Annotated in this window: 208 protein-coding genes, 4 tRNA genes, 4 pseudogenes and 1 riboswitch (1 of these 217 running past the window's edge); of the genes and pseudogenes, 131 read left to right on the top strand and 85 right to left on the bottom strand. The window is 69.7% G+C overall.

All coding sequences use genetic code 11. The features are described from left to right. Positions 1-188: 188 nt before the first annotated feature. Complete coding sequence (locus tag ACFZBT_RS15315; protein WP_391103106.1) at positions 189-680, top strand: hemerythrin domain-containing protein; 492 nt, start codon at positions 189-191, stop codon at positions 678-680. 102 nt (positions 681-782) lie between these two features. Here the strand turns inward: ACFZBT_RS15315 and ACFZBT_RS15320 are convergent, their stop codons facing one another. Together ACFZBT_RS15320 and ACFZBT_RS15325 are read right to left on the bottom strand one after the other, a co-directional pair. Continuing rightward, entirely contained in the window at positions 783-1,382 is a 600-nt protein-coding gene (locus ACFZBT_RS15320; protein ID WP_391103109.1) for a dihydrofolate reductase family protein, read from the bottom strand. A gap of 87 nt (positions 1,383-1,469) precedes the next feature. Next, positions 1,470-1,859, bottom strand: a complete 390-nt coding sequence (locus tag ACFZBT_RS15325) for a VOC family protein (protein ID WP_391103111.1) — start codon at positions 1,857-1,859, stop codon at positions 1,470-1,472. A gap of 100 nt (positions 1,860-1,959) precedes the next feature. On the opposite strand from ACFZBT_RS15325, the gene ACFZBT_RS15330 reads away from it, so the two are divergent. Beyond that, positions 1,960-2,637, top strand: coding sequence for a TetR family transcriptional regulator (locus ACFZBT_RS15330; protein WP_391103113.1), 678 nt, complete (start codon positions 1,960-1,962; stop codon positions 2,635-2,637). A gap of 27 nt (positions 2,638-2,664) precedes the next feature. Here ACFZBT_RS15330 and ACFZBT_RS15335 read toward each other — a convergent pair whose 3' ends face one another. Further along, entirely contained in the window at positions 2,665-2,889 is a 225-nt protein-coding gene (locus tag ACFZBT_RS15335) for a hypothetical protein (protein WP_391103116.1), read from the bottom strand. Between the two features lie 191 nt (positions 2,890-3,080). Here ACFZBT_RS15335 and ACFZBT_RS15340 point away from each other — a divergent pair, with 191 nt between their 5' ends. Together ACFZBT_RS15340 and ACFZBT_RS15345 are read left to right on the top strand one after the other, a co-directional pair. Beyond that, positions 3,081-3,752: a response regulator gene (locus ACFZBT_RS15340; RefSeq protein ID WP_391103120.1), complete on the top strand. Its 672-nt coding sequence runs from the start codon at positions 3,081-3,083 to the stop codon at positions 3,750-3,752. Further along, the gene (locus tag ACFZBT_RS15345; protein ID WP_391103123.1) at positions 3,749-4,867 is read left to right on the top strand and encodes a histidine kinase; all 1,119 of its coding nucleotides are present in this window, start codon (positions 3,749-3,751) and stop codon (positions 4,865-4,867) included. The genes ACFZBT_RS15340 and ACFZBT_RS15345 overlap by 4 nt, the downstream gene beginning before the upstream one ends. 83 nt (positions 4,868-4,950) lie before the next feature. On the opposite strand, the gene ACFZBT_RS15350 is transcribed toward ACFZBT_RS15345, so the two are convergent. Beyond that, on the bottom strand, positions 4,951-5,163 hold the full coding sequence (locus ACFZBT_RS15350) for a hypothetical protein (RefSeq protein ID WP_391103125.1): 213 nt from the start codon (positions 5,161-5,163) through the stop codon (positions 4,951-4,953). Positions 5,164-5,372: 209 nt separating this feature from the next. Here ACFZBT_RS15350 and ACFZBT_RS15355 point away from each other — a divergent pair, with 209 nt between their 5' ends. Continuing rightward, on the top strand, positions 5,373-6,638 hold the full coding sequence (locus tag ACFZBT_RS15355) for a DUF418 domain-containing protein (protein WP_391103128.1): 1,266 nt from the start codon (positions 5,373-5,375) through the stop codon (positions 6,636-6,638). A 460-nt stretch (positions 6,639-7,098) separates the two neighbouring features. On the opposite strand, the gene ACFZBT_RS15360 is transcribed toward ACFZBT_RS15355, so the two are convergent. Together ACFZBT_RS15360 and ACFZBT_RS15365 are read right to left on the bottom strand one after the other, a co-directional pair. Then, positions 7,099-7,557, bottom strand: coding sequence for an ArsI/CadI family heavy metal resistance metalloenzyme (locus tag ACFZBT_RS15360; protein WP_391103131.1), 459 nt, complete (start codon positions 7,555-7,557; stop codon positions 7,099-7,101). Positions 7,558-7,590: 33 nt separating this feature from the next. Continuing rightward, the gene (locus ACFZBT_RS15365; RefSeq protein ID WP_391103133.1) at positions 7,591-8,955 is read right to left on the bottom strand and encodes an NAD(P)-binding domain-containing protein; all 1,365 of its coding nucleotides are present in this window, start codon (positions 8,953-8,955) and stop codon (positions 7,591-7,593) included. A gap of 105 nt (positions 8,956-9,060) precedes the next feature. Between ACFZBT_RS15365 and ACFZBT_RS15370 the strand changes: the two are divergent. From ACFZBT_RS15370 to ACFZBT_RS15380, 3 genes and pseudogenes are all read left to right on the top strand, one after another. After that, positions 9,061-9,267, top strand: a pseudogene (locus ACFZBT_RS15370) (FAD-dependent monooxygenase); the annotation flags it as partial. A gap of 148 nt (positions 9,268-9,415) precedes the next feature. Then, the gene (locus ACFZBT_RS15375; protein ID WP_391103135.1) at positions 9,416-9,793 is read left to right on the top strand and encodes a metalloregulator ArsR/SmtB family transcription factor; all 378 of its coding nucleotides are present in this window, start codon (positions 9,416-9,418) and stop codon (positions 9,791-9,793) included. Between the two features lie 101 nt (positions 9,794-9,894). Further along, positions 9,895-10,617, top strand: a complete 723-nt coding sequence (locus tag ACFZBT_RS15380; protein WP_391103138.1) for a TIGR02391 family protein — start codon at positions 9,895-9,897, stop codon at positions 10,615-10,617. 16 nt (positions 10,618-10,633) lie between these two features. Here ACFZBT_RS15380 and ACFZBT_RS15385 read toward each other — a convergent pair whose 3' ends face one another. The 4 genes from ACFZBT_RS15385 to ACFZBT_RS15400 are packed head-to-tail and all read right to left on the bottom strand — an operon-like array spanning position 10,634 to position 13,363. Beyond that, positions 10,634-11,695, bottom strand: a complete 1,062-nt coding sequence (locus ACFZBT_RS15385; protein WP_391103140.1) for an ArsO family NAD(P)H-dependent flavin-containing monooxygenase — start codon at positions 11,693-11,695, stop codon at positions 10,634-10,636. Beyond that, complete coding sequence (locus ACFZBT_RS15390; protein WP_391103142.1) at positions 11,692-11,943, bottom strand: DUF2180 family protein; 252 nt, start codon at positions 11,941-11,943, stop codon at positions 11,692-11,694. The genes ACFZBT_RS15385 and ACFZBT_RS15390 overlap by 4 nt, the downstream gene beginning before the upstream one ends. Next, complete coding sequence (gene arsB / locus ACFZBT_RS15395) at positions 11,943-13,058, bottom strand: ACR3 family arsenite efflux transporter (protein WP_391103144.1); 1,116 nt, start codon at positions 13,056-13,058, stop codon at positions 11,943-11,945. Before arsB ends, ACFZBT_RS15390 begins: the two co-directional genes overlap by 1 nt. Continuing rightward, the gene (locus tag ACFZBT_RS15400; RefSeq protein ID WP_391103146.1) at positions 13,055-13,363 is read right to left on the bottom strand and encodes a metalloregulator ArsR/SmtB family transcription factor; all 309 of its coding nucleotides are present in this window, start codon (positions 13,361-13,363) and stop codon (positions 13,055-13,057) included. The genes arsB and ACFZBT_RS15400 overlap by 4 nt, the downstream gene beginning before the upstream one ends. An 87-nt stretch (positions 13,364-13,450) precedes the next feature. Here ACFZBT_RS15400 and ACFZBT_RS15405 point away from each other — a divergent pair, with 87 nt between their 5' ends. From ACFZBT_RS15405 to ACFZBT_RS15415, 3 genes are read left to right on the top strand one after another with little or no spacing between them, the layout of a single operon-like run. Continuing rightward, a complete protein-coding gene (locus tag ACFZBT_RS15405; RefSeq protein WP_391103149.1) occupies positions 13,451-14,086 on the top strand; it encodes a three-helix bundle dimerization domain-containing protein in 636 nt (211 codons plus the stop codon). Positions 14,087-14,133: 47 nt separating this feature from the next. Further along, the gene (locus ACFZBT_RS15410; protein ID WP_391103151.1) at positions 14,134-14,553 is read left to right on the top strand and encodes an arsenate reductase ArsC; all 420 of its coding nucleotides are present in this window, start codon (positions 14,134-14,136) and stop codon (positions 14,551-14,553) included. Positions 14,554-14,561: 8 nt separating this feature from the next. After that, positions 14,562-15,500, top strand: a complete 939-nt coding sequence (locus ACFZBT_RS15415; protein ID WP_391103635.1) for an FAD-dependent oxidoreductase — start codon at positions 14,562-14,564, stop codon at positions 15,498-15,500. 67 nt (positions 15,501-15,567) lie between these two features. Here ACFZBT_RS15415 and ACFZBT_RS15420 read toward each other — a convergent pair whose 3' ends face one another. After that, positions 15,568-16,005, bottom strand: coding sequence for a hypothetical protein (locus tag ACFZBT_RS15420; protein ID WP_003974483.1), 438 nt, complete (start codon positions 16,003-16,005; stop codon positions 15,568-15,570). Positions 16,006-16,603: 598 nt separating this feature from the next. On the opposite strand from ACFZBT_RS15420, the gene hemL reads away from it, so the two are divergent. The 7 genes from hemL to ccsB all read left to right on the top strand — a co-directional run bounded on the left by hemL (position 16,604) and on the right by ccsB (position 24,369). Further along, complete coding sequence (gene hemL, locus ACFZBT_RS15425) at positions 16,604-17,920, top strand: glutamate-1-semialdehyde 2,1-aminomutase (protein ID WP_391103154.1); 1,317 nt, start codon at positions 16,604-16,606, stop codon at positions 17,918-17,920. Further along, on the top strand, positions 17,917-18,615 hold the full coding sequence (locus ACFZBT_RS15430; RefSeq protein WP_391103156.1) for a histidine phosphatase family protein: 699 nt from the start codon (positions 17,917-17,919) through the stop codon (positions 18,613-18,615). The genes hemL and ACFZBT_RS15430 overlap by 4 nt, the downstream gene beginning before the upstream one ends. Positions 18,616-18,789: 174 nt before the next feature. Further along, positions 18,790-20,049, top strand: a complete 1,260-nt coding sequence (locus tag ACFZBT_RS15435; protein WP_391103159.1) for a polysaccharide deacetylase family protein — start codon at positions 18,790-18,792, stop codon at positions 20,047-20,049. A gap of 66 nt (positions 20,050-20,115) precedes the next feature. Next, entirely contained in the window at positions 20,116-20,772 is a 657-nt protein-coding gene (locus ACFZBT_RS15440; protein WP_391103161.1) for a redoxin family protein, read from the top strand. Between the two features lie 13 nt (positions 20,773-20,785). Beyond that, a complete protein-coding gene (locus ACFZBT_RS15445; protein WP_391103637.1) occupies positions 20,786-21,544 on the top strand; it encodes a cytochrome c biogenesis protein CcdA in 759 nt (252 codons plus the stop codon). 3 nt (positions 21,545-21,547) lie between these two features. After that, positions 21,548-23,293 carry a cytochrome c biogenesis protein ResB gene (locus ACFZBT_RS15450; RefSeq protein WP_391103164.1) on the top strand — a complete coding sequence of 582 codons (1,746 nt, stop codon included), beginning with the start codon at positions 21,548-21,550 and terminating at the stop codon, positions 23,291-23,293. Continuing rightward, positions 23,290-24,369 (top strand): c-type cytochrome biogenesis protein CcsB, encoded by a 1,080-nt coding sequence (ccsB, locus tag ACFZBT_RS15455; protein ID WP_391103167.1) that lies wholly within the window; start codon positions 23,290-23,292, stop codon positions 24,367-24,369. Before ACFZBT_RS15450 ends, ccsB begins: the two co-directional genes overlap by 4 nt. Positions 24,370-24,456: 87 nt before the next feature. Here ccsB and ACFZBT_RS15460 read toward each other — a convergent pair whose 3' ends face one another. Both ACFZBT_RS15460 and ACFZBT_RS15465 read right to left on the bottom strand, forming a co-directional pair. Continuing rightward, on the bottom strand, positions 24,457-25,866 hold the full coding sequence (locus ACFZBT_RS15460) for a condensation domain-containing protein (protein ID WP_391103170.1): 1,410 nt from the start codon (positions 25,864-25,866) through the stop codon (positions 24,457-24,459). Positions 25,867-25,979: 113 nt separating this feature from the next. Then, a complete protein-coding gene (locus ACFZBT_RS15465; RefSeq protein WP_391103172.1) occupies positions 25,980-26,708 on the bottom strand; it encodes a MerR family transcriptional regulator in 729 nt (242 codons plus the stop codon). Between the two features lie 82 nt (positions 26,709-26,790). Between ACFZBT_RS15465 and uvrA the strand changes: the two genes are divergently transcribed. Then, the gene (uvrA, locus tag ACFZBT_RS15470; protein ID WP_391103175.1) at positions 26,791-29,247 is read left to right on the top strand and encodes an excinuclease ABC subunit UvrA; all 2,457 of its coding nucleotides are present in this window, start codon (positions 26,791-26,793) and stop codon (positions 29,245-29,247) included. A gap of 73 nt (positions 29,248-29,320) precedes the next feature. Further along, positions 29,321-29,704 carry a DUF6281 family protein gene (locus tag ACFZBT_RS15475; RefSeq protein WP_391103178.1) on the top strand — a complete coding sequence of 128 codons (384 nt, stop codon included), beginning with the start codon at positions 29,321-29,323 and terminating at the stop codon, positions 29,702-29,704. A 10-nt stretch (positions 29,705-29,714) separates the two neighbouring features. Here ACFZBT_RS15475 and ACFZBT_RS15480 read toward each other — a convergent pair whose 3' ends face one another. Next, entirely contained in the window at positions 29,715-30,320 is a 606-nt protein-coding gene (locus tag ACFZBT_RS15480) for a hypothetical protein (protein WP_391103180.1), read from the bottom strand. Positions 30,321-30,424: 104 nt separating this feature from the next. Here ACFZBT_RS15480 and ACFZBT_RS15485 point away from each other — a divergent pair, with 104 nt between their 5' ends. From ACFZBT_RS15485 to ACFZBT_RS15495, 3 genes are read left to right on the top strand one after another with little or no spacing between them, the layout of a single operon-like run. Then, positions 30,425-31,384 carry a Scr1 family TA system antitoxin-like transcriptional regulator gene (locus tag ACFZBT_RS15485; RefSeq protein WP_391103182.1) on the top strand — a complete coding sequence of 320 codons (960 nt, stop codon included), beginning with the start codon at positions 30,425-30,427 and terminating at the stop codon, positions 31,382-31,384. Next, positions 31,332-31,445 carry a DUF397 domain-containing protein gene (locus ACFZBT_RS15490; RefSeq protein WP_391103640.1) on the top strand — a complete coding sequence of 38 codons (114 nt, stop codon included), beginning with the start codon at positions 31,332-31,334 and terminating at the stop codon, positions 31,443-31,445. The genes ACFZBT_RS15485 and ACFZBT_RS15490 overlap by 53 nt, the downstream gene beginning before the upstream one ends. After that, positions 31,433-33,103, top strand: coding sequence for a LamG-like jellyroll fold domain-containing protein (locus ACFZBT_RS15495; RefSeq protein WP_391103184.1), 1,671 nt, complete (start codon positions 31,433-31,435; stop codon positions 33,101-33,103). Before ACFZBT_RS15490 ends, ACFZBT_RS15495 begins: the two co-directional genes overlap by 13 nt. A 15-nt stretch (positions 33,104-33,118) precedes the next feature. Here ACFZBT_RS15495 and ACFZBT_RS15500 read toward each other — a convergent pair whose 3' ends face one another. Beyond that, positions 33,119-33,442: a PLDc N-terminal domain-containing protein gene (locus ACFZBT_RS15500; RefSeq protein WP_391103186.1), complete on the bottom strand. Its 324-nt coding sequence runs from the start codon at positions 33,440-33,442 to the stop codon at positions 33,119-33,121. 67 nt (positions 33,443-33,509) lie between these two features. On the opposite strand from ACFZBT_RS15500, the gene ACFZBT_RS15505 reads away from it, so the two are divergent. Further along, positions 33,510-34,961 carry a menaquinone biosynthesis decarboxylase gene (locus ACFZBT_RS15505; RefSeq protein WP_391103189.1) on the top strand — a complete coding sequence of 484 codons (1,452 nt, stop codon included), beginning with the start codon at positions 33,510-33,512 and terminating at the stop codon, positions 34,959-34,961. Continuing rightward, on the top strand, positions 34,958-35,860 hold the full coding sequence (gene mqnP / locus ACFZBT_RS15510) for a menaquinone biosynthesis prenyltransferase MqnP (RefSeq protein ID WP_391103191.1): 903 nt from the start codon (positions 34,958-34,960) through the stop codon (positions 35,858-35,860). The genes ACFZBT_RS15505 and mqnP overlap by 4 nt, the downstream gene beginning before the upstream one ends. Here the strand turns inward: mqnP and ACFZBT_RS15515 are convergent. Continuing rightward, positions 35,850-36,455, bottom strand: a complete 606-nt coding sequence (locus ACFZBT_RS15515; RefSeq protein ID WP_391103193.1) for a rhomboid family intramembrane serine protease — start codon at positions 36,453-36,455, stop codon at positions 35,850-35,852. The two genes, mqnP and ACFZBT_RS15515, sit on opposite strands and share 11 nt — an antisense overlap. A gap of 91 nt (positions 36,456-36,546) precedes the next feature. On the opposite strand from ACFZBT_RS15515, the gene ACFZBT_RS15520 reads away from it, so the two are divergent. The 8 genes from ACFZBT_RS15520 (at position 36,547) to ACFZBT_RS15555 (ending at position 42,558) form a co-directional block, all read left to right on the top strand. Further along, positions 36,547-37,233, top strand: coding sequence for a UbiX family flavin prenyltransferase (locus ACFZBT_RS15520; protein WP_391103195.1), 687 nt, complete (start codon positions 36,547-36,549; stop codon positions 37,231-37,233). A gap of 58 nt (positions 37,234-37,291) precedes the next feature. Continuing rightward, positions 37,292-37,747 (top strand): Lrp/AsnC family transcriptional regulator, encoded by a 456-nt coding sequence (locus ACFZBT_RS15525; RefSeq protein ID WP_033314055.1) that lies wholly within the window; start codon positions 37,292-37,294, stop codon positions 37,745-37,747. 89 nt (positions 37,748-37,836) lie between these two features. Beyond that, positions 37,837-39,000 (top strand): aminofutalosine synthase MqnE, encoded by a 1,164-nt coding sequence (gene mqnE, locus ACFZBT_RS15530; protein ID WP_391103198.1) that lies wholly within the window; start codon positions 37,837-37,839, stop codon positions 38,998-39,000. A 165-nt stretch (positions 39,001-39,165) separates the two neighbouring features. Further along, complete coding sequence (locus tag ACFZBT_RS15535) at positions 39,166-39,690, top strand: GNAT family N-acetyltransferase (protein WP_391103200.1); 525 nt, start codon at positions 39,166-39,168, stop codon at positions 39,688-39,690. Positions 39,691-39,764: 74 nt separating this feature from the next. Then, positions 39,765-40,064: a DUF4229 domain-containing protein gene (locus ACFZBT_RS15540; RefSeq protein ID WP_391103203.1), complete on the top strand. Its 300-nt coding sequence runs from the start codon at positions 39,765-39,767 to the stop codon at positions 40,062-40,064. A 142-nt stretch (positions 40,065-40,206) separates the two neighbouring features. Then, positions 40,207-40,323 (top strand): putative leader peptide, encoded by a 117-nt coding sequence (locus ACFZBT_RS15545; RefSeq protein WP_391103205.1) that lies wholly within the window; start codon positions 40,207-40,209, stop codon positions 40,321-40,323. 68 nt (positions 40,324-40,391) lie between these two features. Then, complete coding sequence (locus ACFZBT_RS15550; RefSeq protein ID WP_391103207.1) at positions 40,392-41,705, top strand: cation:dicarboxylate symporter family transporter; 1,314 nt, start codon at positions 40,392-40,394, stop codon at positions 41,703-41,705. 109 nt (positions 41,706-41,814) lie between these two features. Then, positions 41,815-42,558 (top strand): TetR family transcriptional regulator, encoded by a 744-nt coding sequence (locus tag ACFZBT_RS15555; RefSeq protein ID WP_391103209.1) that lies wholly within the window; start codon positions 41,815-41,817, stop codon positions 42,556-42,558. Positions 42,559-42,773: 215 nt separating this feature from the next. Here the strand turns inward: ACFZBT_RS15555 and ACFZBT_RS15560 are convergent, their stop codons facing one another. Further along, entirely contained in the window at positions 42,774-43,634 is an 861-nt protein-coding gene (locus ACFZBT_RS15560; RefSeq protein ID WP_391103212.1) for a MaoC/PaaZ C-terminal domain-containing protein, read from the bottom strand. After that, the gene (locus tag ACFZBT_RS15565) at positions 43,634-44,950 is read right to left on the bottom strand and encodes a 3-oxoacyl-ACP reductase (RefSeq protein ID WP_391103642.1); all 1,317 of its coding nucleotides are present in this window, start codon (positions 44,948-44,950) and stop codon (positions 43,634-43,636) included. Before ACFZBT_RS15565 ends, ACFZBT_RS15560 begins: the two co-directional genes overlap by 1 nt. Before the next feature lie 125 nt (positions 44,951-45,075). On the opposite strand from ACFZBT_RS15565, the gene ACFZBT_RS15570 reads away from it, so the two are divergent. The 4 genes from ACFZBT_RS15570 (at position 45,076) to kstD (ending at position 51,698) form a co-directional block, all read left to right on the top strand. Beyond that, on the top strand, positions 45,076-46,365 hold the full coding sequence (locus ACFZBT_RS15570; protein ID WP_391103645.1) for an acetyl-CoA C-acetyltransferase: 1,290 nt from the start codon (positions 45,076-45,078) through the stop codon (positions 46,363-46,365). 231 nt (positions 46,366-46,596) lie between these two features. Further along, complete coding sequence (locus tag ACFZBT_RS15575; protein WP_391103215.1) at positions 46,597-48,519, top strand: AMP-binding protein; 1,923 nt, start codon at positions 46,597-46,599, stop codon at positions 48,517-48,519. A 158-nt stretch (positions 48,520-48,677) separates the two neighbouring features. Continuing rightward, entirely contained in the window at positions 48,678-49,769 is a 1,092-nt protein-coding gene (locus tag ACFZBT_RS15580; protein WP_391103218.1) for a substrate-binding domain-containing protein, read from the top strand. A 210-nt stretch (positions 49,770-49,979) separates the two neighbouring features. After that, positions 49,980-51,698 (top strand): 3-oxosteroid 1-dehydrogenase, encoded by a 1,719-nt coding sequence (gene kstD, locus ACFZBT_RS15585; RefSeq protein ID WP_391103220.1) that lies wholly within the window; start codon positions 49,980-49,982, stop codon positions 51,696-51,698. Positions 51,699-51,809: 111 nt separating this feature from the next. Here kstD and ACFZBT_RS15590 read toward each other — a convergent pair whose 3' ends face one another. The 3 genes from ACFZBT_RS15590 to ACFZBT_RS15600 all read right to left on the bottom strand — a co-directional run bounded on the left by ACFZBT_RS15590 (position 51,810) and on the right by ACFZBT_RS15600 (position 53,511). Then, a complete protein-coding gene (locus ACFZBT_RS15590; RefSeq protein WP_391103223.1) occupies positions 51,810-52,472 on the bottom strand; it encodes a methyltransferase domain-containing protein in 663 nt (220 codons plus the stop codon). A gap of 365 nt (positions 52,473-52,837) precedes the next feature. Continuing rightward, positions 52,838-53,122, bottom strand: a complete 285-nt coding sequence (locus ACFZBT_RS15595) for a hypothetical protein (protein ID WP_391103226.1) — start codon at positions 53,120-53,122, stop codon at positions 52,838-52,840. 185 nt (positions 53,123-53,307) lie between these two features. Then, the gene (locus ACFZBT_RS15600; RefSeq protein WP_003992177.1) at positions 53,308-53,511 is read right to left on the bottom strand and encodes a cold-shock protein; all 204 of its coding nucleotides are present in this window, start codon (positions 53,509-53,511) and stop codon (positions 53,308-53,310) included. A 320-nt stretch (positions 53,512-53,831) separates the two neighbouring features. Between ACFZBT_RS15600 and ACFZBT_RS15605 the strand changes: the two genes are divergently transcribed. Then, complete coding sequence (locus ACFZBT_RS15605) at positions 53,832-54,680, top strand: MqnA/MqnD/SBP family protein (protein ID WP_391103228.1); 849 nt, start codon at positions 53,832-53,834, stop codon at positions 54,678-54,680. Positions 54,681-54,771: 91 nt separating this feature from the next. Continuing rightward, on the top strand, positions 54,772-56,523 hold the full coding sequence (locus tag ACFZBT_RS15610) for a protein kinase (protein WP_391103230.1): 1,752 nt from the start codon (positions 54,772-54,774) through the stop codon (positions 56,521-56,523). Here ACFZBT_RS15610 and ACFZBT_RS15615 read toward each other — a convergent pair. After that, a complete protein-coding gene (locus tag ACFZBT_RS15615) occupies positions 56,438-57,103 on the bottom strand; it encodes a hypothetical protein (protein ID WP_391103232.1) in 666 nt (221 codons plus the stop codon). The genes ACFZBT_RS15610 and ACFZBT_RS15615 overlap by 86 nt on opposite strands. A gap of 4 nt (positions 57,104-57,107) precedes the next feature. Next, entirely contained in the window at positions 57,108-61,763 is a 4,656-nt protein-coding gene (locus ACFZBT_RS15620) for an FtsK/SpoIIIE domain-containing protein (protein ID WP_391103234.1), read from the bottom strand. Between the two features lie 369 nt (positions 61,764-62,132). Between ACFZBT_RS15620 and ACFZBT_RS15625 the strand changes: the two genes are divergently transcribed. Next, entirely contained in the window at positions 62,133-62,432 is a 300-nt protein-coding gene (locus tag ACFZBT_RS15625) for a WXG100 family type VII secretion target (protein WP_391103236.1), read from the top strand. 192 nt (positions 62,433-62,624) lie between these two features. Next, complete coding sequence (locus ACFZBT_RS15630; protein ID WP_391103238.1) at positions 62,625-63,098, top strand: hypothetical protein; 474 nt, start codon at positions 62,625-62,627, stop codon at positions 63,096-63,098. A gap of 142 nt (positions 63,099-63,240) precedes the next feature. Here the strand turns inward: ACFZBT_RS15630 and ACFZBT_RS15635 are convergent, their stop codons facing one another. The 17 genes and pseudogenes from ACFZBT_RS15635 to ACFZBT_RS15715 form a co-directional block, all read right to left on the bottom strand. Beyond that, positions 63,241-63,879, bottom strand: coding sequence for a hypothetical protein (locus ACFZBT_RS15635; RefSeq protein WP_391103240.1), 639 nt, complete (start codon positions 63,877-63,879; stop codon positions 63,241-63,243). Positions 63,880-63,916: 37 nt separating this feature from the next. Further along, positions 63,917-64,549, bottom strand: a complete 633-nt coding sequence (locus tag ACFZBT_RS15640; protein ID WP_391103242.1) for a hypothetical protein — start codon at positions 64,547-64,549, stop codon at positions 63,917-63,919. A gap of 32 nt (positions 64,550-64,581) precedes the next feature. Beyond that, positions 64,582-65,784 (bottom strand): annotated as a pseudogene (locus ACFZBT_RS15645) (IS3 family transposase). 135 nt (positions 65,785-65,919) lie between these two features. Further along, positions 65,920-66,969 carry a hypothetical protein gene (locus ACFZBT_RS15650; RefSeq protein ID WP_391103244.1) on the bottom strand — a complete coding sequence of 350 codons (1,050 nt, stop codon included), beginning with the start codon at positions 66,967-66,969 and terminating at the stop codon, positions 65,920-65,922. Then, positions 66,957-67,604 (bottom strand): hypothetical protein, encoded by a 648-nt coding sequence (locus ACFZBT_RS15655; RefSeq protein ID WP_391103246.1) that lies wholly within the window; start codon positions 67,602-67,604, stop codon positions 66,957-66,959. Before ACFZBT_RS15655 ends, ACFZBT_RS15650 begins: the two co-directional genes overlap by 13 nt. A gap of 262 nt (positions 67,605-67,866) precedes the next feature. Then, a complete protein-coding gene (locus ACFZBT_RS15660; protein WP_391103248.1) occupies positions 67,867-68,151 on the bottom strand; it encodes a hypothetical protein in 285 nt (94 codons plus the stop codon). Between the two features lie 90 nt (positions 68,152-68,241). Next, positions 68,242-68,856 carry a hypothetical protein gene (locus tag ACFZBT_RS15665; protein ID WP_391103250.1) on the bottom strand — a complete coding sequence of 205 codons (615 nt, stop codon included), beginning with the start codon at positions 68,854-68,856 and terminating at the stop codon, positions 68,242-68,244. Continuing rightward, the gene (locus ACFZBT_RS15670) at positions 68,853-69,485 is read right to left on the bottom strand and encodes a hypothetical protein (RefSeq protein WP_391103252.1); all 633 of its coding nucleotides are present in this window, start codon (positions 69,483-69,485) and stop codon (positions 68,853-68,855) included. Before ACFZBT_RS15670 ends, ACFZBT_RS15665 begins: the two co-directional genes overlap by 4 nt. Continuing rightward, the gene (locus ACFZBT_RS15675; RefSeq protein ID WP_391103254.1) at positions 69,478-69,858 is read right to left on the bottom strand and encodes a hypothetical protein; all 381 of its coding nucleotides are present in this window, start codon (positions 69,856-69,858) and stop codon (positions 69,478-69,480) included. The genes ACFZBT_RS15670 and ACFZBT_RS15675 overlap by 8 nt, the downstream gene beginning before the upstream one ends. A 23-nt stretch (positions 69,859-69,881) precedes the next feature. Then, entirely contained in the window at positions 69,882-71,207 is a 1,326-nt protein-coding gene (locus tag ACFZBT_RS15680) for a putative T7SS-secreted protein (RefSeq protein WP_391103257.1), read from the bottom strand. Then, positions 71,204-71,509: a hypothetical protein gene (locus tag ACFZBT_RS15685; protein ID WP_391103259.1), complete on the bottom strand. Its 306-nt coding sequence runs from the start codon at positions 71,507-71,509 to the stop codon at positions 71,204-71,206. Before ACFZBT_RS15685 ends, ACFZBT_RS15680 begins: the two co-directional genes overlap by 4 nt. Positions 71,510-71,556: 47 nt before the next feature. Further along, positions 71,557-72,147 carry a hypothetical protein gene (locus ACFZBT_RS15690; RefSeq protein WP_391103261.1) on the bottom strand — a complete coding sequence of 197 codons (591 nt, stop codon included), beginning with the start codon at positions 72,145-72,147 and terminating at the stop codon, positions 71,557-71,559. Between the two features lie 664 nt (positions 72,148-72,811). After that, entirely contained in the window at positions 72,812-73,768 is a 957-nt protein-coding gene (locus ACFZBT_RS15695; RefSeq protein ID WP_391103263.1) for a hypothetical protein, read from the bottom strand. Positions 73,769-73,877: 109 nt separating this feature from the next. Then, entirely contained in the window at positions 73,878-74,627 is a 750-nt protein-coding gene (locus ACFZBT_RS15700) for a hypothetical protein (protein ID WP_391103265.1), read from the bottom strand. Between the two features lie 59 nt (positions 74,628-74,686). Then, positions 74,687-75,601, bottom strand: coding sequence for a hypothetical protein (locus ACFZBT_RS15705; RefSeq protein WP_391103267.1), 915 nt, complete (start codon positions 75,599-75,601; stop codon positions 74,687-74,689). 52 nt (positions 75,602-75,653) lie between these two features. Next, positions 75,654-76,859, bottom strand: a complete 1,206-nt coding sequence (locus tag ACFZBT_RS15710) for an enoyl-CoA hydratase/isomerase family protein (RefSeq protein WP_391103269.1) — start codon at positions 76,857-76,859, stop codon at positions 75,654-75,656. Between the two features lies 1 nt (position 76,860). Continuing rightward, positions 76,861-77,160, bottom strand: a complete 300-nt coding sequence (locus ACFZBT_RS15715) for a hypothetical protein (RefSeq protein ID WP_391103271.1) — start codon at positions 77,158-77,160, stop codon at positions 76,861-76,863. A gap of 705 nt (positions 77,161-77,865) precedes the next feature. Here ACFZBT_RS15715 and ACFZBT_RS15720 point away from each other — a divergent pair. The 7 genes from ACFZBT_RS15720 (at position 77,866) to ACFZBT_RS15750 (ending at position 89,781) form a co-directional block, all read left to right on the top strand. Beyond that, entirely contained in the window at positions 77,866-78,525 is a 660-nt protein-coding gene (locus ACFZBT_RS15720) for a hypothetical protein (protein WP_391103273.1), read from the top strand. Positions 78,526-78,581: 56 nt separating this feature from the next. Further along, on the top strand, positions 78,582-79,565 hold the full coding sequence (locus ACFZBT_RS15725; RefSeq protein ID WP_391103275.1) for a hypothetical protein: 984 nt from the start codon (positions 78,582-78,584) through the stop codon (positions 79,563-79,565). A gap of 236 nt (positions 79,566-79,801) precedes the next feature. Further along, on the top strand, positions 79,802-80,203 hold the full coding sequence (locus ACFZBT_RS15730; RefSeq protein WP_391103277.1) for a hypothetical protein: 402 nt from the start codon (positions 79,802-79,804) through the stop codon (positions 80,201-80,203). A 271-nt stretch (positions 80,204-80,474) separates the two neighbouring features. Continuing rightward, positions 80,475-85,007, top strand: coding sequence for an RHS repeat-associated core domain-containing protein (locus tag ACFZBT_RS15735; protein ID WP_391103280.1), 4,533 nt, complete (start codon positions 80,475-80,477; stop codon positions 85,005-85,007). A 45-nt stretch (positions 85,008-85,052) separates the two neighbouring features. Next, on the top strand, positions 85,053-85,763 hold the full coding sequence (locus ACFZBT_RS15740) for a DUF6193 family natural product biosynthesis protein (RefSeq protein ID WP_391103283.1): 711 nt from the start codon (positions 85,053-85,055) through the stop codon (positions 85,761-85,763). A gap of 807 nt (positions 85,764-86,570) precedes the next feature. Continuing rightward, the gene (locus ACFZBT_RS15745) at positions 86,571-88,496 is read left to right on the top strand and encodes a glycosyltransferase (protein ID WP_391103286.1); all 1,926 of its coding nucleotides are present in this window, start codon (positions 86,571-86,573) and stop codon (positions 88,494-88,496) included. A gap of 31 nt (positions 88,497-88,527) precedes the next feature. Then, entirely contained in the window at positions 88,528-89,781 is a 1,254-nt protein-coding gene (locus ACFZBT_RS15750; protein WP_391103288.1) for an LCP family protein, read from the top strand. Here the strand turns inward: ACFZBT_RS15750 and ACFZBT_RS15755 are convergent. From ACFZBT_RS15755 to ACFZBT_RS15765, 3 genes are read right to left on the bottom strand one after another with little or no spacing between them, the layout of a single operon-like run. After that, positions 89,778-90,992, bottom strand: coding sequence for an acyl-CoA dehydrogenase family protein (locus ACFZBT_RS15755; RefSeq protein WP_391103291.1), 1,215 nt, complete (start codon positions 90,990-90,992; stop codon positions 89,778-89,780). The two genes, ACFZBT_RS15750 and ACFZBT_RS15755, sit on opposite strands and share 4 nt — an antisense overlap. A gap of 31 nt (positions 90,993-91,023) precedes the next feature. Then, positions 91,024-92,295, bottom strand: a complete 1,272-nt coding sequence (locus ACFZBT_RS15760) for a hypothetical protein (protein WP_391103293.1) — start codon at positions 92,293-92,295, stop codon at positions 91,024-91,026. Next, positions 92,285-94,282: a hypothetical protein gene (locus tag ACFZBT_RS15765; protein ID WP_391103296.1), complete on the bottom strand. Its 1,998-nt coding sequence runs from the start codon at positions 94,280-94,282 to the stop codon at positions 92,285-92,287. Before ACFZBT_RS15765 ends, ACFZBT_RS15760 begins: the two co-directional genes overlap by 11 nt. A 240-nt stretch (positions 94,283-94,522) precedes the next feature. On the opposite strand from ACFZBT_RS15765, the gene ACFZBT_RS15770 reads away from it, so the two are divergent. After that, positions 94,523-94,954: an SMI1/KNR4 family protein gene (locus ACFZBT_RS15770; RefSeq protein WP_391103298.1), complete on the top strand. Its 432-nt coding sequence runs from the start codon at positions 94,523-94,525 to the stop codon at positions 94,952-94,954. A 14-nt stretch (positions 94,955-94,968) separates the two neighbouring features. On the opposite strand, the gene ACFZBT_RS15775 is transcribed toward ACFZBT_RS15770, so the two are convergent. Then, positions 94,969-95,688: a hypothetical protein gene (locus tag ACFZBT_RS15775; protein ID WP_391103301.1), complete on the bottom strand. Its 720-nt coding sequence runs from the start codon at positions 95,686-95,688 to the stop codon at positions 94,969-94,971. Between the two features lie 455 nt (positions 95,689-96,143). On the opposite strand from ACFZBT_RS15775, the gene ACFZBT_RS15780 reads away from it, so the two are divergent. The 10 genes from ACFZBT_RS15780 to ACFZBT_RS15825 all read left to right on the top strand — a co-directional run bounded on the left by ACFZBT_RS15780 (position 96,144) and on the right by ACFZBT_RS15825 (position 103,345). Then, complete coding sequence (locus tag ACFZBT_RS15780; RefSeq protein WP_391103303.1) at positions 96,144-96,890, top strand: hypothetical protein; 747 nt, start codon at positions 96,144-96,146, stop codon at positions 96,888-96,890. Between the two features lie 17 nt (positions 96,891-96,907). Next, complete coding sequence (locus ACFZBT_RS15785) at positions 96,908-97,792, top strand: hypothetical protein (protein ID WP_391103305.1); 885 nt, start codon at positions 96,908-96,910, stop codon at positions 97,790-97,792. Continuing rightward, the gene (locus ACFZBT_RS15790) at positions 97,789-99,096 is read left to right on the top strand and encodes an ATPase, T2SS/T4P/T4SS family (protein ID WP_391103307.1); all 1,308 of its coding nucleotides are present in this window, start codon (positions 97,789-97,791) and stop codon (positions 99,094-99,096) included. The genes ACFZBT_RS15785 and ACFZBT_RS15790 overlap by 4 nt, the downstream gene beginning before the upstream one ends. A gap of 35 nt (positions 99,097-99,131) precedes the next feature. After that, a complete protein-coding gene (locus tag ACFZBT_RS15795) occupies positions 99,132-100,073 on the top strand; it encodes a type II secretion system F family protein (protein WP_391103648.1) in 942 nt (313 codons plus the stop codon). Beyond that, a complete protein-coding gene (locus ACFZBT_RS15800) occupies positions 100,070-100,993 on the top strand; it encodes a type II secretion system F family protein (protein ID WP_391103309.1) in 924 nt (307 codons plus the stop codon). The genes ACFZBT_RS15795 and ACFZBT_RS15800 overlap by 4 nt, the downstream gene beginning before the upstream one ends. Before the next feature lie 57 nt (positions 100,994-101,050). Then, entirely contained in the window at positions 101,051-101,302 is a 252-nt protein-coding gene (locus ACFZBT_RS15805; RefSeq protein WP_086600464.1) for a hypothetical protein, read from the top strand. A 62-nt stretch (positions 101,303-101,364) separates the two neighbouring features. Then, positions 101,365-101,802, top strand: coding sequence for a TadE/TadG family type IV pilus assembly protein (locus ACFZBT_RS15810; RefSeq protein WP_391103652.1), 438 nt, complete (start codon positions 101,365-101,367; stop codon positions 101,800-101,802). Further along, the gene (locus tag ACFZBT_RS15815; protein ID WP_391103312.1) at positions 101,803-102,246 is read left to right on the top strand and encodes a TadE/TadG family type IV pilus assembly protein; all 444 of its coding nucleotides are present in this window, start codon (positions 101,803-101,805) and stop codon (positions 102,244-102,246) included. Positions 102,247-102,329: 83 nt separating this feature from the next. Then, positions 102,330-102,794, top strand: a complete 465-nt coding sequence (locus tag ACFZBT_RS15820; RefSeq protein WP_391103655.1) for a pilus assembly protein TadG-related protein — start codon at positions 102,330-102,332, stop codon at positions 102,792-102,794. 323 nt (positions 102,795-103,117) lie between these two features. Continuing rightward, on the top strand, positions 103,118-103,345 hold the full coding sequence (locus tag ACFZBT_RS15825) for a hypothetical protein (RefSeq protein WP_391103315.1): 228 nt from the start codon (positions 103,118-103,120) through the stop codon (positions 103,343-103,345). A gap of 64 nt (positions 103,346-103,409) precedes the next feature. Here ACFZBT_RS15825 and ACFZBT_RS15830 read toward each other — a convergent pair whose 3' ends face one another. Further along, positions 103,410-103,772: a hypothetical protein gene (locus ACFZBT_RS15830; protein ID WP_391103317.1), complete on the bottom strand. Its 363-nt coding sequence runs from the start codon at positions 103,770-103,772 to the stop codon at positions 103,410-103,412. A 141-nt stretch (positions 103,773-103,913) separates the two neighbouring features. Here ACFZBT_RS15830 and ACFZBT_RS15835 point away from each other — a divergent pair, with 141 nt between their 5' ends. Together ACFZBT_RS15835 and ACFZBT_RS15840 are read left to right on the top strand one after the other, a co-directional pair. After that, entirely contained in the window at positions 103,914-108,479 is a 4,566-nt protein-coding gene (locus ACFZBT_RS15835) for a DUF6531 domain-containing protein (protein WP_391103319.1), read from the top strand. Positions 108,480-108,488: 9 nt separating this feature from the next. Then, entirely contained in the window at positions 108,489-108,965 is a 477-nt protein-coding gene (locus ACFZBT_RS15840; RefSeq protein WP_391103321.1) for a hypothetical protein, read from the top strand. A 66-nt stretch (positions 108,966-109,031) separates the two neighbouring features. Here the strand turns inward: ACFZBT_RS15840 and ACFZBT_RS15845 are convergent, their stop codons facing one another. Together ACFZBT_RS15845 and ACFZBT_RS15850 are read right to left on the bottom strand one after the other, a co-directional pair. Further along, complete coding sequence (locus tag ACFZBT_RS15845) at positions 109,032-110,117, bottom strand: hypothetical protein (protein WP_391103323.1); 1,086 nt, start codon at positions 110,115-110,117, stop codon at positions 109,032-109,034. Beyond that, positions 110,114-110,764, bottom strand: a complete 651-nt coding sequence (locus ACFZBT_RS15850; RefSeq protein ID WP_391103325.1) for a hypothetical protein — start codon at positions 110,762-110,764, stop codon at positions 110,114-110,116. The genes ACFZBT_RS15845 and ACFZBT_RS15850 overlap by 4 nt, the downstream gene beginning before the upstream one ends. 438 nt (positions 110,765-111,202) lie before the next feature. Between ACFZBT_RS15850 and ACFZBT_RS15855 the strand changes: the two genes are divergently transcribed. The 4 genes from ACFZBT_RS15855 (at position 111,203) to ACFZBT_RS15870 (ending at position 116,592) form a co-directional block, all read left to right on the top strand. Continuing rightward, complete coding sequence (locus ACFZBT_RS15855) at positions 111,203-114,094, top strand: BTAD domain-containing putative transcriptional regulator (protein WP_391103327.1); 2,892 nt, start codon at positions 111,203-111,205, stop codon at positions 114,092-114,094. Next, a complete protein-coding gene (locus ACFZBT_RS15860) occupies positions 114,091-114,846 on the top strand; it encodes a prepilin peptidase (protein WP_391103330.1) in 756 nt (251 codons plus the stop codon). Before ACFZBT_RS15855 ends, ACFZBT_RS15860 begins: the two co-directional genes overlap by 4 nt. Positions 114,847-114,928: 82 nt before the next feature. Beyond that, a complete protein-coding gene (gene mqnC, locus ACFZBT_RS15865; RefSeq protein WP_391103333.1) occupies positions 114,929-116,128 on the top strand; it encodes a cyclic dehypoxanthinyl futalosine synthase in 1,200 nt (399 codons plus the stop codon). Between the two features lie 17 nt (positions 116,129-116,145). After that, positions 116,146-116,592, top strand: a complete 447-nt coding sequence (locus ACFZBT_RS15870; RefSeq protein WP_391103335.1) for a hypothetical protein — start codon at positions 116,146-116,148, stop codon at positions 116,590-116,592. Positions 116,593-116,614: 22 nt separating this feature from the next. Here the strand turns inward: ACFZBT_RS15870 and ACFZBT_RS15875 are convergent, their stop codons facing one another. Continuing rightward, positions 116,615-117,667, bottom strand: coding sequence for a chitinase (locus ACFZBT_RS15875; protein ID WP_391103337.1), 1,053 nt, complete (start codon positions 117,665-117,667; stop codon positions 116,615-116,617). A gap of 394 nt (positions 117,668-118,061) precedes the next feature. Between ACFZBT_RS15875 and ACFZBT_RS15880 the strand changes: the two are divergent. Together ACFZBT_RS15880 and ACFZBT_RS15885 are read left to right on the top strand one after the other, a co-directional pair. Then, positions 118,062-118,839: pseudogene (locus ACFZBT_RS15880) on the top strand (acyltransferase family protein). 44 nt (positions 118,840-118,883) lie between these two features. Further along, complete coding sequence (locus ACFZBT_RS15885; protein ID WP_329052735.1) at positions 118,884-119,579, top strand: demethylmenaquinone methyltransferase; 696 nt, start codon at positions 118,884-118,886, stop codon at positions 119,577-119,579. A 13-nt stretch (positions 119,580-119,592) separates the two neighbouring features. Here ACFZBT_RS15885 and ACFZBT_RS15890 read toward each other — a convergent pair whose 3' ends face one another. Further along, positions 119,593-119,904 (bottom strand): PASTA domain-containing protein, encoded by a 312-nt coding sequence (locus ACFZBT_RS15890; RefSeq protein ID WP_391103340.1) that lies wholly within the window; start codon positions 119,902-119,904, stop codon positions 119,593-119,595. Between the two features lie 239 nt (positions 119,905-120,143). On the opposite strand from ACFZBT_RS15890, the gene ACFZBT_RS15895 reads away from it, so the two are divergent. Then, positions 120,144-121,439: a geranylgeranyl reductase family protein gene (locus ACFZBT_RS15895; protein ID WP_391103343.1), complete on the top strand. Its 1,296-nt coding sequence runs from the start codon at positions 120,144-120,146 to the stop codon at positions 121,437-121,439. Between the two features lie 25 nt (positions 121,440-121,464). On the opposite strand, the pseudogene def reads toward ACFZBT_RS15895, so the two are convergent. Continuing rightward, positions 121,465-122,121 (bottom strand): annotated as a pseudogene (gene def, locus ACFZBT_RS15900) (peptide deformylase). Positions 122,122-122,339: 218 nt separating this feature from the next. Beyond that, positions 122,340-123,179 carry an NlpC/P60 family protein gene (locus tag ACFZBT_RS15905; RefSeq protein WP_391103345.1) on the bottom strand — a complete coding sequence of 280 codons (840 nt, stop codon included), beginning with the start codon at positions 123,177-123,179 and terminating at the stop codon, positions 122,340-122,342. Positions 123,180-123,904: 725 nt separating this feature from the next. Here ACFZBT_RS15905 and ACFZBT_RS15910 point away from each other — a divergent pair. The 15 genes from ACFZBT_RS15910 (at position 123,905) to recQ (ending at position 142,127) form a co-directional block, all read left to right on the top strand. Further along, the gene (locus ACFZBT_RS15910) at positions 123,905-124,264 is read left to right on the top strand and encodes an NADH-quinone oxidoreductase subunit A (protein WP_003974383.1); all 360 of its coding nucleotides are present in this window, start codon (positions 123,905-123,907) and stop codon (positions 124,262-124,264) included. Between the two features lie 13 nt (positions 124,265-124,277). Further along, positions 124,278-124,832 (top strand): NADH-quinone oxidoreductase subunit B family protein, encoded by a 555-nt coding sequence (locus ACFZBT_RS15915; protein ID WP_010041554.1) that lies wholly within the window; start codon positions 124,278-124,280, stop codon positions 124,830-124,832. Then, positions 124,829-125,599 (top strand): NADH-quinone oxidoreductase subunit C, encoded by a 771-nt coding sequence (locus ACFZBT_RS15920; RefSeq protein ID WP_391103349.1) that lies wholly within the window; start codon positions 124,829-124,831, stop codon positions 125,597-125,599. Before ACFZBT_RS15915 ends, ACFZBT_RS15920 begins: the two co-directional genes overlap by 4 nt. Then, positions 125,596-126,918: an NADH-quinone oxidoreductase subunit D gene (locus tag ACFZBT_RS15925; protein WP_391103352.1), complete on the top strand. Its 1,323-nt coding sequence runs from the start codon at positions 125,596-125,598 to the stop codon at positions 126,916-126,918. The genes ACFZBT_RS15920 and ACFZBT_RS15925 overlap by 4 nt, the downstream gene beginning before the upstream one ends. Then, complete coding sequence (gene nuoE, locus ACFZBT_RS15930; RefSeq protein WP_391103355.1) at positions 126,915-127,775, top strand: NADH-quinone oxidoreductase subunit NuoE; 861 nt, start codon at positions 126,915-126,917, stop codon at positions 127,773-127,775. Before ACFZBT_RS15925 ends, nuoE begins: the two co-directional genes overlap by 4 nt. Then, complete coding sequence (gene nuoF, locus ACFZBT_RS15935) at positions 127,775-129,121, top strand: NADH-quinone oxidoreductase subunit NuoF (RefSeq protein WP_391103357.1); 1,347 nt, start codon at positions 127,775-127,777, stop codon at positions 129,119-129,121. Before nuoE ends, nuoF begins: the two co-directional genes overlap by 1 nt. Then, positions 129,118-131,622 carry an NADH-quinone oxidoreductase subunit G gene (locus ACFZBT_RS15940; protein WP_391103359.1) on the top strand — a complete coding sequence of 835 codons (2,505 nt, stop codon included), beginning with the start codon at positions 129,118-129,120 and terminating at the stop codon, positions 131,620-131,622. Before nuoF ends, ACFZBT_RS15940 begins: the two co-directional genes overlap by 4 nt. Further along, positions 131,619-132,998 carry an NADH-quinone oxidoreductase subunit NuoH gene (gene nuoH / locus ACFZBT_RS15945; RefSeq protein WP_391103361.1) on the top strand — a complete coding sequence of 460 codons (1,380 nt, stop codon included), beginning with the start codon at positions 131,619-131,621 and terminating at the stop codon, positions 132,996-132,998. Before ACFZBT_RS15940 ends, nuoH begins: the two co-directional genes overlap by 4 nt. Further along, positions 132,991-133,656 (top strand): NADH-quinone oxidoreductase subunit NuoI, encoded by a 666-nt coding sequence (gene nuoI, locus ACFZBT_RS15950; RefSeq protein ID WP_391103363.1) that lies wholly within the window; start codon positions 132,991-132,993, stop codon positions 133,654-133,656. Before nuoH ends, nuoI begins: the two co-directional genes overlap by 8 nt. Continuing rightward, complete coding sequence (locus ACFZBT_RS15955) at positions 133,653-134,495, top strand: NADH-quinone oxidoreductase subunit J (protein WP_391103365.1); 843 nt, start codon at positions 133,653-133,655, stop codon at positions 134,493-134,495. The genes nuoI and ACFZBT_RS15955 overlap by 4 nt, the downstream gene beginning before the upstream one ends. Then, positions 134,492-134,791, top strand: coding sequence for an NADH-quinone oxidoreductase subunit NuoK (nuoK, locus tag ACFZBT_RS15960; protein WP_062928520.1), 300 nt, complete (start codon positions 134,492-134,494; stop codon positions 134,789-134,791). Before ACFZBT_RS15955 ends, nuoK (ACFZBT_RS15960) begins: the two co-directional genes overlap by 4 nt. 15 nt (positions 134,792-134,806) lie before the next feature. Next, positions 134,807-136,720: an NADH-quinone oxidoreductase subunit L gene (gene nuoL, locus ACFZBT_RS15965; protein ID WP_391103369.1), complete on the top strand. Its 1,914-nt coding sequence runs from the start codon at positions 134,807-134,809 to the stop codon at positions 136,718-136,720. Positions 136,721-136,725: 5 nt separating this feature from the next. Continuing rightward, a complete protein-coding gene (locus ACFZBT_RS15970; protein WP_391103371.1) occupies positions 136,726-138,297 on the top strand; it encodes an NADH-quinone oxidoreductase subunit M in 1,572 nt (523 codons plus the stop codon). Continuing rightward, a complete protein-coding gene (nuoN, locus tag ACFZBT_RS15975; protein WP_391103374.1) occupies positions 138,294-139,943 on the top strand; it encodes an NADH-quinone oxidoreductase subunit NuoN in 1,650 nt (549 codons plus the stop codon). Before ACFZBT_RS15970 ends, nuoN begins: the two co-directional genes overlap by 4 nt. A gap of 180 nt (positions 139,944-140,123) precedes the next feature. Continuing rightward, positions 140,124-142,127, top strand: a complete 2,004-nt coding sequence (gene recQ, locus ACFZBT_RS15980) for a DNA helicase RecQ (RefSeq protein ID WP_391103377.1) — start codon at positions 140,124-140,126, stop codon at positions 142,125-142,127. A gap of 44 nt (positions 142,128-142,171) precedes the next feature. Here the strand turns inward: recQ and ACFZBT_RS15985 are convergent, their stop codons facing one another. From ACFZBT_RS15985 to fahA, 8 genes are all read right to left on the bottom strand, one after another. Next, positions 142,172-144,982 carry a fumarate reductase/succinate dehydrogenase flavoprotein subunit gene (locus tag ACFZBT_RS15985; protein ID WP_391103379.1) on the bottom strand — a complete coding sequence of 937 codons (2,811 nt, stop codon included), beginning with the start codon at positions 144,980-144,982 and terminating at the stop codon, positions 142,172-142,174. An 11-nt stretch (positions 144,983-144,993) separates the two neighbouring features. After that, positions 144,994-145,734 carry an ATP-binding cassette domain-containing protein gene (locus tag ACFZBT_RS15990; protein WP_391103657.1) on the bottom strand — a complete coding sequence of 247 codons (741 nt, stop codon included), beginning with the start codon at positions 145,732-145,734 and terminating at the stop codon, positions 144,994-144,996. Positions 145,735-145,822: 88 nt separating this feature from the next. Beyond that, positions 145,823-146,734 (bottom strand): ABC transporter permease subunit, encoded by a 912-nt coding sequence (locus ACFZBT_RS15995; protein ID WP_391103382.1) that lies wholly within the window; start codon positions 146,732-146,734, stop codon positions 145,823-145,825. Next, positions 146,731-148,077 carry an ABC transporter substrate-binding protein gene (locus tag ACFZBT_RS16000; RefSeq protein WP_391103660.1) on the bottom strand — a complete coding sequence of 449 codons (1,347 nt, stop codon included), beginning with the start codon at positions 148,075-148,077 and terminating at the stop codon, positions 146,731-146,733. Before ACFZBT_RS16000 ends, ACFZBT_RS15995 begins: the two co-directional genes overlap by 4 nt. A gap of 60 nt (positions 148,078-148,137) precedes the next feature. Next, positions 148,138-148,365 carry a ferredoxin family protein gene (locus tag ACFZBT_RS16005; RefSeq protein ID WP_010986276.1) on the bottom strand — a complete coding sequence of 76 codons (228 nt, stop codon included), beginning with the start codon at positions 148,363-148,365 and terminating at the stop codon, positions 148,138-148,140. Positions 148,366-148,398: 33 nt separating this feature from the next. Then, on the bottom strand, positions 148,399-149,199 hold the full coding sequence (locus tag ACFZBT_RS16010) for a UTRA domain-containing protein (protein ID WP_391103384.1): 801 nt from the start codon (positions 149,197-149,199) through the stop codon (positions 148,399-148,401). Positions 149,200-149,363: 164 nt separating this feature from the next. After that, positions 149,364-150,302 carry a M48 family metalloprotease gene (locus ACFZBT_RS16015; RefSeq protein ID WP_391103664.1) on the bottom strand — a complete coding sequence of 313 codons (939 nt, stop codon included), beginning with the start codon at positions 150,300-150,302 and terminating at the stop codon, positions 149,364-149,366. A gap of 242 nt (positions 150,303-150,544) precedes the next feature. Continuing rightward, entirely contained in the window at positions 150,545-151,762 is a 1,218-nt protein-coding gene (fahA, locus tag ACFZBT_RS16020) for a fumarylacetoacetase (protein WP_391103386.1), read from the bottom strand. A 309-nt stretch (positions 151,763-152,071) separates the two neighbouring features. On the opposite strand from fahA, the gene ACFZBT_RS16025 reads away from it, so the two are divergent. The 5 genes from ACFZBT_RS16025 (at position 152,072) to ACFZBT_RS16045 (ending at position 159,195) form a co-directional block, all read left to right on the top strand. After that, on the top strand, positions 152,072-153,331 hold the full coding sequence (locus ACFZBT_RS16025; RefSeq protein WP_391103388.1) for a DegT/DnrJ/EryC1/StrS family aminotransferase: 1,260 nt from the start codon (positions 152,072-152,074) through the stop codon (positions 153,329-153,331). Further along, positions 153,324-155,591, top strand: coding sequence for a lipopolysaccharide biosynthesis protein (locus tag ACFZBT_RS16030; protein WP_391103391.1), 2,268 nt, complete (start codon positions 153,324-153,326; stop codon positions 155,589-155,591). Before ACFZBT_RS16025 ends, ACFZBT_RS16030 begins: the two co-directional genes overlap by 8 nt. A gap of 228 nt (positions 155,592-155,819) precedes the next feature. Then, a complete protein-coding gene (locus tag ACFZBT_RS16035) occupies positions 155,820-157,625 on the top strand; it encodes a glycosyltransferase (RefSeq protein WP_391103393.1) in 1,806 nt (601 codons plus the stop codon). Continuing rightward, positions 157,622-158,074: a hypothetical protein gene (locus ACFZBT_RS16040; protein ID WP_391103396.1), complete on the top strand. Its 453-nt coding sequence runs from the start codon at positions 157,622-157,624 to the stop codon at positions 158,072-158,074. The genes ACFZBT_RS16035 and ACFZBT_RS16040 overlap by 4 nt, the downstream gene beginning before the upstream one ends. Further along, positions 158,071-159,195: a glycosyl hydrolase gene (locus ACFZBT_RS16045; RefSeq protein WP_391103399.1), complete on the top strand. Its 1,125-nt coding sequence runs from the start codon at positions 158,071-158,073 to the stop codon at positions 159,193-159,195. Before ACFZBT_RS16040 ends, ACFZBT_RS16045 begins: the two co-directional genes overlap by 4 nt. A 51-nt stretch (positions 159,196-159,246) precedes the next feature. Here ACFZBT_RS16045 and ACFZBT_RS16050 read toward each other — a convergent pair whose 3' ends face one another. The 3 genes from ACFZBT_RS16050 to ACFZBT_RS16060 all read right to left on the bottom strand — a co-directional run bounded on the left by ACFZBT_RS16050 (position 159,247) and on the right by ACFZBT_RS16060 (position 162,582). Further along, positions 159,247-160,002, bottom strand: coding sequence for a polysaccharide deacetylase family protein (locus tag ACFZBT_RS16050; protein ID WP_391103401.1), 756 nt, complete (start codon positions 160,000-160,002; stop codon positions 159,247-159,249). A gap of 83 nt (positions 160,003-160,085) precedes the next feature. Then, complete coding sequence (locus ACFZBT_RS16055) at positions 160,086-161,417, bottom strand: glycosyltransferase (RefSeq protein ID WP_391103404.1); 1,332 nt, start codon at positions 161,415-161,417, stop codon at positions 160,086-160,088. A 94-nt stretch (positions 161,418-161,511) separates the two neighbouring features. After that, entirely contained in the window at positions 161,512-162,582 is a 1,071-nt protein-coding gene (locus ACFZBT_RS16060; RefSeq protein ID WP_391103667.1) for a GNAT family N-acetyltransferase, read from the bottom strand. 186 nt (positions 162,583-162,768) lie between these two features. Between ACFZBT_RS16060 and ACFZBT_RS16065 the strand changes: the two genes are divergently transcribed. Beyond that, positions 162,769-163,617 carry a Cof-type HAD-IIB family hydrolase gene (locus tag ACFZBT_RS16065; RefSeq protein WP_391103407.1) on the top strand — a complete coding sequence of 283 codons (849 nt, stop codon included), beginning with the start codon at positions 162,769-162,771 and terminating at the stop codon, positions 163,615-163,617. Here ACFZBT_RS16065 and ACFZBT_RS16070 read toward each other — a convergent pair. Then, complete coding sequence (locus tag ACFZBT_RS16070) at positions 163,581-164,345, bottom strand: LysM peptidoglycan-binding domain-containing protein (RefSeq protein WP_391103410.1); 765 nt, start codon at positions 164,343-164,345, stop codon at positions 163,581-163,583. The genes ACFZBT_RS16065 and ACFZBT_RS16070 overlap by 37 nt on opposite strands. Before the next feature lie 5 nt (positions 164,346-164,350). Further along, positions 164,351-164,526: riboswitch (cyclic di-AMP (ydaO/yuaA leader) on the bottom strand. Positions 164,527-165,027: 501 nt separating this feature from the next. Here ACFZBT_RS16070 and ACFZBT_RS16075 point away from each other — a divergent pair. The 4 genes from ACFZBT_RS16075 (at position 165,028) to ACFZBT_RS16090 (ending at position 169,485) form a co-directional block, all read left to right on the top strand. Beyond that, entirely contained in the window at positions 165,028-166,038 is a 1,011-nt protein-coding gene (locus ACFZBT_RS16075; RefSeq protein ID WP_391103412.1) for a polyprenyl synthetase family protein, read from the top strand. A gap of 232 nt (positions 166,039-166,270) precedes the next feature. Continuing rightward, entirely contained in the window at positions 166,271-167,563 is a 1,293-nt protein-coding gene (locus tag ACFZBT_RS16080; protein WP_391103414.1) for an outer membrane lipoprotein carrier protein LolA, read from the top strand. A gap of 61 nt (positions 167,564-167,624) precedes the next feature. After that, positions 167,625-168,620 (top strand): ATP-binding cassette domain-containing protein, encoded by a 996-nt coding sequence (locus tag ACFZBT_RS16085; RefSeq protein WP_391103416.1) that lies wholly within the window; start codon positions 167,625-167,627, stop codon positions 168,618-168,620. Beyond that, complete coding sequence (locus tag ACFZBT_RS16090) at positions 168,607-169,485, top strand: ABC transporter permease (RefSeq protein ID WP_391103419.1); 879 nt, start codon at positions 168,607-168,609, stop codon at positions 169,483-169,485. Before ACFZBT_RS16085 ends, ACFZBT_RS16090 begins: the two co-directional genes overlap by 14 nt. Here the strand turns inward: ACFZBT_RS16090 and ACFZBT_RS16095 are convergent. The 3 genes from ACFZBT_RS16095 to ACFZBT_RS16105 form a co-directional block, all read right to left on the bottom strand. Further along, positions 169,482-170,066, bottom strand: a complete 585-nt coding sequence (locus ACFZBT_RS16095) for an NAD(P)H-dependent oxidoreductase (RefSeq protein ID WP_391103421.1) — start codon at positions 170,064-170,066, stop codon at positions 169,482-169,484. The two genes, ACFZBT_RS16090 and ACFZBT_RS16095, sit on opposite strands and share 4 nt — an antisense overlap. 117 nt (positions 170,067-170,183) lie before the next feature. Further along, positions 170,184-171,434, bottom strand: coding sequence for an amidase family protein (locus ACFZBT_RS16100; RefSeq protein ID WP_391103669.1), 1,251 nt, complete (start codon positions 171,432-171,434; stop codon positions 170,184-170,186). Between the two features lie 5 nt (positions 171,435-171,439). Beyond that, entirely contained in the window at positions 171,440-171,943 is a 504-nt protein-coding gene (locus ACFZBT_RS16105; RefSeq protein ID WP_391103423.1) for a DUF6668 family protein, read from the bottom strand. A gap of 160 nt (positions 171,944-172,103) precedes the next feature. Between ACFZBT_RS16105 and ACFZBT_RS16110 the strand changes: the two genes are divergently transcribed. Next, a complete protein-coding gene (locus ACFZBT_RS16110) occupies positions 172,104-173,807 on the top strand; it encodes a tetratricopeptide repeat protein (RefSeq protein ID WP_391103425.1) in 1,704 nt (567 codons plus the stop codon). A 13-nt stretch (positions 173,808-173,820) separates the two neighbouring features. Here the strand turns inward: ACFZBT_RS16110 and ACFZBT_RS16115 are convergent, their stop codons facing one another. Both ACFZBT_RS16115 and ACFZBT_RS16120 read right to left on the bottom strand, forming a co-directional pair. Next, the gene (locus ACFZBT_RS16115) at positions 173,821-174,768 is read right to left on the bottom strand and encodes a M28 family peptidase (RefSeq protein WP_391103428.1); all 948 of its coding nucleotides are present in this window, start codon (positions 174,766-174,768) and stop codon (positions 173,821-173,823) included. A 143-nt stretch (positions 174,769-174,911) separates the two neighbouring features. Beyond that, entirely contained in the window at positions 174,912-175,385 is a 474-nt protein-coding gene (locus ACFZBT_RS16120; RefSeq protein WP_391103433.1) for a VOC family protein, read from the bottom strand. Between the two features lie 21 nt (positions 175,386-175,406). Here ACFZBT_RS16120 and ACFZBT_RS16125 point away from each other — a divergent pair, with 21 nt between their 5' ends. After that, complete coding sequence (locus ACFZBT_RS16125; RefSeq protein ID WP_391103436.1) at positions 175,407-176,021, top strand: ABATE domain-containing protein; 615 nt, start codon at positions 175,407-175,409, stop codon at positions 176,019-176,021. A gap of 80 nt (positions 176,022-176,101) precedes the next feature. Here the strand turns inward: ACFZBT_RS16125 and rarD are convergent, their stop codons facing one another. Together rarD and ACFZBT_RS16135 are read right to left on the bottom strand one after the other, a co-directional pair. Beyond that, positions 176,102-177,052, bottom strand: coding sequence for an EamA family transporter RarD (rarD, locus tag ACFZBT_RS16130; RefSeq protein ID WP_391103672.1), 951 nt, complete (start codon positions 177,050-177,052; stop codon positions 176,102-176,104). Between the two features lie 201 nt (positions 177,053-177,253). Further along, a complete protein-coding gene (locus tag ACFZBT_RS16135; RefSeq protein ID WP_391103438.1) occupies positions 177,254-178,108 on the bottom strand; it encodes an NAD(P)H-binding protein in 855 nt (284 codons plus the stop codon). A 91-nt stretch (positions 178,109-178,199) separates the two neighbouring features. Here ACFZBT_RS16135 and ACFZBT_RS16140 point away from each other — a divergent pair, with 91 nt between their 5' ends. Beyond that, positions 178,200-178,580 carry a winged helix-turn-helix transcriptional regulator gene (locus ACFZBT_RS16140; protein ID WP_391103441.1) on the top strand — a complete coding sequence of 127 codons (381 nt, stop codon included), beginning with the start codon at positions 178,200-178,202 and terminating at the stop codon, positions 178,578-178,580. Between the two features lie 31 nt (positions 178,581-178,611). On the opposite strand, the gene ACFZBT_RS16145 is transcribed toward ACFZBT_RS16140, so the two are convergent. The 5 genes from ACFZBT_RS16145 to ACFZBT_RS16165 form a co-directional block, all read right to left on the bottom strand. Then, positions 178,612-179,691, bottom strand: coding sequence for a thiamine pyrophosphate-dependent enzyme (locus ACFZBT_RS16145; protein WP_391103443.1), 1,080 nt, complete (start codon positions 179,689-179,691; stop codon positions 178,612-178,614). Next, on the bottom strand, positions 179,684-181,612 hold the full coding sequence (locus ACFZBT_RS16150; RefSeq protein ID WP_391103445.1) for a 2-oxoacid:acceptor oxidoreductase subunit alpha: 1,929 nt from the start codon (positions 181,610-181,612) through the stop codon (positions 179,684-179,686). The genes ACFZBT_RS16145 and ACFZBT_RS16150 overlap by 8 nt, the downstream gene beginning before the upstream one ends. Before the next feature lie 169 nt (positions 181,613-181,781). Next, on the bottom strand, positions 181,782-182,441 hold the full coding sequence (locus tag ACFZBT_RS16155; RefSeq protein WP_391103674.1) for a LuxR C-terminal-related transcriptional regulator: 660 nt from the start codon (positions 182,439-182,441) through the stop codon (positions 181,782-181,784). A gap of 265 nt (positions 182,442-182,706) precedes the next feature. Next, a complete protein-coding gene (locus tag ACFZBT_RS16160) occupies positions 182,707-184,071 on the bottom strand; it encodes a sensor domain-containing protein (protein WP_391103447.1) in 1,365 nt (454 codons plus the stop codon). Between the two features lie 171 nt (positions 184,072-184,242). Beyond that, positions 184,243-185,487: a sensor domain-containing protein gene (locus ACFZBT_RS16165; RefSeq protein WP_391103449.1), complete on the bottom strand. Its 1,245-nt coding sequence runs from the start codon at positions 185,485-185,487 to the stop codon at positions 184,243-184,245. Positions 185,488-185,710: 223 nt separating this feature from the next. On the opposite strand from ACFZBT_RS16165, the gene ACFZBT_RS16170 reads away from it, so the two are divergent. The 12 genes from ACFZBT_RS16170 to ACFZBT_RS16225 all read left to right on the top strand — a co-directional run bounded on the left by ACFZBT_RS16170 (position 185,711) and on the right by ACFZBT_RS16225 (position 197,327). Next, entirely contained in the window at positions 185,711-186,118 is a 408-nt protein-coding gene (locus ACFZBT_RS16170) for an NADH-quinone oxidoreductase subunit A (RefSeq protein ID WP_010041427.1), read from the top strand. Beyond that, a complete protein-coding gene (locus tag ACFZBT_RS16175; RefSeq protein WP_391103451.1) occupies positions 186,109-186,732 on the top strand; it encodes an NADH-quinone oxidoreductase subunit NuoB in 624 nt (207 codons plus the stop codon). Before ACFZBT_RS16170 ends, ACFZBT_RS16175 begins: the two co-directional genes overlap by 10 nt. Continuing rightward, positions 186,729-187,925, top strand: coding sequence for an NADH-quinone oxidoreductase subunit C (locus tag ACFZBT_RS16180; RefSeq protein WP_391103453.1), 1,197 nt, complete (start codon positions 186,729-186,731; stop codon positions 187,923-187,925). Before ACFZBT_RS16175 ends, ACFZBT_RS16180 begins: the two co-directional genes overlap by 4 nt. Then, the gene (locus ACFZBT_RS16185; RefSeq protein ID WP_391103456.1) at positions 187,922-188,890 is read left to right on the top strand and encodes an NADH-quinone oxidoreductase subunit H; all 969 of its coding nucleotides are present in this window, start codon (positions 187,922-187,924) and stop codon (positions 188,888-188,890) included. Before ACFZBT_RS16180 ends, ACFZBT_RS16185 begins: the two co-directional genes overlap by 4 nt. A 2-nt stretch (positions 188,891-188,892) precedes the next feature. Then, positions 188,893-189,591 (top strand): 4Fe-4S binding protein, encoded by a 699-nt coding sequence (locus ACFZBT_RS16190; RefSeq protein ID WP_391103458.1) that lies wholly within the window; start codon positions 188,893-188,895, stop codon positions 189,589-189,591. Beyond that, complete coding sequence (locus tag ACFZBT_RS16195) at positions 189,588-190,325, top strand: NADH-quinone oxidoreductase subunit J (protein ID WP_391103460.1); 738 nt, start codon at positions 189,588-189,590, stop codon at positions 190,323-190,325. The genes ACFZBT_RS16190 and ACFZBT_RS16195 overlap by 4 nt, the downstream gene beginning before the upstream one ends. After that, positions 190,325-190,738 (top strand): NADH-quinone oxidoreductase subunit NuoK, encoded by a 414-nt coding sequence (nuoK, locus tag ACFZBT_RS16200; RefSeq protein WP_391103462.1) that lies wholly within the window; start codon positions 190,325-190,327, stop codon positions 190,736-190,738. Before ACFZBT_RS16195 ends, nuoK (ACFZBT_RS16200) begins: the two co-directional genes overlap by 1 nt. Then, positions 190,735-192,729, top strand: coding sequence for an NADH-quinone oxidoreductase subunit L (locus tag ACFZBT_RS16205; RefSeq protein ID WP_391103464.1), 1,995 nt, complete (start codon positions 190,735-190,737; stop codon positions 192,727-192,729). Before nuoK (ACFZBT_RS16200) ends, ACFZBT_RS16205 begins: the two co-directional genes overlap by 4 nt. A gap of 6 nt (positions 192,730-192,735) precedes the next feature. Beyond that, the gene (locus ACFZBT_RS16210; protein WP_391103467.1) at positions 192,736-194,310 is read left to right on the top strand and encodes an NADH-quinone oxidoreductase subunit M; all 1,575 of its coding nucleotides are present in this window, start codon (positions 192,736-192,738) and stop codon (positions 194,308-194,310) included. Further along, positions 194,307-195,830 (top strand): proton-conducting transporter membrane subunit, encoded by a 1,524-nt coding sequence (locus tag ACFZBT_RS16215; protein ID WP_391103469.1) that lies wholly within the window; start codon positions 194,307-194,309, stop codon positions 195,828-195,830. The genes ACFZBT_RS16210 and ACFZBT_RS16215 overlap by 4 nt, the downstream gene beginning before the upstream one ends. Before the next feature lie 244 nt (positions 195,831-196,074). Continuing rightward, positions 196,075-196,938 carry a zinc metalloprotease HtpX gene (gene htpX, locus ACFZBT_RS16220; protein ID WP_382489286.1) on the top strand — a complete coding sequence of 288 codons (864 nt, stop codon included), beginning with the start codon at positions 196,075-196,077 and terminating at the stop codon, positions 196,936-196,938. Continuing rightward, positions 196,935-197,327: a YccF domain-containing protein gene (locus ACFZBT_RS16225; RefSeq protein ID WP_189728669.1), complete on the top strand. Its 393-nt coding sequence runs from the start codon at positions 196,935-196,937 to the stop codon at positions 197,325-197,327. The genes htpX and ACFZBT_RS16225 overlap by 4 nt, the downstream gene beginning before the upstream one ends. 172 nt (positions 197,328-197,499) lie before the next feature. Here ACFZBT_RS16225 and ACFZBT_RS16230 read toward each other — a convergent pair whose 3' ends face one another. Then, positions 197,500-198,786: an amino acid permease gene (locus ACFZBT_RS16230; protein ID WP_391103473.1), complete on the bottom strand. Its 1,287-nt coding sequence runs from the start codon at positions 198,784-198,786 to the stop codon at positions 197,500-197,502. A 193-nt stretch (positions 198,787-198,979) separates the two neighbouring features. Here ACFZBT_RS16230 and ACFZBT_RS16235 point away from each other — a divergent pair, with 193 nt between their 5' ends. Then, complete coding sequence (locus tag ACFZBT_RS16235) at positions 198,980-199,246, top strand: GlsB/YeaQ/YmgE family stress response membrane protein (RefSeq protein WP_391103476.1); 267 nt, start codon at positions 198,980-198,982, stop codon at positions 199,244-199,246. Between the two features lie 105 nt (positions 199,247-199,351). On the opposite strand, the gene ACFZBT_RS16240 is transcribed toward ACFZBT_RS16235, so the two are convergent. Next, positions 199,352-199,840 carry a YajQ family cyclic di-GMP-binding protein gene (locus tag ACFZBT_RS16240; protein ID WP_382489292.1) on the bottom strand — a complete coding sequence of 163 codons (489 nt, stop codon included), beginning with the start codon at positions 199,838-199,840 and terminating at the stop codon, positions 199,352-199,354. Between the two features lie 221 nt (positions 199,841-200,061). On the opposite strand from ACFZBT_RS16240, the gene ACFZBT_RS16245 reads away from it, so the two are divergent. Next, positions 200,062-200,143 (top strand) — tRNA-Tyr (locus ACFZBT_RS16245). Between the two features lie 250 nt (positions 200,144-200,393). Here ACFZBT_RS16245 and ACFZBT_RS16250 read toward each other — a convergent pair. Further along, positions 200,394-200,678, bottom strand: coding sequence for a hypothetical protein (locus ACFZBT_RS16250; protein WP_391103479.1), 285 nt, complete (start codon positions 200,676-200,678; stop codon positions 200,394-200,396). Between the two features lie 113 nt (positions 200,679-200,791). Here ACFZBT_RS16250 and ACFZBT_RS16255 point away from each other — a divergent pair, with 113 nt between their 5' ends. Beyond that, positions 200,792-201,004 carry a hypothetical protein gene (locus tag ACFZBT_RS16255; protein ID WP_391103481.1) on the top strand — a complete coding sequence of 71 codons (213 nt, stop codon included), beginning with the start codon at positions 200,792-200,794 and terminating at the stop codon, positions 201,002-201,004. A gap of 21 nt (positions 201,005-201,025) precedes the next feature. On the opposite strand, the gene ACFZBT_RS16260 is transcribed toward ACFZBT_RS16255, so the two are convergent. Both ACFZBT_RS16260 and ACFZBT_RS16265 read right to left on the bottom strand, forming a co-directional pair. Then, positions 201,026-201,682, bottom strand: coding sequence for an NAD(P)H-binding protein (locus ACFZBT_RS16260; RefSeq protein WP_391103483.1), 657 nt, complete (start codon positions 201,680-201,682; stop codon positions 201,026-201,028). Between the two features lie 213 nt (positions 201,683-201,895). Continuing rightward, entirely contained in the window at positions 201,896-203,155 is a 1,260-nt protein-coding gene (locus ACFZBT_RS16265; protein ID WP_391103485.1) for an amidohydrolase family protein, read from the bottom strand. A 284-nt stretch (positions 203,156-203,439) separates the two neighbouring features. On the opposite strand from ACFZBT_RS16265, the gene ACFZBT_RS16270 reads away from it, so the two are divergent. The 9 genes from ACFZBT_RS16270 (at position 203,440) to ACFZBT_RS16310 (ending at position 208,699) form a co-directional block, all read left to right on the top strand. Beyond that, positions 203,440-203,512 (top strand) — tRNA-Thr (locus tag ACFZBT_RS16270). 46 nt (positions 203,513-203,558) lie between these two features. Beyond that, positions 203,559-203,631, top strand: a tRNA-Met gene (locus ACFZBT_RS16275). A gap of 89 nt (positions 203,632-203,720) precedes the next feature. Next, positions 203,721-203,885, top strand: a complete 165-nt coding sequence (gene rpmG / locus ACFZBT_RS16280; RefSeq protein WP_003948671.1) for a 50S ribosomal protein L33 — start codon at positions 203,721-203,723, stop codon at positions 203,883-203,885. A gap of 134 nt (positions 203,886-204,019) precedes the next feature. After that, a complete protein-coding gene (locus ACFZBT_RS16285; RefSeq protein WP_391103487.1) occupies positions 204,020-204,472 on the top strand; it encodes a MaoC family dehydratase N-terminal domain-containing protein in 453 nt (150 codons plus the stop codon). Between the two features lie 8 nt (positions 204,473-204,480). Next, positions 204,481-204,909, top strand: coding sequence for a MaoC/PaaZ C-terminal domain-containing protein (locus ACFZBT_RS16290; RefSeq protein WP_391103677.1), 429 nt, complete (start codon positions 204,481-204,483; stop codon positions 204,907-204,909). A gap of 129 nt (positions 204,910-205,038) precedes the next feature. Further along, on the top strand, positions 205,039-205,593 hold the full coding sequence (locus ACFZBT_RS16295) for a TetR family transcriptional regulator (RefSeq protein WP_391103490.1): 555 nt from the start codon (positions 205,039-205,041) through the stop codon (positions 205,591-205,593). A gap of 91 nt (positions 205,594-205,684) precedes the next feature. Then, positions 205,685-207,121, top strand: a complete 1,437-nt coding sequence (locus tag ACFZBT_RS16300) for a DHA2 family efflux MFS transporter permease subunit (protein WP_391103493.1) — start codon at positions 205,685-205,687, stop codon at positions 207,119-207,121. Between the two features lie 49 nt (positions 207,122-207,170). Next, the gene (locus ACFZBT_RS16305; protein WP_391103496.1) at positions 207,171-207,551 is read left to right on the top strand and encodes a DUF3291 domain-containing protein; all 381 of its coding nucleotides are present in this window, start codon (positions 207,171-207,173) and stop codon (positions 207,549-207,551) included. 92 nt (positions 207,552-207,643) lie between these two features. After that, complete coding sequence (locus ACFZBT_RS16310) at positions 207,644-208,699, top strand: UDP-N-acetylmuramate dehydrogenase (RefSeq protein WP_391103498.1); 1,056 nt, start codon at positions 207,644-207,646, stop codon at positions 208,697-208,699. 283 nt (positions 208,700-208,982) lie between these two features. Here ACFZBT_RS16310 and ACFZBT_RS16315 read toward each other — a convergent pair whose 3' ends face one another. Together ACFZBT_RS16315 and ACFZBT_RS16320 are read right to left on the bottom strand one after the other, a co-directional pair. Next, positions 208,983-210,014, bottom strand: coding sequence for an adenosine deaminase (locus tag ACFZBT_RS16315; RefSeq protein ID WP_391103501.1), 1,032 nt, complete (start codon positions 210,012-210,014; stop codon positions 208,983-208,985). A gap of 140 nt (positions 210,015-210,154) precedes the next feature. Next, positions 210,155-211,381 (bottom strand): aminotransferase class I/II-fold pyridoxal phosphate-dependent enzyme, encoded by a 1,227-nt coding sequence (locus ACFZBT_RS16320; RefSeq protein WP_391103504.1) that lies wholly within the window; start codon positions 211,379-211,381, stop codon positions 210,155-210,157. 306 nt (positions 211,382-211,687) lie between these two features. Between ACFZBT_RS16320 and ACFZBT_RS16325 the strand changes: the two genes are divergently transcribed. The 11 genes from ACFZBT_RS16325 (at position 211,688) to ACFZBT_RS16375 (ending at position 225,766) form a co-directional block, all read left to right on the top strand. Then, positions 211,688-211,760: transfer RNA gene (locus ACFZBT_RS16325), tRNA-Trp, on the top strand. A gap of 108 nt (positions 211,761-211,868) precedes the next feature. Next, positions 211,869-212,153, top strand: a complete 285-nt coding sequence (gene secE, locus ACFZBT_RS16330) for a preprotein translocase subunit SecE (RefSeq protein WP_104785540.1) — start codon at positions 211,869-211,871, stop codon at positions 212,151-212,153. Between the two features lie 80 nt (positions 212,154-212,233). Continuing rightward, positions 212,234-213,058 (top strand): transcription termination/antitermination protein NusG, encoded by an 825-nt coding sequence (gene nusG / locus ACFZBT_RS16335; RefSeq protein WP_391103507.1) that lies wholly within the window; start codon positions 212,234-212,236, stop codon positions 213,056-213,058. Positions 213,059-213,219: 161 nt separating this feature from the next. Continuing rightward, complete coding sequence (gene rplK / locus ACFZBT_RS16340; RefSeq protein WP_031141270.1) at positions 213,220-213,654, top strand: 50S ribosomal protein L11; 435 nt, start codon at positions 213,220-213,222, stop codon at positions 213,652-213,654. Positions 213,655-213,730: 76 nt separating this feature from the next. Then, complete coding sequence (gene rplA / locus ACFZBT_RS16345; RefSeq protein ID WP_215119478.1) at positions 213,731-214,456, top strand: 50S ribosomal protein L1; 726 nt, start codon at positions 213,731-213,733, stop codon at positions 214,454-214,456. A 128-nt stretch (positions 214,457-214,584) separates the two neighbouring features. Continuing rightward, positions 214,585-215,451, top strand: a complete 867-nt coding sequence (locus ACFZBT_RS16350; protein WP_391103511.1) for a hypothetical protein — start codon at positions 214,585-214,587, stop codon at positions 215,449-215,451. 92 nt (positions 215,452-215,543) lie between these two features. After that, positions 215,544-216,374 (top strand): LppX_LprAFG lipoprotein, encoded by an 831-nt coding sequence (locus ACFZBT_RS16355; RefSeq protein WP_391103513.1) that lies wholly within the window; start codon positions 215,544-215,546, stop codon positions 216,372-216,374. Positions 216,375-216,667: 293 nt separating this feature from the next. Next, the gene (rplJ, locus tag ACFZBT_RS16360; protein WP_215119470.1) at positions 216,668-217,198 is read left to right on the top strand and encodes a 50S ribosomal protein L10; all 531 of its coding nucleotides are present in this window, start codon (positions 216,668-216,670) and stop codon (positions 217,196-217,198) included. A gap of 114 nt (positions 217,199-217,312) precedes the next feature. Continuing rightward, positions 217,313-217,702: a 50S ribosomal protein L7/L12 gene (gene rplL / locus ACFZBT_RS16365; RefSeq protein WP_391103515.1), complete on the top strand. Its 390-nt coding sequence runs from the start codon at positions 217,313-217,315 to the stop codon at positions 217,700-217,702. A 572-nt stretch (positions 217,703-218,274) separates the two neighbouring features. After that, positions 218,275-221,760, top strand: a complete 3,486-nt coding sequence (gene rpoB / locus ACFZBT_RS16370; protein WP_391103517.1) for a DNA-directed RNA polymerase subunit beta — start codon at positions 218,275-218,277, stop codon at positions 221,758-221,760. A 94-nt stretch (positions 221,761-221,854) separates the two neighbouring features. Continuing rightward, entirely contained in the window at positions 221,855-225,766 is a 3,912-nt protein-coding gene (locus tag ACFZBT_RS16375; protein ID WP_391103519.1) for a DNA-directed RNA polymerase subunit beta', read from the top strand. A 58-nt stretch (positions 225,767-225,824) separates the two neighbouring features. Here the strand turns inward: ACFZBT_RS16375 and ACFZBT_RS16380 are convergent, their stop codons facing one another. The 3 genes in view from ACFZBT_RS16380 to ACFZBT_RS16390 are tightly spaced (at most 38 nt apart) and all read right to left on the bottom strand, a layout consistent with a single transcriptional unit that may run on beyond the window. Beyond that, positions 225,825-226,781 carry a M48 family metalloprotease gene (locus ACFZBT_RS16380; protein ID WP_391103522.1) on the bottom strand — a complete coding sequence of 319 codons (957 nt, stop codon included), beginning with the start codon at positions 226,779-226,781 and terminating at the stop codon, positions 225,825-225,827. A 38-nt stretch (positions 226,782-226,819) separates the two neighbouring features. Further along, positions 226,820-227,326 carry a Pycsar system effector family protein gene (locus ACFZBT_RS16385; protein ID WP_391103524.1) on the bottom strand — a complete coding sequence of 169 codons (507 nt, stop codon included), beginning with the start codon at positions 227,324-227,326 and terminating at the stop codon, positions 226,820-226,822. Further along, a protein-coding gene (locus ACFZBT_RS16390) for a hypothetical protein (RefSeq protein WP_391103526.1) crosses the window boundary here: on the bottom strand, positions 227,323-227,582 show its 3' end. The gene runs 649 nt beyond the window's last position; only the last 260 of its 909 coding nucleotides appear in the window; the start codon falls outside the window, past its right edge — the gene reads right to left on this strand; it ends in the stop codon at positions 227,323-227,325. The genes ACFZBT_RS16385 and ACFZBT_RS16390 overlap by 4 nt, the downstream gene beginning before the upstream one ends.

The raw sequence follows: 227,582 nt of genomic DNA on the forward strand, positions 1-227,582 counted from the left end.
ATCTCCCCCGTGATGCTTTTGGGTATTTTTGTCCTGCTTATCGATTTTATCGAGGGCGAGCGGACGGCGCATGTGCTCGGCGAGGGAGGAACCACCTGCCGGGTGGCCCCGAGCCGGGATCAATGAACACGGCGGGTGGGGGTAGTCGGTCCGGCAAGGTTCCCTCGCACGGAAGTGACGCACGCCCCATGGCCCAGACACGAGACATCGTCGAACTCATCCTCCAGGACCACAGAAGAATGGAGGATCTCTTCCACCGGATGCGCAGTGTCGAAGCCGACCGGGCGGCCGCCCTGCGGGAGTTCGCCGACCTGCTGATCGCGCACGCGCTGGCGGAGGAGTCCGAGGTGTACCCCGCCCTCAAGCGCTACCGGAACATCGACGACGACGAACTCGAGCACGGCGAGGAGGAGCACGAGGAGGGCAACGAGGCGCTCCTCGCACTCCTGGAGGTCGATGAGGTCGGCTCCGCGGAGTGGGACGAGAAGCTGGAAGAGCTCGTGAAGGCCATCACCCACCACACCGACGAGGAAGAGCGCACCATCCTCAACGGAGCCCGCGAGAACGTCGCCATGGACCGCCGGGAGGAGCTGGGCGGGGCGTTCCTGGCGGAACGGGAGCGCCTGCTGAAGGAGGGCTGCGGAGCGGTGGACAACGTGCGCCGCATCGTGCGCTCCTGACAGCCCCGGGCGAACGGCCTGTCCGCCGCGGACTCGCGCGCCAGGAACGCTGACCGGAGTGCTGGTCCGGCACTCCGGCCGGCCGGGTCCCGATGAATGGCTTCAGTTCCCGGCGGCGCGCCCATAGGTGAGGAAGGCCGCGCCGCTTTCGAGCAGGGTGTGGCCGGTGAGCTCCCAGCCGCGCGGATCGAAGGCGGCCCGGTGGGAGAAGACCGGGATTCCGGCGCCGACGGTCAGCGGTGCCATCTTGAGAATGAGCTGGTCGATCTCGCCGTACAGGGCACCGGCGAGTTCCCCGCCGCCCAGCAGCCAGATGTCCTTGCCATCCTCCTGCTTCAACTGCCGCACCTTGTCCACAGGGTCGCCGGCGACCAGTTCGACGGCCGGGTCCGGGCTCTCGGTGAGGGTCCGGGAGAAGACCAGGTGACGTAGGTGGGGGTAGGCATCGGTGATGCCGGCCTCGAGACCGATCTCGTAGCTGCGCCGTCCTTCCAGCACGGTGTCGAAGTGCGTGCCCGGCGTGGTGACGGACAGCGCCGCCCGGGCCTGGACGGGCAAGGTCTCCGGGTACTCCGTCACGAGGTGCTGGATGTAGTCCTCGGGGATCGGCCAGAAGCCGTCCGGGCCCGTGGGATCGGCGCCGTCCGGACCCGCGATGAAACCGTCCAGCGTGGTGGCGATGTAGTACACGAGTTTTCGCATGCAGGGCTCTCTCTTCGGGGTTCTGCGCGATCCGGCCGGCAGGAGGCCGTGCGGGCCTGAGGGCTGGCGTGCGTACGGGGCCAGGGATCAGGAGTGGTCCGGTGTGATCCATTCGACGAACTGGACGATGACCCCGTTGGGGTCGGTGACCTGGAACAGGCGTTCTCCCCATGGCTCTTCGCGCAGCGGCATCGTGATGTCGACGCCTTCGGAACGCAGTCGCTTCTCCTCGGCTTCGAGGCCGGTGACGGTGAAGGCGAGGATCAGTCCGCCGGCGTGCCGGTCGCGCTGGTCGGGCGGCAGGACGTCGATGCCCTGCCGGAGCAGGACGATGTCGACGGCGGCATCGTCACGGGTGAGGGAGGCGAATCCCTCGGCCGCGGCTTGTTCCCGGTAGCCGAGGTGCTCGGTGAAGAAGCCGCGGGAGGCCGCGATGTCTTCGACCGTGAGGGAGACGGTGGAGGCGGTGATCCTCAAGAGGGTTCCCCTTCAGAGCTGATCTTACGTCGGTAGTAACATTACTTCCATGCGCTCGATGCCGTAAACATATTTTTGCTACGAGGGTAAGATTCTCCTCATGGAGACGACGACGAGCGCCGCGGCGAGTGCCGCCACAGCCGGTGTCACCGCCCCGCTGGGCCTGCGGGAGGCGAAGAAGCAGGAGACGCGACAGCTGATCTCCGACCACGCGACACGGCTCTTCATTGAGCAGGGCTTCGACAACACGACCATCGCCGAGATCGCGGCGGCCTCCCGCGTCGCGAAGAAGACGGTGACCAACTACTTCGCGCGCAAAGAGGACCTGGCCCTCGACCACCAGGACGAGTTCAGCGCCACGCTGGCGCACGCCGTGACCTCCCGCCGCCCCGGGGAGTCAGCCCTCGCGGCGCTCCGCCGCGCTTTCGAGGCCGCCGTCGCCGCCCAGGACCCGGTCGCCGGATTCGCCGGCCCGGACTTCTCCCGCATGATCACCGACAGCCCCACCCTGTCGGCATGCCTGCGCAACCTGCACGATCGGCGCGAACAGGCACTGGCCGAGGCCCTCGCCGAGGCCGTCGGCGCACCGCCGGACGACATCACCGTCCGCACGGTCGCCGGGCTGCTCGGCGCCGTACACCGCGTACTGTTCCAGCGCATCCAGGACCTGACCCTGGCCGGGCACACCAACGACGGGATCGCCCCGACCATCGCGAAGGAAGCGGCCCAGGCCTTCGACCTTCTCGAACCGGCCATCAGCGACTACGCGGTCGCCTGAGGGGAACCGGTCACGGCTTCGAGGCAGTCAACCTCGAACCACAAGGTCCTCCTGCGGGTGGTGCATGGTGCGTGGTGCGCTGAACCCCAAGTCCTCGACAGGGCAGGCGAACACCCGCTTCAGTAACGCGCAGGTATGTCCGATGGGGTGGCGGGAGGTGCCGTTCAGCAGGTAGGTGATCTCTGCCGACGCGGTGTTCATTCGACCAGCCAATTCTTCCTGTGTGCGCGGGAAGTCTGCGCGATGGGTCATGCCGCTCAGGCTGGAGACCGGGCGAGCCGCGGAGTATCCGGCGGAAGGCCGCCGTGCCCCTGCCGACTGGAGGGCGATACCCCGCCGGGTGGCTGGAGCTGCCGTCCGAAACGCCGCAGGGATGCTCCAGGACTTTAGGGTTCGAGGCGCGATCAGTCGGATGGTGGGGACGAAGGTGAGGCGAAGCGCACGTGATCCGGGTTGTGGTGGTGGACGACGAGGCGTTGGTGCGGTCGGGCTTCGGCCTGATTCTGAGCGCGTCCGAGGACATCGAGGTCGTCGCGACCGCGAGCGGGGGCGACGCCGTGGAGACCGTCCGCAGGGAGCGGCCGGACGTCGTGCTGCTGGACATCCGGATGCCGGACGTCGACGGGCTGACCGTGCTGCGCGAGCTGCGGGCGAAGCCGGACCCTCCGGTCGTGGCGATGCTGACGACGTTCGACGCCGACGAGTACATCCTGACCGCGCTGCACAGCGGCGCGGCAGGGTTCCTGCTCAAGGACACCGAGCCGGAGCAGCTCGCCCACCTGGTGCGCACCCTGGCCGCGGGCGGTGTGGTGCTGTCCCCCAAGGCGTCGCGGACCCTGCTGCACAGCCACCCCCGCACCGAGGCCGCTGTCGACGAGGAGGCAGCCCGCGTCCGGTTGCTCACCGCCCGAGAGCGCGATGTCCTCGTCCTGGTGGCCGAGGGGTTGTCGAACGCCGACATCGGTGCGCGCGTCCACCTGGGTGCCGGCACCGTGAAGGACCACGTCAGCGCCATCCTCGCCAAGCTCAGGGTGACCAGCCGGGTGCGGGCCGCGCTGCTCGCGCAGCGGGCCGGTCTGCTCGACGAGCGCCCGCGGCCGGAGGCCACACGATGAGCCGGGCACGCGCCCTCTGGAAGCGGGTGCCCGCGCCGGTCGTCGACATCCTCCTGGTGGCGGTGGCGGCCGTGGACGTATGGCTCACCATGTGGGACCACACGCGCCTCGGCGTCACGCTGGCCACGCTCGGCTGCGCCGCCTTGGTCTTCCGGCGCAGGTTCCCCCTCGGCGTCTTCCTCCTCACCCTGCCCATCGCACTGACGCAGCCGGTCGCCCTCGCCCCGCTCATGGCGCTGTTCACTGTGGCCGAACGCTTCCGCAGCCGCCCTCTCCTCGCGGGGTGCGTCGCCCTGACCGCCGTGGCGAGCAGCGCTCCGTGGCCCCTGGCCAGTTTCGCCGAGGTCGGCCGGACCATGACGCTGATCGACTTCGTGTACAGCCTGGCCACCGCTGCCGCCCCGGTCCTTTTCGGGCAACTCCTCCAGACACACCGGGACTTGGCGCGGCGACTGGCGGAGATCGAGGAGGCCCGGGAGCACGAGCGGGCCCTGCACGCCCAGGCCGTGCTCGCCCGCGAACGCGCCCAGCTGGCCCGTGAGATGCACGACGTGGTCTCCCACCAGGTCAGCCTGATCGCCGTACAGGCCGGAGCCATGCAGGTCGCCGCCCAGGATCCGAACGCCAAGGAGGCCGCCCGTACGATCCGTTCGCTGAGCGTCACCACACTCGACGAACTGCGCACCATGGTCACGCTCCTGCGCGCCTCCGGCGGCCAGGCCACCGAGCTGACACCTCAGCCCACCCTGGCCGACCTGCACAGACTCGTCGAATCAAGCGGCACTCACGCACAGTTGAAGGGCGAACTCCCACCCACCGTGAACACACCGGCCCAACGAGCTCTCTACCGCACGGTCCAGGAGGCACTGACCAACGTCCGCAAGCACGCCCCCGGCGCAACGGCCCGCGTAGAACTGTGGCAGGACGCCGACCACGTCGGGGTGACCGTCACCAACACCCCACCCACACGTCCCTCCCTGTCCCTCCCCGGATCACAGCACGGTTTGGTCGGCCTGCGGGAACGGGCCGACATCCTGCACGGCACCCTGGAGACCGGCCCGACCGCGGAAGGCGGCTACCGGGTGCACCTGCGGATTCCTCCCAGCGCGGACTGACCGACCAGGACCTCACGCCGGTCCAATCGGTTGCCGGGCGCCGCATCAGCGGTCCGGCGCCCCAGGAGTGAGCAGGTGCCGACTCAGGGGACGAGTCCGGCTGTGCTCGTGGCGACGTGCACCAGCGCTTCGGATAGGTCAGGGCTCAGCACGAACAGGACGACGGCGCCCGCCGCCAGCGTCAGGCCGAGAAACTCCACGAACTCGCCCCTGCCAGGGACGGCGTCACGGCCCGGTACGTCGGCCGGTGATCCGAGGGAGTCCTTGCGCTCCTTGTGTCGCGCACCGTGTGTCATGCCTCCAGCCTGGAAGCCCGGCTGCCTCCCGCCCATCCGGCAACTGTCGGGCCCACCCCCGCCGAGTGGCTGGAGAAGACCGCCGTCCGGTCGCGCCGGACCGGGGGCGGAAGTCCGCCTGTCGGCGGGGCGGTACCCGCCGGTCGGCGGGGCCGTTCCCGAAGCCTGCCGGATGGTCCGCCGCCCGGCGGCAACGCGAGATTCTCCGTATGACAAAGTCGCAGCCGCTGCAGGAGACGGCAGCTCCGCAGGAGAACTCGCCTCCGCAGCCCCGGATTTCCCCCGAGTCCGCCGTGCCGGCCTCGCCCGGTCCTTCGATGGGACGCCTCGTCGGAGTGGACCTGGCCCGCGCGCTGGCGGTGTTCGGCATGTACGTCGTGCACATCGGTCCCCCGCTGTCGGCCACGGACGGCGTGGCCAGCTGGGTCCGGTACATGGCGGACGGCCACTCGTCGATCCTGTTCGCCACCCTCGCCGGATTCTCACTGATGCTGCTCGCCGGCCGCCGGGAACCGAAGACCGGCCTGGCCGGCCGGCAGGCGAAGGCCAGGATCGCGATCCGCGCCGTGGTCCTGCTGGCGCTGGGCACCGCGATGGCGATGGAGTACGGGGGAGTGATCATCCTCGGCTTCTACGGGGTCTACTTCCTGCTGGCCCTGCCCCTGGTGCGACTGCGGGCCAAGACGCTCGCGATCATCGCGGCCGCCCTCGCCCTCGTCACACCACAGCTGTTGTTCGCCCTGAACTCACTGCTGACCGAGCCGGTCCGCGGGAGCGTCAACGCCTACGACCCGCTGTACCGCCTCAGCGACGTGGGAGTGCTCGATCTCCTGTTCACCGGCTTCTACCCGACGATCACGTGGATGTCGTTCGTGGTCGCCGGGATGGCCCTGGCCCGCCTTGACCTGTCCCAGACCGCTGTCCAGTGGCGCCTGGCCGCACTCGGCGCCGCCCTCACCGCGGCCGCGTACGGCATGTCCCTGCTGCTGGCCGGCAAGGACGCGTTGGACAGCATGGCGGAAGGCGGAGGGTCGTCCGGCAGCTCCGGGTCGCTGTCCGGCAGCTCCGGGTCGATGCCCCCCGACGGCGCGTCGTTCGAGCCCCAGGCGTCGACGCTCTTGACGGCCGGGCCGCACAGCGGCACCACGTTCGACATCATCGGCAGCGTGGGAGTCGCGATCCTCGTGATCGTGGGCGCGACGGTGGCGATGGACCGCCTGCCGCGACTGCGCCGCCTGGCCGAACCGGTCATCGCCGTGGGCACCATGTCCCTGACGGCCTACGTCGGCCACTTCGTCGCACAGTCCATGCTGTCCATGCCCAGCGGGACCAGCACCCAGCAGTCCTGGGTGCCGCTGCTCATGTTCGTCCTCGGGGCGATCGTGTTCGCAGCGATCTGGTCCCGCTTCTTCCGCCGCGGACCCCTGGAGTACCTGCTCAACGCCGCCACCAAGCCGGCGAAGCACATCCGATGACTCCGGACCGGGGTGGCTCGCCGCCACGTCCCACCCCGGCCTGGATCGCTCATGCCCTCAATGTGCCCTGGCCGCCATGACGGCCCCTTCCCGGCACGCAAAAGGGCGAGGCCCGAAGACCCCGCCCGACTCCTACGAAACCCCAGCTCAGGGCCACACCAAGCAATACGGCTGATGCCCCGCCTCATGCAGCCGATGCGAGAAGTCCTGCCACTCGTCCCTGGTGCGACTGCGGGCCAAGACGCTCGCGATCATCGCGGCCGCCCTCGCCCTCGTCACACCACAGAGGTCTCCTCGTAACCGCGTCCGCCTCACACAGCTGCGGATTAGGCGTAGTAGACGATGCCCCAGCTGGTGACCCGCGTCAGGCAGAGGGCCGGCAATGCGGCGCGAGGCCGTGACCGGTCCCCCGTTCCGGTCACGGCCCCGCTGGTGTGGAGGTTGGTCATCGGCGGCGGCGTCAGCAGCAGCCGCCTGCGACTGCCGGTTCCTTGTTGTCGGCATCGGCCGGATTAGTGCAACAGGTGCTGCCCTGCTGCTTGGCGAGGGTGCCGGCGTCTGCTTTGACCACGTACACCTCCCAGGGTTCCTGGCCGGGGCCGTGCACCCAGACCTTGTCCTGGAGGGCGTAGCAACAGGTGGTGTTGTCCTCTTCGGTGGTGGCCAGGCCCGCCTCGCTCAGGCGGGCGGTGGCGGCGTGGACGGCCTCGGTCGAATCGACTTCGACGCCGAGGTGGTCCAGGCCGGTGTCCTGGTCTGCCTCGCCCTCGATCAGCACGAGCTTGAGCGGGGGCTCGGCGATGGCGAAGTTGGCGTATCCGTCACGGAGTTTGGCGGGCTCGGTGCCGAACAGCTTGCTGTAGAAGATGACGGACGCGTCGAGATCTGCGACGCGGAGGGCCAGCTGAACGCGGGACATGGCGTACCTCCTGCTCGATGGGTGGTTGTCGGGTCAGCAACTGCCGGAGACGGTCGAGGTTCCGGTGCCGATCTGCAGGGTGGCGGGGGCGCCGCAGCATCCGCCGCCCTGGCTGTTCTGGGCCGTGTCGGGTTCGTCGTACAGGCCCGCGCCGCCGCACACGCCGGTTTCGGGCAGGGTCAGCTCGACGCGTTCGGCGGCCTCGCGGTCGCCGGCGATCGCGGCGCTGATGGAGCGGACCTGCTCGTAGCCGGTCATCGCCAGGAACGTGGGGGCGCGGCCGTAGGACTTCATGCCGACCAGGTAGATGCCCTGCTCCGGGTGGGACAGCTCGTTCACGCCGTGCGGATAGACGGTTCCGCAGGAGTGCACGTTCGGGTCGATCAGAGGAGCCAGGGCCGTCGGCGCCTGCAGACGCTCGTCCAGTCCGAGGCGGACCTCGGAAAGGAAGGACAGGTCGGGGCGGAAGCCGGTCAGGACGATGACCTCGTCGACGGGGTCCAGGCGGCGGCCATCGTCGGCGACCAGGACCAGCTGGTCGCCGTCGCGGTCCACAGCGTCAGTGCGGAAGCCGGTGACCGCGCTCGCGAAGCCGTCCTCGACGGCGGCTTTGGCGCGCAGGCCCAGGGCCCCGCGTGCGGGCAGCTCGTCGGCCTCGCCTCCGCCGAAGGTGTTTGCGCCGATGCCGCGTCGCAGAATCCACGTTGTGTGCGTGCCCTGCTCCTCCTTGGCCAGGTCGGCGAGGTAGGCCAGCGCGGTGAAGGCGGAGGCGCCGGAGCCGATGACCGCGGTGCGCTTGCCCGCGTAGCGGGCACGGACGGCCGGGTCCTTGAGGTCGGGGACGCGGTAGGAAACGCGGCCAGTGGCCGTCTTCTCGCCGAGGGCGGGCAGGCCGTTGGCGCCCATCGGACTGGGGGTGGACCAGGTGCCGGAGGCATCGATCACGGCGCGGGCGGTGATCCGCTCCTCGCGCCCGTCCGTCCCCAGGGTGTGGATGCTGAAGGGCTGCTCGTCGCGATCGGCGTCGACGATGCGGTCGCGGCCCGCGCGGGCGACGCCGGTCACCGTGACGCCGTAGCGAACCTTGTCGCCGAGGACGTCGGCGAGCGGCTGCAGGTACTGCTCGGCCCAGTCGCCGCCGGTCGGGTAGGCGGAGCCGTCAGGGCGGACCCAGCCGGTGGGGGCGAGGAGCTTCTCGGCGGCCGGGTCGGTGACCTCGGCCCACGGTGAGAACAACCGCACGTGTGCCCAGTCGCGTACGGCGGTGCCCGCGGACGGTCCGGCTTCGAGGACCAGGGGTGCGATGCCGCGTTCGACGAGGTGGGCGGCGGCGGCCAGGCCGATCGGGCCGGCACCGATGACCACGACGGGCAGCTGGTCGGTGGTGGACGCGTTCACGAGACTCCCCTTTGCTTCGACATTCGTCGATGGCTTGCGCGGCCAGCATGGCACCTGCTTCGATGAGCGTCAACATAGACATTCATCGAATCTGGGGGTTTCTCGATGGAGCACGCTGACGTCGTGGTGATCGGCGGCGGGCAGTCCGGGCCGGTCACGGGGCGCGCCCTACTGCGGCAGGGGATCAGGCCGGTGGTGCTGGAGGCGTCAGAGCGGGCGGCAGGGTCGTGGCCGCGCTGCTACGACAGCCTCACCCTGTTCTCGCCCGCCAGGTACAGCTCGCTGCCAGGGATGCCTTTTCCCGGCGCGGATCCGAACGGCAGCGCAGCCTGTCATCCAACTCTCTGCGCGGCGTCGGCCGGGACGCCGCCCGCGTGGCGCGGCGCCTGGCGGCTCACCTTGCCCACGGCTGAGCCATGCGCCCCTCGCCCACTGGTTCGACGTATGTCAACATAGATGCATGTCGAACGCTAAGGTGCTGCCGCTGATCGAGGCCGAGGGATCCGAGGCCGTTGCGCCATGCTGCCCGCCGCTCACCGAGCGCCCGTTCACCGCGGAGGAGTCCGAGACAGCTGCGCGGATGTTCAAGGCGCTCGGCGACCCGGTGCGACTGCGCCTGTTCTCGGCAGTGGCCTCGCACGCGGCCGGTGAGGCGTGCGTGTGCGACATCTCCGACGTCGGCGTCTCCCAGCCGACGGTCTCCCACCACCTGAAGAAGCTCAAGGAGGCCGGGCTGCTGACCTCTGAGCGGCGCGGGACGTGGGTCTACTACCGGGTCGAGCCGTCGGTGCTGGCGGCCATGGGCAAATTGCTGACCATCGCACCGGCAGTGGCCTGACGGTGACGGGGGCCCTTGGCATGTCGTCGTTCTGATCGCACGGCGCAGCCCAGCTGACACAGTCCAGGGTCATTGTCAGTTGTCGTATGGATGATGGAGCGATGAGCATCGACGTCGAGTGGGCACGCGGCGAGCTGTCGCACTTCTTGGAGCTCACCGAGCTGTACCGGCCACCGGACCCTGCCGGCATGGTCGTCTTCAGCACCAGGAAATCCAATCGCGGCAACCCGGCAGACATCATTGCCAGTGCGCATGCAGTGGAGCAGATCCTCGACCGCGTCCTGCCCGCCTGGCGCGGCAATCAGCGGATCAACCGCTGGTACCAGCACCGCGAGGCCGTCCAGCGTGCCGACGCCGCTCTGCAGCGAGACGCCGAGATCCGCGAACGCCTGGGCGGCACCGCGCCACGCCTGAGTGCCGCGAGCCTGCACTCATGGGTCTGGTCTGCGGCAAGAGCGCTGTGGCAGGACGGACATTTTCGAGAGGCCGTCACTGCTGCTGCGAGGAAGGTCAACCGCGAAACACAGAACAAGGCAGGGCGGCGCGACGTAACCGAAACCGCCCTGTTCCAGAGCATCTTCTCGAAGGACGCTCGCAAGCCTGGCCAGCCGCGTCTGCGACTGATGATCGACGACGGCAGCGACACCTTCCGCAGCGTCCAACGGGGTGCGGCGGCCTTCGCCGAGGGCTGCTACGCCGGCATCAGGAATCCCAACAGCCACGAGGACGGCCTGCCGGAGCTGCCACAGCATGAGGCGCTCGAACAGCTGGTCGCCTTTAGTGTTCTGGCCCGATGGGTGGATACGGCCGCACGCGCCACATGATTGCCGTCCGAGGTGCTCAGGACAGCTGTTCAGCGATCTGCCGGGCTGTGTCGCGGGCGGGCCGCCCGACGCCGATGAGGGTGGCGGAGGCGGGCCCGGTCCAGTCGCCGTAGCCGAGCAAGTACAGGCGCGGCTCGTCCACCGCCCGCGTGCCGGATGTGGCGATGTGGCCCCGGTGCCCTCGGAGTTGCAGCGGTGCGAGGTGCGTCAGGGCGGGCCGGAACCCGGTGCACCAGATGATCGTGTCGACCCCGGCGCGGGTGCCATCAGCCCATTCGACGCCGCCGGGGACGAGGCGGGTGAACATCGGGCTCGCCTTGAGCAGACCGCGGTCGCGTGCCTCACGGACGGGTGGGACGGCGACGATGTCGCCGAGGGAGGCGACGCCGCCGGTGTCCGTACGCCCCTGGTCGAGGGCGCGGCGGCGGGCGGTGGCGGCGTCGAAGAGGGCGCGGCCGTCGATGTCGTCGGCCAGGAAGCGTGGCGGGCGCTGGGTGACCCAGGTCAGCTCGATGTCGTGGGCGAGGTCGGCCGCGATCTGGGCGCCTGAGTTGCCGCCGCCGACCACGATCACCCGGCGGCCTGCGAAGTCCTGGGGCCGTCGGTGGTCGACGCTGTGCAGTTGCCGGCCGCCGAAGTCGGTGAGTCCGGGCACGGCTGGGAGGAAGGGGCGCCACCAGGTGCCGGTCGCGCTGATCACGGCGCGAGCCCGCCAGGTGCCCGAGTCCGTCTCCACACGCAGGAACCCGCCGTCCCGGTGCACGCCCAGCACCCGTACAGGCCGCTCGACCGGGAGGTCGTACCGCTTCTCGTAGTCACGCAGGTAGGCGACCACGTGCTCGGCGTCCGGGTACTCCTCGCCCGGCTGCGGCGGCATCAGCCGCCCCGGAAGAGACGAGTAGGCGGCTGGGGAGAACAGGTGCAGGGAGTCCCAGGTGTGTTGCCAAGCGCCGCCCGGCTCGGCCTGGGCGTCGAGGGTGACGAAGTCCAGGCCGAGGCGGCGCAGGTGGTAGCCGGCGGCGAGCCCGGCCTGGCCGCCGCCGACGATCACCACCTGCGTGTGCCGGTCCCCGGTCACGAGGTCCGCACCACGCCGCTCGACTCCGGGCAACACGCGGCGTGGGCGCGATGTGCGGCGGCGCAGGTGCCGCACAGCAGCCGCCGCACCGGTGGCTCGGTGGCCACCGGGCGGGAGATCGGCTTCGTGCAGGTCAGGTACCGCTTGGAGACTTCGGCGTGGGCGGCGCGGACAGCGGCTCCGCACTGAGCGCAGACGCCGACCGCGGCGACTTGCGCTCCGGTGCCGGTGCAGTCCAGGCAGTGCATCAGCTCTCCTGCGGCGTGGCCGTCAGCTGCTGGCTGTCGCTGAACTTGCGCCGCCAGGCCAGGGATACGTACACGAGCGCGACCAGCACCGGCACCTCGATCAGCGGGCCGACGACACCGGACAGGGCCTGCCCGGAGGTGACGCCGAACGTGGCGATGGCGACCGCGATGGCCAGCTCGAAGTTGTTGCCCGCCGCGGTGAAGGCGAGCGTCGCGGTGCGGTCGTAGGCCAGGCCGATGACCTTGCCGAGGGCGAACGTGCCGAACCACATGACCGCGAAGTACACCAGCAGCGGCAGCGCGATACGGGCGACGTCCAGCGGCTGCGAGGTGATGGTCTTCCCCTGCAGGGCGAAGAGGATGACGATCGTGAAGAGCAGGCCGTACAACGCCCACGGGCCGATCTTCGGCAGGAAGTTGGTCTCGTACTTCTCGCGGCCCAGCTTCTGCTCGCCGATGCGGCGGGTGAGGAAGCCGGCCAGCAGCGGGATGCCGAGGAAGATGATCACGTTCAGCGCGATCTTCCACATGGAGATGTCCAGGTGCTCGCCGTTGCCCAGGTTCAGCCAGCCGGGCAGCAGGTCGAGGTAGAACCAGCCGAGCAGGCCGAAGGCCAGGACCTGGAAGACCGAGTTCAGCGCGACCAGTACGGCGGCTGCCTCGCGGTCGCCGCAGGCGAGGTCGTTCCAGATGATGACCATCGCGATGCAGCGGGCGAGGCCGACGATGATCAGGCCGGTGCGGTACTCGGGCAGGTCAGGCAGGAAGATCCAGGCCAGCGCGAACATGACCGCCGGGCCGATGATCCAGTTGACGACCAGCGACGAGGCCATGAGCTTCTTGTCGCCGGTGACGGCGTCGAGTTTGTCGTAGCGGACCTTGGCCAGGACCGGGTACATCATGATCAGCAGGCCGACGGCGATCGGCAGGGAGATGCCGCCGATCTCGACCGTTGCCAGGGCGTCGTCGAGGCCGGGGATGGCGCGGCCCAGGCCGAGGCCGAGGGCCATGGCGAGCAGGATCCACACGGCGAGGAAACGGTCGAGCGTCGAGAGCTTCGCGACGACCGGGGAATCCTCGGTGGGGGATGTCGCGGATGCTTCGGTGCGGGTCACGGGCAGGCCCTCTTGTTGTCGGCGGCGGTGCGAGCGGCCTCGGCCAGGGCGGCGAACTGACCCGCGAGCGAGGCGATGACGTCGGGCTTGAGCCGGTAGTAGGTGAACCGGCCGCACGGCTCCGTCTCCACGACCCCGGCCTCGCGCAGCACCTTCAGATGGTTGGAGAGGTTGGTCTGCCGGGCGCCGGTCTCCTCCACCAGGTGAGTGGTGCACAGAGTCTCTTTGGCCAGCAAGGTCACGATTCGAAGCCTGAGCGGGTCGGCCAGAACCCGGATCAGATCAGTGTCGACTGACGTCAGCATGGGCTGATACTCTCACATCACTCCGAGCTGATACCAGCCGGGGCTGATGCCTGGGACCCGCATCCCTCCGCCCCGAAGGGGGTTCCCGTGACCGCCTCCCCGCCTCCTGTCCTGCCCGATGAGCGCCTCGCGTCGGGCATCGCCCGACTCGCCCTGCGCTACCGCGGGCGCTTCGCCCCGGCGACCATCCAGCGCCTCGTCACCGACTCCTACGAACGGCTGGCCGAACACGCCCGCATCCGAACCCACCTGATCGTTCTGGCCGAGCACCTGGCCACCGAGCGGGTGGACGCGCTCGCACACATCGAAGGCGCTCCCGGCTGCGGCCTGCCCCGCGTGCTGTTCGTCTGCAGCCACAACGCCGGCCGTTCGCAGATGGCAGCAGCCCTCCTCGCGCACCGCGCGGGCGGACACGTGGTCGTATCGTCCGCGGGCACGCTCCCGGCAGCCGAGGTCGAGCCGGTCGTCATCCAGGTGCTCACCGAGGCCGGCGTGGACCTCAGCGACGCGTTCCCCAAGCCGCTGACCGACGAGGTCGTGCAGGCCGCCGACATCGTCATCACCATGGGATGCGGGGGCGCCTGCCCCGTCCTGCCCGGGCGCCGCTACCTGGACTGGCCGGTCACCGACCCCGGGGGCGCCCCGATCGCCGTCGTCCGCGGCATTCGCGACGAGATCGACGCCCACATCACCGAGCTGCTCGCCTCTCTGCCGAGTTCCTGAATCCGCACCCCGCACCACCGCAAGACTCACTGACGAAGGAAGAACCGATGTCCTCCAGCCCGCTCGCCTCCGTGCTGTTCGTCTGCGTCCACAACGCCGGGCGCTCGCAGATGGCTGCCGGATTCCTCTCCCACCTCGCGGGCGACCGGATCGAGGTCCGCTCCGCCGGCTCCATCCCGGGCGACCAGGTCAACCCCTCAGCCGTCGAGGCCATGAAGGAGGTCGGCGTCGACATCGCCGACGCCAAGCCGAAGATCCTCACCACCGAGGCCGTCCAGGTGTCCGACTACGTCATCACCATGGGCTGCGGCGACGCCTGCCCGATCTTCCCGGGAAAGAAGTACCTCGACTGGGCCCTGGAAGACCCGGCCGGCAAGGGCGTCGACGCCGTCCGCCCCATCCGCGACGAAATCAAGACCCGCATCGAGGCACTGATCGCCGAGATCGACGCCAAGCAGGAGGCGTGACGTCGGTGATCGACAATGAAATACGCGAGGTCATCGGCTCCGGCCCCGCCGGATACACCGCCGCCCTCTACACCGCCCGGGCCGCACTCAAGCCGCTCGTCTTCGGCGGTGCGATCTTCGTGGGCGGCGCGCTGACCACGACGACCGAGGTCGAGAACTTTCCCGGCTTCCCCGAGGGCATCGACGGCCCGGACCTGATGACGAACATGCGTGCCCAGGCCGAGAGGTTCGGCGCCGAGATGGTCGACGACGACATCGTCGCCGTCGACCTCACCGGGGAGATCAAGACCGTCACCGACACGGTGGGCACCGTGCACCGAGCGAAGACGGTGATCGTGGCGACCGGCTCCGGCTACCGCAAGCTCGGCCTGCCCAAGGAGGACGAACTCTCCGGCCGGGGCGTGTCCTGGTGCGCCGCCTGCGACGGCTTCTTCTTCCGCGACCGCGACATCGTGGTGGTCGGCGGCGGCGACACCGCCATGGAGGAAGCGACTTTCCTCACCCGCTTCGCCCGCTCGGTGACCGTCGTCCACCGCCGCTCCACCCTGCGGGCCTCCCAGATCACGCAGAACCGCGCCTTCGCCGACGACAAGATCTCCTTCGCGTTCGACAGCGAGATCGCGGAGATCAAGGAAAGCAACGGGAGGCTCGCCGGCGTCGTTCTGCGCGACGTCTTCACCGGCGCCACCCGCGACCTGGACGTCACCGGCCTGTTCATCGCCATAGGTCACGACCCGCGCACCGAACTGTTCAAGGGCCGGCTGGACCTGGACGAGGAGGGCGTACAAGCACTGCTGCCGTCCAGCGAGAGCCGCACCCGCAAGGCGATCGACGACGCCTTCACGGAAGAAGCCGAGGAGGAAGACGAGGGTGACCGGCCCGGCGCCCAGGGCGCATCAGTGCCCCGAGCGAATCCAATGTGCCCTCAATGTGCCCTGGCCGCCTGACGGCCCCTCCCCGGCACTGAAAAGGGCGAGGCCCGAAGACCCCGCCCGCACCCCACGAAACCCCAGCTCAGGGCCACACCAAGCAATACGGCTGATGCCCCGCCTCATGCAGCCGATGCGAGAAGTCCTGCCACTCGTGCAGCAGTTGGTACACGTTGAACGCGTCCCGCGGACCGCCCCGGTCCGGGACCGTCGACCAGATGAAGGCCGCCGCGCCGACCGCCTCCTCGCCGATGCCCCGGAGGGGGTCGACGACGGTCATGGGGAGTTTGACGACGGCGTAGTCGGGGTGCAGGACGACCAGTTCCAGGGGCGGGACCTTGTGCAGGGGGACGCCCTCGATGCCCGTGAGGACCATCGCCGCCATGGTCTCCGGCTTGATCTTGGTGAACATGCCGTTCATGCCGAGTTCGTCGCCGCCGAGTTCCTCGGGGCGCATCGAGATCGGGACGCGGGCCGCGGTCGCACCGTCGGGTGCGCCGAAGTACTTGTACGTCACCCCCACCCGGCCACCATTCCTGCTCCCCGCACGAAGATCGTCCACCCGGTGTTCAGCCTGAAATTCATCCACGCGACGCTCACCCCGACGTTCAGCCCGAAGATCGTCCAGCCGATGTTCAGTACGTCCGTCGGACCGCTCCGGTTCACTCTGCGGACCCTGCGTCTGACGAGTTTCCTGAGTGTCCTCCGCCTCGCGCCGGTGCTTGCCCCGTCTGGCACGCCGAGGACCCAGGTCATCGGTCCCCTCGCCCAGTCCGCCACCGCGATGCATATCTCCACCCGACTGCTTTTTCTGGGACGCGCCGCCCCCGCCGCGCAACCCGATCATCGTGTCAGTGACCTCCCCCGCGACCGCCCGCCGAAACGTGCGCCGAATCATCTGTCCGCAGGATCTTCGCAGCCTCTGACCACCCTGGGCCGTTTGATCTGTGTGTATCAGGTCCAGTCTCGCAGACGGCCGGGAATCGCGGGCTCGATGCGGGTTCGGTCACACTCGCCGTCCGCCCCGTAACCTCCCCTGGCCTACCCTGAACAGGTCACTGAACAGGTCACTGGCACCCGGAGCCCGACAACGTCGGAGAAGGTCGGAGAAGTCGCAGGTCATGAGCGAACTGGCATATCCGTATGAAGCACCGGCCTCGCAGGCTCTGTTCGACCGTGCGGCGGCCGTCACGCCCGGCGGTGTGAACTCACCGGTACGGGCCTTCCGCGCCGTCGGCGGCACGCCGCGGTTCATGGTGTCCGGCACCGGCCCGTACCTGACGGACGCCGACGGACGCGAGTACGTCGACCTCGTGTGCTCCTGGGGGCCCATGATCCTCGGGCACTCGCACCCCGAGGTCATCGCCGCCGTCCAGGACGCCGTCGCCCGCGGTACGTCCTTCGGTACGCCCGGTGAGGGCGAGGTCGCGCTCGCCGAGGAGATGATCGCCCGGGTCGGGCCCCTGGAGCAGGTCCGGCTCGTGTCCAGCGGCACCGAGGCGACCATGTCGGCGATCCGGCTCGCGCGCGGGTTCACCCAGCGCGCCAAGGTGATCAAGTTCGCCGGGTGCTACCACGGCCACGTCGACTCGCTGCTCGCCGCGGCCGGCAGCGGCGTCGCCACCTTCGCGCTGCCCGACACCCCGGGTGTCACCGGCGCCCAGGCCGGCGACACCGTCGTCCTGCCCTACAACGACCTCGACGCCGTACGCGCGGCCTTCGCCGCCCACCCCGGCGAGATCGCCTGCGTGATCACCGAGGCCTCCCCGGGCAACATGGGCGTCGTACCGCCCGCGGACGGCTTCAACCAGGGGCTCAAGGACCTCTGCGCCGAGAACGGTGCCCTCTACATCTCCGACGAGGTCATGACCGGCTTCCGGACCAGCCGCGCCGGGTGGTTCGGGGTCGACGGCGTGGTCCCCGACCTGATGACCTTCGGCAAGGTCATGGGCGGCGGCTTCCCCGCCGCGGCCTTCGGCGGACGCGCGGACGTCATGGCGCACCTCGCCCCGGCCGGGCCGGTCTACCAGGCCGGCACGCTGTCCGGGAACCCGATCGCCACCGCGGCCGGCCTCGCCCAGCTGCGACTGCTCGACGACGCCGCCTACGCCAAGGTCGACGCCGTGTCCCGGGAGATCCAGGGCCTCGTCACCGGCGCCCTGGCCAAGGAGGGCGTCGCGCACACGCTGCAGACCGCCTCCAACATGTTCTCCGTGTTCTTCACCGACCGTCCGGTCAGGAACTACGAGGACGCCAAGGCCCAGGAGTCCTTCCGCTTCACCGCGTTCTTCCAGTCGCTGCTCTCCGACGGTGTCTACCTGCCTCCGTCGTCCTTCGAGTCCTGGTTCGTGTCCACCGCGCACGACGAGCGTGCCGTGCAGCGCATCGCCGACGCCCTCCCGGCGGCGGCCCGCGCGGCCGCGGAGGCCACGGCATGAGCGACCAGGGCAACGGCGCGAGCGCCGACATCACCGTCGTCCACGTCATGCGCCACGGCGAGGTCGCCAACCCGGACGGCATCCTCTACGGCCGTCTCCCCGGCTACCACCTCTCCGAGCTGGGCCGGCGCATGGCGGACCGGGTCGCCGAGCACCTGGCGGACCGCGATGTGACGCACGTCGTCGCCTCCCCGCTGGAGCGGGCGCAGGAGACGGCCGAACCGATCGCCAAGGCGCACGGCCTCGACCTCGCCACCGACGAGCGGCTGATCGAGGCCGACAACATCTTCCAGGGCAAGACCTTCGGCGTCGGCGACGGTGCGCTGCGCAAGCCCGGCAACTGGAAGCACCTGGTCAACCCGCTCCGGCCGTCCTGGGGCGAGCCTTACGTCGATCAGGTCGTGCGCATGATGAGCGCCCTGAGCACGGCGAAGGACCGGGCCCGGGGGCACGAGGCGGTCGTGGTCAGTCATCAGCTGCCGATCTGGATCGTGCGGTCGTACGTGGAGCGGCGGCGGCTGTGGCACGACCCGCGCAAGCGGCAGTGCACGCTCGCCTCGCTGACGACCTTCACGTTCCGGGGCGACCGGATCGTCTCCGTCGGCTACACCGAGCCGGCCCGCGATCTCGTCCCGGCGCATCTCCTGGCCGGTGCCAAGCCGGTGAAGGGGCAGGGCAAGGCGTTCGGCGCCTGATCCGATCCACAGAACCCACAAGCCCTTTCTGTTCGCTTCCGGGCGGTTTCCGACCGCTCCGTTACGGAATCTGCAAATAACAGCGGAACCTCCCCGTTCGTCACGTCCTCTGACTGGGTGACCAGCACGACGTGACGAATCGGGGATGCCATGCGCGCTCTCACCCGTAGGGGAATGCTCGGAATCGGCGCGGGAGCCGCCGCCGCTGTCTCGCTCGCCGGCTGCGGCGGCCTCACCGGGTCAGAGGGGTCGAGCCACGCCGGAGGTTCCCCCGACAAGGGAACCGGCAGCCCGAAGCCCACCGCCCGCCCCATCGGCGACGGCTCCACCGCCCACACCGGCGAACAGCCCCACCAGCCCGGCAAGCCCGAGCCGCTGGAGCCGGGCCAGACTCCGCCGCAGTTCGTCGTCTTCTCCTGGGACGGCGCCGGCGAGGTCGGCAACGGCCTCTTCCCGCGCTTCCTGGACCTGGCCAAGGAGCACGGCGCGAGCATGACCTTCTTCCTGTCCGGGCTGTATCTGCTGCCCGAGTCGAAGAAGCGCCTCTACGACCCGCCGAACAACCCGCGCGGCGCCTCCGACATCGGCTACCTCACCGACGCGCACGTCAAGGACACGCTGAAGTACGTCCGCCGGGCCTGGCTGGAGGGCCACGAGATCGGCACCCACTTCAACGGGCACTTCTGCGGCGAGACCCACGGCTCGGTCAAGAACTGGACGCCCCGGCAGTGGCGCAGCGAGATCGACCAGGCGAAGTCCTTCGTGAAGGAGTGGCGCACCAACACCGGCTGGACCGACCTGCCGTCCCTGCCGTTCGACTACGACAAGGAACTCGTCGGCGGCCGCACGCCCTGTCTGCTCGGCCAGGACAACCTGCTGCCCACCGCCCGCGAGCTCGGCTGGCGCTACGACGCCTCCTCGCCCGGCGGCCGCCAGGTCTGGCCGGTGAAGCGACAGGGGATCTGGGACCTGCCCCTACAGCAGATACCTTTCCCCGGCCGGGGCTTCGAGGTCCTCTCGATGGACTACAACATGCTGGCAAACCAGTCCATAAGCACCACAAAGGCGCCCGCGCACAACTACCCGGGCTGGCGCGAGCAGTCGGCCCAGGCGTACATCCAGGGCTTCCAGCGGGCCTACGAGTCCAATCGCGCGCCCCTCTTCATAGGCAACCACTTCGAGCAGTGGAACGGCGGCATCTACATGGACGCCGTGGAGGAGGCCTTCAAGCACATCGCGCGGGAGAAGGACAAGGGCGCGGATGTGCGCCTCGTCTCCTTCCGTCAGTTCACCGACTGGCTGGACGTCCAGAAGCCCGAGGTGCTGGACAGGCTCCGCACGCTGGAGGTCGGGCAGCAACCGGCCGGTGGCTGGAAGGGGTTCGTGGAGAAGACGCCGCAGGGGACCGGGACACCCTCGCGAAACGCTGCCTGAAATGCGGTTTTCCGCCCGCAAGGGGGGTGGGCGAGAGCGCCGGAACGGGCATGCGAAACTTTTCACATGAGTGCCGCCAGCCGCGCCCCCCTGGGTTCGAACAGCTCGCCCCGCACGACCCGGAACACCCGCTCACCCCGGGCCCGTCGCCGCGCCGCCCTGACCGCCGGTGCCGCCGCGGCCGCGCTGCTCGTCTCCGCGTGCGGCTCGGGCGGCACCTCCGGCGGGGGCGGCAACACCAACTTCGTCACCGGCTCCGACGGCACCGCCACGGCCGCCAAGGGCGAGCGCACCCCGGCCCCCGACCTGTCCGGCAAGACCATCGCCGGCAAGACGCTCGACGTCGCCGACTTCAAGGGCAAGGTCGTCGTCCTCAACGTGTGGGGCTCCTGGTGCAACCCCTGCCGCGCCGAGGCCAAGTACTTCGCGAAGGTGTCCAAGGCCTACGCGGACAAGGGCGTGCAGTTCGTCGGCATCAACACCCGCGACACCTCCACGGGCGCCGCCCTCGCCTTCGAGAAGGACTGGGACATCACCTACCCCAGCCTCTACGACCCGACCGGCAAGCTGCTGCTGCGCTTCGACAAGGGCACCCTCAACCCGCAGGCGATCCCCTCCACCCTCGTCCTCGACCGGGACGGGAAGATCGCGGCCCGCTCGCTGTCCGCGCTCAGCGAGGAACGCCTGCTGAAGATGCTCAAGCCCGTCGTCGCGGAGAAGTGACGTGAGCGCAGCGATGCTCGCCGCCGCGACCGACCCCAACCAGACCGTTCTCAACGGCGCCCTGCTGGCGGCCCTCCCGCTCGCCCTGCTCGGCGGCCTTGTCTCCTTCTTCTCGCCGTGCGTCCTGCCCCTGGTCCCCGGCTACCTCTCCTACGTCACCGGCGTCAGCGGCACCGACCTGGCCGAGGCCCGGCGCGGCCGGATGGTCGCCGGAGCCTCGCTGTTCGTGCTGGGCTTCACCGCCGTGTTCGTCTCCACCGGGGCCTTCTTCGGATTCTTCGGGCAGACGCTCCAGGAGCACAAGGACGTCCTGTCCAAGGTGCTCGGCGTGTTCATGATCCTCCTGGGTGTCTTCTTCATGGGCCTCATGCCCTGGCTCACCCAGCGGGAGTTCCGCTTCCACCGCAGGCCGGTGGCCGGGCTGATCGGCGCCCCCCTGCTCGGAGCGCTGTTCGGGATCGGCTGGACCCCCTGCATCGGCCCCACCCTCGCCTCCGTGCTGGTCCTCTCCTCCGACCAGGGCAGCGCCGGACGCGGCGCCCTCCTGACCGTCGCGTACTGTCTGGGGCTGGGCGTGCCGTTCGTGCTCGCCGCGGTCGCCTTCCGCAAGGCCCTCGGAGCCTTCGGGTGGATCAAGCGCCACTACGTCTGGGTGATGCGGGTCGGCGGCACCATGATGATCGTGACCGGTCTGCTGCTGCTGACCGGCGCGTGGGACCGCATCGTGCAGGAGATGCAGGTCTGGTCCGACGGCTTCACTGTGGGGATCTGATCGATGAGCAAGACCACCGCCCCCGACCCGGCCCCGCCCGCCGGTGAGGACCAGGACCTGGGCGCCGCCGGCTCCCAGCTGTCCACCGCCCCCAAGGAAGACCTCCCCAACCTGCCCGCCCTGGGCGTCATCGGCTGGGCCCGCTGGTTCTGGCGCCAGCTCACCTCCATGCGGGTCGCGTTGCTGCTCCTCCTGCTGCTCTCCCTCGGCGCGATCCCCGGCTCGCTCATCCCGCAGTCGGGCCAGGACGAGACCAAGGTCGCCGACTTCCGCGAGAACCACGAGACCCTCGGCGAGATCTACGACAAGCTCGGCCTGTTCCACGTGTACGGCTCGGTGTGGTTCTCCGCGATCTACATCCTGCTGTTCGTCTCCCTCATCGGCTGCATCGTGCCCCGCACCTGGCAGTTCGTGGGCCAGCTGCGCGGCCGCCCGCCGGGCGCGCCCAAGCGGCTGAACCGGCTGCCCGCCCACACCACCTGGCGCACCACGGCCGAACCCGAGCAGGTCCACCAGGCCGCCCTGGCCCTGCTGAAGAAGCGCCGCTTCCGCGCCCACCTCGCCGGTGACGCCGTCGCCGCCGAGAAGGGCTACGTACGCGAGCTGGGCAACCTCGTCTTCCACATCGCCCTCATCGTGATGCTGGTCGCCTTCGCCTGGGGCCAGCTCTACAAGTCCGAGGGCAACAAGCTGGTCGTCGAGGGCGCCGGCTTCTCCAACACCCTCACGCAGTACGACGACTTCAAGTCCGGCAACCTCTTCTCGTCGGACGACCTGGTGCCCTTCAGCTTCAACCTGAAGAAGTTCACCGGCACCTACGAGCGCACCGGCCCCAACAAGGGCACCCCGCGCACGTACCAGGCCTCCCTCGACTACAGCTCAGGCCCGTACGGCAAGGACGAGAAGACCACCGTCAAGGTCAACCAGCCCCTGGAGATCGGCGACTCCAAGGTCTACCTCGTCAGCCACGGCTACGCCCCCGTCATCACCGTCCGGGACGCCACGGGCAAGGTCGTCTACGAGGACGCCGTACCGCTGCTGCCGCTGGACGCCAACGTCACCTCCTCCGGAGTCGTCAAGGTCCTCGACGGCTACCGCAACGCCCAGGGCAAGAAGGAACAGCTCGGCTTCAACGCGTTCCTCGTGCCGACCTACGGCGGCCACGCCAGCGGCACGATGCTGTCGCAGTTCCCCGCGCTGGACTCCCCGGTGCTCGCACTGTCCGCCTACCACGGCGACCTCGGGGCCGACTCGGGCATCCCGCAGAGCGTGTACCAGATGGACAAGACCAACATGAAGGAGTTCAAGGACTCCAAGGGCAAGCTGTTCAAGAGGCTGCTGCGGCCCGGCGACTCCATGACCCTCCCGAACGGCGCCGGCTCGGTCACCTTCGGCAAGACCGTCAAGGAGTGGGCCGGCTTCCAGGTCGTCCAGGAGCCCGGCGGCGGCTGGGCCCTCGCCGGCTCCATCGCCGCGATCGGCGGCCTCGCCGCCTCCCTGTTCATCCAGCGCCGCCGCGTCTGGGTGCGCGCGGTCCGGGGCGCCGACGGCGTCACCGTCGTCGAGATGGCCGGCCTCGGCCGCAGCGAGTCAGCCAAGGTCCCCGAGGAACTGGGCGACCTCGCCGGAATCCTCTACGACCAGGCCCCGGGCGCGCCCGATCCCGACGACCCCGCAGATTCCCCCGACGCCGACCAGGAGCCGGGCACCGAACCCCCCGTACCTGCCGAAGGGGCTGGGAAGCAGTGACTCTCGCCGCCGCCACCAACGAAAACCTCGCGCAGATCAGCAACGTACTGATCTACTCCTCGATGGCCGTCTACACCCTGGCCTTCTTCGCGTACATCGCCGAATGGCTCTTCGGCAGCCGCAGCAAGGTGGCCCGTACCGCCGCCGCGCTCACCGGGCAGGCCGAGAAGAAGGCGGCCCCGGCCGTCACCGTGAACAAGGCCGGCGGCACCGCCGTCCTGGAGCGGCCGAAGGTCACCGTGCGGGCCGCGTCCGGACAACGGGACGTGCCGGACGGGCCCGGCGCGGCCGGCGGCGACGAGCAGGGCGACCTGTACGGCCGGATCGCCATCTCCCTCACCGTGCTCGCCTTCCTGGTCGAGTTCGGCGGTGTCCTCACCCGCGCCCTCTCGGTGGAGCGGGCGCCGTGGGGCAACATGTACGAGTTCAACATCACCTTCTCCACGGTCGCGGTCGGCGTGTACCTCGGACTGCTGGCGCTGAAGAAGAACGTCCGCTGGCTCGGCCTGTTCCTGATCACCACGGTCCTGCTCGACCTGGGCCTGGCCGTCACGGTCCTCTACACCGCCAGCGACCAGCTCGTCCCGGCGCTGCACTCGTACTGGCTGTACATCCACGTCTCGACGGCGATCTTCTGCGGCGCGGTCTTCTACGTCGGCGCGGTCACCACGATCCTGTACCTCTTCAAGGACTCCTACGAGAACAAGCTCGCGAGCGGCGGCACGCCCGGCACCTTCGCCACCTCCGTGCTGGAGCGGCTGCCCGCCTCGTCCTCCCTGGACAAGTTCGCCTACCGCGTCAACGCCGCCGTCTTCCCGCTGTGGACGTTCACGATCATCGCGGGCGCGATCTGGGCCGGGGACGCCTGGGGCCGCTACTGGGGCTGGGACCCCAAGGAGACCTGGGCCTTCATCACCTGGGTCGCCTACGCCTGCTACCTGCACGCCCGCGCCACCGCCGGCTGGAAGGGCCGCAAGGCCGCCTACCTGGCCCTGCTCGCCTTCGGCTGCTGGCTGTTCAACTACTACGGCGTGAACATCTTCGTCTCCGGCAAGCACTCCTACGCTGGGGTGTGACCCGGCCCCGCCCCGGACGACACCGAAGGCCGGTCCCCGCGACTCCACGTCACGGGAACCGGCCTTCGCCGTCTCCACTGGCCTCTCCTAGTGCCGGCCGGCGGTACTCGTGATGACGTCCCGCAACCGCTCCGCGTACAGCCGCAGGTTCTTGTGGGCGATGTCCGTGTCCGGGTAGCGGCTGGCGAACCACAGGCCCTCGTGGAGGCGGGTGATCCAGGCGCAGACCTGGTCGCCGTAGGACACGCGGAGCAGGCCGTACGCGTTCTGGTCCGTCCAGTCGCCGGAGCCGGGGATGGCGCGGGTGTCGACGAAGGAGACGATCGAGTAGAGGTCGGGGGAGGTGGGGCGGAAGTCGGCGCCGAGGAGGTGGAGGACCCGGGCGAGCGGGATGCGGGCGAGCCGCCGGTTGGCCTGGAGGGCGGCGCGTACGGTGCGCAGGGCGCTCGGGAAGTCGGTGGCCTCGGACATGGGGATCTCGATCGGGGCGCCGCCCACGTACCAGCCGACCGACTGCGACCACTGGGACTTCACCCGGGTGTGGAACGGCACGACCGTGCGGTAGACGGGCTCGCCGCCGATCTCGTGGACGATCAGGGCGGTGGCCGCGAGAACCCCGACGAGGCTCCCGCCGTACGGGCGGCAGTACGCCTCGAACGCGGCGGCGGCGTCCGCGTCCACCAGCGGCTCCCGCATGAACTTCTGCGTGGGCAGCCCGCCCTCGGGATCCAGGCCGAGGTCCACGGGGAAGCTCGGCAGCCGTCCCTCGCAGCGGTGGATGAACTCCCGCCAGCGGGCGACGATGTCGTGGTCCGCGTCGATGCGGTCGGCGTCCGCGCGCTCGGCCTCGCAGAAGTCGACGTAGCTGCCCACCGGTTCCGGCTCCGGGGCCGCCGCCACCTCGCCGCCGCCGCGGGCCGCCTCGTACAGCTCGTGGATCTCGGCGGGGATGCGGTGGATGGAGTAGGCGTCGACATTGCTGTGGTCGAACGCCATGTAGACGCTGGTGGAGTCGTCCCGGACCACCGCGGTGTAGATGAGGTTGGGCCAGCGCAGAGCGTCCGCCGTGGTGTCGAAACGGTCCTGGAGGTGCTGGGCCAGGGCCGCCGGGTCGGTGAAGTCGCCGGCCTCCTCGCGGTGCAGGGACACCGAGGAGGCGTCGAGGGTGAAGCGGCGGATCGAGTCACCGGGACCGCCCGCCCAGCGGAAGCCGCTGCGCAGGGTCTCGTGCCGCAGCGTCCAGCCGCGCAGCGCCTCGCCCAGCGCGTCCAGATCGGCGCGCCCCGGGATGTCGAACGCCGCGCCCAGCCAGGTCGGCACGAACAGCCCGTCCTCGCGCACGGACCGCGCCGTCCGGAGGTGCGACTCCTGGATGTACGCCGGCGGCCTGGAGTCCTCCGGCAGCGCCTTCGCCGTCGCGACGGTCGCCGGACTGAGTGTCCATTCGACGAGTCGCCCAGGTCGCACCTCGCAACGCTGGATGTCAGTCATTCGCACAGGGCGTCTCCGTTCGCAGGTGGGATAGACCCGACCAAAGGAATGCCGAACGTGCCCTCGGCGACACCGGCTTTCGCCACATTTCAATGGAACGGATGGCATCTCGAACGGCGTTACGAGCCTTTACCGGTGCGCTCTGTTGACGCGAGGTAACCGTGGAGGGCCCCCGAGCCCTCGATCATCACCCTGGTCCGAGCCGTCAGGGCCTGCCCGCGAGCCGCGACGGCCGCGCGCAGGGCATCGCTGCTGCCCTCTCTCCTCAGCCCTTCCAGCACCGGCCGGATCTGGTCGAACAGATAGTGACTGCGGCGCAGGGTGTGCACGAGCCGGGCGTCCCGTACGTCGGCCGGTTCGTAGAGCCGGTATCCCGTGGCGCGCTCGCGCCGGGGCATGAGCAGCCCGGCCCCCTCCCACACCCGGAGCGCGGACGTCCGTACGCCCAGCAGCGCGGCCACTTCCCCGATGCGCAGCCCCTCGGAGCGGGGGAGCGGGGCGGGGGGCTCGGCCGCCAGCAGTTCCAGGGCCTCGCTCGCGGCCCGCAGCGCGACCCGCTCCTCGTGCAGGGCGGCGTGCGCGGCGTCGACCAGCGCGAGCGCGCCGGGGACGTCCCCCTCGTGCAGGGTCCGCATGATCCGCGTCGCCGGCACCGGCCCGTACCCCCGCATCAGGGTCCGGTACGCCAGCAGCGCGGCGCGGTGCGTCTCGGTGAAGGCCCGGTAGCCGGACGCGGTCCGCGCGGCCGGCGGCAGCACACCCGCGTCCTCGTAGTTGCGGATCTGCTGCGTCGAGACACCGGCGGACCGGGCGAGGTCGACGGGACGGAGTCGGCGTTCGTTGGTCATCGATTTGAAGGTTACGGCAGAACACACGGGGGGTGGGCCGCTCCAAGTCTCAACACCGCACTTCAATGGAAGACTTGAAGGAATGGACTCCTTCATTCGCGTGACCGGTGCCCGGCTCCACAACCTCAGGAACGTCTCCCTCTCCCTCCCGAAGAACAAGCTGGTCGTCCTGACCGGCCTGTCCGGTTCCGGCAAGTCCACCCTCGCCTTCGACACCCTCCACAAGGAGGGCCAGCGGCAGTACCTGGAGTCGCTGGGCATGGTCACCGGCTTCGTCAGCAAGCCCGCCGTCGACTCGATCACCGGCCTGTCCCCGTCCGTCAGCGTCGACCAGCACCACACCAACCGCAGCCCCCGCTCCACGGTCGGCACGGTCACGGAGGTGTTCACGTATCTGCGGCTGCTGTGGTCGCGCGTCGGCGTACGGCCGTGCCCCGGCTGCGGGAAGGACATCCCGCCGTCGTACGCCGAGGGCGCCGAGGGCGAAGAGAGCGACGAGGACACCGAGGCGGAGCAGCGGCCCTGCCCGCACTGCGGCACCCTCGTGCCCGAACTCGTGATGGGCTCCTTCTCCTTCAACAAGCCCGCCGGAGCCTGCCCGGCCTGCACCGGCCTCGGCGAGGTGATCCGGCCCGACGTACGGCGCCTGGTCGACGCCACCCGCACGGTCGCCCAGGGCGCGGTGCGGGGCTGGAACGCGAAGTTCACCGAGTGGAGCATCCCCGTGCTGCGGGCCGCCGCCGGCCACTACGGCTTCGACTTCGACGCGGACACCCCGGTCGGCGAACTGGGCGACATCCCGAGGGACCTGCTGCTCCACGGCGTCGAAAGCCCCGAGTTCCGACGGCACTTCCCGGACACCGATCCACCGTCGACCGTGTCCGCCGGCCGCTTCGAAGGAGTCGCGACGGCCCTGCTGCGCCGCTACAGCGACCGTGCCGACGACCCCGACTACCGCGAACGGGCCGAACAGCAGGGTCTGGTGAAGCAGCTCTGCGGTGAGTGCGGCGGGACCCGGCTGCGAGCGGAGAGCCGGGCGGTGACCGTGCACGGCCTCACCATCGTCGAGGCCGCCCGGCTCTCGCTGACCGACCTCGACACCTGGCTGGCGGGGTTGCGGGAGCGGTCGGACGCGGAGGCGTGGCCGCTCGTGGAGCCCGTGGCGGTGGACCTGGAGGAGCGGGTACGGCGCCTGGTGGACGTGGGAGTCGGCTATCTCGCCCTCGGGCAGGCCACGCCCAGCCTCTCCGCCGGGGAGACGCAACGCCTGCGGCTCGCCGCCCTGCTCGGCTCCGGGCTGACCGGCGTGCTCTACGTCCTCGACGAGCCCACGATCGGCCTGCACCCCTCCGACACCGCCCGCCTGGTCGGCGTCCTGCGCCGCCTGCGCGACCTGGGCAACACCGTGCTGGTCGTCGAGCACGACCTGGACGTGCTGCGCGCGGCGGACCATGTCATCGACGTCGGCCCGGGGGCGGGCCGGGACGGCGGCCGGATCGTCGCGACGGGCACACCGGAGGAGGTCGCCGGGACCGAGGGCTCGGTGACCGGCGCCTACCTGTCCGGCCTGCTGTCCGTCCCACCGTCACGCGGACGCGGCGACAGCGGGACGGCCGTCGTGATCCGCGGGGCCCGGGCCCACAACCTCAAGGACCTGACCGTACGGATCCCGCTCGGCCGCCTGGTGACGGTCACGGGCCCGTCCGGCTCGGGCAAGTCGACGCTGCTGCTGGACATTCTGGGCCGGGCCGCCCGCCGGCACTTCCACGGCGCGGGTGAACGGCCCGGCGAGCACGACGGCATCGACGGCTGGGAGCACCTGTCCAAGGCCGTCCTCATCGACCAGGAGCCGATCAGCCGGGTCCCGCGCTCCAACGCGGCGACCTACTCGGATGTCTTCACCCCGATCCGGGAGGTCTTCGCGGCCCGCGGCCAGGGCCGCCTGACAGCGGGCCACTTCTCCTTCAACGTGCCCGGCGGACGCTGCGAACGCTGCGAGGGCGCGGGGGTCCTCACCGTCCACATGCACTTCCTCCCGGCCGTGGAGGTGCGCTGCCCGACGTGCAAGGGCCACCGTTTCCGGCCGGAGGTGCTGGCGGTCCGGCACGAGGGCCATGACATCGCCGAGGTGCTCACGGCGACGGTGGACGAGGCGCTGACGGTGTTCAGGGACGTCCCGCCGGTGGCCACCCGGCTCCGGCGGATGGCGGACGTGGGCCTCGGCTACCTCCCCCTCGGCCAGCCGGCCACCACCCTCTCCGGCGGTGAGGCCCAGCGCCTGAAGCTCGCCAGGGAACTGGGACGGCGGACGACCGGACGCGCCCTCTACCTGCTCGACGAACCGACCACGGGCCTGCACCCCGCCGACACCGCCCGCCTCCTCGACGTCCTCCAGCGCCTCGTCGACGCCGGGCACTCGGTCGTCACCATCGAGCACAACCTCGACGTCATCCAGGCCGCCGACTGGCTCATCGACCTGGGCCCGCGGGGCGGCGCGGGCGGAGGACGCCTGGTGTCACAGGGCGCACCCGGCAGCTGAACCGATCCGGACCCGCGGACGTCTTCGTTGCGTATCACCGAGCGGGAGCCCCGGCTCCCGAAGGAGGCCACCGATGAAGGCGCCACTCCCTCTCCTGGCGGCGACCGCCGCCGCACTGTCCGTGGGCTGCGCGTCGGCGCCCCCGGACGACGCCGCGCCCGCGCCGTCCTGCGCGTACGTCGTCGAGTACGACAATCGCAGATACCTGGGGCGGGGGGAGACCGACGTCCCGGTGGAGGAGTCGCTCGGCGCTGCCACGCGTCCGGCGTGCGACGACACCCCCGGTGACGGCGACGACGGAGAGGGCCCGGCCCTGATGACCGCGTTCGCCGTGCGGGGGGTGGACCCGGCCGTCGCCATCGCCGTGGCTGAGGACACCGACGCATACCGTCTCGTGGTCGCCGACACCGTCGAGGAACTCCCGCCCGAGCTGAGGAAGGTGATCGACCGCTCCTGACGACCGCTCCTCAGGCCTGCCTCTCCAGCACCGCGTAGTCCGCGAAGCTCCGGCGGTAGCGCAGGTGCCTGGTCTCCTGGGTGTGCCTGCGCTGCCACTCCTCGACCTCGGCCGGGGCCGCGCAGGGCCCGGAGCCGGCCCCGCAGTCCGCGTCCTCGCCCGAGACGCAGTACGCCTCGTACTCGGGCAGGGCGGAGGCGTCCTGGACGATCGTGTACGGGACGTACCGGAAGAGCCTGCGTCCGGCCGACTCCCCGCCATGTTCGTCGCGTTGGTGCTTGCGCAGCAGGACGTTCGCGTCCGTCACCGCGCTTCCGTCGAACGCGGCCCGGGCCTTGTCCCGGCGGGCGGCGAGTTCCTCGCAGGTCGCGCAGCCGGGCACCGGGACGGGGGGCCGGGTCGGGTCGAAGGTGATCCCCTCCCTGGAACGGTCGTTGGCCGCGCGTACGCCCGCGCTGAGCCGTTCCTCCCGTGTCGCCTCGCGGATCCGCTCCGGGTCGGCCTGCCATTCCCGGCCGCCGCCGACCGGGCGCAGCATCACATACGGGCCCGTCTTGTCCTGGTACTCGCCGACCTTGTTCGTGTGGGGGTCGTAGACGAGCGATCCCGGTTCCATTTCGTGCTCCTCCGTAACTCTGGGTGTATCGAGCGTTGCGCAGGGGAATGGGCCGGATCAATGTTTCGGGCGTGCGGGTGGTGCACTGTCACGGAGGGGGAGCCGTGAGTCGGCGTAATGGCGGGGTGGGGTCGGGGGTCAGCACGGCGGCCGTGTTCGGGGAGGTGCTCAAGCATTTCCGCGAGGCCGCGTTGCTCACGCAGGAGGGCTTGGCGGGGCGTATCCCGTGCGACCGCTCGCACGTGGCCCGGGTGGAGGCGGGGACGAGGGTTCCGACGGACGGTTTCGCCAAGACCTGCGATGAACTGCTGGGCACGGGTGGGGTGTTGGCGCGGCTGTGGGGCCGCATCGACTGGTATCCGCAGGTGGAGCATCCTGACTGGTTCCGGCGGCGGGCTGAGATGGATGAGGTGGCAGTCGCGCTGCGGGAGTATCAGGAGCGGGTGATCCCGGGCCTGTTGCAGACGCCTGAATACGCGCACGCGCTGTTCAGTCGCCGCCGTGCGGACGCGCACGAGATCGAGTCACGCGTCTGTGCGCGCATGAGCCGACAGCAGCGATTCCTGGCTGACGGGGGCCCGTTGTATGTCGCCATCCTGGACGAAAGCTGCCTGCGCAACGCGGTAGGGAGCCCGGCGGTCATGCGGCAGCAGTGTGCGCACCTGCTGAGCGTCGGGCAGCGCCCCAACATCCGCGTCCAGGTCGCCCCGGCCGACCTCTTCGGGCTGGTACGTCCGAGGGGTTCCATGTCGTTGATCGAACTGACCGATGAGCGATGGGTGTACTCGGAGTCGTTGGACCGTGGCCACTTCAACAACGATCCGGCCCTCTATGCGCGGCATTCGCGCACCTATGATGTGCTCAGGGCAGACATCTTGTCAGCTCGGCAGTCCGCCGCCCTGATCAGCGACGTGATGGAGAGGTACGAGCAGCATGGACAGCTACCGACTCAGCGCGGCGTCTTGGATCAAGAGCAGCTACAGCGACGACAACGGCGGCAACTGCATAGAAATAGCCCCCGGTTTCCCCAACACCGTCCCGGTCCGCGACAGCAAAGCACCTGACAGAGCGGTCCTGTTGGTCTCCCGCGAAGCCTGGGCGGCATTCACCTCGTGTCTTCGCTGAGGCCGGAGGACCCGCGCTCCATAGGCGACTACCAACTGCTCCGGCGGCTGGGCGCCGGCGGAATGGGCCGGGTCTACCTGGGGCGTTCGCCGGGTGGGCGGGACGTCGCCGTCAAGGTCGTGCACGCCGAACTGGTGCGCAGGCCGGAGTTCAGGGACCGGTTCCGCCGGGAGGTGGAGGCGGCCCGGCTGGTCAGCGGAGCCTTCACCGCCCCGGTCATCGACGCCGACCCGGACGCGCCGCTGCCCTGGCTGGTCACCAGCTACATCGCGGGGCCGTCGCTGGAGCAGGCGGTCGTAGAGCAAGGCCCCCTCGGCACCGACGCCGTACGGCGCCTCGCCGCGGGGCTCGCCGAGGCGCTCGTGTCGATCCACTCGGTGAACCTGGTCCACCGTGACCTCAAGCCGTCCAACGTGCTGCTCGCCCAGGACGGGCCGCGTGTCATCGACTTCGGGATCGTGCGCAGTGTGGAGGGCGACTCGATCACCGGGACCGGGCACATGGCGGGCTCGCCCGGGTTCATGGCGCCGGAGCAGGTCAGCGGCGACGAGATCACGCCCGCCACCGACATCTTCTGTCTGGGCGCGGTCCTGGCCTTCACGGCGACCGGCGTCAACCCCTTCGGCGGCGGTCTCACTCCCGCCCTGCTCTACCGGGTCGTGCACAACGAGCCCGATGTCGCCGCCGTTTCGGACCCGGAGCTGCGGGCCCTGATCTCCGCGTGCCTCACGAAGGACCCCGCCGGACGTCCCACGCCGCGCGACATCCTCACCCGGGTCGGGCCCGCCGGTGCCGAGAGCACGATGGCTCTCCCTCGCATCGCACCGGCACGCCAGGCCAGGCCCACGCGTGAGGCCGCCGAGCCCCAGCCGGTACGACCGGACACCCGGGTCGCCCCCGCCCCGGCACCTGCCCGTCGTAGCCGACGCGCGCTTCTGCTCTCCGGAGTCGGCGCGCTCGCCGCGCTCGGCACCGGTGCCGGTGTCTGGCTCAGCCGGCCCGAGGCCGAGGGCGGCACCGGAGACCCACCCCAGGCGGGTGCCCCGGCCCCGGCCCGGCCGGTCGGCGTCTGGCCCCTCGACGAGGCCTCCGGCGCGCTCGCCCGGGACACCGCCGGTGACAACGACGGCACGGCGAGCGGGGTCAGGTGGCGGGCGGGTGGCCAGGGCGCCGCCGAATTCGACGGGAGCGGCAGCCAGATCATCACCGAGGTGCCGGTGCTGAGGACGGGGGCCGGACGCAGCTTCACGGTCGCGGCCTGGGTCAGACTCTCCACCGAGCCGGGCCACTTCGCCACCGCCGTCAGCCAGGAGGCCGGTGACGCCAGCGGCTTCTACCTCCAGTACTCCAGGGACGAGAAGCGCTGGGCCTTCGCCCGGCCCGGACAGCGCGCCGTCGGGTACTCCGTGCCCGCCGTGAACACCTGGACGCACCTGGTGGGCGTCTGCGACGGGGCCGGACGCAAGCTGCGGCTCTACGTCGACGGCGTGCGGCAGGCGGAGACCCGTGACACCCGGCCGCTGCCCGCACCCGGAGGGCTGATGATCGGCCGCGCCACCTTCGCGGGACGGCCCAGCGACTTCTTCCCCGGCGCGATCAGAGACGTACGCGTCTTCGACCAGGCCCTCGCCCCTGACCGGATCAAGACGCTGATGTGAGCGGCGCGGCGACGGTCAGGGCTCGTCCCGCTTCGGGTCGTCGTCCCTGTCCCGGTCCTTGTCCTCGTCGAGGGACTTGAGGAAGTCGGGGTTGTCGTCGGGCGCGACCCACTGCCGGGAGCGGCTGCCCCGGACGCCGGACCAGCCCTCGGCGGCCGGGCGGCGCTTCTTGCCGGCGATGAGCCAGGAGATCGAACCCACGAGCGGGAAGACCAGCACGAGGAGTGCCCAAAGCGGCTTGGGCATGTGACGGATGTCGTCGTCCTTCGTGCTGATGCAGTCGATGAACGCGTACACGCTCAGCGCCAGCGGCACGAGGAACATCAGTACCCGGAGCATGCGGCCTCTCAGCGAAAGCGGGTGGGCGGTTCAGGGCCAGGGTAGCCGCTCGGGGATACTGGACCGCATGGCTTACGACGATCTTCGCTCCCTGCTCAGGGCTCTGGAGCGCGAGGGCGACCTCAAGCGCATCAAGGCCGAGGTGGACCCGTACCTGGAGGTCGGGGAGATCGTCGACCGGGTGCAGAAGGCCGGCGGGCCCGCGCTGCTGTTCGAGAACGTGCGCGGGTCGAGCATGCCGCTCGCGATGAACGTGTTCGGCACGGACCGGCGACTGCTGAAGGCGCTGGAGCTGAAGTCGTACGGCGAGATCTCCGAGCGGATCGGCGGGCTGCTGAAGCCCGAGCTGCCGCACGGGTTCGTCGGCGTGCGCGAGGCCTTCGGAAAGCTCGGCTCGATGACCCACGTCCCGCCGAAGAAGGTCAAGGACGGGCCGGTGCAGGAAGTCGTCCTCACCGGCGACGACGTCGACCTGGACCAGCTCCCCGCCCTGTTCACCTGGCCCAAGGACGGCGGCTCCTTCTTCAATCTGGGGCTCACCCACACCAAGGACCCGGAGAGCGGCGTCCGCAACCTCGGTCTGTACCGCCTCCAGCGCCACGACAAGCGCACCATCGGCATGCACTGGCAGATCCACAAGGACAGCCGCAACCACTACCAGGTGGCGGCGAGGAGGGGTGAGCGGCTGCCGGTCGCGATCGCCTTCGGGTGTCCGCCCGCCGTGACGTACGCGTCCACGGCCCCGCTGCCCGGGGACATCGACGAGTACCTGTTCGCCGGGTTCCTCGCGGGCAAGCGGATCGAGATGGTCGACTGCAAGACCGTGCCGCTCCAGGTGCCGGCGCAGGCGGAGGTCGTCATCGAGGGCTGGCTGGAGCCCGGCGAGATGCTGCCGGAGGGGCCGTTCGGCGACCACACCGGCTTCTACACCCCGCAGGAGCCCTTCCCCGCGCTGAAGATCGACTGCGTGACGATGCGGAAGCGGCCGCTGCTCCAGTCGATCGTGGTGGGCCGTCCTCCGACGGAGGACGGGCCGCTGGGCCGCGCGACGGAACGCTTCTTCCTCCCGCTGCTGAAGATCATCATCCCGGACATCGTGGACTACCACCTGCCGGAGGCGGGCGGCTTCCACAACTGCGCGATCGTCTCGATCGACAAGAAGTACCCGAAGCACGCGCAGAAGGTCATGCACGCGATCTGGGGCGCGCACATGATGTCGCTGACCAAGCTGATCGTGGTCGTCGACTCCGACTGCGACGTCCACGACCTGCACGAGGTCGCCTGGCGGGCCCTCGGCAACACGGACTACGCCCGGGATCTGAGCATCGTCGAAGGCCCCGTCGACCACCTCGACCACGCCTCCTACCAGCAGTTCTGGGGCGGCAAGGCGGGCATCGACGCGACGAAGAAATGGCCCGAGGAGGGCTACACCCGCGACGGCGGCTGGCCCGACATGGTGGAGTCCGACCCGGAGACGGCGGCGAAGGTGGACCGCCGTTGGAAGGAGTACGGGCTGTGAGCAGCGCCTCTGCCGCCATCCCCCAGCCGGGACGCACCAAGGCGTTCCTGCGCCTGGTCATGATCGAGCACTCGGTCTTCGCGCTGCCCTTCGCCTACATCGCCGCGCTCACCGCGATGTTCCAGATGGACCGGAACATCCACTGGGGGCGGCTGCTGCTGGTCACCGTCTGCATGGTGGGGCTGCGCACCTTCGCCATGGCGGTCAACCGGATCATCGACCGGGAGATCGACGCCCGTAACCCGCGTACGGCGCAGCGGGAGCTGGTGACCGGCGCGATGTCGGTCCGGCATGCGTGGACGGGCGCGCTGGTCGCCCTGGTCGTCTTCCTGGGCGCGGCGGCCCTGCTCAACCCCCTCTGCCTGGCCCTGGCCCCCATCGCGGTGATCCCGATGGTGGTCTACCCCTACGGCAAGCGGTTCACGAACTTCCCGCAGGCCATCCTCGGTCTCGCCCAGGCGATGGGCCCGGTCGGCGGCTGGCTCGCCGTCACCGGCACCTGGTCCTGGGACGCGGTCGTCCTCGGCTTCGCCGTCGGCATCTGGATCGGCGGCTTCGACCTGATCTACGCCTGCCAGGACGTCGAGACCGACCGGGAGATCGGCGTCATGTCCGTCCCGGCCCGCTTCGGCATCCCGGCGGCGGTCCGGGGAGCGCGGGTCTGTCACGCGGTGACGACGGCCCTGTTCGTCTGGTACGCCCTGGCCACCGGCGCCGGTGCCTTCTTCTGGCTCGGCCTGCTGATCGTCGCGGGCGCGTTCCTGTACGAGCACTCGATCGTGCGCCCGCATGATCTCTCCCGTGTGAACCGGGCGTTCTTCAGCGTCAACGGCTTCATCGGGATCGCCCTGTTCGTGTGTGCGCTGCTGGATCTGCTGGTGCGCGGCCTCACCGTATGAGCTCGGCCGGCCGTGCTGGGCGGCGGCGGAACGCGAACGCCGCCGCCACGCCCGCCATCAGTCCCAGCAGGTGACCCTGCCAGCTGACGCCCGACTGGGTCGGGGCGAGGCCGGTCAGGATGGAGCCGCCCCAGATCGCGGCGATCAGGACGCCGGTCAGGATGCCCAGGGGGCGGCGCTCCAGGAAGCCCGTGACCAGGAGGAAGCCGAAGAGGCCGAAGATCAGGCCGGAGGCTCCCGCGGTGTTGGTGTGGGGCGGGGAGATGAGCCAGACGCCCAGGCCGTCGACCAGGATGATCAGCGCGCAGACCAGCAGGAACCGGCGCAGCCCGCTGAGCGCGGCCAGGAAGCCCAGGACCAGCAGCGGCAGGGTGTTCGCCGCCAGATGGGCGAAGCCGAAGTGGACGAACGCCGAAGGGACGACGTCCACCAGCTCGGACGGCTCGCGCGGGGTGACGCCGAAGCCGTCCAGCGCGTGACCGGCCGCCACGTCCACCACTTCAAGCAGCCACAACAGCGCGACCCAGGCCAGCATCAGCTTGCCCGCGGCCATCACGCGGTCGCCGCTCGACCACTTCGCTTCGACACCCGACATGGCGACCCCCAGTGCTCGCTCATCCCCTTCATGCAACGGCCCGCCCCCCTGCGCCGGTTCCCACCCTGTGACGCCCGATAGGCTCGGTGTTGTGAACCCAGTCAAGCCAGGCGAGACGCCGCGTACGCCTTGGATCGTAGGGGTGTCCGGGGCCTCCGGCACCCCGTATGCCGCTGCCGTGCTGCGGGCCCTCCTCGCGGCCGGCGAGAGTGTCGATCTCGTGGTGTCGCGGGCCTCGCGGCTCACCCTGCTCGACGAGACCGGGATCTCCTTCCGGGACGCCCACTGGCGGGACGACCTGCGGGAATGGCTGTCCCGGGGCGCCGACGGCAAGCCGGACACCTTCACCGTCGACCTCGACGCCGTACGGCACTGGAGCGCCGGCGACCTGGCCGCCGGGCCCTCCTCGGGGTCGTACCCCACCAAGGGCATGCTGATCGTGCCCGCCTCGACGGCGAGCGTGGCCGGGGTCGCGCTCGGGCTGTCGAAGGACCTGTTGCAGCGGGCGGCGAGCGTGACCCTGAAGGAGGGCCGCCCCCTCGTCGTGGCCGTGCGCGAGACCCCGCTGAACGGCCAGACCCTGCGGCACCTGGTCACCCTCGACGACGCGGGCGCGAGCGTCGTACCGGCCTCACCCGCCTTCTACGCGGGCGCGACGCACATCCAGGACCTGGTGGACTTCGTCGCCGGACGCGTACTCGACGCGGCGGGCGTGCCGCACCGGCTCTACCGCCGTTGGCAAGGTGAGCTGGGCGGCGGATCGCACCGCGCCGGCTGAGCACGACCCCGAACCTCATCGGACCCACAGACAACTTCAGCGGAAGGCTTCGATCGCAATGGACGCGGTGGACAGGCAGCTCATCCAGGCCCTGAGGGAGAACGGCCGGGCCTCCTACGCGGAGCTGGGACGCCTCGTCGGACTGTCGGGACCCAGTGTCACCGACCGCATCAACCGGCTGGAGGCGGCCGGTGTCATCACCGGCTACCGGGCCACCGTCGACGCCGCCTCGCTCGGCCTCGGCGTCACCGCCCTGATCGGCATCTCGCTCTCCGACGCCACCGACCACGAGGACGTGGCGCAGCGGCTGAAGGACCTCTCGGAGATCGAGGACTGCTGGTTCATCGCGGGCGACGACTCGTACATGCTCAAGGTGCGGGCGGCGGACGTGGACGGTCTGGAGAAGATGATCCGGCGGCTCAGCGGGATCGAGGGCGTCTCCCGGACGCGTACGACCATCGTGCTCTCCACCAAGTGGGAGAACCGGGTCGGGGAGCTGCCGGAAGAGGAGTAGGGGCGTAGGCCCGAAGGGCCGTATGGGGGCACCTCCCGCCCGAAGGGTGGGGGCGTACGGTTGGGACGTCTTCGGAGAAAGGTGTGGGCATGGATCTCGGGCTCAAGCGCGAGCTGGAGGAGAAGGTCAGGACGGGCGTCCGGCTGACCCGTGAGGACGGCATCGCGCTGTACGAGTCGGACGACCTGGCCTGGCTCGGCGGCCTCGCGCACGAGGTGCGCACCCGCAAGAACGGCGACGTCGTGCACTTCAACGTCAACCGTCACCTCAACATGACGAACGTGTGCACGGCCTCCTGCGCGTACTGCTCCTTCCAGCGCAAGCCGGGGGAGAAGGACGCGTACACGATGCGCATCGAGGAGGCCGTGAAGCTCGCCAAGGCGATGGAGGGCGAGAACCTCACCGAGCTGCACATCGTCAACGGGTTGCACCCGAACCTGCCGTGGCGGTACTACCCCCGGTCGCTGAGCGAGCTGAAGAAGGCCCTGCCGGGTGTCTCGCTGAAGGCGTTCACGGCCACCGAGATCCACCACTTCGAGACGATCTCCGGCATGCCGGCCTCCGAGATCCTCGACGAGCTGATCGCCGCAGGGCTGGAGTCGCTGACCGGCGGCGGCGCCGAGATCTTCGACTGGGAGGTACGGCAGCACATCGTCGACCACCGCACCCACTGGGAGGACTGGTCGCGCATCCACCGGCTCGCCCACGAGAAGGGTCTGAAGACCCCGGCCACCATGCTCTACGGCCACATCGAGGAGCCGCGGCACCGCGTGGACCACGTGCTGCGGCTGCGTGAGCTGCAGGACGAGACCGGCGGTTTCCAGGTCTTCATCCCGCTGCGCTACCAGCACGACTTCGTGGATGTGAAGGACGGCAAGGTCCGCAATCGGCTTCAGGCGCGGACGCAGATGGCGACCGGTGCGGAGGCGCTGAAGACCTTCGCCGTGTCGCGGCTGCTGTTCGACAACGTGCCGCACGTCAAGGTCTTCTGGGTGATGCACGGGGTGCAGACCGCGCAGCTGGCCTTGCAGCACGGCGCCGACGACATGGACGGGTCGGTCGTCGAGTACAAGATCACGCATGACGCGGACAACTTCGGCACGCCGAACAAGCTGACGCGTGAGGATCTGCTCGACCTGATCCGGGACGCCGGTTTCCGGCCGGTGGAGCGGAACACGCGGTACGAGATCATTCGCGAGTACGAGGGCGCAGACCCCCAGCGGCGCGAGTCGCCTCAGCCGATGCGGGTTTGATCGTTTTCGGGTGCGGGTGCGGGTGCGGGTGCGGGTGCGGGTGCGGGTGGGCGGGGGCTGGTCGCGCGGTTCCCCGCGCCCCTGGGCGGGGGAGCTGGGGGCATGGTCGGGACCGGGGCGTCCGAGGGCGCTCGCGGGCGTCTTCGTAATAGCTACAATCCCGGCATGCCCCTTACCTTCACGCTCGACCCCGCCGTCACCCCCGAGCTGCGGGACGGCATCCTCGACCTGTGGGCCGACGTCTCCAACGCCGGGGGAGCCGTCGGGTTCGTGCCGCCCGTGGTGCGGGAGGACATCCGGCCCTGGCTGCTGAGGCACTTCGCGTCGATGGCGGAGGGCACGGTCAGGCTGCTCGTCGGGCACGACGAGGAGGGGCGGATCGCGGCCACCGCGTTCCTGACGCTCAACACACACCACCTGATGACGCACTGGCTGTGGCTGTACACGGTGATGGTGCATCCGCGGCACCAGGGAAAGGGGTACGGCCGTGACCTGCTGGGCGCGGCCGCCGAGGCGGCCCGGGGGCTCGACGGCATCGGGGCGATCCGGCTGACCTGCCGGGGCGGGCTCGGTCTCGAGCGGTTCTACGAGTCCTGCGGCTACAAGGAGGTCGGCCGGATCCCGGGCGCCATCCGGGTCGCGCCGGGCGACGACCGGGACGACGTGATCATGCTCCTGCCGCTGAGCTGACCCCCCTGAAAGATCGGCCGCCGGGCGTGCTTCACTGACACTGGCCCTTTTTGGAATCGGAAGAGTGGATTGAGATGCTCCGCTACACACTGATGCGCCTCGGGATCTTCGTGGGCTGCCTCGTGGTCGTCTGGGGCCTCGTCTACTCCGGCCTCGCCCCGCGCGGCCTCGGTGACAGCAACGGCCTGTGGATCGTGACCCTCGCCCTGCTGCTCTCCGCGCCGATCAGCCTCGTCGTGCTGCGCAAGGAGCGGGACCGTGCCTCCGTGCAGGTCGTGCGGCGGGTGGACCGCATGAAGGCCAGCATGGAGGCCAACCGCAGCCAGGAGGACTCGGCCGACGACACAGGCCGGGCGCAGGGCCAGGCCTCGTAGGCTTCCTCACACGCGCGCAGCGCCCCGTTTCCGTACATGCTCGGAAACGGGGCGCTTTGCCTTGTATGGGTGCCTGCGCGTTTCTGCCTGTCAAAGCGAGGCTTTGGGGTCCTCAAAGTTCAGGTGTTAAGGTGTCGCAGTGATGAACTCAGCAGTCGTGCCTCTGCGGCCCCGGAGCGTTCCGCTCCGGAGGCTCGCGCTGGTCGCGCGGCTGCACGTGGATCTCTGTCGGTGCGCGTCCGCTAACTGTCGTCTCTGACGTAACGCCAACCCCCGTCGTCTCCCACGTCAGCTCCCCCCTACGCGTCCCCCCAACGGAGTCAGTCCGTGTCCTCAAACACGAAGTCCTTCAAGGTGCCCTTCTGGGCCCAGATACTCGCCGGTCTCGTCCTGGGCGTGCTGCTCGGCTGGCTCGCCCGCAACCAGGACCTGTCCTGGCTGACCACCACCCTGGAGAAGGTCGGCGACACCTTCATCGGCCTGCTGAAGCTCGCCGTCGCGCCGCTCGTCTTCTTCGCGATCCTCGTCTCGATCACCAACCTCCGGAAGGTCAACAACGCGGCCCGGCTGGCCTCGCGCACCCTCCTGTGGTTCATGGTCACCTCCCTGATCGCGGTCAGCATCGGTCTCGTCATCGGCCTGGTCACCAACCCGGGCGCCGGCACCGGCCTCACGCCCAAGGACGGCGCGAAGCCCGACGAGACCGGCTCCTGGATCGACTTCCTGACCGGCATCGTGCCGACGGACGTCATCACGCCGTTCACCGACCTGAACGTCCTGCAGATCGTCTTCATGGCCGCCGTCGCCGGTATCGCCGCCCTCCAGCTCGGCGAGAAGGCCCAGCCGATCCTCAACCTGAGCGAGTCCGTCCTGGAGCTGCTCCAGAAGGCGCTGTGGTGGGTCATCCGGCTCGCCCCGATCGGCACGGTCGGCCTCATCGGCAACGCCATCGCCACCTACGGCTGGGACCTGATCGGCAAGTACGCGACGTTCACCGTCGACATCTACGTCGGCTGCCTGATCGTGCTGTTCGGCGTCTACCCGGCGCTGCTCGCGACCGTCGCCAAGGCCAACCCGGTCCAGTTCTTCAAGGGCGCCTGGCCCGCGATCCAGCTGGCCTTCGTCTCCCGCTCGTCCGTGGGCACGATGCCGCTGACGCAGAAGGTCACCGAGCGGCTCGGCGTGCCGAAGGAGTACGCGTCCTTCGCGGTGCCGTTCGGCGCGACGACCAAGATGGACGGCTGCGCCGCGATCTACCCCGCGATCGCCGCGATCTTCGTCGCCCAGATCTTCGACATCCAGCTGGGTGTCGGCGACTACCTGCTGATCGCGTTCGTCTCGGTGGTCGGCTCCGCCGCCACGGCCGGCCTCACCGGCGCGACGGTCATGCTGACCCTGACCCTCTCCACCCTCGGCCTGCCGATGGAGGGCGTCGGTCTGCTCCTCGCGATCGACCCGATCCTCGACATGATCCGCACCGCGACCAACGTCGCCGGGCAGGCACTCATCCCCGTCCTGGTCTCCGCCCGGGAGAACCTGCTCGACCGCGAGGCCTACGCCACGGCCGACGGCTCCTCCCTGGACGACCCGTGGGACGAGAAGCGGGACGCGGAGCGCGAGCAGGTGCCCGCCGCGGCGTGACGGGGTGACGTCCCCCCCCTGGCCGGCCCGGGCCGGTCCTGGCCGGTCCGGGCCGGTGCGTTCCGGTTCGCGACCGAGGGCGGGCCAGGGGGACCGTACGCTAAGCCGTATGGGTGCCGTGAAGACCAAGCGGATGCCGCGTGCGGTCCGCGAACAGCAGATGCTGGACGCCGCCGTGCGGATCTTCGGCCAGCGGGGCTACATGGCCGCGTCGATGGACGAGATAGCCGAACTCGCGGGCGTGTCCAAGCCGTTGGTCTATCTGTACCTGAACTCCAAGGAAGACCTCTTCACCGCCTGCATCCGCCGCGAGGCCAAGGCCCTCGTGGCGGCGGTGCGGGCCGGAGTCCGGCCCGATCTGCCCTCCGACCGGCAACTGTGGGAAGGGCTCGGGGCGTTCTTCGCGCACACCGCCCGCAACCCGGACGCCTGGTCGGTCCTGCACCTCCAGGCCCGGACGCACGGCGAGCCGTTCGCCGCCGAGGTCACCGCGATGCGCGAGGAGATCGTCGCGTTCGTGACGCAGCTGATCCTCACCGGTGCCCGTGACGCCCACCACGACCCCGACCTCCCGGAGCGCGAGGTCGCCGGCCTCGCCGAGGCCCTGGTCGGCGCCGCCGAGTCCCTCGCCGCCTGGGCCAACGCCACCCCCGGCGTCACCGCCCGCCAGGCCGCGGCCACGCTGATGAACTTCGCGTGGGCGGGATTGGGGGACCTCATGGCGGGGCGGCCGTGGTCACCGCCGGGGGAGGAGAGGGCGGGGGATGAGCAGGTGGCCAAGGAGCAGGCGGACGAGGAGCAGGCGGCCAAGGAGCAGGCGGCCAAGGAGCAGGCGGGCGCTCAGGCCGGGTAACCGCCCGGGCGGGCGGCGGGGTTCCGGTCCGTGTGGCCAGCCGCCCGGGCGGGCGGTTACCCGGGCGGTCTGCCGGGTGTTGGGCCGGGCGGCCCTGCCGGGTGTTGGGCCGGGTGGTCTGCCGGGTGTTGGGCCGGGTGGTCTGCCGGGTGTTGGGCCGGGCGGCCCTGCCGGGTGTTGGGCCGGTCGGCCGCGCAGGCAGCCGGGTCCGGGGCTCAGACGGGGTGGACATCCCCCGCCACATGCACCCGCTCGTCCCCGTCCCGCAGTTCGAAGCGGTCGTCCTCCGCCGCGTACGTCACCGTCCCCGGAAGCAGCACCGGCGCCTTGAAGTCCGCACGGACGTGGCAGGAGTCCGGCGTGCCGTGCGCTGCGAGGCAGCGGGCGAGGGTCCACATGCCGTGGGCGATGGCCCGGGGGAAGCCGAACAGGCGGGCGGTGAGCGGGTGGAGGTGGATCGGGTTGCGGTCCCCGGAGGCGGCGCCGTAGCGACGCCCGACGTCCTCGGCGAGCCGCCACTCGGCGACGACGGGGAGGGGTTTGCGGATCTCCTCCGCGGGAGCTTCCTCGCGAGCCCCGGCGGGCCGTGACGTGCGGTGCCGGGCGAGGTACGTACTGCTCGACTCCCAGACGACTTCCCCGGCTTCGCGCACCTCCGTGACGATCGTGGCCTGCGTGCCGCGCCGGTGCGGTGCCAGTCCGCCGACCCGCACGGCGAGTTCGTACGCGCCCGTCGCCGGCATTCCCCGGTGCCGGGTGACCGTGATCGACGTGTGGACCAGGCCCAGCAGCGGCAGCGGGAAGTCCCGGCCGCTCATCAGCCGCATGGCCAGGGGGAATCCGAGCACGTACGGATACGTCAGCGGCAGCGCGTCCTCGCCGGTCGGGAACCCGCAGACTCGCTCGTAAGCGGCCAGCCGCGCGAGGTCGACCCGCAGACCGGGCAGGACCAGCCGGGTGCGGGGGAACTCCGCGTCGGGGGCGGGCCGTTTGAAGGGGGAGAGCAGGGCGCCGCGGGCGAGGAGCGGCGCGAGGGAGGGGGATCCGGTGAGGACGAGAGCGGGGGCGTCGGCCATCACGCCCCCAGCAGGCTCTGGCCGCAGACGCGCACGACCTGGCCGTTGACCGCGCCCGAGCCCGGATGCGCGAGCCAGGCCGTGGTCTCGGCGACGTCGGCCGGAAGGCCGCCCTGGGCCAGGGAGTTCATCCGGCGGCCCGCCTCGCGGATGAACAGCGGGACGACGGCCGTCATCCTCGTCTCGATGAACCCCGGCGCGACCGCGTTGACCGTCACCCCGTGCTCCGCGAGCGCGCGCGGCGCGAGGGAGCGGACCAGGCCGACGATCCCCGCCTTGCTCGCCCCGTAGTTGGTCTGGCCCGCGTTGCCCGCGAGCCCCGCGATCGAGGCCGTCGCCACGATCCGGCCGCCCCGCTTCAGCGTCCCGGCCTTCAGCAGCGCGTCCGTGGTGCGCAGCACGCTCGCCAGGTTCACCTCCAGCACCGGGATCCAGCGCTCGGCCGGCATGTTCACCAGCCGCCGGTCACGGGTGATGCCCGCGTTGTGGACCAGCAGGTCAAGGTCGTCGGGCAGGGCCTCGGCGATCCGCGCGCCCGCGTCGGCGGCGGTGATGTCGAGGAGCAGGGCGGTGCCGCCGAGCCGGCCGGCGACGCGCCGGGCGTCCTGTTCGGCCCCCGGCACATCGAGGACGACGACCCGGGCCCCGTCCCTGGCGAGTGTCTCGGCGACCGCCTCACCGATACCGCGCGCGGCACCGGTGACCAGGGCGGTCCGGCCGGTCAGGGGGCGGTCCCGGTCGGCGGGGGCTTCGGACTCCTCGCCCGCCCCGACCTCGATCACCTGCCCGCTCACATACGCCGACCTGGGCGACAGCAGGAAGCGGAGCGTGGACTCCGCGGCGGACGCGTCCGTCAGCCGGACCAGGTTCACGGTCCTGCCCCGGCCGATCTCCTTGCCGAGGGAGCGCGTGAAGCCCTCCAGGGCCTGCTGGGCGGCGGCCTGGTGATGGTCGGCCGGGTCGAGCGGCGCGCCGAGCACGACCACGCGCCCGCTCGCCGCGACCGACCGTATGACGGGATGCAGCGCCGCGTGCACCTCGGCCAGTCCCTCGACGTCCCGCACCCCGCTCGCGTCCAGGACGACGGCGGCGGTGGCCTGGTCGGGGCCGGCCGGGGCGATTCCCGTACGGGCGAGGACCGGGGCGAGGTCGAGGCCGAGGCCGGACCGGCCGGCGGTGAGGTGCCGCAGGCCGCCGTCCAGGGCCGGGCGTTCGGGAGACCAGCGGGTCAGCGCCGCGGGCTGGGGCAGGCCGAGGCGGCGGGTGACGAAACGGCCGGGCGCGGTACCGGTGAAGCGCAGATAGCGGTCGGCCATGTACAACTCCCAGCTGCCGGAGAACACGCGACATTCCTTACTCTGAAGTAAGGTTACCGGAGGTAATGCTACGTCACGGGCGAGGAGCGGGTCGAGATGGAGCAGGTCAAATGGAGCAGGTCGAGATGAGCCCCCAACGGATCGCGCCGTCGGTACGGCGCGTGGCGGTCATCGGCGGAGCGCGCATCCCGTTCGCCCGCTCCGACGGCCCCTACGCCACCGCCTCGAACCAGCGGATGCTCACCGCCGCCCTCGACGGCCTCGTCGAGCGCTACGGACTCCAGGAGCCCGGCGCGGTGGGCGAGTTCGTGGCCGGTGCCGTCCTCAAGCACAGCCGCGACTTCAACCTCGCCCGCGAGACGGTCCTCGGCTCGACGCTGCACCCGCGCACCCCGGCCTACGACATCCAGCAGGCCTGCGGCACCGGACTCCAGGCCGTCATCACCGCCGCCAACAAGATCGCCCTCGGCCAGACGGAATCTGCGGTCGCGGGCGGCGCCGACACGGCCAGCGACGCGCCCCTCGGCGTCAACGACACCCTGCGCCGCATCCTGCTGGAGGCCAGGCGCGCGAAGTCGACGCCCGCCCGCCTGAAGGCCCTGGCGAAGGTGCGCCCCTCCCACCTCGTCCCCGACATCCCGCGCAACGCCGAGCCGCGCACCGGCCTGTCCATGGGCGAACACGCCGCCGTCACCGCCCGGGCCTGGGACATCGCCCGCGAGGCCCAGGACGAACTGGCCGCGGCGAGCCACCAGCGGCTGGCGGCGGCGTACGAACGCGGCTTCTTCCAGGACCTGGTGGTCCCCTTCCGGGGCCTGGCCCGCGACCAGAACCTGCGCCCCGGCTCGACCGCGGAGAAACTCGCCTCCCTGAAGCCGGTGTTCGGCCTCGACCACCCCCACCCGACCATGACGGCCGGGAACTCGACCCCGCTGACGGACGGGGCCGCCACCGTCCTGCTGGCGAGCGAGGAGTGGGCCCGGGAGCGCGGCCTGGCACCGCTGGCGTACCTGACCGCGTACGAGACGGCCGCCGTGGACTTCGTGGACGGCGATGTCGCGGGCGGCGAGGACGGCCTGCTCATGGCACCGGCCTACGCGGTCCCGCGCATGCTGGAGCGGGCCGGGCTGAATCTGGCCGATTTCGAACTGATCGAGATCCACGAGGCGTTCGCCTCCCAGGTGCTGGCGACGCTCGCCGCCTGGGAGAGGCGGGGGCTCGGCACCGTGGACCGCGACCGGCTGAACGTCGCCGGCTCGTCCCTCGCGACCGGTCACCCCTTCGCCGCCACCGGCGCCCGGATCGTGGCCACGCTGGCCAAGCTCCTGGCCGAACGGGACGCGCCCGCCCGCGGGCTGATCTCGGTGTGCGCGGCGGGCGGGCAGGGTGTGACGGCGATCCTGGAGCGGGCCTGAGCGTGCGGATGCGCCAAAACTGAAAGTCCCTCACGTAACCCCCGAGAATGCACAGGCCCGGCTCCGGACCATCCCCGAACCCGCACAAACCCGCCACGTGAGGGCCGTACGATCCCGTTCCTACCGGCAGTAACCCCTTTCTGCGGGTTCAGCCGGTTGAGCGCCTCGGCGTGCGAGGCACGTACGTCCATGCAGCAAGCAGTTCTCCGCTGCACGCCCCAGGAGCCGCCCGTGTCCACTGCGTATTCCTCCTCCGCCTACGGCGACGACGTGTACGGGGGACCGGTCCTGGTCGAACCCGAGACGCGGCGGCTGGACGGGGTGGTGCGGGAGGCCGCCGTACCGCCGCTGGCGCCGCCGTGGACGCACGGGTCGCTCGCCGACCTGCCGTTCGACAACGCGAGCGCGGAGCCGGACGCCGTGGTGCTCAGCCGCAAGGACGCCGAGGGGAACTGGAGCGACGTCACGGCGGCCGAGTTCGCCGCCCAGGTGCTCGCCGTGGCGAAGGGGCTGATCGCCGAGGGCCTGATGCCGGGCGACCGGGTCGCCGTGATGGCCCGCACGATCTACGAGTGGACGGTCCTGGACTTCGCCGCCTGGTCGGCCGGACTGGTCACCGTCCCCATCTATCCCACGTCCTCCGTCTTCCAGGCCCGCTGGATCCTCCAGGACTCGGGCGCGGTCGCCCTGGTCACCGAGACCGCCGCGCAGGCCGCCGCCCTCGGCCCGGAGCGCGAACGCCTCCCGGACCTCCACCACATGTGGGTCGTGGACAAGGGCCACGTGGACCGGCTCGCGGAAGCCGGGCAGCACCTGGCCGACCACGAGGTGGAGGTGCGGCGCGGCATGCTGGGCCCCGACACGCTCTCCACCCTCGTCTACACCTCGGGCACCACGGGCCGCCCCAAGGGCTGCGCCCTCACCCACGGCAACTTCTTCGCCGAGGTCGACAACGCGATCGAGCTCCTCTACCCCGTCTTCAAGACGAAGACCAGCGAAGAGGCCTCGGTCCTGCTGTTCCTGCCGATGTCCCACGTCTTCGGCCGCATGGTCGCGATCGCCTGCATCCGCGCCCGGGTCCGGCTGGGCCACGCCCCCAGCATCAAGGCCGACCGCCTGCTGCCGGACCTGGCGAGCTTCCGGCCGACCTGTCTGCTGGCCATCCCCTACATGCTGGAGAAGGTCTTCAACTCGGCCCGTGCCAAGGCCGAGGCGGGCGGCCGGGTGACCTCGTTCGACCGCGCCGTGTCGGTGGCGCGGCGCTACGGCGAGGCGATGGAGGCCCAGCAGACCGGCACCGGACCGGGCCCCTCCCGTGCCCTGAGGACCGCCCGGGTCTTCTACGACCCCCTGGTCTTCCGCCGTATCCGCAACGCCATGGGGGGCCGGGTCCGCTACGCGATCTGCGGCGGCTCACCGCTCGGCCGTCGCCTCGCCGCGTTCTACGCCGGAGCCGGCATCGAGATCTTCGAGGGCTACGGCCTGACGGAGACCACCGGCGCCTCCACCGTCACCCCGCCCCTCAAGCCCCGCCTGGGCACGGTCGGCTGGCCGCTGCCCGGCACCCGCGTCCGGATCGCCGCCGACGGCGAGATCCTCCTCGCCGGCGACCATGTGCTGCGCGGCTACTGGGACCCGGCGGCCGGCGGCGTCGTCCCCGCCGCCCCCGACGGCTGGCTCGCCACCGGCGACCTCGGCGAACTGGACGACGAGGGCTACCTCACGATCACCGGCCGCAAGAAGGAACTCCTGATCACCGCGGGCGGCAAGAGCGTCGCCCCGGCCCCCCTGGAGAACTGGCTGCGCTCCCACCCGCTGATCTCCCAGTGCCTCGTCCTGGGCGACGGCCGCCCCTTCGTCTCGGCCCTGATCACCCTCGACCCGGACGGCATCACCCACTGGCGCCAGATGAACGGCAAACACCCCGTACCGGCCAAACTCCTCGTCGACGACGAGGACCTGCGGGCGGTCCTCCAACGGGCCGTCGACGAGGCCAACAAGATGGTCTCCCGCCCCGAATCCATCCGCGCCTTCGCCATCCTCCCCGAGGACTTCACCGAGGAGGCGGGGCATCTGACCCCGTCGATGAAGCTCCGCCGCCAGGCGGTACTGCGCGCGTTCGCGGACGAGGTCGAGGGGCTGTACGCACGCTGAGGCGGCCGGGGCGTGAGGCGGCCTTTGCGATGTCTTCACACGATTTTCTTGACGCCGCACGCCGTCTCCCCTTGGCTTTCGAGCAATCCCGTCGCGATGCTCCGCTCCCCTCACGGAAGGCACCACCAGTGAAAGCGCGTAACACCCGTCGGACCGCTGTGCGCCCTGCCGCCATAGCCCTGGCGGTCTCCGTATCGGCCCTGTCCCTCACCGCGTGCGGCGACGACGGGAGTGACGACACCGCCGTGCGGAAGGGCAACGACATCACCGTGGGCCTGCTGCTGCCCGACCGGGACACGGCCCGCTTCGAGAGGTTCGACTACCCCCTGATCAGGGACGAGGTCGCCTCCCTCACGGAGAACAAGGGCAAGGTGCGCTACGCCAACGCCGACGCGAGCGTGTCCAGACAGAGTGCGCAGTTCCAGAAGATGATCGACGACAAGGTCGACGTCATCCTGGTGGACGCGCTGAATTCCAAGACGATCGCCTCGGACGTGCGGAAGGCCAAGGACGCCGGCATCCCGGTCATCGCCTACGACCGGCTCGCCGAGGGCCCGATCGACGCCTACGTCTCCCACGACAACGAACTCGTCGGGCAGGTGCAGGGCCGCGCCATCATGGGCGAGCTCGGCGAGAACTCCGAGAAGAGCAAGGTCGTCATGATGAACGGCGACCCCGGCGACCCCAACACGGCCCGCTTCAAGGACGGCGCGCTCAGCGAGCTCCGGGGCCAGGTGGACATCGTCGAGCAGTACGACACCAAGGAGTGGAAGCCCTCCATCGCCAAGGCGAACATGGAGAAGGCGATCCGGGCCGTCGGGCTGAACAACATCGCCGCCGTCTACTCGGCCAACGACGGCATGGCGGGCGCCGTCATCGAGGCGATGGAGGAGGCCGGCGCCAGCAAGATGCCGCCGGTGACCGGGCAGGACGCCAACCTGGACGCGGTGCAGCGGGTCGTGTCGGGGGAGCAGTACATGACCGTCTACAAGTCCTTCCTGCTGGAGGCGACCAACGCCGCGAAGATCGCGGTGGCCAAGGTCCAGGGCCGTCAGATCGAGTTCGCCGCGCTGACCCGGGAGACGGTCGACAGCCCCACGGCGAAGAACATCCCGGCGATGCTGGTGCCGGTGGTCGCCCTCACCAAGGACAACATCAAGGAGACGGTGATCACCGACGGCGTGTACACCGTGAAGGACATCTGCACCTCGAAGTACAAGGCGGACTGCGCGGCCATCGGCCTCGAGTAGGCCGGGCGCTTGACTTCGCGGTCTGGCTCTTGACTTCGCGGGGTGCCCGCGCGACATTCCCCACCCCTTGAGGTGTCCCGTCGGGGCGCCCGTCGCGCTGGAGCCGTCATGACCACTGGCACGAACTCCGCACCACCCGCTGGTACCCCTTCCCGGGCTTCTTCCCGGGCCTCCGAGTGGGCTCCCTCGCGGGCTCCTTCCCGAAGACGAGTGCTGGCCGGTGCCGCGGGCGCCGGCCTCGCGGTCGCCGCCGGAGTACAGCAGGGCGCCCAGGCCGCCGACTTACCCCCGCTCGGCACCTACGACGTCGTCGTCATCGGCTCCGGCGCGGCCGGCATGACCGCCGCGCTGACCGCCGCCGGGCAGGGGCTGAGCTGCGTCGTCCTGGAGAAGGCCCCGACCTTCGGCGGCTCGGCCGCCCGCTCCGGCGCCGGGATCTGGATCCCCAACAACCCGGTGCTCCTGGCGGCCGGCGTCCCCGACACGCCCGCGAAGGCCGCCGCCTACCTCGCCGCCGTCGTCGGCCCGGACGTCCCCGCCGACCGGCAGCGCGCCTTCCTCGCCCACGGCCCGGCCACGATCTCCTACGTCATGGCCCACAGCCCCCTGCGCTTCCGCTGGATGGAGGGCTACAGCGACTACTACCCGGAGCTGCCCGGCGGCCTCCCGAACGGCCGCTCCATCGAGCCCGACCAGCTCGACGGCCGGATCCTCGGCCCCGAGCTGGCCCGGCTGAACCCGCCTTACATGGACGTACCCGCCGGGATGGTCGTCTTCAGCGCCGACTACAAGTGGGTCACCCTGGCCGCGGTGAACGCCAAGGGCGCGGCCGTGGCGGCCCAGTGCCTGGCCCGGGGCACGGCGGCCGCGCTGCGCGGCGAGAAGCCGCTGACCATGGGCCAGTCCCTGGCGGCCGGGCTGCGCGCCGGACTGCGGTTGGCCGGGGTGCCGGTGTGGCTGGACACGCCCCTGACCGATCTGCACGTCGAGAACGGCGCGGTCACCGGGGCGGTCGTCACCCGCGACGGCGTCCCGGGCCTGGTCCGCGCCCGCCGGGGCGTGATCGTCGGCTCCGGCGGCTTCGAGCACAACGCGGCGATGCGCGAGCGCTTCCAGCGGCAGCCCATCGGCACGGACTGGACCGTCGGCGCCAAGGAGAACACCGGCGACGGCATCCTGGCGGGGGAGCGGCTCGGGGCGGCCCTGGACCTGATGGACGACGCCTGGTGGGGCCCGGCGATCCCGGTCCCGGGCCAGCCGTACTTCTGCCTCGCCGAACGCACCCTCCCCGGCGGCCTCCTGGTCGACGGGGCCGGTCGGCGCTTCGTCAACGAGGCCGCCCCCTACAGCGACGTCGTCCACACCATGTACGACGCACCCGAGGCCATCCCGGCCTGGCTGATCACCGACCAGAACTACCGCAACCGCTACCTCTTCAAGGACGTCCTGCCGACCCTGCCCCTGCCCGGCGCCTGGTACGACTCGGGCGCCGCCCACAAGGCCTGGTCCCTGGACGCGCTCGCGGCCTCGATCGGCGTCCCGGCGGCGGCCCTGCGCACGACCGTCGACCGCTTCAACTCCCAGGCACGGCGGGGCGAGGACCCCGACTTCCACCGCGGCGACAGCGCCTACGACCACTACTACACGGACCCGTCCGTGCTCCCGAACTCCTGCCTGGCACCCCTGTGGCTGCCCCCGTACCACGCCTTCCGCATCGTCCCCGGCGACCTCGGCACCAAGGGCGGCCTCGTGACGGACGCCCGGGCCCGCGTCCTGCGGGAGGACGGCTCGGTCATCCCGGGCCTCTACGCCGCCGGAAACGCGAGCGCGGCGGTCATGGGCCACAGTTACGCGGGCGCGGGGTCGACCATCGGCCCGGCGATGACGTTCGGGTACATCGCGGCGAGGGAGATCGCGGGGGTGCTGTAGAGGGGTGTGTAGGGGAGTGTGTAGGGGACGCTGTAGCGGGTTCTCCAGGGGGTTCGGTGCTCTTGGGGGTTCTCTAGTGGGTTCTCCAGGGGGTTTTCTTGGGGGTTTTCTCTAGGGGGTGGGGGGCTTCGGGGGCTTGCGGGCCACGAGGCAGGCCTGGGCGGTCGGCTCGCCGAGTTCCTCGTCGGCCTCCCGTACGGTCCGTGAGCGCAGGGCGAATCCGGCGGCTTCGAGCAGGGTGACCATCTGCTCCGGCCGGCGCCGCCGGAACTCGACGGCCACCCGATGTCCGAAGGCCTCCTCGTAGCGGCGCGGCTCGTCCCCGGCCTGGAAGCCGAGCAGCAGATGCCCGCCGGGCCGCAGGACGCGGTGGAACCCGGCGAAGACGCCCGGCAGGTGGTCGAGGGGGGTGTGGATGGTCGAGTACCAGGACACGACCCCGTCGAGCGAGCCGTCGGGCAGGTCCAGCTCCAGGATCGAGCCCTGCTCGAACCGCAGGGAGGGGTTCTCGCGGCGGGCGATCGCGAGCATCGACTCCGACAGGTCGAGACCGAAGACCGACACCCCCCGCTCCGCCAGAAACGCCGTCACCCGCCCGGGCCCGCACCCCAGGTCGGCGACCTCGCCCCCCGCACCCACCAGCTCCGCGAACCCGGCCAGCAGCGCCCGGTCCAGGGGCGTCATCCCGTGCAGACCGGGGAAGTGGGCGGCGTATTCCTCGGCGACGGTGTCGTAGAAGGTACGGGTCTCGGTCACGAAGTCGGCGTCGGTCATGGCGCGAGACCCTACTGCGGGGGCTGGTGGGCTCGCCCGGGGTTTGGCTGTCGGCCTCCTTGGCGTGGCGTGTTCGCGTCGGCCTTGGCGTGTTCGCGCGGGGTGGTGGGGCTTGTTCGCGCGGGGCGGTGGCGCTTGTTCGCGCGGGGCGGTGGCGCTTGTTCGTCTGTCGGCCCTCTGGACCCTGCTCAGGGCCCGTGCGGTCTGCTTGTCCGCTCCGCCTGTCCGCTCCGCCTGTCCGCTCCGCCTGTCCGCTCCGCCTGTCCGCTCCGCTGTCTGCGTGCCCGGCCTTCTGGCCTTGGTGGGACTGATCGGCCCGACCCCCTGGCCCCTCGCCCGCAGGCTCCCCCCGGGGCCATGCGTGTCTAGCTGGTCGGCTCGTCTCCGCGGCCTTCGGCCTGGTCCGCGGCCGCCCTCGCCGCTCCGGCCCCCGCCCCCGCTCCGATCGCCGTGCCCAGGCCCAGGCCCAGGGCGAGCCCCAGCCCGACGTTGTCGAAGACGGTCACGCCCAGTGACAGGCCGAGGGCCGTGCCGAGCGACAGGCCGAGTGCCACGCCGGTCGCCATGTGGTTGTGCGCGGGAGTTCCGCTTTCCCGCTCGCCGTTCTCGTCGTGCTCGCGGTTCTCGCCGTGCTCTCCATGTCCCTGCATCCGGACATCTTCTCCCGGCCCGTCGGGGAGCCGGCCGGACCCCCGGGTCCGACTCGCCAGAGCGGAGCGTCCCGCAGAATTCGCCGGAAATTCATCGGCCTCTCCGGGAACGGCAGAACCGGAAGAGGACGGAAAAGGCAGGAGCCCCGTCGCCTGACGGCGCGGGGCTCCTTGGGTACTACTGATCAGACCGGCGTGACGTTCTCAGCCTGCGGGCCCTTCGGGCCCTGCGTGACGTCGAAAGACACCTGCTGGTTCTCCTCGAGCGAGCGGAAGCCGCTCGCGTTGATCGCGGAGTAGTGGACGAAGACGTCGGGGCCGCCGCCCTCCTGGGCGATGAAACCAAAGCCCTTTTCGGCGTTGAACCACTTCACGGTTCCGGTAGCCATAAGCCCTCCTTGGGCCCAAAAGGGTTGCCCTGCTCCAGAACCAGCAAGTGTGAAGATGAATTCTGCACAACTGCAATCGTCTGAGAATGACGAGAGCCCGCGGTCACATGCTCCGCAGGCTCTGTACTGCAAGGGAAACCAAACTGCAACTTGCGATGAGCCTAGCACGCAGGCCCCGGAATGCAATAGGGGTCAAGATCACGTCACCCGAATGTTTGAACATCCCGCCGCCGACTGGCGGAGAGGGCCTCCGACGGCGATCACGAACCCACGGCGGGGCCGGACGCCGACCGCTGGGCCGAGAGGGCTAGCCTCACGATGTGGACAATCCTCGCACCCGGCCGCGCGTCGGCCACATCCAGTTCCTGAACTGCCTGCCCCTCTACTGGGGGCTCGCCAGAACGGGCACGCTCCTCGACTTCGAGCTGACGAAGGACACCCCGGAGAAGCTCAGCGAGAAGCTGGTGCAGGGCGAACTCGACATCGCGCCGATCACCCTGGTCGAGTTCCTCAAGCACGCGGACCAACTGGTCGCCTTCCCCGACATCGCCGTCGGCTGCGACGGCCCGGTGATGTCGTGCGTGATCGTCTCGCAGGTCCCGCTGGACCGGCTGGACGGCGCCCGCGTCGCCCTCGGCTCGACCTCCCGCACCTCCGTCCGCCTCGCCCAGCTGCTCCTCGCCGAGCGCTACGGCGTCAGGCCCGACTACTACACCTGCCCGCCCGACCTCAGCCTGATGATGCAGGAGGCCGACGCGGCCGTCCTCATCGGCGACGCGGCGCTGCGCGCGAACATGCTCGACGGGCCGCGCTTCGGCCTGGCCGTGCACGACCTGGGCGCACTGTGGAAGGAGTGGACGGGGCTGCCGTTCGTCTTCGCGGTCTGGGCGGCACGCCGCGACTACCTGGAGCGCGAGCCGGTCCTCACCCGCAAGGTGCACGAGGCCTTCCTCGCCTCCCGCAACCTCTCCCTGGAGGAGGTCGACAAGGTCGCCGAGCAGGCCGCTCGCTGGGAGGACTTCGACGAGCAGACCCTCGCCCAGTACTTCACGACCCTCGACTTCCGCTTCGGTGGCCCGCAGCTCGCGGCCGTCGCCGAGTTCGCCCGGCGCGTCGGCCCGACGACCGGCTTCCCGGCGGACGTGAAGGTGGACCTGCTGCAGCCGTGAGCGGGCGCTCCTCCCGCACTACTCTGCTGGGAGTGCGGGCGGACGGAGGCCTGTCCGGGCCTCCTTCCGTCCACGGGGGAGGGGTGACGCCATGCGGCCGCTCGAAGTCGACGAACCCACCGTCGTGGGGCCCTACCGGCTGCTCGGCCGACTGGGCTCCGGTGGGATGGGCCGGGTCTACCTGGCCCGCAGCGCCGGAGGCCGAACGGTCGCCGTGAAGATCGTGCACCCGCACTTCGCGCTGGACGAGGAGTTCCGGGCGCGGTTCCGGCGCGAGGTCCAGGCCGCCCGCCGGGTGGGCGGCGCGTGGACGGCGCCGGTCCTGGACGCCGACCCGGAGGCGCGGGTGCCGTGGGTGGCGACGGCGTACGCGGCGGGCCCGCCGCTGTCGGCGGCGGTGGCGGACTTCGGCCCCCTTCCCGCCCACACCGTACGAGCCCTGGGAGCGGGACTCGCCGAGGCGCTGGCGGCGGTGCACGAGCTGGGCCTGGTGCACCGGGACGTGAAACCGTCGAACGTCCTGCTCACGCTCGACGGCCCCCTGCTGATCGACTTCGGCATCGCCCGGGCCACGGACGGCACGGCGTCCTTGACCTCCACAGGTGTCTCGATCGGCTCGCCCGGCTACATGTCGCCCGAGCAGATCCTCGGCAGGGGCGTCACGGGCGCGGCGGACGTCTTCTCGCTGGGCGCGGTCCTGGCGTACGCGGCGACCGGCGAACCGCCCTTCCCCGGTGACTCCTCGGCGGCCCTGCTCTACAAGGTCGTCCACGAGGAGCCGGAACTCGGCCTGCTCGACGGGGAGCTGCGGTCCCTCACGGCCGCCTGCCTGACGAAGGACCCGGGCGCCCGGCCCGCCCCGGCGGAACTGGCCCGGCGGCTGGCCCCCGAGGGAGCGGCCCGGCTGGTGACGGGCGGGTGGCTGCCGGGGGCGCTGGTGGAGCAGGTGAGCCGGAGTGCCGTGCGGCTGCTGAACCTGGAGGCGGCGGGGGCGGGTCCCGGGGCGGGGGCGGAGGAAGGCGGGGCTTCGGGGCCGGTGGGGTTCAGCAGTCCTTCTGTGGGGGTGGGGGACGCGACAGGGGAGGACGAGACAGGGGAGGCGGCTGAGGCTACCGGGGCGGCAGGGGCAGGGGCAGGGGTGTTCGGGCCGCCACCGGTCATGCCCACGTCGGCGACCTCCTCCTCCGCCGCCGCAGTACCCGCACCCCGGGACGCCGTACCGGAGGACGCGGCCCCGTCGTCCACCGGGCGCCGCCCCGGCAAGGTCACCGTCTCCGTGGCGGCGACGTCCACGCCGGAGGGCGGCGGCCGGGTGCGGAAGCTGAGCTGCTCCGTCGCCCTGGCGGTCGCGGGGGCGATGGCGGCCGTGACGCTCGGATCGGTGCTGGTGTTCGACCTGCTGCCGGGCGGCCGCGACGCCCAGGACGACAGGGACGGGGCCGCCCCGGGCGCCGACCACGCCGCACCGTCGGCGAGCAGCGGTGCCCCCGGTGAGGTGCCCGCCGCCTACCTCGGCACCTGGGAGGGCCAGGGCACCGCCCTGGACGGCAACCTGCCCCTCGGCACGTTCCGGATCACGGTCGAACGGGCCTCCGTCGGCCAGGAGCTGGGCCGACTCCGCCAGACCGACCAGATCGGCGGCGTCTGCATCGACGTACTGACCCTGAAGCAGGTGACGAAGAAGGAGCTCGTCGCGAGGTCCGTGGGCGCGAAGACCAACCACGGCGGCTGCAACCCGGCCGCCACGACGGTCCGCCTCAGCCCGGTGGGCGACGATCTCCAGTACCGCTCGGAGAGCGAGGAGTCGGGGCGGCCTCGGGCTCGGATGTCGAAGGTGCGGTAGAGGCCGATCGGCCTCCGTATTTCACGAACAGGGTGATCAGGAGGACGGCCGACGCGAGGGTCGCGACCAGGCCGACGGCCCAGAGCCACGGGTAGTGCACGTGCACCCAGCAAGGGCCGCCCTGGCTGTAGCAGTCGTAGTCCCAGTCACGGCGCCTCTTGGGCCGTATGGTTGCGGAGATCACCCCGGCGGCCAGGTAGCACGCGGCCAGCCCCGGTAGGGACGCGGCCACCAGGGCCAGCGAACGCGCCTTGCTCCTCTTCCAGTTCATCCGGGTCAGCGGAGCTGCCCAGGCCAAGAAGACCAGCGGCACCAACGCGCCGACCGTGGCAGTGAAGGCGTACCCACCGCCGGGCCAAGCGGGAGCGACTTCGCCCCAGAGTTCGTGGCCCCAGTACACCTTGAAGAAGACCAGCGGCATCAGCAGGGCGGCGAAGCCGAGCAGCCCGAGGCAGCCCCCGAGACAGCTCCAGTCCCGCTTCTTCCGCTGGCCGGCGTTCTGGCGGCCCGGCCGGTGCTCGTACCGCAGCGCCGGCCCCGCCGCCTTCCTCCGCTTCGGCTTCGCCGATCCCCCGCTCAACGCCTCACCCCGGGATGACGACGGTCCGCAGCTCCCCGTCCCCGAGGTGCAGCATGCCCTTGCCCGGGGCGACCTGGCCGCCGACCATGCCGCGGTTCAGGCGTACGCCGATGAGGTCGCCGCTGGAGGACTCCTGCGGGGAGAGCAGGATGCCGCGGCGGGCCTTCTTCGCGTCGACCTGCCAGCCCGAGAAGCCGCTGCACACGTCCTCCTCGTCACCGGCGATGACCATGGCGAGGCCGCGCTCGGCGCCGCGGGAAACCAGCTTCTTCATCTGGCTCTCGGCGTCGCAGTCCTCCAGGAGTTCGCCGTCGTCGATGAGGACCGCGATCGGCTCCTCCAGGGACGCCTGGTCGATGAGCTCCTCGAACTCGTCCTCGTCGATGTCGTCGCCGGTGAAGACCTTCAGTACGCCGTCCGCGCCGTCGAGCTGACGCAGAAGCGACTGGCGTGGCGCCGCGATCACCAGGCGCGTGCCCTGGGCCAGGAAGGACTGCGCGAAGTTCCACAGCACCGTCGAACGGCCCGACTTGGCCGGACCCGCGACCACGAACGCCGGCACGCCCTCCGCGAGATCCGGGCCGAAGCCGACGATCTCGTCGCCGCCGATACCGACCAGACCCCACAGACGCGAACGGGACGCGTCCGGGTCGCGCATCTCCCAGGCCTCCGGAAAGGAGATGCGGCTGGGCAGGCTGTCCACGCGGAACGGGCGCCGCGAGCGCGGCACATCGGCGTCACGGGCCGCGGCGGCCTCGCCGATCGCCGCCAGAGCGGCCGCCTGACCCTGACCGGTCGTGTCCTCGGCGAGCAGCGCGAACTGCGTCTCCGTACCGAACTCGTTGCGGAAGGCACGTCCCGGCGGGATCTCCTCGGGCACCTTGCGGGCCGGGATGCCGAGCGCGGAGAAGTCGCTGCGGTCGGCCAGCCGCAGACCGTACTTGTCCTCGGTGAGGGTCGCGATCCGGCCGACGAGCAGGGTCCGGTCACCGGTGAGGACCAGGTGGATGCCGACGCTCGCGCCCTCGCGCATCATCGTCTGCAGCTCGTCCGTGAGCGAGCCGTGGTCGATCTCGCCGAGCGTGGGCACCCAGCCCTCCCAGCGGTCCAGCAGCACGACGATGTGCGGCAGCCGCTCGTCCTCGGCGACCGAGGACCGCTGCTCGCCGATGTCCGCGAAACCCTTGTCCGCCAGCAGGTCCTGGCGGCGGCCCATCTCGCCCTTGAGCCGGTTGACGAGCCGTACGACCCGCTCGGTCTGGTTACGGCCGACGACCGCGCCGCAGTGCGGCAGCCGCGTCAGGGCGTTGAGCGCGCCGTTGCCGCAGTCGATGCCGTAGAGGTGCACGTCGGCGATCGAGTGCGTACGGGCGATCGAGCCCGCGAGGGTGCGCAGCACCTGGGAACGGCCGCTGCGCGGGGCACCGCCGATCATCAGGTGGCCGAAGGAGGCGAAGTCGACGGCGACCGGGCGCCGGGCCTGGCTGGCGGGCAGGTCCTCGATGCCGTACGGGGCCGGCGGCAGCTTGCCGGGACCGCCCGCGAACGCGGGAAGTTCGACGTCGTCCAGCAGCAGCGTCTCGTCGAGCGCGGGCAGCCACGGACTGTGCTGCGGCGGGATACCGAGCGAGCTGTTGGCGTCGCGGATGGTGTCGACGAGAACCTTGAGGTCGGTGATCTCCTCTTCCTCACGGGCCTCCGCCTTGGGCTTGACCAGCGCGGCCCGGCCCAGGTCCTCCCAGGTCAGCGGGCCCACCCAGGGCATGAGCACGGCCGGGTCGGCCGCACCGGGCCGGCGGCCACCCACACGTCCCGACTGGAAGGGAACCAGGGAGGCGTGGCCGAGGCGGGCGTAGGCGCGGCCCGGGGTGTTCTTGGAGATGTGCCCGGCCTCGGGCGAGTCGATGACGTCGGACGACTCACCGCCGTCCGTCACACGCAGCGCGATACGGAGGTTGGTGTTGGCGCGGATCTCGGGCGACACGACACCGGACGGCCGCTGGGTCGCCAGCAGCAGATGGATACCGAGGGAACGGCCTCGCTGGGCGATGTTCACCAGCCCCGTCACGAAGTCGGGCAGGTCACGCACCATGGACGCGAACTCGTCGATGACGATGAGCAGCCTGGGCACCGGCTTGTGCGACGGATCCCGGCGCACCAGATCCTGGTAGTCCTCGATGTCCTTGGTGTCGGCGGAGGCCAGGATGTGCTCGCGCCGGTGCAGCTCCGCACCCAGCGACTCCAGGGCCCGCTCCACCAGGTGCGCGTCGAGGTCGGTCACCATGCCGACGGTGTGCGGGAGATGCACACAGTCCTTGAAGGCCGCGCCACCCTTGTAGTCGACCAGCACGAAGGTCATGTTCTCGGGCGTGTTCGCCACGGCCAGCGCCGCCACGATGGTCTGCAGCAGCTCCGACTTACCGGAACCCGTCGTACCGGCGATCAGACCGTGCGGACCGTCCTTGCGGATGTCGATCCCGAACGCCCCGTCGTACGACTCACCGATGACGGCCAGCGTCGACTGCCCGCCCATCCGCCACCGGGCCGTGATCGCGTCACTCGTCGGCGGCTCCAGCTGCAGCACGTCCAGCAGCCGGCTCGAACCCGGCAGCGCCGAGTCCTCGGTCTCCCCGCTGATGTCCCGCAGCGCCGACAGCGACCGGGCCAGCCGCAGACACCAGGCGGCGGAGACGAAGTCGGGCCGTACGTCCTTCAGCCGCTCCGCACCGGCCTCCTCGACGCGCAGCCGCAACTGCTCGCTTCGGCCGGCCTGCTGAGGCTGCTGATCGCTGGTGTGCCAGGCCTGGAAGGAGGGAAACCCACCGGCGACCTGCTGCTGGGACTGCTGCTGGACCTGCAGGGCGGGCTCGTACTCCTGGACCTTCGGCTCGGCGACGACGTACGCCTGGCACTCACCGGGCAGGAACCGCTCCTCGGCGTCCAGGCAGAGGGCGAACATGGACACGGCAGGCCCCTCACGCAGCAACCGCACCACCCCGGGAAGGGACCTGAGCCGCCGCGACCCGTCCCACACCACGACGATGTCGGGATCACTGAAGCTCGAACCGGCCTGCGACTTGTTCTGCTCGGCGGCCTTCTTGCGCGCGTCGAGGATCTGCGTCAGCTCGCCGATGCGGGCGCCGACGGTCTCGGCGTCGGTCCCGATGAGCGCGTTGACGTCCTGCCCGCCGGACGGCCGGGAGTGCGGCAGCCAGCGCGTCCAGTCCCAGGACTCCTGCGCGGCGTTCTCGCTCAGCACGTAGAACTGCACGTCCATCGGGCTGTGCAGCGCCGCGGTCTGCGCCACGGCCCACCGCCCGAGCGCACGAGCGGAATCACCTGGCCCGGCCATGCCGATCACCCCGAGGGTGCGCAGGTGCAGCGCGACCGGGGCGTCCTCGATCTTCCAGGTCACCTGGCGGCGGTGGTCGTCCTGCTCGGGGTCGTCGAGCACGACGGCGGAGGGCAGCTGCCCGGTCCCGAAGCGGACGAGAAGGTGATCGCGATCGGTCCTCCGCCGCTCCCACAGGCGGGTCCGCGGCCCGGTCCCGAGGGCAAGGATCGTGGCGGGGTCGGGAATGGCATGCCGCCGATCGTTCCGCTCGGCGACCAGGGCGTCCTGCGCGTCCTTCTCGATCCGCTCCTTCTGCTCCTCGTACTCCTCGACCTGCTTGGCGTGGGACTTACGCCCGTGCTTCTTGTCGTTGTGGTAGTTGGCGAAGAGCAGGACCGGGCTCAGCAGCGCCATGATCAGGTAGTACCAGCGCTGGAAGATCATCACGGAGACGAGGGCGCCCACGAGCGGCGTGAACGCCATCAGCCAGGGCAGCGGCCGGGCCTCGTACTCGCGAGGCGGCGAGGGAAGCCGGAAGTTCGTCTGCCGCTCGGGCGGGCGCAGCCGCGGAGGACGGTTGTAGTCGAGGCCGACGCCGTCGTCCGACCACTTAAGGGCGGCGTTCGGGGGCGTGTACCGGGTGAGTTCGAGGAGGGTGTTCCCAAGCGCGATCTGCCCCCCGAGGGGCCACTCGCCGGGCCCGCCCTTCTTCTTCTCGCCGCTGTCGCCCTTCTCCTTCTCCTTCTTCTGCTTCTTCTTTCCACTCTTCTTGTCGCTGGGCTCCTCCTTCTCGCTCTCTGCGAGGGAGGTGCCGTCGAGGGTGACGTGCTCCTTGTCCATGTGCACGGCGACCTGGCAGGTGCCGTCGGTGGCCACGGAGAGGGTGAGGGCCCGGGCGTCGACCTCGGGATCGTCGATACGGATGTACGAGGCGGCCCCGCTGCCGATGTCGTACCGCCCGACCCCGAGCCGGTGCACGAACCCGGCGGCGGGCCCGCCGACGACCCGCAGCTCGACGAGCCCGGTGGGCTCACCCGGCAGACACCCGGACGGGTCCTGAAGGCTGACGACCGCGCCCTCGCGCAGGGGCGAGCCGACGACGGTGGCGTGCGGATCGACGGGGTACCCGTCCACGTACACGAGGGGCGCGTTGTTGGCCGGCGCGTGCCGCTGCTGTCCGAGCGGGATGACCTGCGCCCCGCTGTGCCCCACCTGCTTGGCCAGCTCCTGGGCGATGTCCCCCACGGTGGACTCAGGATCGGCATCGAGTACGACGTCGGCGGTCCCACCGCCGTACGGGTCGACGACGGTCAGAGTCAGGCGCACGACTAGTCCTCCCCGTGCCACTGGGCCGGTGTGGCCGCGGTGGTCTCTGTCGCTGCGTCCGCGTCCGCTGTCTGTTCGCTTCGGTCACGCGGGCCACAGTCGTAAGGGACGATATCCGTTCGGTACGACAGTGGGGCAATGGGGAGGCGCCGAGACGTTCCCGATGGCAACGTCGTACACGACTTCATGACGTCTCGTTCACAAGCCGGGGATGTGGCACCACTGGCCACACCCGTAAGCTGCAACCGCAAGAGCGGACGATCACACCGGTTGCCACGTGCGATCAGTAACTCGGCCTGTGGGCCGATGAGTCCGCAAACAGGGAGCCACGGGGGTTGGCCCTGCGGCGTTGTGAGAGGGAGCGGCTTCATGGCCAAGGACCTTGATGTCACTTATCAGGACATGCGGGATGCTGCCAAGCATGTCGTGAAGGAGAAGGAAAAGCTCCACGAGAAGCTCGAGGGCCTCAAGAAGTACATCAACAACCTCGTACAGGGCGGCTACGTCACCAAGAGCTCGTCCAAGGCGTTCGACGAGAACTTCGAGGAGTTCGTGAACGGCGCGAAGACCACGCTGGACGGTCTGGACGGCATGGGCGACTACCTGACCATGGCTGCGGACAAGTTCGAGCAGATCGATGAGGAGCTGGCGAAGCAGGCTCGGAAGTAGCCGTGAGGCGCCGGCCTGGTGCGGCAGCGAATGCCGAACGCACCGGGTCGGCGCCTGCCCGGCCGGAGTTCGTCAGCTGGTATGAGGGGACGACAGGTGCGCAGACCAGCCGAAGACGCAGGAGCCAACCGCAGGTTCGAGGCACGAGACGGCCTGGGGATCGCTGGGGTGGTTGTCTGTCTGGTGGTCGGCATGGGAGTAGTCCTGCTGGTCATGGGGCTGTGGAAGCGATTCGTGCGTGCGACGGTACCGACGCTGGTGGACCTGCCCGGTGGTTCCTGGGCAGTCGGTGGCGCCCTTGGCATGATCACCGTGCTCGGAGCGATCGGAGCGTTGCGGTGTGCGGCCGGACCCCCGGGCCGTACACGCCTGGCGCGTGGCTTGCGTGCCACCGGGACGGCGGTCTGCTGCGCGGCCGCGTTCGGACCGTTCTTCTATCTGCTGAGTGGACTGCCGGGCAAGAACTGCCATTCGGAGAGCTGCGCCTACATCCCCGGTACTGGCAGCGCGTTTCTGGGCTACGTCATCAGCGCCGTGCTGGTGGGCTGGTTCCTTTACCGCTGGATCAGCGCCCGGGCCGATGAGGAAGCAGCTCGGGAGCGGGAACGGATGCGGAGGCTTCGGAAGAAGGGGAAGGGGAAGAGCCGGGCAGGGCGTCAGCGATAGCGCCTCCCCGAGGGCCTTCCGGGGTCCGGCCCGACAGAGCAGACCCTCGAACAGGTCCGCGAACACCTCCCGTGGCTCCGGCCGTGCGAAACAGGTCTCTGGCGCCAGATCAACCTGCTTGAATCCGCCCCAGCGGCGCCGGTCAATGGGGCGTCCCGGGAAGCCGGAGCGTCCGTGCGAAGTCGTCCAGTGCCTCCAATGCCGCGGCGATCACTTCCGGGTCGTCGTGGTGCCCGCGGAGGCACACGTCCGGGATGCCGGGTGGGGTGTGCCAGTGATAGGTCACCGAGGTCATCATGATGGTGCTGTCCGCCGGGTAGGAGCGCGTCACTCGGACGCCGTCCTCGCCCAGATATGGGGAGGCGAATGCAACGCTGCCGGTGCGTTGCTGCCACTCGGGGATGTCCGGGTGGGGCACGGTCGGCGCGCTGAACCCGTCACAGGCGGCCGCGTCTGGGGCGTCGCAATGGATGCGGGTGGCGTGCATCACCAGGGGCATGTAGGTGAGCGGAACAGGGTGGTAGATAAACGCCTCGTCGGCCTGGAGCTTGTCCCGCAAGATGGTGATCGTCTGCTCGTAGAAGTTCTTGTGGAAGCGGCGGAGCTTTCGGGTGAGTTCGATGTTGTGCACGGCGGCCAAGCCGATCAGGTGCTGGTCCAGCCATTCCTTGAAGGTCTTCTTGTCCGTCTGGAGCCAGAGGTAGCCCCAGAGGCCCGTATTGGCATCCGTATCGACGTGCAGTGCACCGAGATCGGCGCTCCACAGGGTGCCTTCGGACATGAGAGTCTCTTTCGTCAGGGGCGTGGGCAGAGGGTGTTCAGGCGTAGCTCCAGCGGAAGGTGCCCATCACAGCGTCGAACAGCTCCACAAGCGTGTCATAGAAAGCGGGATCCGAGCCGGGCGCTATCAGTGCGCTGAAGGAGAAGGTGAGGTACTTGTCGGGGGCGCTGTCCGGGACCGGCACGAAGTACTCGACCTGGCGGTGAGCGACGTCGACGTCTTGGGCTGCGTCGGCGAGTACATCTCGTTCCGAGCGCAGAGCCGCGGTGCCGTCGAGCTCCCGCATCTCGGCTCCGGGGATCTCGGAGGCGAGCGCGGCCAGGACCGCTTCTGGGCCGCTGTTGGGCCTGACCCGCGGAACCTCGATCGGCTCGGAGGCCACGATCGAGACGGGCAGCGCGACGCCGTGGAGGCGTTCGGTTGGGAGGTAGATGGTCATTCCTCCCTTGGCGCTGGCCCGGCGGACGACCTTCTTTATCTCTTGGGCCAGTTTCAGCCGGGCCTGCGGAATGTCGTCCTTGGGAAAGCCGACGGGTAGCTGTGCGACGGCCTTGCGAACGATGCGGTCCATTGCTTCCGCGGTGCCCGAGTGCAGCGGAATCACATCCCAGCCGGGCGGTGGCACCAGGTTGAAGCCGTTCGGTGCCCGTCGGGGCTCAGTGGTGGTCACGGTGCTGAACCGCCCCGGGTTCGTTGGAGATCTCAGTTGGTGGCTGTGAGCTGGGGTTTCGTGGTTGCTCGGTAGTAGTTGGCTTCGTATTCGGCGGGCGGGATGTGCCCTATCTCACCGTGGAGCCGGCGGTGGTTGTACCAGTCGACCCACTCGGCGGTGGCGAACTCGACGTGCGAGAGCGTCTTCCACGGCCGCTGCGGTTTGATGACCTCGGTCTTGTACAGGCCGATCGTCGACTCCATGAGGGCGTTGTCGTACGCGTCGCCGACCGAGCCGATCGAGGCCGCGATGGGGGCCGCGTCGAGGTGTTCGGCCAGGCGGAATGACGTGTATTGCGACCCGGCATCGGAGTGGTGCACCAGTTCGCCGGGCAGCGGCGGGCGGCCGTCGCGGTCGCGTTGCCACAACCCCATGTCCAGTGCGTCCAGGACGAGTTGGGTCTCCTTCGACATCGAGGCGGACCAGCCGACGATGCGGCGGGAGAAGGTGTCCACGACGAAGGCGACGTAGACGACGCCGGCCCAGGCGGCGACGTGGGTGAAGTCGGCTACCCAGGTGCGGTTGGGAGGCCGGGGCGACGAAGTCACGGTCGATGCGGTCCGGGGCCCGGGCGGCGGCCGGGTCCGGGAGGGTGGTGATCACCTTCTTGCCGCGGACGGCGCCGGCGATGCCGATCTCGCGCATCAGGCGCTCGACGGTGCTGCGGGCCACTTCGTGGCCTTGGCGGTTGAGGTGCCGCCAGATCTTTCTCGCCCCGTAGACGCGGTAGTTGGCCTGGTATGCCTCCTCGATCAGTTCTTTAAGTTCCGCGTCCCGCATGGCCCTGGGCGAGGGTGCCTTGCGGCGTTTCCTGCAGGCGTAGTAGGTGGAGGGGGCGATCTTGCAGCCGTGCTGGGTCAGCACACGGCAGATCGGCTCGACGCCGCCGAAGCGGTCCTGGTGCTCGTCGATGAACGCTACGTGCGTGCGTGTGGCCGGTCGAGCTCGGCCGCGAAGAAGGACGCCGCGGCCCTGAGGATGTCATTGGCCCGTTTCAGCTCGGCGTCCTCCTTCTTCAGCCGCTGCAGCTCGGCCGACTCCTCGCTCGTTGTGCCCGGATGGGGCCCGGCGTCGATCTGGTCCTGCCGTACCCACTTGCGCAGCGTCTCGGTCGTGCCGATGCTCAACCTCTGGGCGACCGCTTTCATCGCGGCCCACTCGGTGTCGTACTCCGTCCGCACTTCGGCGACCATCCGCACCGCACGACGGCGCAGCTCAAGCAGGTACTGTTCTCAAACGATCGAGTCTCTACCGAACCCGGAACGGTTCAGTCGTTCGCCATGCTTGGTTCTCCGGCCGGGCTGGTTGGTTCTGCTGGAGCTTGACTCTCAGCGGTTGACTGCCTGGATTTCCTCGACCGTGACGTCCTGATCGTTGCCGAAGGTGCCGTTGGGGAGCTGTGTCGGGTTGGGGTTGCCCGTCCCGGTCCAGGTGATGTCCCAGGTGATGGTGGCCTGGAGTTTGAACGTGCCGTTTCCGGAGGAGCGGAGGTACTCGACGCCGCAGGGCGGGGTTTGGTCGGCCTTGCCCTTGGCGTACGGCTCGCCGATTGATCCGTCGTCGTTGATCGTGCACTCGCCGGAGGCGGGGTAGGTCTCGGCGTCGGGCGTACCGGGCTCCAGTTTGAGGGAGACGGGCTTGGCGGTAGTGGTGGCCTGTATGTTCAGGCCCCCGGCATTGATCTGGGCTGTGACAGACACTTCCTTGAACTTGGCCTTGTCGAGCCAGGCCCACGTGGGGAGATTGACCTTGGTGGCGGTCTCGGGCGCGAGGGATACCTCGGTGGTCGGCAACTGGATGCGGTTGTAGGCGAGTTCAGCGAGAATCTGAGGAGTTACCGCGTTCTCGACGGGCGGAGCATCGCCTGTCTCGGCCCAGAAGGGCTTCCGGTCGCACGCCTGGGCCTCTGGCTCCATCCAGCGGTCTTCGTCGCGGACGGCCACCCACCAATTTCCCTCGTCTTTCTTGTCGAGGTTGTAGTTCTTGTACTTGCCGTCCTTGTAGGTGTCGCGGAACTTGCCGACCGAGGCCTTGGCGTAGCTGTGCTGGCCGGGCGTGTTGACGGTCTCGTTGTACTGTCCCTCGACGTACTTCGCGAATTCCTCAGCGCTTCGGGGCTCGTACCAACAGGCGGGCGGTGACCAGTTACCCGCCGGCTGCAGGCTGCCAGCGCCGCTACCGGACTTGCCAGCAGTCGAACCGCTGAAGGTGATCTTGGAGACGAGGCTGGTTCCGTCCCGACCGCCGCTAGGGGTGACCTTCTGGCCGTTGGACTTGCCCGGCGTGCCCCATGCGAACGCCGTGGCCGGTGCGAGGGCGAGAACGCCGGCAGTCGTCGTGGCTACGATCCATCGACGCTGAACTCTTATCGCAGGCACGTCTTGTTCCCCCGCTCCGACTCAAGCTTCGTCGTCTGCCACACGCCGTTGCTGTTCCTTTCCAGACGTGTGCTGTAGCGCACGAAGGAGTTGTCGGAGGCGGGTGTCTTGTCGACCTTGTTGGTCTTGCGGTTCTTGTTGAACGCCTTGCTTTCGTCTGCGCAGTACGAGACGCCTGCGGACTTCTTGCCGAACACACTGATATCGGGCGCGTAGTAGCGGACCGTGCCGTAATAGGTCAATCCGGAGTCCACGATTCCCTTGACCCAGTCCTGGCTTCCTGCCAGGGCGTTGCCCACCTGGTAGAAGCTCAGGGCCGGGGACTCCGGATCACCCTGCGTGACGGCATAGGTCACGGCTGATTGCGCTCGTCCCGCGTCCGCCAGGACTGCGTCCTTGGTTGCGTCTCCGGTGGTCCAGCCCTCGAACGTTTCCTTGACGTCCTTGGGAAGTTTCACGCTCGGGCGCTTCGCGTCAGATGCGCTGGGTGGAGTCGGCGATGTGGACTCTGCAGAGTCGACGCCGACGATCTTGTCGTTGTCGCTGGACTTGTCGTCCTCGCTACCGCAGGCCGTCAGCAGCAGTGCTGCCGTTGCCGCCAGTGCGGCAGCAACGGGCAATGAGCGGCGCTTCACAGTGGCTCCCCGTGAGAGACAGAAGTTCAGTTATCGCCCTGACGTTACCGGTGGGGTTTCCGGTATTGCCAGGGCGAACTTCTGTGGGAACGGGGGTAATTCGGGGCGTATGGGGCTACCGAAGGGCTGGCTGTGTCCTGATCGTGCCCGAACAGGTGCGGGCTGGGATGCCGTGGTGTCCAGCAGTCCGGTGCCGTGACGTTGCGAGGGGCGATTCGCGAGTGCGGTGCCTACATCGCGGTGAGAAGTGGCCTTCTTCCTGTCACCCCGTCTCCTTGCGGGCCACCACCCTGCGCGGCTCAGCCGCCGACCCTGGCTCCTCGACAGCCACAGCCACAGCCACAGCCGCTGGCACTTCCACCGCAGCGTCCGCTGTCTGCTCGGCCAGCGCCTCGAGATACTGCTCCAGGCCGATCACCCGGTGATGCAGCACTTCCTCCGCCTCGGCAAGGGCCGCCCTCACCCGCTCGAACTCGGCCCGCAGCTCCTCCACGCGCACCGGAGCAGCCTTTTCACGACTCTCGAGCACTGCCCGCATCGACGGCATCCACGACCTCCACGCCCTCCAGGACGAACCAGACCGCCCCAGCCTGCCCGGACAACGCGAAATCACGACTGACCTACGGAAACCCGCACATCAGGTTGAGTAAAGAGACTGCTTCTCAGGGTTTGAGTTGAGCCAGATACTTCGGGCGAAATCATCAAAAATGTCGATATTGGTAGCCAGCCAGCCAATTTCCGCGGTTACGGTGCGAATCGATGCATAGACCTGGTGCTCTTCCGACCACCAGCCGTAGTTAAGGGAGACGCCCAGCTCCCCGTCATCTCCGAAATAGTGAAGGCACCGTAGGCCCGGACCAATGTGTGCAGAGTCGAAAGACTCAACTTCTGGTGGGCGGACAGCGTTCTTGTCAGTCGCCTGAACCACTATGCGCAAGTCAGTGTCACGATCCGCTCCTTCTGGATGCACTATGAGAGCGTAGAAAGGTTGCGGAAGCCTACTCGGGTCCGGGCCGTAGAGGAAGGCCTGGTGAGCTGGGACGTTCGGAATAGGATGGGCTTCGACCAGGCATCGGAAGCGATTAGCCAGCAGAGCCTTATCCGGGTTCCGCCACCACTTCTTATGACGCCGGTACATGATCTCGGCGCATGTGGAAGACCATTCCTCGATCTGGCGTTCGTTTTCAGGCGACCAGTGGAGTGGCATGAGAAACCACTCAGTCGGGTCTGCCTCGGTTTCGAAGAAAATCACTCGTAGCTCCAGCGGAATGTCGTCATCACAGCATCAAAGAGATCAACGAGAGCAGAAGTGAATTCGCTATCCGGATTTCCGTCACCTACAGTGCTGAAAGTGACTGTCAGCCAGCGCGGAAGTGAGCTTCCAGGCAAGGGAAGCACATACTCGATGCGCCGTGAAGGAAAGTTCATTTCGGAGTCATCCAGGGGTGGGACGACTCTCTCTAGCCGTGTCCCGTGCGAGCCATCGATATCGACAGACTCACTGCTGCCGCGGTTTGATGCCACCATGCTGAGTACTTCGTTCGACTGGAGGCTGACACCCTTTCCGGCTACCTGGGAAATAACGAAGGATGCCGGCGCCAGTGTGCTACGCACACGTTCCACAGGCAGGTAGAGAAGCAACCCGTTCGCTCTTGCTGCCTTTCTGGCGGCTTTCTTGAGTCGCTTGAACATTTCCATCCGTAGCTTGCTGATGTCATCCTTAGGGAGGTCGGATGGCAGATTTCCGATGGAATTATCGACGATCCGCAAGATCGTGTCGTTCATAGACTCGTCGCGGAGGTCAATCTTGTCCCATCCGGGTGGAGCGATGAGGTTGAATCCCATGGGAACGAGAAAATCTTTCGTGTTCGACTCAGTCACGTCGAAGCCTTTCAACACACCACGAAATAACTACAAGAATCGGAAGCAGCGGAGCTATAAAGACTCCAGGCCAGATCCCTGTAACCCAAGTGGCGAGGAACAGGCCGACGGAAGCGATGAACACCCCAGTGAGGCCTTCAGGGCGTTGTGAAGGAAGTGGATACTTGAAGAAGATGCCCAGTAGTACGAGGATGGCCACTCCTACGATCGCACGCTGGACCCAATAGATGACATCCTTTGCGGGTTCAGAAGCCGCAGAGCCCAGCAGTACGATGAAGATCGAAGACATTCCTGCGATGAGGCAGATTTTGGCGAGGCCTGTTGGCCCTTCACCCAGCCGCCCGAATGCGTAACTTCCTCGATTGACTTCCATGGCGATTTTCCCTCCAATTGATCTTACCAGTGAGTGTCTTCCGGCAACTTCATGAAGTCCCCCTTGAAGCTGTCGTAGGTCTCACTGTACATTTTGTCGGGCAATACGTCGCTCTTGCCAAGTGATTTATCGGCCACGTCTGCAGTTGCTCCGGTAACAGCAGCTGCAACCGCAGTATTGTAGTAGGCCTCCGACTTTCCGACGGAAGCAGCGGCATCCGGGAATAGTTCACTGTTCCTGCGGATGTTCTCGATGCTGGAGCGAGCCCCGTCGTCTCCGAAACCCAGGCGCTCCAAGCTGTTCGGCCTGACGGGTGCTTCGTCGGTCACCCGTCCTGCATTTTGTGACATCTCCTTTCTCATACGGTTCAACGCACCGCGTGCGAAATTTTTCAGACCGTCATCGGTCGTCGTGGCGATGACCCGCGTGAGTTCATCCCGGGCAGCCCTGTTGACCCGCAGTGATACCTTGATTCGATCACGTCGTTGCACCTGGGCGGCGGTCTTGACGGCTTTATCGGCCATTTTCAGTTTGGCCAACATTTTCACGCCTACGCCGAAAGTCACCAGGCCGACGGCGTCCATGATTACATCACCGAGGCTCGCTTCACCTGCGGCGAACAAAACCATTCTGGCCAGTAGAACGCCTACTGAAATCGCGATGGCTATTTGCCCAATAATGGGAATGAAGGCGACGAAAGGGGCTAGGAATGCCAACGCCGTTGCCGCCCAGCCTGCGAAATCGAGGACCCATTTGATGCTATCGATATTCTCGTGAATCCAGCCCTTGATGTCATCCCAAGGGCTGTCTTCAATGATGTCATCAATTTCGTTGCGGATCTCTTTAGCGTAGTGCGCGGCGCGGCGGTCTCGGTCGCCTACGATGTCATCAAGTTTGTTCCTGTATTCCCGTAGGGGGTCCCCTTCCGTGCCACTCTCGGAGGGGCTGGGGGTTTTTCCGTCTCCTGTATCCTTCTTGGCCCTCTCTGTATCGAGCTCTTCCTGCTTTCTCTTGGCATTGTCCAGTACCTTGTCAGCTTCGCCTTGGTAGTGCTCGAGTTCGTTGGCCCAGTTCGACAAGTGAACGTGGACGCGTTCGTAGCGGCTTGCGACCTCCCGCAGATGCTTTTCCAGCACTTCGGAATCATCGCGCAACTTTGCAGCGTATTTACCCTTGAGCTCGTCGTCCCTCTTGATTGCCTTAAGCCGGTCGGACTGATCTCGAAGTGAGGACGCGACAGCCTTCATGTGCTTCACTTCATCACGGATCTCTTCCGGGTCGCCGGGAACTGGATCGGAGTCGACAAGCGGCTGCCAGTCCCGAGGGCGAGGTTTGGACGACGCGCTCACTTAGCCTTCCTCGCCTTCTTCAGCTCCTTTGCCAGCGCAGCGTCCGCTCCAGTGAACCCGTTTATTGTGTTCGTTACGAGTTTGCCGACACCCTCAACACTCTCGATCATTTTGGATCGATAGTCGTTCCAGTTGTCGACGAATTCACCCATCGCATCGCTGATCTCTCCACTTCCCCAATAGGGGCGCATGTCATCTTTTCTGTTGTCAATGTCATTCAGTTCTGTTTTGATCTTGCTGAGGTGCGATTCTGATTCAACGAGAAGATCGACGTTGACAATGAGATCTGAGTCGCTTGCCATGGCTGTTGCCCGGACTCCTGTGGGAAGTTTCGCTTTGTACTACGGGTTCAGTGATTGAGTGCTTGGATCCCCTGGACGGTGACTGCCTGATCGGCGCCGCCGATGCCTGTCCAGGTGACGGTCGCCTGCAGATTGAAGGTGCCATCACCGACCCACCCGTCGTCGTTGATCGCGCACTCACGCGCCGAGAGATAGGTCCTGGCTTCCTCCGCACCTGATTCCAGCTTGAGGGGTACCGGTTCGGCGGTGGTGGACTGGATGTTCAGGTAGGGCCTGTCAGTCACCGGAGTCTTCTCGGCCTTGCCTGATTGCTTCTCCTTGACGAACGCATTGCCCTCGAACGGGCAGTATGTGAGCGTCGCCTTGCCGGTCGCGTACACGTTGACGCGGGGGTTGAAGTACTGGGCCTGCGCCGTGAGGGCGCAGTCGCCGGTCTTCCAGCCTTCGAAGACGTTCGTGACATCGCTGGGCAGCGCCGCCTTCGGTCGTGGAGCCGCGTCCGCCGTCGATGTACTCGGCGAAGCAGTGCCGCCCGTGGCGTCGGCGCATACGATCTCGTCGTCGGCCTTGGAGCCTTCGTCCCCTCCACCGCAAGCTGTCAGGAGCAGCGTTGCCCGTTGCCACGAGCACGGCAGCAACTGGCAGAGGGTGGCGCTCCAAGGTGAACTCCCCGCGAGACAAAGATTGGGTCAAGCATGACGGTATCGGTATGGTTCCCGGTCTCGCTAGGGCGAATTACGCCGTAAACCGGATAGATTTTCGCATCCCGGGTGCCTGTAATTCGCGACGCGTCTTGATCGTGCCCAATGGTGTGACTGGGTCGGACGCCCAGGTCGTCGCTTCGAGGTGGCGGCTTGACTGGTAGATGCCGTTTGCCATCGCGGAGCCCTTTACACCGCCAGGCGAAGGTGAAGGGCCGTGTCAGCTCTGCGGGGTAGGGGCTTCGGGTGACATATGAGGCAAAGATCCTCGGAGTGAAGCTGGCGAGCGGGTGTCGTCCGGTGGTCAACGTCGGACCCGACCTCGGTGCGGGGCTCACCAACGGAGCCGCGGACGTTGATTGCGCACCCGTCGGCGACCGGGTAGGTCCCGGTCTTCTCGGTGCCTACTCCAGGTACAGAGATGCCGGCTTCGCCGAGCGCCTTCACGTGATCCCGTAGTCAGCATGTGTGCCCCGATCAACTGTCGTGCTCTGCAGCTGACTTGGGGCGCGGAAAGGACCAGGAGCGCCGAGGCGTGTGCGGGAGTTGAGGTGTGATCGCTGCTGGTGTCCGTCATTTCCGTTCTTGGGTCTGCTCGCTGTCAGGAGTGCGACGGATACTTGTAGAGCCGTACGGTAGAGGCAATCTTCAGCACTGTTGATTCTGGCACTTCGTCGGACACGCTCTTGGCGCCGAAGAACGACCAAGAGGCCAGGTCTCCTTGGGTGTTCTCGAAGGCGAATGTCCATGCCTTGCCGTCCGTCGAGCACTTCTGCGCCTTCTTCACGCCCACGGACCAGGCGGTTCCCAGGCTCCCCTTGATGCCGGAGTTGGTGGTGAAGGGCTCCACGGCGCCAGCCTTCACCTTGGTCTTGTCGGGCTGGGTGAACTGCCCGTAGACCCAGGTCTTGGGGTCGGAGCCGGCTATCTCCTCGGTAGTACGGGCGCCGTTGTTGCCCCTGGAGCCTGCGACGGCCAGCGGCGTGTCCTCCACTGTGCCGTCCTTGTCATCGTCCGAGGTGCACCACTGTTCCTTCAAGTACGCGGGGGCGCGCATACCGATCAGTGGTGTGTCGTCCGGGTCGTCGTTCTCGGAGACATACGTGACCCAGTCCGTGGACTGGAGCGCCCACTGCGGCGGAACGTCGAATGCGATTCCCTGCTTCGGGTTCACCACTACCTTCCAGCCCTTGACCGTGGCGGTTTCGGTGTCCGTGCCCCGAGGGTCGTCCGGACTCGCTTGAGGAGAGGATTCCTTGGTGGGGTCGGTGTCCGCCCGGTCGGCCTCACTGCCGCCGAGTAGGACGAAGACCGTTGCGGTCGCGGCTGCTACGACGGCTGCCGCCGCGATGACGGCGACGATCGTGGTGCGGCTCCGGCGGCCGGGAGGCGGCGGAGGAACCGGCGTGCCGGCCTGTTGCGGGGGCACGTTCGTTGTCTGCGGCTGTTGGAAGGGGTTTGGCTGGTGGTATCCGGGCTGCAGGTACGGATTCGATGACTGCCCGGATGGATGCTGCGGTTCCTGCCCGCCCTTGGGCGGCTGCTTCTCTGGCCACATGCCGCGTAACGCTACGACGATCAGTCCGGTGCGGGCGACCCGCCGGGCCCGCCCTGTCGCCGCATCTGGGGCAGCCGGGTTTCGCAGCCTCAGCAGGGGACGAACCGGGTCATGGCCTTCCGGGTAGATCCTCCGGAGGCTCCTCATCCAGCCCCGTCGCGGGATCGACGAAGGAAACCGTCTCAAGGACTGCCGACATCAGGCGGTAGATCTCGGACCAGTGGTCCATCGAGGCCGTGTAGAGCGTGAAGATCGCCGTGCACGGCCCTGTGGGGAAGGGCACATGCACCTGGATCTGGCCCGTGAGGAGCTTCGTCGCCTCGCCGCTGGCGGACACTTCGGGGCCGAGGTCGTACTCGCGCAGGGTGATGCAGGACACCGCGGGGCCACACGGCAGGTCGAGCCAGATCGCGTTGTTGAACGGGTCGCTGGAGAGAGTTGCGAGGATGCCTTGGGCGACGACGTCGGTGTCGGTGCCGGCCTGGTCCGTGGGTGCGATGGCGACGGTGAGCGCGCATTGGGCGATGCCCTCGGCGGGCTCGTGCCTGATTACTTGGCCGTCTGGAACGTCGCTCTCCTCCACCGTGGAGAACAATCCCATCGCCGCGTAGGAGACGCCGGTATCCCCCATGAGTTCGGCTATGGCCGCGTAGTAGGGGGCAGCAGGCTCCCATATGCTCTCGTCCCCGCGGGAGTACAGCTCCCGCACGAAGGAGAGGGCGCGCTCGCTGCGCTCCTCCGGGGTGGTGGCTATGGGCAGGGCGAAGAAGCCCTCGGGGGCGAGGAACCAGAGGGGTGGAACGTTCCCGTCAGCAGCACTGAGGTGCTGGGCGTTCGCGGAGTCAGCTGCGGGGATCATGTGCGTAGTGCGCCGTTCCAGGTGAGTGCAGAGCCAGAGCCAGGTCAGGTCAGGTCAGGTCAGGTCAGGAAGTCTTCTTGGTGGTATTGCGTCAGGGGAACTTCGGTGCCCTTCTCGTCCATCACCGTGTTCAGCCCGGAGTGACCGAAAGAAGCGTGAACGGTGCTTGGAGCCAGGACTTCGATACGAAAGCAGCCGCACGGGTTCCGCTTGATCAGCGGCGTTCGGGCATCTGACGCCTGAGCCGCGGCGAACTTCTCGGCTGTGGTCCGCTGTGCTGGCGTGAGGGATTCCAGGGGGATGAATTCGGGAGGTTCGATCAGGTACCGAGTGAGCCTCTCCCGTTTGATACTGCTCACTCTGATCCATGAGCCGTCAGTGAATGCGATCTTCGCATCATTGCCGATCTTGAAGTCCCGCAGTTCGACCCTTTCGATGCTGGACCGCGGGGTTTCCCAGAGAAGCTCATCGGTGATGCGCTTCTCGTCCCCCTTGACGTAGGGGAAGCCGACGATCACGAGACGCCGGTCGGTGATGACGGCGTGCGTGCGGTACCGGTCCTGAGAGGAGCGGGCGGGGTCCAACTGCCAGGGCAGGGTGCGGGCGATGGTGCCCGGGGCAGCCCACATGACGGGGAAGTCGTCTACCTCGTCGGCTCTGTCGTGAGAAGTGTCCGCGCCTTTGCCTGAACGGCCAGGGCCCACGCTGCCCGCCTGGGACGACAGGATGCCCATCACGGCGACACCTAGGGCCATGGCAGCGCCCTTCACGGTGTTTCGGCCGGCGGTACTGCCTGCGGAGTGGGCGGTATAGGCAGGGGCTTCGGGCCATCCCTCGAGTTCGTTCTGGATGTCATGGCGCTCGGTGTCACGGAACCATCGCATTCCCTTGACCTGCGTTGCTGCGCCCGTGGCGAAAGTCAGCGGAGCACGGGCGATGAGGGTCTCACCCGATTCAGGCCACCAAACGCTCATATCCTCACAATTCCTTTCTCGGTCACCTGAGGTGCGGTGAAGACATCTCAGGTCAGTCGCCCGCTATATGGCCGTATACCTTGGGGGCGATCTTGAGGCCGGCGTCGAGGGCTATTCCGCCTGCGCCGAACGGGTTGATGTTCACCCCTGGAATCAGGTTGGCTCCCTTGGAACCGATCAGCTGACCCTGATGGTAGCCCGCGTAGGAAAGGCCTCCCATGCGAGACATCAGGCCGCTGCTGCCATGTGCGACCTCGAAGACCTCGTCGGACATGCCGCCGATCTTCACCAAGCCGGCCTTGCCGAAGCCTCCGACAATGTCCGCGGACTCCTTGCCGAAGGACATCAGAACTCGCGAACTCCCGAGCTTGGTCGCACCGAAGCCCTTGCCGAGCCTCTCTGCCGTCAATGCGGCCTTGCCCGCGCCGACCACCTTGATTCCCTTGCCGAACATTCCGATGCCGGGCAGCAGTCCCACCGCGTCGAGGCCGATCTGAGCCCAACTCACGTCCGCACCGGCCGCTTTGGCCACGCCGTGCGTCGCCAGAGTGAGGCCCGCGCCGATGAGTGCGGCGGTGCCGAAGATGGCCGCGAGCGGCGGGAAGGGGAGCGTGACGATGGCAAGCATGCCCAGCACGGCGGTGATGTCGCCCAGTACGTCACCGATCGCCTTGATCAGGTCGGCGTGCTCCTTGAGCCAGTCGCCTGTGGCGTCCCAGGCGTCCGCGATGCCCGTGCCCAGCTTTTCCCAGAAGCCCGGCTCGTCGGGGGCGATGTCGGCGGCCTTGTCCAGCTCCTTGCTGATCTTCGCGGCAGCCTGCTTGTAGCGGTCCTCGAGCTCATGGACCTTCTGGATGAGGCCGGTGACGTCGCCGGAGGCTTTGCCGTACTCGTCGGTGCCTTCCTTGGCCTCGGCCTTGGCGTCGAGTTTCTCTCCGGCCTTCTTTTCCAGACGGTCCGTCTCGTCCTGGAAGTCCTGGAGCTCGTTGGACCAGCGGTGCAGTGCGCGCGAAGCCTTGTCGAACGACTCGTGGCTCTTGCGGATCAGCGGCGTGACGTCCTGGCCTATGTACTCGGTGAAGGCGACGGCGGTCTTGCCCTTCCAGGCGCCGCACTCGATGCGCTCCAACTCTCGTACCGCAGTACCTAGTTCGCCTGCCAGTTTGCCCAGCCGTTTGGCGAGTTCCCGGGTATCCTCCACGCTGCCGGGGGTGGGGTCCCAGCCGATGTTGGGCGGGACGGTGCGCTGACCAGCCACGCTACTTGCCTTTCTTCTTGGCCTTGAGCGACTGCGCCAGCTCCAGGTCGAGGCCGTCGAACGTCTCGCCGATCTTGTTGATCATCTTCACGGCGCCGTGGGTGTGCTTGCCGAGCTGTTTGATGCCGTAGCCCCAGTCATCGGCGAAATCCTGTACGTCCTCGATGAGTTGGCTTTCGCCGACGGCTGAGGAATCTGTGCCTCGGAGGTCGCGGCGGGCATCCTCCATGCGGTCGCTAATGGAGGAGAAGGTCTTCTTCAGGTGCTCGAAAATGGTGTCTTCGAGGCGCAGATCGCTCATCTTGAGATTCAGTCCCTGTCGGTGGGCGCCGGCAGCGGAGTGCCGGGCCCCGGCCTGTGTCGGGTCAGCGGTTGGCGGCTGTGGCCGCTCGGGCCGCGAGGTTGCGGTCCTTGTCGAAGGGGCGATCACGCGCGCCGCGCGGCAGACAGGCTGGTGTGCAGGGTGGCAGGTGGCGCTTCAAGTGACTCCCCCGAGATCCATGAATGGTCAGCCAGGTACTCCGACGGTATCTGCTGGGTTTCTGGGTAAGCCAGTGCGAACTTCTCCATAGAATCAGGTGGTTTCTACGCCTAGATGGAGGTGTTCGAAGTGGTCGGGAATCGGTGTGTGTTTTTCAGGAGAGGGTCAGGTGAACGTCTATCGAGGCGAATGGCCGCCTCTGTGAAGAAGTTTTCACAAAGGTTGCACCACTGCGTGAGACTTGATGGGCGTTCGATCCGGAGCTATCCCGCATGGCGGCATCCGTTGCTACGCCGACCGACTACTTTTGCGGGCAAGTCGCGGAGCGCTGAGCGAGTCAGCTGACGCCCTCGGCGTTGTAGCCGTGAAACTCGTCTTGGCCCACGCCCGTTCATCAGGTGCCTATGAAGAGGGGGCAGATGGCCTGCAGACTCATCAGTTCCTTGGGTCCGCATGAAGTGCCGTCTGCCTCTCATGGGATCATCCGGTGTCACGCCGACCATCTACCTCTGGGGGACGAGTGCCATGCTGACCACGCGCCGGAGGGTGGCTGCGGCCTGCCTCCTTGCTGCTGTCACCTTGACTGTGGCTGGTTGCAGCAGTGATTCGGACGAGGGCTCGGGTGGTGACAAGATCGCGGGAGCCGATACGGGAGCCGGTTCCCCCACGCCGTCCGCCTCTGCCTCAGTCGAGGAGAATGCGCCGACCTTCGACTTTCCGTCAGGCCTCTCGGTAGCCGTCGAGCGCGACTCGACCGGGGATGCCACGAAGGACGCGATCCTGCGGGACACGGCGCACTCCGCCCAGGCCAACATTGAGGCCTTCGCTCTGGGGAACGACCAGACCGCCAACATGAACCGTTACTTCGCGGGGCCCGCCTTCACTCACTGGACCAAGCAGGTCGCGGACTTCAAGAAGGACGGGCTCACGCTCACGGGTGAGTACCGCTACTACAAGTTCGAAGTGACAGACGTCGTGAACAGCAAGACGGCGGCGGTCCGTTACTGCGAGGACCAGAGCAAGGCATACAGCAAGGAGATCAAAACGAACAAGGTGCTGCGCACCAAGGCCAGCGAAAAGAGCTTCGTCCTGTACACGCTCCAGACTCAGAAGGATTCCGCCGGGGACTGGCAGGTCACGCAGCAGAACTGGAATAAGGGTGATGCCTCGTGCGTGCAGGGGTAAGGGGCAGGGCCGCTCAACCAGTTCTCAGGGCGACCGTGGTAGCGGGGCTCCTGCTGTTGGTCGCGCAGGGCTTGCCGGCGCATGCGGATGACACCCGAGGTGATGGCAGCGCAGCCGGCGGAACCGGCCAACCGAACGCCGACTCCGGCGCCGACTCAGGTAAAGGCTCCATCGGCGCCCACATCCGCATCAATCAGAGCACCCCCGCCTCCAGTAGCTCCACCGCATCCGCCACCTCCTCGGACGTCAACTGGAAACCCCCGGTGTGCTGGTACGAGCCCATGTACACGCCGGAGGAGTACGAGAAGTTCATCAAGGGCGCGTACGGCGGGGCTCCGAAAGGCAGCCCGGCGGAGGATTACGAGAAGAAGCGGGACAAGGAGAAGTACCACAAGGGTGACAAGGGCCTGTGGTGGCAGGTGCAGTTCCGGGATGACACGTACAGCGAGGCCTGTCCCGTCACCACGGACAACTGGGAGATCTGGGTTCCTCCGGCCGACCCGCAGCCGGACCCAAACAAGGTGACTCCCGAGGTTCTCTCCGAACTGGCCTTCAATGCGACCAAGTTGCCCGCACCGCCCGTGGAGCTGAAGCCCCGCGCGGACCGCCTGCTCGTGAACCTCGGTACCCGGGTCGCGTTCAAGGGCGATCTCGACCGCGTCTGGACGACCGCCAGCATCAACTACAAGGGCGTGCAGCTCGCCGCGACGACCGTCGCCACTCCTGTTGCGCTGAAGGTCGACGCCGGTACCGCTGATGCCGATCCGCAGAGCTGTACCTATGACCTGGTCAAGGGCAAGGGCGGATACACCGCCGACAGTGAGGAAGGCGCCGACTGCAATGTCACGTACCGCCGTTCGTCCGGCAATGGCACCTATCCCTTCAAGGCGTCCATCACCTGGAAGGTGACGTGGACCGACTCGGCCGACCCGGATGGTCCCCCGCAGCAGCCGGGGCTGCCGGACGGGCTGTCGACGTTCGAGCAGGACGTGACCGTCAAGGAGGCCCAGGCCGTGAACCGCGCGAGTGGCGGAGAATGACTGAGGCCGGTAGCGGCAGTCCAGGAGCCTGGTGGCGAACCGACCTGGCCCGGTGGTCGGCGTTCAGTCTCCTGTGTGCCGGCGGCTCGCTGGGGCTCGCCTGGCTCGGGCCTGTCGTGCCGTTGTGGAGGCCCGTTCGTGGGGTGGCCCTGTTCCTCTCCTGTTTCGTGCTGCCGCTGGCAACGGTTCTCGTGCCGCTGCTGATGTTGCGGAGAGTTCCGCGCAAGCAGCGGAAAATGGCCTGGCAGCTCATCGTTCCCGTCGTAGCGGGGGTGGCACTGGGTGTGTTCGGGAACGGGGCCGGTGATCAGGTTGCCCTGGCTGTGCGGGGCGAGTGGGCGGACGTCGTGGTCGTGAGTAAGGACAGCGTCAAGACCAACCACTGTGACCTGCGCACGGTCGGCGGCCGTGAGATCTCTCCCTCGCTCTCGGAAGGCGAAGGGTGCGGGGACTGGGTGGAGGCGGGCAGCAAACTGCGTGTCCGGTACGACCCCGCGGGCGTTGCCAGTCCGACCAGCGATGTGAAGCAGAGCTCGAACGCCGGTTTCCTCACGGTCCTCTTCGTCCTCGCCGTCGTGATGGGCACCTGGGGTGGTGTGCGGCAGAGCCGGTGGGACAGGGAGTACGTCCCGGCGTGAGCCGACGGGGAGGAGCAGTCCGCCACGGTCAGCAAGACCCGAGCGCGTGGAAGTCGCTACGCAACCGGCATCCGCAACAGCTGGCGGAGTCCCCACGTCCGTAGGGGGACTGGGGAACCATAGGGAGGTCGCGGCCCTCATCAACCGATCTTTCCGTCGAACGGTTGTGCCTTGTAAGTTCACGTGTGCATACGGTTGTTGAAGTTGATGTGCGTGTGACGGGGGTTGCGGTATGGCGGGGCACAGGCCTACGGACTGGCATGTCCTGGACTTGGACGGTGACCCGACGCCGGGTGACCCGCAGCGGGTGCGCACGCTCGCGAAGCATCTGCATGACTTCGCCGACGATGTCTCTGAGGGGCTGCGTCTGGTCAAGGGGATGGCGGGGGAGGGCACGCTCCTGGAGTGGGCGGGCAAGTCGGCGGATGTCTTCAAGGAGGACTTCGCGGATGTCCCGAAGAACCTCAAGAAGCTGAAGAAGTCGTACGAGATGTGCGGCGATGCGCTGGCCGATTTCTGGCCGAAGCTGGAGCGTGCGCAGTCCCTGGCGGACAAGGCTCTGGTCAAGGGCCGTGAGGCCCGGGACAACCTTTCCTCGGCCCAGTCGAAGCTGACCTCGGCCGACTCGTGGGTGACGCGAGCGGGCAAGGAGGCGGACAAGTACAAGGACGACCCGACCGGCAGCAAGTCGGACTCGGAGAAGCCGGACGAGGCGAAGGTCCGCGCCGCCACCCGTGACGTCCAGCACGCCAAGTCGGCCCAGTCGAAGGCGCAGACGGACGTCTCCGACGCGCAGGACGCTCTGGCGGCGGCGAAGAAGATGGCCGAGGACGCGCGCAAGATGCGCGATGACGCGGCGCGTGAGGCGAAGTCGAAGATCGACGAGGCTTCCGACGCGGGTATTCAGAACCGGTCGTGGTGGGAGGAGGTCGGTGACTGGTTCACCGACAACTGGGACACCATCGTGGCGGTGTGCAAGGTCGTCGTGGCGGTCGTCGGGATCGTGGCGATGATCATCGGCGGGCCGATCCTGGGCGCGATCGTACTGATCGCAGGTCTCGTGGTGCTGGCCGACTCGCTCTACAAGTATTCCAAGGGACAAGCATCCCTGTGGGATGTCGGGCTCGCGGCTCTGGACTGCATACCCGGTATGAAGGGCCTCACCACCCTCGGCGGCCTGGCCAAGGGGCTGAAGGCTTTCGGCAAGACCGGGCTCAAAGGCATGGCTTCAGGTCTACGAGGGCTGAAATCGGCACGCGGGCTCCTCGCCAATGGCGCGAAGGGCGCATACAACCGACTCAGGACGGTGGTCAAAGGCTGTGGTGACCCCGTCGACGCGGCTACGGGGCACATGTTCCTCGCGCAAACGGACATCACGTTGCCCGGCACACTTCCGCTCGTCTTCACGCGGCGGACAGCCTCCGACTACCGAACGGGCTGGTGGTTCGGCCCCACCTGGTCCTCCTCCGTCGACCAGCGCCTCGAGATCGACGATAAGGGCGTCGTCTTCGTCACCGAGGACGGGATGCTTCTCGCCTACCCGCCCTCAGAGGCTCCGGGCGCCACAGTCCTGCCCCACGCGGGTCCACGCTGGCCCCTGACTCGACTGGACGGCGGCGGCTATTGCGTCGCCGATCCGATCGCCGGCCACAGTCGGTACTTTGCGCCACCTGTCGGAGGCCTGGCCCTCCTGAAGCGAATATCCGACCGCAATCACAACACCATCGACTTCGACTTCGACGAAGACGGCACGCCTCTCTCCATCCGGCACTCCGCAGGCTATTGCCTCCGACTGACGGTGGAGGGCGGTCAGGTCACCGCACTGAGCCTGGCCGATGCCGGGGAGGACGGCTCAGACGTCGCCATCAAGGCCTACGGCTACACCCACGGCAACCTCACCTCTGTCGTCAACTCCTCCGGCCGTCCGCTGGAGTTCACCTACGACGAACAGCTCCGCCTCACCTCCTGGACCGATACCAACCGGAGTCGCTACACCTACTCCTACGACGATCGGGATCGTTGCGTCGGTCAAGGAGGCGAAGGCGGACACATCACCGGGGTGTTCGCCTACGACGCGACGGATCCGGCGTGGCCCGATTGCCGCATCACCACGTACCGAACAGCCGACGGTGCCGAGTCACGTTTCGTCGTCAACGACAATTCCCAGGTCATTGCCGAGATCGATCCACTCGGCAACACGGTTCGCAGCGGTTACGACGCACACCATCACCTGGTCTTCCGGACGGACGAGCTAGGCCGCACAACCCACTACTCGAACAATGAGCTCGGTCAGCCCGTCGAGGTGACGCGCCCGGACGGTGCTGCCATCCGATACGCGTACAACGACTGCCATCTCCCGACAGCCGTGGAGTTGCCGGACGGTTCGACATGGCGGCAGTCCTATGACGCGCGTGGCAATATCACCAGCGTCACCGACCCTGCCGGGACCACCACTCGAAGCACTTACGACGACAGTGGTGGCGTCAAGACGTTCACGGATGCGCTGGGCTTCACCACCACGGTGCGCTGCGACGCCGCTGGTCTCCCAGTCGAGGCAGCCGATCCACTGGGTGTCGCCACTACATGGGGCCGTGACTCCTTCGGGCGTCCCGTTGCTGTCACTGACAGAACGGGACGCACCACGAGTCATTCGTGGACGACCGAGGGCCTGCCCCTCAGCCGTACCGCACCTGACGGCTCGTCCGACAACTGGTCGTACGATGGTGAGGGAAACTGCACCAGCCACACGGATGCCTTGGGGCGCACCACCAGGTTCGAGTACACCCACTTCGACCGCCTGGCGGCTCGCACCGACCCCGACGGAATCCGCTATGTGTTCACTCACGATGCGTCCCTGCGTCTCACCTCGGTCACCAACCCGGAGGGCAGGGAGTGGAAGTACACCTATGACCCGGCAGGCCGCCTGGTTTCGGAAACGGACTTCGACGGCCGTGAGCTCTCCTACACGCGTGACGCTGCCGGCCAACTCGTCGCGCGAACGAACGGTGCTGAACAGACCGTCACCTTCGAACGGGACGTTCTCGGGCGGATCACCCGCAAGAACGCCGCCGGAGCGCTCACCACGTTCGCCTACGACCTGCGTGGCCATCTCGTCCAAGCCACCGGACCGGATGGTGAGCTCTTGCTGCGGCGCGACGAGTTCGGTCAGGTGCTTGCTGAGACGATCGACGGGCGCACGATCACGCACGCCTACGACGAACTGGGACGACGCGTCCGCCGCACCACCCCCTCGGGCGCAACCAGCGTCTGGACCTACGACCAGGTAGGCCGTCCGCTGCGACTCGACGCTTCCGGCCGCACCATCACCTTCGAATACGACCCCGAAGGTCGCGAACGTGCACGGCACCTGGGTGACAGCATCACCATCGCCCACGATTTCGACGACCTAGGGCGCCTGACCGATCAGTTGGTGACGATGACCGGCGGTCGTTCCGTACAACATCGCGCCTACACCTACCGTGCCGACAGCACTCTCACCGCGGTCGTGGACCAGTTGTCCGGCTCCCGTCAGTACGACCTCGACACTGCGGGCCGAGTCACTGGCGTCCGCGCCGAGGAGTGGGCCGAGCACTACGTATACGACGAGGCGGGAGACCAGATCGAGGCCGTCTGGCCCGTCGGACACCCCGGGCAGGAGGTGACTGGGCCCCGGGAGTACACGGGCAGCCGCATTCGCCGCGCCGGCGCTGTACGGTTCGAGCACGATTCCCAGGGCCGTATCGTCCTGCGGCAGAAGACGCGTCTGTCCCGCAAGCCGGAGACCTGGCGCTACACCTGGGACGCGGAAGACCGCCTTACGGCGGTGGTCACGCCGGACGGCACCCGCTGGCGCTACCGGTACGACCCGCTCGGCCGTCGCATCGCCAAGGAGCGTCTCGCGGCCGAGGGCGAGAGCGTAGTCGAGCGCGTGAGTTTCACATGGGACGGCACCACCCTTTGTGAGCAGACCACCGAGGCCCCTGACCTGCCCAACCCGGTCACGCTTACGTGGGACCATCGCGGACTGCATCCGATTGCACAGACGGACCGCATCACGACGGCCTGGAACGCGGCTCAAGCGCCGCAGGACGAGATCGACAGTCGTTTCTTCGCCATCGTCACCGATGTCGCGGGAACACCGAGCGAACTCATCGACGAGAGCGGAGACGTGGCATGGCGGTCGCGCGCCACGCTCTGGGGAATCACAACATGGCCGACCAAAAGTACCGCCTACACACCGCTTCGCTTCCCTGGCCAGTATTTCGATCACGAAACCGGCCTCCATCACAACAACTACCGTATGTACGATCCGGAGACCGCCCGCTATCTGTCTCCGGATCCGCTGGGACTCCATCCGGCGCCCAATCCCTTCACCTATGTCATCAACCCCCTGACCTGGGTGGACCCGCTTGGCCTCGCACCGTGCGAGATAGCATTGGGATATCAGTGGGCGGACTTGGCTCAATTCGCAAAAAAACGGGGCTTGAAACATTTTCTGGATTTGGGGCCCGATGAATGGAGAGGGGCGGTCCTGCCTGCCATTCAGGATGGGTCAGTGAAGCTTCACGTAAACATGAAGGGTTTCGCCGGCGGTTTCGAAGGCATGGCGAAGAGGGCGCTGAAGATCGACGAATCCGACGTCATTCATGCCACAGAGGAGGAGATGGGCTGGATCGCGAGAGCGGTGAAGCACGGGCATCGAGACTGGAGTAGCATCACCTGGTATGACAGAAATGGCGATGTTGTCGATATTGCTGAGCCTGATTGGGGAACCTTCGGCAGAGTCCGCGACTTCATTGTCTGATATGCACGGATCGGTTCGCCGCTATATTTGAAAGGCTCTACTGGTATGGAAAACGGTGGAGATTCCCCTTCTCAGGGGCATCCAGTCATTGACTCCGCTTTGTACCCGGATCTCATCGAACTCGGCGGCCTTGTAGAGGCGTTGGCGCACATAGCTCGCGACTACGGTATCGACCTCGGGCCGATTGGCTCTGCGAGCTCCAGTGCGCGCGGCCACCTCATCACCGCTCAGTTGATTTCGGACCGGGGTCCCATGCTGATTCACCTGGGGAAGGAGCGTCGCCTCTTCTCCATCAGTATCGAGGGTGAGAGGCGCCCTTGGGCGGCAGGAAGTACCGATGATCTGGCCACAGTGGCCAAGACCCTCGACGCCTGGCGTTCCGGAGTAACGCTTCGTGAGTTGACGTCCATGTTCCCGTTCATGGAATACGACGAGCTGGCCGAGGCTGAGGAGAGCGGCGATCCCGTGGCCACGCAGTGGAAGTTGCTCTTCCAGCAAGAGGAAAGGACTCCCCTTCGGCAGCTGCTGCAGTCGGTGTACGCCGACGCTCGATTGAGCGCTCTGTTCCCGTATGTGAGCATGGGGCGGTTCGGCCTCACCCGAGACCACACCTCCCGCTCGGCGGGCGGAATTGGAATCGTCCCTCTCGGCCAGGGGGGCTACCGGGTCGAGGCGTACCCCGGCAGCGAACGGGCCGAGGCTGAATCACTGGAACAGGCGGTTGCGCTCGCGCGCGCGTTCTTGGACCACCCGTAGGGGCCGGAGGGCCGACCAGGGCTACCGCCCACCCCGGCAGGAGCCGGCCCAGTTGGGACACGCAGAGGCAGCACGCCAGCAGGGCCGCGGATGCCAGGGGGTACGTCGCGCCGGTGGTCATCGTGTGGCGGCTGGCCGCGGAGCGGGGAAGCAGTGTGCCGAGGAGCGTGCCGAGGGGGGCGCCCGCCAGAAAGCCCAAGAGCGCGCCGCCCGGGAGGAACATGGCCGGGAAGCCGTATCGCCGCGCCGACCAGGCCGCCGTTTACGCCCGGGGCGTCCGTGGCGGGGAAGAGCCCCGCATCTGTCACGCCACCGCCGCCACCAGGCGGCTCCCGCCGCGACCCGGCTGTGATGCGCGGGATCCTGGCGCGTCGAGTCGGGGTCCCGGTCGCCGTACCGCCCGTCCTCGCGGCCATCGGCTGGTGCCCTCTCCTGTGAAGCTCGCCGTTCCGCCCATACGGCCACCACTCCGAAACTACACTCGCGCCCCATGCGTAACTCCCGCAGCATGCAAGCGAAGTCGGCGCCCCATTCGTGCGGAAGGCTCCCCGGCGTGAGGTGCGGGAGAAGACGGTTCGCGGGGAGTGGGGTGTGGTCCGCGGCCGGGGGCGGTGACGCACCCTGAGCTCCGCCAAAGCCAAGGCCCCTTCCAAACCCCGCGCCCGCCACAAGCAATCCCGCGACCCCCGAGCCCACTGGCTCCTCCTCGCCCTCACACTCCCCCTCGTCTTCGCCTTCCTGATCTTCGAAGGCTGGACCCAGCACGAGGTCGACGCCGCGAAGACGCGGTCGGCGTGTACCTCGCCGGTGCCCGATGCCGTGGCGAAGGGCGGGCCCGTGATCGGGATCAACCGGGACGGGATACGGACCGCGGGGATGCCCGCCCGGACCGTCGCGCTCACCTTCGACGGTGGGCCGGACCCCGTGTGGACCCCGCGGCTGCTGGATCTGCTCCGCGGGAACAACGCGCGGGCCACCTTCTTCGTGCACGGGGCCCAGGCCGCCCGGCATCCGGATCTCGTACGGCGGATCCGGGCCGAGGGGCATGAGATCGGGTCGAACACGTACACCGGGGCCGTGCTGGGGGAGTCGTCCGCGCCCCGGTTCCAGGCCGAGCTCGAGATGACCCAGAGCGCCCTGGCCGGGACCACCGGGCAGCGGACCAATCTGCTGCGGATGCCGCGGACCACCACCCCCGACACACTCTGCGGGCGGGAGTGGGACGCGGCGCGCAAGGCCACCGGCTACGGGTACGTGCTCGTCGCCGCCGACAAGGGGTCGCGCAAGCCGGCGCAGGGCATCGTCCGGCAGTTGAGCCAGACGGAGAGTGCCTACGCGGAGGCGCGCCGGCTGCTGAGGAACCCCGGCGTCGACCGGTTCACCACCGTGTCCGAGGGGCTGCGACTCGTTCCGTACAAGTCCGCCTCCTTCGTGGAGCGGTGGGCGGGGGCGGCGCTGATCTGGGTCACGCGGATCGGGCAGGTCTTCTCCACCGCCATGATCTGGATCCTCGGCGTCGCCGGTGGGCTCGGTGTGCTGCGGCTGTTGCTGCTCGCCCTGTTCGCGCGGGCGCATGTGCGCCGGCTGGAGCGGTTCCGGACCGGGGCGCCCTGGATGCGCGACACGTCCGGGCCGGTGACCGTGCTCGTCCCGGCGTACAACGAGGAGGCCGGGATCGGATCGACCCTGCGGTCGCTGCTCGCCTCCAGCCATCGGGAGCTGCAGATCGTCGTGATCGACGACGGGTCGAGTGACCGGACCGCCGACATCGCCGAGAACATGGGTGACCCGAGGGTGGAGGTCGTGCGGCAGGCGAACTCCGGCAAGGCCGCCGCCCTCAACACCGGGCTCGCGCACGCCCGGTACGACATCGTGGTGATGGTCGACGCCGACACCGTCTTCGAGCCCGACGCCATCGAGCGGATCGTCCAGCCGCTCGCGCATCCCGCCGTGGGCGCCGTCAGCGGCAACACCAAGGTCGGCAACCGGCGCACCCTGCTGGGCCGGTGGCAGCACCTCGAGTACGTCTTCGGCTTCAACCTCGACCGGCGCATGTTCGAGGTGCTGGAGTGCATGCCGACCGTCCCGGGCGCCATCGGGGCGTTCCGCCGGGACGCGGTGATCGGAGTCGGCGGGGTCAGCGAGGACACCCTCGCCGAGGACACCGACCTGACGATGGCCCTGTGGCGGGCCGGGTGGCGGGTGCTGTACGAGGAGTCCGCCGTCGCCTGGACCGAAGTGCCCACCAGTGTCCGGCAGTTGTGGCGGCAGCGGTATCGGTGGTGCTACGGCACGCTGCAGGCGATGTGGAAGCATCGGGGGGCTTTGCTCGGCCGGGGGCCCGCAGGGCGGTTCGGGCGGCGCGGGCTGACCTATCTCGCGCTCTTCCAGGTCGCGCTGCCGCTGCTCGCGCCCGTCATCGACGTCTACGCCGTGTACGGCGTGCTGTTCCGCGATCCGGTGGAGTCGGCCGGGGTGTGGTTCGCCTTCTTCGGTGTGCAGGTCGTCTGTTCCGGATACGCGCTCAGACTCGACGGGGAACCGGTGCGCGCGCTGTGGTCGATGCCGTTCCAGATCGTCGTCTACCGGCAGTTGATGTATCTCGTCGTCATCCAGTCGCTGGTCGCGCTGCTGGTCGGGAGCCGGCTGCGGTGGCAGCGGATGCAGCGCTCGGGTACGGCCGCTGAACAGATCGGTGGGCCCGTTCCGTATAAGAGCGTGCCTATGCGTTGAACCGACAGCATCCCCCCACAGCATCGCCGAGGTGAACCAGCGGAATGGGCCGATGAGCGACTACTGGACCGACCCCGCGGGAGGCCGGCGGGCGGGAGACCAGTGGGCGGGGCGGGACCCGAGAGGGGTCCCGTCCGCGTCCCCGCTGGTGCCCCCGCCCTCGATCCGTACCGCCCCCCTGCCCGGCATGTCCTCGTCGGCCGCGCCCGGCCGCTACGACGGCGACGTCGAGGAGCGTGGCCGAAGAGGAGGTGGCGGCAACACAAACCCCGGCAGCAGAAACCCCCGCCGCCGGGCCGGACGCAGCCGCCGCTTCGTGCGTACGGCCGCCGTCCTGTCCACCGTACTGACCCTCGCCGGCGCCGGTACGTACGTCTGGGCCGACACCCGGCTCAACCAGGAGGTCGACCTCGGCACGCTCAGCAGCAGGGTGCCGCCCGGCGAGGGCACCAACTACCTGGTCGTGGGCTCCGACAGCCGCGACGGCCTGTCGGAGAAGGACAAGAAGGACCTCAACACCGGCTCGACCGAAGGCCGCCGCACCGACTCGGTGATCCTGCTGCACACCGGGGCGAACGGCACCACGATGCTCAGCCTGCCGCGCGACTCCTGGGTGACCCTCCCGCCCTACGTCGATCCCGACACCGGCAGGAGCTACCGGGCCACGCCCGACAAACTGAACGCGGCGTTCTCGCTGGGCGGCCCCGACCTGCTCGTGCAGACCGTGGAACGCAACACCGGCGTGCACATCGACCACTACGCGGAGATCGGCTTCGCCGGTTTCGTGGGGGTGGTGGACGCGGTCGGCGGCGTGGACATGTGCCTGGACAAGGCCGTACGGGACAAGGACTCCGGCGCCGATCTGCAGGCCGGGTGCCAGACGCTCGACGGCTCGGAGGCATTGGCCTTCGTACGGCAGCGGAAGCAGGAGGCCCAGGGCGACCTGGGGCGGACCCGCAACCAGCAGAAGTTCCTTGCCGCCCTGGCCGACAAGGCGGCCACCCCGTCCACCCTCGCCGACCCGTCCAAGTCGTTCCCGACCCTGAGCGCCGGTCTCGAGACGCTCATCGTGGACGAGGGCACGGAACTGCCCGACCTCATGGAGCTGTTCGAGGCCATGAAGAAGGCCACGGCCGGCGGCGGCAGCCAGCTCAACGTGCCCGTGGCCGACCCGGATCTGCGGACCTCCAAGGGCAGCGCGGTGAAATGGGACGACCGGCGGGCCCGCGCCCTGTTCGCGGCGATACGGGAGGACCGGCCGCCCGGCACCTCACCAGCTCCCTAGAGAAACGGCGTGCCGGGCTCCAGCCCCGCCAGCACCCTGCCGTACAGCTCCAGGTTGGTCGCCGGATGGACGAACGCGTGCAGGTTCAGCGCCCGCAGATCGCGCACGGCCCGCTGGATCGGCACCTCCTCGTGGAGGGAGGAGGCGCCCGAGGCCGAGCCGAGCAGGTCGGCGGCCTCCAGGCAGAGCCGCGCCACATAGCCGCTGCGCGCCCGGATCCCGGCCCGTTCCTCGGTCGTGTACGGAGTGGAGGGAGCGGACGGACCGCCGCTCGCCGCCCGCGCATCGAGCAGCGCGACGATCTCGTCCGTCAGATGCTCGGCGCAGGAGATCTTCAACGCCGCCTCGGCCGTCTGCAGATGCGTGACGGGCGCCTCGTTCTGCCGCTCGTAGAAGGTGTACGTGATGCCCCGCCGGTGGATGCGCTCGCGGAACTCCGCCAGCGCCGAGCGGGCGAGGCCGAGGGCGTTCGGGGTCGCCCAGACGCAGAACATCAGCAGCACCGGCACCCGGTAGAACGGGTCGTCGGCGTTGGCCTTCGACGCGAACTCGCCGCCGAGCAGCGGGGCGACCGGCAGCACGCGGTGGGCCGGTACGACGACATCGCGCGCCACGACACTGTTGCTGCCGCTGCCCGCGAGACCCGACACCCGCCAGTCGTCGAGGATCTCCAGCTCGGCCACGGGCATGGCCGTCCACACCGTCTCGGGCCGCCCCTCGATCCGGGCGGTCAGCAGATGCCAGTCGGCGTCCCGGCAGCCGGTGGCGAAGGGCGAGGTCCCGTTGACCACATAGCCGCCGTCGCCCGTCGGGACCGCCGTCGCGCTGGGGATCAGGCTGCCGCCGACCCGTACGTCGGGGCTGGTGAAGATCTCGTCCTGCGCCTCGTCCGGGAAGAGCGCGGCGACGTACGCGCATCCGGCCTGGATCAGTGTCATGAATCCGGCCGAACCGCATGCCGCCGACAGCTCCGCCAGCGCGTCGACCTGGGTCCGCAGACTGCTCTGGTAACCGCCGTACCGCCGGGGCACGTTCATCCGCTGGATCCCGGTCCCGGTCAGCGCCTCGACGACCTCGCGCGTCACCCGCCGCTCCCGCTCGGTCCGCAGGGCGTGCTCGCGGACGAGGGGCCCGAGCGCGCGGACGCGTTCGACCAGGCGTGTGTCGGTGGGAGGTACAGGCAGAACGGTGTCTCGCGTGCCCGAAGTCATGGCCGCACCGTGACCTGCCTCGGGCTCGGTGTCAACGGGCCCTGACCCTACGGGAGTTGATCCCGGCCAGCGGCGCCTCCAGTGAGCCGTAGCCCGTCGCGGCCCACACGCTCCGCTCGGCCGGCAGCTCGAAGTAGGGGACGGTACGGCCGTCCTCGTCCGTGTCGGTGAGCACCTCCGGGGCGCGGCGATCCCGCAGCGCGTCCGCGCACTCCTGGCACACCGCCAGGTCCAGCCGGTCCCGGCGGCCGAGCGGACGCCAGCCGGTGCGCAGGGCGGCGCGGCCGTGCAGGGGGTTGAAGAAGCAGAGAGGGAGGGCCGCGTCGTCGTCGCCGGCCAGGGCGTCGCGGCCCTCTTGGGCCAGGGCGAGGACGCCCGCCAGGTCCGGCAGGCCCCGGGCCTCGTCGAGGACCGTCCCGGCGGCGGCGTACGCGTCGAGGGCGTGCTGGAGTCCGGGTGTGGTGGAGACCTCGGCGGCCCGGGTCGCCTCGCCGAGGGCCAGGACCTCCGCCTCCGTCCGGCGCCGCAGCTCGGCCTCGTCGGCCGCGCGGGCCGTCGCGAACACCAGCTGGGCAACGGCCAGGGTGGCTGGAGCGGGCTTGCGGGAACGGATCGCGGAGCGGGTCGCGAGCGCGGTCAGGGTCAGGACCGGGACGCCGATGAGCAGCCACCAGACGGGGCCTCCCGAAGCGGACTCGGCCCGCTCCTCGGCACGTCCTTCGGCTCGCTCCTCCCGTCGTCGGGTGTCGTCGTCCAGGTCCTTCGTCGCTTCCTCGTACCGCTGCGTGCCCTTCCCCTCCGCCACCAGTTCCACGGCCTTGGCGGTCAGGTCGGCGAGTCCCGCGTCCCGTGTCTCGTCCAGCAACCCGGCGGCGGCCACGGCGTCCCGGGTCTGGTGGGTGTCGGCGGGCCACTCGTCGCCCGTCAGGGAGTCGGGGAAGTCGCCGTCCGTCGTGATGAGGATGAGCTCGCGCTGGTCCGGGAGCCGGTCGCGGACCGTCCCGGCCAGGACGTCGGAGGCGCCGTCGAAGGCGTCGCCCTTGGTGAGAGGCATGAGCACGACCTTGATCGGCAGGCCCGTCCGGCTGATCTGCCGCGCCAGCTCCCGCTGCCGGGCGGGCGGTACGGCATCGGCGTACGCCTCGTCGACGTAGACGGGCGAGGTGCGCAACGCGCTCGCGATGCGCTGTCCGGCGCTCGGGGCATCGCCGTCCGCTGCCCGGGCGGGACTCGTTGTGGTGGTGAGCGCGGTCAGCAGCAGGGCCGCGAGGACGGTGGTCAGGCGCTTGACTTCAGTGGACACCTGCGGTCTCCCTCACCTTCTCGATGAGCCGGGTGATTCCCTTGGGTACGGCGGTCAGCGGGCCGTCGGTCGCGTCGTAGTAGGGCAGGCGGCCGCCGCCCGAAGGGGCGGGCAGCCTCATCAACTCGCCCGGCATCCCCAGCGGATCGGCGATGGCAGCGTCGCGGCACAGCGCGCAGACCGGAAGCAGGCGCCGGCCGGTGCCCTCGGCGGAGACCCGCAGGTGGGAGAGGCGCACGCCGGGTCCGTGCAGGGGGTTGACGCCACAGCACAGGTCGTTCTCGTCGCCGGCGAGTGCGGCTCGGCCCGCACGGGCGAGCACGATGACGGCGACCAGGGTCGCGGGGTCCGTCCCGGATCTCCGGGCGCGGTCGGGATCGCCGTCGACCAGGAGCATCGCCGCGTCGAGGTGGTCCCAGGCACGGCCGCGCTCGTCCCGGCCGGTGAATTCCCGTGTCAGTGCCGTGAGTTCCGCGTACGCGGTTCGCCGCAGATAGGAGGCCGACGGCTCGGTCGGGGCCGTGAGGGGCAGGCGGTGGGTCGGCTCGGGCGCGGGGGAGCGCCACCGCAGCACGCTGCCGACACCCCATGTCAGCCCGGCCACCACAGCGGACAGCAGGAGCGCCGCGAAGGCGCCCACGAACAGGCCGGGCCAGAAGTCGGTGGCGAACAGGGGCGGAAGGGCGTACTCCGCGTCGGCCCTCGGGGCGGCGGCCGGCGTGGGCTCGAATCCCGGACGGTCCGTGCGCGGGGCCTTTTCGACGAAGGTCATGAGCTTGTCGAGGCGCTCGCCGAGGAGATGGTCGTCGGCCTCGTCCGCCCTGCTGTCGCCGAGGGTGACCGCGTCCGGCAGGTCGAAGGACAGGCTGCCGGAGTCGATGCGCAGGCCGTAGTTGTAGACGTCGATGGTGCCGTCGTCCGGGTCGGCCACGACGTACAGACCGTCCTGGCGCGACTTGGCGTGCACGGCGGCGGCGAACAGCCACGAGTCGCCCGCCGACTCGCTCTCGGGTGTCTGCGGCACGAGGGCGACGTACACCGGGCCGCCGCCGTCGGAACGCCGGAAGTCCCGGATCCGGTCGTGCAGCCGGGCCAGTTGGCGGGAGTCGAGTACGCGAGGGCTCTCCGGGTCGGCGTAGACGGCGTCCTGCTTCAGTCCCGCCGCGACACGTTCGATACGGGCGGACAGTTCGGCGGGGGTGGGCGGCTTCGCCGCGCTCGACCTGGTCTGGTCGAAGACGACGGGAGCGGCGAGGGCGATCGTCGCGGCCGTGAGGACGGCCGCGCCGGGCACGACCCACCGGGGGACGCGCCGCTCGGCCCCGGAACGCCGGCGGTGGCGCCGCGCGTACCAGGCCGTCAGCACGATCATCAGCGGTACGCCGGTCAGCAGGATCCCCGTGAGGAACGACTGGTTGTTGCGGTCGGAGGGGCCGATGTACATGTCGGCGGGCTCGGCGTCCTGGTACTTCTCGCGAGCCGCTTCGGCACGGGCGCCGGCCTTGTCGCCGCCCAGGGCGATGACCTCGGCGAACCGCTCGAAACTGCGCAACGGGCCCGCGTCGTAGGGGAGTTCGTACCGGGTGACGGTGATGGCGGCGTCGGCGGGGACGCGGACGCCGTAGGCCGTGGCCTCCGCGAGGCCATCCCCCTCGAACAGGACGTACAGCCCGTCGCGCCCGAGCCTGTCGTGCACCGCGCCGAGGAGCTGCCTGCCGTCCGTGCTGGTCTGCATGGGCAGGACCAGGACGTAGGTCGGCACGCCGGTCTTCTTCGCGATCCTGGCGAAGCCGGGGGCGGTGGAGCGCGGGACCTCGCGGGGGAGTTGGTCGGTGACGTGGACCGGGTTCTCGCGGAGGCGGTCGGCGAGGTACGCGGCCTGAGTGACGGGTATGGGTGCCGGGGTGCCGGCCTCCGCCGCTCGGGCCGGGGTGGCGGTCGCGAAGCAAGCCGCCACGGCGCAGAGCGCGAGCAACAGCCGGAGCATACGCAGCCGTTCACTGCCCAACGTCGGCACATGCACTGCGTATGCCCTGTTTGTCGCGACTGCTCTCACCGGTGTGCCCCCCGTGTTCCGATCGCTGTCCGGGCGGCACTCTACTGGGGGCTTCGCGAGTGCTACAGGTCGCAGGGCACCCGGGGCGAGGTGATCAGGATCGGTGAACACCGGCCGGTGGAAGGATGGATGGTGTCGCCGGGTTCGGCACGGGAGGGAGTGAGGGTCGGCATGTGGCGCGAGTCGCTCGAGGATCTGGTGACGGGCCCCTGGCGTCCTCCCGCGCCCTGCGCCACCCTCCACGCCGTCGAGACGTCCCTGGGCCGACCCCTCCCACCCGCCCTCCGCTCCCTCCTCCTGGAGACCGACGGGATGGAGGGGCCCTATGGAGAGGACATCGTCTGGCCCGCCGACCGCATCCTGAACGACAACCTCGCCTTCCGCACCCGGCCCGAGTTCCGTCTCCTCTACCGTCCCTTCGACCCGCTGCTGTTCTTCGGTGACAACGGCGGGGGAGACCAGTTCGCCTTCATCCAGTCCCTCGGCGTCGGCAGCGTCCACGTCTGGGACCACGAGACGGATGAACGCGGCCTCGTGGCGCCCGACCTGGACAGCTATCTGCGCAAGGCGCTGGGGAGCGACGGAGAGGACTGGTACCGGTAGCGGGACCCGGCCCGTCAGCCCAGTTTCGCGTTCTGGGCCTTCACCACCGTCGCCGGGAGCTTCGCGTCGCCCGGCCTTCCCTGGACCATGGCCATGCCGTCGACGGAGAAGTAGACGGCGAGGACGTCGCCCTTGCGGACGGCCTGGGCGTGCATGGTGTGGGTGGTGCCCTTGACCGTCATTGTGGACCGGAAGGCCAGTGACTCGTCACCACCCTCGGCCACCGGCTTCTCGCTGGTGGCGGAGTCGTACGTGGCCGTGTTCTTCGCTGTCGCCGTGAAGCCACCGCCGCACGAGCCGACACCCTTGGCCAGCCCCGCCAAGGCGGACTCGGCCTTGCCGGAGGCGTACGTCGTGAGCGTGATGTACGTGAACTGGTCGCTCTCCGCGACGGTGTGGGTCAGGTCGCCCTGAGACTCGCCGAGGGGCAGCTGGTTCAGCACGTAGACCAGCGGTGCGCAGGCCGGCTTGTCGACCGTGACGTCGTCCGGGGACTCGGCGAAGGCGTACTCGTCGTCCTCCTTGGAGGAGGGCCTCACGGAGAGCCCCGGCACGTCCTTCTTCGTGACCATGAGCTTCGCCAGCCGCTCGGCCGGAGTCACCTGCTTCGCCCGGGACGCGGTGGGCCTCGGCTCGCCGGTCGCCGAATCCGAGTCGGCGTCTCCGCCGCACGCCGTGAGCGTGGCGAGGGAGAGCAGGGACAGGGTGGAGGCGGCGAGCGCGGCCCGCTTCATGGGGACTCCTCGTGAGGGTAGGCAGACCGAAGATCATGGCACGGTGAAATTCCGGCTCGCGTGAGTGAATCGTGTGGGCCTCATGGTCGAGGCGTGACGAAAGGGCCGGTCGCCGTGTGTCCGTCGCTCCGGGGCGGATTCGCTGCCGCACAGGGAGCCACGCGGCGAATGGCCTGTCGGTGTGCCGCCGTCAACGGGTCTGCCCAGGCCCGAAGTTGCAGATGGGTAACGGTGCGTGCCGTGAGGTTCAGGACGTAGGACGCGCCTTGAGGGGCTTATGTGCGGCTGATACGGTGCGATGGCTTGACACTCACCCCCAGTGCTGGCTATTCGCCCAGGTAGGGCGGGTACGTCCGGCCCGTCCCGCAGTTTCCGTGCGGGGCAGGCGCGGGTGAAGTGTCCAATTTTGAAGGCAAATTGACAGACATCATCTTGGGTGTACGGGGAGCGGTTGCGTGAAGATCCAAGAGCGTACGGGGGCGGGCGCCGGTCGTTCCGCCGCTCCGGCTCAGCCGTCGGTCGGCGACCGGCTTCCCACAGCACCTCGTGAGCGCAAACCGGCACTCGCGGCCCTCGCCGTGCTGCTGATCCTGGTGGGTGCGCTGGGCGCGACGTTGCTGGTGCTGCAGGCCGGTGACCGGATCGAGGTCGTGAAGGTCACGCAGCCGATCCCCGCGGGCGGCTCGGTCAACACGTCGAACTCGACCTCCGTCATGGTCGCCGAGGACGCCGACATCCACTACGTCAAGTGGAGCCAGCGGGATCAACTGAAGAAGCTGAAGGCCGTCAGCGCCATCCCCGCCGGGGCCGTCGCGGTCGGCGAGATGTTCGGTGAGGAAGCCGGTGTCGAGGCCGGCAAGGCCACCGTCGGCCTGTCCCTCAAGGCGGGCCAGTACCCGACCGGCCTCAAGCAGGGTGACACCGTCGCCGCCTACCGTGTCTCCGCCGACGCCGGAACCGGCTCCAGCGGCAACAGCAACAGCGACAGCGGTTCGTCCTCGGCGGCCGGCAACGCCGTCATCGTCGACCAGGCCCGAGTCACGGACGTCCCGGGGGCGAAGAGCTCCGGCGACCAACTCGTCAGCAGCACCAACCTGGCTGTCACCCTGACCGTCGACAGCGACAAGGCCGCCGACCTGGCCCAGGCCGCCTCCAACGGCGAGGTCGCCCTCGTCCTCGTCTCCGGTAACTCCGGCAACTAGAAGGCGGCACCCACCCCATGGCGCTCATCGCTCTCGCCGCCGACAAGGGTTCCCCCGGCGTCACCACCGCGGCCGTCGCTCTCTCGGCGGTCTGGCCGCGCCGTGTCCTGCTCGCCGAGGCGGACCCGGCGGGCGGTGACCTCGTCTACCGCAGCGCTGCCGCACACGGCGGACCGCTCAACCCCAACACCGGCATGCTGTCCATCGCCGCCACCGCGCGCCGCGGACTCGTGCCGGACCAGCTCTGGGACCACGTACAGCCGCTCAGCGGCGGTCTCGAGGTACTCGTCGGACTCGGCAACGCCGAGCAGGCGGCGGGCCTCGCCGGGCTGTGGCCGACCCTCGGGCACTCCTTCGCCGCCCTCGCCGACTCCCCGAACGCCGCCGCGGACGTCATCGCCGACTGCGGCCGTATCTGCGGGGACACCCCTGCCGTCGAACTGCTCCCGCACGCCGCGCTCGTGCTGCTCATCTCGCGCACGGAGCCGGAGGCCATCGCCCGCGTCCGCGACCGCGCCGCCGCCCTCGCAAGCAAGCTGCACGGCGGATCGCGCGGTGCCGCGAGCCTCGGCACGCCGATGATCGGCGTCGTCCTGATCGCCGACACGGGCACGGCGGGCAAGCTCGCCTCGCAGGTCAACGACATGCTCGTGCACGCCCAGACGGGCGCCCGCGTCGTCGGCACCATCGCCGACGACCCGGCAGGCGCCGACCAGCTGGCCGGCCGCAGGCGCGGCCGTCTCGACAAGTCGCTGCTGATCCGCACGGCCCGCAAGGTCTCGGCCGACATCTACCAGCAGTACGGCGCCGCCTGGGCCGCCTCCGCCCAGGCGAACCAGGCCCACCACGCCCAGCACCACCACACGGGCCAGACGCAGGGCCACGCGGGGGCCGGCGCATGACCGCTGTCGACCACCAGTTGGTCAAGCGGTTCCGCCAGGACGCCGGCGACCGTATCGCCGAACAGCGCCGACAGGACCAGGTCAACAACGTCACTCCGATGTCCACGGAGGACGAACGGCACTACGCGCGTGCCGTCATAGCCCAGATCCTCGAGGAGTACGCCCGCGCCGAGATCAACGCGGGCCGTACGCCGCTGGACGCCGAGACCGAGGAGCAGTACGCGGCCGCCGTGCACGCCGCGCTGTTCGGCGTCGGCCGGCTCCAGCCGCTGCTGGACAACCCCGAGGTCGAGAACATCGACATCAACGGCTCCGACCAGGTCTTCGTCGGATACGCCGACGGCCGTGAGGTGAAGGGCGACCCCGTCGCCGAGACCGACGAGGAACTCGTCGAGCTCATCCAGGTGCTCGGCGCGTACTCGGGTCTGTCCTCCCGCCCCTTCGACTCGGCCAACCCCCAGCTCGACCTGCGGCTCCCCGACGGTTCGCGTCTGTCGGCCGTCATGGACGTCACCCGGCGTCCCGCCCTGTCCATCCGCCGCGCGCGCATGGGCAAGGTCTTCATCTCCGACCTCGTCGGCAACGGCACCGTGACCCCCGAGGTCGCCCACTTCCTGGCCTGCGCGGTCCGCGCCCGCAAGAACATCATGATCGCCGGCGCCACCAACGCCGGTAAGACGACCCTCCTTCGGGCCCTCGCCAACGAGATCCCCCCGCACGAGCGCCTCATCACCGTCGAGCGGGCCCTGGAGCTCGGCCTCGACACCTTCGCCGACCTGCACCCCAACGTCGTCGCCTTCGAGGAACGCCTGCCCAACTCCGAGGGCCAGGGCATGATCTCGATGGCGGAGCTGGTGCGACGCTCACTGCGTATGAACCCCTCCCGCGTCATCGTCGGTGAGGTCCTCGGCGACGAGATCGTCACCATGCTCAACGCGATGTCGCAGGGCAACGACGGCTCGCTGTCCACGATCCACGCCAACAGCTCCCACGAGGTCTTCAACCGTATTTCCACCTACGCGTTGCAGGCCACGGAGCGGCTGCCCATCGAGGCCAGCCAGATGCTGATCGCGGGCGCGGTGAACTTCGTCGTCTTCATCCAGCGGCGCAACAACTACGGCAACGGCGGCCGCCTCCAGCGCATGGTCACCTCCGTCCGCGAGGTCAACGGCGTCGACGGACGCGTCCTGTCCAGCGAAGTGTTCGCGGAGGCCCCCGACGGCCGCGTCGTACCGCACGCCCCCATAGCCTGCGTGGAGGAACTGATGGCACACGGCTACCAGCCGACCGGGACCTGGGGGTGACGGGCGTGCACACGAATCTCGCGGCACTCGGCTCCATGGGCGGCCTGTTCTCCACCACCGTCCTGTACTCGATAGGCAGCGGCGTCGCCGTCGGCGGCGGCATCGCGCTCCTCCTCCTCGCCGTGCGCGGCCTGCCCGTCAAGCCCGACCACGAGAAGCAGAAGGCCGCCGAACGGGCGAGCGAACTCATCCGCTTCGCCGGACAGCGCGGCTCGCTCGCGGCCATCGTCGGCCTCGTGGTCCTCCTCCTGACCCAGTGGGCGGTCGCGGGCATCGCGGCCGGCGTCCTCGTCTTCTTCTGGGACCGTCTGTTCGGCGGCGCCGGCGAGGAACGGGCCGCCATGCGCCGCGTGGAGGCCCTGGCCTCCTGGACGGAGTCCCTGCGCGACACCATCGCCGGCGCGGTGGGCCTCGAACAGGCCATCCCGGCCTCCGCCCGCGCCGCGGCCCCGGTCCTGCGCCCGCACCTCGACGCCCTCGTCGACCGGCTGCGCGCCCGCACCCCGCTGCCCGAGGCGCTCCAGCATCTCGCCGACGAGATCGACGACGCCTCCGCCGACATCATCGTCGCGGCCCTGATCCTCAACGCCCGCCTGCGCGGGCCCGGTCTGCGCCAGGTGCTCGGCGCGCTCGCCAAGTCGGCCCGCGAGGAGGTCGACATGCGGCAGCGCGTGATGGCACAGCGGGCGTCCACGCGGCGGTCGGTGCAGATCGTGGTAGCCGTCTCGGTGGCCTTTGTCCTCGGACTGTCGGTCTTCAACCGCGAGTTCGTCGAGCCGTACGGCTCCGCGCTCGGCCAGGTCGTCCTCGCCGGCGTCTGCGCCCTGTTCGCGCTGGGCTTCTGGTGGCTGCGCAAGCTGTCGACCATCGAGACGCCCGAGCGCTTCCTCGTCCGGGACGAGGCGTCGGTGCAGTTCGTCCGGCCCCGCCCGCCCGGGCAGCAGTCGCTCCAGCCGGAAGAGGGGGTACGGCGATGAACGACGTGACGATGCCGATCGTGGTCGGCGCGGTCATCGGCCTGGGGATCTACGTCCTGGTACGCGCCCTGATGCCGTCGAAGCGAAGCGCGATCTCCCAGGTCGCGCGGATCGACGCGATGCGGGCGCGCGGCTCGGCGTACGAGTCCGCGCGGACGAAGGCGGACGCGGGCCGGCTCGGCTCGCTGCGGGCCGAAGTCGGTGAGCGTGTCGCCGAGTTCTATCTGCAGCAGGGCTGGGAGCAGCGCTCGCTCCGGGCGGACCTGGCGGTCCTGGACCGCAGCTGGGAGAAGTTCCTGGCGACGAAGGTGCTGCTGGGTGTGGCGGGCATGTTCTTCGGCCCGTTCCTCTTCGTGATCGTCTGGCAGCTGGGATTCGACAGCAGCCCGATCGTCCCGGTGTGGCTGGCGCTGCTGTTCGCGGCGGTCTTCTTCTTCCTGCCGGACCTGGAGATCCGCCGTGACGCCGCCGAGAAGCGGCGCGACCTGCGGCGGGTGATCGGCGCCTACCTGGACCTGGTGTCGATGAGCCTGGCCGGCGGACGAGGCCTCCCCGAAGCCCTGATGGCGGCCGCCGAGATCTCCGACGGCTGGGCCAACCAGCGCATCCGCAACGCCCTGTCCGACGCCCGTATCACCGGCATCAGCCAGTGGCAGGCGCTCGGCCAGCTCGGCGAGGAACTCGGTGTCGAGGAGCTCAAGGACCTCTCCGCCTCCCTGGCCCTGGTCGCGGACGACGGTGCCAAGGTGCGTGAGTCCCTCGCGTCCCGCGCCGAGACCATGCGGCACCGCGAACTCGCCGACATCGAGGGCAGCGCGGGTGAGAAGTCCCAGTCGATGCTCGTGGCCCAGCTGCTGCTGTGCGCCGGCTTCCTGGTGTTCCTGATCTACCCGGCCGCGATGCGGGTGTTCCAGGTGTGAATGCTGCTTGCCAACCGACTGCCCACGAAATCAGCTGAGTCGAGAGGACTACCTCCCATGAACGGACGCAACTTCCACACGGGCATCCCCGCCGTGGACTTCCTGGTCGTCTTCCTGCAGGGCCGCGTGGAGCGCGCCCGCTCCGGCGAACTCGACCGCGGTGCCTCCGCGGTCGAGTGGGTCATCATCTCCGCCGTCGTGGTGGCGATCGTCGGCGTCGTCGCCGCGATCATCAACCGCGCGCTGGAGGGTGGCGCCGAGAAGGTCGAGAACTGCATCAACGGCGCCAACCAGAGCGGCACCTGCTGAGCGTCGTACGGACAACGGGGTTGACGGGGTTGACGGGATTGCGCGTGAGCGTGGGCAGATGGATGCGCCGCAGGCTGGAGGCCGCAGGGAAGCCGGCGGCCGGCCGCGGCGACTCCGGCATGACCGCGATCGAGTTCGTGCTGCTCACCCCGGTCCTCTTCTTCATGATCTTCGCGACGGTGCAGTTCGCGCTGTACTTCTTCGCCGATCATGTCGCCCAGGCCGCGGCCCAGGCCGGAGCCCGCAAGGCCCGCGCCATGGCCGACGAGCAGCCGGGCGCCTGGCGGGGAGAGTCGCGGGACGTGGTGGACAGCTACATCAGGCAGCTGGGCCCCAAGCTGGTGCTGTCACCCGACGTCGCGCTGCTCCAGCCGGAGCAGAACACGGTGGGCGTGGAGATCACGGCCCGGGTGCCGACGGTCTTCCCCGGACTGGATCTGACCGTGCACGCGCAGTCGGTCGGACCGGTGGAGCGGTTCGTGCGGGATGAGGGGAACTAGGTGAACGTCTCTTGCCCGCACGGCCGTCGGTCCGCGGTCGAGGCCCGGCGGGACGACCGGGGCATCTCCACGGTCGAGGTCGTGATCCTCGCGCCGGTGATGATCCTCTTCATTCTCGTCCTGGTGGCCTTCGGCCAGATGGTCGAAGGGCGGGGCGCGATCGACGGCGCCGCGCGTGACGCGGCCCGGGCCGGATCCCTGCAGAGGGACGTCGGCAACGCCATGGCGGAAGCGCGCAAGGCGGCCGAGGCCGACCTCACGGACGTCTGCACGGGCCCGGTGAGCGTGACCAAGACCAGCGCGGGCTTCGCCGACGCCGACCTCTTCTCCGTCGAGGTGAGCTGTCAGGTCCGCGGCCTGGCGATGGTCGGCCTGGACATCAAGACCAGCATGTCCGGCTCCTTCACGGCACCGCTGGACCCGTTCAAGCGGAAGGCGGGCTGAGGGAGTTGAACACGCCCCTGAACAAGGCCTTGAACACGGTCTTGAACACCGCGATCAAGAACACCGCGATCAAGAACACCGCCATCAAAGGCACAGCCCTCCGCACCTGGCTGTCGTCCCGTCGCGAACGGCTGGACGACCGGGGCTCCGGCGCCGGCGCGGTCATCATCTTCGCGCTCGTCTTCATCTCGCTCTCGGCCTTCGTCATCGACGGCGGCCTGTCCATCTCCAAGCGGGAACGCGCCGCGGACATCGCCGAACAGGCCGCCCGCTACGCCGCCCAGGACATCGATCGCGAGGCCCTCTACGAGAACCCGGACAGTGTGGCCCCGATCAACTTCGAGAACTGCGACGCCCGCGTGAAGGCCTTCGCCCGCGAGATGGACATGACGGGCCCGGACATCGCGGCGACCCACTGCGTGGCGGCGGACGCCGAGCAGGTGCAGGTCGAGGTCCGGCTCACCTATGCCCCCGTCTTCACCGGGATGTTCTACGGCGGAGACGTGATCGTCCATGGGCAGGCGGTGGCACGGAACGAGGTGGGGTGACGGCTGCCGCCTCTCCTTGCCTGAACCGCTGATCCGGAATATTCGACGGATCTGCACACCGTTCACCGCGGAGTCGTAGGCATCCCGGGCATGAACCGCGCTCGGCTCATTCCCCCCGCCGTGCGATACATTCCCGTATCGCGAAGTGGCGGGAGATGTGAAGAGGTCGAGGCGCCCGGTGACCGAATGGTCACACCCATGAATTCCGCCCCCGAAATCCACCGCACCCCCATAACCACCGACTGGCCTTCTCTTCTCCTGGCGTGCTTTGATCGGTTGCGCTCGAGCACTTCGAATTATTGAACCGAAGGGAACCGCCCCCCATGGCCTTCACCCCGCAGATCGTGACCGCCCAGATGTCCGACGCCGAGCTGGACATCATCGCCGGCGGCCAGGCGGGTGCCGCCGCGGGTGCCGGCGCCGCAGCCGGTCTCTACGTCGAGACCTCGGCCGCCGGCGTCAACGCCGGTCTCGGCGGCGGCGTGGGTCTCGCCGTCTCGCCCCAGGGCGTCGCTGCGGACCTGCACCTCAACGCTGCCGTCGCTTCCTGACGAAGGCACGCGAAAGGCCCCGGATCTCCGGATCCGGGGCCTTTTCCTGTCTCTCGGACAGGGGTTACTTACCCCCGCCGTCCCCTTTGCCGCCCTGACCGCCCTTACCGCCCCGCTTGTCCTCGGTCTTCATCGCGTCGTTCACCTTCTTGGTGAGCTCGTCATCAAGCTTCTTGAACTCGCGAACAACGGCGTCGGACATACTCGCCAGCGCGTCGAGCTGCTGTGTGATGTCCTCGCGCCCGTCTTCCCAGTTGGACTCGAAATCCCCGAGCGCGTCATTGACACTGCCGTCGCCGATGTCGTCCTTGTAGGAATCGAAGAGCTTCTTGGTGTGATTCAGACGGGTCTTGATGGAACGAAGCCGGCGCCCGTAGCCCTCCAGCTCGCTCAGCGGGAGCGCGAGGTCGCTCTTGCCCTTGCCCATACGGCAGTCCCCCAACGTCAGACGCACCGATCTCACTCGAACCGTACCCCGGGCCGATCTTTCCGTCGAACGGCTGTGCCTTGTAAGTTCACGTGTGCATACGGTTGTTGACGTTGAGGTGCGCGTGACGGGGGTTGCGGTATGGCGGGGCACAGGCCTACGGACTGGCATGTCCTGGATCTGGACAAGGACCCGACCCCGGGCGACCCGCAACGCGTCCGCACGCTCGCGAAGCACCTGCATGACTTCGCCGACGATGTCTCCGAGGGACTGCGTCTGGTCAAGGGCATGGCGGGCGAGGGCACCCTCCTGGAGTGGGCGGGCAAGTCCGCGGATGTCTTCAAGGAGGACTTCGCGGATGTCCCGAAGAACCTCAAGAAGCTGAAGAAGTCGTACGAGATGTGCGGTGACGCGCTGGCGGATTTCTGGCCGAAGCTGGAGCGGGCCCAGTCCCTGGCGGACAAGGCTCTGGTCAAGGGCCGTGAGGCCTTGGACAACCTTTCCTCGGCCCAGTCGAAGCTGACCTCGGCCGACTCGTGGGTGACGCGAGCGGGCAAGGAGGCGGACAAGTACAAGGACGACCCGACGGGCAGCAAGTCGGACGCGGACAAGCCGGACGAGGCGAAGGTCCGCGCCGCCACCCGTGACGTCCAGCACGCCAAGTCGGCCCAGTCGAAGGCGCAGTCGGACGTCTCCGACGCGCAGGACGCCCTTGCGGCGGCGAAGAAGATGGCCGAGGACGCGCGCAAGATGCGCGATGACGCGGCGCGTGAGGCGAAGTCGAAGATCGACGAGGCTTCCGACGCGGGTATTCAGAACAGGTCGTGGTGGGAGGAGGTCGGTGACTGGTTCACCGACAACTGGGACACCATCGTGGCGGTGTGCAAGGTCGTCGTCGCGGTGGTCGGGATCGTGGCGATGATCATCGGTGGGCCGATCCTGGGCGCGATCGTGCTGATCGCCGCCGCCGTCGTCCTCGCCGACACCCTCTACAAGTACTCCAAGGGGCAGGCCTCCCTATGGGATGTCGGGCTCGCGGCTCTGGACTGCATACCTGGCATGAAGGGCCTGACCACCCTCGGCGGCCTCGCCAAAGGTATGAAGGGCCTCGCCAAGGTCGGGCTCAAGGGTATGGCCAAAGGCCTCGGCAAGAACCTGCGCAAGAGCGCCGTGAGCATGCTGAAGCGCACGTGCAAGAACGATCCGATCGATGTCGCCACCGGTGAGATGGTCATGTCCGAGGACGATGTCTTCCTGCCGAGCGTGCTTCCGTTGATTCTTCGGCGGCACTACGTCACCGATCAGCGTGCCGGCCGTTGGTTCGGGCGTAGTTGGACCTCGACGCTGGACCAGCGGTTGGTGCTGGAGCAGTTCGGTGTCCGGCTGGTCACCGAGGACGGCATGGTTCTGGAGTATCCGGCCCCGGAGAGGGACTTGGCCGTCATGCCGGTCGAAGGGCCACGCTGGAAGCTTTCCTGGGACGGTACGGCCGCCAGCCCGATGATCGTCCACCAGCCGGAAATCGGCCAGGACCTCCACTTCGCTCAGGTCACCCCGCACCGGCCGGCCGAGCTGTCCCTGGTCGCGATGAGGGACCGTCACGGAAATTCGATCGAAGTCTCCTACAACGAGCAGGGCGTACCCCTCGGTGTCTCGCACAGCGGTGGGTATCGCATCGACGTCACCGTCGTGTCGGACCGCATCACCGAGTTCGCCTTGGCCAGTGCGCCTGACGCTCCGGCGCTGTGCCGGTACGAATACGACCGCACGGGGCGTCTCACGCATGTCCGCGACGCCTCCGGCCATGCGGAGAAGCTCTTCTACGACGACGAGAACCGCATCAGTGGCTGGGAGGACCGCATCGGGACGGTGTTCCGCTACGCATACGACGCGCGAGGCCGCTGCCTGCGGACGACCGGCCCCGACGGCCTGCTCAGCAGCACGTTCCAGTACGACGACGTAGCCGGACGCACTGTGTACACCGACTCGCTCGGGCACTCCACCACGTATGAACTGAACGATCACCTCCAAGTGGTCCGAGAGATCGACCCCTTGGGCGGAGCCACGGTGCGCGAGTGGGACAGGTATGACCGGTTGCTGTCCGAGACCGACCCGCTGGGCCGCACCACCAAGTACACCTACGACGGACAGGGCGACCTCATCGAGGTACGCCTGCCCGACAACTCCACCGTGCGGACCGAGTACGACGAGGAGCATCAGCCCGTCACCCTCGTCGATGCTGACGGCGCGCGCTGGCAACGCAGCTATGACGAGCACGGCCGTCTGTCACGGGTGGTGACTCCGACCGGAGCTACGACGCGCTACTCGTACGACGAGAGGGGCGCGAGGTCACTGATCGTCGACCCGATGGGCGCTTCGTATCAGGTCGTCAATGACGTCGCCGGTCTTCCGCACACCGTCACCGATGCACTCGGCCACACCACGAGCTATGAACGGAACGCGCTGGGACAGGTGGTCCGCATCATCGACGCCAACGGGGCGGTCACCTCTCTCGTGTGGACGCCGGAGGGCAGACTGCTTCAGCGGCGGCTGGCAGACGGTTCGGCCGAGCTCTGGAACCACGATGCGGCAGGCAACCCCGTCTCCTTCACCAGCGCGGCAGGCGCCGTCACGCGCTACGAGCAGGGGCCCTTCGGGCTTCCCGTCGCTCTGGCGGGACCGGATGGATCACGTACGGAGTACGCCTACGACACGGAGCTCCGGCTGACGGCTGTCACCAACGCCCTCGGTCTCAGTTGGTCGTACAGCTACGACGCGGCCGGTCGCCTGCTCCGCGAACGTGATTTCAGCGGCAGAGAGACAACGTACGGATACGACGCGGCAGGGCAGCCTGTGGAGCGGGTCAACGGCGCTGGGCAGCGGCTCGTGTGCGCCTTCGACTCGCGCGGGAACCTCCTGAGCCAGGCGACGGACGACGGCGTGACCCACTATCGGTACGATCGCGCAGGCCGTCTCCTGGAGGCGGCGAGCCCGGACGCCGTCCTCACCTACGAGCGAGACGGACTCGGCACAGTCGTCCGGGAAACCTGCAACGGCCGGTCGCTGGAACTCGACTACGACCTCATGGGGCGCCGAATACGCCGCCGCACCCCTTCGGGGGCCGTGACCAACTGGGAGTATGACGACTCCCACCGGCTGACAGCCCTGCACACCCAGGGCATCAGCATTCAGCTCGCCTACGACCCCATGGGGCGCGAGACCGAACGTCTTCTGGGCACGGGGGCCATGCTCAGCCAGTCCTGGGACCCCGTCGGCCGGACCACCGGACAAGTCCTGCACTCCGCCGGAACCGCTCCCGGCAGCGGAGGCCGCCGCACCGAGGTCTGGCGGCGAACCTATGGCTACCGTGCTGACAACTTCCTGACGGACAGCAACGACAGCGTCCAGGGGCACCACAGGTTCACCTTGGACGCCCACGGCAGGATTCTCGCCGCGTTCTCCCCTCATGGGCAGGAGCACTACGCGTACGACGCCGCAGGCAACCTCGCGAACAGCCAGGCCCCTGAGCCGGGGGGCCAGGCCGCCGCGCCTCCCGCGGGCCGGGACTACGAGGGGCTGCTGTTGCGCCGCAGCGGGCGCACCCGTTACGCATACGACGGCCAAGGCCGAGTCGTGTCCGCCACGCGGCGCCTGTTGTCGGGCGGATCCCGGACGTGGCAGTACCGATGGGATGCCTTCGACCGCCTTACCGATGTCATCACTCCTGACGATCGATGCTGGCGTTACCTCTATGACCCGCACGGCCGCCGCATCGCCAAACAGCTCCTGGCAGAGGACGGTACGGTCGTCGAGCAGACCGACTTCGCCTGGGAGGGAACCCGCCTCGCGGAACAGGTCCAGCCGCGGGGCGACGGCGCGTCGAAGACGACCACATGGCACTGGCAGCCGGGCGAGCATCGTCCGCTTGCGCAGACCGAGCGGGTATCCGCCGCGCCCGAGGGGCATACGGAGGACCAGGAGGAGATCGACTCCAGGTTCTACGCCATCGTCACCGATCTGATCGGTACACCGACCGAACTCGTCGATGGCGACGGAAGAGTCCAGTGGAGACGCCGCACGTCCGTCTGGGGCGTGCCGTACGAAACCTCAGGGGAGGAACGCGCGTGTCCCCTGGGCTTTCCCGGCCAGTATCACGACCCCGAGTCAGGGCTGGACTACAACGTCCGGCGGTACTACGACGCGGAGAACGCCCGGTACATCTCACCGGACCCACTCGGACTGGACGCGGCTCCCAACAACTATTCCTACGTCCCCAATCCATTCACATGGAGCGACCCCTTCGGCCTGGTCTGTACAGACCTCGGCGGCTGGTACGGGAGACTGTCGCCCGCGCGTACTGGCAATGAGATCAACCACATGCCGGCCAAGGCGGCCTACGCTCACCTCAGCCTGACCGAGCACATGGGCCCTGCCATCCGCATGGAGCGGCGTGATCACCGGCTCGTCTCGAGTACGGACTCGCGTGGCTACTCGGCGACGCCATGGCGCAACGCACAGCGCGACCTGGTAGATCAGGGGAAGTTCGACGAGGCCATGAAAATGGATATCGACGACATCCGGGCTCGATTCGGCACGAAGTATGACCAGCACATAGCGGATATGGTCGCCAGCATGAAGGACAACGCCGGGCTGCAGAAGATGCTGTCCGACAACGGCTGGACGATCAATTACGACCTGTTGAAGTGAGGCGAGCAAATGGAAATCATCCTGGACCCTCCGCACGGCGTTCCTCCGGTGACCGTGGGGATGCAGTTCGAGGAGGCCGTCAAGGCTGCCGCTTCCTGGGGTGAAGTGCGCGTGATGGGGCCGTTCGACCACAATCCGACGGTGCAGATCCAGGCCATGGGCGATGACTTCGACATCGTCGTCATCCTCAAGGACCAGAAGACGGTCAATGCCGTCGATGTCTCGGCTCCCGAAGAGGAGGACTCAGACCTGCGTGTCCTGTGGCGTGGGCTCGATGTCTTCCGGACGCCCGCTCGTCAGTTGCTCAAGGCGTTTTCCGAGGCGGGATACCGCATCGACGACTCCAATCCGGAGGAGCCCGTTGTGCTCGACCTCACGATCGCCTTCAACCGCTGGACATCACAGGAGGTCCCCCTGGACCCCGAGGACGGTCTGCCTCTCTATTTTACCGCGGCGCTGGTCTCCAACGAAAACCCGTCCGTGTGACCGCCTGGTGCCCTATCACCGGGCCCGTGAGCCGGGAGCCGAAGCCCATGGCCCTTCTCCACGGGGTCAGCGGTTGATCGACTGGATCTCCTGGACGTTCATGTCCTGGGTCGTTTCGAAGGTGCCGTCGGGGAGGTCACCGCGGGAGCCGTCGGAGCCTTCCCAGCTGATCTGCCAGGTGATGCTGGCGGAGAGCTGGTACGGGGTGCCGTTCGTGGCGCGGAGGTAGCGGATGCCACAGGGTGGGGTCTTGTCGGCGTTGCCCTTGGTGTATGGGGTGCCGATGGAGCCGTCGTCGTTGATCTGGCAGTCGCCGGAGGCGGGGAAGACCTCGGCATCCTCGGTGCCGGGCTCCAGGTGCAGGGCGACGGGCTTGGCGGTCGTCTCGGCCCACAGGCCCGTGTTCGGGAGTTCGGCGCGGACCTTGACGTCCTGGAAGGTGCCCTTGTCCAGCCACACCCACGTGGGCAGATTGACCGTGGACTTGCCTTCCGGCTTCAGTTCGACCTTGGTGTCCGGGACATTGACCTTGTTGTAGGCGTACTCGGCGAGTGTCTTCGGCGTGGGCGAATTGGGATCGTCCGGGACCTCGCCGGCGTCGACCCAGAACATGATGCGGCCGCAGTCCCAGGAATCGGGGTCGCTCGGATTGGGGGCAACGCCGCGCCAGAAGTATCCGTCCTTGCCGAGGTTGTAGTCCTTATAGCCCTCGGCCGAACTGTTCGTCGGTGCGTGCATGTCGAAGTTGTCCGCCGGCTTGCCGTCCCGGTAGTGATCGGTCCACAGGCCCTTGCCGATCCAGGACTCGTGAATGCCGACATCACCACTGCCGTCCGAGTCCACGAACTTCTTCAGCTGCGCCGGGGTGAAGGTCGGCTCGTACCAGCAGGCCGGGGGCTTCCAGTTGGGGTCGACCGTACCGAGATTGCCCTCCTTGCGGCCGCCACCTCCACCGCTCGGGTACGAGAGCTTGATGTCGGAGACGGATGCCGACAGGCCTCCTTTGCCGTCGGTGCCGCCGCCAGGCTCGTCGGCCGGTGGGACGTTCGTGTTGTCTCCTGGGCCTGCGGCGTACGCGGCGTTGCCGGAGCCCAGTACGGCTACCGCGGTCACCGCGGCGGACCATGCGAGAGCACGTCGCGTGTAGCTCATCGCCGACAGTCCTCCACTCGCCCCTGCACCTCGATCTGGAGAACCTTCCAGACCTTCTGGGACTCCTGAGGCGGCTTCATGAGGAGACGGAACTCCTGGAAGTCGTTGAGGCTTTGCTTGGTGTACCGGATCTTCTTCGTCTCTACGTTCTTGCCGTAGAACTTGCCCTGGTCTCGGCACATGGTGACGAGGACGCCGTCGGACTTGCCGACGTCATCGGTCCTGCCCTGGTAATAGCTGTCTGTTCCAGTGGCCGTCCAGTCGTCGCCAACCCATGCCTGAATCTGCGACTTGGCATATTTGGTGGCGTTTCCCAGTGAATAGAACTGGTATGCCGGATCATCGGGGTCCTGGGCCGTGATGCCGTGGTTCAGGGCCAAGATGTACTTCTCCGCGCTGTCGAGTGCCGCCGCATGGCGCGTGTCCGACGGCTTCGTGATGTCGAACTCGACCTTGAGGTCACTCGGCAGACTGACGTCAGGCCGGCCGGAGGCGGCAGACGGGGAAGCTGAAGGGCTGTTCGCTCCGGTGCCCGCCCCCTTGATGTCGTCTGACTGCGTGCCCTCACCCCCACCACAGGCGGTGAGGAGAAGCACTGCTGTCGCGGACAGTGTGGCGACGGTGGTGGTCAGAGCGCGGCGTGCCACGGTTCGTCTCCCCCGGTGTTCGGCGTGTGCGGCAGAGAACGAAGCTATCAGGGGCTGGTGTGCCCCCTTTGGTGGCCATGGGGGATTGTGTGAGGTGCGTGAGGGATGCGCGTGGCAGTTGCGAAGGGGATTCGTCCCGATGATCCGGCCGCCCGTGCGAGTCCAACCCGCTACAGGGGCAAATCGGACGTCGGCAAGCTTCCTTCCCTCCGCCCTTCGACGACCTCCATACGAGTCCATAAGATCTCTGTAGGCTCAGCACACCCCTTACTTCACAGCTCTGCCTCACGGCACTCCACACACGACCCCAGGACACCCGCCATGCCGCGACGCCGCACCTCAAGCTCGTCAAGCTCGACGGGAAGTACGACGGGAGCAACGGGAACCACGGGAGCGACGGCCCCGACCGCGGCCCCGAGGAATCGGACGCCGCAGCCGGTGAGGATCCGGCGGCGGTCGTTCGGGGACTTCGTCAAGGCGTTCTTCGCCTTTGTCGCGCTGGCCGTTCTGCTCGTCGGTGTGCCGGGCGCGCTGGCCACGCAGATCGGGTGGCCGCTGCCGAACGGGGTGCCGAGCCTCGACTGGCTGCAGCAAGAGATCACCGTTCAGACGTTCCTGAACATCCTCACCGTCGTGGTGTGGCTGGCGTGGGCGCAGTTCACCGCCTGCGTGCTCGTGGAGATGAAGGCCGCGCTGTCCGGTGTCGGCGTGCCGGGACGCGTACCGGGCGCCGGGCCCAGTCAGTTGCTCGCGCGGCAGCTCGTCGCCGCGCTGCTGCTCGTCGGCGCCACGGCCGCCAGCTTCGCGCCCGGGCTGTCGCAGCTCGGGCAGACGTACGACGCCAACCAGAAGCCCACCGTGGCCGCCGCCCAGCAGACCCCGGGCGGTCTCTTCGCCCAGCAGCAGGAGCAGGCCGCCGGCACCGCGTCCGCCCTCGCCGAGCAGGCCTCGCACGCCGCCTCGCACGCGGAGGCCGGCGGCAGCACCGCCAAGCAGGGCGACACGAAGTACTACCGGATCCAGCCGCCCGAGGGGCGTCACCACGACTCCCTGTGGGAGATAGCGGACCGGCACCTCGGTGACGGGCGTCGCTACAAGGAGATCTTCGAGCTCAACAAGGACCGCGTCCAGCCGGACGGGTCCAAGCTCTCCGAGGCCAGCCTCATCCGGCCCGGCTGGATCATGGAGATGCCGGGCGACGCGCGCGGCGGCGATCTCGTCGAGATGCCCGACGAGGCTCCCAACGTGTCGCCCGATGTGCAGCAGCAGATCAGCGACTACGCCCAGAGCGGTGATCACGCCCAGGGCGGAGGGGGCGCCCAGGGCGGAAGCGACCAGGCGCAGGGCGGCGGCGCCACCCAGGTGTCCGTCCCCGAGCAGCAGCGGCCCTCCCACGACACCGGCCACCAGCAGGCCACCAGCGTCGACGCCGAGTCCGACGGCTCCTTCGGCCTCCCGGAGGCCCTGCTCGCCGCGCCCCTGCTCGCCGCCGGTCTCCTCGGCGCCCTGGGGCGGCGGCGCCGGCAGGCGTTGTGGCAGTCGGCGTTCGGGGCCGTCGGCGGGCGGCGCGGCATGGAGCCGCCCACGCCGAGCGGGGACGCCCAGGACGTCCAGGACGCGCTGCTCGTCGGCGCCGACCCCGAGGGCGTACGGCTGCTCGACCGGAGTCTGCGCGGGCTCGCCGCCTCCCTCGCCGAGGAGTCGCGCGCGCTGCCGGTCGTCTACGCGGCCTGGTTGAGCAACGGCGATCTGCACCTCCAGCTCGCCCAGCCCGCCGGGAAGCCGCCCGCCCCCTGGCAGCAGGGCCAGGACCAGACCTTCTGGATGCTGGCCAGGACCGACGCCGAGCGCTACGAGGACACCGACACGGCCGCGCCCTACCCCGGGCTCGTCAGCCTCGGCACCATGGACGACTCGCGGCTGCTGCTCAACCTGGAGGCGGTGCCCGGCATCGTCTCGCTGAGCGGCCGGGAGGCCGACCGGGCCGCCGTCTTCGCGTCCGTCGCCGCCGAGTTGGCGACCAACGGGTGGTCCGACCGCATGACCATCACGCTCGTCGGCTTCGGCGAGGACCTGACGCCGCTCGCCCCGAACCGGATCCGGCACCTCGAGGACATCGAGGCGCTCGTCGAGACCATGGAGGCCGAGACGCGGCAGCGGCGGGGGGCGTTGGGTGCCGCCGGGCACGACTCCGTGCTCACCGGCCGCACCGGGCCCGCCCAGCACACCCGCTGGGCCCCGCACCTCGTCCTGCTCGCCGCCCAGCCGTCCGCCGAGGACTCCGTCAAGCTCGCCGAACTCGCCGCCGACGCCGGGCGCCTCGGCATCGGCTACCTCGTCGGCACCGAGACCGGCGATCTGCCGGGCGCCGCCTGGGAGATGGAGATCACCGGCCAGGGCAAGCTGCTCGCGCCGCTCCTCGGGCTCGAACTCGACGCGCAGCTGCTGCCCGCCGCCCAACAGCGCGCCGTGGTGGAGCTGTTCACCGACGCCGACCCCGAGCGCGAGACGAACGGGCCCGTCACCACCCCGCCGTTCCTCGTCGACATCAGCGAGCACGGGCGGCCGGCCGTCTACGCCCGTCTCGTGGGGCCGTACGAGATCATCGGGCTGGACACCCCGGACGGGGAGCGCAGCGCGCTGCTGCACGAGGCGCTCGCCCTGCTGCTCCTGCACCGCGAGGGCGTGCACCCGCGCGTGCTGGCCTCCGCGCTGTGGCCGCGCGGCGTCACCGACGACGTACGGAACGCGCTCCTGGACCGGCTGCGGGTGTGGCTCGGCGCCGACCCGGACGGCACGCCCCGACTCGGCCGGGACGAGACGGGGCGGCTCACGCTCGCCAAGTCCGTCGTCTCCGACCTGGACGTGCTGCGGTCCCTGTACCACGAGGCCACGCAGGGCAAGGGCGTCGACAGCCGGGCCGTGCGCGGGCGGCTGCTCACCGACGCGCTCGTGCTGGTGCGCGGGCCGCTGCTCGCCGACCGGCCCGAGGGCCGCTACCGGTGGCTCACCCACGAGATCGTCGACGCGCAGCTGCCCCTGCTGGTCGCGGACACCGGGCTCGCGCTGTGCGAGTTCCACATGGAGAAGAACCGCGCGGAGAAGGCCATCGAGGCCCTGAACGCGGCGCTGCGTACGGCTCCGTCCGACGAGCGGCTGTGGCACGAGCTGCTGCGGGCCACCCACGCCACGGGCGACACGTCCCAGCTCACCGCGCTCGCCACCGACCTCATCGGCCGCAGCGGGGCACGCGGCCTGCCGCCGCGCACCGAGGCGCTGCTCGACGAGCTGCTGCCGACGTGGCGCGACGCGATCGCCGCGGTGGGATGAACACCGGGCTGCTGATCATCGCCGCCGCGCTCTGGGGCGCGGCGGCGGGGTCGTTCCTGCCGCGCGCGGCTTTTCGCTTCTCGGCCCCGGCGGGCGAGCCGTGGCGGGACAGCTGCCCGGGCGGGCACGCCCTCAAAGGGTGGCTCGGCCGGGCGGCGTGCCCCGAGTGCACGGGCACCGGGTACGGGCCGCGCACGACCCGCACCGGGTACGGGCCGCGTACGACCCCCCTGACGATCGCCACCGCCCTCGTCTGCGCCGCCCTCGCCGCCGCCACCGGCACCCGCCCCGAGCTCGGCGTCTGGCTGCTGCTCGCCCCCGTCGGGGTCCTGCTGACGGCCGTCGACTTCCGGGTGCGGAGGCTGCCCGACCCGCTCACGCTCCCGTTCGCCGGGGCCGCGCTCGCCCTGCTCGGCCTCACCGCGCTGGTGCCCGAGCACGCGGGGGAGTGGACGACCGCCCTGCTCGGCTCGCTCGCGCTGGGCGGCGGCTACTTCGTGCTGTTCCTCATCAACCCCGCCGGGATGGGCTTCGGCGACGTCAAGCTCGCCCTGGGCACGGGGGCGGTCCTCGGCTGGTACGGCTGGCCCACCGTGATGCTCGGCACCTTCGCCGGGTTCCTGCTGGGCGCACTGTACGGCGGTGCCCTCGTCGTCGCACGCCGAGCCGACCGCAAGACGGCGATCGCGTTCGGGCCGTTCCTGATCACCGGCGCCCTGCTGGGGCTGCTCGTGGGTGCGTACACGGCCTGACCTCGTGGGCGCCCGCCTGCTCTCACAACCCCTGGCGTACGCTGGGCTGGTCCGTCCACAACCCTTACGAAAGGGACGCCCGGTGACCGAGAAGGCCGACCTTCAGCCCATCCTCGACCGCGCAGCCGCCGGTGGGCGGATCACCCCGGACGAGGCGCTCGCGCTGTACCGCGACGCCCCGCTGCACGCGCTGGGCGCCGCCGCCGACGCCGTACGCCGCCGCCGGTACGCGGGGACCGAGCACATCGCGACGTACATCATCGAGCGCAACATCAACTACACGAACGTGTGCGTCACCGCGTGCAAGTTCTGCGCGTTCTACGCCCCGCCGAAGGCCAAGGACAAGGGCTGGACGCGCGACCTCGACGACATCCTGCGCCGGTGCGCGGAGACCGTCGAGCTGGGCGGCACGCAGATCATGTTCCAGGGCGGCCACCACCCGGACTACGGCGTCGAGTACTACGAGAAGCACTTCGCCGCCATCAAGCAGGCCTTCCCGCAGCTGGTCATCCACAGCCTGGGGGCGTCCGAGGTCGAGCACATGGCCAGGATCTCGAAGGTGTCGGTCGAGGAAGCCATCCAGCGCATCCACGCCGCCGGGCTCGACTCCTTCGCCGGTGCCGGTGCCGAGCTGCTGCCCGAGCGGCCCCGCAAGGCCATCGCCCCGCTGAAGGAGTCCGGCGAGCGCTGGCTGGAGATCATGGAGATCGCGCACAACCTGGGCGTGGAATCCACCTCCACCATGCTGATGGGCACCGGCGAGACCAACGCCGAGCGCATCGAGCACCTGCGGATGATCAGGGACGTCCAGGACCGCACGGGCGGCTTCCGCGCCTTCATCCCGTACACCTACCAGCCGGAGAACAACCACCTGAAGGGCCGCACGCAGGCGACGCTCTTCGAGTACCTGCGGATGATCGCGATCGCGCGGCTGTTCATGGACAACATCGCCCACATCCAGGGCTCCTGGCTGACCACGGGCAAGGAGGTCGGCCAGCTCTCCCTGCACTACGGAGCCGACGACCTCGGCTCGATCATGCTGGAGGAGAACGTGGTGTCGTCGGCCGGGGCGAAGCACCGCTCCAACCGGATGGAGATCATCGACCTGATCCGCAAGGCCGGGCGGGTGCCGGCCCAGCGGGCGACCACGTACGAGCACCTCGTCGTGCACGACGACCCGGCGAACGACCCCGCCGACGACCGCGTGGTCTCGCACTTCTCGTCCACGGCCATCGAGGGCGGTACGGCTCACCCCGAGCTCAAGCTGCTCGCCCCCAACTAGGCTGCGGCGGGGAAGCGTTGGAGACGATTCACACAGCGGACGCCGTCCGCGTCACCTGGGACTCCGATGCCGTCAAGAACGGCGCCGTGGTCGTCGGGCGGGACCGGATCGGTGCCGTCGGAAAGCTCGACGACGTGCGCGAGGCGTTCCCGAAGGCCCGGGTGCGCAGCTGGCCCGGGACCCTCGGCCCCGCCCGCGTCCACGAGGGCCCGCTCCCGGACGCCCCGAGCCCGCGCGAACGCGTCCACGCGGTGCTGAAGCTGGGTGCCGTGGCGGTCCTGGAGGAGTACGTCGACTCGGCGGAACTCCGGGCCGCCGCCGAGCGCAACGACGTCGTCGTCCTGCCGAGTTCGCGCCGGCCCGCCCTCGTGCCGACCGGCCGCGCCGACCTCGCCGTCTTCGACGAGGCGGGGGAGTGCGTCGCGACGGTGTGCGCGGGGCGGCTGGTGCACCGGCGGCGCTGAGCCGACGCTTTTCGACGCCCCGTCAGCCCGAGAACTCCTCCGCGAACGCCCCCGAACTCTGCTTCACCCCACTGCAGTCGGTCGCCGCCTTCTCGGCCTTCGCCCCGTCCGCGCACTGCCGGTCCCGGGCCGCCGACCACATCGACACCCACCCGATGCCCTTGTCCTCGGCGAAGGAACGGACCTCGGTGGCGTCGGCGAGCGTGAAGGTCTCGCCGGCGACGTCGTTGACACCGATCATCGAGGTGAGCGCCATGCCCCGCCAGGCCGCCGCGTCCGACGTGCCGAAGACCTTCTTCAACTGGGTGTGCGAGGCCTTCGCGGCCGCGAGGGCGTATTCGCCCATGTCGCCGTCGAACGACGATCCGTAGTTCATCGTCATCAGATTGACCGTGGCGACCTGTACGCCGTTGTCGTTGGCGGAGGCGAGGAGGGCCAGGCTGTCCTTGCCCAGTCCTGAGGGCATGACCGGCAGCGTGAAGGAGACCTCCAGGTCGTCGCGCTCCTGCTGCAACTGGGCGATCGCCTTCGAACGCAGGGCGATGGAAGCCGAGTCGGCCAGTTCGTCGCCCTCGATGTCGAAGTCGGCCCGGGTGGCACCGGCCGCGTCGAGGGCCTTGCCGTACGCCGCCGCCAGCTCCGAGGCGGTGTCGCAGGCCGCCGCGAGTTCCTTGCCGGAGGCGCCGCCGAACGAGACCCGGACCTGGGCGCCATCCTCCTTGAGCCCCGCGATACGGGACTTCACCGCCGCGTCGCCGAGGTCGTCCGTGCCGTTCCAACGCGGGGTGCAGCCGCTGCCGCCGGCCAGCACGAAGGCCAGGTTGTATGTCGTGGGGGAGCCCGCGGAGTCGGTGGTGGCGGCGTCGGTGGCGCTGACGTAGGGGGCGTACGAGGTCGAACCCGAGGCGCCGGACTCGGACTCGGTGCCGGACCCGGCGGAGGGCGACGACGTACCGGGCGCGGCTGATTTCGAGGGTGCCGGGCGGGCCGCCTCGCCCTGCTCGGAGCAGGCTGTGCCGGCCAGGGCGAGCAGACAGCCCAGTCCGACCGCCGCCCGCTTCCGGTGACTCCTCATAGCGCACGCTCCCGTTTCTCGTGAGGTCAGAAAGGTCCAAACCCCCAGTACGTTTCCCGGCAGCAAACGTCTCACGATGATGGGCGCTGAAAACGAGTTCCGCAGGAGTTCCCGACGACTCTCAGAGAAAGGACAGATTCGGTCGTTTCTCATGGGTCTCTTACATCAAAACCCAAGTTTAGGGCACATAAAGCCCGCCCAATGTCCGGGGAATGCATTCCGAGCCTGCCATCGAAAGCCGCGTCACCCGCGGTCGCCGCCGCAAACGCGGCAACGAGTTCGCCGAAGGGCCCGTGTTCGTTGACAACTCCGGACGCCGGGCCCGGCTGCTGCGCCGGATCGGTCTCCTGCTGGGGGTCTTCCGCCTCGGGTACGCGACCGTGCTCGGCGCGGCCTGCCCGAGACCGGCTCCCGCCCGGCGCGGGACCGCTACTTCGACACTTTGCGCGCGGTCGCCCTGGTCCGAGTCGTCGCGTACCACACCTTCGGCTGGGCCTGGGCGGGCTGGTCTTCCCCTCCATGGGCGTCACGTTCGCCCTGGCCGGCACTCTCATGGCGAGGTCGCTCCAGCGCCCCGCGCTCACGGTGATCAGGAGCCGCGTCCGCAGACTGCTGCCGCCCTTCTGGTTCTGGGGCGTGTTCGTGGCGGGCGCGATGCTGGTGCACGGCTGGATGCCGGGGTGGCAGATCGTGTACTGGGTGGTGCCGCTCGGCGACCCGCCGGGCAGCGCCTGGGGCGAGCAGGCCTGGGAGACCCTCTGGTACCTGCGGACGTATCTGTGGTTCGTCCTCCTCTCCCCGCTCCTGCTGCGGGTCTTCCGGCTCGCTCCGGTCCCCGTGCTGCTGCTGTCCCTGGTGCCGGTCCTGGCCCTCCAGTTCGTGTGGCAGCCGCCGGACGACCGGCTCGGCGCCGCGCTGTGGGACCTGGCGACGTTCCTGTTCCGCCGGCTCCTCGGCTTCGCGCACCACGACGGCGTCCTGGCCCGGCTGAGGCCCGCCGCGCTGCTCCCATCGACCGCTTCTGGGACGTGCCCGCTTTCGAGGCGTACCTGCCGCTGGACAGCCAGTGGTTCATGTTCGGTGTCGGCTGGGTGCTGATCGCGGTGTTCGTGCTGCTGTGCGGGTGGGTGGAGGACGTGGCAGCGCGGAAGAAGCCCAGGCTCCTGCCGTGAGGACCCTTCGAGGACCCATGAGGGCGTACTGCAAGAATGGGCGCGTGACCCGCGCATCCCTGGACAAGCAGCCGCACGAAGTCGCCTCGATGTTCGACGACGTGGCGGAACGGTACGACCTGACCAACGACGTGCTGTCCCTCGGCCAGGACCGGCGCTGGCGCAAGGAGGTCGCCAAGGCGGTCGACGCGCGCCCCGCGCAGAAGGTCCTCGACCTGGCGGCGGGCACGGGCACCTCCTCGCTGCCCTTCGCGCAGACCGGTGCCTACGTCGTCCCGTGCGACTTCTCCCAGGGCATGCTCCAGGTCGGCAAGCAGCGCCGGCCCTGGCTGCCCTACACCGCCGGTGACGCCACACGGCTCCCCTTCAAGGACGGCACCTTCGACGCCGTCACCATCTCCTTCGGGCTGCGCAACGTGCAGGACACGGACGCGGCCCTGCGGGAGATGCAGCGCGTGACCCGGCCCGGCGGGCGGATCGTGATCTGCGAGTTCTCGCACCCGACGTGGGCGCCGTTCCGCACGGTCTACACCGAGTACCTGATGCGCGCCCTGCCGCCGGTCGCCCGGGCCGTGTCCTCCAATCCCGACGCCTACGTCTACCTCGCCGAGTCCATCCGCGCCTGGCCCGACCAGCCCGCGCTGGCCGAGCGGCTGGGCAAGGCCGGCTGGTCGCGGGTGGCCTGGCGCAACCTGAGCGGCGGGATCGTGGCCCTGCACCGGGGCTTCAAGGAGAGCTGACCCTGCGGGGAGTTCACGGGGAGCTGAGGACCATGGACGGGTCGCCCGGCTCGTCCAGCTCCCGTTGGAGTCCGCCCCTGGGCGGTCTCGGGATCCGCGGCTCGTGCACGCCTCCGCCGCCCTCGCCGGGGCCGAAGTCGAACCAGACGTAGACCATCGAGTCCCGCGGCACCTCGGCCTCGGGCTGCGGGTACTGGCGTACGACGTAGTCGACGACGGAGAGATGGAAGTCGGGCCGGTCCGGCGCGTTGAGGAACAGGCCCCGCGCCCGGGCCGTCTCGCGCGCGTCCACGGCCATCAGGCCGATCAGACGCGGTACGCGCACTTCGGGTGCTTTGCGGGATATCTGCACAGATGTCACCCCCAGCGGTACAGGAAGGGTAACTCCGGCCTCACGTCGCCCGGAAGCGACGGGTGTCTTTCTGTGACAGCCGACTACGCTCCGTCAGCAGGGGCTCGGTTCCCGTAGGCAGCCCTTCAGCCGGGTGATCAACACCGCTGCATAGACTGCCCATGTCCTGTGCCGGCCGGCACACAGATTCCGAAGCTTGGGGAGATCCCGCCGTGACCGTCGTGACCGAGCCCCTCTCCGAGAACACCGCCGATGTGATCGTCGTGGGCGCGGGGCCGGCCGGCTCCACGACCGCCTACCACCTCGCCAAAGCGGGACTCGACGTCCTCCTGCTGGAGAAGACCGCGTTCCCGCGCGAGAAGGTCTGCGGCGACGGCCTCACCCCGCGCGCCGTCAAACAGCTCGTGGCGATGGGCATCGACATCTCGGAGGAGGCGGGCTGGCTGCGCAACAAGGGCCTGCGGATCATCGGCGGCGGAGTGCGGCTCCAGCTCGACTGGCCGGATCTCGCCTCCTTCCCCGACTACGGCCTCGTCCGCAAGCGCGACGACTTCGACGACCAGCTCGCCCGGCAGGCCCAGAAGGCCGGCGCCCGGCTGTTCGAGCGCTGCAATGTGGGCGCGCCGATCGTGGACGACCGCACGGGCCGGATCACCGGCGTGCACGCCAAGCTCGGAGAGGACAAGCGCGAGGTCACCTTCCACGCGCCGCTCGTCGTCGCCGCCGACGGCAACTCCACCCGCCTCTCCCTCGCGATGGGCCTGCACCGCCGCGAGGACCGCCCGATGGGCGTGGCCGTACGGACGTACTTCGAGAGCCCCCGGCACGAGGACGACTACCTGGAGTCCTGGCTGGAGCTCTGGGACCGCCGCGGTCCCGGGGAGGACCGGCTCCTGCCCGGCTACGGCTGGATCTTCGGCATGGGCGACGGCACCTCCAACGTCGGCCTGGGCGTGCTCAACACCTCCGACTCCTTCAAGGAGCTGGACTGGCGCGAGGTCCTGAAGGCCTGGTGCGCGTCCATGCCCGAGGACTGGGGCTACACCCCCGACAACATGACCGGCCCGATCCGCGGCGCCGCCCTGCCCATGGCCTTCAACCGCCAGCCGCACTACACCAAGGGCCTGCTGCTCGTCGGCGACGCCGGCGGCCTGGTGAACCCCTTCAACGGCGAGGGCATCGCCTACGCCATGGAGTCCGGCCAGATCGCCGCCGACGTCATCGTCCAGGCCCACGCCCGCTCCACCCCGGCCCGGCGCGAACTGGCGCTCCAGCGCTACCCGCGGGTCCTCAAGGACACCTACGGCGGCTACTACACGCTCGGCCGCGCCTTCGTGAAGCTCATCGGCAACCCGAAGGTCATGCAGATCGCCACGCAGCGCGGTCTCACGCACCCGATGCTGATGAAGTTCACGCTGAAGCTCCTCGCCAACCTCACGGACCCGACCGGCGGCGACGCGATGGACCGCATCATCAACGGGCTGAGCAAGGTGGCCCCGAAGGCCTGATCACGCGCGCGGCGCTCTGCCTGAATCAGGCACTCAGCGCCTCGACGTTGGCGGCCCGGCGCGCGAGCACCTCGTCCCGCCGGTCCGCCACCTGCCGCAGCGCGTCCTTCCGCTCCCGCTTGGAGAGCCGGTCCGGACAGAGCTGCCCGGCGCAGTGGTCGGCTTCATGGGCGAGGCAGCGGGCGAAGTACCCCGTGCCCTCGATGACGACCGGCTCGCCGTCCTTGTCGAACCCGCGCACGACGGCCCGGTCCGGCCGCGGTACGTCCATCGTGGCGCCCGGCACCGACAGGCACCCCTCGTCCTCGTCGAGCAGCCTCCGGTGGGCGGCGTCGAGCGGCTCCAGGACCGGGTTGACGATGTGCCCGACGTGCCGCACCCCGTCGTCGTCCGGGCAGTCCTACACGAACAGCCGCAGGTCGACGCCGACCTGGTTCGCCGCGAGTCCGGCTCCGGCCGCGATGTACATGGTCAGGAACATGTCGTCGATGAGGGCGGCGAGGTCGGGGCCGGACTCGGTGACCTCCCGGCACGGTTTGCGCAGGACCTCCTCGCCGACCTCGATGATCCGCCGGACCCTGCGCTGCCGGGCCTCGGGCGCGAGCCGCGGGTAGGAGCCAGCAGAACCCCCGTGCGCGTCCCAGGAGGAGTCCGGCCACCCCGGACCGAGGAGTCCGGCCATTCCTCCGCCGGCGGAGGAATGGCCGGAGCGGCCAGAGGGCTGTCTGAGCACTGCGCCGCGGCTCGTCCCACTCCCGGGCACGCCGCGCCCCCGAAAGGCCGGGAGACGGCCCGTGAGGGCGGCAGGAGGGGGTGCGGACACACCGCGGGAGGGGTGCGGACACGCCGGGAGGGCCGCTGCCATCAGTGGCAGCGGCCCTCAAACCCGTGTGCGTGACGTCAGAGGACGCGTACCGCGCCCGACGCCGGGTAACCCGACAGGTCCTGGATGACGACGCCCTTGGACGGGTTGGCCGCGTCCAGGTACTGGCCGTCTCCGATGTAGACACCCACGTGGTACGCGGAGCCCTTGCCACCCCAGTAGAGGATGTCGCCGACCTGGACGCTGGACAGCGGCACGTCCGTGCCGGCCATCGACTGGTCCTGCGAGACGCGCGGCAGGTCCACACCAACCTGCTTGTACGCGGCCTGTACCAGGGAGGAGCAGTCCCAGGCGCTGGGACCGGTGGCGCCCATGACGTAGGCGTCGCCCACCTGTGCCTTGAGGAAGGCGACGACGGTCGCGACGCTGCCGCTGGAGGGCGCCGACACCGACGTGGACGTGGAGGCCGACGCGGAGGCGGAGAGGGTGGCGCGCTCGGCGCTGCGCGTGGCGCGCTCGGCGGCGGCCTTGCGGGCTTCCTCGGCGGCCTTCTTCTTGGCCTCAGCCTTCTTCTTCGCCTCGGCGAGGTCCTTCTTGGCCTCCGTGGCGGCCTTGGCGGCGGCGGCGTCACGCTCGGCGCGCAGCTCGTAGTTCGCGGCCGCCTGCTGGGTGGCGGCCGCGGACTGGGCGACCTGGGTGGCCATGTCGGCCGTCAGGGTGGGCAGTTCGATGGTCTGCGTCACCGGCTCGGCGGCGGACGCCGAGGCCGACGCACCCGCCGCTGCCATGCTGAGGATGCCACCGGTGACTCCGGCACGCACGGCGATCGACGAGGTCGCACTGCGGCGGGGTTTCCGGTGGCTGCGTATGTGAGCGGTGTGGGACATGGGAACAACCGGTACCAGGGGCTCCTTCATATCTTCAAGAAACGTGTGCTGCGCCACAGTTGTTCAATCGGGCCCTCAAAACCCCCTTCCGAGGCCCTTTATTGACGCCGTAACGGACATTGCGGGCGCACCGTGATCGGCCTGTGATCACGGTCTTTGATCAATACGCCCGAATTGCCCCGCACCTACCACCGGTTGGTTTGATTGGCCAAGCCCCGTTCTCATGGATCTCTCATCAGTGTGACGGAGGTCACGGAACGATCGTCCCGGTAGTCGCGTCGCGCGCTGTAGATCACGACCCGGTCACGGCCTCGCGAAGATCGTGAACGGATGCACGCGTCCACACCTCGCCCCCCGAGCCCCCTGACGTGTGAACGCGCCACTATCAAGAGATCGAGTCCATCGCCAATTTGCATGCAAGAGAACTCTCTTGATATTGAGACGCCCCCCTCCGACCTGCGCTGACGAGCCAAAATGTCACCTCTCGTGATCACTCGGACGCTTCGCGTGTGAAGATCACCGCTCATCCGACTTCATGATCGATCGTCAGGTGGTGGAGATCACAAAGGTTGAGTAATACCCCGTGTCGCAGATCACAGAGCGACAGGCATAAGATGCACGCGGTTGGGCTTGTGACCTGCTTCACATGTTCCCGATCTTCGCCGGGGCGGGCGGGGTTCGCGGGACGGACGGGGCGGAAGTGAGCCCGATGCAAACCGCCAGCAGTCAGTGCCGACTGAGAGGAGCGAGGAGCGGTGAACGCGTATGCGCCCATCCTCGTACTGGGAGCCCTCGGGGCAGGCTTTGCGATCTTCTCCGTGGTCATGGCCACGTTGATCGGGCCGAAGCGGTACAACCGGGCCAAGCTCGAGGCCTACGAGTGCGGTATCGAGCCGACCCCCACGCCGGCCGGCGGCGGGCGCTTCCCCATCAAGTACTACCTGACGGCGATGCTCTTCATCATTTTCGATATCGAGATCGTCTTCCTCTACCCCTGGGCCGTCACCTTCGACGCCCTGGGGATCTTCGGGCTCGTGGAGATGCTGCTCTTCGTGCTCACCGTCTTCGTCGCGTACGCGTACGTATGGCGGCGCGGCGGCCTGGAATGGGACTGAGGGGCCACACGTCATGGGACTCGAAGAAAAGCTGCCGAGCGGCTTCCTGCTGACCACCGTCGAGCAGGCCGCCGGCTGGGTGCGCAAGTCGTCCGTCTTTCCTGCCACGTTCGGCCTCGCCTGCTGTGCCATCGAGATGATGACCACCGGTGCCGGCCGCTACGACCTGGCGCGCTTCGGCATGGAGGTCTTCCGGGGCTCGCCCCGGCAGGCGGACCTGATGATCGTCGCCGGCCGGGTCAGCCAGAAGATGGCGCCGGTGCTCAGGCAGGTCTACGACCAGATGCCGAACCCCAAGTGGGTGATCTCCATGGGGGTCTGCGCCTCCTCGGGCGGCATGTTCAACAACTACGCCATCGTCCAGGGCGTCGACCACATCGTGCCGGTCGACATCTACCTCCCCGGCTGCCCGCCACGGCCGGAGATGCTGATGGACGCCATCCTCAAGCTCCACCAGAAGATCCAGACCTCCAAGCTCGGCGTGAACGCCGAGGAGGCGGCCCGCGAGGCGGAGGAGGCGGCGCTCAAGGCCCTGCCCACGATCGAGATGAAGGGGCTGCTGCGATGAGCGACGCGAACGGCGCCAACGGGGCGAAGGGCCCGAACGGCACGGGCGGCGTCAACCCCGAGAAGGACCTGTCGGCCTCCAACCTCCCCGGTCAGCGCGGCCAGGGCGGCGAGGAGATCCGCGTCCAGCGCGGCATGTTCGGCGCCGACAACGGCGGCGACACCTCCGGCTACGGCGGCCTGGTCCGCTCGGTCCGGCTCCCGGGCCCGGCGAACCGCCCCTACGGCGGCTGGTTCGACGAGGTCGCCGACGAACTGGAGGGAGCCCTGGAGGAACAGGACCTGCTCCCCGAGAACGTCATCGAGAAGACGGTCGTCGACCGCGACGAGCTGACCTTCCACATCGAGCGCGAGCACCTGGTCCGCGTCGCCCGCACCCTGCGCGACGACCCGGCCCTGCGCTTCGAGCTGTGCACAGGCGTCAGCGGCGTCCACTACCCGAACGACAAGGGCCGCGAGCTGCACGCCGTCTACCACCTGCGCTCGATCACCCACAACCGGCTGATCCGCCTGGAGGTCAGCGCCCCCGACAGCGACCCGCACATCCCGTCGCTGTTCTCCGTCTATCCGACGAACGACTGGCACGAGCGCGAGACCTACGACTTCTTCGGCATCGTCTTCGACGGCCACCCGGCCCTGACGCGGATCATGATGCCGGACGACTGGCAGGGCTTCCCGCAGCGCAAGGACTACCCCCTCGGCGGCATCCCCGTCGAGTACAAGGGCGCCCAGATCCCGGCTCCGGACCAGCGGAGGTCGTACTCATGAGCACTTCGCACGCCTCCCCTCGCGAGACCACCGAGGGCACCGTCTACACCGTCACCGGCGGCGACTGGGACGAGGTCGTCGAGTCGGCGGCCCGCGCCGACGACGAGCGCATCGTCGTCAACATGGGCCCGCAGCACCCGTCCACTCACGGCGTGCTCCGCCTGATCCTGGAGATCGAGGGCGAGACCGTCACCGAGGCCCGCTGCGGCATCGGCTATCTGCACACCGGCATCGAGAAGAACCTCGAGTACCGGACGTGGACGCAGGGCACGACGTTCGTGACGCGCATGGACTACCTGACGCCGTTCTTCAACGAGACGGCGTACTGCCTCGGCGTCGAGAAGCTCCTCGGCATCGAGGACCAGATCCCGGACCGGGCCTCGATCATCCGGGTGCTCCTGATGGAGCTGAACCGGCTGTCCTCGCACCTGGTGTGCATCGCCACCGGCGGCATGGAACTCGGCGCCACCACGGTCATGATCTACGGATTCCGTGATCGTGAACTCATTCTCGATATCTACGAGCTGATCACCGGCCTGCGGATGAACCACGCGTACATCCGCCCCGGCGGACTCGCCCAGGACCTGCCGCCCGGCGCGGTGGACCACATCCGCGAGTTCGTGAAGAAGATGAAGAAGAACCTCCCGGAGTACGACAAGCTCGCCACCGGGAACCCCATCTTCAAGGCCCGTATGCAGGACGTCGGCTATCTGGACCTGGCCGGCTGCATGGCCCTCGGCGCGACGGGCCCGATCCTGCGCTCCACCGGCCTGCCGCACGACCTGCGCAAGACGCAGCCGTACTGCGGCTACGAGACGTACGACTTCGACGTCCCGACCGCCGACACCTGCGACTCCTACGGCCGCTTCCTCATCCGGCTCGAGGAGATGCGCCAGTCGCTCAGGATCGTCGAGCAGTGCCTGGACCGGCTCCAGCCCGGCCCGGTCATGGTCGCCGACAAGAAGATCGCCTGGCCCGCCCAGCTCGCCCTCGGGCCCGACGGTCTCGGCAACTCCCTCGACCACATCAAGAAGATCATGGGCACCTCCATGGAGGCCCTGATCCACCACTTCAAGCTGGTCACCGAGGGCTTCCGCGTCCCGCCGGGACAGGCGTACGCGGCGGTCGAGTCGCCCAAGGGCGAACTCGGGGTGCACGTCGTGTCCGACGGCGGCACCCGCCCCTACCGGGTCCACTTCCGCGACCCGTCCTTCACCAACCTGCAGGCCATGGCGGCGATGTGCGAGGGCGGCCAGGTCGCCGACGTCATCGTCGCCGTCGCGTCCATCGACCCCGTGATGGGAGGCGTCGACCGGTGACCACCTCATCTTCCGAGCGGGGCGTCAGCCTGGGCATGCCCGAACTGCCCGCGCCCGCCTACCCGGACGACGTCCGGGCCCGTCTGGAGACGGACGCGCGCGAGGTCATCGCCCGCTACCCGGACTCCAGGTCCGCCCTCCTGCCGCTGCTGCACCTCGTGCAGTCGGAGGAGGGACACGTCACGCGCACGGGAATGCGGTTCTGCGCGGACATGCTCGGCCTGACCACGGCCGAGGTCACCGCGGTCGCCACCTTCTACTCCATGTACCGGCGCCGGCCCAGCGGTGACTACCAGGTCGGGGTGTGCACCAACACCCTGTGCGCGGTCATGGGCGGGGACGCGATCTTCGAGGAGCTCCAGGAGCACCTCGGCGTCGGCAACGGCGAGACCACCGAAGACGGCAAGGTCACGCTGGAGCACATCGAGTGCAACGCGGCCTGCGACTTCGCTCCCGTCGTGATGGTCAACTGGGAGTTCTTCGACAACCAGACCCCGGGCAGCGCCAAGCGCCTCGTCGACGACCTGCGCGCGGGACGGGCGGTCACGCCCACCCGCGGGGCCCCGATGTGCACCTTCAAGGAGACCGCCCGGGTCCTGGCCGGATTCCCCGACGAGCGGGACGGAGCCGTCGAGTCCGGAGGAAGCGCGGGCCCCGCCTCCCTCATCGGCCTGAAGCTCGCCAAGGGAGAGAGCGCTCCCGCGCGCGTGGTGCACCCGCGCGGTGAGGCGGCCCGGACCGCGACACCTCACGACCCGTCACCGACGGAGCACTTGAGCTCGCACGACGCGCCGCAGGACACGTCGGCCTCCGACCCGGCCCACCCGGCCGGGCCCACCGCCGAGGAGGGGGAGTGATGACCTTGGCACCCGAGCTGAAAGACATGAGCCCCGAGAAGCTGCTCGCACCGGTGCTGTCGGCCTTCTGGGACGAGGACAAGTCCTGGACGCTGGACGTGTACCGAAGGCACGACGGCTACGAGGGGCTGCGCAAGGCGCTCGCCATGTCGCCGGACGACGTGATCGCGTACGTCAAGGAGTCCGGTCTGCGCGGGCGCGGCGGCGCGGGATTCCCCACCGGGATGAAGTGGCAGTTCATTCCCCAGGGGGACGGAAAGCCGCACTATCTGGTTGTCAACGCCGACGAGTCGGAGCCCGGGACGTGCAAGGACATCCCGCTCCTCTTCGCGAACCCGCACAGCCTCATCGAGGGCATGATCATCGCGTGTTACGCCATCAGGTCTTCGCATGCCTTCATCTATCTGCGTGGTGAAGTCGTCCCAGTGCTGCGGCGGTTGCACTCCGCCGTACGCGAGGCGTACGAGGCGGGCTTCCTCGGCGAGAACATCCAGGGCAGCGGACTCGACCTCGACATCACCGTGCACGCGGGCGCGGGCGCGTACATCTGCGGTGAGGAGACCGCACTGCTCGACTCGCTCGAAGGCCGCCGGGGTCAACCGCGGCTTCGTCCCCCCTTCCCTGCTATCGCGGGCCTCTACGCGTGCCCGACTGTGGTGAATAACGTCGAGTCGATCGCGTCGGTTCCCGCGATCATGCAGCGGGGCAAGGAATGGTTCCGGTCGATGGGGAGTGAGAAGTCGCCAGGCTTCACGCTCTACTCCCTCTCCGGCCATGTCGCCGGCCCCGGTCAGTACGAGGCGCCGCTCGGGATCACGCTCCGCCAGCTCCTCGACATGAGCGGCGGCATGCGCCCCGGGCACCGCCTCAAGTTCTGGACGCCGGGGGGCTCCTCGACCCCGATGTTCACCGACGAGCACCTCGACGTCCCTCTTGATTACGAAGGAGTGGGCGCCGCGGGTTCCATGCTCGGCACAAAAGCTCTCCAGTGCTTCGACGAGACGACCTGCGTGGTCCGTGCCGTCACACGCTGGACCGAGTTCTACGCCCACGAGTCCTGCGGCAAGTGCACGCCCTGCCGCGAAGGCACCTACTGGCTCGTGCAGTTGCTGCGCGACATCGAGGCCGGCAAGGGACGGATGTCCGACCTCGACAAGCTGAACGACATCGCCGACAACATCAACGGCAAGTCCTTCTGCGCCCTCGGCGACGGCGCCGCCTCGCCGATCTTCTCCTCGCTCAAGTACTTCCGCGAGGAGTACGAGCAGCACATCACGGGCCGGGGCTGCCCCTTCGACCCGGCGAAGTCGACGGCCTGGGCCGACCGCACGGAGGTGAACGCATGACCGTGACCACCAGCTCTCCCTCCGGCGGGGGAGAGGCGGCGGTCCCGCCGGAGGACCTCGTGTCGCTGACGATCGACGGCGCCGAGATCAGCGTGCCCAAGGGCACCCTGGTCATCCGGGCCGCCGAACAGCTCGGCATCGAGATCCCCCGGTTCTGCGACCACCCGCTCCTCGACCCGGCCGGCGCCTGCCGCCAGTGCATCGTCGAGGTCGAGGGCCAGCGCAAGCCCATGGCGTCCTGCACCATCACCTGCACCGACGGGATGGTGGTGAAGACCCACCTCACCTCGCCGGTCGCGGAGAAGGCACAGAAGGGTGTGATGGAGCTCCTGCTCATCAACCACCCGCTGGACTGCCCGGTCTGCGACAAGGGCGGCGAGTGCCCGCTGCAGAACCAGGCCATGTCGCACGGCGACGCCGACTCCCGCTTCGAGGGCCGCAAGCGCACGTACGAGAAGCCCGTGCCGATCTCCACGCAAGTGCTGCTCGACCGTGAGCGCTGCGTGCTGTGCGCCCGCTGCACCCGGTTCTCCAACCAGATCGCGGGCGACCCGATGATCGAACTGGTCGAGCGGGGCGCACTGCAGCAGGTCGGCACCGGCGAGGGCGACCCCTTCGAGTCGTACTTCTCCGGCAACACCATCCAGATCTGCCCGGTCGGCGCGCTGACCTCGGCGGCGTACCGATTCCGCTCCCGCCCCTTCGACCTGGTCTCCTCACCGTCGGTGTGCGAGCACTGCTCCGGCGGCTGCGCCACACGCACCGACCACCGGCGCGGCAAGGTCATGCGGCGCCTCGCGGCGAACGACCCCGAGGTCAACGAGGAGTGGATCTGCGACAAGGGGCGGTTCGGGTTCCGGTACGCGCAGCAGCGGGACCGGCTCGACACGCCTCTGGTGCGCAACGCCGAGGGCGAGCTGGAACCGGCCTCCTGGCCGGAGGCGCTCCAGATCGCGGCCCAGGGGCTGCTGGCCTCCCGGGGCCGCACCGGTGTCCTCACCGGCGGCCGGCTCACCATCGAGGACGCCTACGCGTACAGCAAGTTCGCGCGCGTGGCGCTCGACACCAACGACATCGACTTCCGCACGCGCGTGCACAGCGCCGAGGAGGCCGACTTCCTCGCCGCCCAGGTCGCAGGCCGCGGCCGGGACCTCGACGGTACGGGCGTCACGTACACCGCGCTGGAGAACGCGCCCGCCGTCCTGCTGGTCGGATTCGAGGCGGAGGAGGAGGCGCCCGGCGTCTTCCTGCGGCTGCGCAAGGCCTGGCGCGGGCACGGGCAGAAGGTCTTCTCGCTGGCCACGCACGCCACCCGCGGTCTGGAGAAGGCCGGTGGCACGCTGCTGCCGGCGGCTCCCGGCACCGAGACCGAGTGGCTGGACGCGCTCGGCAGCGGCGTCGGCCTGGAGGACGAGGGCGCGACGGCCTCCGAGGCGCTGCGCGCCGAGGGCGCCGTGATCGTCGTCGGCGAGCGGCTGGCCGCGGTGGCCGGCGGACTCACCGCCGCCGTACGCACCGCCACCGCCACCGGCGCCCGGCTGGTGTGGATCCCGCGCCGGGCCGGGGAACGCGGCGCGATCGAGGCGGGCGCGCTGCCGTCGCTGCTGCCGGGCGGACGCCCGGCCACCGACCCACGCGCGCGCGACGAGGTCGCCGGCGTCTGGGGCGTGGCCGGCCTCCCGCACCGCTACGGCCGTGACACCGGCCAGATCATCGAGGCCGCCGCGACCGGCGAGCTGCAGGCCCTGCTGGTGGCGGGCGTCGAGATCGCCGACCTGCCCGACCCGGCACGCGCGCGTGAGGCGCTCGACGAGGTCGGCTTCCTGGTCTCCCTCGAACTGCGGCCCAGCGAGATCAGCCGCGAGGCCGATGTCGTGCTGCCCGTCGGCGCGGTCGCCGAGAAGGCCGGCACCTTCCTCAACTGGGAAGGCCGGGTCCGCTTCTTCGAGGCCGCGCTCAAGCCCGACCAGATGACCCGCCGCCTGGCGCCCACCGACGCGCGCGTGCTGCAGATGCTCGCCGACGCCATGGACGTCCACCTCGGACTGCCGGATCTGCGCACCGTGCGCGCGGAGATCGACCGGCTCGGCGCCTGGGACGGCCCGCGGGCCGGCGAACCCCTGGAGACCGCGGCCGCGCTGCCCCGCCCGGCGGTCGGCGAGGCCGTCCTCGCCGGGCACCGGCTGCTGCTCGACCAGGGCCTCCTCCAGCAGGGCGACGAGGCACTCGCCGGAACCCGGCACGCCGCACGCGCGCGTGTGTCGGCCGCGACGGCCGCCGAGGCGGGCGTCAAGAACGGCGACCTCCTCGCCGTGAGCGGCCCTCAGGGCGCCGTGGAACTCCCGCTCCAGATCACTGAGATGCCCGACCGGGTGGTGTGGCTGCCGCTGAACTCCAGTGGTGGCGGCGTCGCCTCCGACACCGGGGCGCGGCCCGGCTCCCTCGTCCGCATCGGCCCGGCGACCCTCGCCGGCGAGGCCCCCAAGGAGGTGGAGGCATGAGCCCGTACCTCCTCGCCGCTGAAGACCTCTCGATGTTCGGCCGCGACCCGTGGTGGCTGGTCGTCATCAAAGCGGTGTTCTGCTTCGCCTTCCTCATGGTGACCGTGCTGATCTCCATCGTGATGGAGCGCAAGGTCGTCGCCTGGATGCAACTGCGCATCGGCCCCAACCGGCACGGCCCCTGGGGCATGCTCCAGTCGCTCGCCGACGGCATCAAGCTCATGCTCAAGGAGGATGTCGTCGTCAAGCGCGCGGACAAGGCGGTCTACGTCCTCGCGCCGATCATCGCGGCCATCCCCGCCTTCATGGCGATCGCGGTGATCCCCTTCGGCCCGGCCGGCAACGAGATCTCGATCTTCGGCCAGCGCACCACGATGCAGCTCACCGACCTGCCGATCGCGATGCTCTACATCCTCGCGGTCGCCTCGGTCGGCATCTACGGCATCGTGCTGGCGGGCTGGAGCTCCGGCTCGACGTACCCGCTGCTGGGAGGCCTGCGCTCCTGCGCGCAGATGATCTCCTACGAGATCGCGATGGGCGCCGCCTTCGCCTCCGTGTTCCTCTACTCGGGGTCGATGTCGACGTCGGCGATCGTCGAGCAGCAGGCCGACCGCTGGTACATCCTGCTGCTGCCGCTCTCCTTCATCCTCTACATCGTCACGATGGTCGGCGAGACCAACCGCGCCCCCTTCGACATGCCGGAATCCGAGGGCGACCTGGTCGGCGGCTTCAACACCGAGTACTCGTCGATCAAGTTCGCGATGTTCATGCTCGCCGAGTACGTCAACATGGTGACCGTCTCGGCCGTCGCCGCCACGCTGTTCCTCGGCGGCTGGCGGGCCCCGTGGCCGATCAGCACCTTCTGGGAGGGCGCGAACCACGGCTGGTGGCCGATGCTCTGGTTCACCGTCAAGGTCCAGCTGCTGCTGTTCATGTTCATCTGGATCCGCGGCACGCTCCCGCGCGTCCGCTACGACCAGCTGATGAAGCTCGGCTGGAAGGTCCTCATCCCGGTCTCGCTGGTGTGGCTGATGCTCGTCGCCACGGTGCGCGCCCTGCGCAACGAGAACTACGACTTCGCCGACATCGTGCTCTACGTCGGCGGCGGCGTGCTGGCCCTGCTGGTGCTCTCCTTCGTCGTCGACATGTTCCGCGAGAAGTCCAAGCAGGCCGAGCGACCGGCCGAGGCCCCGGCGGCCTTCGACCCGATGGCGGGCGGATTCCCCGTGCCGCCGCTGCCCGGACAGGAGCTCCCGCCGGCTCCCAGGCGCCGCTCGCGCCGTGAACGGGAGCTGATTGTCAGTGGTGGGCCCGATACTCAGAGTGACGAATCTCTGGGTGGATCTACGGATGGAAAGGAGGCGTCCGATGGCTGAGGTACCCGAGCGTTCGAAGGCTGAGGAACCGAAGGACACCAAGCCCGGTTTCCAGAACCCCGTGGCCGGCTTCGGCGTGACCTTCAAGGCCATGTTCAAGAAGCGGCTGACCGAGCAGTACCCGGAGCAGCAGAAGACCACGGCTCCGCGCTTCCACGGACGGCACCAGCTCAACCGCCATCCGGACGGCCTGGAGAAGTGCGTCGGCTGTGAACTGTGCGCGTGGGCCTGCCCCGCCGACGCCATCTATGTGGAGGGCGCGGACAACACCGACGAGGAGCGCTACTCGCCGGGCGAGCGGTACGGCCGCGTCTACCAGATCAACTACGCCCGCTGCATCCTGTGCGGTCTGTGCATCGAGGCGTGCCCCACGCGCGCGCTGACGATGACGAACGAGTTCGAGCTGGCCGACTCCAGCCGGGCCAACCTCATCTACACCAAGGAGCAGTTGCTCGCCGGTCTCGAGGACGGCATGGTCGACTCGCCCCACGCCATCTACCCGGGGACGGACGAACAGGACTACTACCGGGGCCTGGTGACCGAGGCCGCGCCCGGCACCGAGCAGCAGGTCGCCCACTCCAAGGGCGAGGTGGTGCAGGAGTCCGACTCCACCTTCGGCGGGACCGAGCCGGCGTCGGAGAAGGTGATCGGCCGATGACCGCCCAGCTCGCCGCCTACTCCACCTCCACCGGAGAGGCCGTCCAGTTCTGGATCCTCGGCACGATCGCGGTGATCGGCGCCCTGGGCACCATCCTCATGAAGAGGGCCGTGCACAGCGCCCTCTGCCTCGCCGGAACCATGATCATCCTGGCGGTGTTCTACCTCGCCAACGGCGCCTACTTCCTGGGCGTCGTACAGATCATCGTGTACACCGGCGCGATCATGATGCTGTTCCTGTTCGTGGTGATGCTCGTCGGCGTGACCGCGGCGGACTCCCTGAAGGAGACCATCAAGGGCCAGCGCTGGCTGGCCCTGCTGTGCGGTCTCGGCTTCGGCATCCTGCTGATCGGCGGCATCGGCAACGCCTCGCTCACGGAGTTCAACGGCATCGGCCAGGCGAACGCCGGGGGCAATGTGGAGGGCATCGCCGCCCTCATCTTCACCAAGTACGTCTTCGCGTTCGAGATCACCGGCGCCCTGCTCATCACGGCCGCCGTCGGCGCCATGGTGCTCACCCACCGCGAGCGCACGGAACGCGCCAAGACGCAGCGGGAGCTCGCCGAGCAGCGCGTGCGCGAGGGCAAGCAGCTGCCGCCGCTGCCCGCGCCCGGTGTCTACGCCCGGCACAACGCGGTCGACATCGCGGGCCTGCTCCCCGACGGCACACCCTCCGAGCTCACCGTCAGCAAGACACTGCGCGAGCGCGGCCAGATCCGCGACGTGTCGCAGCAGGCGCTCAACGACCTGAAGGCCCTGGAGCAGCGGGCCGAGGATCGTCTGGAGCGCAAGGCGGTCGGGCCGGCGAAGTTCAAGCGGTCCGAGGAGGCGTCGAAGTGAACCCCGTCAACTACCTCTATCTCGCGGCCCTGTTGTTCACGATCGGCGCCACCGGCGTGCTGATCAGGCGCAACGCGATCGTCGTGTTCATGTGCGTCGAGCTCATGCTCAACGCCTGCAACCTCGCGTTCGTCGCCTTCTCCCGGATGCACGGCAACCTCGACGGCCAGATCATCGCGTTCTTCACGATGGTCGTCGCCGCCGCCGAGGTCGTGGTCGGGCTCGCGATCATCGTGTCCCTGTTCCGTGCCCGTCACTCGGCCTCGGTCGACGACGCCAGCCTGATGAAGCTGTAAGGGGTCGGAAGAATCGTGGAGAACCTGATTGCGCTGCTGGTGGCGGCGCCCCTGCTCGGAGCGGTGGTCCTGCTGTGCGGCGGACGCCGGCTGGACGCCGTCGGCCACTGGATCGGCACGGCCCTCGCCGCCACCTCCTTCGTGCTCGGCCTGGTGCTGTTCGCCGACATGCTGGGCAAGGACCCGGACAACCGGGAGATGGGCCAGCACCTGTTCAGCTGGATCCCGGTCGAGCGCTTCCAGGCGGACGTCGCCTTCCAGCTCGACCAGCTGTCGATGACGTTCGTCCTGCTGATCTCGGGCGTCGGCTCGCTGATCCACCTCTACTCCGTCGGGTACATGGAGCACGACGAGCGGCGCCGCCGCTTCTTCGGCTATCTGAACCTGTTCCTCGCGGCGATGCTGCTGCTCGTCCTCGCCGACAACTACCTGCTGCTGTACGTCGGCTGGGAGGGTGTCGGTCTCGCCTCCTACCTGCTGATCGGCTTCTGGCAGCACAAGCCCAGCGCCGCCACGGCGGCGAAGAAGGCCTTCCTGGTCAACCGCGTCGGCGACATGGGCCTGTCCATCGCGATCATGCTGATGTTCCTGTGGTTCGGCACCTTCGCCTTCGGGCCGGTGCTCGGCACCCACGAGGAGGCCGGCCTCGCCGGTGCCGCCGGTGAGGACAAGCTGACCGCCATCGCCCTGATGCTGCTGCTCGCGGCCTGCGGCAAGTCCGCCCAGGTGCCGCTGCAGTCCTGGCTCGGGGACGCGATGGAGGGCCCGACCCCGGTCTCGGCCCTCATCCACGCCGCGACGATGGTGACGGCGGGCGTGTACCTGATCGTCCGCTCCGCGGCCGTCTTCAACGGCGCCCCGGACGCGCAGCTGGTCGTCACCGTCGTCGGCGCCGTCACGCTCCTGTTCGGAGCGATCGTCGGTTGCGCGAAGGACGACATCAAGAAGGCACTGGCCGGCTCGACCATGTCGCAGATCGGCTACATGGTGCTCGCCGCGGGCCTCGGCCCCATCGGCTACGTCTTCGCGATCATGCACCTGGTGACGCACGGCTTCTTCAAGGCGGGGCTGTTCCTCGGCGCCGGTTCGGTCATGCACGGCATGAACGACGAGGTGGACATGCGGAAGTACGGCGGCCTCCGGAAGTACATGCCGGTCACCTTCGTCACCTTCGGCCTCGGCTACCTGGCGATCATCGGCTTCCCGGGCCTGTCCGGCTTCTTCTCCAAGGACATGATCATCGAGTCGGCGTTCGCCAAGGGCGGCACCGAGGGCTGGATCCTCGGCGGCGTGGCCCTGCTGGGCGCGGCCATCACGGCGTTCTACATGACGCGCGTGATGCTGATGACGTTCTTCGGCGAGAAGCGCTGGCAGCCCGACGCGAACGGCCATGAACCGCATCCGCACGAGTCGCCCAAGGTCATGACGATCCCGATGATCGTGCTGGCCGTCGGGTCGGTGGCCGCCGGTGGGTTCTTCAGCATCGGCGACCGCTTCGTGCACTGGCTGGAGCCGATCACCGGCCACAGCCACGGCGACTCGCCCCTCAGCGCCGCCGCGGTCACCGGCGCGACCGTCACCTGCATGGTCATCGGCGTCGCCCTCGCCTGGGCGCAGTACGGACGGCGCCCGGTCCCGGTTGTCGCCCCGCGCGGATCGCTGCTCACCCGGGCCGCCCGGCGCGACCTCCTCCAGGACGACTTCAACCACGTCGTCCTGGTCCGCGGCGGCGAACACCTCACGCGGTCCCTGGTCTACGTCGACCACACCCTGGTCGACGGCGTCGTCAACGGCACGGCGGCCTCGGTCGGCGGCCTCTCCGGGCGGATGCGCAAGCTGCAGAACGGCTTCGCCCGCTCCTACGCGGTCTCGATGTTCGGCGGCGCGGCGGTCCTGGTCGCCGTGACCCTGCTGATGAGGGCGGTCTGATACCGATGTCCTTTCCTCTCCTGACAGCGACAGCGGTGCTCCCGGCCGTCGGGGCGATCGCCACGGCCGCAGTACCGGCCGCGCGGCGCACCGTCGCCAAATGGCTGGCGCTGCTCTTCTCGCTCGCCACACTCGTCCTGGCGATCGTCGTCCTGGTGCGCTTCGACCCGGGCGGCGACCGCTACCAGCTCACCGAGTCCCACTCCTGGATCGCCGACTTCGGCGTCCGCTACGAACTGGGCGTGGACGGCATCGCGGTAGCGCTGATCGCGCTCACGGCCCTGCTGATCCCGTTCATCATCCTCGCGGGCTGGCACGACGCCGACCCGCTGGAGACCGGGTCCACGCGGTGGCGGCCGACGCAGGGCTTCTTCGCCCTGATCCTGGCCGTCGAGGCGATGGTGATCATCTCCTTCGAGGCCACCGACGTCTTCCTCTTCTACATCTTCTTCGAAGCCATGCTCATCCCGATGTACTTCCTCATCGGCGGCTTCGGGGACCGTGCCCACGAGCACGGCGAGAAGGCGGCTGCGACGCAACGGTCGTACGCGGCGGTGAAGTTCCTGCTCTACAACCTGGTCGGCGGCCTGATCATGCTGGCCGCGGTGATCGGCCTGTACGTGGTCGCCGGGAACTTCTCGCTCACGGAGATCGCCGAGGCGCGGGCCAACGGCTCGCTCGACATGGCGACCAACACCGAACGGTGGCTGTTCCTGGGCTTCTTCTTCGCCTTCGCGGTGAAGGCGCCGCTGTGGCCGCTGCACACCTGGCTGCCCAACGCGATGCAGGAGTCCACCGCCCCGGTCGCCGTGCTCATCACGGCGGTCGTCGACAAGGTCGGCACCTTCGCGATGCTCCGCTTCTGCCTCCAGCTCTTCCCGGAGGCGAGTAAATGGGCGACGCCCGTGATCCTCGTGCTGGCGCTCATCAGCATCATCTACGGCGCCCTGCTCGCCGTGGGCCAGCGCGACATCAAGCGGCTTGTGGCCTATGCGTCGATCTCCCACTTCGGGTTCATCATCATGGGCATCTTCGCGATGACCAGCCAGGGCCAGTCCGGGGCGACGCTCTACATGGTCAACCACGGCATCTCGACCGCCGCGCTGATGCTGGTGGCGGGCTTCCTGATCTCCCGGCGGGGATCGCGGCTCATCGCCGACTACGGCGGAGTGCAGAAGGTCGCGCCGGTGCTCGCCGGCACGTTCCTGATCGGCGGCCTGGCGACCCTGTCGATGCCGGGCCTCGCACCGTTCGTCAGCGAGTTCCTGGTCCTGGTCGGCACATTCACGCGGTACCCGGTGGTCGGCATCATCGCCACCTTCGGCATCGTCCTGGCCGCGCTCTACACCCTCGTCCTCTACCAGCGGACGATGACGGGCCCGGTGAAACCCGAGCTCGCGAAGATGCCGGACCTCAGGGTGCGTGAACTCGTGGTCGTCGCCCCGCTGGTCGTCCTGCTGATCTTCCTGGGCGTCTACCCGAAGCCCATCACCCAGATCATCGATCCGGCGGTCAAACAGACCATGTCCGACGTCCAGCAGAAAGACCCCAAGCCCGAGGTGGAGGCGGCCAAGTGAGCGCAACAGCCGTCCACAGCCTGTGGACAACGGCGGCCGAACCGATCACGAAGATCGACGCGCCGAAGATCGAATACGGGCAGCTCGCCCCCACCCTGATCATCGTCGGCGCGGCGATCCTCGGGATCCTGGTAGAGGCGTTCGTACCGCGTAAATCGCGTTACTACGTCCAGATGTTCGTGTCCGTCGTCGCCATCGCGGCCGCCTTCGCGGCGGTCGTGGCCCTGGCGGCCGACGGGTACGGCACGACCAAGGCGCGCATCGCGGCGATGGGCGCCATCGCCGTCGACGGACCGGCCCTCTTCCTTCAGGGCACGATCCTGCTGGCGGCCCTGGTAGGCCTGTTCACCTTCGCCGAGCGGCGGCTCGACCCGGAGGCGCACGGCAACCGCGTCGACTCCTTCGCCGCGCAGGCCGCGTCCGTGCCGGGCAGCGAGAGCGAGAAGGCCGCGGTCAAGGCCGGGTTCACCACCACCGAGGTGTTCCCGCTGCTGCTGTTCGCCGTCGCCGGCATGCTGATCTTCCCGGCGGCCAACGACCTGCTGACGCTGTTCGTGGCGCTGGAGGTCTTCTCCCTCCCGCTGTACCTGCTGTGCGCGCTGGCCCGCCGCAAGCGGCTGATGTCGCAGGAGGCGGCGGTCAAGTACTTCCTGCTCGGCGCCTTCGCCTCCGCGTTCACGCTGTTCGGCATCGCCATGCTGTACGGCTACGCGGGCTCGATGTCGTACGCGACGATCGCGCAGGTCGTCGACGGCACCGTGCAGGACGTCAACCCGGCGCTCGCCGGCACCATGGGCAACGACGCGCTGCTGCTGATCGGCGCCGCGCTGCTGGTGATGGGCCTGCTGTTCAAGGTGGGCGCGGTGCCGTTCCACATGTGGACGCCGGACGTGTACCAGGGCGCGCCGACGCCGGTCACCGGCTTCATGGCGGCGGCGACGAAGGTGGCCGCGTTCGGCGCGCTGCTGCGCGTGCTGTATGTCGTCCTGCCGGGGCTGCGCTGGGACTGGCGCCCGGTGATGTGGGCCGTGGCGATCGTCACCATGCTGGGCGGTGCGATCGTCGCGATCACGCAGACCGACATCAAGCGGCTGCTGGCGTACTCGTCAATTGCCCACGCCGGGTTCATCCTCGCGGGTGTCATCGCCACCACACCGGACGGTGTCTCGTCCGTCCTCTTCTACCTGGCGGCGTACTCGTTCGTGACGATCGGTGCCTTCGCGGTGGTCACGCTCGTGAGGGACGCGGGCGGCGAGGCGACGCACCTGTCCAAGTGGGCGGGGCTCGGCCGGCGATCTCCGCTGGTGGCGGCCGTGTTCGCGGTGTTCCTGCTGGCCTTCGCTGGCATCCCGCTGACCTCCGGCTTCGCCGGGAAGTTCGCCGTGTTCAAGGCGGCGGCGGAGGGCGGGGCGGCCCCGCTGGTCGTGGTCGGTGTGATCTCGTCGGCGATCGCGGCGTTCTTCTACATCCGCGTCATCGTGCTGATGTTCTTCAGCGAGCCGAAGCCCGAGGGCCCGACGGTGGCCGTGCCGTCGCCGCTGACCATGACGGCGATCGGGGTGGGCGTGGCGGTCACGCTGGTACTCGGTGTGGCGCCGCAGTACTTCCTGGATCTGGCGGGTCAGGCGGGGGTCTTCGTGCGCTGACGCGGCGCTTGCCGTGACGTGGCTGCGGCCCGGCGTCCCTTCTCGGGGTGCCGGGCCGTCGGCTTTGAAGCCCGGCGTCGAAGGGGGTGCTCGCCCAGCCTGTGGATAACTTCGGGGCTGTCGGTGGGGACCCCTATCGTGGAAGCAGTGGTCGAGGGACGACGTACGGGGGACAGGACGATGGGTGGGACGGGCGGTATCGCTGAGATGTCAGTGACGCAGAGCGAGGCGCTGGCCACGCTGCACCGGGTCTTCGGGTACGAGGCATTCCGGGGCGAGCAGGAAGCGGTCATCGAGCACGTGGTCGCGGGCGGTGACTCCGTCGTGCTCATGCCGACCGGTGCCGGAAAGTCCCTGTGCTACCAGGTGCCCGCCCTGGTCAGGCCGGGCACGGGGATCGTCGTCTCCCCCCTCATCGCCCTGATGCAGGACCAGGTGGACGCACTGCGGGCGCTCGGCGTGCGGGCCGGGTTCGTGAACTCCACGCAGGACTTCGACGAGCGTCGCGTGGTGGAGGCCGAGTTCCTCGCGGGCGAGCTGGACCTGCTGTACCTGGCGCCGGAGCGGCTGCGGCTGGAGAACACGCTCGATCTGCTCGCGCGCGGCAAGATCTCCGTGTTCGCGATCGACGAGGCGCACTGCGTCTCGCAGTGGGGCCACGACTTCCGGCCCGACTACCTGACGCTGTCGCTGCTCGGCGAGCGCTGGCCGGACGTGCCGCGGATCGCGCTCACCGCTACGGCCACGCGCGCCACGCACCAGGAGATCACCGAGCGGCTGAACATGCCGGCGGCCCGCCACTTCGTGGCGAGCTTCGACCGGCCCAACATCCAGTACCGGGTCGTGCCGAAGGCGGACCCGAAGAAGCAGCTGCTGAGCTTTCTGCGCGAGGAACACGCGGGCGACGCGGGCATCGTCTACTGCCTGTCGCGCAACTCCGTCGAGAAGACCGCCGAGTTCCTCAGCCGCAACGGCGTCGAGGCGGTGCCGTACCACGCGGGCCTGGACGCCGGCACCCGCGCGGCCCACCAGTCCCGCTTCCTGCGGGAGGACGGCCTGGTCGTGGTCGCGACCATCGCCTTCGGCATGGGCATCGACAAGCCCGACGTCCGCTTCGTCGCCCACCTCGATCTGCCCAAGTCGGTCGAGGGCTACTACCAGGAGACGGGCCGGGCAGGCCGTGACGGGCTGCCGTCGACGGCCTGGATGGCCTACGGGCTCAACGACGTCATACAGCAGCGCAAGCTGATCCAGTCCGGCGAGGGCGACGAGGCCTTCCGGCGGCGGGCCCAGGCCCACCTGGACTCGATGCTGGCGCTGTGCGAGACCGTCCAGTGCCGCCGGGGCCAGCTCCTCGCCTACTTCGGCCAGGACCCGGACCCGGCCGGCTGCGGCAACTGCGACACCTGCCTGACTCCGCCGGAGACCTGGGACGGCACGGTCGCGGCACAGAAGGTGCTGTCGACGGTGGTGCGGCTGCAGCGCGAGCGCGGCCAGAAGTTCGGCGCGGTGCAGATCGTCGACATCCTGCTGGGCAAGCGGACCGGCAAGGTGATCCAGTTCGACCACGACCAGCTGTCGGTGTTCGGCATCGGCGAGGAGCTGACCGAGGCCGAGTGGCGGGGTGTCATCCGGCAGCTGCTGGCCCAGGGACTGCTCGCCGTGGAGGGCGAGTACGGCACGCTGGTGCTGACCGAGGGCAGCGGGACGGTGCTGCGGCGGGAGCAGGACGTGCCGCTGCGCAAGGAGCCGAAAAAGCCGGTGACCTCCCGGTCGGGGTCCTCGTCGGCCTCGGGCTCCGGACGGGGGAAGGGCAAGGCGGCCGCCGCCGAGCTGCCCGAGGCGCTGGTGCCGGCCTTCGAGGCGCTGCGCGCCTGGCGGGCCGAGCAGGCACGCGAACAGGGCGTACCGGCCTACGTCATCTTCCACGACGCCACGCTGCGGGAGATCGCCACGGTCTGGCCGGCGTCGGTGGCCGAGCTCGGTGGGATCGGCGGGGTGGGCGAGAAGAAGCTCGCGACTTACGGGGAGGGCGTGCTGGAGGTGCTCGCGTCACTGGGCGGGCAGCCCGGCTCGACCCCGGCCCAGGGGCCCGACCGGGCTCCGGCCCAGGCGCCCGGCCGCGACGTGGACGGGCCGGACGACTGGCCAGAGATGACGGAGCCGGAACCCGACTGGATATGAGGCCGGGCTCCGGCCAGGTCACATGACTCCGGGATACGGCCCGGTCACAGCGCCCGTGCCGCGTACGCCCTGACATCCGCGTCGGAGTCCGCCGTCGCCGTGGCCAGGGCCGCGCGGGCCTCCTCGGCGGTGCGGTGCCGGGTCAGTGCCAGGACGGCGGCCTTGCGGACATCGGCGTTGGCGTCCGCGAGGGCCTTGGCGAGGGCGGGGACCGCCACCTCCGGGTCGGCGACGGAGAGGGCCGTGGCGGCCCCGCCCCGTACCTGCCAGGCCGAGTCGGACAGGGCGGCCACGGCACGCGCCGTGAGGGAGGCCGGGCAGCCGGTGGTGCCCAGTGCTCCGTAGGCCGCCGCACGCACCAGGGCGTCGGGGTCGTCGAGGAGGCCGGTGAGGGCCGCTGCGATCGAGCCGGCGGTGGAGTCGGAGCCGGAAGGCAGGGCACCGGCCAGCCGGTCGGCCCCCACCGTGGCCAGCCCCTTGGCGATCGCCACCCGGACCTCGCGGGACGGTTCGTCGACCGCCGCACGGGCCAGTTCCTCGGTGGCGTCGACCGACACCAGCGCGCGTACGGCCTCGATTCGGACGGCGATGTCGGCGTCGGCCAGGGACTCCGCGAACAGGACGGCGTCTCCGAGGCGCAGGGCGCGCAGGACGTCCAGCGCGGCGGCGCGGACCACCGGGTCGGGCTCGTCCAGGGCGGCGGCGAGGCCGTCGCGCAGGTCGGGCTCGGGCGGGAGCGTCTCGACGAGCTCCCGCAGTGACGCGGCAGCGGCGGCCCGCACCTCGGCGGCGCTGTCGCGCAGGGCGGAGGCGAGGGCCCGGCCGGTTCCCGGCGGCAGCGTCTCGGTGAGCACGGCGACCGCCTCGCGCCGGACGGCGGGAGCGGGATCGGTCAGGTAGGGCTGAAGGGCGTCGAGTTCGGGCTCCTCATCGGCCAGGGCGACGAGCTCGAGGAGGCGGGTGGAGGAATCTCCGGGAGGGGGAGCGGGGGACGACGCCGGCACGGCGTGCTGCGGCTCCGCCACCCCGGCCGAGGCGGCGACAGGCGCCAGATCCCGCGACCCCGCCATCGCCACGTCCTCGGCGTGGACCTCGCCGATGAGCCGGGACGGGCCTCCGACGGGGGTGAAGCCGTCGACCGGAACGAGATAGGGAGCCACGGGACGGGCCGTGAACTCCATCGCACCAGAGGGGGACTTGTGCAGATCGAGGTGGTGGAACCAGGACGCGTCGTCGCGCCGGGGGTGGTCGAGGCGGTCGTGGTAGAGGCCCCAGCGGGACTCCGTGCGGGCCAGGGAGGACCGGGCGGCCATCTCCGCGCAGTCGCGGATGAATGTGACCTCCGCGCAGCGCATCAGCTCGTGCGCGGTGTGGGCGCCCATCTCGGCGATGTCGGCGTGCATCCGCTCGAACGCCTCCAGAGCGAGCGACAGCCGGGCGCCGGACTTCGGCGGGGCCACGTAGTCGTTGACGAAGCGGCGCAGCTTGTACTCGACCTGGGGCTGCGGCGGGCCGTCGGGGTTGCGCAGCGGGCGGTAGATCAGCTCGTGCGCCTCCCGGAGCTGCTCGGCAGGCAACTCCCCTTCGTATGCCGCGTACTGGGACGCGTCCGCGCCCGCGAGGTCGCCGTAGACGAACGCGCCGATCATGTAGTTGTGCGGCACACAGGCCAGGTCGCCGGCCGCGTACAGCCGGGGCACGGTCGTACGGGCGTGGTCGTCCACCCGGACGCCGGAGGCGGAGTGGCCGCCGCACAGGCCGATCTCGGAGATGTGCATCTCGATGTCGTGGGTGCGGTAGTCGTGGCCGCGGCCGGAGTGGAAGGTGCCCCGGGTCGGGCGTTCGGTGGAGTGCAGGATCGTCTCCAGGGCCGAGACCGACTCCTCGGGGAGGTGGCTGAGCTTCAGGTAGACCGGGCCCCGGTCGGAGGCGACCTCCGCCGCGAACTCGGCCATCATCTGGCCGGACCAGTAGTCGGAGTCGACGAAGCGCTCGCCGTGCCGGTTGACCTGGTAGCCGCCGAAGGGGTTGGCGACATAGGCGCAGGCCGGGCCGTTGTAGTCCTTGATCAGCGGATTGATCTGGAAGCACTCGATGCCGGTGAGCTCGGCGCCCGCGTGATAGGCCATGGCGTAGCCGTCGCCCGCGTTGGTGGGGTTCTCGTAGGTGCCGTAGAGGTAGCCGGAGGCGGGCAGGCCGAGGCGGCCGCAGGCGCCGGTGGCGAGGATCACCGCGCCCGCGCGGACCTGGACGAACCGCCCGGTGCGGGTGTTGAAGCCCGCCGCTCCCACGGCCCGCCCCTCGGCCGTGAGGACCCGCACCGGCATCACCCGGTTCTCGATGCGAATCCTCTCCCGCATCTCGCGCCGCCGCAGCTGCCGGTACAGGACCTTCTTGACGTCCTTGCCCTCCGGCATCGGCAGCACGTAGGAGCCGGAGCGGTGGACCTGGCGGACCGCGTAGTCCCCGTGCTCGTCCTTCTCGAACTTCACGCCGTACGACTCCAGCCGCTGCACCATGCCGAAGCCGCGGGTGGCGGTCTGGCGGACGGTGGACTGGTCGACGATGCCGTCGTTGGCGCGGGTGATCTCGGCGACGTAGTCGTCGGGTTCGGCGCGGCCCGGGATGACCGCGTTGTTGACGCCGTCCATGCCCATGGCGAGCGCGCCGGAGTGGCGGACGTGGGCCTTCTCCAGCAGCAGCACGTTCGCGCCGTGCTCGGCGGCGGTCAGTGCGGCCATGGTGCCGGCGGTGCCGCCGCCGATGACGAGGACGTCGCAGGTCAGTTCCTCGGCGTCGGCGAGGGACGGGACGGCCAGGGAGGTGTCCGCAGGAGGGTTCACGGAGGTGGTCACCGGGGTGCCTTTCACGTACCGAGCGAGGTGAGGACGTCGCGCCGCAGAGTCACGCGCGCCGGGTCGTCGTGCGCGCCCCGGTCGCGCGGGCGGGGCACGTCCCGTACGGCGGCGAGGCCGCCCGCGCCGAGCAGGGCGACACGGTCGCCGAGGAAGAGGGCCTCGTCCACGTCGTGGGTGACGAAGACGACGGTCGCGCCCGTGCCGTGCAGCACCTCCACCAGCAGGTCCTGCATGCCCGCCCGGGTCTGGGCGTCGAGCGCGCCGAACGGCTCGTCCATCAGGACGGCACGGGGGCGTGCGGCCAGGGCGCGGGCCAGCTGGACACGCTGGCGCTGCCCGCCGGAGACCCGGTGCGGCAACTGCCGTGCCCGCGTGCCGAGTCCGACCCGCTCCAGCCAGGCCTGGGCCTGTTCCCGGCGCTCGGCGCGGGACACGCCGCTGACGGCGAGGGGCAGTTCGACGTTGGCGCGCAGGGTGCGCCAGGGGAGCAGGGCGTCCTCCTGGAAGACCAGGGCGCGATCGGCCCCGGGGCCGGTCAGCGGGTGCCCGTCCTGGGTGATCTCCCCGGCGAGGGGCGACAGCAGCCCGGCCAGGGTGCGCAGGAGGGTCGACTTGCCGCAGCCGGACGGGCCGACGACGGTGAGGGTCTCGCCGGGGGCGATGTCCAGGTCGACGTCGTCCAGGGCGGGTGCGCCGGGGCGGCCGAGGGAGGCGCCCGACAGAGTGAGCCGGGTGCCGCGCACCGGCATCGTGGTGACATCGGTCTCGGTCGAGTGGCTACCGACGATCTCGGACGAGGGGCTCCGGACGGCCTCGGACGAGGTGTTCGGGGCGGTCTCAGACGAGGTGCTCATCGCGTGCCTCCTCGGATGCGGGGCCGCTGGATGCGGGGCCGCCGGGAGTGGCGGCGGGGGCGGCCGGCGTGCGCTTCACGGGCCGGGCGGGCCGAGCGTGCTGGGCGGGCCGGGACGGCCGGGCGCCGGGGACGTACGCGGTGCGCGGCAGCCAGCGGGTGAGGCGGCGGCCCAGCAGTTCCACGGCCGTGGAGGTGAGCCAGCCGAGCACGCCGATGGTGACCATGCCGACGAACACGCCCGGGTAGTCGACGACGGTGTAGTCCTGCCAGGTGCGGTAGCCGACCCCGTACTGACCGGAGATCATCTCGGCGGAGATCACGCAGATCCAGGACACGCCGATGCCGACGGACAGGCCGCCGAACACGCCGGGCAGCGCGCCCGGCAGGACGACGGAGCCGAGGATCCGCCACCGGCCGCCGCCCATCGTGCGCACCGCCTCCTCCCACATGGGAGTCAGAGCGCGCACCGCGTGCCGGGTGGAGACCAGTACGGGGAAGAACGCGGCGGTGCAGGTGATGAAGACGATGCCCTGTTCGTTGGAGGGGAAGAGCAGGATCGCGACGGGGACGAGCGCGATGGCCGGGATCGGCCGGATCACTTCCAGCACCGGGCCGAGCAGGTCCTCGGCGAGCCGCGAGCGCGCCACGAGCACACCCGTGGCGACGCCCAGGACGGCGGCCAGCAGGAAGCCCGTGAGGATCCGGGTGAGGCTGTCGGTCAGGTCAGTCCAGTAGTCCGGCCCGGACAGCCGGGCGGCGAAGGCCCGGGCCACGTCGGTGACCGTCGGGAACTGCGAGAAGCGCAGCCACAGGTCGACGTTCAGGCTGGTCAGCGTCTGCCACAGGCCGAGGGCGACGGCCAGGGAGGCCATCCGGAGCACATAACGCCTCACGACGTCCGCTCCAGAGCGTCGGCGTAGGAGACGACCCGCGCTCCGCCGTGCCCGGCGATGTACGCCTGCGCGGTCTCGGGTGCGACGAAGGGCAGCAGTTTGTCGCCGTCGGCCACCCACACGGCCTTGTCGGCGAACCACAGGGTGCCGGTGGTGGTGTCGGGGACGTAGGCGGCGCGCAGGCCGTCGCGGTGTCCGGCCACGTATTTCAGCAGCTGAGAAGGGGAGGTGAAGGTGACGGTCTTCGAGGCGCCCTTGGGCCAGGCCTCGCTCGCGGCGGGCGCGGGCTTCGTGGCGAGTCGCCCGGCGTACGCCGCCTGGCCGAGGGCCTTCTGCACGTACTGGTCGTCGACGAAGGAGTCGACGTCCACGTCGCCGGTGAGCTTCGCCGACTTGAGGATCGAGACGTCCTTCTTCAGGGCGGAGACGAGCTGGGGCTTGATCGCCGGGTCGAAGGTGGCGATGCCGTGAGCGCCGTTGTAGAGGTAGACGACCTCGGCGGGCAGGCCGGTCGCCTTCGCGACCTTCTCGGCGGCGTCCACCGGGTGGTCGTTCAGATAGTCCGTCGCCTGCGCCTGTGCCTTCAGGAACGCGTCCAGCACGGCGGGGCGCTCCTTGGCGAAGTCCTCGCGTGCGGTGACGCCGTGGAAGGTGGGCAGATTCAGCCGGGCCCCGTCGTACAGGGCCTTGGCCTTGCCCTGGTAGGCGAGCAGGCCCGGCCAGGCGACGAACTGGGACAGGGCGTCCGCGCTGCCCGCGGTGAGCGCCGAGGCACCGACGGAAGGCTGCTGGTTGAGTTTCTCGATGCCGCTGTCCGGGTCGATGCCGGCGCGCTGCAGGGCCCGTACGAGGGTGCCGTCGGCGGCCGAGCCGACGCTCGTGGAGACCTTCTTGCCCTTCAGGTCCTTGAGGGAGGCGAGCTTGGAACCGGGCGCGGTGACGATGGTGTTGAGGCCGCCGCGGAGGTTGTAGCCGGTGACCGAGACCAGGCGGGTGGGGCTGTTCAGCTGCTTGCCGCGGGCTGCGTTGATGAGCAGAGGGAAGTCGCCCATCGAGCCGATGTCGATCTTCCCGGCGGTCATCTGGGCGGTGATGGGAGCCCCGGTGGCGTAGTCCTGCCAGTTCACCTTGTAGGTGATGCCGTCGTGGCGGGCGTTGAGCTGCTTCTCGAAGTAGCCGAGGGAGCGGAGCAGGGTGCCCGCCGTGACGGTGTTGATCGTCCTGGACTGGTAGCCGACGGTGACGGTGACCGTGGAGCCGCTGCCGGCCTCGGCGTCACCACCGCAGGCGCCGAGCGGGAGCAGGAGGACGACGGCGGACACCGCGACCGCTGTGCGTTTCAGTGCGGTTCGGGACGTGTTGCTTCGGGGCATGGCAGATCGGGACATGGCGGTTCGGGCCTCTCACCGGAGCAGATAGGGCATGTTGACCGTGACGGCTCCGGTGGGGCATCGGGCCGCGCACGGACCGCAGTACCAGCACTCGTCGACGTGCATGTAGGCCTTGCCGTTGCTCTCGTCGATGGCGAGGGAGTCCAGCGGGCACATGTCCACGCAGAGCGTGCAGCCGTCGATGCACTTCGACTCGTCGATGGTCACGGGCACGTCGGCCCGCTGGGGCGCCAAGGGCATGGCTGTCTCCAGGGATCTGCGCGAGTGGGGTGGTTACCGAGTCCGGTGCAGCAGGCCGCTCATGGTGATGCGGTCGCCGCGGAAGCGGATGAACTCCAGGTCGACCGGGCGGCCGTCCGCGAGGTGGGTGAGGCGTTCCAGCATGAGGACCGCGGCGCCGCGCGGGGCCTCGAGCACGGCGGCCGAGTGGGTGTCCGCGCTGACCGCTTCCAGGGTGATCTCGGCGTGGCCGAGGGGCTGGCCGGTGACCGCCTCCAGGAGGCGGAAGACGTCGGTGTTCTCCAGGTCGGCGCCGAGCAGGCCGGTGCCGATGTCGAGCGGGATGTAGGTGAGGTCGAGGGACAGGGGGAGGCCGTTCAGACGGCGCAGGCGTTCGATGTAGAGGACGTCGGTGCCGGGCGCGAGGTGGAGGCGTTCGGCGACCGGCGCGGGTGCCGGGGCGGGGCCCATGGTGCGGACCTCGTTGGTGACCCGGCCGTGTTCGCGGAGGGTTTCCGCGAGGCCCATCAGGCGGTCGAGACCATGGGGGTACTTGTGGGCCACGACCACGGTGCCGACGCCGGGCCGGCGTTCCACGAGGCCCTCGGCCCGCAGCAGGTCGAGAGCCTCGCGGACCGTGTTGCGGCCGGCGCCGTAGTCGGCGGCGAGGGTCGACTCGTGGGGGAGGGTGCCGCCGTGGAAGGCGCCGGTGAGTGTCTGCTGGCGGAGCAGGTCCGCCAGTTGCCTGGCCCGGTCGGCGCGCAGGCGGCGTCGCGCGCGGTGGGCGGCGACGGTGGTCGCGGCTCCCTGTCCGGCGTGATCCCGGCTGCGGTCGATGGGCATGGCTCGGACCATACCTATCCGATAGGAAAAGTAGTGTTGCGGGAATGTTGCGCCACCGGGAATGTGACCGGTTCGACTGTTGAGCTGCGGTTTCGGCGGGCCCGTGGGGACATCTGCCACCACGGCTCGGGCCGTCCCGTAGCGAGACCCACCCTGTCGGCTCCCGGCCGGTACGGCTACGACAGCGCCGTCAGGCCCGGGGCGAAGGCGATCAGCAGCGGCAGAAGCGGTACGAGCGCGGCCGTGGTGGTCGTCAGGGCCCGGTGCCTGCGGCCCAGCCTGGGCGGCGGTTCCAGGAGCCGGTCGACCCGTTCGCCCAGCAGACGATGGCTGGAGGCGCAGGACAGGACGCCGCGGTGCTGGTTGAGCTCGATCAGGGCCAAGGCGGTGGTCAGGTGGCCGCAGCGGCGGGAGGCGGTGTCGTCGGCGGCCAGTTCGACCAGACGGTGGGTCTGGTCGCAGAAGTGGGCGAAGAGCGGGATGCGGGGGAAGCCGGTGGCCAGGGCCGTGGACAGGTGCAGCAGCCAGTCGTGGCGGGCGCGGGCGTGGCCGCGCTCGTGGGTGAGGACGGCGTCGAGCTGGTGGCCGGTGAGACGGTGCAGGGCGCCCGTGGTGACGATCAGCTGGGACGGACTGCCGGGCATCCACCAGGCGTCGGGGTACTCGTCCTCCAGGACCAGCAGGGGACCGCGGGCGGCGGGCAGGCCGGCCGGCAGGTCGGGGGCGCGTTCGCGCAGATGGGCGCGGGCCTGGGCGCGGCGTCGGCGCGCCTCGACGAGTTCGCGCGCGAGCATCGCGGTCGTCCAGGCGGCGCCGCAGGCCAGCAGCAGGGTGAGGGTGGCGGCCCACGGCGGGGCGGTGGAGAGGTCGTACGCCGCGGTCACGGCGGGCGGCGCCGGAGCGAAGAGCTGGGCGCGGACCGTGCCGAAGACGGCGGCGGCGCCCAGGGCGAGAGCCGTCACACAGCACAGCAGCACGGTGGCGACCAGGCACTGCCACACCCACAGCGCGACCACCGGTTCCCAGTCGGGCCAGGCGGACCGGGTCAGCGCCCGGGGCGCGGGCACGGCGGCCGTCACGGCGACAACGCTCAGCAGGAGCAGGCAGACGGTCATTGCCACGGGCTCCGGTTCCTGGTCGGAAGAGGGGCGGCTACGGGTGGTACGAGGAAGAGCGGCTGCTGGGCGCGCCGGTGCCACGGCCGAAGTGCGCGCCGAACGTGCCGTGTACCAGGCGCGGGCGGACGCACCGCCCGACGCCCAGTATGACGGGCCGGGCGGTGTGAGTCAGGAGTCGAACGCCATCGGAAGAGCCGGGAGGGGCGACTGTCGGCCAGACTCGCCCCTGCCGCGAGGGTTCACTCCGCTCCGGGTGTCACCCGCCCCGTCACCTCGCCGAGCCCCACCCGTACACCGTCCGGCCCCGGGGCCCAGGCCGAGAGGGTCACCACGTCGCCGTCCTCCAGGAACGTCCGCTTGCCGTCCGGGAGTTCGAGGGGGTCGCGGCCGTTCCAGGTCAGCTCCAGCAGAGAGCCCCGCTCCCGGTCCGCCGGGCCGCTGACCGTGCCCGAGCCGTACAGGTCGCCGGTGCGCAGGGAGGCGCCGTTCACGGTCATGTGGGCCAGCTGCTGGGCGGCCGTCCAGTACATGGTGGAGAAGGGCGGCTCGGAGACGACGTGGCCGTTGACGGCGACGCTGATCCGCAGGTCGTAGCCGCCGGGTTCCTCGTCGCGGTCGTCCAGGTAGGGCAGCAGCTCGTGCGTCCGGGCCGGCGGGGCCACCCGGGCGTCCTCCAGGGCGTCCAGCGGGGTGATCCAGGCCGACACCGACGTGGCGAAGGACTTGCCGAGGAACGGGCCGAGGGGGACGTACTCCCAGGCCTGGACGTCGCGCGCGGACCAGTCGTTGAGGAGGCAGAGGCCGAAGACGTGCTCGCGGAAGGCGTCGAGGGACACCGGCTCGCCCATCAGGGACGGCGCGCCGACCACGAAGCCGACCTCCGCCTCGATGTCCAGGCGGACGGACGGGCCGAACACGGGAGCGGTGTCGGTGGGCGCCTTGCGCTGGCCGGAGGGGCGTACGACGTCCGTGCCGGAGACGACGACCGTGCCGGAGCGGCCGTGGTAGCCGATCGGCAGATGCTTCCAGTTGGGGGTGAGGGAGTCCTCGGCGTCGGGGCGGAAGATCTGGCCGACGTTCCGGGCGTGGTTCTCGGAGGCGTAGAAGTCGACGTAGTCCGCGACCTCGAAGGGGAGGTGCAGGGTCACCGAGGACAGGGGGTGGAACAGCGGTTCGACGGTCTCGCGGTGGGACGGCACGGTCACCCAGGCGGTCAGCGCCCGGCGCACGTCCGACCAGGCCGTGCGCCCCGCCGCCAGCAGCGGGTTGAGGCTCGGCTGTGCGAGCAGGGCAGCGTACGGGGAGCCGAGCGCGTGGGCCGCGGCACCGGCGTCCAGCACATGGTCGCCGAGCCGGACGCCCACGGACCGGTGGGACGAGCCGGGGAGGGAGAACACGCCGTACGGCAGATTGTGCGGGCCGAAGGGGTCGCCCTCGGGGACATCGAAGGGGGGCATCGGGTGCTGCCTCGCTTTCGGGTGTGCCATGTCGTCGCCACGTATTCGTGGTCGTGCCACACGTTACGGGTGGCACGCCGGTCCTGGGCAGAGTCCGAGGAGGCGGACGCCGGCGAACGGGGCAGGTGGGTGCGGGGTGACCGGACGGAGCGACTCCGGCGCGACGGACGAGACGCCACTTTCGTACGTGCCGGAAGTTATCCACAGGACGCGACGCAATCTTGACGGAGCGGTGCGAACGGGGCGACTCTGGGCGGGTGCCGGAAGGCCTCGGGGAGGGGGCGTTCCCATGGCACACCAGGGGGGCGGATGGCCATAGGGGAGGCCGGTCCGGGCTCGGTACGGCGTGGTCCACAGCCGAAGCGGCTGGAAGAGGCCATGCGCGTCCGGCTCGGCCGGGAATGTGTGTATGTACCGTCGTGCCGTTTCGGGCTGTACGTGGCGCTGCGCCACTGGTGCCCGCCCGGCGGACGGGTGCTGATGTCGCCGGTCAACGACGACGTGATCTTCTTCGTCGTGCTCGCGGCCGGACTGCGTCCGGTGCAGGCGCCGTTGAACCCGCTCGACGCGTCCATCGACGTCGATGCCGTGCCCGAGGAGACATGGCGCTCGGTGTCGGCCGTGCTCACGACGAACCTGTACGGGAACCCGGACCCGGCGCCGCGCCTCAGGCAGAAGTGCGACGCGCTCGGGATCCCGTTGTTCGAGGACGCGGCGCACGCCATCGGCAGCAGGGTGGGGGACCGGCCGGTCGGGGCGTGGGGGGAGGCGTCCGCGTTCAGCCTGTCCAAGCATGTGGGTGCCAAGGCCGGAGGCATGCTCTCGCTCGCCGATCCGGGACTGCGGGAGGCGGTGGAGAAGACCTGCGCGGGGCTGCTCGTCCCGCGCCGGGTGAGCTCCGAACTGGCTTACGCCGTCCGGCCGCTGGCGGAGGCGACGGTGCGCGGGCTGCGGCTGCGGCGCGCCGCCTGGGCCGCGATCCGGCTGCTGGGCCTCGCGGACCGCGAGGAGATCCGCATGCCGCTGCGCCCGGACGAACTCGCCCTGGCCGAGCGCCGGGCGCCCGGACTGGAGGCGCACCACTCCTGGGTGCGGGTCGACATGCACGACTACCGCCAGGAGTCCGGCCTGCTGCGGCTGCGGCGCATCGGCCGCAAGCTCGACCGGCTCGACGATGTGCTGGACGCCTGCCGGGCGGGCACCGAGCTGCTGCTGTCCACGCCCTGGGCCAAGCCGCGCGACGCGTACGGCACACAGCCGCTGTTCCGCGTCCCGCTGTTCGTGGCGGACCGGGACGCGGCGATCGCGGCTCTGGCACGGCAGGGCATGGTCGTCGGCTACCTCTACGACCCGCCCCTGGACGACTACGCGGGTGCGCAGTTCACCGACCCGTCACCGGCCCCCGAGGCGGCCCGCTGGTTCGCGCGGCACGCGCTGCCCGTGGACCCGCTGCGGGCGCGGACGGCCGTCGAGGTGCTGGAGCGGTCCGGGGCACGACCGGTCGAAGCGCCGGGGGAGCTGCCTGGGAACAGGCCGACACCGGGAGGGCTGGGTCAGTCCCGTGGCTGAGATCCAGGTGCACGAGCCCGCCCCCACGCGTGCCGGAGGGGGCGGGCTCGAGCCTGCCGACAGCGGACGTACGCACGACTCACTGTTCAAGAATGCCTACTTCCTCATGCTCAGCACCGGCGTGTCCGCCGTGCTGGGCCTGGGATTCTGGCTGGTCGCCGCCCGCTACTACTCCGAGGAGGCCGTCGGCCAGGGATCCGCCGCGATCGCCGCGATGCGGCTGCTCGCCAGCATCACGGCGACGACGATGATCGGGGCCGTCGTGCGCTTCGTCCCGCGCGCGGGCCGGGAGACCGGGCGCCTGGTGTGGGGCACGTACGCGGCCAGTTCGCTGATCGTGGCGCTGGCCGCCGCCGTCTTCCTGCTCACGCTCGACGCCTGGGGAGCGTCGTACGCCCCCCTGGGCACCCCCATGGCGGGGGCGGTGTTCGTCGCGGCGTGCGTGGCCTGGGCGCTGCTCACCCTCCAGGACGGCGTGCTCACCGGACTGCGCAAGGCGGAGTGGGTGCCGGCCGGTAACGCGGTGTTCTCGGTCGGAAAGCTGGCCCTGCTGGCCGTCTTCGCCGGCACACTGCCCGTCCTCGGCATCTTCGTCTCCTGGGCGGTGGCGATCGCCTTCTCCACCCTGCCGCTGGGCTGGCTGATCTTCCGCAAGCTCATCCCGGGCCAGGCGGCACACGACCGCGAGAAGGAACCTCCGAAACTCCGCGACATGGGCCGCTTCCTGGCCGGGGACTCACTGGGCGCGCTGTTCAGCCTGGCCATGATCAACCTGTTGCCGGTGATGGTCGCGGTCCGCTTCAGCGCCGCCGAGAACGGCTACTTCTACGTGGCGTACACCGTCGGCGGCACGATGGAGTTCATGGCCATCAACATGGCCTCGTCCCTCACCGCGCACGCCTCGCACGACCCGCGCCAGCTGGCCGACGGCGTCCGGGGCGCCCTGCGGCGCATGACGCTGCTGCTGGTCCCGGTCGTGGCCGTGCTGGTCCTCTTCGCCCCGTACATCCTCACGCCCTTCAGCCCGGACTACGCCGAGCACGGTTCGACCGTGCTGCGGCTGCTCGCCCTCGGCGCGCTGCCGCGGGTCGTGGTGGAGCTGTACATCGGCGTGCTGCGCGTCCAGGGGCGCACGGGTGTGCTGGCCGCGCTGCAAGGCGCCATGTGCGCCCTGGTGCTGGGCAGCGCGGCCATGCTGTTCACCCCGGCCGGGATCGCGGGCGCCGGCTGGGCGGTGCTGCTCAGCATGACGCTGATCGCCGTCGTCTCCACGGTCGGGCTGCGCGCGGCACTGCGTCACAACGACAGCGCGCCCCCCGCCCGTACACCCGACGACCCCTCCTACGGCACCCGCTGGGCGAAACTCAACGCCACCGCCGGCTACGGCACGACCTGGGCGCGCCGGGCCGCGTACCAGCCCAAGGACGGTGACCAGGCGAGCGACCAGGACACGGTCACGCTGTTCATCGGGCGCCCCGGTTACGAACGTGAGGCGTTGCAGGCGGACACCCTGGCGCTGATCGTGCGCCCGGAGGGACCGACCCGGCAACCACCACCGCACGAGTCCGCAGCAGCACTCAACGGCCGGGAGCCACAGGAGCGGCGGCTCGCAGGCGCCCTCTGGAGCCTGCTCGGCGTGGCCGCCGTCTTCTTCCTGGCGCCGCTGCGCGACCTGCCCTGGCTCGACGACGCCTCCGAAGCCGCACTGACCGGACGTCAGCTGCTGGAGGGGCTGCCGTTGCCCTCGCTCACCGCAGGGGGCCTGCTGCTCGTGGTGTTCGTCGCCGCCCTCACCCTGTGCACCCGACGCGACCCGTGGCTGCCCGGCACGGCGCTGTACGCCGCCCTGCTCGCCCTGTACACCGCACCGGTCGCCCTCGGACGGGAACCGCGGCCGGTGGACGGGGCGTTGTACGAGAAGACGGCCGGCTTCCTCGCGGACACACTGGGGCTCGACGGGCCCGAGGCGCTGCTGCGCTGGGCGCCGCCGGTCTGCCAGCTGCTGTGCCTCGTGCCGCTGTGGCTGCTGCTCGCGAGCGCGGGCGGGCGGCTGACGTGGCCGGGGCGCTGGGGGGTTCTGTATCTCGTCGCGGTCGGCGGCTGGGTGTGGCGCGACGCGCTCGCACCCGTCGCGCCGCCCCTGCTCGTCGTCCTCGTCCTGCTCCTGCCGCTCCGCCGCGCCGCGTCGGCGTGGACGCGCTCCCGCTCCATATCCGACCGACCGGCCGACGGACCACCGAGCCGCCGGCCAAGCGACTGATCACGATCCAGCGCCGAACCAACACGACCCAGCGCCGAACAGAGTCGAACAGAGCCGATTCGCCAGGGGGGAACCACCGTGCGTCCGCCAGCAACTCCACGGGAGAGATCCACGCCAGAACCCACACCTGCCCGGGACGAAGCGGACTCGTCGGCTCCTCACCCCGAGATCTCCAGCCAGTCCTCCAGCCCCTCTTCCTCGGAGTCGTCGAGCCCCGCCCATGAGCCCGTGACGGACCTGTCCGATCTGCCTCCCGTCTGGCCCGGGCGCCGCGCCCTCGCCTGGCCCGGCGTGCCGCTGTTCGCCGCGCTCGCCCTCTGGGCGTACGCGGTGCGGCACACCGATGTCTCGCGGCTCGACGACTACGGCTTGGTCACCGCGCTGCACCCCACCTTCTGGGCCGGCCTCGCGGTGCTCACCACCGGCTTCTGGTTCACCGTCCGCGATCCGCGCCGGCGGGGCGGCTGGGCGGCGGCGTACGTCCTCGGGCTGCTGGTGATGGAGCGGGCCACCCAGGCCGTGGTCTACCCGACCCCGCTGTACGCCTGGGCGTGGAAGCACGAGGCGGTCATCGACCATCTGCTGACGGCCGGCGGTCTGCAAACGGCCGACCAGGTCGGCGACATGGCGGTGTACGACCAGTGGCCGGGCTTCTTCGCCGCGCAGGCCGCCCTGGTGCGGCTGCTGGGCGTGGACTCGACGGCGATGTTCATGGCCTGGTGGCCCCTGGCCTCCAGCCTGATGCTGCTGCTCCCGCTGCTGCTGATCTACCGCACCTTCACCGAGGACCGGCGGCTGATCTGGACCGCGGTGTGGCTCTTCTACGTCGCCAACTGGGTCGGGCAGGACTACTTCTCGCCCCAGTCCGTGGCCTACGCGCTGCATGTCGGCGTCCTGGCCGTCGTCCTGCGCCGCTTCGGCCGGTCCGCGGTGCGGCGCGGGCAGCCCCGGCAGGCCGTGTGGACGGTGGTGATCACCGTCCTGCTGGTGGCGATCGTCATCTCCCACCAGCTCACACCGGGCATGCTGGTCGTCTGCCTGCTCGCCCTGTGCCTCAGCCGCCGCTACCGCGACTGGGTCCCGGTGGTCACGACCGTCGTGATCTTCCTCGCCTGGTGCCTCACGGCGGCGCTGCCCTTCCTGTCCGCCGCGATGCCGGACATGATCCGCTCCATCGGCGACGTCGGAGCCAACGTCGAGACGGGGTACGGCGCCACCCCGACCGGCACCGGAGCGATCGCGACCTCCTGGGCGGCCCGGCTGCTGTCCGGCTCCGTCCTGCTGCTCGCCGCCCTCGGCGTGCTGCGCCAACGGGTGCTGCGGCACCGGGCCAGACCGCTGCTGCTGATCGCCGCCGCCCCGCTGCCGATGTTCGCGGCCAGCAGCTACGGCAGCGAGATGATCTTCCGGGTGCTGCTCTTCATGCTGCCCGGCGCCGCGTTCTTCGCCGCCGCGGCGCTGCTGCCCAAGGTCCGCACCCTGGCCGCCGACGCCGCCGCCCGGGAAGCCGGCAGCCGGCAGGCCGCCTCCCCCAAGGGCCCGCTCGGCGTCTGGCTGCCGCTGGCCGCACTGCTCGGCGGAACCCTGGCGTTCGTCCCGGCCTACTCGGGCAAGGACCGGATCAACTACTTCCCGCCGCAGGAAGTGGCCCTCGTACGGCAGCTGTTCGACCAGGCGCCCGACGGCTCTCTCGTCGTGGCGGCCAACCGCAACTACCCGCTCGCGTACGACTCCTACTGGAGCGTCGACCACTACTGGTTCCTCGACGACGCCCGCAGTCATGTCGACCGGATCGTCCGGAAACCGGCCGCCACCCTCGCGAGTGACATGGCCGGAGTGGAGCGGCCGGCCCGGGCCTACTTCCTGCTCACCCAGGGGCAGTTGGCCAACTCCGAGATGAACGGCCAGCTCACCAAGGCGCAGCTGGACCGCGTCCGGAAGTCCGTCGCCGCCTCACCGCGGTTCCGGCTCGTGGCGCAGAACAGCGCCGGATGGCTCTACGTACTGAAGCAGTCCGAGGGAGCGGAGCGATGACACCGCAGGATCTCGTGGTCCGGATGCTGCCGCCGTTCGGCGGCTGGCTCGCGCTCGCCGCGCTCGCCCTGCCCGGCGGATCGCCGCTGCGGGGCGCCGCGGTCGTCCTCTTCCTGGCGGCCGGTCCGGGCGCGGCGATGGTCAGAGTCTGCGCCCCCGCACTGGGGGCGCGGCCCGCCGAAGGGCCCGTCGAGCGCCGGGACCCGGACTTCGCACGCCACTCCGACCTGCTGGAGCGGCTGATGCTGGTGCTGTTCACAAGCATCGGTGCCGTGATGCTCGTCGCGACCGTCCTGATCGCCACGCACGCCTTCAGCGCGCAGCGGGTGCTGCTGACACTGACTCTCCTGACCACGCTCGCCGCGTTCTGTCCACCGCTGCGCGCCTCCCCGCAGTCGAGCACAGCGGCGAAAACGACGCCGAGTACACCGAAGGGTTCCGCTCCGTGAGGTTCAACCGTCCCCACCGTCCCTTTCGCCGCGACCCGAACACCACGACCGAGGAGCGGCCGGCCGCCGGCCCGTTCGCGTCGAGCCGGCGCCGTCTGCTGATCACGTCCGCCACGGTCGTCAGCGCGGTCCTGGTCGGCGTACTCGCCCTCCGGGACGCCTCCGGACCGGACCCCCAGGGCGCCGGTTCCAGGGCGGACTGCCGTCCCACGGCACTCCTGGAACCACCCTGCGGCGCTTGGTTCGGCGCGTTCGTGCCCCACGAGCGCGGCGACCTGCCCGAGAAGGTGCGCGCCTACGAGAAGCGCGTGGGCCGTGAGCTGGACATCGTGTACACGTACCACGACATGTCCCTGCCCCAGGGCACCCGCCGCGAGGGACAGCTGCTCACCCCGGAGGAACGGCGCGTCGGCGAGGACCACCTGCTGCTGCTGTCCTGGGAGAGCAAGTGGTGGGGTGGCACGAAGAAGCAGCAGCCGACCTGGAAGCAGATCGCGTCCGGTGAGCTGGACGACAAGGTCATCGACGTCCAGGCCCGGCGCATCAAGGACTACGGCAAGAAGGTCTTCCTCTCCTTCGACCTGGAGATGGACACCCGCACCCCGGACAACGGCACCCCCGCCGAGTACGTGAAGGCGTACCGGCACATCCACGACCGGTTCCGCGAGCTGGGCGTCGACAACGTGGTCTGGACGTGGATCACCACCGGCTACCTCGACCACGCCGACGAGATGAAGCGGATGTATCCCGGCGACGAGTACGTCGACTGGATCGGCTACAACCAGTACAACTACTACCGCTGCCACAACACGCGCTGGATGACCTTCGCTCAGACCCAGAACGCCGCGCACGACTGGATCCGCGCGAACATCTCCGACGACAAGCCGCTGATGCTCTCCGAGTTCGGCACCGCCGAGGACTCGGCCCGCCCGCAGCGGCAGGCCGAGTGGTACGCGCAGGTGCCCGGGGTGCTGAAGGGCCTGGAGGGCGTCAAGGCCGCCCTCCAGTGGAACTACCGCGACCCCGGCCCGCACTGCGACCTGGCGCTGGCCAACGACGCGGCCTGGGACAGTCTGCGCGAGGCGGCCGCGGACCCGTATCTCAACCAGCCGCTCAAGTAGCCCGAACCAGCCGCTCAAGTGACCCACCGCGTGGCCCACCGCGCGGCCGGGTCAGCCCGCGAACTCGGGCCCGTGCACGACGGCACGGGCCCGCCGGTACCACCGCCACCCGATCGTCTTCGGCCCGTCGCGGTACGGCGCGACCCGCGCGCCCGCCCCCGCCAGCCAGCCCTCGACGTCGGCGACGGTGTGGGTACGCCGGACGATGAGCCGCGCGATGCGGTACCGCTCGTCGTGGTCGGAGCTGAGCGCGTGCCGCACGGCGGTCGCCGTCTCGTAGCCGGCCCGGGCCGACATGGCCCGCACCCGCGGGCTGTTGTAGCCGTGCGGATAGGCGAGGTGGCGCACCTCGTGGCCGAGAGCGTCCTCCAGCACGGCCTTCGACGTGCGCAGTTCGTACGCCAGGTCCTTGCCGGACAGGGTGTCGAGCTGCGCGTGGGTGACGGTGTGGCTGCCGATCTCCATGCCGGAACGTTCCAGCTCCGCCGCCCGGTCCAGGGTCATCATCGGGGCGGGCGGCAGCAGACTGCGGCCGCCCGGGGTGATGGCGCCGGTGGTGAGATACGCGGTGGCGGGCAGGCCGCGGCCGGCCAGCGTCTCGGCGGTCGGGCCGGGCAGATCGGCGAAGCCGTCGTCGAAGGTGAGCAGCACGGGCCGGGGCGGCAGGGACGCCCGCCCGGCCAGATGGTCGGCGATCGTACTGATCGTGACCGGCGTACGGCCGCTGTCGGCGAGCGCGTCGAGATGGGCCGCGAACTGCCGTGGCGTGACCGTGAACTCGGCGATCCAGCCGGGCGGGTCGTCCATCACCGCGTGGTACAGGAAGACGGGGATGGCCGGGGTCCCCGAGGGCGATATCGGCCTCGGGGACCGCGTACGTGCCGACGTCCTCATCTCGCCCCCCGAAGCGTCGCGCCGCCCGCCGCGCGCAGCGCCCGCCGCGCCCGCACATAACCGACGGGCCCGTACAGCATCCCCCTGCGCTGCAACCGCGACAGCCGCCGCGGCCAGGGATGCGTCCGCGTGTCGTGGTCGCCCGGCGCCCCGCCCCCTTCGGTCTCGCGTACGGCCGTCAGCGTCCGGGCGTGGGCGAGGCCGCGGGGCAGCCGCGCGAGGAACGCCGGCAGCAGCGCGGGGCGGTTCACCAGCACCGCGGTCAGATAGGCGGTGAGCCCGGCGCCGTAGCCGTACGCCTGGGTCTCCAGGTCCTGCCAGGTCTCCCGGTGGTGATGCCACACCAGTGCGGACGGCGTGTAGCGCAGCCGGTGACCCTGGGCCAGCACACGGACGAAGCCGTAGAGGTCGTCGCCGCCCCGGGCGGCCGTACCGGCACCGGTGGCCGGGTCGAAACCGCCGACGGAACGCAGCACCGCCGTACGGAACGCCATGTTCGCGCCGGAGCCGAACCGCCCCGCCGTGAACGGGAACAGCGGTTCGTCGCCCGGCGGACGCGCCGGGTCGTACGTCCTTGGAGTGAAGCCCTTCGCGAAGCCGCCGTGGCTCTCCAGCAGCATCTGGGCGGGGGTCGTCAGCCGCGCGGGCAGGATCAGCCCGGTGGCGCAGCCGAGTCCGGCGTCGGCGGCGAAGGGCGCGGTCAGTTCGGTCAGCCAGCGCGGGTCGGCGACGACGTCGTCGTCGGTGAAGGCGACCACCTCGCCCCGCACGGCCGCGAGGCCCGCGTTGTGCGCGACCGCGAGGCCGGGCACCCGCTCGCACACGTACCGCACGCGCTCGGCGTACTTCCGCTCCACCAGCTCCCGCGTCTCGTCCGTCACGGGCGCGTTGTCCACGACGACGATCTCGAACCGCGGATGGTCCTGCGCCAGCAGCGAGTCCAGCGCACGGGCCAGCTGCCCGGCCCGCTCCCGGGTCGCTACGACGACACTGGTGTACGGAGGCTCACGGAGCTCACCGGGCTCACCGAACGCACCGGCTTCCGCGCGTGCGGAAAGAAGGGGCGCACACTCCGCCCGCGCCAGCCCCTCCAGCACACCCCGCGCGTCCGCCCCCTCCGGCACCCGCCCGAGCAGCGTGCCCACGGGCCGTCCACCCCTGCGGACCAGCACGAACACCTCGCCGTGTGTCACCGGCGGGCTCCCCGGGCCGGGTCTGAGCACCGCCTCGTCTCCGTCGAGGCCGTCGAGATCCAGCTCAGCGACCTGCACCGCCCCGATGTCCAGGAACCGCCGTATCTCCTCCCGCGCACGCGTCGAACGAGCCATGCGCCCCTCACCCCCCACTCGTGTCGGTACGAACTCGTGCTCAGGTATGAACTCGTTCTCAGGTACGAACTCGTGCTCAGGTACGAACTCGTCCTCAGTTACGGCGCAGCCGAGCCGCGCCCTTCAGGGTCCGCGCGGCCAGCGCCGCGAGCCGCGGCCTGGCGCGGACGAAACTGTGCGCGCGGCGCGCCGGCTCGCGGCTCAGCCAGTGCAGTGCCGCGCCCGCCCCCGGCCGCGTCACCGCACCCTCGTACACGGGCAGCTCGCCCGTCTTCAGCGCGTCCTTGTACTCCGCGGCGCCCCGCCCCAGGTCGAGCATGCCGATGCCCTCGGCGGCCGCCGCCTCGGCCATGCGCAGATGCAGCACCAGACCCGGCGAGTACTTCGCGAACTCCGGGTCGTAGGCCGGGAACCAGCAGGCCAGGACGGATGCCGAGCGCAGTCCGAAGTGGGCGGCGACGGGCCGCCCACCCGCGTACAGCACGGACAGCGTGCCGCTGCACTCCGGTGCCCGGGTCCGGGCCAGCCGTCCCACGAGGCGGGTGATCCACTCCCGTGCGAAGCGGTCCTGCCGGCCCGTCCTGCGGTACTGCGCCGACTTCCACTCCATGAGGGTGCGCAGCGCGGCCGGGTCGCGTTCGTCGAACACGAACCGCGTCTCGCCGGCCTGCCGGCCCAGCCTGCGCTCCTTGGCCAGGGTCGTCTTCAGGAACTTCGGCGACTGGGCGCGCAGCACCGACTCGTAGGTCTCGTAGCCCTTCTCCACGTCGATGACGTAGGCGGCGTGCTCCTCGGCCGCGTACCGGACGAACAGCCGCTGCTCGGCCTCCAGGTTGTCGAAGGCGAAACTCGACACCGAGCAGGCCCTCAGGAGCCGGCCCGTGTCCAGGTCCAGGCCCGGCCGCAGGATCGCCCCCTGTGCGTCCGAGACACCGAGCCCGATCGCCCGGCCCTGGCCCAACGGCCCTCGCTCGTACGGCAGGAAACCGACCGGTTCCAGCCCCTCGTACACCACCGCGACCCGTGCCCCCGGCCTCACCAGACCGACGGCTTCGGTGAACTCCGGTTCCATGAAGGGGTTGCGCGGTGTCTCGGAGGCAGCGCGCAGTGCGCGCCAGCGCTCCCTCTCCCCTTCGCCGAGTTCCCCGGGCCCAGCCACGCGAATGCGCCCACTGCTCAACCTGACCCCCCGATCAAGTCCCCCCTGGACACTTGGAAGGTACCGCCCGAGACGGCCTCGACGGTAGGTAGCGGACCATGTTGTTGCCAACTGGTGCAGAGGCCTTCAACCGGGCAATCGGTGTCCACTGCGCGATGAAACGAAGGGGCGCGCTGTCCGTATTCTCAGATCATGGCCGCACCCATCGCATATTCACTCATCGCCACCGACCTGGACGGAACGCTGCTGCGCGGCGACGACACCCTGTCCGACCGGTCTCTCGAAGCGCTCGCGCGGGTGGCGCACGCCGGTGCCCAGCACCTCGTGGTGACAGGCCGGCCGGCACCGCGTGTGCGACCGCTCCTCGACGACCTCCGCTGCACGGGGCTCGCGGTGTGCGGGCAGGGCGCGCAGGTGTACGACGCCGGCGCGGGCCGACTGCTGTGGTCCATCACCCTGGACCGGGAACTGGCGGAGACCGCGCTCGGCAAGATCGAGGCCGAGGTGGGGGAGGTGTACGCGGCGGTCGACCAGGACGGGGTCGACGGGCTCACGCTCATCGAGCCGGGCTATCTCATGCCGCACCCGACCCTGCCGGCCGTACGGGTCGAGCGGCGCGACGATCTGTGGGGCGAGCCGATCAGCAAGGTGCTGCTGCGCCATCCCGCCCTGTCGGACGACGAGTTGGCGGCGACGGCCCGTTCGGTGGTCGGATCGCTGGCGACGGTGACGATGTCGGGGCCCGGCACGGTCGAGCTCCAGCCGTGCGGCGTCACCAAGGCGACGGGCCTGGCGCTGGCCGCCGAGCATCTGGGGCTGCGGCCGGCGGACACCATCGCCTTCGGTGACATGCCCAACGACATCCCGATGTTCGACTGGGCCGCCCACGGCGTCGCGATGGCGAACGCCCATCCCGAACTCAAGGCCGTGGCCGACGAGGTCACCCTGTCGAACGAGGACGACGGCATCGCCGTCGTCCTCGAGCGACTGCTGGGCCAGGCGGCTCAGTACGGGCCGTTGACGTTGTCGATCGAGCCGTAGCGGTCGGCCGCGTAGTTGCAGGCCGCCGTGATGTTGGCGACCGGGTCGTACGGGTCCCACGACGTGCCGTCCACGTGGTAGGCCTGGAACGTCGGGTCGATGGTCTGGAGCAGACCCTTGGACGGGGTGCCCTTGACCGCGTTGGAGTCCCAGTTGTTGATCGCCTGGGGGTTGCCGGACGACTCGCGCATGACGTTGCGGTAGATGCCGTCGTAGGACCCCGGAATGCCCTTCTGCGCCATGATGTCCAGCGCCTCGCGGATCCACCCGTCGAGGTTGTCGGCGTAGGTCTTGGCGGAGGCCTGGGTGGCCTTGGCGACGCCACCGGCCGGCTTGGCCGCGGACGACTTGGCCGCCTTCTTCGGGGCGGCGGCCGCCTTGGTCGTCGACACCTTCAGCTTCAGGCCCGGGTGGATCAGCTTCGGGCTGTCGCCGATGGCGGAGCGGTTGTCCTTGTAGAGCTTCTTCCAGCCGCCCGCGACGTCGTACTTGTCCGCTATGCGGTAGAGCGTGTCGCCCTTGGTCACGGTGTACGTGAGCGACTTGGGCTGGGCCGCCCGGTCCACGGACTGCGCGACGGCGGGTGCGCTCTGCGGCGCCTCGGCGGCGCTGGCGATGGTGGTTCCGAGCAGCGGGAGGGTCAGTGCCGCTCCGCCGGTGCCGGCGATCGCGACACCTCGGGAGAGCGGGTTGGTTCTGGGGCGACGGTGCTTGCCTCGTCCGGCCATGGCGAAATTCCTCTCCGGCGCCTGCGAGGTGAGCTGTCGGGTTCGGGCCGGGAGGTGCCCGGCCGCGTACGGCGGTGTACTGCCGTACGCGGCTTCACCCCGAGCCGTGCCGCTGTGCGGACGGCGACTTACCTGGGTCCCCCGCTCCTGCCCTGCGTGAGTGAGTCGGTTCGTGTGGGGGTCCGGGCGGCGGCAGGATTCGGCGTCCGCCGGACAGGCCGGGAACGTATGCGAGAGCACATGTCGGGAACAAGCGCCGGAGTCACATATCGCGCGGTTGACCTTGGTCAGGGGCGTTCGGTCCGCTTGATCCTTTGCGAGAGCCAAGGCTCAACTGGCGTTCGACTGAAGGAGGTACGGGTCGATGCCGGGGTGGCGCGACAAAGGGGTTAACGTGATTCAACTCACTGATCACAAGCCTGTGGGGCAATTACCGTCAAAGGTAATTTGCTCAATCGTCATGGCAAATCGTGAATATCTCACTATCGGCTGGTAAGTCGACAAATGTCTGTTCTTATGGCCCGATCGAAAACATAACGGTCGTGATCAGATACCACCCGGCCTGTAACCATGGGCGCTGGCAGTGATCGAAACGTGACCGGATACGCTGACTCGAGTGATGGCAGCGACCTATCGACAATCCGCGTAATCACCGGCAGACACAGCAGACAGGAGACCCCTCGTGACCGACGTCGGGCCGTTCGGGCTGAGCGTGCGGGACCAGGCTCTGGAAGCCGATGTCCAGGCCGGGTTGGCGGCTGTCGAGGAAGGCTTGTTCGAGGCCACCAAGAGCGAGGTGCCCTTCATCACGGAGGCCGCCCAGCACCTGGTGCGGGCCGGCGGCAAGCGGTTCCGTCCGCTGCTCGTGATGCTCTCCGCCCAGTTCGGTGACCGGTACGCGCCCGGGATCGTGCCGTCGGCCGTCGTCGTGGAGCTGACCCACCTCGCCACGCTGTACCACGACGACGTGATGGACGAGGCGACGGTGCGCCGCGGGGTCGCGAGCGCGAACGCCCGCTGGGACAACTCCGTCGCGGTCCTCACCGGCGACTTCCTCTTCGCCCGTGCCTCGCACACCCTGGCCGACCTCGGTCCGGAGGCGGTGCGGGTGCAGGCCGAGGCGTTCGAACGGCTGGTGACCGGGCAGATCCTGGAGACGGCCGGACCGCAGGACGGCCGCGACCCCGTCGAGCACTACCTGGACGTGCTGGGCGGCAAGACCGGTTCGCTGGTGGCCGTGTCGTGCCGGTTCGGCGCGATGATGTCCGGCGCCGACGAGACGACCGTGGACGTGCTGACCCAGTACGGCGAGCGGCTCGGCGTCGCCTTCCAGCTCGCGGACGACGTCCTGGACATCGCCTCCGACTCGCACGAGTCCGGCAAGACGCCCGGCACCGATCTGCGCGAGGGCATCCCCACCATGCCGGTGCTGCGGCTGCGCGAACGGGCGGCCCGGCTCGGCCTCGCGGACGACATCGCCCTGTGCGAGCTGCTGGACTCCGACCTCACCGACGACCAGCGGCACGCCGAGGCCCTGCGCCTGCTGCGCGCCCACCCGGCGCTGGACCAGGCCCGGAAGGACACCGTCCGCTACGCCCAGGACGCCCGGTCGGCGCTGGCCCCCCTGCCCGAGTGCGCCGCGAAGACGGCACTCGTGGAGCTGTGCGACGCGGTGGTACACCGGGCGGGCTAGCCGGTTCTTTCCGTGCGTCCCCTACGGGTCGGGGGAGGAGCCGCCCCTCCGTGTCATACCCCAGCAGTACGTGGAGTTGAGTCCGGGGTCTGACGCATTGCCCTGGCCGATTTGGTCAGATGGACACCAGGGAAAGACACCACTCCTCACCTGTTCGGGTGAGAATGGCGGCTCAGGGACGAGTGCGTGGACGACACGGACAGCCGCCGCCGACCACGGAGGTAGGGCACACATGGCACCGTACGCATCCGACGACAGCACGACCGCCGGAGAGGTCGACGAGCAGCGTTCCGGACGGCGCAAAGCCGCGCGGTACGTCGTACCGGTCACGGTGATGGGGGTGGCGGCCGCGACGATCGGGCTGGTCCCCGCGCTCGCCGACTCCGGTGACCCCGACCTCCCGAAGATCACCGCACAGCAGCTCATCGAGAAGATCGCGAAGTCGGACGTCCAGCAGCTGTCCGGCACCGTGAAGATCAGCACGGACCTCGGACTTCCGGACCTCGGCGGCCTGGAGAGCAGTCTGCTGTCCGGCGCCGCGAGCCAGGGCGAGGGCGGCTCCTCCGCCGACCCGACGGCCAAGCTCACCGAACTGGCCTCCGGTACGCACACCCTGCGTGTCGCGGCCGACGGCCCGGACCGGCAGAAGCTGTCGCTGCTGGAGAACGCCGCCGAGTACAGCATCATCCACAACGGCAAGGACGTCTGGGCCTACGACAGCAAGTCGAACGAGGTCCACCACGGCACGGCCGCCGAGAGCGGCAAGGAGAGCGGCAAGGAGAACGGCAGGGACCAGCAGCCGCCGGCCACGCCGAAGGACTTCGCCGAGGAGGCCCTCAAGGCCGCCGACGACACGACCTCCGTGACCGTGGACGGCACCGCCCAGGTCGCCGGCCGGGACGCGTACAAGCTGCTCATCAAGCCGAAGCAGTCCGGCTCGACGGTCGGTGCGATCACCGTGGCCGTGGACGCCGAGACGGGCACGCCGCTGAAGTTCACGCTGACCCCCGCGGGCGGCGGCTCCGCCGTGGTCGACGCGGGGTTCACCCAGGTCGACTTCGCCGAGCCCGCCGCGTCGACCTTCGACTTCACCCCGCCGAAGGGGGCGAAGGTCACCGAGGAGAAGGCGTCCGAGGAGAGGGCGTTCGAGAAGAAGGCGTTCGAGGAGAAGGCGTCCGAGAAGAAGGCGTTCGGCAAGGCCGAAGCACGCGAGCACGCCCCGAAGTCCCTCCCGAAGTCCGATGAGGACCTCGGCAAGGGCCTCGACGGCATGAAGACCATCGGCGAGGGCTGGAACTCCATAGCCACCTTCGACACCGGCGGCGAGGGCGTGCCCTCCGGCAAGGACGCCGGCGAGCTCGGCGGCTTCATGGACTCGCTCGGCGACAAGGTCACCGGCAAGTTCGGCTCGGGCACGGTCTTCTCGACCCGTCTGGTCAACGCCCTGATCACGGACGACGGCAAGGTCTACGTCGGCCTGGTCACCAAGGACGCCCTGGTGAAGGCGGCCGACGCCGGGAAGTGAGTCCTGCCGTCACGGGACGCGGACAGGACGCAGACGGGACGCAGAGAGAACGAGGAAGCCGATGGGCGAACCGTCCGCCGCGGAATCGGAGCGGCGGGAGGCGCGGGGTGAGACCGGCGACCCGGCAGACCCCGTCATCTCCACCCGCGCGCTCACCAAGCGCTACCGCGGCGGACAGCTCGCCGTCGACGGTCTCGACCTGACCGTCCCGGCGGGCAGCGTCTTCGGCTTCCTCGGCCCCAACGGCTCCGGCAAGACCACCACCATCCGCATGCTGATGGGCCTCATCGAGGCCACCTCCGGCACGGCGCGGGTCCTCGGGCAGCCCATGCCCCGGGCCACCCGCGCCGTGCTGCCGCGCGTCGGCGCCCTCATCGAGGGCCCGGCCCTCTACGGCTTCCTCTCCGGCCGCGACAACCTCGTCCGGTACGACTCGGCCGACCCGGCCGCCGATCCGCGCACCCGGCGGGCCCGGGTCGCCGCCGCCCTGGACCGGGTGGGCCTGACGGCCGCGGGGAGCAAGAAGGCCAAGGCGTACTCCCTGGGCATGAAACAGCGCCTGGGCCTCGCGGCCGCCCTGCTCCAGCCGCGCCGGCTGCTCGTGCTCGACGAGCCGACCAACGGCCTCGACCCGCAGGGCATGCGCGAGATCCGCACCCTGATACGGGAGCTGGCCTCGGACGGCACGACCGTCTTCCTCTCCTCCCATCTGCTCGACGAGATCGAGCAGGTCTGCACGCACGCGGCCGTGATGGCGCAGGGCCGTCTGATCACACAGGGCCCGGTCGCCGAGCTGTCAGCGGGGGCGCGCGGCCGGCTCGTGGTGACCACACCGGACCCGGCGGAGGCGGCCCGCGTACTGAAGGAGCAGGGCGTCGGCGACGTCGTCGTGACCGACGACCGGGTGACCGGCGAACCACCGGACCACGACCTCGCCGACCTCAACGCCGCGCTGGTGACGGCCGGGGTGCGGGTGCGGGGCTTCACGGTCGAACGGGCCTCGCTGGAGGACGCGTTCGTGGCGCTGACGGGGGAGGGGTTCGATGTCGCGGGCTGACACCGCGGGGGCCGTACGCCCGGTGAGCCCGCTGTGGACCTTCGGGCTGCTGCGCAGCGAACTCACCACGACCTTCCGGCGCTGGCGCACCCTCGCGCTGCTGGCCGTCCTGGCGGGCGTGCCCGTCCTGGTCGGCATAGCCGTCAAGATCGAGACAGGGGACGGTTCGTCGCCCGGCGGTGGCGGTGGCGGGGGACCGGCCTTCATCTCCCAGATCACCAACAACGGCCTGTTCCTCGTCTTCACCGCCCTCGCGGCCACCCTCCCGTTCTTCCTGCCGATGGCGATCGGGGTCGTCGCGGGCGACGCGATCGCGGGTGAGTCGAACTCCGGCACCCTCCGCTATCTGCTGGTCGCCCCGGCCGGCCGCAGTCGCCTGCTGCTCACCAAGTACGCGACCGTCGTCATCTTCTGCCTGGTGGCCACCCTCGTGGTCGCCGTCTCGGCGCTGACGGTCGGCGCGCTGCTGTTCCCGCTGGGCGACCTGACGACCATCTCGGGTACGCGGATCAGCTTCGCCGAGGGCCTGGGCCGAGCCCTGCTGATCGCCCTCGCCGTCGCCGCGTCACTGATCGGCGTCGCCGCGCTCGGCCTCTTCGTCTCCACCCTGACGGGCAGTGGCATCGCGGCGATGGCGACCACCGTCGGCCTGCTGATCACGATCCAGATCCTCGACCAGATCCCGCAACTGCACGCCCTTCAGCCGTACTTCTTCTCGCACTACTGGCTGTCCTTCGCCGACCTCATGCGCGAGCCGGTCTACTGGGACGAGCTGGCGAAGAACCTCGGCCTCCAGGCCCTGTACGCGGCGGTCTTCGGCTCGGCGGCCTGGGCCCGCTTCACGACGAAGGACGTCACGGCCTAGTCCTGCTGGTACAGGAACCGGGCGGGCGGTGCCTCCTGGGCGAAGAAGGTCTTCGCGCGGGTCAGCGCCTCGGTGTCGTTCAGCACGTCCCCGGGCTTGCTGCCGTTGCCGAGCAGCACCCCGCCGAAGCGCATCCCCAGGTACGCGGCCGAGTTGTGGAGCGTCCCGATCAGCGGGTCGGCGACGACCTCCTCACGGTGCGCGAGCGCGGTGACGCCCCACAGGGTGCGTCCGGCCAGGGTCGCCTTGAAGTCGAGGCCGGGCGTGCGCAGCCAGCCCGACCAGTAGTCCAGGTAGCGCTTGGTCTGCGCGGAGACCGAGTACCAGTACAGGGGCGTGACGATCACGATGTCCGTCGCCGCGAGCGTGGCGTCGAGCAGCAGGGCCAGGCTGCCCTCGGTCGGGCGGACATGGTCGCTGTCGTGCCGGAGGTCCTCGAAGTCGGGCACGGGATGCTCGGAGAGGTCGATCCACTGCTGCTCGACGTCCGGGGGCAGTTGCTCGGCGGCCCGGCGGGCCAGCAGCTCGGAGTTACCCTCGGTGCGGGCGCTGCCGAGAACGAAAAGGAAGCGACGGGTCATGAAGGTCCCCCAGAAGAAAGGCGTACGGCAATTACACGCGCATGCATCATATGCGTGCGCATTCAAATTCGCCAGGGGTGTCTGTCAGGCGGGGACTATGCCGGACGGGGGAGCCCGTCAGCTCCCGATACGCGCCTGCGCCTCCCGCGCCTGCGCCTCCCGCGCCACCGCCAGCAGCAGCGCCTCCCGCCCGTGCGGCGCCACCAGTTGCAGCCCGGCCGGGCAGCCGTCCTCGCCGAAGCCCGCCGGGAGGCTCAGCGCTGGATGCCCGCTGAGGTTGAACGCCCAGGTGAGAGAGGTGGAATAGCGGTCTCCCGGCCCTTCGTGGCGGTGCGGTGCGGTGGGCGCCGTGGGCGTAAGCAGCAGCTCGGTGCCGTCGAACAGCCCGGCCAGCCGCCGGTTGTTCTCCGCCCGGTCGTTCTCCGCCCGCTCGCGATGGGCCCCGGCCGGGTCGGCGCCGGGTGCGCGCAGCGCGAGCCACGCGGGCCCGGGGTCCGTGAGCCGTAGCGGCACCCGTGGCCGTACGAGCCGTACGACACCCGCCGCCACGAGCCGTTCCACCGCGGCGCGGGCGAGTGCGACGGGCTCCGGATCGGGCCCGGCGAAACCGAGGTCGGGGGACCAGACGGCGGTGACGGGCAGGGGTGGCGGGACGGGCTCCGGCTCGCCCGACATCACCTGCCACCAGGTCGCCGCGTCCGACGCCGAGCGGGCGAGCGCGCCGGGGACGGCGAGCCCCGTGCGGTCGGCGGAGGGCAGCCGCCCCGCCGTGGTCTTCAGCCCGACGACCCCGCACCACGCCGCCGGGATCCGCACCGACCCGGCCCCGTCGCTCCCCGTCGCCAGCGGCACCAGCCCGGCCGCCACCGCCACCGCCGACCCGGCCGAGGAACCGCCCGGCGTCCGGTCGGCCCGCCACGGATTGACGGTCCGGCCGTGCGCACCGAGCCCCCAGGTCTGCCAGGGCGTCCCCGGCCCGGGCACGGACGTGGCCCCTACGGCCACCCCTCCGGCCGCGAGCAGCGGCCCGGCCGCCCGCAGCCCGTGCCGCCCCTTCACGGCGATGGGGACGCCGGCGAACGGCAGTCGCCCGGCGCCCGCACCACTCGTGCGAGGGGCATCCCCGGATCCGTCGGTATCACTCGTGCGAGGGACATCCCGGGGACCTTCGACCGCGTCCCCGCCCCCATCCAGCAGCGCGTCCACCTCGCCCGCCCGCCGCAGCGCCTCCTCGTGCCACACCTCGATGAACGCGCACAGCTCCGGATCGGCCCGGTCGATCCGTTCCAGCGCCGCCGTGACCACGTCCGCCGCACGCAGTTCCCGGGCCCGGACGCCCGCCCCGATCTCCCCGGCGGACAGGGGCAGGGCCGTCAGTGTGCCGCTCCCGTCAGCCGGGCCAGGGGCGCCGTCTCGCGCGGCGGACGGCCCAGTTCGCCGAGCCGCCAGGACGGTACCCACGGCACGCGGTACACGTCGATGACCGCCTCCAGGGACTTGATCCGCTGGGCGAGCGGGCGCGGCAGCCGGCCCGGGGCGTCCGCCACCAGGACGACACCGTCGAGGTCGAGCCCGGGCGGAGCCTGACCGCGCCGGAAGATCTCCACCGCACCGGCGACCGTGTCCAGCCCGGCCGCGTGGGTCCGGGCGACCAGCAGCACGGACGGCGGGTCGCCCGGCCCGGGCCAGGCGCGGCCGCTGTCCTGACCGCCGTAGACCGCGGCGAGTGTGGAGACGCCCGCGCCGCCGTGTGTGCCGACCCAGGAGAACCGCCGGGCCGCGGCATGGGCGTGGGCCGGCTCCGGCGGTACCGGCTCCGGGGCGGTCACCGGGCCGCGGATCCAGATCTCCGGGCCTTGTCGCATGCCTGTCTGCATGCACCTCTCCTCCCTCGTACTGCCGATCTTCATGCCGACAGGAACAACGCGCGCCGGGGCCTACAGTCCTTGGGACGAGCCTGTGACACCGCGGTGACGTGAGAAACGGGAGCGAGCGGACACACTCGACAGTAGGTGTACGACGCCGAGTGAGGGGACGATGTCTCGACTCAGCCGCGAGAAGAAGCGGGAACAGAAGCAGGCCGCACACGCGGCGACCCCGGCGGCGCCGGTCGAGGTCCATGTCCCCCGGACAGGACACGGCGCCGGACCGGCTGCCGGTGCCGGTGCCGGTGCCGGAGCGGCGGGCGGGTCCGACGGCGCGTCCGTCGGCGGCGTCCCGGTCTTCGCGGCCCCGGGCGAGGAGATCCACAGGGCCGTCCTGAACCGCCTCCACCACATCGCCCTCGCCACCGGCCATGCCGTCCTCGCCACGATCCACGACGAGCGCATCGGCTACGTCGTCCCCCTTCAGGTGGACCCGGACGGCTCCAGCCACTTCACGGCCGAGCCGGTCCGTACGACACCGCCGGAGGAGGCCGTCGCCGGACACCCGCCGCAGCCCCCCACGGCCGACCCGACCACGGGAACGCCGATCGCCGACCCGGCCACGGAACCGCCGATCGCCGGCCCGGCCACGCGACAGCCGGGGCCCGGCGGGGCGGTGCAATGGCCCGACGCCGGTGCGGCGACGGAACAGCCCTCGGCGGCCGGCCCGGCGACGGAGTGGCCCCCCGCCGCCGCCGCTGAGCCGCCCCCGGTCGGCGCGGCCGCCATGGAACCGCCCTTGGTGCACCCGGCGACGGAACCGCCCTCGGCGGCCGGCCCGGCGACGGAGTGGCCCCCGGCCGCCGCGGCCGCCGAGCCACCCCCGGCCGACGCCGCTCCGGAAGCTCCCGCACCGGGCACGCCTGCCCCGGGCACGCCTGCCCCGGGCACGCCTGCCCCGGGCACGCCCGCACCGGCCACGCCCGGCCCGATGCCCCCCGCCGCTGGGCAGCAACCCTCGCGGAAGCCCCCGCACAGCGACAGCGCCACACACGTCCTGCGCCCTGTACCGGAGTCGGACGATCTCGGCGGGGCCCCGACGTTCCGGCTGCGCGCCGTACCGGAGTCGCCCGCACCCGAAGAAACGCCCCCGGGCCCGGCCGCACCTGGCCGACAGCCCGGCACCGTCGCACCCCCGACCGGGGCGTTCGGGCCGCCTCCGCCCATGGACGCGAGGCCGCTGCCCGTCCCCGGAACCGCTCCCGCCGCCGAGCCCCGGCGGAGCATGATGCCCGACCCGGTGCTCGAAGCGGAGCTGCTCGCCGACCTCGACGCCAAGCCCACCCCCGCCCGCGGCTTCGACGCCGTGGCGGAGGCCATGTTCGGGGACGAACCCGTCGGTTCTTCGGGCGACTCCGGAGCCCCGGACCTCGTCGCGGAGCCGATCACCCGGATCAACGAGGCCGTGAAGGAGGGCAGGATCGAGGTGGCGGCCGGGCTCGCGGAGCAGACCGTCGCGCAGGCGTCGGCGGCGCTGGGGCCGGAGCACCCCGAGGTGCTCCGGCTGGGTGAACTCAGCGCGTACATCGCCTACTTGGCGGGCGACCCGCTCCGCGCCTTCCGGCTGTCGCTCGACCTGGCCGGTGCCCGCCGCCGTTCGGGCGACGCGGAGGCCGCCTACGGCAATGTGCAGAGCGCGGCCACCGCCTGGCGGGCCGTGCGCGACCCGGCGGTGGGCCTGGAGCTGGGGCGCGACCTGATCGGCCTGTGGACCGAGCTCGCCGCCGAGGACGGCCCGGCCGCCGACGAGATCGAACAACTGGAGTCGGCCCGGGCCCGCATGGGCCGCCTCACGGAACGCGCCCGCGGCCAGTAGGGAGCGACCGGGGCTACTCCGACAGCTCCCACACCGCGTACGCGACCGCGTCGCTGTTGCGGTCGAGGGCCGTGTCGTTGATGTTGGCGGTGGTGTCGCAGGAGGAGTGGTAGCAGCGGTCGAATGCCTGCCCGGCCGTACCGCCCCACTTGGCCGCCTGCGCCGCCGTCTTCGCGCGGCTGGCCCCGGTGAACAGGCCGCCCACCGGCACGCCCGCGCTCTTGAAGGGCGCGTGGTCGGAGCGGCCGTCGCCCTCGGTCTCGATCTCGGTCGGGACGCCGAGGCCGCTGAAGTAGTCCTTGAAGGTCTTCTCGACCGCCGGGTCGTCGTCGTAGACGAAGTACCCGGGGTTCGGGGAGCCGATCATGTCGAAGTTGAGGTAGGCGCTGATCCTCGAACGGTCTCCGGTCGTCAGCCGGTTGACGTAGTAGCGGGAACCGACCAGGCCGAGTTCCTCCGCGCCCCACCAGGCGAACCGCAGATGCTTGGTGGGCTTGTACTGCGCCCGTGACACGGCGAGGGCGGTCTCCAGGACGGCGGCCGAGCCGGACCCGTTGTCGTTGATGCCGGGCCCGGAGGAGACGCTGTCGAGGTGCGAGCCGGCCATCACGACCTGGTTCGCGTCACCGCCGGGCCAGTCGGCGATCAGGTTGTAGCCGGTGCGTCCCGAGGCGGTGAACTGCTGGAGTGTGGTGGTGAAGCCGGCGGCGTCCAGCTTGGCCTTCACGTAGTCGATCGAGGCCTTGTAGCCGGTCCGGCCGTGCGCGCGGTTGCCGCCGTTGGCGGTGGCTATGGACTGCAGCTGGGTCAGATGGGCCTTGACGCCCGCCAGGGGCAGGTCGGGCGCCGCCGCCGGTCTCGGGGGAGCGGACGCGGCATCGGCCACGGCGCCACTGGTCAGGAGCATGACACTCGCTATGCCGCCTGCTGCCACGGCACGCGCGGAAACGGAGAGCTTCATGTGGGGACTCCGAGTTCCTTCGGGCAGCCCCTGGGGTGTCCGAAGGCCGCCCACGGTGAATGGGGTGCCTGGATGGTGGAGCCGTTACTGACTCTCCGTCAAGGCCCTTGACCGGCCAGGGCGTTGCGGAGAGGGCGTCCGTGCTACTGCACGCAGAACTCGTTCCCCTCCGGGTCCGCCATCAGGGCCCACTCGCCCCCCTGCTCCGCCACCCGCCGCAGCACCCTCGCCCCGAGCCCTTCCAGCCGCGCGACCTCTTCCTCGCGCCGCCCCTCGCCCGGGTGCAGATCGAGGTGCAGCCGGTTCTTGACCGTCTTGGTCTCCGGCACCCGCTGGAACAGCAGCCGCCGCCCCAGCCCGGTCCCGCTCTCCTCCTCGAAAGGGTCCTCGGGGTGCCGTACGGCGATCAGGTCCCGGAAGGCGTGACGGCCGTGCGACTCGACGACGAGTTCCTCCGGCAAGGCCCCGGCGCCGAGCAGCTTCCCGATGAGGACGCTGTTGTCCTCGACCTCGTAGTGGAGCGCGGCGGCCCAGAAATCGGCCTGAGCGTGCGGGTCGTTCGCGTCGATGACGACCTTCCAGTGCAGCGGGGCGGGTTGTGCCGGCGTCTGTGTCATGTAACCACTTATACTGGTTATGTGAGTGGACGCACAGGAGAAACGCCGGACCGGACACCCGGGCTGACACTGGTCTCGTCCCGAGGGAAGTCCTTCCGCTTCGACCCCGGCGCCCTGTGTCTGGAGCTGCTGACGACCGGCGGCCCGGGCGCCTTCGCACGCTGGGAGGCGCTGCACCAGCCCGCCGACCTGATCGTCTGGGCCGGGCGCAGCCGCCTGCCGGACGGGCTGGACCTGACCGTCTCCGCCGAGGAACTGGAGCGTGCCCGCGCCCTGCGCGACGCTCTGTTCCCGCTCGCGGCCGACCGCGCCCACGGCCGTCCCCTGCGAGCCGCCCACCTGGACGTCGTCAACGAGGCGGCGGCCGGGCCCCCGCTCGTGGCCCGTCTGGAACCGGACGGCCGTCGCGCCTGGGCCCCGGGCGCCACCGGCACCCACCTGCTCGCCACGGTCGCCCGTGACGCGATCGACCTCTTCACCGGGCCGCACGCCCACCGTGTCCGGGAGTGCGGTGCCCACAACTGCTACCTGCTCTTCGTCGACACCTCCCGCCCGGGCCGCCGCCGCTGGTGCGCGATGGAGCACTGCGGGAACCGCGAGAAGGCCAGGGCGCACCGGGCCCGTCAGGAGCCGTAGGGCTCCAGGGCCGGCGCGCGTCTCACACGGCGTCCCGGTGATGGCTGCGGTCCGTGGTCCGCCGTCTGCCGTCTGCTGTCTTACGGCCGGGCGTCCACCGGGCCCGGCCCCGAGGTCACCCTCTCGGTGTCCAGGGCGGCGCTGGTCGTGCCGGTCGCCCCGGTGCTGCCGGGCGCGTCGATCCCGCCGATGAGGGGGCGGGAGGCCCGGCGGGCGGTGCGCAGCGCGTCCCAGGTGAGCAGCGTCAGTGCCAGCCACACCAGCGCGAACCCGGCCCAGCGCTCCGGCGGCATCTCCTCGTGGAAGTAGAGAATGCCGAGCAGGAACTGGAGGACCGGCGTCGAGTACTGCAGCAGGCCGATGGTGGACAGTGGCACGCGGATGGCGGCCGCGCCGAAGCAGACCAGGGGCAGCGCGGTGACGATGCCGGCGGAGGCGAGCAGGGCCGCGTGTCCCGCGCCCTCGGTGGTGAAGGTGGAGTCGCCCTGCCCGGTCAGCCACACCAGGAAGCCCAGCGCGGGCAGGAACTGGATCGCGGTCTCGGCGGCCAGCGACTCGATGCCGCCGAGGCCCACCTTCTTCTTCACCAGCCCGTAGGCGGCGAAGGAGAAGGCGAGGGAGAGGGAGATCCACGGCGGTCGGCCATAGCCGATGGTCAGTACGACGACCGCCACGCAGCCGGTCCCGACCGCTGCCCACTGCGCCGGCCGCAGCCGCTCCTTCAGCAGCAGCACCCCGATCCCGATGGTGACCAGCGGGTTGATGAAGTACCCGAGCGAGGCCTCGACGACGTGCCCGGAGTTCACGGACCAGATGTACAGGCCCCAGTTCACGGTGATGACCGTCGCGGCGGCCGTGATCAGCGCCAGTTTGCGCGGCTGCCGCAGCAGTTCTCCGGCCCAGGCCCAGCGGCGCAGCACGAGCAGGGCCGCGCCCACGAAGACCAGCGACCACACCATCCGGTGGGCCAGGATCTCCACCGCCCCCGCGGGCTTCAGCAGGGGCCAGAACAGGGGGACGAGCCCCCACATCCCGTAGGCCGCGAACCCGTTCAGCAGTCCTATCCGCGCCTCACTCTTCGGCTTGCCGGTCACGGGCCCCCTCCTTCGCACTCCGCACGTGGTCTTCCGCGACCACGAAGGTAACGCCGGGTACCCCCGGATGTCATGCCCGTATCGGCATACGGTCATGACATCCGGGGGGGGGCGGCTCAAGGGCCCGCCGGGGGGAGTTCAGCCCTTGAGTGCGGCGGCGATGGCCTCGGAGAACGGCGTGGTCGGACGGCCGGCCAGGCGGGACAGGTCGCCGGTGGAGACGACCAGCTCACCCTTCTCGATGGAGGCGTCGACCCCGGCCAGGATCTGGGCGAACGGCTCGGGCAGGCCGGCGCCGGCCAGGATGCCGGTGAGCGCCTCGGGCGTGACCGCGTTGTAGGTGATCTCCTTGCCGGTCTGCCGGCTCAGCTCGGCCGCGTACTCGGCGAAGCTCCACGCGGAGTCGCCGCCCAGCTCGTACGTCTTGTTCTCGTGCCCCTCGCCGGTCAGTACGGCCACGGCGGCGGCGGCGTAGTCGGCGCGGGAGGCGGAGGAGACCCGGCCCTCGCCGGCGGCGGCGACGACCGCGTTGTGCTCCAGCACCGGGGCGAGGTTCTCGGTGTAGTTCTCGTGGTACCAGCCGTTGCGCAGCAGCGCGTAGGGCACGCCCGAGCCCAGCAGGGCCTCCTCGGTGCCGCGGTGGTCGTCGGCGAGAGCGGCGGTCAGGGTGCCCGGGGCGCTGGTGTAGGCGAGCAGGGCGACTCCGGCGGCCTTGGCGGCGTCGATGACGACCTTGTGCTGGGCGACGCGGCCCTTGTCGAACTCGTTGCCCGAGATCAGCAGGACCTTGTCATCGGCGGAGAACAGGCTGTCGAAGGAGGCGGGCGTGTTGTAGTCGGCGAGCGCGATCCTCACCCCGCGGTCCGCGAAGTCGGCGGCCTTCTCGGCGTCGCGGACGACCGCGGTGATCTGCTCGGCGGGAACCTTCTCCAGCAGCTGCTCCACGACGTGACGGCCGAGCTGTCCGGTGGCTCCGGTGACGACGATGCTCATGGTGGTGACTCTCCTTGTGGGGTGCGGTGGCACTAACCATAGGAGAAGCGCTAACTGTTCGAAAGTACCCACTTTGAAGTAAGGTACTGGTATGGCAGTAAGCGATGGCGAGGCTTTGTGCCCGTACCGGCTCGTCCTGGAGCATGTCACCAGCCGTTGGGGCGTGCTCGTCCTGATCGAGCTGCTGGACCGCCCGTACCGGTTCAGTGAGCTGCGCCGGGCGATCAGTCAGTACAACGGCCGGGGCGTCAGCGAGAAGATGCTCACGCAGACGCTCCAGACCCTGGAGCGCGACGGGCTGGTCGACCGCGACGCCAAGCCGGTGATCCCGCCCCGCGTCGACTACTCCCTCACCGGCCTGGGCCGCGAGGCCGCCGAGCAGGTCAAGGCCCTCGCGCAGTGGACCCACGACCGTATGGACGACGTGGAGAAGGCCCGCCTGGCCTACGACGAGACCCGGGCCGCTTCCTAGCGCTCCCGGGCCTCGGTGTTCCGCGAGTGGCTCAGCCGACGACCGTCCAGGTGTCCCCGCCCGCCAGCAGCGCGCCCAGGTCGCCCTTGCCGTGCTGCTCGATCGCCTGGTCGAGCTGGTCGGTCATCTGCGTGTCGTAGACGGGCCGGTCGACCGAGCGGAGGACACCGATCGGCGTGTGGTGCAGGGTGTCCGGGTCGGCCAGGCGGGACAGCGCGAACGCCGTGGTCGGGGACGGGGAGTGCGCGTCGTGGACGAGCACCTGGTCCTCGTTGTCCGGCGTCACCGCGACCACCTTCAGATCGCCGGTGAGCCGGTCCCGGACGACACCCTTGGCCAGGTCGGCGCCGAAGCGGATCGGCTTGCCGTGCTCCAGCCGGATCACGGCCTCCTCGGCCTGCTGCTTGTCCTTCAGGGCCTCGAAGGCGTTGTCGTTGAAGATGTTGCAGTTCTGGTAGATCTCGATCAGGGCCGTGCCCTGGTGGGCGGCGGCCTGGCGCAGCACCTCGGTGAGGTGCTTGCGGTCGGAGTCCACCGTCCGGGCCACGAACGCGGCCTCCGCGCCGATCGCCAGCGACACCGGGTTGAAGGGCGCGTCCAGCGAGCCCATAGGCGTCGACTTGGTGATCTTCCCGACCTCGGAGGTCGGCGAGTACTGGCCCTTGGTCAGACCGTAGATCCGGTTGTTGAACAGCAGGATCTTGAGGTTGACGTTGCGGCGCAGCGCGTGGATCAGGTGGTTGCCGCCGATCGACAGCGCGTCGCCGTCACCGGTGACGACCCACACCGAGAGATCGCGGCGCGAGGAGGCCAGACCCGTGGCGATGGCGGGGGCGCGGCCGTGGATGGAGTGCATCCCGTAGGTGTTCATGTAGTACGGGAACCGGGAGGAGCAGCCGATGCCCGAGACGAAGACGATGTTCTCCTTCGCCAGACCCAGCTCGGGCATGAAGCCCTGCACCGCCGCGAGGATGGCGTAGTCGCCGCAGCCGGGGCACCAGCGCACTTCCTGATCGGACTTGAAGTCCTTCATCGACTGCTTCGCCTCGGCCTTGGGGACGAGGGAGAGCGCTTCGACGGTGCCCGTGCCGTGCGTGGACGTCTCAGCCATCAATGGCCTCCTTCAGAGCCGTGGCGAGCTGCTCCGCCTTGAACGGCATGCCGTTGACCTGGTTGTACGACTGGGCGTCGACCAGGTACTTCGCCCGGATGAGCGTGGCGAGCTGCCCGAGGTTCATCTCGGGGATCACCACCTTGTCGTAGCGCCCGAGGACCGCGCCGAGGTTCTTCGGGAAGGGGTTGAGATGGCGCAGATGCGCCTGCGCGACGGACTCCCCGGCTCTGCGCAGCCGCCGCACCGCCGCCGTGATCGGCCCGTACGTCGAACCCCAGCCCAGGACAAGGGTCCGCGCCTCGTGCGGGTCGTCCACGTCGAGGTCCGGGACGTCGATGCCGTCGATCTTGGCCTGCCGGGTGCGGACCATGAAGTCGTGGTTGGCCGGCGAGTAGGAGATGTTGCCGGTGCCGTCCTCCTTCTCGATGCCGCCGATCCGGTGCTCCAGACCCGGCGTGCCCGGGATCGCCCACGGCCGGGCCAGCGTCTGCGGGTCCCGCTTGTAGGGCCAGAACACCTCGGAGCCGTCCTCCAGGGTGTGGTTCGGGCCCTGCGCGAACTGCACCCGCAGATCCGGCAGATCGTCCAGGTCCGGGATCCGCCAGGGCTCGGAGCCGTTGGCCAGATACCCGTCGGAGAGGAGGAAGACCGGCGTGCGGTACGTCAGGGCGATCCGGGCCGCCTCCAGGGCCGCGTCGAAGCAGTCCCCCGGGGTGCACGGCGCGACGATCGGCACCGGGGCCTCGCCGTTGCGCCCGTACATCGCCTGGAGCAGATCCGCCTGCTCGGTCTTGGTGGGCAGACCGGTCGACGGCCCGCCGCGCTGGATGTCCACGACCAGCAGCGGCAGCTCCAGCGAGACCGCCAGGCCGATGGTCTCCGACTTCAGCGCCACACCGGGACCACTCGTCGTGGTCACGGCCAGCGAACCACCGAAGGCCGCGCCCAGCGCGGCCCCGATACCGGCGATCTCGTCCTCGGCCTGGAATGTCCGCACGCCGAAGTTCTTGTGTTTGGACAGCTCGTGCAGGATGTCCGACGCCGGAGTGATCGGGTACGACCCCAGGTACAGCGGCAGATCCGCCTGCCGGCTCGCGGCGACCAGGCCGTAGGACAGGGCGAGGTTGCCGGAGATGTTGCGGTAGACACCCGGCGGGAACGCCGTGGCCGCCGGGGCCACCTCGTAGGAGACGGCGAAGTCCTCGGTGGTCTCGCCGAAGTTCCAGCCCGCCCGGAACGCGGCGATGTTGGCCGCCGCGATGTCGGGCTTCCTGGCGAACTTGGACTTGAGGAACTTCTCCGTGCCCTCGGTGGGCCGGTGGTACATCCAGCTCAGCAGGCCCAGCGCGAACATGTTCTTGCTGCGCTCGGCCTCCTTGCGGCTGAGGTCGAACTCCTTCAGCGCCTCCACGGTGAGCGTGGTCAGCGGCACCGGGTGCAGGTGGTAGCCGTCCAGCGACCCGTCCTCCAGCGGACTGGTGTCGTAGCCGACCTTCTGCATCGCCCGCTTGGTGAACTCGTCCGTGTTGACGATCACCTCGGCACCGCGCGGCAGGTCGCCGATGTTCGCCTTCAGCGCGGCCGGGTTCATCGCCACCAGCACGTTCGGCGCGTCACCGGGCGTGAGGATGTCGTGGTCGGCGAAGTGCAGCTGGAAGGACGACACCCCCGGCAGGGTCCCTGCGGGCGCCCGGATCTCGGCCGGGAAGTTCGGCAGCGTCGACAGGTCGTTGCCGAACGAGGCGGTCTCCGAGGTGAAGCGGTCACCGGTGAGCTGCATACCGTCACCCGAGTCCCCCGCGAACCGGATGATCACCCGGTCGAGACGGCGGACGCCCTTGGCGCCCCCCGCTTTGCGCTGCTCTCCTACGACTGGTCCGTCGGCCTGCTCCGCTGGGCTACTGACCTGGCTGGTCACTGAACTGGACCTCCCTCGAGGCGGCTGTCCCGGACAGGCCTTCCCGCAGGCCTCCCAGGATCAACCCTACGACCGTAAGGGTCGCCTTCTTTGTGTCATTCGCATCTTGGACGCGACTTTGGGGTGATCGCGGGTGATCACGGGGGATCACGCACCCCTGCCGTGCATGTCAGGAATTGAGATACGTCAGCACGGCCAGGACCCTGCGGTGGTCTCCGTCGCTCTGGGACAGCCCCAGCTTCAGGAAGATGTTGCTGACGTGCTTCTCGACCGCTCCGTCGCTGACCACCAGCTGCCGGGCGATCGCCCCGTTCGTACGCCCCTCGGCCATCAGCCCCAGCACCTCACGCTCCCGCGGGGTGAGCCCGGCGAGCACGTCCTGCTTACGGCTGCGGCCCAGCAGCTGCGCGACCACCTCCGGGTCGAGGGCCGTACCGCCCTCGGCCACCCGCACCACCGCGTCCACGAACTCACGGACCTCGGCCACCCGGTCCTTCAGCAGATAGCCGACGCCCCGGCTGGACCCCGCGAGCAGCTCCGTGGCGTAGCGCTCCTCCACGTACTGCGACAGCACCAGCACACCGAGCCCCGGGTGCGCCTTGCGCAACCGCACCGCCGCCCGCACCCCCTCGTCGGTGTGCGTCGGCGGCATCCGCACATCGGCCACCACGACATCCGGCAGCTCGCCCTGCGCGTCCAGCTCGGTGATGGTCTTGATCAGCGCCTCGCCGTCACCCACCCCGGCGACGACTTCGTGCCCGCGGTCGGTCAGCAGCCGGGTCAGGCCCTCCCTGAGCAGCACTGAATCCTCGGCGATGACCACCCGCACCCTGTCCTCCACGATGTTCCGGCCCCCCACAGCCCGATGCCGCCCGTCCGCGGCCCCCAACGGCTCCGCGCCCACCCGTGCGACGGGTCCAGCATTTCAGGATCGGGGGGTGGATGGGGGTGGGACCGGCTTCTTGTCCGAGCGATTCGGACGGTGGGTGGGCACAGGCCGGGGGTTCAGGGGGCGGAGCCCCCGGGAGGGCCGGGGGCCCAGAGGACGAAACCCCCTGGCGGGCCAGATACGACCCCCCCGCCCCCACCGGAGGTCACCGCACGTACGCCCCCCGCCACGGCAACTCCGCCGTCACCCGGGTCGGCCCGCCCGCCGGCGAGTCCACCACCAGGACCCCGTCCACCGCGTCGAGCCGATCCGCCAGCCCCGCGAGGCCGGAACCCCGGGACACGTCGGCCCCGCCCGCGCCGTTGTCCACGACCTGCAGCATCAGCCGGTTCTCGGTCCGCCAGACCTCCACGCCCGCCCAGGTCGCCCGCGCGTGCTTGCTGACGTTCTGCAGCAGCTCCGACACCGTGAAGTACGCGATCCCCTCGATCGCCGGCGCCGGCCGCTCCGCCAGATCGACCTCGACCCGCACCGGCACCGTGCACCGGGAGGCCACCGCCGACAGCGCCGCGTCGAGACCCCGGTCCGTCAGCACCGCGGGATGGATCCCCCGGGCCAGGTCCCGCAGCTCCTGCAGCGCCGTCTTCACCTCGCCGTGCGCCTCGTCCACCATCCGCGCGGCCGCCTCCGGATCCTCTTGGAGCTTCTCCTTCGCCAGCCCCAGATCCATGGCCAGCGCCACCAGCCGGGCCTGGGCCCCGTCGTGCAGATCCCGCTCGATGCGCCGCAGGTCGGCCGCGGCCGTGTCGACCACGACCCCCCGGTCCGACTCCAGCTCCACCACCCGCGAGGCCAGCCGCGACGGCCCGAGCAGCCCGTGCACCAGCAGCCGGTCCACCATCGTCAGCGCCCGCAGGATCCACGGCCCGGTGATCGTGAACAGCAGGCCCACCAGCGCGGTCATCGTGATCTCGAAGGGGTTGTCGAGGTAGACCCGGTGCGTCTCGTCGCCGTACAGCTGGACCCCGTCCTGGCCGGCGTACATCGGGAACACCCAGAACCACAGCGGGTAGGTCAGCAGCCCCCAGCCCAGCACCCACACGTTCACGGCGACCGCGAACGAGAACACCGCCCAGGGCATCTGCAGCACCGAGTACAGCAGCGCCCGCCACGAGGCGCCGCTCTTGAGGACGGCACCCATCCACGCCATCGCACCCGGCTTCTTCATCCGCAGCGGCTCCGGCCCGGCCACCTCAAGGTCCAGCAGCGTCCGTGCCCGCGCCCGCTCCAGCGCCCCCAGACCGCGGCACCCGGCGAGGGCCGCCGCCAGGACCGGCACACCGAGGAACGTCACCAGCAGCCCCGCCCCCAGCGACACCATCGTCACCGCGTAGACGAACAGCAGGATGCTGATCGGCAGGCTGAGCAGCACGTAGCCGAGCTCGCGCCAGGTGCGTCCCTTGACCGGCGCCCGCAGCGCGACGGGCAGCCGGTGCCGCCGTCGTTCGGTGCTCCCGGGGTACCCGGGCCCGCCGTCGAGCCCGTATCCCTGTCCGTACTGCGTGGCCATCGGCGTCGTCCTTCTCCTCGTCCCGCTGCTGTGCTCTCGATACCTCCACCCTGCTCCGCCGCAGGTCGGCGGACCATGGAGTCCGTCGGCGTCTTGGACGGGGGGTTTTCCCTACCGCCCGCTTCCGGCCTGGTGGCCGCCGGCGCCCGCGGCGGAGGCGTCCGTACGGCCCTACCGCCCGCTTCCGGCCTGGTGGCCGCCGGCGCCCGCGGCGGAGGCGTCCGTACGATCACGCCACGGCAGTTCCGCCGTGACCGTCGTCGGGCCGCCCTCGGGCGACTCCAGGACGAACAGGCCGTCCACGGCGCCCAGCCGGTCGGCCAGGCCCTGCATCCCCGTACCGCCGTCGAGACTCGCGCCCCCGCGGCCGTCGTCCCACACCTGTATGAGCAGCCGGTCGGCCGTCCGCCACACGTCCACCGACGCCGACCTCGCCCGGCTGTGCTTGCTGACGTTCTGCAGCAGCTCCGAGACGGTGAAGTAGGCGATGCCCTCGATGGCCGCGGCAGGCCGCGCGGGCAGGTCGGCCGTCACCTTCACCGGGACCGTGCAGCGCGAGGCCACCGACGACAGGGCCGCGTCCAGGCCGCGGTCGGTCAGCACCGCCGGATGGATCCCGCGGGCCAGGTCCCGCAGCTCCTGGAGTGCCAGCTTCACCTCGCCGTGCGCCTCCTCGACCATCGCCGCCGCCGCGTCGGGATCCTCCAGCACCTTCTCCTTGGCCAGGCCGAGACCCATGGCCAGCGCCACCAGCCGGGCCTGTGCCCCGTCGTGCAGATCCCGCTCGATGCGCCGCAGGTCGGCCGCCGCCGTGTCGACCACGATCCCCCGGTCCGACTCCAGCTCGGCGATGCGCCGCTCCAGCTCGTCCGAGGGCGACAGCAGCCCGCGCACCATGGCCCGGTCGGCGTTGGCCAGCCCCCGCGCGATGAACGGCAGCACCGGCCACAGCACGAACAGCGAGGTCAGCGTGATGGTGAAGGTGAGGACGCCCCACGGCAGCCGCATGAACTCGTACAGCACCGTGCGCCAGCCCACCGGGTCCTTCAGCGACATCCACACCCGGGCGAGGAAGCCGCCCGAGCCGCGCAGCGGCAGCCGGCTCGGCTCGTCCACCCGCACCCCGAGCAGCGCCCTGGCCCGGGCCCGCTCCAGTTTGCCCAACTGCCGGGCGCCCATGAGTCCGGCGGCGAGCAGCGGGAACCCGATCACCGTGACGGTCAGCCAGAAGCTGGTGAACAGCACCGTCATGACGTAGGTGAATCCGAGCAGGGAGAGAGGAAGGTTCGCCAGGAGGTGCGCGATCTCCTTCCAGGTGTGCCGGTCGTAGGCGAAGCGGGGCGGTGGCGGGCGGTCGTCCTGCCCGGCCGCCGTCGCGGCCGCCTTCGCGCCGGTGGACGGGAAGCGTTCGGTCATACGCGTCAGCGTGCCCGGCCGAGGGCGCCCGCGCCATGAGGCGGACCGCCAGGATCGACTGAGGAAAACCCCACCCCCGCATGCCAGGGCGTGACGGGCTGCTTACCCTGCCTTTATCAGGGCCTAGACTCCCGTGCGTACAGATCGTCGAACAGCGGCGTCCGGGTGAACCGGGGGATCGCCGCAGGACCAGGTCCGAGTTTCAAGGGAGCGAGGGACGGACGTGCCGGAACCGACCGTCGTCACCACGACCGTCGTCGCGGCGGACTACTTCCAGTCCTATTCGGTCGTCGGACTGCTCGCCGTCGTCGGCGTGCTGTTCGTCGCCGTCGCCTTCGGGGCCGGCCGCCTGCTGCGGCCCGTGGTCCCCACACCCGAGAAGCTCCTGACCTACGAATGCGGCGTCGACCCCGTCGGCGAGGGCTGGGCCCACACCCAGGTCCGCTACTACGTCTACGCCTTCCTCTACGTGATCTTCGCCGTCGACTCGATCTTCCTGTTCCCCTGGGCGACCGTCTTCGCCGCCCCCGGCTACGGCGCGACGACCCTGGTCGAGATGTTCATCTTCCTCGGCTTCCTGGCCGTCGGCCTGCTCTACGCATACAAGAAGGGCGTCCTGGCATGGACGTGAACCCCTCGGTGTCCGAGCCTGTGTCCGAGCCCGTGCTGCTGCCCGAGCCCAAACGGCTCGGCGCCCTGGCCCGCCTCGCACCCGAGCCGATGAAGGTGATCCTCAACTGGGGGCGCCGCTACTCGCTCTGGGTCTTCAACTTCGGCCTCGCCTGCTGCGCGATCGAGTTCATCGCCGCGTCGATGGCCCGCCACGACTTCATCCGCCTCGGCGTCATCCCGTTCGCCCCGGGCCCGCGCCAGGCCGACCTGATGGTCGTCTCCGGCACCGTCACCGACAAGATGGCCCCGGCCGTCAAGCGCCTCTACGAGCAGATGCCGGAGCCCAAGTACGTCATCTCCTTCGGCGCGTGCAGCAACTGCGGCGGCCCCTACTGGGACTCCTACTCCGTCACCAAGGGCGTCGACCAGATCATCCCCGTCGACGTCTACGTCCCCGGCTGCCCGCCCCGCCCCGAGGCGCTGCTCCAGGGCATCCTCAAGCTCCAGGAGAAGATCGCCCGCGAGTCGCTGGGGGAGCGGTACGGCACGGAACGCCCCTCGGCGGCGGCGCTGCAGAGCGGCCTGGTGAAGCCACCGTCCCCGTCCGGCTCCGCGCCCGGGGAGGGACGATGAACGCGGTCGGCTGGCTGCCCGCCGACGTCCAGGAACTCTTCGGTACGGACGCCACGGCCGAGGAGTCGTACGAGGTCCTGACGGTCGACGTCCCCCCGGCGACCTGGATCTCCGCCCTGGAGACCGCCCGCGACCGGCTCGGCTGCACCTACTTCGACTGGCTGAGCGCGGTCGACGAACCGGGCACGGGCTTCCGCGTCACGGCGCACGTGGCGGCCCTGTCCCCCCTCCGCCGCCTCCTGCTGCGTACGACGATCCCGCACGAGACCCCCGCCCTGCCCTCCGCGGTCGGTGTCTACGCGGGCGCCGCCTGGCACGAACGCGAGACGCACGAGATGTTCGGCATCGCCTTCGAAGGCCACCCGGCACTCGACCACCTGCTCCTGCCCGACAGCTTCGAGGGCCACCCCCTGCGCAAGGACTTCGTCCTGGCCGCCCGCGTCGTCAAAGCCTGGCCCGGCGCGAAGGAACCCGGCGAGTCCGAACACGGCGGCCCCAAACGCCGCCAGATGCTTCCCCCCGGCGTCCCCGACCCCAACGAATGGGGCCCCCTGAAGGGCCAGCTCCCCCCGGCTCCGTCCCGCCCGACCCGAGCCACGGGACGCGAACGCCCTGCCCGGGGAGCGACCGGCCCCGCCGGCGAACGCCCGGTACGGCGGTCCCGCTCGGCGGCGGAGGGGTCTGCGAGTCAGGCTCCTGCCGGGAGCACCGGGGCGGAGTCGTCGCCGACTTCGGAGCCGGTGCCTGCTGAGGGTGGGTCCTCGACCCCGTCGACTCCACCACCGGCGTCGCCGCGCCGTGCGCGGAGTGCGGGCGAGGGCTCGGCGTCGCAGCGGACACAGCCGGGGTCCACCGCCGGCCCCCGCCGGGCCCGCAGCGCCTCGGAGGGCAGCACGAGCCAGCGCGCCGCGCCCGCCCCGGGCGACAGCGCGAGCCGGCCCGAGTCCGACAGCGCCCCGCGCACCCCACGCAGCTCGGACGCCCCCTGGCACCACGCCCGCCCGGCCTTCGAGGACCAGGAGCCGGCACCGTCATCCGAGCGCTCGGAAACCTCCGAGAGCCGTCCTGAGACTCGCCCCGAGAGCGTGGGCACCGACTCGGACGACACCGGGGAGCCCCGGGAACCGTCGGACACCCCGAAGCCCCCGGACAACCCCGAAGACCCCACACCCCCGACAGGAGGCACGCGGTGAACGACGCCCTCGACGTCATCCTGCGACTCCTGATCGTCTTCGTCGTCTTCCTCACCTTCCCCCTGATCATCGGCCAGACGGAACACAAGGTCATGGCCCACATGCAGGGCCGCCTCGGTCCCATGTACGCCGGCGGCTTCCACGGCTGGGCCCAGCTGGTCGCCGACGGCGTGAAGTTCGCGCAGAAGGAGGACGTCGTTCCCGCGGGCGCGGACCGCCGTATCTTCCAACTGGCCCCCGCCGTCGCCCTGCTGCCGTACCTCCTCGTCCTGCTCGCCATCCCCATCGGCCCCGGCGAGGGAGCCGTCGGCCAGGTCATCGACGCGGGTGTCTTCTTCGTCCTGGCCGTCATGGGCGTCGGCGTCCTCGGCTCGCTCATGGCCGGCTGGGCGTCAGCCAACAAGTTCTCCCTCCTCGGCGGCCTCCGCACCGCCGCCCAGCTCCTCGCCTACGAACTCCCGATGCTGCTCACCGCCGCATCCGTGGCGATGGCTGCCGGAACCGTCTCCCTAACCGGCATCCTCGACGCCTTCGAGTGGTGGTGGCTGCCGTGGCAGATCGTCGGCGCGATCGTCTTCTTCGTGGCCGGCCTCGCCGAACTCCAGCGCCCTCCCTTCGACATGCCCGTCGCCGACTCGGAGATCATCTTCGGTGCCTACACCGAGTACACCGGCCTCCGCTTCGCCCTCTTCCTCCTCGCCGAGTACGCCGGAATCGTCGTCCTGTGCGGTCTGACCACCGTCCTCTTCCTGGGCGGCTGGCACGGCCCCTGGGGTGCCGACGGCCTCGGCTGGGTCTGGACCCTGCTGAAGACCGCCGTCCTCGCCTTCCTCGTGATCTGGCTGCGCGTCACCTACCCGCGCCTGCGGGAGGACCAGCTCCAGAAGCTCGCCTGGACCCTCCTCGTCCCCCTTTCCCTCGCCCAGATCGCCCTCACCGGCGTCGTCAAGGTGGTGATCCAGTAACCATGGCCGCGTCCCTCCCGCCCTCCCGGCCCCGCATCCCCGGCAGCGGCCTGGCCAAGGGCCTGGCCGTCACCCTCCGCACGATGACGAAGAAGTCCGTGACCGCGCAGTACCCGGACGCCCAGCCCGACCTCCCGCCCCGCACCCGCGGTGTGATCGGCCTGTTCGAGGAGAACTGCACGGTCTGCATGCTCTGCGCCCGCGAGTGCCCGGACTGGTGCATCTACATCGACTCCCACAAGGAGACGGTCCCGGCGGCGACCCCCGGCGGCCGCGAACGCAGCCGCAACGTCCTCGACCGCTTCGCCATCGACTTCGCCCTGTGCATGTACTGCGGCATCTGCATCGAGGTCTGTCCTTTCGACGCCCTGTTCTGGTCCCCGGAGTTCGAGTACGCCGAGACCGACATCCACGACCTCACCCACGAGCGCGACAAGCTCCGCGAGTGGATGTGGACCGTCCCGGCCCCGCCGGCCCTCGACCCCGCCGCGGAGGAGCCGAAGGAAGTCGCCACCGCCCGCAAGACCGCCGAGAAACTCGCGGCCCAGCAGCAGCCCGCGCCCACCGAGTCCGCCGCCGACGAGCAGGCCCGCGCCGCGGAGGCCCCCACCCACCCGGCAGGTGACTCGCGGCAGCAGACCGACCAGCCGAGGCAGCGGCCTGCGGACCGGCAGACGGACCGGCAGGAGGGACAGGAATGATCCTGGCCGCAGCCGCCACGACAGCGGCACACGCGACCACCACGACAGCGGCGCACGCCACCACCACGGCCGCCGAAAGCCACGGCTTCCTCTCCCCGACCGGCGTCGAGATCGCCTTCCTCCTCGTCGGCCTGGTCACCTTCGGCGCCGCGATCGTCACCGTCACCACCCGGCAGCTCGTGCACGCCGCCCTGTGGCTGGTGGTGACCCTCGGCGGACTGGCCGTCGAGTACCTCCTGCTCACCGCCGAGTTCATCGCCTGGGTGCAGGTCCTCATCTACGTCGGATCCGTCGTCGTCCTCCTCCTGTTCGGACTGATGCTCACCAGGGCCCCGATCGGCCGCTCCCCGGACGCCGACTCCGGCAACCGCTGGGCCGCCCTCACCGTGGCCCTCGCCGCGGCCGCCGCCCTGGTCTGGGTCGTCGTCGACGCCTTCCGCACCACCTGGATCGACCTGAACGGCCCCGCCGCCGGTTCCACCGAGGCCACCGGCGCGAGCCTCTTCCAGAACTGGGTCCTCCCCTTCGAGGCCCTCTCCGTCCTCCTCCTCGCCGCCCTGGTCGGCGCGATCGTCCTGTCCCGCAAGGCGAAGGCCGACGCGGCGCCCGCGCCCGGAACCGCCCCAGCCGATCGCACCCCGGCCGGCCACAGCGAGAAGGGCCCGAGCGAAAAGGACCGCGGCGAGAAGGGCCCGAACGAGACGGACCGGAGCCAGAAGGAAGGCACGCGCTGATGCACCTCGCCTATCCCGCCGTCCTCTCCGCCCTCCTCTTCTGCACGGGCTTGTACGGCGTCCTCGCCCGCCGCAACGCGATCCTGGTCCTGATGTCGGTCGAGCTGATGCTCAACGCCGTCAATCTCAACCTGGTCGCCTTCGACGTCTGGCTCAGCAAGACCGCCGAGGAGACCCTGCACTCCGGCCAGGCCCTGACCCTGTTCACCATCGCCATCGCCGCCGCCGAGATCGGCATCGGCCTGGCGATCGTCCTCGCCGTCCACCGCAACCGCGGCACCGCGGACATCGACAAGCTCCGCGACACCGCCGAACGGCACGACCCGGACGACCGCGACCCCGACGGCCACGACAGCGACGCCCGCACGGCCGAGCAGCCCGGTGAGGCCCAGAAGGCTGAGGCCACCGCGTGACCACGACCACCCTCGCCGTCCTCGTCCCCCTCCTTCCGTTCCTCGGCGCCGCCGCCGGCCTGTTCCTGGGCCGCACGGCACCCGGCTTCGTCCGCCCGCTCGCCGTCCTGCCGACCCTCGCCTCCCTGGCGCTCGCCGCGCTGGTCGCCGCACGACAGGGCGGTGACACGGCCGTCGACGCGGCCACGGAACTCACCCCGACCGGCTCGGTCCCGATCGAACTCGCCCTGCACATCGACGGCTTCGCCGCCCTCGTCGCCGTCGTGGTCGGATTCGTCGCCACCTGCGTGCAGATCTACTCGACGGGCTATCTGCGCGACGACCCGCGCTACCCCTCGTATGCCGCTCTCGTCTCACTGTTCACCTCCGCGATGTTCCTGGTCGTCTACTCCGGCGACCTGATCGTGCTGCTGGTCGGCTGGGAAGTCATGGGCATCTGCTCCTACTTCCTGGTCGGCCACTACTGGGAGACCCCGGAGGCCCGCGCCGCCTCCCTCAAGGCCTTCCTGGTCACCAAGCTCGGCGACGTCCCCTTCCTCATCGGCCTGTTCGCCCTCGCCACCGACGCCGGCTCCTTCCGCATCACGAAGGTCCTCGGCGCCGTCGCCAGCGGATCGCTCGACCACCCGACGCTGATCGCCCTGCTGCTCCTGGCGGGCGTGGCGGGCAAGTCGGCGCAGTTCCCGCTGCACACCTGGCTCCCCGACGCGATGGCGGGCCCGACACCCGTCTCCGCGCTGATCCACGCCGCGACGATGGTCGCCGCCGGTGTCTACTTCATCGCCCGTCTCCTCCCGGTCTTCGAGGCCTCCCAGGCCGCGATGGTCGTCCTCGCCGTCATGGCCGCCGTCACCATGGCCGGCTCGGCGCTCGCCGCGCTCGCCCAGGACGACATCAAGCGCGTCCTCGCCTACTCGACGATCGGCCAGCTCGGCTACATGACCGGCGCCCTCGCCGTCGGCGACCGCGGAGCCGCCGTCTTCCACCTCCTGTCCCACGGCGCCTTCAAGGCGCTGCTGTTCCTCGCGGCCGGCGTGATCATCCACGCCGCCGGCACCAACTCGCTCGCCGCCATGTCCCGCATGCGGAACCTGCGCGACCGCGTCCCCGACGCCTACTGGACGATGACCGTGGCGCTGCTCGCGCTCGCCGCGATCCCGCCCTTCAGCGGCTTCTTCTCCAAGGAGGCCGTCCTCGGCGTCGCCGAGCACGTCGTCACCGGGCACACCGAGCACGCTCCCGCCGCCGCGGGCTGGATCGTCCTCGTCTCCGGCCTGCTCACGGCCCTGCTCACCGCCGCCTACGCGATGCGCCTGTGGCTGCTCGCCTTCCGGGGCCGGGGCACCGAAGCCCCCGACCACGGCAAGGAGCCGCTGACGATGACCGTCGTGCTGTGGGTGCTGGCCGTTCCGTCCCTGGCCCTGGGCGGATTCGCGTTCCGCGTGCTGCCCGACTGGTTCGACGGCCGTGCCCTCGGCCCGACCCTCACCACCTCCGTGCTCGGCACCGGCGTGGCCCTGGTCGGCGGCATCGTCACCTACGGCGCCTGGCGGCACACCACCGCGTTCGCGGCCCGTGTCCCGCTCGGCGCGGTCGCCGCCCACCCCGAGGGCGACGCCGCCCAGGTCGAGGCGGAAGCCATCGCCACCCACGAGCCGGCCTACGGCGACATCGCCTACGCGCCCGACCCCTCCGACCCGGGACGGCTCCTGCTAGGCCCCCTGCACCGGCACGCGGCCGCAGGCTTCCACCTGGACGCCGTCTACACGGCACTCTTCGTCCGCCCGGTCCAGGCCGGGGCGAGCCTCGTCCGGTTCCTCGACCGCGAGGTCGTCGAGACCTACGTACGCGGTGCGGGTGCGCTGCCCCGCTGGCTCGGCACCGCCGTACGACGCGCCCAGACCGGCAACGTCCAGACCTATGTGAGCGCGCTGCTCGCCGGCACCGTCGTCCTCGCGGTCGCCGCCGTCCTCGTCGCCACGGGAGCGTGAGCAGGCGTGATCGATATCAACGAGTCCGTGATGCAGGTCCTTCTGGCGTTCATCGTCGTCGGCCCGCTCCTCGGCGCCGCCGCGGCTCTCCTGCCTGCCCCGCCCGGGCTGAAGGGGAAGTCACCCGAGCAGGCGGTGCTCCGGCACGGTGTCACCGTCACCGGCGCGGTCCTCATCGCGGCGATCGTCCTGGCGCTCGGCTTCGACCACGACCAGCCGTCGAAGATGCAGGCCAGCACGGACATCAGCTGGATCCCCGCACTCGACGTACGCATCCACTTCGGCATCGACGGCATCTCCCTCCCCCTTCTGGTCCTGACCGCGCTGCTGACCTTCCTCTGCGCGCTCTACTCGTACTTCAAGATGCCCGAAGGCCCGACCCCGAAGGCCTTCGTCGCTCTGCTGCTCGTCCTCGAGTCCGGCACCCTCGCGACCTTCGCCGTCCTCGACCTGCTGCTGTTCTTCCTCGCATTCGAGATGGTCCTCATCCCGATGTACTTCCTCATCGCCCGCTGGGGCGGTGAGGGCCGGAGCCAGGCCGCCTGGCGGTTCATCCTCTACACGCTGCTCGGCTCCGTGGTCATGCTGCTCGGCCTGCTCCTGATCGGGCTCAAGGCGGGCACGTTCGACATGATGGCACTCGCCACTGACAACGGCCGGTCGCTGAGCACATCCGTGCAGGTCATCGCCGTTTTGTCGATCGGGATCGGCCTCGCGGTCAAGACGCCGATGTGGCCGCTGCACAGCTGGCTGCCCGACGCCCACACCGCCGCGCCGACCGTCGGCTCGGTCCTGCTGGCCGGTGTCCTGCTGAAGATGGGTACGTACGGATTCGTCCGGATCCTGCTGCCCATCGCGCCCGACGGCTTCCGTACCTTCGCGCCCTACCTCGCGGCGCTCGCCGTCGTCGGCATCATCTACGGATCCCTGGCCTGCCTGGCCCTCGCCAAGCAGGGCGCGAAGGGCGATCTCAAGCGCCTCATCGCTTACTCGTCCGTCGGTCACATGGGCTTCGTCCTGCTCGGCATCGCCACCATGACCCCGACCGGTGTGAACGGCGCCCTCTTCGCCAACATCGCCCACGGCCTCATCACCGGCCTCCTCTTCTTCCTGGTCGGAGCCCTGAAGGACCGCACAGGCACCACCGACCTCGACACCCTTGCCGAGGAGACCGGAGCCGCGCTCTACGGCAAGGCCCCGCGCCTCGGCGGGCTGCTCGCCTTCGCCGCCGTCGCCTCGCTCGGCCTGCCGGGCCTGGCCGGATTCTGGGGCGAGATGCTCGCCCTGTTCGGAGCGTTCCAGCCCGCCGCGGGCCTCAGCCGTCCCGCCTTCCTCACCTTCATGGCGATCGCCGCGTTCGGCACCCTGCTGACGGCCGCGTACCTGCTGATCGTGGTCCGCCGCGTCTGCATGGGCGCCCTGCCGCAGGACGCCCCGGCGCTCCCCGACGTCCGCTCCTACGAGTTCGCGGCCTGGACCCCGCTCGTCGCCCTCACCGTCGTCGCGGGCCTGTGGCCCAAGGCCCTCCTCGGCCTGAGCGACCCGGCCGTCCAGCAGCTCCTCGCAGGAGGCAACCGATGAGCTCCCCGGCCCAGCCCCTGGCCGCGTCGCTGGTCCAGTCCGTCGACTGGCTCGCGATCGCGCCGCCCACCATCGCGGCGGTCGTCGGACTCGTCGTCCTGGTCGCCGACCTGTTCGTCGCCGAGCACCGGAAGGCGCTGCTCGGCTGGACGTCGGTGGCGGGCCTTGCGGCCGCCACACTGATGCTGCTGCCCCTCCTGGACGGCGACCGCAGCACCTTCTGCCTGACCGGCGATGCCACCGTCTGCAGCTACACCGCCGACCGCTTCACCCTGGTCATCCAGTTCCTGGTCCTCGGTGGGGCCCTCCTCACCGCCCTCCTGTCGGTCACCGCCCTGAAGGACGGCCGCAAGGAGCTCCCCGAAGGGGAGTACTGGTTCCTGCTGCTGTCCTCCGCGGCCGGCGCCGCGCTCCTGCCCGCCTCCCGCGACCTGGCGACCCTGATCGTCGCCCTGGAGGTCGCCTCCCTGCCGGCCTTCGCGCTGGTCGGCCTGAAGTACGGCGACCGGAAGTCCTCCGAAGCGGCCCTGAAGTTCTTCCTGTCCTCGGTCACCGCGACCGCGGTCAGCCTCATGGGCATCAGCTTCGTGTACGCCTCCACGGGCACCCTCTACCTCTCCCAGGTCGCCAACCGCGTCCAGAACGTCGACGGACAGCTCCAGACGCTCGCCCAGACCGGCGTCGTCCTCACGCTGGTCGGCTTCGCCTTCAAGACGGCCGCCGTGCCCTTCCACTTCTGGGTGCCCGACACCTACGTGGGAGCGCCGCTGCCCATCGCCGCCTACCTGTCGGTCATCGGCAAGGCGGTCGGCTTCAGCGGCCTGATCCTCGTCACGGTCGTGGCCCTCCCGTCGTACGCCGACCTCTGGGGCCCTGCCCTGGCGGTCCTGGCCGCGCTCACCATGACCGTGGGCAACGTCGGAGCCCTGCGCCAGCAGGCCACGCGCGCGTACAGCGCGGTCCGCCTGCTCGCCTGGTCGTCCGTCGGCCAGGCCGGCTACCTGCTCGTACCGATCGCCGCCGCCGCGTACTCCGGGGACGCCGAGAAGTCGGTCGGCTCCACCGTCGCCTACGCCCTCATGTACGGCGCCGTGAACCTCGGCGCCTTCGCCGTGGCGGCCCTGGTCGGCCGTACCAAGCCCCTCAACCGCGTCGCCGACTACCGCGGCCTGTACGCGTCGAGCCCCTTGTCCGCCCTGCTTCTCGCCTTCTTCCTGCTCTGCCTCGCCGGACTGCCACCGGGCATCATCGGCCTCTTCGCCAAGGTCACCGTCTTCGCCGCGGCCGTCGACGCGGGCCTCGGCTGGCTGGCCGTGATCATGGCTGTCAACGTCGTCATCGCGCTGTTCTACTACCTTCAGTGGACGACCCTGCTCTTCCGCGCCCCCGAGGGCGAGCCCGAGAAGCACCGCGTCCCTGCCCCCCTCACCGCCGCCATCGCCCTGACCGGCGTCCTCGGCATCGTCCTGTCCGGGGCACCGCAGCTCGTTCTCCGCTTCACCGACACGGCGCTCTTCTGAACGACAGCCGCTTTCGGGTGCCCCACGCGCGCGTGGGGCACCCGCCTCCCCACGCGCGCGTGCCGCTTCCCGGGCCCGTTCACCCGGACGGCCCAAACCCGCCGCCGCACGCACAAGGGAACTAGTGCCCCCCGCCTGGCGTTGACCAGTACGGGAGGGTCCACTGGACGTGACACCACGGCACCAGTGGCACCGCAGATCACCGAGCAAGGGTCCCCCTGCCGCACCACTTGGAGGGCGTACCGTGCACCGCCGGCACAACGGGCTCAGGACCGCAGTCCTCCTCGGGGGACTGTCCGCCCTCATCATCGTCATCGGCAGCTTTTTCGGCCGCATGGGGCTCGTCATCGCCGTACTGGTAGCACTGGCCACCAACGCCTACGCCTACTGGAACAGCGACAAACTGGCGCTGCGCGCGATGCGGGCCCGCCCGGTGAGCGAGTTCGAGGCCCCAGGGCTCTACCGCATGGTCCGCGAGCTCTCCACCCAGGCCCGCCAGCCCATGCCGCGTCTGTACATCTCTCCGACGGAGGCGCCCAACGCCTTCGCCACGGGCCGCAACCCGCGCAACGCCGCCGTGTGCTGCACCGAAGGAATCCTGCGCCTTCTGGACGAGCGTGAGCTGCGCGGCGTCATCGGCCACGAGCTCAGCCACGTCTACAACCGCGACATCCTCATCTCGTCGGTCGCCGGGGCCCTCGCCTCCGTGATCATGTTCCTGGTCAACTTCGCCTGGCTGATCCCGATCGGGCGCTCGGACGACGACGACGGCCCCGGCCTGCTCGGCATGCTGCTGATCATGATCCTGGGTCCGCTCGCCGCCTCGCTCATCCAACTGGCCATCAGCCGCTCCCGGGAGTACCAGGCGGACGCCTCCGGCTCCCAGCTCACCGGCGACCCACTCGCCCTGGCCAGCGCCCTGCGCAAGCTCGAACTCGGCACGAAGCAGCTCCCGCTGCCCCCCGAGCCGCGCATCGAGACCGCAAGTCACATGATGATCGCGAACCCGTTCCGCCCCGGCCAGGGCCTCTCGAAGATGTTCTCCACGCACCCGCCGATGGCGGAACGCATCGCCCGGCTAGAGAAGATGGCAGGTGGGAACCAATGAGGACCATTCTCAACGTCATATGGCTCGTCCTGAGCGGCTTCTGGCTGTTCCTCGCCTACATGCTCGCGGGCCTGCTGCTCTGTATCACCATCATCGGGATCCCGTTCGGCATCGCGGCCTTCCGCATTGGCGTCTACGCCCTGTGGCCCTTCGGGTACACGACGGTCGAGCGGCGTGACGCGGGCGCGCCGTCCTGCGTGGGCAACGTGCTGTGGCTGGTGCTCGCGGGCTGGTGGCTGACCCTCGGCCACATCGCCACCGGCATCGCCCTGTGCGTCACGATCATCGGCATCCCGCTCGGCATCGCCAACTTCAAGCTCATCCCGGTCTCGCTGCTCCCGCTCGGCCGCGACATCGTCCGGACCGACGAGCCGTTCACGGCACGCTGACGGCGGGGCCGCGCGGCCCGGTTTCCACAGGCCAGGGGTTGTCCACAGGCCCGCCCGGCTGTCAGCGGCGGCCTGCATCATGAACCCATGACCGCGATCGAGCAGTTGCCGGGGGCCAAGAGAGCCCGACCCGCAACAGTGGCGAAGTGCCTGCCCCCAACGCCCCGCAGCCCTATGCCTTCCCCGCCCCGGCCCCCGCCGCCCACTGCCGCACTCCATACACGACCGCGCCCACCACCAGCACACCCGCTCCCACGACCACCGATACAGCCGGCAGCGAGAACGCGAGCACCACGCAGCCGGCCAGCCCGACTCCCGCCACCACCCGAGCCGCGAGCGCCGCCGACATCGAAGTCGATGCCGATGCCGATGCCAGGGTCCAGGCCGACGCGTTGGCCACGGCGTAGTACGTCAGCACACCGAAGGAGGAGAACCCGATCGCGCCCCGGACGTCCACCGTGGCGGCCAGGACCGCGACCACCGCACCCACCGCCAACTCCGCCCGGTGCGGCACCTGGAAACGCGGATGCACGGCCGCCAGCGCCCCCGGCAGATGCCGGTCCCGGGCCATGGCCAGCGTCGTCCGCGAGACGCCGAGGATCAAAGCCAGCAGTGAGCCCAGCCCGGCCACGGCCGCACCGACCCGCACCACCGGCACGAGCCAGGGCGTCCCGGCCGCCCGCGCCGCATCGGCCAATGGCGCCGACGCGTCCGCGAGACCGTCCGACCCGAGCACCGAAAGGACAGCCGCCGCCACACACGCGTACACCACCAGCGTGATGCCCAACGCCAGCGGAATCGCGCGCGGAATGGTGCGCGCCGGGTCGCGTACCTCCTCACCGAGGGTCGCGATACGGGCGTACCCGGCGAACGCGAAGAACAGCAGGCCGGCGGCCTGAAGCACTCCGTCCGCTCCGCCCGAGGCCCCGGCGTCCAGCCGCCCGGCGTCCGCCGCACCGGACACCAGGCACCCGACCACCACGGAAGCGAGGACAGCCAGCACCACCGCCACGATCACCCGCGTCAGCCACGCCGACTTCTGGATCCCGCCGTAGTTCACCGCGGTCAGCGCCACTACGGCCGCGACCGCCACCGCATGCGCCTGCCCAGGCCACACGTACGTGCCCACAGTCAGCGCCATCGCCGCACAGGAGGCCGTCTTCCCGACCACGAACGACCAGCCTGCGAGATACCCCCAGAACTCCCCGAGCCGCTCACGCCCGTAGACATACGTGCCGCCCGAGGCGGGATACCGGGCGGCGAGGCGAGCCGACGACTTGGCGTTGCAGTAGGCGACCACCGCGGCCACGGCGAGCCCGAGGAGCAGCCCGGACCCGGCCGCGTGTGCCGCCGGTGCGAGGGCGGCGAAGATCCCGGCTCCGATCATCGAGCCGAGTCCGATGACGACGGCGTCCCCCACACCGAGGCTACGGCGCAGTGCGGAAGCGGAGGCTGTCATGCACCGCACCCTACTGATCAGTGCAACCGGCGGCTGACGTCAGGGCGTCCTCCTCACCAAGACGGCGTGAAAGCGCGCGGCAAGGACGACGCGCGCGGGACGCCCGACGTACGACGCACGAACACGGCCTGCCGGGAGCAAGATCACATGGCCGGGACAGTGCGGGCACAGCGTGAAAGGGCAGGTTCACGGCATGACCATCATCAGCTGGATCATCCTGGGACTGTTGGCCGGAGCCATCGCGAAGTTCCTGCTGCCCGGGCGCGACCCGGGTGGCCTCATCGGCACGACCCTGATCGGCATCGCGGGCGCGTTCATCGGCGGCTGGATATCGGCCCGCTGGATGGACCACCCGATCACCAAGGACTTCTACGACGGCACGACCTGGGCCGCGGCGATCGGCGGATCGCTCGTCCTCCTGGTCGTCTACCGCCTCCTGTTCGGCAACTCGCGCAGCTGAACGCGACCACCGACCGCGGCCGACAAGCGAGAAGGGCGGACACCGGCAGGTACCCGCCCTTCCTCGTACCGGTGCGGACCGGGAGCCCCGAGGACCCGACCGGACCTACCGGTAGTTCACGAACTGCAGGGCGAAGTCGTAGTCCTTGTCCTTGAGCAGGGCGATGACGGCCTGCAGATCGTCCCGGCTCTTGGAGCTGACCCGCAGCTCCTCGCCCTGGACCTGTGCCTTCACGCCCTTCGGGCCCTCGTCGCGGATGGCCTTCGCCACCTTCTTCGCGTTGTCCTGGGAGATGCCCTCCTTGATCGAAGCGAAGATCTTGTACTCCTTGCCGGAGAGCTGGGGCTCGCCCGCGTCCAGAGCCTTCAGCGAGATACCGCGCTTGATCAGCTTGGACTGGAAGACGTCGAGGATCGCCTTCACCCGGTCCTCGGAGTTCGCCTCCATGAGGATCTGCTCACCGGACCACGAGATCGAGGCGCCCACGCCCTTGAAGTCGTAGCGCTGCGAGATCTCCTTGGCGGCCTGGTTGAGTGCGTTGTCGACCTCCTGCCGCTCGACCTTCGAGACGATGTCGAAACTGGAGTCGGCCATGTCCTGTGGCTCCTTGTATCGGGGTGCGTATCGTGCGTACCGGCGTACGTGGGCGGCCGCCGGTCCCGTTCAGGTCCCGGGCCGCATCCGGACAAGCCTAGCCACCCCCCGCCCTCCGGGCGCCGATCAATCGGGTGGCGAAGCACCCCTCCACATCAGGTATTGTTTACGTCGTTGCCACGGAGCGCCGCCGAAAAGCGGTTCGAAGGGCAGCAACCCCCGGCGGTGTGCCCGAGCGGCCAAAGGGAGCAGACTGTAAATCTGCCGGCTCAGCCTTCCCAGGTTCGAATCCTGGCGCCGCCACACTGGGGAGAACCCCCTTCCTCTGCGGAGACGCGGAAGAAGGGGGTTTTTCGTATGCAGCTGCCGCAGAGCAGGGGTGACACGTCTCTCACTCGGCAAGCTACGGCGCAAAGGCGGCGAACGCCTGCGGTGGCTGCGGAGGTTCGGCGCGCCAGCCGGACGAGTCGGTACGTCCTGGGCGGCCTGACACGATGAGCCGCGACGACCCGACCGGGAGTACGGCAACCGGCCGAGCGCGCCCCACCGCACCTCACGCGGCGCGCCCCGTGCGCCCCACCACTCCGCCGCCTACTCGCTCCCGTGGGCGAGTTCGATGTCGTGGTCGTCCACGCCGGTGCCCGAGACCGACGCGCCCGCGGCGGGTACCCGGTCGCGGCTGCTGCCGCTGGTACGCCGTGATCGCCGTGGGCATGGGGGTGACCGCGTACCCGCCGATGTCCAGGTCGGAGAAGGCGTACGCCCCGTCGAGGCCGGTCCGGGGCGTGGCGATCACGTTGCCCGCAGCGTCCACCAGCGTCACCCGCGCGTCGGTCAACGGCGCACCCCCTCCGCGCACCGTGCCCCGCACCTGTGCGCCGGGACGCAGTCCGAGGCGCGGGTCAGGGGAGGGCAGGCATACTCGCGCCGCGCACGCGGCACACTGGCCCCATGTCCTCCCGCCGCAGAAACTGCCCCGAGTGCCGCCGCGAGATCGCCGTCGTCGCCGGGCGGTACGCGCGCCACGACCCGCCCGGCGCCCGGGAACACGGCGAACTCACCTCTTGCCCGGGCTCCCGCCGACAGGCTCGGCCCGGCGCGGAGCAGCCGGCCCTGGACGGCTACGCGGTGCCGGACTTCCCCGGCCAACTGCCCCTGTTCTAGGGAAACTCCGCACGGGAGCCGTCAGTTCCCCGCCACCGACTTAACCGCCACGGACACCGGAGCGGGCCCGCTGATCAGCTCCAGGGTGAGCCCGGCCGTCGCAGCGGTGTCCACCAACTCCGCCAATACGGCGGCCACGTCGTCACGCGGAATCGGCCCGCGGCCCGTATGCGCCTCCAGGCGGACGAGGCCGGTGCCGGCGTCGTCGGTGAGCTGACCGGGCCGCAGGATCGTCCAGTCCAGGGCGTTCAGACCGCGCACGTACGCGTCCGCCTCGCCCTTGGCACGCAGGTACACGTCGAAGATCTCGTCGCCCTCGTGCCCAGGGTCGGCGCCCATGGACGACACGACCACCAGGCGCCGTACGCCCGCCTTCACCGCCGCGTCCGCGAAGAGGACCGCCGCGGCCTTGTCCACCGTGTCCTTGCGGGCCGACCCGCTGCCCGGGCCCGCGCCGGCCGCGAAGACCGCCGCGTCGGCACCCCGCAGGCGCTCCGCGACCTCGTCCACGGACGCCGACTCCAGGTCGAGCACGACCGGTTCGGCACCGGCCTCCCGCAGATCGTCGGCCTGTTCGGCCTTACGGATGATCCCCGCTACCTCGTCCCCGCGCGCGGCGAGCAGCCGCTCCAGCCGCAACGCGATCTGACCATGACCACCAGCGATGACAATGCGCATGCCTCCGACCGTACGCCCGGACGCCCCCGTCCGCCGCACGACTTCGCCCACGCCCCCACGACGCACACGACACACCCGCCCAATGCCCTACACCCGCCCACCGCCCTACATCCCCACCCGCCCACGTCCCCACCGCTCCACACCCCACGACAGAGCGTCGGTCCTCCGCCAAGCCGCTTCACACCCGGCCCCTACGACACCTCCCCCCGGCCCCTACGACACCTCTCCCCGCCCCTGCCGCGGCAGCCCCAGTTCCGCCGAAGCCGCCGAATCGCAGTACTCCCGCACCGCGCTGGTCCGCGCCACCACACGCCCCCGGTGCACCACCACCCGGCTGTACGCCAGCGAGAGCGCCCCCGCCAGTGTGTCCCCGCGCACCGCGAGCAGTTCGGCCGGGAAGCCCGCCTCCACGCGGACCGCGGGCAGCCCCAGCACCGCCCGCGCCGACGTGCTCACCGCGTCGTACGCCTCCTCGGGTGCCAGCCCGTAGCGCGAGGCCAGCAGGAACGCCGCCTCCAGCGGATCGCCGCGCCCCACCGGGTTCGACACGTCCCGCAGCGCCCCACTCCCGGCGGCCACCCGCACCCCGGCCGTGCGCAGCAGCCGCACCGGAGCCGCGCCCCGCCGGTCCACGCCACCGCAGCCGCCCTGCGGCAGGCACACCACCGCCACCCCCGCCGCCGCGAGCTGGTCGGCGGTCCGCGAGGCCACCTCGGTGGGCAGCCGTCCGAGGTCGCCGCACGGGCTCAAGGTCACGCCGGGACGCAGCCCGCCCGCCATCGCCGCGAGCCGGGCCAGCCGCGCCGGATCCCCGGCGTCCGTGTGCAGGTCGACGGGACAGCCGTGCTCGGAGGCGACCTCCAGGACCGCCTCCACGTACCCCGTCGGATCCGGGTCGAGATCGGGCCGGCCGCCCACCACCGAGGCGCCCATCTTCACCGCGTCCCGCAGCACCGCCAGCCCGTCCGCGCCGGCCACCCCGGTCAGCACCCGTGGCATCGCGACCGTCGTCAGCTCGGTCAGCCCCCGCAGGGCCCGCCGCGCCTGCAACACGGCCTCCAGCGCGCCCAGCCCCTGGACGTCCCCCACGCGCACGTGGGCCCGCAGCGCGGTCGCCCCGTGCCCGAGCTGGAGCAGCGCGGCCTCGGTGGCCCGGCGCTGCACGTCCCGCGGCTCGTACGAGACGGGTCCCTCGGTGTCGGCCGACAGGGCCGTGTCGGCGTGGGCGTGCGCTTCGGCCGGGGCCGGCAGGAGCAGATAGCCGCCGAGGTCCACCCGCGCCCCGCACGCGCGCGTGCCGCCCGCCGCCAGGCTGCCGGCCGTCCCGACCGCCTCGATGTGCCCGCCGCCCAGCCGTACGTCCACGGTCCGGCCGTCGGTGAGCCGCGCCCCGCACAGCAGCAGCGACGACGGGTCGGCCGGACCCGGCGAGGACGACGGGGGCGGTGGCGGCTGCGGCTGGCTGTCGGGCATCGCGCTCCAGGGGCTCGGGCTTGCGCACGGGAGGACGCATGATCACGCAGAGTGAGTCGAGCCTAGGACGGCCTCCCGCCCATGGCGGGGAGGAGCGCAATAGTCGTACCGGTGTGGCCCGCTGTGCGGATGGGAAGCGGGAGGGATGCGGAAAGGGCTGGCGCTCGAGAGGCCGCCGGCAGGCCGCCGGCAGGCCGCCGACAGGACGGTCCGAGCGCCTGCGGCGGGTACCCCGAAACGGATTTGGGTGAACGGCTTCCGACCGTGTAATGTCTTCATCGCTCGCCCCAATAGCTCAGTCGGCAGAGCGTCTCCATGGTAAGGAGAAGGTCAACGGTTCGATTCCGTTTTGGGGCTCTGGTGTGTGAGGTTCCCGTCGCGAGGCGGGACCCGATCGCATCACAGCGGTGTAGCTCAGTCGGTAGAGCAAGCGGCTCATAATCGCTGTGTCACCGGTTCAAGTCCGGTCACCGCTACTGACAGTAGCCGATTGCGGGGTCGGTCCTTCGATCGGCTACTCTTTTATGCGTTAAACCATCCCATCCGTTCGTCAAGGAGCACTCACGTGGCTGCCACCGACGTCCGCCCGAAGATCACGCTGGCCTGCGTGGAGTGCAAGGAGCGGAACTACATCACCAAGAAGAACCGGCGTAACAACCCGGACCGTCTTGAGATGAAGAAGCACTGCCCGCGTTGCAACGCGCACACCGCGCACCGCGAGACGCGATAAATCAGGCTCGTACGCGAGGCCGCTCCCGAGTGATCGGGGGCGGCCTCGCGTCGTTGAACGACCCGTACCGGTCAGTAGAACGACCCGGTCAGTAGAGCAACCCGGTCGGTAGAGCAACCAGGAGGTGCCGAGCCATGGCGCTCGACCAGTCCTTCGTGGGGCGGACGTACCCGCCCACCGCGCCCTACGAGGTGGGCCGGGAGAAGATCCGAGAGTTCGCCGAGGCGGTCGGGGACGCCAACCCCGCGTACACGGACCCGGAGGCGGCCAAGGAACTCGGCCACCCCGACGTGATCGCGCCGCCGACCTTCGTCTTCTCGATCACCTTCAAGGCCGCCGGCCAGGTCGTCCAGGACCCCCAGCTCGGCTTGGACTACAGCCGGGTGGTGCACGGCGACCAGAAGTTCGCCTACCGCCGCCCGGTGCGCGCAGGCGACCGGCTCACGGTCACCTCGACCATCGAGGCCGTCAAGTCCCTCGCGGGCAACGACATCCTGGACATCCGAGGCGAGGTCCACGACGAGGCCGGCGAGCACGTCGTGACCGCCTGGACCAAGCTCGTGGCCCGCGCGGCCGAGGAGGCGTGAGCGATCCCATGACGGCGAAGATCTCCTACTCCGACGTCGAGGTCGGCACCGAACTGCCCGCGCGGACCTTCCGCGTGACCCGGGCGGATCTCGTCCGGTACGCGGGTGCCTCCGGCGACTTCAACCCGATCCACTGGAACGAGAAGTTCGCCAAGGAGGTCGGCCTGCCGGACGTCATCGCGCACGGCATGTTCACCATGGCCGAGGCGATCCGCGTGGTCACTGACTGGGCCGGTGACCCGGGTGCGGTCGTCGAGTACGGCGTCCGCTTCACCAAGCCGGTCGTCGTCCCGAACGACGACGAGGGCGCCGTGATCGAGGTCGCCGCCAAGGTCGCGGCCAAGCTCGACGACAACACCGTCCGCGTGGACCTGACGGCGACCAGCGCGGGACAGAAGGTGCTGGGCATGTCGCGGGCGGTCGTACGGCTGGCCTGAGCCGGTCGGCGGCGCACATCAGTGACGGGTAAGGGTAAGGGGCGCTTTCCGTAGCGGGGCGCCCCTTACGCGCACGGAGGCCTGGGTACCCCCTTGACTCACTTAGTGATTGAGTACTAACTTACTTCCATGGCCAGGATGAGTGCGGAGGAGAGGCGCGAGAGCGTCATCCGTGCGGCGACGACCGAGTTCGCCCGCGGCGGCTACCACGGCACGTCGACCGAGGCGATCGCCCGGCGGGTCGGCGTCTCGCAGCCGTATCTCTTCCGGCTCTTCCCCGGCAAGAAAGCGATCTTCCTGGCGGCGGCCGAGCGGTGCGTCGAGGACACCATCCGGATGTTCGCGGAGGCGGCCGAGGGGCTGGAGGGCGAAGAGGCCCGCCATGCCATGGGCGGCGCGTACATCGAGGCCATCTCCGAACAGCCCGAGCTGCTGATGATGCAGATGCAGATGTACCTCGCCGTGGCGGCCGCCGAGGAAGAGGGGGACCACGAGTTCGGTGAGGCCGTGCGCAGCGGCTGGATGCGTCTGTGGGACACCATCCACCTGCCACTGGGTGCCGACGCTCACGAGACGACGACTTTCCTGTCCCAGGGCATGCTCATCAACTGCCTGGTGGCCATGGGATTCCCGGCCGATCACCGGGTCTGGGCGGGATTGACCCCGCCGGAGCCCGGCGGCTGACAAGGAAGGGCGAGGATGCCCGGCCTTTTCATGACCGCAAAAGTTAGTAATCAATAACTAATCGATCACGCGAATCGCCCTTGGAGGAGCGATGTCACAGCGGACAGCACGTCGCGGGGGAGCCGCCTGGGCCCTCGTCATCACCAGCGTCGCCGGATTCATGGCGGCTCTCGACAACCTCGTCGTCACCACCGCGCTGCCCTCCATCCGCGAGGACCTCGGCGGCGCCCTGCACGATCTGGAATGGACCGTGAGCGCCTACACGCTCACCTTCGCCGTCCTGCTGATGTTCGGCGCGGCCCTCGGCGACCGCTTCGGCCGCCGCCGGCTCTTCATAGCGGGACTCGCCGTCTTCACCGGGGCCTCCGCCGCGGCGGCCATGGCACCCGGCATCGACTCCCTCATCGCGGCCCGCGCGGTCCAGGGCGCCGGCGCGGCCGTCATGATGCCGCTGACGCTCACCCTGCTGACGGCCGCCGTACCCGCTGCCAAGCGGGGTATGGCGTACGGCATCTGGGGCGCCGTCAACGGACTGGCCGTCGCCTCCGGGCCGCTGGTCGGCGGCACCCTCACCGAACACATCTCCTGGCAGTGGATCTTCTGGCTGAACGTCCCGCTGGGACTGGCCCTGCTGCCGCTCGCCCGCCTCCGCCTCGCCGAGTCGCACGGCACCGGCTCACCGCTCGACATCCCCGGCACCCTGCTCGCCAGCGGCGGTCTCTTCGGGATCGTCTACGGCCTCGTCCGCGGACCCGTCGACGGCTGGACCGGATCCCTCGTCCTGACGGGCCTGTTCGCCGGCACCGCACTGCTCGCGGGCTTCGTCCTCTACAGCACCCGCGCCAGGAACCCCATGCTCCCGATGCGGCTCTTCCGCTCCCGGGCGTTCTCGGGCATCAACGCGGCGAGCCTGCTGATGTTCCTCGGCATGTTCGGCTCGATCTTCCTGCTCAGCCAGTACATGCAGGGTGTCCTCGGCTACTCGCCCACCGAGGCGGGCCTCAGGATGCTGCCCTGGACCGGTATGCCGATGCTGGTCGCCCCGATCGCCGGCATCCTCGCCGACCGCATCGGCGGCCGCCCGGTCGTCGCCGCCGGCCTTTTCCTGCAGGCCCTGGGCCTCGGCTACATGTCGGTAGTGGCCACGGCGGACGCCTCCTACACCGCCCAGTTGCCCGCCTTGATCGTCAGCGGCATCGGCATGGCCCTGTACTTCGCCCCCGCCGCGCACCTGGTGATGTCCAGCGTCCGGCCCCAGGAGCAGGGCATCGCCTCCGGCGCGAACAACGCCCTGCGCGAGGTGGGTGGAGCGCTCGGTATCGCTGTCATGGCGTCGATCTTCGCGGCCCAGGGCGGCTACGAGTCCGGCCAGGCCTTCGTCGACGGCATGCGGCCTGCCCTGGTGACGGGCTCGGCGGTGGTCGGCCTCGCCGGCATCGCGGCCCTGCTGATCCCGACCCGACGGCACACCGAGCGACAGGCGGCCGCCGCCGAACCGGCGCCCGTCCTGGAGACCGCTTCCCGCTGAGACCAGCAGGCCTGACCACCAGGTTCGACGACCCGAAGGAGGAACAGCCATGCCCACCCTTCCCTGGACCGTCCCGAACACTCCGCCCGACGACACCGAGGTGCACGTCTTCGCCTCCCGCTTCGAGACCCGCACGCTGTGGGGAGCGCTCAAGTTCCTCGCCGGTACGCCCGCCGTCTGGCGGCAGGTGAGCCGGAGCCCGGGCGCCTACGGGGCCACGCTGAAGGCGCAGCCCTTCAAGCGGACCTTCTGGACGCTGTCCGCCTGGGAGTCGAAGGACGCGCTCCGCGACTTCGTCCGTTCGGGCGCCCACGGCCCGGCCGCCCGGGGCCTCGCCCCGCAGATGGCGGACGCGGCGTTCACCACCTGGCAGGCGAAGAGCGAGGAACTCCCGCTCTCCTGGTCCGAGGCGATGCGACGCCTGTCCTGACAGCCACGCGTGCGTGCGGCCCCCTTCCTCACGAAGGCGGCCGCACGCACGCGTGCCCGAGCCTGTCAGTGCCGTCTCGTACTCTTGAGCCCGTGCAGGAACTCCACGACGCCCCCCTCGCCCCGCTGACCACCTTCCGGCTGGGCGGTCCCGCGACCCGGCTGATCACCGCGACGACGGACGACGAGGTGATCGCCGCCGTCCGCGAAGCCGACGAGGCGGGCACCCCCCTGCTGCTCATCGGCGGCGGCTCGAACCTGGTCATCGGCGACAAGGGCTTCGAGGGCACCGCCCTCGTCATCGCCACCCAGGGCTTCTCCCTCGACGGCACCCGGCTGGAGCTGGCCGCCGGCGAGGTGTGGACCGACGCCGTCGCCCGCACGGTGGAGGCGGGCCTCGCCGGCATCGAGTGCCTGGCCGGCATCCCCGGCTCGGCGGGCGCGACCCCCATCCAGAACGTCGGGGCGTACGGCCAGGAGGTCTCCTCGACGATCACCGAGGTCGTCGCGTACGACCGCCGGACCGGCGAGACGGTCACTCTGGCCAACGCGGACTGCGCATTCTCCTACCGCCACAGCCGTTTCAAGTCCGACCCGGAGCGCTACGTGGTGCTGCGCGTGCGCTTCGCCCTGGAGGAAGCGGGCGGCTTCTCCGCCCCCCTCCGGTACGCCGAGACGGCCCGCGCCCTCGGCGTGGAAGCGGGCGACCGCGTCCCGCTCGCGTCTGCCCGGGACACGGTGCTCAAGCTGCGCGCCGGCAAGGGCATGGTCCTGGACGCCGAGGACCACGACACCTGGTCTGCAGGCTCCTTCTTCACCAACCCGATCCTCACGGACACCGGCTTCGCGACGTTCCGCGCGCGCGTGAAGCAGCGCCTGGGCGACGACGCCGAGCCCCCCGCCTACCCGGCGGGGGAGGGCCACACCAAGACCTCCGCCGCCTGGCTGATCGACAAGGCGGGCTTCACCAAGGGCTACGGCGACGGTCCCGCCCGCATCTCCACCAAGCACACCCTGGCCCTCACCAACCGGGGGAGTGCGACCACCGAGGACCTCCTCACCCTGGCCCGTGAGGTCGTGGCCGGTGTCCACGAGGCCTTCGGCATCACGCTGGTCAACGAGCCGGTGACGGTCGGGGTCAGCCTGTAGGCGCTCGGCGTCGGTGCTGGGGGCGGGTGGGTGCGCAACTCGGCGCGACGAGGTGCCGCTGCGCCCACCCGTGCCGCCCCTAGCGGCACGCATGCCCGCAGCGGGGGCGGTGCGCATGCCCGCAGCCACCCGCCGGACGGACGCAAGGGGCCGTACCGGGGGGTGTCCGCCCGCAGCGGTTGTCGCGTCAACGAACAGCGAGTCGGTACGCAACCCCATCGCGACGTTCCGAGGACGGACACCCCCCGGCACGGCCCCGACCCCCCACCCACCCGCAGCCGCGCTACGACACCAACCAGTCGTCCACCCCCGCCAGCAGCTTCGTCTTCACATCCTCCGGCGCCGCCGACCCCCGCACCGACTGCCGGGCCACCTCCGCCAGCTCCGCGTCCGTGAACCCGTGATGCTGCCGCGCGATCTCGTACTGCGCCGCCAGCCGGGACCCGAACAGCAGCGGATCGTCCGCCCCCAGAGCCATCGGGACACCCGCCTCGAACAGAGTTCGCAGAGGGACGTCCTCCGGCTTCTCGTAGACACCGAGCGCCACGTTCGACGCCGGGCACACCTCACACGTCACACCCCGGTCGGCCAGACGCTTCAGCAGCCGCGGATCCTCCGCCGCCCGGACCCCGTGCCCCAGCCGGTTCGCGCCCAGGTCGTCCAGACAGTCCCGCACCGACGACGGCCCCGTCAGCTCGCCCCCGTGCGGCGCCGACATCAGCCCGGCCTCCCGCGCGATGGCGAACGCCCGGTCGAAGTCGCGCGCCATCCCCCGCCGTTCGTCATTGGAGAGCCCGAAGCCGACCACGCCCCGATCCGCGTACCGCACCGCCAGCCGGGCCAGCGTGCGCGCGTCCAGCGGGTGCTTCATCCGGTTCGCCGCGACCAGGACCCGCATACCGAGCCCCGTCTCACGGGACGTCGTCTCCACCGCGTCGAGGATGACCTCCAGCGCCGGGATCAGACCCCCCAGCCGAGGCGCGTACGACGTCGGGTCGACCTGGATCTCCAGCCACCCCGACCCGTCCCGCAGATCCTCCTCCGCGGCCTCCCGCACCAGCCGCTGGATGTCCTCCGGCTCCCGCAGGCACGAGCGCGCCGCGTCGTACAGCCGCTGAAAGCGGAACCAGCCCCGCTCGTCCGTCGCCCGCAGTCTCGGCGGCTCCCCGCTGACCAGCGCCTCGCTCAGCGCGTCGGGCAGCCGCACCCCGTACTTGTCGGCCAGTTCCAGCACGGTCGAGGGCCGCATCGAGCCGGTGAAGTGCAGGTGCAGATGGGCTTTCGGCAGTTCAGAGACATCACGTACACGCTCCATCCCAGGATCCTGCCGTATGCCTCAGCCGTCCCGACAGCGTTTTCCCCGAACGTGGTCTTGCTCGCACGCGCACACGACGAAGCGGGCCGCTCCCACAAGGGGAACGACCCGCTCCAACCTACTCACGTGAGCAGGCTGAATCAGTCCCTGGCCTCCGCCAGCAGCTTCTGGATCCGGCTCACGCCCTCGACGAGATCCTCGTCACCCAGCGCGTACGACAGCCGCAGGTAACCAGGCGTGCCGAACGCCTCACCGGGCACCACCGCGACCTCGGACTCCTCCAGGATCAGCGCGGCCAGCTCGACCGTGTCCTTGGGCCGGCGCCCCCGGATCTCCTTGCCGACCAGGCCCTTCACCGACGGGTACGCGTAGAACGCGCCCTCCGGCTCCGGGCACACCACGCCGTCGATCTCGTTCAGCATCCGCACGATGGTCTTGCGGCGCCGGTCGAACGCCTCACGCATCTTCGCGACGGCGTCCAGATCACCCGAGACGGCGGCCAGCGCCGCCACCTGCGCCACGTTGGACACGTTCGACGTGGCGTGGGACTGCAGGTTCGTCGCGGCCTTGACCACGTCCTTCGGGCCGATGATCCACCCGACCCGCCAGCCGGTCATGGCGTACGTCTTCGCGACACCGTTGACCACGACGCACTTGTCGCGCAGCTCGGGCACCACGGCCGGGAGCGACACGGCCGAGGCGTCGCCGTAGACCAGGTGCTCGTAGATCTCGTCGGTCAGCACCCACAGGCCGTGCTCGGCGGCCCAGCGGCCGATGGCCTCGGTCTCCTGCTCGCTGTAGACCGCGCCGGTGGGGTTCGACGGCGAGACGAACAGGACGACCTTCGTCTTCTCCGTACGGGCGGCCTCCAGCTGCTCCACGGACACCCGGTAGCCGGTCGTCTCGTCGGCGACGACCTCCACCGGGACACCCCCGGCCAGCCGGATCGACTCCGGGTACGTCGTCCAGTACGGCGCGGGCACGATGACCTCGTCGCCCGGGTCGAGGATCGCGGCGAAGGCCTCGTAGATGGCCTGCTTGCCACCGTTGGTGACGAGGATCTGCGACGCGTCGACCTCGTAGCCCGAGTCGCGCAGCGTCTTCGCGGCGATCGCGGCCTTCAGCTCGGGCAGACCGCCGGCCGGCGTGTAGCGGTGGAACTTCGGGTTCTTGCAGGCCTCGATCGCGGCCTCGACGATGTAGTCCGGGGTCGGGAAGTCGGGCTCACCGGCGCCGAAGCCGATCACCGGCCGCCCGGCGGCCTTGAGGGCCTTGGCCTTGGCGTCCACGGCGAGGGTGGCGGACTCGGAGATCGCGCCGACTCGGGCGGAGACCCGGCGCTCGGTGGGAGGGGTTGCAGGGCTCATGGGCCCCATCGTTTCAGACCGGAAACGCTCGCGGCACGGGGGTTTCACAGACTGAACAACGTCGGGCAAACCCCTGAACAACAGTACGGATCGACCGCCCGGCCTGGGCGATCTTCAGCCGGAGGTCCTTCGCCCGCTTCCCGTTCCGAGGGCGATCTTGCGCCAACAAGGCCTCCCGCGGGCCCTTTCTGTTCGACGACCGGCCGCGGAGCACGTACACTCTCACCTCGTTGGCCTTCAGCAGGCCGCGCCCGTTCGGTGCACACCAGGCATCCGGATGGATGCGGTACGTTGGGGGACACACAAAGGGTCGTAGCTCAATTGGTAGAGCACTGGTCTCCAAAACCAGCGGTTGGGGGTTCAAGTCCCTCCGGCCCTGCTACACACACCTTCGCCAGGATGTGTGCGCATGTACGTACAGCAATGCACCGCCGTGCGGCTCAGACCGGGCGCGGCACGGCCACGACCCGGAATCAGGTGAGGACGAGTGACGGACGCCGTGGGCTCCATCGACATGCCTGATGCCCAGGATGAGGCGCCGGAGTCCAAGAAGGCCCGCAAGGGCGGCAAGCGCGGCAAGAAGGGCCCGCTGAAGCGCCTGGCCCTCTTCTACCGCCAGATCGTCGCGGAGCTGCGCAAGGTCGTCTGGCCGACGCGCAATCAGCTGACGACGTACACGACCGTGGTGATCATCTTTGTCGTCATCATGATCGGCCTGGTCACCGTGATTGACTATGGACTCAGCAACGCCGCCAAGTACGTGTTCGGCTGAGCAGCCCGCGAAGAGCGCCGAGGTACCCGGCGCTCCTTTCGCATGTTCCACCCCTATGTATCCAGGAAGAAGCAGCCACCGTGTCTGACCCGAACGTGAACGACGCCATCGAGCCTGTCGAGTCCGTCGAGGACGAGCTCGACACCGTCGAGGGCGCGGACAGCGAGGACACCGAGACCTCCGCCGAGGTCGAGGCTGCCGACGCCGTCGCGGACGACGCCGCCGAAGCGGAGTCCGAGGACGGCGAAGAGGCCGCGGAAGAACTCGAGGAAGAGCCCGAGGACGACCGCGACCCGATCGAGAAGCTCCGCGAGGAACTGCGGGTCCTGCCCGGCGAGTGGTACGTCATCCACACCTACGCCGGCTACGAGAACCGCGTGAAGACCAACCTGGAGCAGCGCGCCGTCTCGCTGAACGTCGAGGACTACATCTTCCAGGCCGAGGTGCCGCAGGAAGAGGTCGTCCAGATCAAGAACGGCGACCGCAAGACGATCAAGCAGAACAAGCTCCCGGGCTACGTCCTCGTCCGCATGGACCTGACCAACGAGTCCTGGGGTGTCGTCCGCAACACCCCCGGCGTCACCGGCTTCGTGGGCAATGCCTACGACCCGTACCCGCTGACCCTGGACGAGATCGTCAAGATGCTCGCCCCGGAGGCCGAGGAGAAGGCCGCCCGCGAGGCCGCCGAGGCCGAGGGCAAGCCGGCTCCGGCCCGCAAGGTCGAGGTCCAGGTGCTGGACTTCGAGGTCGGCGACTCGGTCACCGTCACCGACGGCCCGTTCGCCACGCTGCAGGCGACCATCAACGAGATCAACCCGGACTCGAAGAAGGTCAAGGGCCTCGTCGAGATCTTCGGCCGCGAGACGCCGGTCGAGCTCTCCTTCGACCAGATCCAGAAGAACTAGCGGACACCAGCTTCCGAGCAGGTCAGACAGGCTCCTGGAGCCTGCCTGACCTGCTCGGTTTTTGGCCGCACATGGATACCCGTTATCGTTGTGCGGTATGCCTCCAGCCGGATGATCCGGTTCGGAGGCTGGAAAACTCTCACTAGGACCCGGAGAGAGCAATGCCTCCCAAGAAGAAGAAGGTCACGGGGCTCATCAAGCTCCAGATCCAGGCCGGTGCGGCCAACCCGGCTCCGCCGGTCGGCCCCGCGCTGGGCCAGCACGGCGTCAACATCATGGAGTTCTGCAAGGCCTACAACGCCGCGACCGAGTCGCAGCGTGGCTGGGTCATCCCGGTGGAGATCACGGTCTACGAGGACCGTTCCTTCACCTTCATCACCAAGACCCCGCCGGCCGCCAAGATGATCCTGAAGGCCGCGGGCATCGAGAAGGGCTCGGGCGAGCCGCACAAGACCAAGGTCGCGAAGATCACGCGTGACCAGGTCCGTGAGATCGCCACGACCAAGATGCCCGACCTCAACGCCAACGACCTGGACGCCGCCGCGAAGATCATCGCCGGCACCGCCCGTTCCATGGGCGTCACGGTCGAGGACTGAGCCCCAACCCCATCAGCAGAAGTGGCAGGGCCGGCTCGGCCCGGACCACGACTCCTAAGAATCCACAGGAGCAGTAGTGAGCAAGCGCAGCAAGTCCCTTCGCGCTGCGGACGCCAAGATCGACCGGGAGAAGCTCTACGCCCCGCTCGAGGCCGTCCGTCTCGCCAAGGAGACCTCCACGACCAAGTTCGACGGCACCGTCGAGGTCGCCTTCCGTCTGGGTGTCGACCCGCGCAAGGCCGACCAGATGGTCCGTGGCACCGTGAACCTCCCGCACGGCACCGGTAAGACCGCCCGGGTCCTGGTCTTCGCGACCGGTGACCGTGCCGAGGCCGCTCGTGCCGCGGGCGCCGACATCGTCGGTGCCGACGAGCTGATCGACGAGGTGTCGAAGGGCCGTCTGGACTTCGACGCCGTCGTCGCCACCCCGGACCTCATGGGCAAGGTCGGCCGCCTCGGCCGCGTGCTCGGCCCGCGTGGTCTGATGCCGAACCCGAAGACCGGCACCGTCACCCCCGATGTCACCAAGGCTGTCAACGACATCAAGGGCGGCAAGATCGAGTTCCGCGTCGACAAGCACTCGAACCTGCACTTCATCATCGGCAAGACGTCGTTCGACGACACCAAGCTGGTGGAGAACTACGGCGCGGCGCTGGAGGAGATCCTCCGTCTGAAGCCGTCCGCCGCCAAGGGTCGCTACATCAAGAAGGCCGCCATCAGCACCACGATGGGCCCCGGCATTCCGGTCGACTCCAACCGCACCCGCAACCTCCTCGTCGAGGAGGACCCGGCCGCGGTCTGAGCCTGACGGCTCGCCCAACCGGTCACGGGCCCCGCACCTCTCACAGGTGCGGGGCCCGTTCCCTTTTCCGGTACGTACGCCGGTGGCCTGGGTTAACGTGCGGGAACCGGATGCGAACGGGGGGACGTATGCAGGGCACGACCGTGCGCCGCGTGGGCCTGGTGCTCGCGGTGGCGACCGCGCTGACAGGGGTGGCCGCCTGCACCTTCTCGGAGTCCTCGGACCGCCCGGGCAAGGACGACCGTGCCGTGAGCGGCAGCTCCCTGGCGGCCCTGCGCTCCGCCGAGCGGGCCACCGCACGGGCCGAGTCCGCCCGGGTCGAATCCACGACCACCATGGGTTCGCTGATGTCCATGACCGCCGACGGCACCCTCGGCTGGAGCGACGGCATCACCGGCACCCTCACCATCACCTACACCGGCGGCACGATCGCCGACACCATGCGCAGGCTCGGCACCACCTCGATGGAGGCCCGCTACCTGCCCGACGCCTACTACGCGCGCATGGGCGACAAATTCGCCGAGCAGGCCGACGGCAGACACTGGATCCGGTACGCGTACGACGATCTCGAGGCCCTCACCGGCGGGTCCGGGTCCCACCTCGGCGACCAGATGCGCACCACCACGCCCAACCAGTCCGTGAAACTGCTGCTGGCCTCCGGGGACGTCAGAAAGGTCGGCGAGGAGACCGTGCGCGGCCGGGCCGCCGCGCACTACTCCGGCACCGTGGCCGCGGCGGACGTCACCGACGAGGGCCTCAGGAAGCAGCTCACCGAGGCCGGCGTCACCAATGAGACCGTCGACATCTGGATCGACGAGCGGAATCTCCTGGTCAAGAAGGTGGAGAAGGCGCGGATGACCACGGGCCGGATGACCCAGACCGCGCACTACCGTGACTACGGCGTGCGAGTGCGGCCCCAGCGGCCCCCGCTGTCCGACACCGGTGACTTCGAGGACCTGATGCGGAAGAAGGCCGGTACAGCCGGTAAGCCCTGAGGTTGCCGTGAATTCGGTTAGATCACTTGTGCCCCTTGGGGTAGGCTCACGGCCTTGCTGTGAAGCAAGTCTGCATTCCTTGGGGGGAATCAATGAAGACATCCATACCCGCCGCGGGCCTGGGCGCGCTGCTTCTCGCCGCCGGCGCGGTCGGCTGCGGCTCCGAGCAGTCGCCGGAGATGACGCCCGCGGCCGCCGTCGCCAAGGCCGCGAAGAACACGGAGGACATCACGTCCCTCCGGTACCGCCTGAGTGGCACGAGCCCGGGCGAGGGCCGGGTCAAGGGCGAGGCGTCGATGCGCATGAAGCCCACGATCGCCATGAGCATGAAGATGACGGCACCCGACAAGGGAGCCACCGAGGCCGTGGAGATCCGCCTCGTCGACAAGGCCATGTACCTCGGTGGGGGAGCCGAGATGGCCAAGGAGATGGACGGCAAGCGCTGGATGAAGTTCGACCTGTCCGGGTCCGAGGCCGGCAAGGAACTCGACCAGATGGGCAGCAGCACGAGCCAGGCCGAGCAGAACCCGGCGGCCGAGTCCGCCTTCCTCACGGGCGCCAAGGACGTGAAGGAGGTCGGCTCGGAGAAGGTCGACGGCGTCGAGACGACCCACTACTCGGGCACGGTCACGCTGGCCGACCTGCGCGCCTCCCTCAAGGACGCCAAGGCGGACACCCGCAAGCAGCGCGAGAAGAGCATCAAGCAGTACGAGAAGCTCGGCGTCGACAAGCTCACGATGGACATGTGGATCGACGGCGACGACCACACCAAGCAGTTCCGCATGAAGGGCGAGGCCGACAAGGGTCCGCTCGACATGACCATCACGTTCCTCGACTACAACAAGCCGGTGGACGTCAAGGCGCCGCCCGCCAAGGAGGTCGCGGACCTGGGCGAGATGTTCAAGGAACTCGGCGCGAGCTGATCCGGCGTACGGGCGGATTTGCTTGACGGCGATCCGTTCCCGTACCCTCCTGTAGAAGCCAAAGACCGCTGGTCGTTACCGCGCGCTCGGAAGAGGGCGCGGTGGCCGAAGGATCCGCTGAACGGCGGACGACCCGCGCAGGTGACACTGGAAGAGCTCCTGGACTTCGCCGCCGTGTGCGGACGGACAACCGGTTGAGCTACGCCCCGTGCGCTTGCGCCGGGGCGTTTCGTTTTCCCCAGTCCTCCTTCGGGTCCGCGCGGTCCGAATCACCCGGAAGGAGGCCGAGGCTCATGGCGAGGCCTGACAAGGTCGATGCCGTCGAGGAGATGCGGGACAAGTTCCGCAACTCCAACGGTGCCGTCGTTACCGCGTACACCGGTCTCACCGTGGCGCAGCTCCAGCAGCTGCGTCGTTCACTCGGTGAGAACGCTAACTACCGTGTGGCGAAGAACACGCTGACCAAGATTGCGGCCAATGAGGCCGGGATCAACACGATCGACGACCTCTTCACGGGTTCGTCGGCCGTCGCCTTCGTGACCGGTGACCCGGTCGAGGCGGCGAAGGGTCTCCGTGACTTCGCCAAGGACAACCCCAACCTCGTCATCAAGGGCGGTGTCCTTGACGGCAAGGCGCTGTCCGCCGATGACATCAAGAAGCTTGCGGACCTCGAGTCCCGCGAGGTTCTGCTCTCCAAGCTGGCCGGTGCCATGAAGGGCAAGCAGTCCCAGGCTGCCTCTGTCTTCCAGGCGCTGCCGTCGAAGCTCGTCCGCACCGTGGACGCGCTCCGTGCCAAGCAGGACGAGCAGGGCGGTGCCGAGTAACTCGGCTCGCACACTGGCCCCCGCTGCCTGAACGCGGAGGCCACAGCGGGCCGACGTACGCCCGCCACACCCAGTACATCCGGCACCTGCCGATTTAGTGGAAGGACCGCCATCATGGCGAAGCTCAGCCAGGACGACCTGCTCGCCCAGTTCGAAGAGATGACCCTCATCGAGCTCTCCGAGTTCGTGAAGGCCTTCGAGGAGAAGTTCGACGTCACCGCCGCCGCTGCCGCGCCGGTCGTCGTCGCCGGTGGTGCCGCTGGTGGCGCCGCCGCCGAGGCCGCCGAGGAGCAGGACGAGTTCGACGTCATCCTCACCGGCGCCGGCGACAAGAAGATCCAGGTCATCAAGGTCGTGCGCGAGCTGACCTCCCTCGGCCTGAAGGAGGCCAAGGACCTGGTCGACGGTGCGCCGAAGCCGGTTCTGGAGAAGGTCGCCAAGGAGGCCGCCGACAAGGCGAAGGAGTCCCTCGAGGGCGCCGGCGCCTCCGTCGAGGTCAAGTAAGACCTCTCGGATCCGCCAGGATCCACGACACGTCCCCTTGGGCGTGTAACGCGTAAGCGCGGAAGAGCGATCATCCATCCGGGTGGTCGCTCTTCGGCGTTCCCGGGGTCCGGCCACGGTTGCCTTGCACCCTCAGTGACGGGGGGTATGGTGATCTTCGTCGTGTCTCCGGGCGGCTCCGGTTCGGGCAGGGGGGCCTTGACGAACCGCACGCAGCGCGCAATTCTCAGGACGCGTCGTCACAAGGATCCGTATCCGAGGCATGGATCGACGACGAAGAGGGCAGTATCAACGTGCGTTGAGGGCAGCGCCTTGTCGCAGGAGTGGAACAACGAGGGTCAACACGGGCGTGAAAACCCGGACTGGACATCAGTGTGCCAAGTGGCTACACTGACCCTTTGCGCTGCCTGTTAGCTGTCCCCTGCCCGTCACCAGGGGTCTGCCCTCACCCGAGCATCGAGACAAGAACTGTCTGACCTGGCCTTTTGGCCGGACCGACTCAGCTTGTCTCTGTGTACGGGAGAGGGGCCGGTACGCGCGTAGTGAGTCCGAGCCCTCGGAAGGACCCCCTCTTGGCCGCCTCGCGCAACGCCTCGACCGCGAATACGAACAACGCCGCCAGCACTGCCCCGCTGCGCATCTCTTTTGCAAAGATCAAGGAGCCTCTCGAGGTTCCGAACCTGCTCGCGCTGCAGACCGAGAGCTTCGACTGGCTGCTCGGCAACACCGCTTGGCAGAGTCGGGTCGAGGAGGCTCTGGACAGCGGTCAGGACGTCCCCACCAAGTCCGGTCTGGAGGAGATCTTCGAGGAGATCTCCCCGATCGAGGACTTCAGCGGGTCGATGTCGCTGACCTTCCGTGACCACCGCTTCGAGCCGCCGAAGAACTCGATCGACGAGTGCAAGGAGCGCGACTTCACGTACGCGGCCCCGCTCTTCGTCACCGCTGAGTTCACCAACAACGAGACCGGCGAGATCAAGTCCCAGACCGTCTTCATGGGCGACTTCCCGCTCATGACGAACAAGGGCACCTTCGTCATCAACGGCACCGAGCGTGTCGTGGTGTCGCAGCTGGTCCGTTCGCCCGGTGTCTACTTCGACTCCTCGATCGACAAGACATCCGACAAGGACATCTTCTCCGCCAAGGTCATCCCGTCCCGGGGTGCCTGGCTGGAGCTGGAGATCGACAAGCGCGACATGGTCGGTGTCCGCATCGACCGCAAGCGCAAGCAGTCCGTCACCGTCCTGCTCAAGGCTCTCGGTTGGACCACCGAGCAGATCCTCGAGGAGTTCGGCGAGTACGAGTCCATGCGCGCCACCCTGGAGAAGGACCACACCCAGGGCCAGGACGACGCGCTGCTCGACATCTACCGCAAGCTGCGTCCGGGTGAGCCCCCCACGCGTGAGGCCGCGCAGACGCTCCTTGAGAACCTGTACTTCAACCCCAAGCGCTACGACCTCGCGAAGGTCGGCCGCTACAAGGTCAACAAGAAGCTCGGCGCGGACGCTCCGCTCGACGCCGGCATCCTGACCGTCGAGGACGTCATCTCGACGATCAAGTACCTGGTGAAGCTGCACGCGGGCGAGACCGAGACGGTCGGCGACAGCGGTACCTCGATCGTCGTCGAGACCGACGACATCGACCACTTCGGCAACCGTCGTCTGCGCAGTGTCGGCGAGCTCATCCAGAACCAGGTCCGTACGGGTCTGGCGCGTATGGAGCGTGTCGTCCGCGAGCGGATGACGACCCAGGACGTCGAGGCGATCACGCCGCAGACCCTGATCAACATCCGGCCGGTCGTCGCCTCCATCAAGGAGTTCTTCGGCACCAGCCAGCTGTCGCAGTTCATGGACCAGAACAACCCGCTGTCGGGTCTGACGCACAAGCGTCGTCTCTCGGCTCTGGGTCCCGGTGGTCTGTCCCGTGAGCGGGCCGGCTTCGAGGTCCGTGACGTGCACCCCTCGCACTACGGCCGCATGTGCCCGATCGAGACGCCCGAAGGCCCGAACATCGGCCTGATCGGCTCGCTCGCCTCCTACGGCCGGGTCAACGCGTTCGGTTTCGTCGAGACCCCGTACCGCAAGGTCTTCGAGGGCCAGGTCACCGACGATGTCGACTACCTGACCGCCGACGAGGAGGACCGCTTTGTCATCGCGCAGGCCAACGCGCCGCTGACGGACGACCTCCGCTTCGCCGAGGCCCGTGTGCTCGTCCGCCGTAAGGGCGGCGAGGTCGACTACGTCACCGGTGAAGACGTGGACTACATGGACGTCTCGCCGCGCCAGATGGTGTCGGTCGCGACCGCCATGATCCCCTTCCTCGAGCACGACGACGCCAACCGTGCCCTCATGGGCGCGAACATGATGCGTCAGGCCGTGCCGCTGATTAAGTCCGAGGCCCCGCTCGTCGGCACCGGCATGGAGTACCGCTCCGCGGCCGACGCCGGCGACGTGGTCAAGGCCGAGAAGCCGGGTGTGGTCCAGGAGGTCTCCGCGGACTACATCACCACCGCCAACGACGACGGCACGTACATCACGTACCGCCTGGCCAAGTTCGCCCGCTCCAACCAGGGCACCTCGGTCAACCAGAAGGTCATCGTCAGCGAGGGCGACCGGATCATCGAGGGCCAGATCCTCGCGGACGGTCCGGCCACCCAGCAGGGCGAGATGGCGCTGGGCAAGAACCTGCTCGTGGCGTTCATGCCGTGGGAGGGTCACAACTACGAGGACGCGATCATCCTGTCGCAGCGCCTCGTGCAGGACGACGTCCTCTCCTCGATCCACATCGAGGAGCACGAGGTCGACGCCCGTGACACCAAGCTCGGCCCCGAGGAGATCACCCGGGACATCCCGAACGTCTCCGAGGAGGTCCTCGCCGACCTCGACGAGCGCGGCATCATCCGTATCGGTGCCGAGGTCATCGCCGGTGACATCCTCGTCGGCAAGGTCACGCCCAAGGGTGAGACGGAGCTGACGCCCGAGGAGCGCCTGCTGCGCGCGATCTTCGGTGAGAAGGCTCGTGAGGTCCGTGACACCTCGCTGAAGGTGCCGCACGGCGAGACCGGCAAGGTCATCGGCGTCCGCGTCTTCGACCGCGAGGAGGGCGACGAGCTTCCCCCCGGTGTGAACCAGCTGGTGCGCGTCTACGTCGCGCAGAAGCGCAAGATCACCGACGGTGACAAGCTCGCCGGCCGTCACGGCAACAAGGGCGTCATCTCGAAGATCCTGCCGATCGAGGACATGCCGTTCCTGGAGGACGGCACCCCGGTCGACATCATCCTCAACCCGCTCGGTGTGCCGTCCCGAATGAACCCGGGACAGGTCCTGGAGATCCACCTCGGCTGGCTCGCCAGCCGCGGCTGGGACGTCTCCGGTCTCGCGGACGACTGGGCGCAGCGCCTCCAGGCCATCGAGGCCGACAAGGTCGAGCCCGGCACCAACGTCGCCACCCCCGTCTTCGACGGTGCGCGTGAGGACGAGCTGGCGGGTCTGCTGAACCACACGATCCCGAACCGTGACGGCGAGCGCATGGTGCTCCCGACCGGTAAGGCGCCGCTGTTCGACGGCCGCTCCGGCGAGCCGTTCCCGGAGCCGATCTCGGTCGGCTACATGTACATCCTGAAGCTGCACCACCTGGTCGACGACAAGCTGCACGCCCGTTCGACCGGTCCGTACTCGATGATCACCCAGCAGCCGCTGGGTGGTAAGGCCCAGTTCGGTGGCCAGCGCTTCGGTGAGATGGAGGTGTGGGCGCTGGAGGCTTACGGCGCCGCGTACGCCCTCCAGGAGCTGCTGACCATCAAGTCCGACGACGTCACCGGCCGCGTGAAGGTCTACGAGGCCATCGTCAAGGGCGAGAACATTCCCGAGCCCGGCATCCCCGAGTCCTTCAAGGTGCTCATCAAGGAGATGCAGTCCCTGTGCCTCAACGTGGAGGTGCTGTCCTCGGACGGCATGTCCATCGAGATGCGCGACACCGACGAGGACGTCTTCCGCGCTGCGGAGGAGCTTGGCATCGACCTGTCCCGGCGCGAGCCGAGCAGCGTCGAAGAGGTCTGACGGGAGTTCGGAGGCCTTCGTCATGAAGGCCTCCGGCCCCAGGACCCCCGTATCAGACCCCATGACTTACAACCCTGAGAGGGATTGACGCATAGTGCTCGACGTCAACTTCTTCGACGAGCTCCGGATCGGTCTGGCCACCGCTGACGACATCCGTCAGTGGAGCCACGGCGAGGTCAAGAAGCCCGAGACGATCAACTACCGCACGCTCAAGCCCGAAAAGGACGGACTCTTCTGCGAGAAGATCTTCGGTCCGACCCGGGACTGGGAGTGCTACTGCGGCAAGTACAAGCGTGTCCGCTTCAAGGGCATCATCTGTGAGCGGTGTGGCGTCGAGGTCACCCGCGCCAAGGTGCGCCGTGAGCGGATGGGCCACATCGAGCTGGCCGCGCCCGTCACGCACATCTGGTACTTCAAGGGTGTTCCGTCGCGCCTGGGCTACCTGCTCGACCTGGCGCCGAAGGACCTCGAGAAGGTCATCTACTTCGCGGCGTACATGATCACGTACGTCGACGAGGAGCGCCGTACGCGCGACCTGCCCTCGCTGGAGGCCCACGTCTCCGTCGAGCGCCAGCAGATCGAGCAGCGCCGCGACGCCGACCTGGAGGCCCGCGCCAAGAAGCTCGAGACCGACCTGGCCGAGCTGGAGGCCGAGGGCGCCAAGGCCGACGTGCGCCGCAAGGTGCGCGAGGGTGCCGAGCGCGAGATGAAGCAGCTGCGTGACCGTGCGCAGCGCGAGATCGACCGTCTCGACGAGGTGTGGAACCGCTTCAAGAACCTCAAGGTCCAGGACCTCGAGGGCGACGAGCTGCTCTACCGCGAGCTGCGTGACCGCTTCGGCACGTACTTCGACGGCTCGATGGGTGCCGCGGCGCTGCAGAAGCGCCTGGAGTCCTTCGACCTCGACGAGGAGGCCGAGAAGCTCCGCGAGATCATCCGCACCGGCAAGGGCCAGAAGAAGACCCGTGCGCTCAAGCGCCTGAAGGTCGTCTCCGCGTTCCTGCAGACCAGCAACAGCCCCAAGGGCATGGTGCTCGACTGCGTGCCGGTCATCCCGCCGGACCTCCGCCCGATGGTGCAGCTGGACGGTGGCCGCTTCGCGACCTCCGACCTGAACGACCTGTACCGCCGTGTGATCAACCGGAACAACCGACTGAAGCGCCTTCTCGACCTCGGTGCGCCCGAGATCATCGTGAACAACGAGAAGCGCATGCTCCAGGAGGCCGTCGACGCGCTGTTCGACAACGGCCGCCGTGGTCGTCCGGTCACCGGTCCCGGTAACCGCCCGCTGAAGTCCCTCAGCGACATGCTGAAGGGCAAGCAGGGCCGCTTCCGTCAGAACCTGCTCGGTAAGCGTGTGGACTACTCCGCGCGTTCCGTGATCGTCGTCGGCCCGCAGCTGAAGCTGCACCAGTGCGGTCTGCCGAAGGCGATGGCGCTGGAGCTCTTCAAGCCGTTCGTGATGAAGCGCCTGGTCGACCTGAACCACGCGCAGAACATCAAGAGCGCCAAGCGCATGGTCGAGCGCGGCCGCACGGTCGTGTACGACGTGCTGGAAGAGGTCATCGCGGAGCACCCGGTTCTGCTGAACCGTGCGCCCACGCTGCACCGCCTCGGCATCCAGGCCTTCGAGCCGCAGCTGGTCGAGGGCAAGGCCATCCAGATCCACCCGCTCGTCTGCACCGCGTTCAACGCGGACTTCGACGGTGACCAGATGGCCGTCCACCTGCCGCTCTCCGCGGAGGCGCAGGCCGAGGCCCGCATCCTGATGCTGTCCTCGAACAACATCCTCAAGCCCGCCGACGGCCGTCCGGTGACGATGCCGACCCAGGACATGGTCCTCGGTCTGTTCTTCCTCACCACCGACGGCGAGATGCGCGACCTCAAGGGCGAGGGCCGTTCCTTCGCCTCGGTCGCCGAGGCGATCATGGCCTTCGACGCGGGCGAGCTGTCGCTCCAGTCGAAGATCGACGTCCGCTTCCCGGTCGGCACCATCCCGCCGCGTGGCTGGATGCCGCCGGCGCCCGAGCAGGGTGCCGAGGGCGACGGCGGCGAGTGGCAGCAGGGTGACCCCTTCCGGCTGAACACCACCCTGGGCCGTGCGCTCTTCAACGAGCTGCTGCCCGAGGACTACCCGTTCGTCGACTACGAGGTCGGCAAGAAGCAGCTCTCCGAGATCGTCAACGACCTCGCCGAGCGCTACCCCAAGGTCATCGTGGCGGCGACGCTCGACAACCTGAAGGCGGCCGGCTTCTACTGGGCGACCCGCTCCGGCGTCACCGTGGCCATCTCCGACGTCGTCGTTCCCGAGGCGAAGAAGGAGATCGTCCGCGGCTACGAGGCGCAGGACGAGAAGGTCCAGAAGCAGTACGAGCGCGGTCTGATCACCAAGGACGAGCGCACGCAGGAGCTCATCGCGATCTGGACCAAGGCGACCAACGAGGTCGCCGAGGCGATGAACGACAACTTCCCGAAGACCAACCCGATCTTCATGATGGTGAACTCGGGTGCACGAGGCAACATGATGCAGATGCGTCAGATCGCCGGTATGCGTGGTCTGGTGTCGAACGCGAAGAACGAGACGATCCCGCGTCCCATTAAGGCGTCGTTCCGTGAGGGTCTGTCCGTGCTGGAGTACTTCATCTCCACGCACGGTGCCCGTAAGGGTCTGGCGGACACCGCTCTGCGTACCGCCGACTCGGGTTACCTGACCCGTCGTCTGGTCGACGTCTCCCAGGACGTCATCATCCGCGAGGAGGACTGCGGCACCGAGCGCGGTCTGAAGCTGCGGATCGCCTCGAAGGACGAGGCCGGTGTCCTGCGCAAGGCCGAGGACGTCGAGACCAGCGTCTACGCCCGCATGCTCGCCCAGGACGTCGTCATCGACGGCAAGGTGATCGCGCCGGCCAACGTGGACCTGGGCGACGTGCTCATCGACCAGCTCGTGCACCACGGTGTCGAGGAGGTCAAGACCCGCTCGATCCTGACCTGCGAGTCGCACGTCGGCACCTGTGCCATGTGCTACGGCCGTTCGCTGGCCACCGGCAAGCTGGTCGACATCGGTGAGGCGGTCGGCATCATCGCCGCCCAGTCCATCGGTGAGCCCGGTACCCAGCTGACGATGCGTACCTTCCACACCGGTGGTGTGGCCGGTGACGACATCACCCAGGGTCTGCCGCGTGTCGTCGAGCTCTTCGAGGCCCGTACCCCGAAGGGTGTCGCCCCGATCTCCGAGGCCTCCGGCCGCGTGCGGATCGAGGAGACCGAGAAGACCAAGAAGATCGTCGTCACCCCGGACGACGGCAGCGACGAGACGGCGTTCCCGATCTCGAAGCGTGCCCGTCTCCTGGTCAGCGAGGGCGAGCACGTCGAGGTGGGCCAGAAGCTCACCGTGGGTGCCACCAACCCGCACGACGTGCTGCGCATCCTGGGCCAGCGCGCCGTCCAGGTCCACCTGGTCGGCGAGGTCCAGAAGGTCTACAACTCGCAGGGTGTGTCGATCCACGACAAGCACATCGAGATCATCATCCGGCAGATGCTCCGCCGTGTGACGATCATCGAGTCGGGCGACGCCGAGCTGCTGCCCGGCGAGCTGGTCGAGCGCTCGAAGTTCGAGACCGAGAACCGTCGTGTGGTCCAGGAGGGCGGTCACCCGGCCTCCGGTCGTCCGCAGCTGATGGGTATCACCAAGGCCTCGCTGGCGACGGAATCCTGGCTGTCGGCCGCCTCCTTCCAGGAGACGACCCGAGTCCTGACGGACGCGGCGATCAACGCCAAGTCCGACAGCCTCATCGGCCTCAAGGAGAACGTCATCATCGGTAAGCTCATCCCGGCCGGTACGGGTCTGTCCCGCTACCGCAACATCCGGGTCGAGCCGACCGAGGAGGCCAAGGCCGCGATGTACTCGGCCGTCGGCTACGACGACATCGACTACTCGCCGTTCGGTACGGGCTCTGGGCAGGCCGTGCCGCTGGAGGACTACGACTACGGGCCGTACAACCAGTAAGCGAGTGGCTTGAGCCATGGAGGGCGGTCATCCTTTGGGGTGGCCGCCCTCCGGCGTTTCAGCGGCGGCTCTCCAGGTGGGTCTGCAAGTGGTGGAGCCGAGTGTGGACGTCGGGGTGGGAGTCGAGCAGCCGCGTGATCATTCCGCTTTTCGCGAGGGCGAGGCCCGGGGCGGTGGCCGTGACCTTCCGTTCGCGCTCCTGGTGCAGTACGGCCATGAGCTGGGGCGCGAAGCCGAGCCCCGCCGCGTGCTCGTCGGCCCGCAGCTCGGACCGCCTGGCGACCGCGGCCACCAGGTAGGGCGTCGCCAACGGCAGGAAGACCAGCCCGTACGTGGAGGTCGCCAGCGCGATCAGAACGGCCCCGGTCACGCCGATCAGCACGGCGGCCGCACCCGTCGGGAGCCGGCCCAGCCGGGTGCACAACAGGAGCAGCAGCCGCCAGGCGAGCCGGCCCGGCAGCGCGTACCAGAGGGACAGCAGCGAGGCCCACGCGTGTCCCCGTGCGTGATGCCCGAGTTCGTGGGCGAGGACGCCGGCGAGCTGGGCGGGCGTCAGGGTCCGCAGTGAGTGACTGGTCACGCCGACGATGTGACCGGCCGCCGCCAGGGCGTTGATCTCGTCGCTCTCCTCCATCCAGAGTTGATAAGCGCTCGCGTCCACTCCGGCCCTGGCGGTCACCTCCTGCCAGACGGGCCGCAGTCGCCCGTCCTCCTCCGGAGTGGGATAGCGCAGGCCGAAGAGCCACCGGGCCAGGAGCCGCTCGCACGGCCGGTGGAAGGCCAGGGCCCCGCTCAGGACCCAGCCGCCGAAGAGCAGCCACCAGGGCAGATGGATCAGGTGGCTCAGGGCGTACGACACGACGAAGACGACGGCCAGGCTGGCCATGACGTGGGGGAGATGCAGCGCCAGCGAACCGAGGGCGGTGAGGTCGGCCCCACGTCTGCGGGCGGCTATGTGGATCCGGCCGGGACGGCGGGGGAGGTCGTCGTCGTGGACCGGTGCGGGCATGGGCATGGGCCTTCCTTCCCGTGCGGGGGACAGAGCGGCGTGGTTCAGGCGAGGAGCATTGATCCGGGCAGCAGGACCGCCGCGCAGCCGAACGAGACCAGTCCGGTCCGGATCCAGAAGTGCTTGCGGGCGGCGATGCCGCTCGTCTCGGCGAGGGCGAGCAGAAGGCCACGAGCGGGGTCGCGGCCGGTGTCCGCGAGGGCCGTGCTGAGCCGGCCCTCGCCCGCGGCTCGTCGTACGTCGCCGAAGTAGGTGAGCGGGCTCCCGGGCGTCCAGCGGCTGCTCCGGTAGCGGGGCACGACCGCGAGGAGGAGGGCGAACAGCGCGACGACCAGGGACGTCGCCCCGGCCCACCACAGCACTGCGGCGGGCGCGGGAAGCCGTCCGGGAGTCCAGTCGCGGTCGGCCAGGAGCGCGGCGAGCACGCCCCCCGAGATGCCCAGGGCGCCGACGAGCACAGTGGCCTTGGCGTCGGCGCGGGCGATCTCGCCGCGGAGGTCGGCGAGCAGCTGGATGCCCGCCCGCACGCCGGGATCGTCCGAGGAGGTCATGTGCCGGACTCCGGATCGTCCTCGGGCGGGGCGGACGGGTCCGTGGTCCGCAGGATGACCTTCATCCGCTCGGCGATGAGCTTGTGGGGCTCGTCGAGCTGGTAGCCCTCCAACTGCTTGCTGTCCAAGGCCTGGTTGATCAGGTTCACCTGGGTGTCCAGCAGCCTGTTCTGGCCCGACTGGAGATGCTCCAGGACGAGCCGGGTCTCCTCCGGGTGCGCCGCCAGGTGCAGGGCGAGCGCGGCGGTACCGCCCC

The organism is Streptomyces sp. NPDC008137, assembly GCF_042957035.1.
Classification (GTDB): Bacteria; Actinomycetota; Actinomycetes; order Streptomycetales; family Streptomycetaceae; genus Streptomyces.

Coding starts and splice junctions, on each gene's coding strand:
- ACFZBT_RS15320 (WP_391103109.1), bottom strand. CDS start 1,382: ATGCGAAAACTCGTGTACTACATCGCCACCACGCTGGACGGTTTCATC.
- ACFZBT_RS15905 (WP_391103345.1), bottom strand. CDS start 123,179: ATGAAGGAGCCCCTGGTACCGGTTGTTCCCATGTCCCACACCGCTCAC.
- ACFZBT_RS15525 (WP_033314055.1), top strand. CDS start 37,292: ATGGACGCGGTGGACAGGCAGCTCATCCAGGCCCTGAGGGAGAACGGC.
- ACFZBT_RS15480 (WP_391103180.1), bottom strand. CDS start 30,320: ATGGAACCGGGATCGCTCGTCTACGACCCCCACACGAACAAGGTCGGC.
- ACFZBT_RS15555 (WP_391103209.1), top strand. CDS start 41,815: ATGGGTGCCGTGAAGACCAAGCGGATGCCGCGTGCGGTCCGCGAACAG.
- recQ (WP_391103377.1), top strand. CDS start 140,124: ATGGGTGGGACGGGCGGTATCGCTGAGATGTCAGTGACGCAGAGCGAG.
- ACFZBT_RS16080 (WP_391103414.1), top strand. CDS start 166,271: ATGGCACCGTACGCATCCGACGACAGCACGACCGCCGGAGAGGTCGAC.
- ACFZBT_RS15440 (WP_391103161.1), top strand. CDS start 20,116: ATGAGTGCCGCCAGCCGCGCCCCCCTGGGTTCGAACAGCTCGCCCCGC.
- ACFZBT_RS15715 (WP_391103271.1), bottom strand. CDS start 77,160: ATGAGCGATCTGCGCCTCGAAGACACCATTTTCGAGCACCTGAAGAAG.
- ACFZBT_RS15535 (WP_391103200.1), top strand. CDS start 39,166: ATGCCCCTTACCTTCACGCTCGACCCCGCCGTCACCCCCGAGCTGCGG.
- ACFZBT_RS15770 (WP_391103298.1), top strand. CDS start 94,523: ATGTGGCGCGAGTCGCTCGAGGATCTGGTGACGGGCCCCTGGCGTCCT.
- ACFZBT_RS15565 (WP_391103642.1), bottom strand. CDS start 44,950: ATGGCCGACCGCTATCTGCGCTTCACCGGTACCGCGCCCGGCCGTTTC.
- ACFZBT_RS15840 (WP_391103321.1), top strand. CDS start 108,489: ATGGAAATCATCCTGGACCCTCCGCACGGCGTTCCTCCGGTGACCGTG.
- ACFZBT_RS16135 (WP_391103438.1), bottom strand. CDS start 178,108: ATGAGCATCGTCGTCACCGGAGCCACCGGACAGCTCGGCCGTCACGTC.
- ACFZBT_RS15705 (WP_391103267.1), bottom strand. CDS start 75,601: ATGAGCGTTTGGTGGCCTGAATCGGGTGAGACCCTCATCGCCCGTGCT.
- ACFZBT_RS15800 (WP_391103309.1), top strand. CDS start 100,070: ATGAACGACGTGACGATGCCGATCGTGGTCGGCGCGGTCATCGGCCTG.
- rplK (WP_031141270.1), top strand. CDS start 213,220: ATGCCTCCCAAGAAGAAGAAGGTCACGGGGCTCATCAAGCTCCAGATC.
- rplJ (WP_215119470.1), top strand. CDS start 216,668: ATGGCGAGGCCTGACAAGGTCGATGCCGTCGAGGAGATGCGGGACAAG.
- ACFZBT_RS16010 (WP_391103384.1), bottom strand. CDS start 149,199: ATGGTCCGAGCCATGCCCATCGACCGCAGCCGGGATCACGCCGGACAG.
- ACFZBT_RS15465 (WP_391103172.1), bottom strand. CDS start 26,708: ATGACCAACGAACGCCGACTCCGTCCCGTCGACCTCGCCCGGTCCGCC.
- ACFZBT_RS15500 (WP_391103186.1), bottom strand. CDS start 33,442: ATGCTCCGGGTACTGATGTTCCTCGTGCCGCTGGCGCTGAGCGTGTAC.
- ACFZBT_RS15720 (WP_391103273.1), top strand. CDS start 77,866: ATGCTGACCACGCGCCGGAGGGTGGCTGCGGCCTGCCTCCTTGCTGCT.
- ACFZBT_RS16255 (WP_391103481.1), top strand. CDS start 200,792: ATGTCCTCCCGCCGCAGAAACTGCCCCGAGTGCCGCCGCGAGATCGCC.
- ACFZBT_RS15805 (WP_086600464.1), top strand. CDS start 101,051: ATGAACGGACGCAACTTCCACACGGGCATCCCCGCCGTGGACTTCCTG.
- ACFZBT_RS16085 (WP_391103416.1), top strand. CDS start 167,625: ATGGGCGAACCGTCCGCCGCGGAATCGGAGCGGCGGGAGGCGCGGGGT.
- ACFZBT_RS16090 (WP_391103419.1), top strand. CDS start 168,607: ATGTCGCGGGCTGACACCGCGGGGGCCGTACGCCCGGTGAGCCCGCTG.
- ACFZBT_RS16055 (WP_391103404.1), bottom strand. CDS start 161,417: ATGGCTCGTTCGACGCGTGCGCGGGAGGAGATACGGCGGTTCCTGGAC.
- mqnE (WP_391103198.1), top strand. CDS start 37,837: ATGGATCTCGGGCTCAAGCGCGAGCTGGAGGAGAAGGTCAGGACGGGC.
- ACFZBT_RS15810 (WP_391103652.1), top strand. CDS start 101,365: ATGCGCCGCAGGCTGGAGGCCGCAGGGAAGCCGGCGGCCGGCCGCGGC.
- ACFZBT_RS16195 (WP_391103460.1), top strand. CDS start 189,588: ATGATCCTGGCCGCAGCCGCCACGACAGCGGCACACGCGACCACCACG.
- ACFZBT_RS15435 (WP_391103159.1), top strand. CDS start 18,790: ATGCTCGGAATCGGCGCGGGAGCCGCCGCCGCTGTCTCGCTCGCCGGC.
- ACFZBT_RS16050 (WP_391103401.1), bottom strand. CDS start 160,002: ATGGACGACCCGCCCGGCTGGATCGCCGAGTTCACGGTCACGCCACGG.
- ACFZBT_RS15330 (WP_391103113.1), top strand. CDS start 1,960: ATGGAGACGACGACGAGCGCCGCGGCGAGTGCCGCCACAGCCGGTGTC.
- ACFZBT_RS15515 (WP_391103193.1), bottom strand. CDS start 36,455: ATGTCGGGTGTCGAAGCGAAGTGGTCGAGCGGCGACCGCGTGATGGCC.
- ACFZBT_RS15795 (WP_391103648.1), top strand. CDS start 99,132: ATGGGCGGCCTGTTCTCCACCACCGTCCTGTACTCGATAGGCAGCGGC.
- ACFZBT_RS16215 (WP_391103469.1), top strand. CDS start 194,307: ATGAGCTCCCCGGCCCAGCCCCTGGCCGCGTCGCTGGTCCAGTCCGTC.
- ACFZBT_RS16230 (WP_391103473.1), bottom strand. CDS start 198,786: ATGACAGCCTCCGCTTCCGCACTGCGCCGTAGCCTCGGTGTGGGGGAC.
- ACFZBT_RS15990 (WP_391103657.1), bottom strand. CDS start 145,734: ATGCCGGTGCGCGGCACCCGGCTCACTCTGTCGGGCGCCTCCCTCGGC.
- ACFZBT_RS15860 (WP_391103330.1), top strand. CDS start 114,091: ATGAACACCGGGCTGCTGATCATCGCCGCCGCGCTCTGGGGCGCGGCG.
- ACFZBT_RS15825 (WP_391103315.1), top strand. CDS start 103,118: ATGGCCTTCACCCCGCAGATCGTGACCGCCCAGATGTCCGACGCCGAG.
- ACFZBT_RS15955 (WP_391103365.1), top strand. CDS start 133,653: ATGACCGCCCAGCTCGCCGCCTACTCCACCTCCACCGGAGAGGCCGTC.
- ACFZBT_RS15360 (WP_391103131.1), bottom strand. CDS start 7,557: ATGTCCCGCGTTCAGCTGGCCCTCCGCGTCGCAGATCTCGACGCGTCC.
- nuoK (WP_391103462.1), top strand. CDS start 190,325: ATGCACCTCGCCTATCCCGCCGTCCTCTCCGCCCTCCTCTTCTGCACG.
- uvrA (WP_391103175.1), top strand. CDS start 26,791: ATGGACTCCTTCATTCGCGTGACCGGTGCCCGGCTCCACAACCTCAGG.
- ACFZBT_RS15785 (WP_391103305.1), top strand. CDS start 96,908: ATGGCGCTCATCGCTCTCGCCGCCGACAAGGGTTCCCCCGGCGTCACC.
- ACFZBT_RS15730 (WP_391103277.1), top strand. CDS start 79,802: ATGGCCTGGCAGCTCATCGTTCCCGTCGTAGCGGGGGTGGCACTGGGT.
- ACFZBT_RS15695 (WP_391103263.1), bottom strand. CDS start 73,768: ATGTGGCCAGAGAAGCAGCCGCCCAAGGGCGGGCAGGAACCGCAGCAT.
- ACFZBT_RS15445 (WP_391103637.1), top strand. CDS start 20,786: ATGCTCGCCGCCGCGACCGACCCCAACCAGACCGTTCTCAACGGCGCC.
- ACFZBT_RS15970 (WP_391103371.1), top strand. CDS start 136,726: ATGTCCTTTCCTCTCCTGACAGCGACAGCGGTGCTCCCGGCCGTCGGG.
- ACFZBT_RS16355 (WP_391103513.1), top strand. CDS start 215,544: ATGAAGACATCCATACCCGCCGCGGGCCTGGGCGCGCTGCTTCTCGCC.
- ACFZBT_RS16165 (WP_391103449.1), bottom strand. CDS start 185,487: ATGACCGAACGCTTCCCGTCCACCGGCGCGAAGGCGGCCGCGACGGCG.
- ACFZBT_RS15400 (WP_391103146.1), bottom strand. CDS start 13,363: ATGCTGACGTCAGTCGACACTGATCTGATCCGGGTTCTGGCCGACCCG.
- ACFZBT_RS15755 (WP_391103291.1), bottom strand. CDS start 90,992: ATGACTTCGGGCACGCGAGACACCGTTCTGCCTGTACCTCCCACCGAC.
- ACFZBT_RS15600 (WP_003992177.1), bottom strand. CDS start 53,511: ATGGCTACCGGAACCGTGAAGTGGTTCAACGCCGAAAAGGGCTTTGGT.
- ACFZBT_RS15625 (WP_391103236.1), top strand. CDS start 62,133: ATGGCCAAGGACCTTGATGTCACTTATCAGGACATGCGGGATGCTGCC.
- ACFZBT_RS15560 (WP_391103212.1), bottom strand. CDS start 43,634: ATGGCCGACGCCCCCGCTCTCGTCCTCACCGGATCCCCCTCCCTCGCG.
- ACFZBT_RS15775 (WP_391103301.1), bottom strand. CDS start 95,688: ATGAAGCGGGCCGCGCTCGCCGCCTCCACCCTGTCCCTGCTCTCCCTC.
- ACFZBT_RS16225 (WP_189728669.1), top strand. CDS start 196,935: ATGAGGACCATTCTCAACGTCATATGGCTCGTCCTGAGCGGCTTCTGG.
- ACFZBT_RS16095 (WP_391103421.1), bottom strand. CDS start 170,066: ATGACCCGTCGCTTCCTTTTCGTTCTCGGCAGCGCCCGCACCGAGGGT.
- ACFZBT_RS15765 (WP_391103296.1), bottom strand. CDS start 94,282: ATGCTCCGGCTGTTGCTCGCGCTCTGCGCCGTGGCGGCTTGCTTCGCG.
- ACFZBT_RS15700 (WP_391103265.1), bottom strand. CDS start 74,627: ATGATCCCCGCAGCTGACTCCGCGAACGCCCAGCACCTCAGTGCTGCT.
- ACFZBT_RS15845 (WP_391103323.1), bottom strand. CDS start 110,117: ATGAGCTACACGCGACGTGCTCTCGCATGGTCCGCCGCGGTGACCGCG.
- ACFZBT_RS15835 (WP_391103319.1), top strand. CDS start 103,914: ATGGCGGGGCACAGGCCTACGGACTGGCATGTCCTGGATCTGGACAAG.
- ACFZBT_RS16175 (WP_391103451.1), top strand. CDS start 186,109: ATGGACGTGAACCCCTCGGTGTCCGAGCCTGTGTCCGAGCCCGTGCTG.
- ACFZBT_RS16015 (WP_391103664.1), bottom strand. CDS start 150,302: ATGACCGTCTGCCTGCTCCTGCTGAGCGTTGTCGCCGTGACGGCCGCC.
- ACFZBT_RS15875 (WP_391103337.1), bottom strand. CDS start 117,667: ATGAGGAGTCACCGGAAGCGGGCGGCGGTCGGACTGGGCTGTCTGCTC.
- ACFZBT_RS15790 (WP_391103307.1), top strand. CDS start 97,789: ATGACCGCTGTCGACCACCAGTTGGTCAAGCGGTTCCGCCAGGACGCC.
- nuoH (WP_391103361.1), top strand. CDS start 131,619: ATGAGCCCGTACCTCCTCGCCGCTGAAGACCTCTCGATGTTCGGCCGC.
- rplL (WP_391103515.1), top strand. CDS start 217,313: ATGGCGAAGCTCAGCCAGGACGACCTGCTCGCCCAGTTCGAAGAGATG.
- ACFZBT_RS16160 (WP_391103447.1), bottom strand. CDS start 184,071: ATGGCCACGCAGTACGGACAGGGATACGGGCTCGACGGCGGGCCCGGG.
- ACFZBT_RS16240 (WP_382489292.1), bottom strand. CDS start 199,840: ATGGCCGACTCCAGTTTCGACATCGTCTCGAAGGTCGAGCGGCAGGAG.
- ACFZBT_RS16115 (WP_391103428.1), bottom strand. CDS start 174,768: ATGAAGCTCTCCGTTTCCGCGCGTGCCGTGGCAGCAGGCGGCATAGCG.
- ACFZBT_RS15540 (WP_391103203.1), top strand. CDS start 39,765: ATGCTCCGCTACACACTGATGCGCCTCGGGATCTTCGTGGGCTGCCTC.
- ACFZBT_RS15350 (WP_391103125.1), bottom strand. CDS start 5,163: ATGACACACGGTGCGCGACACAAGGAGCGCAAGGACTCCCTCGGATCA.
- ACFZBT_RS16105 (WP_391103423.1), bottom strand. CDS start 171,943: ATGCAGACAGGCATGCGACAAGGCCCGGAGATCTGGATCCGCGGCCCG.
- ACFZBT_RS15635 (WP_391103240.1), bottom strand. CDS start 63,879: ATGTCCGAAGGCACCCTGTGGAGCGCCGATCTCGGTGCACTGCACGTC.
- ACFZBT_RS15475 (WP_391103178.1), top strand. CDS start 29,321: ATGAAGGCGCCACTCCCTCTCCTGGCGGCGACCGCCGCCGCACTGTCC.
- ACFZBT_RS15335 (WP_391103116.1), bottom strand. CDS start 2,889: ATGACCCATCGCGCAGACTTCCCGCGCACACAGGAAGAATTGGCTGGT.
- ACFZBT_RS16380 (WP_391103522.1), bottom strand. CDS start 226,781: ATGCCCATGCCCGCACCGGTCCACGACGACGACCTCCCCCGCCGTCCC.
- ACFZBT_RS15380 (WP_391103138.1), top strand. CDS start 9,895: ATGAGCATCGACGTCGAGTGGGCACGCGGCGAGCTGTCGCACTTCTTG.
- ACFZBT_RS15740 (WP_391103283.1), top strand. CDS start 85,053: ATGGAAAACGGTGGAGATTCCCCTTCTCAGGGGCATCCAGTCATTGAC.
- ACFZBT_RS16260 (WP_391103483.1), bottom strand. CDS start 201,682: ATGCGCATTGTCATCGCTGGTGGTCATGGTCAGATCGCGTTGCGGCTG.
- ACFZBT_RS15505 (WP_391103189.1), top strand. CDS start 33,510: ATGGCTTACGACGATCTTCGCTCCCTGCTCAGGGCTCTGGAGCGCGAG.
- ACFZBT_RS15355 (WP_391103128.1), top strand. CDS start 5,373: ATGACAAAGTCGCAGCCGCTGCAGGAGACGGCAGCTCCGCAGGAGAAC.
- ACFZBT_RS15925 (WP_391103352.1), top strand. CDS start 125,596: ATGAGCACTTCGCACGCCTCCCCTCGCGAGACCACCGAGGGCACCGTC.
- ACFZBT_RS15685 (WP_391103259.1), bottom strand. CDS start 71,509: ATGGCAAGCGACTCAGATCTCATTGTCAACGTCGATCTTCTCGTTGAA.
- ACFZBT_RS16140 (WP_391103441.1), top strand. CDS start 178,200: ATGGCAGTAAGCGATGGCGAGGCTTTGTGCCCGTACCGGCTCGTCCTG.
- ACFZBT_RS16005 (WP_010986276.1), bottom strand. CDS start 148,365: ATGCCCTTGGCGCCCCAGCGGGCCGACGTGCCCGTGACCATCGACGAG.
- ACFZBT_RS15660 (WP_391103248.1), bottom strand. CDS start 68,151: ATGCCGTCGATGCGGGCAGTGCTCGAGAGTCGTGAAAAGGCTGCTCCG.
- ACFZBT_RS16320 (WP_391103504.1), bottom strand. CDS start 211,381: ATGAGCCCTGCAACCCCTCCCACCGAGCGCCGGGTCTCCGCCCGAGTC.
- nuoF (WP_391103357.1), top strand. CDS start 127,775: ATGACCTTGGCACCCGAGCTGAAAGACATGAGCCCCGAGAAGCTGCTC.
- hemL (WP_391103154.1), top strand. CDS start 16,604: ATGAGCGAACTGGCATATCCGTATGAAGCACCGGCCTCGCAGGCTCTG.
- ACFZBT_RS15940 (WP_391103359.1), top strand. CDS start 129,118: ATGACCGTGACCACCAGCTCTCCCTCCGGCGGGGGAGAGGCGGCGGTC.
- ACFZBT_RS16120 (WP_391103433.1), bottom strand. CDS start 175,385: ATGACACAGACGCCGGCACAACCCGCCCCGCTGCACTGGAAGGTCGTC.
- ACFZBT_RS15315 (WP_391103106.1), top strand. CDS start 189: ATGGCCCAGACACGAGACATCGTCGAACTCATCCTCCAGGACCACAGA.
- ACFZBT_RS15915 (WP_010041554.1), top strand. CDS start 124,278: ATGGGACTCGAAGAAAAGCTGCCGAGCGGCTTCCTGCTGACCACCGTC.
- ACFZBT_RS15920 (WP_391103349.1), top strand. CDS start 124,829: ATGAGCGACGCGAACGGCGCCAACGGGGCGAAGGGCCCGAACGGCACG.
- ACFZBT_RS16285 (WP_391103487.1), top strand. CDS start 204,020: ATGGCGCTCGACCAGTCCTTCGTGGGGCGGACGTACCCGCCCACCGCG.
- fahA (WP_391103386.1), bottom strand. CDS start 151,762: ATGCCCCCCTTCGATGTCCCCGAGGGCGACCCCTTCGGCCCGCACAAT.
- ACFZBT_RS15595 (WP_391103226.1), bottom strand. CDS start 53,122: ATGCAGGGACATGGAGAGCACGGCGAGAACCGCGAGCACGACGAGAAC.
- ACFZBT_RS15430 (WP_391103156.1), top strand. CDS start 17,917: ATGAGCGACCAGGGCAACGGCGCGAGCGCCGACATCACCGTCGTCCAC.
- ACFZBT_RS16290 (WP_391103677.1), top strand. CDS start 204,481: ATGACGGCGAAGATCTCCTACTCCGACGTCGAGGTCGGCACCGAACTG.
- rarD (WP_391103672.1), bottom strand. CDS start 177,052: ATGTGGGGGCTCGTCCCCCTGTTCTGGCCCCTGCTGAAGCCCGCGGGG.
- ACFZBT_RS16040 (WP_391103396.1), top strand. CDS start 157,622: ATGACACCGCAGGATCTCGTGGTCCGGATGCTGCCGCCGTTCGGCGGC.
- ACFZBT_RS16145 (WP_391103443.1), bottom strand. CDS start 179,691: ATGGCTGAGACGTCCACGCACGGCACGGGCACCGTCGAAGCGCTCTCC.
- ACFZBT_RS16305 (WP_391103496.1), top strand. CDS start 207,171: ATGCCCACCCTTCCCTGGACCGTCCCGAACACTCCGCCCGACGACACC.
- ACFZBT_RS16190 (WP_391103458.1), top strand. CDS start 188,893: ATGGCCGCGTCCCTCCCGCCCTCCCGGCCCCGCATCCCCGGCAGCGGC.
- ACFZBT_RS15410 (WP_391103151.1), top strand. CDS start 14,134: ATGTCCTCCAGCCCGCTCGCCTCCGTGCTGTTCGTCTGCGTCCACAAC.
- ACFZBT_RS16350 (WP_391103511.1), top strand. CDS start 214,585: ATGCAGGGCACGACCGTGCGCCGCGTGGGCCTGGTGCTCGCGGTGGCG.
- ACFZBT_RS16070 (WP_391103410.1), bottom strand. CDS start 164,345: ATGGCCGGACGAGGCAAGCACCGTCGCCCCAGAACCAACCCGCTCTCC.
- ACFZBT_RS16315 (WP_391103501.1), bottom strand. CDS start 210,014: ATGGAGCGTGTACGTGATGTCTCTGAACTGCCGAAAGCCCATCTGCAC.
- ACFZBT_RS16265 (WP_391103485.1), bottom strand. CDS start 203,155: ATGCCCGACAGCCAGCCGCAGCCGCCACCGCCCCCGTCGTCCTCGCCG.
- ACFZBT_RS16385 (WP_391103524.1), bottom strand. CDS start 227,326: ATGACCTCCTCGGACGATCCCGGCGTGCGGGCGGGCATCCAGCTGCTC.
- ACFZBT_RS16295 (WP_391103490.1), top strand. CDS start 205,039: ATGGCCAGGATGAGTGCGGAGGAGAGGCGCGAGAGCGTCATCCGTGCG.
- ACFZBT_RS15570 (WP_391103645.1), top strand. CDS start 45,076: ATGAGCCCCCAACGGATCGCGCCGTCGGTACGGCGCGTGGCGGTCATC.
- nuoI (WP_391103363.1), top strand. CDS start 132,991: ATGGCTGAGGTACCCGAGCGTTCGAAGGCTGAGGAACCGAAGGACACC.
- ACFZBT_RS15450 (WP_391103164.1), top strand. CDS start 21,548: ATGAGCAAGACCACCGCCCCCGACCCGGCCCCGCCCGCCGGTGAGGAC.
- ACFZBT_RS15375 (WP_391103135.1), top strand. CDS start 9,416: ATGTCGAACGCTAAGGTGCTGCCGCTGATCGAGGCCGAGGGATCCGAG.
- ACFZBT_RS16235 (WP_391103476.1), top strand. CDS start 198,980: ATGACCATCATCAGCTGGATCATCCTGGGACTGTTGGCCGGAGCCATC.
- ACFZBT_RS15590 (WP_391103223.1), bottom strand. CDS start 52,472: ATGACCGACGCCGACTTCGTGACCGAGACCCGTACCTTCTACGACACC.
- ACFZBT_RS16025 (WP_391103388.1), top strand. CDS start 152,072: ATGGCCATAGGGGAGGCCGGTCCGGGCTCGGTACGGCGTGGTCCACAG.
- ACFZBT_RS16065 (WP_391103407.1), top strand. CDS start 162,769: ATGGCCGCACCCATCGCATATTCACTCATCGCCACCGACCTGGACGGA.
- ACFZBT_RS15345 (WP_391103123.1), top strand. CDS start 3,749: ATGAGCCGGGCACGCGCCCTCTGGAAGCGGGTGCCCGCGCCGGTCGTC.
- ACFZBT_RS15675 (WP_391103254.1), bottom strand. CDS start 69,858: ATGGAAGTCAATCGAGGAAGTTACGCATTCGGGCGGCTGGGTGAAGGG.
- ACFZBT_RS16110 (WP_391103425.1), top strand. CDS start 172,104: ATGTCTCGACTCAGCCGCGAGAAGAAGCGGGAACAGAAGCAGGCCGCA.
- ACFZBT_RS15545 (WP_391103205.1), top strand. CDS start 40,207: ATGAACTCAGCAGTCGTGCCTCTGCGGCCCCGGAGCGTTCCGCTCCGG.
- ACFZBT_RS16300 (WP_391103493.1), top strand. CDS start 205,685: ATGTCACAGCGGACAGCACGTCGCGGGGGAGCCGCCTGGGCCCTCGTC.
- ACFZBT_RS15390 (WP_391103142.1), bottom strand. CDS start 11,943: ATGCACTGCCTGGACTGCACCGGCACCGGAGCGCAAGTCGCCGCGGTC.
- ACFZBT_RS15630 (WP_391103238.1), top strand. CDS start 62,625: ATGGGAGTAGTCCTGCTGGTCATGGGGCTGTGGAAGCGATTCGTGCGT.
- ACFZBT_RS15830 (WP_391103317.1), bottom strand. CDS start 103,772: ATGGGCAAGGGCAAGAGCGACCTCGCGCTCCCGCTGAGCGAGCTGGAG.
- ACFZBT_RS16180 (WP_391103453.1), top strand. CDS start 186,729: ATGAACGCGGTCGGCTGGCTGCCCGCCGACGTCCAGGAACTCTTCGGT.
- ACFZBT_RS15610 (WP_391103230.1), top strand. CDS start 54,772: ATGCGGCCGCTCGAAGTCGACGAACCCACCGTCGTGGGGCCCTACCGG.